The organism is Pontibacter burrus, assembly GCF_010686685.1.
Classification (GTDB): Bacteria; Bacteroidota; Bacteroidia; order Cytophagales; family Hymenobacteraceae; genus Pontibacter; species Pontibacter burrus.
In genome coordinates this window covers 573,056-803,741 of record NZ_JAAGWD010000001.1, presented here as the reverse complement: position 1 = coordinate 803,741, position 230,686 = coordinate 573,056, and the positions used below count along the sequence as shown (strand labels likewise).

Here is a 230,686-nt window from a genome sequence, read left to right as displayed (position 1 = left end):
GCTGGTACAGTAATTACAGCACGGTTTACAGGCGTTTTAAGCGAGTGCTCTGCCCTTTCGCGCAATTCCCGTAGTATCTCTGCCGAAAGCTCAATAGGTGAAAAGAATTTGTCGCCTACCCGTATTTTAACCAGCCCTTCGCTGTCGTCATCTATTATTTTGTAGCCAAAATAATCTGTATGCTCCCCAACATCTTTGTATGATTTGCCCAGCAGGCGCTTTACCGAGTAAATGGTATTGGCCGGGTCAGTGGTCAGGTAATCTTTCGCCTCAGTGCCAACTATAGTTTCGCCGGTTTGGGTAAAATGCACCACAGATGGTACTATAGTACCACGCCCCTGATCATTAATAGCGATTGGTTTTTTATCTTCAGGATGGATGTAGGCCACCAGACTGTTGGTTGTGCCCAGATCTATACCAACTATAACTTCTTCCTGCTGAATAGAGCCGGTTGAAAGATTTATTGCAACTTTTGCCATCGTATCGTTACTTAGGTTTAGCTGCCACTTTAAAGTGACAGCCCAATAGCACAAAGTTACGAATTATTTAGGCAGGGATTAAGTGATATGCAGGTTTATGACTGTCGTTACGGTTTCAGAATCCCGAATGCAAGCGGATATAGTTGGCTACCGGAGCCTCTGCTGATCAGGATACAGACTCTTACTACATTAAGTGCATTCAGAAAATATAATATCAGGTAGAAATAAAGTCCATATTTCACTCCAGGATAATGCATAAGCTTCATCCAGACGAATACAGCTATAAGCGGATACGTCAGCAGCGACCATGTTATCTGGAAATTTAGCAACGCGATTCCCTGCTCATGCACATGCAGCACTTTTCTTTTCTGTGTAACCCATATAATTAATGGGAGAATGATATTGCCCAGCGGAATCATCAGGTAAGTAAGTGCAGATAAGTGCATTAACAGGAGCACACTTTTATCAGCTTCCTTATTATAGTCGTAAACTTCTTCAACGTCCACACCCAACGCCTGGCAAACAGATTTTAATGTATAGCCGCGTGGTTCGGTCTCTCCTTTCTCAATGCGCTGTAGTGTTCTTAGGTTAATGCCTGCCTTCTCCGATAGCTCTTCCTGGCTTAATCCTTTGCGTTTCCTGATCTCAAAGATTCTTTGTCCTAGCGTCGTCATTATTGCTATAGTTTATTTAGGCAATACTACTCCCTTAAAATACTTATTGATAGCGGTTTTAGTATGACACTTTTACGACATTTGAGTCTGAACGCCGTTTGTGAGCTTTAATTGGCATCTTTATAAACAAAAAAGCTGCTCCCAGGAACAGCCTTATTTATAACCCGCAAATTTTGATTCAAACTATAGCTTACTTCTCTTTCTTGGGCACTATAATAAACACGTCTTCGTTCGGGCGCTTCATCAGGTATTTTTCGCGGGCGTACTTTTCCAGCAGGTCAGGATTTCCCATTAATGCATTGCGGTCTTTCACCACCTCTTCCATTTTCTCCAGGTAACCTTCTTTTACGGTTTCCAGGTCACTGAGCTGTCTGCTCATCCTGTATTGCGTAATAAAGTCGTTTGAGTCGAAAAAGAGCATCCACACTACAAACAAGGCGGTAGTGATAAAATAGAAACTGCGAAAAAACTTCGGAATGCGCTTGATCATAGAAAACTGAGACTAGAGGGTACTTACACAAAAATAAGGCTGTGGATCATATAACCCACAGCCTTAGCAATAAATATTTTAGAAGATAGGATTTTAGAACTTACGACCAGGATAATACGCTATCTCACCAAGCTCCTCTTCGATGCGGATCAGTTGGTTGTATTTTGCCATACGGTCTGAACGCGAAGCAGAACCCGTTTTGATCTGTCCTGTGTTAAGTGCCACGGCCAAATCAGCAATCGTGTTATCTTCTGTTTCTCCGGAACGGTGGCTCATTACGCTCTTATAACCATGACGCAGGCCTAAGTTAATAGCGTTTATAGTTTCGGTCAGCGTACCAATCTGGTTAACTTTGATCAGGATAGAGTTAGCTACGCCCTGGTCAATGCCTTGCTGCAGACGCTTCACGTTTGTTACAAACAGATCGTCGCCAACAAGCTGTACATTCTTACCAATCGTATCAGTAAGCTCCTTCCAACCTGCCCAGTCATCTTCTGCCATACCATCTTCAATAGAGATGATCGGGTATTTTTCAGTCCATTCTTTCCAGTAACTTACCATGTCCGAAGACGTCAGTTTATCGCCGGTTGACTTCTTGAAAGTATAAAGACCTGTAGACGCATCATAGAATTCTGAGCTGGCTGCATCCATAGCAATCATCATGTCATCGCCTGGCTTGTAACCAGCAGCTTCAATTGCCTGCAATACCACTTCAATAGCTTCCACGTTAGATGCAATGTTTGGTGCAAAACCACCCTCGTCACCTACGTTTGTAGAAAGTCCTTTTTTCTTCAGTACATTTTTCAGGTGATGGAAAACTTCAGAGCCCATACGCAATGCTTCTGAGAAAGAAGGGGCACCAACCGGCATGATCATAAACTCCTGGAAATCGATGGAGTTATCAGCATGGCTGCCACCGTTCAGGATATTCATCATTGGCACTGGCAGTGTATTTGCGTTTACACCACCTACATAGCGGTAAAGCGGCATGTTCAACTCCTGTGCAGCTGCACGGGCTATTGCCAGCGATACACCAAGAATTGCATTTGCACCCAGGTTAGCCTTGTTATCAGAGCCATCTAGCTCTATCATGATCTTATCAAGCAGATTCTGCTCAAATACAGGGAAACCAACAAGCTCTTCTGCAATTTTACCGTTCACGTTTTCAACAGCCTGCAGCACACCTTTACCCATGTACTTGCTCTTGTCGCCATCGCGTAGCTCTACAGCTTCGTGTACACCGGTTGATGCACCAGATGGAACAGCAGCACGGCCCAAAATGCCGCTTTCAGTGATTACATCTACTTCAACAGTAGGATTACCTCTCGAATCAAAGATCTGTCTTGCTTTGATATCTGTGATTAAGCTCATTGGTTTGTTTTTAACTATAGTTTTACTTGATTTTTACTTTTCTCTAGAAGTGCCACAAAGTCATCGAAAAGATATTCTGAATCATGTGGCCCCGGAGATGATTCCGGGTGATATTGTACTGAAAAAGCTGGCTTGTTTTTCATGCGCATTCCTTCAATGGTATTATCATTCAGGTTAATGTGCGTTACTTCCAGCTCCGGATGGTTTTTAAGGTGCTCAGCATCTACTACAAATCCATGATTCTGGCTTGTAATTTCACTCTTACCAGTTACCAGGTTTTTTACCGGATGGTTAAGTCCCCTGTGACCATTGTGCATCTTGTAAGTTGGTACCCCGTTGGCATGCGCCAACATCTGGTGTCCCATGCATATACCGAACATCGGCTTTTCCTTCTCCAGTATTTGCTTTACGCTATCAACAGCAACCTGTGTGGCAGCTGGGTCTCCAGGTCCGTTTGAAATAAAGTATCCATCGGGATTCCATTTCTCCATTTCCTCGAATGGCGTGTTATAAGGGAATACCTTTACTTCACAACCACGCTGCATAAAGTTATGCAAACTATTGCGTTTAACCCCTAGGTCAAGCACAGCTACTCTGTACTTGACATCTTCCGGCTTCAGCTCATACGTATCAGGTGTACTTACTTTAGACGAAAGCTCCAGTCCTGTCATAGATGGCACTTCAGCCAGCTTCTTACGCAATTCTTCCACATCCGTTATTTCAGATGACACAATTGCATTCATTGCACCCTTATCGCGAATGTGACGAACCAGTGCTCTTGTATCAATCTCGCAAATCCCAACTATACCTGCCTTTTCAAAATAGTCCTGCAGAGATCCTTCAGCAGTTTTGCGTGAGAAAAAATGCGAAAAATCTTTACAAACCAGTCCGCTGATCTGCACTTTATCAGACTCTACTTCTGAAGGTATTACGCCATAGTTACCAACATGCGACACCGTGTTAACAACCATCTGACCATAGTAGGATGGATCAGTAAATATTTCCTGGTAGCCAGTCATACCGGTATTAAAGCAAAGCTCACCACCGGATGTGCCTATTTTGCCCAGGCTCTTTCCTTTATAAATTGTACCATCTTCCAATAGAAGGATGGCTTCTGTAGCGGTATGTTTTTTCATCTCGAAATTTTTACAAACATAAAAAAGGGACACGACTTACGTCATGTCCCTTTAAAATATTTCAAAGAATGTGCTTATTCAGCATCTTTTGTGCCTTCAGCAGTTGCATCAGTTTCAGCAGCTTTTGGAGCTTCAGCAGCACCTTCTGCTTTTTTCTTAGCACCACCACGACGACGCGTTTTCTTAGCACCAGTCGTACCAGTTGTTGCCAGCATATCCTCGTTGTAGTCTACCAGTTCGATAACACACATTTCTGCGTTGTCACCCAATCTATAGCCAGTTTTAAGGATACGAGTGTAACCACCCGGTCTGTTTGCAATTTTGCCAGCTACTTCATCAAAAAGTTCTTTAACTGCGCCTTTCTCCTGAAGATAAGAGAATACAGTTCTTCTTGAATGCGTAGTGTCGTTCTTTGATTTAGTTAGAAGAGGCTCTACATACTTACGAAGCGCTTTTGCTTTTGCAACTGTTGTAGAAATACGCTTTTGCAGGATAAGGGAAGCAGCCATGTTAGACAGCATCGCCTTACGGTGAGCAGCAGTTCTTCCTAAGTGATTGATTTTTTTACCGTGTCTCATTTTATTAATTGTGCACGTGCATACCGTCGATCAACCTTTGCGGGATCGGGAATTATGCCGTAGGTTATTATTCTTCTTCTAATTTATATTTAGAAAGGTCCATGCCAAAAGTCAGGCCTTTCTCCTGTACTAAGTTCTCTAACTCAGTCAACGATTTCTTACCGAAGTTACGGAACTTCATCATGTCAGAAATATCTAACTGTACCAGGTCGCCAAGCGTTTTAATGTCAGCAGCCTTTAAGCAGTTGTACGCTCTAACAGATAAATCCATATCCTGAAGTGGTGTCTTCAGAACTTTGCGCATATGCAGCAGTTCTTCATCTACTACCTCTTCCTCTTCTGGCTTAGCCGTCTCAAAAGTCATTGTGTTGTCAGAGAAAAGCATGAAGTGTTGGATCAGGATATTTGCTGCTCCTTTCAATGCTTCTTCCGGATGGATTGATCCGTCTGTCTGAATTTCAAGCACAAGTTTCTCATAGTCCGTCTTTTGCTCCACACGAGTGTTTTCAACGCTGAACTTCACATTCTTGATCGGTGTGAAGATAGAGTCGATAGCAATAAGACCGAACACCTGGTCAGCTGGCTTATTCTCTTCAGCAGGAACGTAACCACGGCCTTTCTGAACAGTAAGCTCTACTTCTAAAGAAATATTCTTATCCAGGTTGCAGATCACAAGCTCAGGGTTAAGTACTTCAAAGCTTGAAGTAAACTTGCTGATATCGCCGGCATAGAAAGTATCTGTACCATTGATTGTCACCGTGATCTTGTCATCAATAACTTCGCTGATTTTCTTAAAGCGAACCATTTTCAGATTCAGTATGATGTCAGAAACATCCTGAACCACGCCTTCAACAGAGGAGAACTCGTGCAGTACACCAGGTATGCGAACGCTAGTTATTGCATATCCTTCTAGTGAGGAAAGCAGAATTCTTCGCAGAGCATTACCGATGGTTACACCGTAACCTTTTTCAAGCGGCTTAAATTCAAATAAACCATGAAAGTCGTCGGCTTTCTCCATTACAACCTTCTCTGGCATTTGAAATGCTAATATTGACATACTTGCAGTGTTAAAGGTTAAAAATTGATTATGCTGCTTACTTAGAGTAAAGCTCTACGATTAACTGCTCCTGGATTTTCTCAGGAATCAGATCGCGCTGAGGGGCAGAAATAAACTTACCAGCCATTTCAGTTGCATCCCACTCTAACCAGCTGAACTGTCTTGCATTACGAACAGATAAGCTTGCTGTAATGGCCTCAAGAGACTTAGACTTCTCTCTAACAGCTATAACATCACCAACTTTTAAACTATAGGAAGGTATGTTTACGATGTTACCATTAACAGTAATGTGCTTATGTAGCACAAGCTGACGTGCAGCTCTGCGTGTTGGCGCAATACCTAAACGATAAACCGTATTGTCTAATCTTGATTCCAGGAGGATTAACAGGTTTTCACCAGCAATACCACCTTTTCTCTGTGCTTTCTCAAACAGGTTAGCAAACTGCTTCTCCAATACACCATAGATGTATTTAGCTTTTTGCTTTTCAGTCAGCTGAATAGAATATTCAGACTGCTTTTTACGACGGCCACGACCGTGTTGTCCTGGAGGATAAGCTTTCTTTTTTAATGCTTTGCTTGGGCCAAAGATCTCTTCGTTAAACTTTCTTGAGATCTTACTTTTAGGACCAGTATATCTTGCCATTTTATTTAATCTACTTTAAAAATTAAACTCTTCTGCGTTTAGGAGGACGACATCCGTTGTGAGGAAGTGGAGTAACGTCTTTAATAGTTGTTACTTCGATACCTGAATTTTGCACAGTACGGATGGCGGACTCTCTACCTGCACCTGGGCCTTTTACAAAAACTTCAGCTTTACGCATACCTAGGTCATAAGCAACCTTTGCGCAATCTGAAGCTGCCATTTGTGCAGCGTAAGGAGTGTTCTTCTTAGAACCTTTGAATCCCATTTTACCAGCAGAAGCCCAAGATATTACTTGTCCTGCGTTATTGGTTACCGAGATAATAATATTGTTGAAAGAAGCCTTGATGTGTACCTGGCCAGTTGCCTCAACAACTACAACACGCTTCTTAGCTTTGTCTTTTCTTTTCTGAGCCATGATCAATTATTATTTAGAAGCTTTCTTCTTGTTTGCAACTGTTTTACGCTTACCTTTTCTCGTACGCGAGTTGTTCTTAGTACGCTGTCCACGAACTGGAAGACCCTTACGGTGTCTTAATCCACGGTAGCAACCAATGTCAAGAAGACGCTTAATGTGCAACTGAACCTCAGATCTTAAAACACCTTCAGTTTTGATATCAGTTGCTATAATATTTCTGATCTCGTTAGACTCATCTTCAGACCAGTCTTTTACTTTTTTGTCAAGATCCACCCCGGCTTTGTTTAAGATAGTCTTAGACAGATTACGACCTATACCGAAAATATAGGTTAATGCAATCTCACCTCTCTTGTTATCCGGAATATCAACTCCTGCTATTCTAGCCATACTTGTTTAATTAACCTTGTCTTTGTTTATATCTTGGATTTTTTTTGTTGATGACGTAAAGCTTACCCTTGCGACGGATAATCTTACATTCAGCACTTCTCTTTTTTACTGATGCTTTAACTTTCATTGTATTTATTTATATCGATAAACAATCCGACCTTTTGTTAAATCATAAGGAGACATTTCAAGTTTTACTTTATCTCCTGGTAAGATTTTAATGTAATTCATTCTCATCTTACCTGAAATATGGGCAATTAATTGGTGCCCGTTTTCTAACTCTACACGAAACATAGCATTTGATAGTGCTTCAATAATTGTTCCGTCCTGTTCAATAGATGACTGCTTGGCCATTTATGCTTTTTTAGCTTTTTCTATATATTCAAAGGTAGTTAATATTTCTGCTTTCCCCTTACGAACAACCACAGTATGTTCAAAATGAGCAGATGGTTTTCTGTCACGGGTTCTGATAGTCCAGCCATCATCTTCCTGAACAACATTACGGGTCCCCAAGTTGATCATAGGCTCAATGGCTAATACCATTCCCTCCTGAAGTCTTGTTCCCTGACCTCGCTTACCATAGTTTGGTACTTCAGGCGCTTCATGTAAATTTTTACCTACTCCATGTCCCACCAGTTCACGAACTACAGTAAATCCGTTAGTTTCGGCATGCTGCTGAATGGCAAAGCTAACATCACCCATTCTGTTACCGGCAACCGCTTTATCAATACCTTTGTAAAGGCTTTCTTTTGTAACATTCAGAAGCTTTTCTACTTCTTCAGGGACTTCACCTACAGCATGTGTGTAGGCTGAGTCACTATGAAAACCTTTGTAATAAACCCCACAGTCTACAGATAAAATATCACCCGATTTCAAAGCATGGTTTCCAGGGAATCCATGAACTACTACTTCATTGGGTGATATACATAAACTGTATTTAAAACCATTATAGTTCAAAAAAGAAGGTACCGCCCCATGATCTTTGATAAACTCTTCTGCTCGTTTATCAAGAACCTGGGTTGTTACACCCTCCTTTATAAGCGAAGCTATTTCGCCATGGGCTTTGCCTAATATCAAAGCACCCTGGCGAATTAGCTCTATTTCTTCTTCAGTTTTATAAAATATCATTTATTAAGATACCATCGCAATATTTTCTGTTCTTCCTCTCAACTTACCTGATTTCATCATGCCGTCATAGTGGCGCATTAACAGGTGGCTTTCAATTTGCTGCAGCGTATCCAGCACAACACCAACCATAATGATCAGTGAAGTACCTCCAAAGAACTGTGCGAATTCTCTAGTTACACCGAATAGCATTGCAATTGCCGGGAAGATAGCAACAAGGGCTAAGTATATTGCACCAGGTAGTGTTATCTTAGTTAAGATTGCATCGATATATTCAGAGGTAGCACGTCCTGGTTTTACTCCAGGTATAAAACCACCACTTCTTTTAAGATCGTCTGCAATACGGTTAGGATCAACACTGATAGCAGTATAGAAATAGGTGAACACTAAAATCAGAAGTCCAAATACTACGTTATATTGCCAAGATGTAAAATCTGAGAATGTAGATCCTATGTAATTTGCTGTTTCGCTTGAATCAGCCCATAAGCCTGCCAGCATTGAAGGCAGAAACATTAGTGACTGAGCAAAGATAATTGGCATTACACCAGCAGCATTAACTTTTAGTGGAATAAACTGTCTCTGACCGCTATAAAGCGAACTTCCACCTACCTGCTTAGCATACTGAACTGGTATTCTTCTTATCGCCTGAGTCAGCATGACAACTGACATCACCACAAAGAAAAGAACAGCAAGCTCAAATAGGAATAAAAGTGTACCGTTTAATTGCTTTGACAAGAACTCTGCAGCAATTGCACCAGGGAATCTGGAGACAATACCAATCATAATCAGCATCGAGATACCATTACCAATGCCCTTGTCAGTAATCCTTTCACCTAACCACATACAAAAAACTGTTCCTGCTGACAGTACAATCATTGAAATGATAGTGAAGAGTGTTGTGTTAATTACTATAGCCTCTGCAGGAATAGTTGCTACGAAACCTATTGCCTGAGCTAAAGTAATAACGATAGTAAGAACTCGGGTGATCTGGTTGATTTTCTTTCTACCTGATTCACCCTCCTTCTGCATCTTTTGAAAATACGGGACAGCAATAGTAAGTAGCTGTAGTACAATTGAAGCTGAAATGTATGGCATAATACCTAAAGCAAAGATGGATGCATTACTAAATGCACCACCTAAGAAGGTATCTAACAAACCAAATAAACCAGAGGTATTAGCTTCCAGATTATCGGGGTTAACGCCAGGAAGAACAACAAAAGAACCTAATCTGAAAATTGCTATAAATCCAATTGTATTGAGAATCCTTACTCTTAGATCATCAATAGCAAAAATGTTCTTTATTGTTGTTATAAACTTCTTCATACAGATTAGATAGCTACTGTTTTACCGCCTGCTTTTTCTATTGTTGTTGTAGCCGATTGAGAAAAAGCATGAGCATGAACCTCAACTGCTTTATTTAACTCACCTCTACCTAATACTTTAACTTTGTCATTCTTTGAAACAAGACCATGTGCTTTGAAAAAATCAAAGTTAAGTACTGTTTCACCAGTGCTTTCAGCTAATGACTGAAGCACATCCAAATTTATAGCTTTGTATTCAACTCTGTTGATATTTTTAAAGCCGTACTTTGGTACGCGTCTCTGAAGTGGCATCTGACCACCTTCAAAGCCTGATTTCTGCGAATATCCAGAGCGAGACTTAGCACCTTTGTGACCTCTTGTAGAAGTACCTCCTCTACCAGATCCGGTACCACGGCCAAGTCTTTTTCTTGACTTAACAGCTCCTTCAGCAGGTTGTAATGAATTTAAATACATTTTATTGTTCTTTAACTTCTATCAGATTATGAACTTTATTAACCATACCAGCAATCTGTGGTGTATACTCTACAGTTACTGATTTATTGATTTTTCCTAATCCCAGTGCCTTAATAGTAAGCTTCTGAGTCTTAGGTCTGTCAATAATGCTTTTAACTTGTGTGATAGTTACTTTCGCCATGACATTAACCATTAAATACTTTCTGTAATTTTACACCTCTCTGCTGAGCTACGGCCAAAGGATCACGCATTTTAGCAAGAGCATCAAAAGTTGCTTTTACTACGTTATGCGGGTTTGATGAACCTTTAGATTTGCAAAGTACGTCTTTAACACCGGCACTTTCAAGAACTGCACGCATTGAACCACCAGCAATTACACCTGTACCTGGCGCTGCTGGTTTAACTAATACATAACCTCCTGAATATTTACCTTCCATTGCATGTGGAACTGTGTTATGATAAAGAGGAACTTTAACCAGGTTCTTCTTAGCATCATCAATCCCTTTTGCAATTGCATCAGTTACTTCGTTTGCCTTACCCAAGCCATAACCTACTACACCATTACCGTCACCAACTACTACAATAGCAGCAAAGCTGAATCTTCTACCACCTTTAACTACTTTGGCAACTCTGTTGATAGCTACTACTCTCTCTTTGAGTTCGATTTCGCTAGCCTTTACACTACGTATATTGTTCTTCAACATAATATTTTAGAATTTAAGGCCCGCTTCTCTGGCGCTATCAGCCAATGATTTCACTTTACCATGGTACAGGTAACCAGATCTGTCAAAAACAACCTGATTTATACCTTTTTCCAGAGCTTTAGAAGCTATTTCTTTACCTACTTTAGCAGCAGTATCAATATTAGCCTTAGCAGCATCATCTAGCTTAATTGAAGAAGCAGCCGCTAATGTAACACCAGCTACATCATCAATAATCTGTGCGTAGATGGCACGATTACTTCTGAATACAGATAATCTTGGTTTTTCTGCAGTACCAGATATCTTTCTTCTGATGCTCTTTTTTATTCTCGATCTTCTTATTTCTTTATTTACAGACATGATGATGCTAATTATTTAGATGCCGTTTTACCAGCTTTTCTTCTTACAACTTCACCAACAAAGCGGATACCCTTACCTTTATAAGGCTCTACCTTACGAAGTGATCTGATTTTTGCGGCAACCTGGCCTAGCAGCTGCTTATCGTTACTTTCCAGGGTCACAACTGGTGATTTTCCTTTTTCTGTAACAGCAGTTGCACTAACCTCTGAAGGCATTGCTAAAAAGATATTGTGTGAATATCCTAAAGATAGCTCAAGAACCTGACCTTGTACTGATGCTTTGTAACCCACACCTACAAGCTCAAGCTGCTCTTTATATCCTTCACTAACCCCTATCACCATATTGTTGATAAGTGATCTGTAAAGACCATGCATAGCTTTGTGACGCTTCTGTTCAGTTGGTCTTTCAACAACAATCTGGTTATCTTCCTGCTTTACTATGATGTCTGCATCAACAGGAGTAGTCAAAGTACCTTTGGGGCCTTTAACAGTAACCACATTATTATTGTCTATCGTAACCTCAATATTGTTAGGCAGGTTGATTGGCAATTTTCCTATACGTGACATTGTCTCTCCTCCTGATTAATAAACGTAACACAATACTTCACCACCGATATTCTGCGCACGTGCTTCTTTATCAGTCATCACGCCGCGAGAAGTTGAAACGATGGCAACACCTAATCCGTTTAATACGCGAGGAAGTTCATCACCACCTGCATATTTACGAAGCCCTGGCTTACTGATACGCTCCAACTTAACAATCGCAGATTGCTTTGTTGCAGGATTGTATTTCAAGGCTATTTTGATATTCCCTTGTACCGCAGAGTCTTCAAACTTATAGCTTTGAATATACCCTTTATCGTACAATACCTTGGTTATTTCCTTTTTAATTTTGCTAGATGGTATTTCAACTATCCTGTGGTTTGCTTTGATAGCATTACGCACTCGAGTTAAATAATCTGCTATTGGATCTGAGTTCATTATGAATGACTTAAATAATGACGCCTAATTATAAGCGAGCCGCAAAGATAAATATTTTTTCTTTATCTAATCTATAGATATAAGAAAAATTACCAGCTCGATTTTGTTACTCCTGGTATTTTACCTATTAGAGCAAGCTCTCTGAACGTAACACGAGATATACCGAATTTTCTCATATAACCACGTGGTCTGCCAGTCAATTTGCATCTGTTATGCAATCTGATCGGAGATGCATTCTTAGGCAATTTATCTAAGCCTTCATAATCTCCTTTAGCTTTAAGCTCAGCTCTTTTGGCTGCGTATTTCGCTACTGTTTTTTGTCTTTTAAGCTCTCTGGCTTTAACTGCTTCTCTCGCCATTGCTATTACTTTTTAATATTAGTGAAAGGCATACCAAAAGCTTTTAATAGCTCATAACTTTCTTCATCAGTATTAGCTGTTGTTACGAAAGTGATGTCCATACCACTAATGGATTTGATTTTATCAATGCTAATCTCAGGAAAAATGATTTGTTCTTTGATACCGAGAGTATAATTGCCTCTGCCATCAAATCCTTTATCATTAACCCCTCTGAAGTCACGTACACGTGGAAGCGCAACAGTAAGAAGTCTATCTAAGAATTCATACATTTTTTGACCTCTGAGTGTAACACGTGCGCCGATCGGCATACCTTCACGAAGCTTAAAGTTCGAAACAGATTTCTTAGCAATTGTTGCAACAGCTTTCTGTCCTGTGATAGTCGTAAGTTCATCAACCCCGATATCTACCAGTTTTTTATCTGCTACAGCAGCACCAATACCTCTGTTAATGGAGATTTTTGTAATTTTTGGCACCTGCATGATGTTCTTATATTGGAACTTCTCTTTCAGGGCAGGCACTACCTCCGTTTGATATTTTTCTTTTAGTCTTGCAGTTGCCATTTTAGATTACTTCTCCTGTTTTTTTAGAGTAACGTTCAGTTTTACCTTCGCTGTTCTTTCTTCTTGCAGTTTTCACGCGTTCACTCTTACCATCAACCAGCATTACATTGCTGGCGTGTATAGGAGCTTCTACTTTAGTGATACCACCCTGAGGATTTTGAGCACTTGGTTTAGTATGCTTCGTTACCAGGTTCAATCCTTCAACTATTACTTTATTTTTATCTGTAATCACAGATGTAATGCGGCCTGTCTTACCGCGCTCATCACCAGCAATAACTTTTACCGTATCGCCAGTTTTTACATGAAGTTTTTTCTTATTCATCTTTCTGAGAATTAGGAGTTATAGAACTTCAGGCGCTAGTGATACGATCTTCATGAATTGCTTCTCACGAAGTTCACGAGCTACTGGACCAAAAATACGCGTACCGCGTGGTTCGTTATTGGCGTTCAAAAGAACCGCTGCATTATCATCAAAACGAATATAAGAACCATCTTTTCTTCTGATCTCTTTTTTCGTTCTAACAATAACAGCTTTAGAAACCGTTCCTTTTTTAACGTTTCCTGAAGATAAGGCAGACTTTACAGTTACTACAATTCTATCTCCGATAGAAGCGTATTTTTTACCTGTACCACCTAGAACACGGATGCAAAGTACTTCTTTTGCGCCGCTATTATCCGCTACAGTTAATCTTGATTCTTGCTGTATCATCTTACTTAGCTCTTTCTATAATTTCAACTAAACGCCAGTTCTTGTTCTTGCTAAGCGGACGAGTTTCCTGAATACGCACCGTATCACCGATGTTGCACTCATTGTTTTCGTCGTGAGCCATGAACTTTGTTGACTTGCTAACAAACTTCCCGTAGATCGGGTGCTTCATTTTGCTTTCAACAAGTACAGTGATAGATTTGTCCATTTTGTTGCTAACAACCTTACCACTTCTTTCTTTTCTAAGATTTCTCTCTTCCATTTTATTTAAGTATTAAGAGTTAGCTTCAATTTCACGACGACGCAACTCTGTATTCAGACGCGCAATTGTTGCCTTTGTCTCACGAATTTTCATCGGGTTCTCCAACGGCGATATGGCATGTGCAAAACGAAGGTTCTGCATGTTGGTCTTCTCAGTGTTAAGCTTCTCTTGTAGTTCCTCTAAAGACAAAGCTTTTATTTCTGAATTTTTCATTTTATTACTTCTCAACGTAATCTCTACGTACTACAAACTTTGTTTTAACAGGTAACTTCTGTGCAGCTAAGCGAAGCGATTCTTTGGCTACTTCCAGAGAAACTCCGTCAGATTCGAACATGATTGTACCAGGCTTAACAACTGCTACCCAATACTCAGGCGAACCTTTACCTTTACCCATACGCACTTCGGCTGGCTTCTTAGTAACAGGCTTATCAGGGAAAATTCTGATCCATACCTGGCCTTCACGTTTCATTGCTCTCGTCATCGCGATACGTGCAGATTCAATCTGACGGCTAGTAATCCACGATGCTTCAAGTGATTTAATTGCAAATGATCCAAATGAGATAGTACTGCCTCTGTGGGCAAGACCAGTCACTCGGCCTTTTTGCATTTTTCTATATTTAGTCCTTTTCGGCTGTAACATTTTCTAAAACTTAATAATGTTCGCGATCAATTACTGACGACGTTTGTTGCGCTTTGGAGCACCGTCTGTTTTCTTACGGTTACCAGCACTACGTCTGTCACCACCCTGTGAAGAGCCTGGTCCTTTAGATTCTAATCCAGCATTCGGAGTTAAATCTTTCTTACCATAAACTTCACCTCTGAAGATCCATACTTTAATGCCCAGCTTACCATAAACTGTCTGAGCTTCTGATAAAGCATAGTCAATATCAGCACGAAGAGTGTGTAATGGAGTTCTACCTTCTTTGTAATGCTCGGTACGAGCCATTTCAGCACCACCTAAACGGCCTGAAACCTGAACTTTAATACCTTCAGCACCAACTCGCAAAGCGGAAGCAATTGCCTGCTTCATTGCACGACGGAAGGAGATACGAGCTTGAAGCTGTTGAGCAATTGACTCTCCAACCAGTTTGGCATCTAGCTCCGGACGCTTAATTTCAAAGATGTTAATTTGAACATCTTTGCTTGTTAGCTTCTTAAGCTCTTCCTTGATCTTGTCAACCTCCTGACCACCTTTACCGATTACTACGCCCGGACGAGCAGTGTTAATAGTAATGGTGATACGCTTCAGGGTTCTCTCGATTATTATTTTAGAAATACCACCTTTAGGGATACGAGCTAAAATATATTTTCTGATTTTCTCGTCTTCAACAAGTTTATCAGCGAAATCTTTACCGCCATACCAGTTAGAATCCCAACCTTTGATAACTCCTAGGCGAAAACCGATCGGATTTACTTTCTGTCCCATATTCTTACTTATTGGCTTTTTTAGATTTCTTACTGTTTTGCTCTAACTGCTCTTCTGTCATGCTATCGATTACAAGAGTAACATGATTAGATCTTTTTCTGATGCGGTAACCACGTCCTTGTGGAGCTGGGCGCAAACGCTTAAGCATTTTACCTTCATCAACAAAAATTGACTTTACATACAGATTTGCATCTTCAATCTGAGCATCCTCGTTCTTCTGCTGCCAGTTAGATAAAGCTGACAAGAGTAACTTTTCCAGTTTCGCTGCACCAGAATTTGGCTCAAATTTCAGTATACCTAAGGCTTTGGACACGCTCTTACCGCGTACCAGGTTTGCCACTAATCTCATCTTGCGTGGAGATGTAGGCACATTCTTTAATTTAGCTACTGCTTCCATGCTTATCTCTTGCCTTTATCTTTTTTAGCTATGTGACCTCTGAAGTTTCTTGTTGGAGCAAATTCACCAAGTTTATGACCCACCATATTCTCAGTTACATAAACCGGGATGAATTTATTGCCATTATGTACAGCAAATGTATGTCCAACGAAATCCGGAGAAATCATTGATCTTCGCGACCATGTTTTGATAACCGACTTCTTACCTGAGTCGTTCATCGCGAATACTTTCTTTTCGAGCCTATAGTCAATATAAGGCCCTTTTTTTAATGATCTAGCCATTTACTATTTCTTTCCTCTATTAACTATTAACTTTTCTGAATGCTTGTTCTTGTTGCGGGTTTTTAAACCTTTTGCATACAAGCCCTTACGTGAGCGTGGGTGACCACCTGAAGACTTACCTTCACCACCACCCATTGGGTGATCTACTGGGTTCATCGCAACACCACGAACTCTTGGTCTTCTACCCATCCATCTGTTACGACCAGCTTTTCCAAGCTTCACGTTCATATGGTCAGAGTTAGATACTGTACCAACAGTTGCATAGCAATTCACAAGGACCATTCTCAACTCCCCTGAAGGAAGTTTTATAGTTGCATAACGACCTTCACGTGCTACTAGCTGTGCGTAAGATCCTGCACTTCTCGCTAGAACTGCACCTTGGCCTGGCTGCAACTCGATGTTGTGAATAATTGTACCAAGAGGAATATCAGATAAAGGAAGACAATTGCCAATCTCAGGAGCATGTCCTGGACCAGAAACAATAACAGTTCCTACTTGAATTCCAGTCGGAGCAATGATATAGCTCTTTTCTCCGTCTGCATAATTTAACAGGGCAATACGAGCTGTACGGTTTGGATCGTACTCGATTGTTTTAACAGTAGCTGGCACGCCATGCTTCGTTCTCTTAAAATCAATCATTCTGTATTTACGCTTATGACCACCGCCTAAATAGCGCATTGTCATTTTGCCCTGATCGTTGCGTCCACCAGATTTTTTAATAGGTGCCAACAGAGATTTCTCAGGAGTAGACGTAGTAATTTCGTCAAATGCTGGCGCTACTCTGAATCTCTGACCTGGTGTTGTTGGTCTTAACTTTTTTAAAGCCATTTCTGATTAATTATATTGCGCTATAAAAATCGATCATTTCACCTTCTCTCAAGGTTACTATTGCTTTTTTGATCAATGAAGTACGGCCAGTAACTGCACCTGATTTGGTGTATTTTGTTTTGACCTTACCAATTGATCTCATGGTAGCAACATTAGTTACAGTTACACCATAAAGCTTCTCAACTGCCTTTTTGATTTCTACTTTATTGGCTTTTTTATCCACCTCAAAAGCATACTTTCCTACTTCGTTCATGGCAGTGTATTTTTCCGTCACAAGCGGTCTTTTAAGTACGTTCATTACTTATTGCTTAAGAGGTTTTCTAAAATATTTACTGACTCTTCAACTAATACAACTTTTTCTGCATTCAACAGATCATATGTATTAAGATCAGCAGCTGTTGCCACTTTTACTTTAGGAATGTTTCGTCCAGACAACACAATGTTCTGATCATTTGAAGGGATCACAAACAATGTTTTACCTGTAGACTTAATGTTCTCCAGAATAGAGATAAACTCTTTCGTTTTTGGAGCTTCTAAAGTGAAAGACTCTACAAGAGCTACTTTGTTGTCTTTAGCCAGCAAAGAAAGAGCAGAAACTCTGGCTACAGTCTTTAACTTTTTATTAAGCTTAAAGCTATAGTTTCTTGGCTTTGGACCAAACACACGACCACCTCCAACAAACAAAGGCGACTTTAAGCTACCAGCTCTTGCACCACCTGTTCCTTTTTGCTTTTTGATCTTTTTAGTAGATCCTGCTACTTCGTTGCGTTCTTTAGACTTGTGTGTTCCCTGTCTTTGGTTTGCCAGGTACTGCTTTACGTCAAGATACATTGCATGCTGGTTTGGCTCTGCACCAAATACAGCATCAGAAAGAGCAATCTTTCTACCTGTATCTTCACCTTTGATATTCAATACAGAAAGCTCCATTTTATTTCTCGATTAATACGTAAGAGTTTTTGGCGCCTGGTACAGACCCGCTAACTACTAAAAGATTTTTGTCGGCGATTACTCGCATTACAGTAAGGTTCTGAACAGTAACTCTGTTGCCACCAGTTCTACCTGCCATTCGCATTCCTTTGAATACTCTTGAAGGCCATGAACAGGCACCAATAGAACCAGGGTGTCTTGCTCTGTTATGCTGACCGTGCGTCTGGCCACCAACACCCGCAAAACCATGACGCTTTACAACGCCCTGGAAGCCTTTACCTTTTGACGTACCTACCACGTCTACGTACTCACCTTCGATAAACAGGCTTGCATCGATAACATCACCTGCATTTACTGTCAGGCCTTCTGTGTCAAATTCTGCAACCTTTTTCTTTGGAGCCGTATTAGTTTTAGCGTAGTGACCGGCTTCTGCCTTTGTTACTCTTTTTAACTTTTTGTCACCATAGCCAAGCTGTACTGCAGCGTAGCCATCGTTTTCTACCGTCTTCACCTGAGTAACAACACACGGTCCTGCTTGAATAAGCGTTACTGGTATGTTTTTACCATCTGGTGTGAAGAGGCTTGTCATTCCGATTTTTTTACCGATAATTCCAGGCATTCAACTTGTTGTTTTAGATGGATATAATATATTTAGCCCTATAGCTCTAGCTAAGGGAGTGCAAAGTTAAGAAAATTTAATCTTTCTTAACAACTCTTATGTAAAATATTCTTTATCAGTACATAAAAAAAGCGAACCATCGTAAAATGGTCCGCTTTTGTTCTTTATGTTAAGCAGCTATCAAACTTTGATTTCTACATCAACACCGCTAGGTAGCTCAAGTTTCATTAGTGCATCTACAGTTTTAGAGCTAGTTGAATAGATATCTACCAGTCTCTTGTACGTGCAAAGCTGAAATTGCTCACGAGATTTTTTGTTTACGTGTGGTGATCTTAACACAGTAAATTTATCTTTCTCAGTTGGAAGTGGAATTGGTCCACTAACTATAGCACCTGTTGCTTTAACTGCTTTTACAATCTTCTCTGATGACTTATCTACCAGGTTATGATCGTAAGATTTTAATTTAATTCTTATTTTCTGATTCATTATTTTACTACTATTTAGCTGCTGTTCCTTTAATTTTAGCAATGATAGCATCTGCTAAGTTCTGCGGCACTTGCTCATAGTGTGAGAAAGTAAGAGACGCAGTAGCTCTACCTGACGTGATCGTACGAAGGTCAGTAACATAACCGAATAGTTCAGATAAAGGAACATCAGCTTTCACTACTGTAGATGTACCTTTTGTATCCATACCTTTCATGATACCCCTTCTTCTGTTCAAGTCACCAGTTACAGGACCTGTGTACTCATCAGGTGTAACAACATCAACTGCCATGATTGGCTCAAGAAGTTTTGGAGCGCACTGCTTTCCTGCTTCTTTAAAGCCTTGACGAGCTGCTAATTCAAATGATAATGAATCTGAGTCTACATCGTGATACGAACCATGGAACAGACGAACTTTCATTGAGTCAATTGGGAAGCCTGCTAGAATACCATTCTTCATTGCTTCTTCAAAGCCTTTCTGAACAGCTGGGATAAATTCTTTAGGAATTACACCACCCACGATAGCATTAACGAACTCAAGTCCTTGTTTACCATCTTCACGTGGTCCCATCTCAAATACGATGTCGGCAAACTTACCACGACCACCAGACTGTTTCTTGAATACCTCACGGTGTTCAACACTCTTAGTGATTGTTTCTTTGTAAGCTACCTGTGGAGCACCCTGGTTCAATTCAACCTTAAACTCGCGTTTCATACGGTCGATGATGATTTCCAGGTGAAGCTCACCCATACCTCTTAAGATAGTCTGACCTGTTTCCTCGTCAGTATTAACCTGAAGAGTTGGATCTTCTTCAACAAGTTTGGCTATTGCCATACCCATCTTATCAGAGTCAGCCTGTGTTTTAGGTTCGATTGCATAACCAATTACTGGCTCTGGGAACTCCATTGATTCAAGTACGATTTTCGCATTTTGATCACACAGCGTATCACCTGTCTTAATATCTTTAAAACCAACAACTGCTGCAATATCACCAGCTTCCAATCTTTCGATCTGGTTCTGCTTATTTGCATGCATCTGGAAGATACGAGAGATACGCTCTTTATTGTTTGAGCGAGAATTGTAAACATACGATCCTGCTTCCAGTACACCTGAATAAGCACGAACGAAGCACAGACGACCTACATAAGGGTCAGTAGCAATTTTAAAAGCTAGACCTGCAAATGGCTCACTTGCGGAAGGTTTTCTCGCAACTTCTGCGCCAGTATCCGGATTCGTACCAATGATACTTTCTTTCTCAACTGGTGATGGAAGCAATGCCATCACATAGTCTAGCATTGTCTGTACACCTTTGTTTTTGAAAGATGACCCACAAAGCATTGGCACGATTGCCATATCTATAGTTGCAGCACGTAGAGCAGCTAAGATCTCACCCTCAGTAATTGAGTTTGGATCTTCAAAATACTTCTCCATCAGAGACTCATCGTACTCTGCTACTGCTTCCAGAAGTTTTTCTCTATATTCTTCAGCTTCCTCCATCATATCATCTGGAATTGGCACTTCTGTAAAGGTCATCCCCTTATCTTCAGTATTCCAAACAATCGCTCTGAAGTTCACTAAATCTACTACACCTCTGAAATTATCCTCTGATCCGATAGGCAACTGTAATGCTACAGCATTGCTACCAAGCATTTCTTTTACTTGCTTACATACAGCAAGAAAATCAGCACCTGAACGGTCCATTTTGTTAACGAAACCAAGACGAGCTACTTTATAGTTGTCAGCTAATCTCCAGTTTGTTTCTGATTGAGGCTCCACACCATCAACAGCACTGAAAAGGAATACTAGTCCGTCAAGTACACGAAGTGAACGGTTTACCTCTACAGTAAAGTCAACGTGACCTGGCGTATCAATAATATTGATATGGTAGTCATTACCTCTGTATGGCCAGTTTACTGTTACAGCTGCAGATGTAATGGTAATACCACGCTCCTGCTCCTGCTCCATCCAGTCTGTAGTAGCAGAACCTTCGTGTGTTTCACCAAGTTTATGCGACTTACCAGTGTAATAAAGAATACGCTCAGTTGTAGTGGTTTTACCAGCATCGATGTGAGCAGCAATACCAATATTTCTTGTATATTTTAAGTCTCTTGCCATCGATTAAAATCTAAAGTGTGAGAATGCTTTGTTCGCTTCTGCCATTCTGTGCGTATCGTCCTTTTTCTTAACGGCAGCACCTTCACCCTTAGCAGCTGCAATTATCTCACCTGCTAATTTATCCTTCATTGTCTTCTCACCTCTCTTGCGTGAGTAGGAAATCATCCATTTGATTCCCAGAGATACTCTGCGGTCCGGACGAACCTCAGTCGGCACTTGGAAAGTAGCTCCTCCAACACGACGGCTTTTAACTTCTACACTAGGCATGATGTTGTTCAATGCCTTTTTCCAAGTTTCAAGACCGTTCTCTTTTGTTCTTTGCTCTACTAGATCTACAGCATCATAGAAGATACCATAAGCAACACTTTTCTTACCATCTACCATCAGGTAGTTTACAAAACGTGTTACTAAAGTTTCTTTGTATTTTGGATCTGGAAGGAGAATTCTACTCTTCGGCTTTGCTTTTCTCATTGTATTAAACGCTATTTATTATTTCTTTTTACCTTTTCCGGCAGCTGCAGCTGGCTGACCTGGCTTAGGTCTCTTCGCACCGTATTTAGAACGAGACTGAAGACGGCCATTTACTCCTGCTGTATCCAGTGCACCACGCACGATATGGTAACGAACACCCGGAAGGTCTTTTACTCTTCCACCTCTGATCAGAACAATTGAGTGTTCCTGCAGGTTGTGTCCTTCACCTGGAATGTAAGCGTTCACTTCTTTACCATTTGTTAATCTCACCCTTGCAACTTTACGCATTGCAGAGTTTGGTTTCTTTGGCGTAGTTGTGTACACTCTTGTGCATACTCCACGTCGCTGAGGGCATGCATCCAAGGCAGGAGACTTAGAATTATAAGTCAGTTTCTCTCTACCTTTTCTTACTAATTGCTGTATAGTAGGCATTTACAATCTGTTAATTATAGATTTATCCAATTTAAATTTCGGACTGCAAAGGTATAAAAATCACTTTGCAATTTCAAAATTTTAATTTATTAATTATTAGCAACTTATGCTTCTCCTACCGTCCCTCCGAAGTTCATCGGAAAGGATGGAGCTTCATTTGCCTGCTTTATTTCGCCAAAGCTACTCTCGTATTTTTTGATGTTATCAGCCAGAGCTGCTAATAATCTTTTAGCATGCTCTGGCGTAATAACTACTCTTGATTTTACTTTTGCTTTTGGCAAACCTGGCATCAGACGTATAAAATCGATTACAAATTCACTGCTTGAGTGCGCTATCATAGCCAAGTTTGCATACTGCCCTTCCGCTATTTCTTCTGTCAGCTCAATGTTTATCTGGTTCTGGTTCTTATTTTCTTCTGCCATCAGTCGCCTTATTTATTCTGCAGTGTCTGCTGTCTTGATTTAGCACTCGTTTTCTTAGATTCTACTAACGAATCGTATTCATCCTGGCTTCCTACTATCAGTTTCTGATATTCTTTCAGACCTGTACCAGCTGGAATCAGGTGTCCAACAATTACGTTTTCTTTCAATCCTAATAACTCGTCCGCTTTACCTTTAATAGCAGCTTCGCTCAGTACTTTTGTAGTTTCCTGGAATGATGCTGCAGAAATAAAGCTCTGCGTACCTAGTGATGCCTGGGTTATACCTTGTAGCGTTGGACGAGATACTGCCGGAGAAGCATCACGTACTGTTACTAGTTGAAGGTCTCTACGCTTCAGACTCGAGTTTTCATCACGCAGTCGTCTTGCAGTTACAATCTGACCTGGCTTCAGGCTTGTGGAATCGCCAGCTTCTTCTACCACTTTCATGTCGATGATGCGGTCGTTTTCTTCCATGAAGTTAACTTTATCCACTACCTGATGCTCTAGGAAGCTAGTATCACCTGGATCGATAATTACCACCTTCTGCATCATCTGACGAACCACCACTTCAATGTGCTTATCATTGATTTTAACACCTTGCAGACGGTATACCTCCTGGATTTCGTTCACAAGATACTCCTGTACTGCACCTGGCCCCTGAATATTCAGGATGTCTGTTGGTGTGATAGCACCATCTGATAATGGCATACCTGCACGCACAAAGTCATTGTCCTGTACCAGAATGTGTTTCGAAAGTGGAACCATATACTTTTTCTTCACACCATCTTTCGACTCAATGAAGATTTCTCGGTTACCACGCTTCACACTACCATAGGTAACGACGCCATCGATTTCAGATACAACTGCCGGGTTGGACGGGTTACGAGCTTCAAATAGTTCCGTAACGCGTGGCAGACCACCTGTAATGTCTCGCGTTTTACCAATAGCACGAGGTATCTTCACCAGGATTTGACCTGCTTTGATTTTCTCGCCATCTTCCACTACAATGTGTGCACCTACAGGAATGTTATAACCTTTCGGCTCGCCATTCTTCGGTTTTACAACTATAGCAGGGTTTTGTGTTTTATCTTTTGTATCGATAATTACCTTTTCACGGTAACCTGTCTGCTCATCGGATTCTTCGCGGTATGTAATGCCTTCGATGATCGACTCATAAGCAATTGTTCCATCAAATTCTGATAGAATAACCGCATTGTATGGATCCCAGCTACAGATATTATCACCTTTCTCTACTACATCGCCATTGCTCACAGTCAGGAATGAACCGTAAGGCACGTGGTTAGATATAAACAGTTTACCTGTATTCGGGTCAACTATTTTTACTTCACCTGAACGTCCCATTACCACTTTAACAGGTTCGCCTTCGTTATTTACTGTATCGATTGTACGAACATCTTCATACTCGATTTTACCAGCAAACTTGGCTTTTATAGTTGCTTCTACCGCAATGTTAGATGCTGTACCACCCACGTGGAACGTACGAAGTGTCAGCTGTGTACCTGGCTCACCGATTGATTGAGCTGCGATAACTCCCACAGCTTCACCTTTCTGCACCATAAATCCTGTTGCCAGGTTACGTCCGTAGCATTTAGCGCATATACCTCGCTTAGATTCACAGGTAAGTACTGATCTGATCTCTACAGTTTCAATTGCTGTGTTTTCAATTACACGCGCAATGTCTTCTGTGATTTCTGCTCCTGACTCAACTATAAGCTCGTTATTGATCGGATCGTACACATCGTGTACCGTTACACGGCCAAGTATACGCTCAGATAAAGACTCAACTACATCTTCATTGTCTTTAAGTGCACTCACTTCTAGACCTCTCAGCGTACCGCAGTCTTCTTCATTCACGATCACATCCTGAGATACGTCTACCAGACGACGAGTCAGGTAACCAGCATCCGCAGTTTTAAGAGCCGTATCGGCAAGACCTTTACGAGCACCGTGTGTTGAAATGAAGTACTCGATTACATCCAGACCTTCCTTGAAATTAGAAAGGATTGGGTTTTCGATAATTTCACCTACTGAACCTTGCAATGATTTCTGAGGCTTAGCCATCAGACCACGCATACCACCCAGCTGACGTATCTGCTCTCTGGAACCACGGGCACCAGAGTGCATCATCATAAAGATCGAGTTAAAGCCCTGATCTTCATTTTCTAAGCGACGCATCAACGTTTCAGTAATCTGATTGTTGATACGGGTCCAGATATCGATTACCTGGTTATAACGCTCGTTATCTGTGATCAGACCCATCGAGTAGTTTTGCCACACTGCATCTACATCTTTCTTTGCCTGCTCAACAAGAATCTCTTTCTCAGCCGGGATGTTGATATCACCAAGACCCATTGACAGACCGCCCTTATAAGCGGACTGGAAGCCCAGTGTTTTGATATCATCCAGGAAGTGAGCTGTACGAGCCATACCTGTTTCTTTGAACACGCGAGAGATTACCTGCTGAAGTTTTTTCTTAGTCAGGAGCTCATCAATGTATCCAACTTCTTTCGGTACGAACTGGTTGAAGATCACACGACCAGCAACCGTTTCAATTAATTTATTTTCGATTTCGCCTTTTTCATTCTTTACATCCACACGAACTTTAATGTATGCATGCTTAGAAAGACGACCTTCGTTAATGGCGATGATAACTTCCTCCGAAGAGTAGAAGCTCATACCTTCGCCTTTTATAGTTTCATTCTCTGTGCTACGCTTACCTTTGGTTACATAGTATAGACCAAGAACCATGTCCTGAGATGGTACTGCAATTGGAGCACCGTTTGCAGGGTTCAGGATATTGTGCGAAGCAAGCATCAGCATAGAAGCTTCCAGGATGGCTGCAGGTCCTAGTGGAACGTGCACCGCCATCTGGTCACCGTCAAAGTCGGCGTTGAAAGCCGTACACACCAGCGGGTGTAACTGTATCGCTTTACCTTCGATCAGTTTTGGCTGGAATGCCTGTATACCAAGTCTGTGGAGCGTAGGAGCACGGTTAAGGAGTACCGGGTGGCCTTTCAACACATTCTCCAGGATATCCCAAACAACGGGGTCCTTACGATCTACAATTTTCTTAGCTGACTTTACAGTCTTAACGATACCTCTTTCGATCAGCTTGCGGATGATGAACGGCTTGAAAAGCTCAGCTGCCATATTTTTAGGCAGACCGCACTCGTGCAGTTTCAGTTCTGGACCAACCACAATAACCGAACGGCCAGAGTAGTCAACACGCTTACCAAGTAAGTTCTGACGGAAACGTCCCTGCTTACCTTTCAGCATATCAGAAAGAGACTTCAGTGCACGGTTACCTTCTGCACGAACAGCGTTCACTTTTCGTGAGTTATCGAACAGAGAGTCTACCGCTTCCTGTAGCATACGCTTCTCGTTACGAAGAATTACTTCAGGAGCTTTGATCTCAATCAGACGCTTCAGACGGTTGTTACGAATGATAACACGTCTATACAGGTCGTTCAAGTCAGAAGTAGCGAAACGGCCACCATCCAACGGAACAAGCGGACGAAGCTCTGGTGGAATAACAGGTACCATGCGGATGATCATCCACTCTGGTCTGTTCTCAATACGTGTACCCGCATCGCGGAAGGCTTCAACTACGCGCAGACGCTTCAGCGCTTCAGCTTTACGCTGTTGCGATGTTTCGTGTGCGGCAGCATGACGTAGTTCGTAAGAAAGATCATCCAGGTTAATACGCTCCAACAGCATCTGTAGGGCTTCAGCGCCCATTTTAGCGATGAATTTGTTTGGATCGTTGTTATCTAGTATCTGATTCTCACGTGGTAATTTATCTACCATGTCCAGGTACTCGTCTTCTGTCAGGAAGTCCAGTGTACTAACACCATCTTCTGCCAAAATACCTGGCTGTATTACTACATATCTTTCATAATAGATAATCTGGTCAAGCTTTTTAGTTGGTAAGCCTAAGAGATAACCTATTTTGTTCGGAAGAGATTTGAAATACCAGATGTGCGCTACAGGAACAACAAGCTCAATATGGCCCATACGCTCACGACGCACTTTTTTCTCAGTCACCTCTACACCACAACGGTCGCAGATAATGCCTTTGTATCTGATTCTTTTATACTTTCCGCAGTGGCATTCCCAGTCCTTTACAGGTCCGAATATTCTTTCGCAGAATAGACCACCCATTTCAGGCTTATAGGTTCTATAGTTGATTGTCTCAGGCTTTGTAACCTCACCATTTGAGCGCTCCAGAATAGACTCTGGAGAGGCCAGGCTTATAGTTACTTTTGAGAAGTCCTGAGTTAGCTTTTTGGTTTTTGCAAATGCCATATTATTCTAATAATATCGATACAAAAATGTGCTTTACAGCTGATCTGTTAAAGTGCGCTAAGCGCTAAGGATTTCTCCAAAGCGCTCAGCTTATACTTTACTACTCCAGCGTGATTTCCAGTGCCAGACCTCTTAGTTCGTGAATCAGTACGTTGAATGATTCCGGGATATTTGGTTTTGGCAACACGTCGCCTTTCACAATAGCTTCATAAGCTTTTGCACGGCCAATCACGTCGTCAGACTTCACTGTTAGAATTTCCTGCAGCACGTTAGAAGCACCAAAGGCTTCCAGTGCCCACACCTCCATCTCACCGAAACGCTGACCACCGAACTGAGCTTTACCACCCAGCGGCTGCTGTGTAATCAGAGAGTATGGTCCGATAGAACGGGCGTGCATCTTATCATCAACTAAGTGACCTAGTTTCAGCATATAGATTACACCTACTGTTACCGGCTGATCAAATCTGTCGCCTGATAAGCCATCGAACAGGTAAGTTCTACCGAATCTCGGTAAGCCTGCTTCAGCCAGCTCTGCGGAAACCTGATCTTCAGAAGCACCGTCGAAGATAGGCGTTGCATATTTACGACCTAACTTCAGACCAGCCCATCCAAGAACAGTTTCGTAGATCTGACCAATGTTCATCCTCGAAGGTACACCCAGCGGGTTCAGAACGATATCCATCGGAGTACCATCTTCTAAGAACGGCATGTCTTCATCACGCACAATACGGGCAACTATACCTTTGTTACCGTGACGACCGGCCATTTTATCACCCACTTTCAGCTTACGCTTCTTAGCGATGTAAACTTTAGCCAGCTGCACAATACCTGCCGGTAATTCATCACCAACCTCTAGCGTGAATCTTTCACGCTTAAAGTGTGCAGAAATAATGTTACGACGCTTGGTATAGTTCTTCACTAACTCTAATAGCATAGTGTTAGTTTGCTCGTCGCTTGTCCAGTTCTCAAGAATCAAGTCCTTGAACATGTTCACTTCTTCAGGAACAGCGTAGTTGCTCTCATCTTTATAAAGATTCTTCTCTGGGAAGAGCGCTTCTACAATATTCTTTCTGGTGAACTTCACACCTTTCGTCAGGATTTCATCTCCGAACTTATGTCTGATTCCCTGTGTAGTTTTGCCTTCCAGCAACGCTACCAGCTTCTCAACCATAATATTCTTTATAGCGATCAGATCCTTAGAGTACTTCACTTTAAGCTCTTCTACTTCTTTCTTAGATTTAGCTCTAAGATTCTTATCCTTTTTAGGACGAGAGAAAAGTTTAGTTTCAATAACTACACCATTCAGTGACGGCGGTGCTTTAAGCGATGCATCTTTCACATCACCAGCTTTATCACCGAAGATCGCTCTTAGAAGCTTCTCTTCTGGAGTAGGATCAGTTTCACCCTTAGGAGTGATCTTGCCTATCAGAATATCACCTTCTTTAACTTCAGCACCTATTCTGATGATACCGTTTTCATCCAGGTTACGAACCGCTTCTTCGCTCACGTTCGGGATTTCCGAAGTTAATTCTTCTTCACCACGCTTCGTTTCACGAACTTCCAGCTCAAACTCTTCTATGTGGATTGATGTGAATACATCATCACGAACTACTCTTTCAGAGATTACAATAGCATCCTCGAAGTTATACCCTTGCCATGGCATAAAAGCCACCTGCAGGTTACGTCCAAGAGCAAGTTCTCCTTCGTTCGTTGCATATCCTTCGCACAGTGGCTCACCTTTCATTACACGTTGGCCTGTTCTCACAATTGGAGTCAGGTTAATGCATGTATCCTGGTTAGTTCTGCGGAATTTGATCAGATTGTAGGTTACATACTCAGCATCAAATGACACTAGTTTCTCTTCATCAGTCAGATCGTATTTCACTACAATCTTAGTAGAGTCTACAAAGTCAATCACACCATCACCTTCAGCCACTACAAGTGCTCTGGAGTCAATTGCCGCTCTGCCTTCTAGACCTGTACCAACTATAGGAGCTTGTGGTTTCAGTAGTGGTACTGCCTGGCGTTGCATGTTCGATCCCATCAGGGCACGGTTAGCATCGTCGTGCTCAAGGAATGGAATCAGGGATGCCGCTACCGATACAATCTGGTTCGGAGCGATGTCCATGTATGTATATCTTGTAGGCTCTTCAACCGGGAAGTCACCTTCAAATCTACCTTTTACTCTTTCATTAACGAAGTTACCACTTTCATCGATCACAGCATTTGCCTGAGCAATGTGGTGGGTATCTTCTTCTTCTGCAGTCAGGTACTCTATAGTTCCATCTACCTGTACTTTACCATCGATCACCTTGCGATAAGGGGTCTCGATGAAGCCCATATGATTTACGCGAGCATGTACACACAGAGAGGAAATCAGACCAATGTTTGGTCCTTCCGGCGTCTCGATTGTACACAGACGACCATAGTGCGTGTAGTGAACGTCACGTACCTCGAAGCCGGCACGCTCTCTCGAAAGACCGCCTGGCCCTAAAGCAGAAACACGACGCTTGTGTGTTACCTCTGCCAGAGGGTTCGTCTGGTCCATGAACTGAGACAGCTGGTTTGTACCGAAGAATGAGTTGATTACTGAAGATAATGTACGTGCATTGATCAGGTCAACTGGTTTGAAATCTTCATTATCACGCACGTTCATACGCTCCTTTATAGTTCTGGCCATACGTGCCAGACCTACGCCGAACTGCGCATAAAGCTGCTCACCAACAGTTCTTACTCGACGGTTGCTCAAGTGGTCGATGTCATCCACTACAGCTCTTGAGTTAATCAAACCGATCAGGTACTTCACGATCAGAACAATGTCATCGTTAGTTAATACCTTAGCTTCCCAGTTTGTATCGATACCGAGCTTCTTGTTAATTCTATAGCGACCAACTTCACCTAAATCATAACGCTTATCAGAGAAGAAAAGCTTCTGAATAATATCACGTGCAGTTTCTTCATCCGGAGCCTCGGTATTACGAAGCTGGCGATAGATCTGCTCTACCGCTTCTTTTTCAGAGTTTGAATTATCCTTCTGTAAAGTGTTATAGATGATCGCGTAGTCAGCTATATTAACATTCTCACGGTGAAGAATGATTGACTTAGCACCAGAATCAAGGATAGTATCTATATCTTCTGCTTTGATTTCAGAATCACGCTCCAGCAATACTTCGTTTCTATCGATAGATACTACTTCACCAGTATCTTCATCAACAAAGTCTTCAGTCCAGGTTCTTAGCACACGTGCAGCCAGCTTTCTGCCCACCGCATTCTTAAGATTGGTTTTATTTGCTGGTATTTCCTCTGACAGACCAAACAGGTCTAAGATATCTTTATCTGTGCCATAGCCAATAGCTCTCAATAAGGTAGTCACCGGGAACTTCTTCTTACGGTCGATGTAAGCGTACATCACGTTGTTAACGTCTGTAGCAAACTCCACCCATGACCCTTTGAAAGGGATGATTCTGGCAGAATAAAGTTTTGTACCATTTGTATGCTTGCTTTGAGCAAAGAATACACCTGGTGATCTATGTAGCTGAGATACGATTACTCGTTCGGCACCATTTATTACAAACGAGCCTTTCTCAGTCATATATGGGATATTTCCTAAGAAAACTTCCTGCTCAATTGTCTCAAAGTCTTCGTTGTCTTCATCATTACAGATAAGACGAAGCTTAGCTTTAAGTGGAACAGAATATGTTAATCCTCTGTCAATGCTCTCATCAACAGAATATTTTGGAGGGTCTACGTGATAGTCGATGAACTCCAGAACGAAGTTCTCACGTGAGTCGGAAATAGGAAAATTCTCAGCAAATACTTTGAATAAGCCTTCCTGTGCTCTATTTTCAGCTGCTGTTTCAAGCTGAAAGAAATCGCGGAAAGACTGCAACTGAACATCCAGGAAGTCAGGATAGTCTATTACCGGAGTGATAGAGGCAAAATTTATACGCTCTGTCGTTTTATTCTTAGCCAAAGCCATGGAAATTTAACGTTTACAATAAGTTCCGAGCTCCCGGGCTACGCTTAGCCATGGGCAAAAAAAGGACTCAAATTTTGAATCCGTATACAAACAGGAAAAGACCTGACTGATTCGCCAGGTCTACCTGTTCTCGATATGTTGATAAAGTGAGATTATTTGATCTCCACTTCAGCACCAGCTTCTTCCAAAGATTTTTTCAGAGATTCTGCTTCATCTTTAGCTACGCCTTCTTTCAGAGCTTTAGGAGCGCCATCAACTACTTCTTTAGCTTCTTTCAGGCCAAGACCTGTAAGTTCTTTCACTAGCTTAACAACTGCTAGTTTTGATGCACCAGCTGACTTAAGGATTACGTCAAAAGAAGTTTTCTCTTCTGCAGCAGCTCCTCCTTCAGCAGCACCACCACCAGCAACCATTACTGGAGCAGCAGCAGCAGGCTCAATGCCGTACTCATCCTTAAGGATTGTAGCTAGTTCGTTAACTTCTTTCACAGTTAAGTTTACTAACTGCTCAGCGAATGCTTTTAAATCTGCCATTTTTTATTGAAATTAAAAGTTACTTATTGATTACGTTTTTAAAAAAATTATTCTTTTTCAGATAGAGTTTTAAGAATTCCTGCAAGCTTGTTACCGCCACCCTGTAGGCCGGAAATAACATTCTTAGCTGGAGACTGAAGTAAGCCAATCACATCACCGATAAGCTCAAACTTAGACTTGATTGTTGCAAGTGTATCCAGTTGGTTTTCACCAACATAAATTCCTGCATCAATAAAGGCACCCTTTAAAAGTGGAAGCGTGTTACCTTTTTTTCTGAAGTCTTTTATAAGCTTAGCAGGTGCGTTACCTGATTCAGTCGAGAACAAAATACCTGAAGCGCCTTTCAGTACGCCTTCAAGGGCAGTAGTATCAGCTTCTAAAGTATCTAGTGCTTTCTTAATTAATGTATTCTTATAAACCTTGTATTCTAGGCCTCTATCGAATGCCATTCTTCTGAACTGGTTGATGCTGGCTACATTCATAGTAGAAGCATCAGTGATATAGAAGTAGTTGGTATTAGCTAACTTCTCGCTCAGGTCTTTTACAATTATCTCTTTTTCTTCCCTGGTCATTTTTCTTAGATAGTTGCGTTCTTATCAACAATTACGGCCGGGCTCATTGTGCTTGACAATGTAATGCTCTTGATGTAAGTACCCTTCGCTGAAGATGGCTTCAGGCGGTTCAGTGTTGCAATTACTTCTGCAGCATTAGCAGCTAGTTGCTCTGGCGTAAAAGAAACTTTACCAACACTTGTGTGGATGATACCAGTCTTATCTACTTTGAAGTCGATTTTACCGGCTTTAACTTCTTTAACAGCTTTCGCTACATCCTGGGTAACAGTACCGGACTTAGGGTTTGGCATCAGGTTACGAGGACCTAATATTCTACCCAAACGACCAACCTTTGCCATTACTGCAGGCATAGTAATGATCACATCGATGTCAGTCCAGCCTTTTTCGATCTTTTGGATATAATCATCCAGACCAACGTAGTCAGCGCCTGCATCTTTTGCTTCCTGCTCTTTGTCAGGAGTTACTAATGCAAGAACTCTAACCTCTTTACCAGTACCATGAGGCAGGGTAACAATACCTCGTACCATCTGGTCTGCTTTGCGAGGGTCAACTCCTAAGCGTACATCTATATCAACAGAAGCATCAAACTTTGTAAAAGTGATCTCTTTTACAACCGAGGCTGCATCTGTCAAAGAATACTCTTTTGATAAGTCAGCTTTAGCTAAAGCTGCTTTTCTGTTTTTTGATATCTTCGCCATTATCCTCTAACTGTTATTGTTCGTTCCATGGAGCTGCACCCGAAACTGTAATACCCATGCTTCTTGCTGTACCAGCAACCATTTTCATAGCTGATTCCAGTTTGAAAGCATTTAAATCAGGCATTTTCAGTTCTGCAATCTCTTTAACCTGATCCCAAGTAACTGAACCCACTTTGTTACGGTTTGGCTCTTTAGAGCCTCCCTTAATTTTAGCAGCATCCATTAACAATACTGGAGCAGGTGGCGTCTTAACAACGAAGTCGAAGGACTTATCTGCGTAGATTGTAATCAATACTGGTAACACCTGGCCAGGCTTATCCTGAGTTCTAGCATTAAACTGCTTACAGAACTCCATGATATTAAGACCCTTAGAACCAAGTGCAGGTCCAACCGGTGGCGATGGATTCGCGGCACCTCCCTTTATCTGAAGTTTCAGATAACCTTTTATTTCCTTTGCCATTATTTATAAACTACGATTCTTTTTCTACCTGCATGTAATTCAGCTCAACCGGTGTGTTTCTACCAAAGATCTTCACCATTACGTTAAGCTTCTTACGTTCTTCAAATACCTCTTCCACTGTACCTGAGAATCCACTGAAAGGGCCATCCATTACTTTTACAGTTTCACCAACTATAAATGGAGTATCTAATATTTCAGCCTGCTCCTCTGCTTCATCTACTGTACCCAGAATTCTGTTCACCTCTGACTGACGCAACGGAACAGGCTTCTTGTTTGCTTCACCGCTTCCTGATCCAAGAAAACCAATCACACCTGGTGTACTAATAATCAGGTGTTCGGCTTCGCCATGGCTCAGGTCTGCATTTACAAGCACATAACCAGGAAAGAAGTTTCTTTCTCTGATCCTTTTCTTACCACCACGCATCTCATATACTTTCTCAGCAGGAATAAGCACCTGAGGCACATATTCTTCCAGATGATGGCGCATTATTTCATTCTCGAGGTATGCCTTTGCTTTTTTCTCCTGTCCACTTACGGCACGAACTACATACCATTTTAAATCAGCCATAGCTTTTCTTTAAAATTGGTTATAGAACCAAGATAAACCAGAATCAAAAACAAAATCCATTGCACCTACAACAAGGGCAAACACTAAAGAACCTATCAGTACAAGCACAGAGCTGTTTTGTAACTCTTTAAATGAAGGCCAAGAGACTTTATCTCTCATTTCCTCCACTGTTCCGTTTATGTATTCTTTAATGCTGCTCATCTTATAAATGTCTGAGTTTTTAACTTGCACGGGTGGAGAGACTCGAACTCCCAGCCAACGGTTTTGGAGACCGCTACTCTACCAATTGAGCTACACCCGTAAAAAAATGCACGCCATTTAGCGAAATGGAGTGCAAATTTATTTATTTGTTTCTTAAAAACAAACCCGTTCCCAATTTTTTATTGGAAACGGGCTGCTTTATTATATTTAGTCAAGGATTTCAGTTACCTGACCGGCACCTACTGTTCTACCACCCTCACGGATAGCGAAACGCAGACCTTTTTCCATGGCTACTTTGTTGATCAACTTCACAGTAATTGTGATGTTATCACCTGGCATAACCATTTCTACACCTTCAGGAAGAACGATCTCACCTGTAACGTCTGTTGTTCTGAAGTAGAACTGTGGACGGTACTTGTTAAAGAATGGAGTGTGACGTCCACCTTCTTCTTTAGAAAGAACGTAAACCTCAGCTTTGAACTCCATGTGAGGCTTCACTGAACCTGGCTTACAGATAACCATACCACGACGGATATCAGTTTTCTCAATACCACGCAGTAACAGACCTACGTTGTCACCAGCTTCACCTCTGTCAAGGATCTTACGGAACATTTCAACACCAGTAACGGTAGACTTCATGTTCTCAGCACCCATACCAAGGATCTCAACTGGATCACCTGAGTTAATTACACCACGCTCAATACGGCCAGTAGCAACAGTACCACGACCAGTAATTGAGAATACGTCCTCAACTGGCATCAGGAATGGAAGATCAACCAGACGAGTTGGGATTGGAATCCAGTTATCAACTGCTTCCATCAGATCTTCAATAGTTTTCACCCATTTCGCATCGCCATTCAGACCACCTAAAGCAGAACCCTGGATTACTGGAATGTTATCGCCATCGAAATCGTAGAAAGAAAGAAGCTCACGGATTTCCATTTCAACAAGCTCAAGAAGCTCTGGATCATCCACCATGTCCACTTTGTTCATGAACACTACAAGCTGAGGTACACCTACCTGACGAGCAAGAAGGATGTGCTCACGAGTTTGTGGCATCGGACCATCAGTAGCAGCAACCACAAGGATAGCACCGTCCATCTGAGCAGCACCAGTAACCATGTTTTTCACGTAGTCAGCGTGACCTGGGCAGTCAACGTGAGCATAGTGACGGTTTGCAGTAGCGTACTCTACGTGAGAAGTATTGATAGTAATACCTCTTTCTTTTTCTTCAGGAGCGTTATCAATAGAAGAGAAGTCGCGGAGAGTAGCAAGACCTTTGTTAGCCAATACAGTTGTAATGGCAGCAGTCAAAGTTGTTTTGCCGTGGTCAACGTGACCGATTGTACCGATGTTTACGTGCGGTTTGGAACGGTCAAATGTTTCTTTAGCCATTGTATGATATAAAATTAAGGTTAAAACGTTTAAGTTTAAGTTGTGCTCTTTACACGAACAGACTTAGAGCCAACGATGGGAATTGAACCCACGACCCCTTCCTTACCAAGGAAGTACTCTACCCCTGAGCTACGTCGGCTTTTAGCTTTACTAAAACTTTGTTTATACTAAAAAGGAAATCCATATACATGAAATTCCTTCCTGCAAAACCAGTTCGTTTAAATCTGCTCTAATGAGCGGGAGACGAGGGTCGAACTCGCGGCCTATAGCTTGGAAGGCTATCGCTCTACCAACTGAGCTACTCCCGCTTTTAATCTTGAAACCCAGGTTTTAAACGAACTCATTTCAATTCGTTTAAAACCTGGAGTCTATCGTGGGGAGAGCAGGATTCGAACCTGCGAAGTCATTACAACAACGGAGTTACAGTCCGTCCCATTTGGCCGCTCTGGAATCTCCCCAAACGCTAAATTTAATCAGCTTTACCCTTCAGAATATCAGCACCAAATGCGCTGTTCGTTCTAAGGAGATGCAAAATTAAGCGCTTTTTAGTTATAGTCAAATATTCGATTAAAAAATATTCAAAAAAATTAGTTGCCGTTTTGCTGTAAAGCCTGTTTATACATGTCTGTCAGGCGTTTATCTTTCTCATTGGCACTAATTTTCTGCAACTTTTCTTCTACACCAGGCTGGTCAGACATCACCATTAGCCCCTGAAATGCTGCCATTCGGACATAATAGAGGTTGTGGTTGGCTGCAATATCAGCTAAAACATCTATAGTTTCCGGAGTATTACTCTCGCTGTTAGTGGCAAGGTAAGCGCTAAAACTTTGTAATAAATAGTAAAGTCCGCTACCTCTGCTCTGCTTTAGCTTCTGCATAAACCAATCGTACTTCTCCGGCCCACCCTGCATGGCATAGATAGATGATAGGGCAATAACGATTTCTTCATTCTTTTCTTTCTCGAATCTCTTAAGCTTTTGCATGGCATCTTCTGCTCCCGATGCTGCATAGGCAATAATACCTGCAGCTGCCACCTGGTAAGAGCTGTCATTCAATGCTGCTTCGTATATACTTTTATATTTTTCACCTCCCCAACCTGCAAGCACTAATACAGCATCCGCTCTAACAGTTCCTTTTTTGTCCTGTTTTGCTAACTGTTGCACTTGGTTAACAAGGCTAGGCTGCGCGTCTTTCATATCCGACATAGCATTAAGTGCCATGCTTCTAATAAACCAGAAATCGTTTTTCAGAGCATCCTGTAAAAGCGTGAGGTTCTCTTTCGGATTTTGAGTGAACACATTTAATGCTTCGTACTCAGGTATAAGTTGCTTGCTGTGATAGAATTGGTACTTCAGCTCTTCCTGAGCCTTCTTATGATCAACTACAGCTAACAGTTGCTTCTCTCCATCAAACAGTACCAATTGTGGCTTAGCATTAACAGGGAATGTAAAAGATTGTAGTGACTTTGTGACCTCTATAGGATAGTCTGTTTTTTTGTCATTAACCCATACTGAAATGGTGACTGGTAAGCGGTATATCGGCATGTAGGTTGTATCCTGTAGCTGCTGCACATTAAGTTGCAATTGCCCATTCTGGTAACTATGGCTCACTTGTAGTTCCGGGTGTCCTGGTTTCATAAACCACTGATCAAAGAACCACATCAGGTCCTGACCGGTTACATCTTCAAAAGCCATTCGAAGTTCCGCTATCTCTACATCAGTAAACTTGTTTTTAGTGAGATACTGATTAAGTGAAGCAAAGAAAGCATCATCGCCTACCAGCTTGCGCAACATGTGCAGCACACGCCCCCCTTTGGCATATGAATGGCTGTCGAACATATCTTCTTTATCGGCATACTGGTACCGGATAAGTGGTTCACGCTTGGTCTCGGCCTCGTCCAGGTATTGGCTCATCTCATCCAGGTGGGCATAAGCGGCCTCATCAGGCCCGTATTTATGTTCTGTCCAGAGATACTCGCTATAGTTGGCGAAGGCTTCGTTTAGTGGCAGGTTGGCCCACGACTCTGTAGTAACTAAGTTTCCGAACCACTGATGAAAGAGTTCATGCGCAATTATACCATCCCAGTGTTTGTCCAGCAGTTCACGTTCATTTAGCTGCAGATCTTCCATGAAAGTAGAAGCTGACGTGTTTTCCATTGCGCCGGACACAAAGTCACGCACAACTACCTGAGCATACTTTGCCCACGGATAATCTACCCCCAGCTTTTTGGTAAAGAACTCCATCATCTCCGGCGTATGGCCGAATATTTTCCTGGCTGTATTTTTATATTCCGGCTCTACATAGTAGGTAAGCTCAATATTGCGCCATTTATCTTTAACTACGGCGTATTCTCCTATTGCCATCATGGCCAGGTAAGGGGCATGTGGCAGCTCCTGCTTCCAGTAATCTGTTTTGGTACCGTCAGCATTCTGGCGTGAGTACACAAAAGTTCCGTTCGAGAGCGTCGTAAAGTTTTTGTCTACAGTAATATAAATATCCTGTGTCATGCGCTCATTAGGCGCATCTATAGTTGGGAACCAGGCAGAACTGGCTTCAGTTTCTCCTTGCGTCCAAATCTGGCGTGGTTTATTAGGATCCTCACCCAGCGGATTTATAAAGTACAACCCCTTATCTTCGGTAATGGCATCGCTGCCACCGGAAGCCAGCTCATTTGGTTTAGCCGTATAGTCTATCTCTATAATATATTTCTCATCGCGGGTAAAAGTACGACCTAGCTCGATCGTTAGCTTCTGGCCATCATAACTATACTTCAGCGGCGTGCCATCCAGCCCCTTCATCAGGTTTATGCTGTGTATGTCAAACCCTTTCGCATCTAACACCAATGTGTTCTGCGGGTAGAAGTAGGGCTTTAAGGTTAGCTCGGCCAGGCCATGTAAGTGCTGCTTCTGCCAGTCAAAGCTTACTCTGAGTGTAGTATGCAGCAGGTCGTGATGCCGTGTGCGCGATGGGTTGAAGGCATGCTTCTTTGGCGCCCACACCGGGACATCGGTTTGGGCAGCGGTAGTAGCAGAAGTAGATTTATCTGAAGATTTTGAGGCGGAAGTTGCTTCTTTGTTTGTGGCACAGCCGCTTGCAAATGCCATTGCCGTTGCAAGACCAACTATACTCAGAAACCGATGTTTCATGGTAGGTTATATTAATTTTGACTTCAATTTCTAAAATTACTCTGAGAATTCAACTATCTTTAGGCTCCAAAACCAGAAATAAGAGATGCTGCAGGTAAAAACCGCTAACGACAAAACATGGCAGGTTGACATACAAAAAGATGCTATACTTCTCAACAATACTCCTTTAAACTGGGACATCGCTCCTTTAGGGAATAACACCTACCACATCATCCATAACTATAAGTCTTACACAGCTGAACTGGTGCAGGCCGACTATCAGGCAAAAACCTTCACGTTTAAGATTAACGGAACTACCCATACGGTAAGTGTTAAGGACCAGTTCGACCTGTTACTTGATAAACTGGGCATGAGCAATGCAAATACCCAGAAAGTAAATGACGTAAAGGCTCCTATGCCTGGTCTTATACTTGATATTAAGGTACAGCCAGGGCAGGAAGTAAAGAAAGGCGACCCGATCATGATCCTGGAAGCGATGAAGATGGAGAACATTTTGAAGTCGCCGGGAGATGGAGTGGTAAAAGAGATAAAGGTAGCAGTAAAACAGAACGTGGAGAAAAACCAGGTTTTGATCCTATTTTAGTTTTTTGGTGTTGCCAGCAGGGCAGCCCTTTGCCGCCCGAATCAAGGATAAAGTATCTGTAAACTACATAACTATAGATCGTGAAGTATAAACGAATTTTATTAAAACTAAGCGGTGAAGCACTAATGGGCGATCAGCAGTACGGCATTGACTCGGAAAGATTGATGCAGTATGCGCAGGAGATAAAGGAAGTGGCAGCGCTTGGTGTAGAGGTAGCAGTAGTAATTGGCGGTGGCAACATCTTTAGAGGTGTACAGGCCGAAGAAGTAGGCTTAGACCGTGTGCAGGGAGATTACATGGGCATGCTGGCAACAGTAATCAATAGTATGGCCCTGCAGAGTGCGCTTGAGAAATTAGGCGTTTACACCCGTTTATTATCAGGCATCAACATTCAGCAGGTGTGTGAACCTTACATTCGCCGCCGTGCAGTGCGTCACTTGGAAAAAGGCCGTGTGGTTATTTTTGGTGCTGGTACCGGTAACCCTTATTTCACTACAGATTCAGCAGCCAGCTTGCGCGCCATCGAAATTGAGGCAGATGTGGTACTGAAAGGCACTCGCGTAGATGGTATCTACTCTGCTGACCCGGAGAAAGATCCGAACGCCATATTCTATTCAGACATCTCTTTCCGCGATGTGTTTGAAAAAGGCCTGAACGTAATGGACATGACCGCCTTTACACTATGCAAGGAAAATGACCTGCCGATCATTGTTTTTGATATGAACAAACCAGGCAACCTGAAGCGCGTAGTTAGCGGCGATAAAGTGGGCACACTTGTAACCATGACTGAAGGAGCATAATTGCTTCTGCAGCTAATATACAGGAATTAATAATTTTGTAACCTCAAAGTATACTTATAGTTTAACTAAGAATCTTAAGCTACAATTGATATGACGGAAGAAATTCAGTTTTACCTCAGCGAAGCAGAGGAGTCTATGCAAAAGGCTGTACAGCACACCGGCGCAGAGCTAACTAAAATTAGAGCCGGTAAAGCATCTCCTGCTATGGTAGAGCACCTGAGAGTAGATTACTACGGCACACCAACACCCATTTCGCAGGTAGCCAACATTGGCACTCCGGATGCACGTACCCTTATGATTAAGCCATGGGAAAAAAACATGTTGGGCGAGATCAACAAAGCTATTAAGAACAGCGATCTTGGTCTTAATCCACAGCAGGAAGCTGATGCTATCCGTTTGAATATTCCGGCACTTACTGAGGAACGCCGCCGCGAACTGGTAAAGCAGGTGAAAGGTGAGACAGAGTCTGGTAAAGTTGCAGTGCGCAACATCCGTAAAGATGTAAACGACACCCTGAGAAAACTTCAGAAAGAAGGCACTTCAGAAGATGCAGTACGCGATGCAGAAGCCAAAGTACAGAAAATGACAGATGCTTACATCGTGAAGATCGATGAGCTGCTGAGTAAGAAAGAAGCTGAGATCATGACGATCTAAGCTTTCAGGATCAAAACTCAACTATAAAAAAGAAGCCCTGCGAGTAAGTTCGCAGGGCTTATTTTTTGTCTGAGCTTCTAGTTAATGTAACTCTATAGTTAATAGTACCAAACTATAGAACTGTACTTCAAAACTAAACTATAGTTTGATAAACAAAAACGGTATTAAGTTCTGGAGACCAGCAATAGCTAACTATACAGCTTATGTACTTTGATATACTCGATCACATCGTCGGGCATCATGTATTTCACACTTTTCTCTTCCCGGATACATTGCCTGATAAAAGTTGCTGAAATATCCAGTACAGGCGCTTTCACAAACTTCATGTTCGGGTAAGTAGCCAGCTCTTCGGTAACGGAGCCAGATCTTGGGTAAACATATACCTGGTGGTACTCCAGTATGCGCTCATAGTTCTTCCATTTCGGGAACAACGGCACATTGTCTTCACCCATAATCAGCACAAACTCGTAGCTCGGGTACTTTTCCTGCAGGTACGTCAGTGTATCAATCGTATAACTTGGCTTGGGCATACTGAACTCGATGTTCGACACCCCCAGGTTTGGATTATCCGCTATCGCCAACGACACCATATGCAGCCGATCGAACTCGTGCAGCAGCGTGTTACTGGGTTTAAACGGATTTTGCGGCGACACTACCAGCCACACCGTATCCAGGTCGGTGTTGGTGGCCATATAGTTGGCAAGTATTAGGTGGCCGGTATGGATCGGGTTAAAAGAACCAAACAGTAGCCCTACCTTCATACTATAGCCGGTTCTGACTTCAGGAAATCGTTAACTAGCTTCTCGGCTTTAGTGCAGGCAGTCTCCAGGTTATCATTCACAATAACCTCATCAAACTGGTCTTCAAATCCCATCTCAAAATTGGCTTTAAAAACCCGGCTGCTGATGCTCGATGCCGAATCGGTGTTACGTGCAGTCAGGCGTTTAGCCAGTTCTTCGATAGAAGGGGGCTTAACAAAAACGGCTAGCGCTCTTTCTTTGTAAAAATGCTTTATGCTTAATCCTCCTTTAACGTCTACATCCAGTATGGCGTGTTTTCCGCTTGCCCAGATACGTTCTATCTCTGATTTTAATGTTCCGTAAAAAGCACCCTCATATACTTCTTCCCATTCAACAAATTCGTCGTTTGCGATTTTAGTTTTAAACTCTTCAGGAGTGATGAAGTAGTAATCTTTTCCGTTTTCTTCGGTTCGGCCGCGCTTATCGCGGGTGCAGGCTGAAATGGAGAAGTTTAATTCCGGGTTTACGCTTAGCAGGTGCTTTACAATGGTAGTTTTACCGGCTCCGGATGGGGCCGAGAAGATAATAATCTTTCCTTGCATCAGGGGTGTTTAAATGGTTTCCTGTATTTTGGCTTTTATAGTTTGCGCCAGGCTTTCGGGCACTATAACACGCTTTAGGTGGCCACTAATGAGTCCTTTTAGGAGTTTTTGTTTTTGATGGTTTTCGAAGCAGTTTACGCACTCTTCAATATGTTTATTAAAGAAGTGCTGCTCTTCGGCAGATGCCTCTCCGTCTACCATAAGGTCAAGCAGGTTAATAACCTGTTCGCACCCGTTCCCATTCTCCTCTGCAGGCTCTTTCTGATACATTTCTGTAAATTTCGATTCCATCTTTACTCAACTAAAGTATTTTTCTAACTGTTGTAACCCATTGTTTTGGCGTATTTTTCAAGTTTTTCTTTTAAAGAGTTGCGGGCGCGGTGCAGCCTTGATCGTACCGTACCAATAGGAATGTCCAGAATTTTGGCCATTTCCTCGTAGGTAAAACCCTCCAGGTCACAAAGTATGATTACTGTTCTGAAGTCTACTGGGAGTGTATTTAAAGCACTTGCCACTTCATCCCCGATCAGGTCCTGCACACTTTCGCTACGCATATCGGTTGTTGTGGCCACGCCACTATCCCCTTCTACGTCGTCGGTGTTATAGTACCCTTCTACTTCGCTATAATCTACCTTAGCGGGCTGCTTACTTTTTTTTCTGAACTCGTTAATGAAGGAGTTCTTCAGGATTCGGAACAGCCATGCTTTGGCATTAGTTCCTTGCTCGAAGTAGTCAAAAAAGCGGTATGCCTTCAGGTAGGTTTCCTGCACCAGGTCGTTGGCATCATCCTCATCTAAGGTGAGTCTGTAGGCAAAGTTGTACAGAGGGTCCAGCACAGGCAATAGCTCTGCCTCAAAACGGGCGTCTTTCTCCTCTTTACTTAATTGTTTACCTGTTTGCTCGCTCATCTAAGTATAGTTTATACCTTTAGTAAAGTCCCCTAGGCGTATTGTACGCAAATATAGGAATTTAAATTACATACCTCTCTTGCCACATAAGGGTTGCAACCGCAACCTGCAGTAGGTTGCCTTTTGTGCAATTATAGTCTAACGTATACGCAAATCCGGGTTATAGTGCTGTTTTTGTATAAGCAAGGCAAACTATAGTACATAACAGACTTTAAAACATAGTTGCTCATGCGCTACCTTAAACTCTGGCGGATGCAGCAGGAAAACACTACGCTTTAAGTTAAAGGCAAGAACTATAGTTAGCTTCAGTTAAATTACGCGGTATTAAACTATAAAACAGTCGCTATTTGCCTGAGTTGTTCCGGTCAGGTATAGTTAATATTACCTGAAACCATAGCGAACATTCTTGTAAATGTTTAGAGTTGGTCAATCTGCGTAAATATTCATCTTGATTCTTCCTTTTTTTCTGTAAAATCCTTTAAAGTTAAACTGGCCTCTATTCATGTGCTGTTTACAACTATATAGCACACATTCACTAATTTTCAGAAACCTTCTTTCAAACGTCTACTTTTTCATAATATATCCGTAGTACAAAACACACTTGCAAAAGTTTAATTACTCAAAGCACAGAAACTATAGTTCTGCGCCTGCTACTTCGGATATACTATATGCGCTTCTTGTGTTTGCTGTTATTGTTGTTGGTCGGAAATGCTGTGTTTGCACAACAATACAATTTCCATAACTGGACCTTAGCAGACGGACTGCCGCAATCTCAGATAAACGACATTCATCAGGACCACCGGATGCAAATCTGGGTTGCGACCTACGGAGGCGTCAGCCGATTTGATGGTAACACCTTCTATACGTATACCACTAAGCAGGGCCTGGCAAGCAATAACACCACCTGCATTTTTGAGGATAGTCGAAATCAAATCTGGGTTGGTAGTTCTGACAATGGCCTGACGCGTTTTGATGGAGCTAAATTTATCCTTTATGGCGCCAAAGCCGGTTTAACAAGCACCAATGTAACCAGCATAACCGAAGATAAACTAGGCAAACTATGGGTAGCAACAGATTCCGGTATCTTTACATTAACAGGAAATCAATTCATCAGATCACCAGAATTTAAGAAACAACCTTACACCGTAATTTACAGCGACGCAAAAGGCGCCATTTGGGCTGGCAGCAGATCTGACGGGCTCTACAGGTTGTATCAAAATAAACTATATCATTTTTCAAGCGCTCGATACAACCTCCCATCTAATCATATAACTGCTATCTATAGTGGAGATTCAGCTGATAAAATTTGGATCGGAACTGATAAAGGACCCGCTCTAGTTACCGGCAATAAAGTTACACCGGTACCCCTGCCCGCAACTATAGTTAACCCCTCAGTAACTGATTTTACGCATGACGCATACGGCCACGTACTGATTGCACTACAGAACGACGGCATCCTGTCTGTGAAAGACGACGAGACATTACACCTGACAAAAGCTAATGGCCTTAGTTCTGACCACGTCACCACCTTATACACCGATACGGAAAAGAATACCTGGATAGGCACTAATGGTTATGGTTTGCAACAGCATCGGGCACAATGGTTTCTCCATTATTTTGAATTAGGCGAAATAAGCGAGCCACACATTACAGCCCTTGCTCAGGATACTAAAGGGCGTTTATGGATAGGCACAGCCAACGGGGATGCTGGCTATATACAGCAAGGAAAAATAACGATGTTGCGCACCAGGATCTGGCCGCCGGGCACCACGCTCTATAGTATGTGGGTAGTGTCGCCGGAAGATGTTTGGGTTGCTACCAGCCAGGGCATCTGGAACTTAAAACCCGAAGGGGTAAAGCACTTCTCTTCTGCGCACGGCCTTCCTTCAAATGATGTATATGCTATAGCTGCAGCCCCTGACAATTCCCTGTGGTTTGCTACAGCAGGAGGTGTCGCCACTTATCAGGAAGGCAAGATAACAACTATAGCCTCAGCAGACGGCTCCGACCCAGGTAAGGCATACTATATTTTCAGGGATAAACAGCACCAGCTATGGGTAGGCACAGACAGGCAAGTGTACCAACTTAAGGAAGATAAATTATACCCTGTACCTGAACTTGCAAGCCGTCACTTTGGTAAAGTACGAAGCATTGCAGAGGGCCAGAATGGCTGGCTGTTTTTTGGCGGGTACAACTATGGCCTGTTAGCTTACCATGAAAAAAGTGGTACCACTAAATTATTTAATGCTGGCAATGGCCTGCCCAACGAAGGGGTTAAATCGCTCTATACCGACCGGGACAATAACCTTTGGATAGGCACCAACAGCACCTTGCTTAAAGTAGACCTGTCCTATTTCCAAGAAACCCAGAAGCTCAGATTTAGAGAATACAGTGGGCAAAATGGTTTCCGGGGGCTTGAAGTATCTTATAATGGCATTACCCAAACCCCGGACGGCAAACTATGGTTTGGCACCATCAAAGGACTTACTCAATATATTCCGGAATTGGACAGAATAAATAAAGCAACCCCTGAATTGCTCCTGACCGATATCAGGTTATCGATGCAACCTACTAATTGGGATGAATTAGGCTATAAAACTGACCCTGCAAGCGGCCTTCCTGTAAACCTTCGGTTACCTCATAATAAAAACCACATCACTTTCGACTTTCATGGTATTTGCCTTTCTGATCCGGCAAAAGTAAGATACCGTTATATGCTGGAGGGCCACGATCAGCAGTGGTCTGAAACTACCGAGCATTCTTTCACTACCTATGCCAACTTATCGCCGGGCACTTATACATTTAAGCTGAAAGCACAGAACAATGACGGATACTGGAGTCCGGAGCCCCTCACCTATACTTTCTCGGTTATACCACCGGTCTGGCGCCGGCAGTGGTTTATTGCCATTATGCTTCTGCTGGTTACAGGAGCCATTATAAGCGTGGTGCGCATGCGCGAAAAGAGCCTCCTGAAAATGAATACGCTTTTGGATATGCGTGTGCAGCACCGTACCCGCATGCTGGAGCGCAAAAACCGCGAAAAAGAACTATTACTACAGGAAGTACACCACAGAGTAAAAAATAACCTTCAGATCGTGATTAGCCTACTGAACCTACAGGCCCGCCATGTAAAAGACCCTGCCGCATTGGAAGTAATGCAGGCACTACGCAGTCGTGTGCGTTCCATGGCCTTGCTACATGAGCGCCTTTACCGCCACGATAACCTGGAGCATATCGTACTTGAAGACTATTTCAGAGAGATTTGTGAGAGCCTGTATGCCGCTTACGGAGTTACTGAAGACAGGGTAAAACTGCAGTTTAACATGGCCCCGCTAAAAGTAGACATTGATACGGCCATTACATTGGGGTTAATAGTTAACGAACTTATTTCAAATACGTTGAAGTATGCATTCCCGGATTCATATAGTGGCAGCCTGGGAATAGACCTTGATAAACTGCACGATGACACCTACAGGCTTATAGTTTGGGATAACGGTATCGGCTTCTCCGAGGTGCAGGATCAGCAACAATCTTTTGGGCTTAAACTGGTTTCTTCACTTATAAAGAAACTGGATGGAAGTATAAAATTTGACAACATCAATGGCACTAAAACAATATTGTATTTTGTTTTGCCATCATAATTCAAAATTTCACGTAAGTACCTAATGCTATGACGAAACCTAAAATTCTTATTTCGGAGGACGAGGTGATAATTGCAGAAGACATTGCTGCATGCCTGGAAGACCTAGGGTACGAAACGTGTGCCATCGACTCAGGCGAATCCACCATCGACATGATCCGGGAAACCCAACCGGACCTGGTATTGCTGGATATTAACCTGCGTGGAGATTCGGACGGCGTGGAGATAGGCTCCCGCATAAAACAAGAATTTAACATCCCTTTTATTTACCTGACTGCCTATGCTGATAAACCTACTATAGATCGTGCCAAGAAAACTGAACCTGATGGATTTCTTGTAAAACCCTTCGACGAAAAAAGCCTGCGCTCAACTATAGAGATCGCTTTGTATAAGCATGGCCACACCCTTAAGCACAACGGAAATGGCAACGGCAAGGCTACCGAAAATCCGGATAACCCGAAAGAACAGGAAGCATCGCAGGACTATATTTTTGTTAAAGTAAAGCACCGCATTATTAAAGTAATGTACAGCGACATACTATGGGTCGAGGCCTATGACAACTACTCTTTTATTGTTACTGCCGATCAGAAATACCTGGTTAGTTCTACTTTAAAGGACATGGAACATAAGCTGCCGCCCCACAACTTTGTGCGGGTGCACCGTTCCTACATTGCAAACCTGGATAAGGTAGAAGCACTGGAAGAAAATGCCGTAGTGTTTGGTAAAGGCGAAATTCCGATAGGCAAGTCGTATAAAAAGACATTAATGTCGCGGTTTAACATTCTGTAACTATAGTTTCCTGCTGGTTCGCCACCTCAAATGACATTGTAAAACAGTGGCAGGGCTTTGCCATTCCCCTTTCTTTTCCAGCCTATATGGAACTTCCTGCATTTGCATCAGGTTTTCCGGTTTCCTTATTCACATTAATTAAATACATTTACAGGCCTTTGACTATCAGGAACACTTAAAGATGGTTTACTCAAAATCCTATAGTTTCTGATAAAAAGAGTTTATAGTTATCAGGCAAGTTTGCTAGTTTCTTATAGTATCGGCTGTATATTTAGCCAATAAATCCCTTAAGGTCCCGGTATGGTAGCAGGTATCTCAGTAGTTATTCCAAACTATAATGGTGTCCATCTTTTTGATCAAACACTTCCAACGGTAGAGCAAGCCCTGCAGAATGCGGGCAAGCCCAGCGAGATTATAGTTGTCGATGACTGCTCCACTGATGGCTCTGTAGAGTACCTCCTGAAAAACTACCCGAGTGTTAAGGTTATCGTAAATCCCCGTAACAGAGGATTTTCTGCAACATGTAACTTTGGGGCAGCTACCGCAAAATACGACAAGATATTGCTGCTAAACAGCGACGTTAAACTGACACCCACCTATTTTAATAATCAACTGCGTTACTTTGATAAGCCTGACACATTTGGGGTTATGGGCAGAATTATAGGCTGGGAAGACGAAAAAATACAGGATGGTGCCAAGCTGCCAACATTTCATGGTGTAAAACTGAAAACTTCGGGAAACTACCTGCTTAAAGATGAAACACAGATGCAGGATGGCTTATATTCCATGTACCTGTCTGGCGCCAATGCTTTTGTTGATAAGGAAAAATTCCTGCTGTTAAGTGGCTTTAATGAGCTGTTCTCCCCTTTCTATTCCGAAGATGTAGACCTTTCGCTACGGGCCTGGCGCTTAGGATTTAAGTGCTATTACGACTATAACAGCGTTTGCAAGCACCAGGTAACGACCACTATCAAAGCAAGCTGCAAAAAGAAGTTCATCAATACCATTTACAACCGGAATAAGTTATTCTTACATGCCCTGCACCTGGACGGCGCTACAAAACTTGCCTGGTATTCACAGCTTATGCCCGAGCTGCTCATGCGAGTAGTTACATTTAACTTCAGCTATGTACAATCGTTACAGCTGTTCCTCCAGAAACAAAAAGAGGTTAAAACGTCCAGAGAAGAATTTGAGAGGCTGGCAGCTAAATTAAACACGCGCAAAACTGTGCAGGAAGTGAGCAGCTTTATCCGGGATAGCATAAAAGGAAAAGCACTCCTGGATCTGAAAGGGAAAGAAATACAGTTGTGAGAACAGTCTTTATTTAATCCGCTTGTGCTGTTTACCGTTTTTTACCAGTCCTGCTACCTGCTTTAGTCGCTCTACAACCTTTAACAGGCCAAACACACCCGCAGCGTTATACACTTTTGTTTGTGTTACGCCATTGCTCAGGTAAAACTTGGTGCAAGTGGTTTCAACGTAGCGGCTTCTCAGCTTTCGGCCATATGCCGACCAGAAGGAAGGGATGTGTTCCTGCAATGCTTTCAGGTTACCCTTACTCAGATGGTTCACCATAAAGGGAATCACATAACAGGTATAGCCCAGTATATCGGCAAGCAGGCACAGGTCGGTTCCATACAAATGATACCCTGACAAGTCGCCGGAAACTGTAAGATTGGTAGCCCTGTTAACTATAAGCAGGTTTTCGTCCAGTGAGTAAACTTTGGCCGGCAGGTTATCATACATAATCAATTCATCATCATTCTGAAGATGCATTGCCCTGCCATGGTAGCCATACATGCCTGCGTTGCCACATACAGCCCATTTGTCGTCTTTTGCTGTCAGTTCTTGCAGACACTGCACCAGCCGGTCCTTTGTATCAATGCACCTTACATCCTGGTGCACAATTACCAGATACTGGCCCTGAGCCTGTTTCATGAAAGCGGCAATGCCCTGGTAAGCATCCAGCGAGTTGCCATTTGTGTTATCCACCACCAGGTATTCACAATCTTCCACAAAACCACACTGCTCAAAGCTCTGCTTCATTTCGTGGTATTCATTCCTGTCATTCACAATTGTGCAGATCGAGAACAGGAACGGATAGTCCGGCTCAATTTTAGTCAATACGCGCGGCTCTGGCATGGGCATAGTAGGAAAGGAAGTACCTATAGTTTCTATTTATAACAGGAGATGTTTAACTGCAGATCGTAAGGGCCTTTTGGTGCACGAATGTAAGGATTGGGCGTTATATTATCTGCCTCTTTTATATAGTAACGGAAACCAGCTTCGGATATGATTGCCAGCAGCTCATTTAGCTGTTGAGGCTTGTTTCGGTCACTGTGATACTCTAGAAAGAGGTTCTTCACATTGGCTAATTTTGGAGCGATATGGTGTAGAACAACATGCTCCGCTCCTTCAATATCAAGCTTTAGAAAATCTACCGGCTCATTGAGGTAAGGCAACAGGTCAATAGCTGGTATGGTAACTTTATTGTTCTTACTGGCAAAGTCAGTGGTTAAAGACCCGGCCAAGGCGCCTTCATTGTAAAAGGTCAGCTCTTCGGTTTTATTCCAGACAGCTTTGTTTTCCAGCGTTACATGGATTAACCCGAAACTCTGCACATTTTCTTCCAGCAATCTGAATATATCCTTATCCGGCTCAAAAGCCAGAATACGTGCCTCAGGATAGAGCTGCTTAAAGAAAATGACACTCACACCTATATTTGCACCGCAATCTATGATGTAAGGCACTTTGCTCTCCGCCTGGAAAGCATATACATTACCGCAGAACAACTCCTCAACAGAATGGATCAGCGAGCCGGCATGCGAGAATTTGAAATCTTTGCCTAAAAATGTAACAGTACCTTCCCTGAAGCTCTTGTAGCCTTTCAGAAATTTTACAGCATCCTCATCCAAAAACTTATTTATTTTCTGCGCTTTAGCTTTAGGATACGCCTTATAAAAGTCTACAGTCTTAAGTACCCTGTCCGGTAGATATTTATTGAAAATTCTTGTTAAGTGGCCCATGTGCTGTGCGTATTCTGGTTTTATTAAAGCGTCCTGAAACTTGGCTATAAACCGGCGTAGATTATATGATTTTATAGTTCTTGTACTCAAACGGCCTGTAACCTGTAAGGCGCTCAACAAATAATTTCACCCGATCTTTTAATCTGTAATGTTTCTTGCTGAGGTCCCGGCTAAAGTTCCAGTTCTTTCTGGCAATCCGGTCGTGCATAACTTTAGGGTGCTTGCCTTCAAACAGCTTTATCGGTTCAATATCGGAAAAATCGAACTCTTCGTTATGCACAATGTTCTCTTTTATCCACTCATCCGAGTTCCAGAACTTGCTGCTGTTTTCGTACTTTTTCTGCAGTGCCACAGGGTCGCGCACCCAGCCATAGTGGTGGATGTAAGCATCAATGAGCTTAACCTGTAGTTTCTGGTTATTGCCCTTCCGGAATCCCTGGGCATCTTTGTAGGAGTAGATATCACTGCGCTTCCGCACTATTCTTATCTCGCGTCTGTACCAGCTGGTTGCATCGCCTTCGTAATCATAAGAACCATAAAAGTGGCGGTATTTAAACAAGAGCCCATCCACTTCCGGGTCATCCTTATACTCCAGCATCGCTCTCCGAACATTATCCAGGTAATCTTCATGCATTACTTCATCGCCCTGGATATAGATGGCCCAATCAGAATCATCGGCAACAGCAGCGTAGGCTTTATCTGTTTCTACAGCCAGTACACGGCCACCCTCACGCAGGCTATCGTCCCATACCGTTTCTATAATCCTGATTTTGGGAGAATCTATACTTTTGATGAGCTCTAAAGTGTTATCTTCAGAATTGCCCACAGCTACCACCACTTCATCACAAACAGGCAGAATAGAGTTGATCGCTTCCAATATAGGATAGTCGTAGACTACAGCATTACGAACAAAAGTAAATCCACTGACTTTCATTAAAACATCTGTTTATAATACCTATAAAGGTAATAAACCATTTCGATTATTTTTCTACCAGTATGCTCAACTATAGCAGTTTTAATACACCTAAAATACTGATTACAGCTGGTGGTTTTACCTATAGTTATAGTAGCTACAAAAAAAGAAGCCGGCTTAGTAGCCGGCTTCTCTGGTTTTATTAAGGGAACGTAATTCTTATTAGTATCTGTAATACTCTGGCTTAAACGGACCTTCTACGGTTACGCCAATGTATGCAGCCTGATCCGGAGTAAGTTCATCCAACTCTACACCAATTTTACCTAAGTGCAGGCGGGCAACTTTCTCATCCAGGTGCTTAGGCAGCGTGTAAACTTTGTTCTCGTACGCATCTGCGTTTGTCCAAAGCTCTAACTGCGCCAGAGTCTGGTTTGAGAATGAGTTAGACATTACAAACGATGGGTGACCAGTAGCGCAACCTAGGTTTACCAGGCGGCCTTCAGCCAGTACGATGATGTCTTTTCCTTCGATGTTATAAAGATCAACCTGTGGCTTGATCTCATCTTTTGTATTGCCGTAAGCGCCATTCAGCCACGCCATGTCGATCTCGTTATCGAAGTGACCAATGTTACAAACAATGGCTTTATCTTTCATAGAACGGAAGTGCTGCTCTGTGATGATGTCCTTGTTGCCAGTTGCTGTAACAATGATGTCCGCTTCTTTCACGGCATCAGCCATGCGCTTCACTGCAAAGCCGTCCATAGCAGCCTGCAGCGCGCAGATCGGATCAATTTCAGTAACGATAACGCGGGCACCTGCACCTCTTAGTGAAGCAGCAGAACCTTTACCCACATCGCCGTAACCGGCAACAACAGCTACTTTACCAGCCATCATTACGTCAGTAGCGCGACGGATCGCATCTACCAACGACTCTTTACAGCCGTACTTGTTATCGAACTTAGACTTCGTTACAGAGTCGTTTACGTTAATGGCAGGCATTGGCAGCGTTCCGTTCTTTACACGTTCGTAAAGTCTGTGCACACCTGTTGTAGTTTCTTCTGAAAGACCTTTGATGCCGCCAGCCAGTTCAGGATACTTATCAAGTACCATGTTGGTCAGGTCGCCGCCATCATCCAGAATCATGTTAAGTGGCTTACGGTCCTCACCGAAGAACAGGGTTTGCTCAATGCACCAGTCAAATTCTTCGGCATTCATACCTTTCCAGGCGTAAACCGAGATACCCGCAGCAGCAATGGCAGCAGCAGCGTGGTCCTGAGTTGAGAAAATATTGCAGGATGACCAGGTAACTTCCGCACCCAGTTCAACCAGTGTTTCAATCAGCACAGCAGTCTGGATCGTCATGTGTAAGCAACCAGCAATGCGAGCACCTGCCAACGGCTTGCTTGCGCCATATTCTTCACGAATTGCCATCAGGCCAGGCATTTCTGCTTCAGCCAGTCTTATCTCTTTACGGCCCCACTCAGCCAGTGAAATGTCTTTTACTTTGTACTTCAGATATGTATCTACCATTTTTAATGTTTTTTCAGATGAAAACTCAAAATTACGGAATTTGTTACGCAAATCAATAAATAGTTAGGCTACAGCAGTTTTAGCAAAAAGCAGTGCCTGCCAACAGGCAAACACTGCTTCTAAGTAAAGTATAAACTAGTGTATCAGCGTTTATGGTCTGACGTGCTCAATGATCTGAGCTCCCAGCGTATTTGTGTTTCCTGATGGCGGTTGTACAAAACCTCTGGCAAAAATAGTGTAGATTTTACCATCCTGCAGGTTTATGTCATTTAACGATAGCACAGCGGTGTTATCAGCATCCAGGCGAACTTCCAGGTCATAACTACCTGCCGGTACCGAAACAAACCCTGATGCCTGTCTGAAACTTTGTGCGTTAAACAGCACGGCTTCGTTAGGTGTGGTCACGTTTACAATATCAACAGCGGGCGCGTCAGGCGACAAGTGTACAAAACGGACTTTTGCATTGCCGGCAGTTGGCGCTGTTAGATCATCTTCCAGAACCAGCGGCTCTATGTTATTGCTTCCCAGCGAACCAGCCGCAAATATGGTATAGTTTCTATTGTTCTGGAAAGTAATATTACCATCTATTACTGAAGTAGTTGTACCTGTAGCATTAACCTTAATATTTCTGCTTCCTGCAGGAACATCCAAATAGACGGTATTATTAGGGAAGGTTAATGCTGTAGCGTTAACTTTGGCGTTATCTACAAACAGGTCCACTCCAGGGGCATCAGGCGAGGCATGAACAACCATAACTCTTGCTTTCTGCTCAATAACTGGCACATCATCATCATCGTCATCACAACTTGCCAACATTGCAGCGGGCAAAACAGCGAGTACAATCAATTTCATCCATTTTCTCATAGCTTTTAAATTTTAGTGAATAATTAGGATATAATGGCTATAAAACCAGCGGGAAAAAGAATTGTTTAACCGTAAACCTGGTTTTTTTAAGTACAGCAGAATCCTTTTTTAACAGTACTTTTGCTGTACAGCCTGTTTATTAACGAACCATTTGTAAGCTGCAGTATGCGACCCTTTACCGAAAATGAGAAGAAGTTTGTGATGGAACACCTGCAGGAACAGCCATCTGCCCTGATGTTGCAGGCCCACCGCTACTCAGAATTGCCCGTTCCGGAGCTGGTAAAGCAGATACAGGCACGTCAAAAAGCAATGGGAAAATTACCCGCATGGGCACTTAATCCGGAACTGATATTTCCAGCAAATATTTCGGTAGAGCAGAGCTCTTCGGAAGCGACAGCTGCTTTTAAGTCATCTTTGGTAAGTGGTAAACTGTTAGCAGACCTTACCGGGGGTTTCGGGGCCGACAGCTATTACTTTGCCAAAAGCTTTGAGCAGGTTATACACGTGGAACAAAACCAGGAACTATCAGAAATTGCAGACTATAACTTTAAAGCGCTTGGGGCAGCTAACATACAAACTATAGCTACCACTGCTGCTGCATTTCTGCAAAGCTTTACCGGCTACGCCAACGTGCTGTACCTGGATCCTGCCCGCCGCGGCGACCGCGCAGAAAAACTGCATTTGCTGCAGGACTGCGAACCTGATGTACTCGGTTTGTTGCCCCAACTATTACAGAAAGCTGATAAAGTACTGCTGAAGACCTCGCCGATGCTGGACATAGACCTGGCCATTGCACAGTTGGGGATGGTAGCAAAGGTGTGGGTAATTGCAGTGCAGAATGAATGCAAGGAGGTTTTGTACCTGTTGCAGCAGAATCCACCGGAACAACTGCAGATACAGGCTGTTAATATTAAGAACGACGGCACATTGAGCACGTTTACTTTTACCACTGCACAGGAGCAAACTATAGCAGCGCCTTATTCTGACCCGCTCACTTATATTTATGAGCCTAATGCAGCCATACTTAAAGCCGGTGCTTATAAAAGCATAGCACAACAGTATAGTTTATTTAAACTGCACCCGAACAGCCACCTGTATACATCCGATGTGCTGCTGCCCGATTTTCCGGGACGTGCATTTGTTTGCACCAGCGTTAGCCGCTTTAATAAGAAAGAGCTGCTGGCAAAGCTTCCTCAAAAACAGGCTAACATTACGGTGCGCAATTTTCCAGATTCGGTTGCCAACATCCGCAAAAAGACCGGTATCCGGGAAGGGGGAAATAATTATCTGTTTTTTACGACCGACATGCACCAGAAGCCAATCGTACTGTTTTGCGAAAAGGCATAAAGGCCCTTGTAAAAATTTCTCAAAAATTTATGCAGGGCGTAAAATGCACTTAGGCTGATTAGAGTGCAGCACCATTCTATAGTATGATAGCTCCTCTTTTCAACTCTAATCGGCTACGTACCAACTACATACACCCGTTATTATAGTCAAATAAATCTATATAAAGTTTATTCTGGTAGCCTCGGCAAAATACTATAACATAGCCTGCATTAAATAATCCGAACTGTTAACTGCCTGCTATTTGCCTCGTAAAACAGTTGGTAAAGCCCTATTGGGTAATACATGTTTAACCAAAACCTTCTAAGCTATGAAAAGCAACAACATGAATAACCAGGACAAGAATAACAGTTCATCTTCTAACAATTCGCGTAGCAACATGGGCTCTTCTTCACAGAGTTCGTCTTCTATGCGTAACTCTTCAAATTCAGGTGGTTCGTCTTCATCAGGCAGAACATCTAACCTGAATAGCGGCAGCAGCAACAAAAACACCGGTCAGGGTCGTGGCTGGCACGGCGATCCGGAAGGACATGCCAAAGCAGGAAGTCAAAGTCATAAAAACAACAATAATTCTGGTTCCGGCAACAAATCCGGCAACCGGTAAAACTATAGTCTAACTAAAGGTATAAATAGTTCTTGTACAGCAGGAGCTGTTTATACCTTTTAGTTTTATATGCCTCTCCAAGTACAGAAAACAAACTTAAAAATTAGTGAGTCATGAAAGATAACCAGAATAAAGATCAGCAGAACCAGCAGGGTCAGCAGCAGAAAGGAAGCTCGAGCAATCCGCAGAATTCTTTTCAGGCTGGCAAGCAGGGCGGGCAAAAGTCGCAGCAGATAACAAACCAGGGCAGTAACAACCCGAACGCGATGGGCAATTCTGCATCCCGAACCGGCAACCAGAACAAACCAACACAAGGCGCTGGTCAGGGCAGCCGAATGGAAACAGACCAGAGCGGCCAAAAAGACATTTCGAACAACCTGAAAAACGATGCGGTAGGCCAGTTCGGATCAAATAATCCGACACCGCAGGCGCGCACCGACAATGAACAGGATAACGCACGAAACCAAAGCGACCAATAATGTAAAGTAGAAGTTTAGCAAAGTGAGCAGCTATAGTTTAAACTATAGCTGCTTTTTTTATGGCTACCGTTCTGATTTATAGTTTATATTTACTTTTAACTATATACTTGAGCAGATGCCAGACGCGAAAAGGAACCTGATTATTGATGCAGCTATAGTTGCCAGCTTTGTACTGCTGAAATTTGTAATGCAGTATGCGCTGGTTGATGCGGCCTATGACCTGCATCGCGATGAATACCTGCACCTGGACCAGGCCAACCATTTAGCAGCCGGATATATATCGGTGCCGCCATTTACCGCGCTTGTGGCCTGGGTAATACAGGCATTGGGCAATAGCTACTTCTGGGTCCGGTTTTTCCCGGCTTTGTTTGGCGCCATAACTATAGTTGTGGTATGGCTGACTGTAGATGAACTGAAAGGCGGACGCTTTGCAAAAATATTAGCGGCTACAGCAATACTTTTTTCAGCTATGCTCCGGCTAAATATGCTGTTCCAGCCCAACTCGTTCGATATTCTTTGCTGGTCGCTTACCTTTTATCTTTTTATCCGTTTCCTGCACACGCAAAATGTAAAGTGGCTGTACGGTTTAGCTATAGTCATCGGACTGGGTTTTCTGAACAAGTACACCATTCTGTTTCTGGTACTGGGCCTGGCTGCAGCGCTGCTCCTTTCGCCATACCGTAAGTTATTTGCCCAAAAGCATTTATACCTGGCTGCATTTACAGCCCTTATAGTTGCTTCGCCTAACCTGATCTGGCAGGTGCAGCACAACTTCCCGGTACTATCGCATATGCAGGAGCTAAAGGCCACGCAGCTGGTAAATGTTTCGCCACCTGCTTTTCTGCTGGACCAGCTGCTGTTCTTTATCGGCTCTGTTTTTATCTGGCTCGGGGCGCTGGTAGCGTTTATAGTTTACAGGCCTTTCCGGCCCTACCGGTTTGTTGGGCTATGTTACCTACTCGTGATGCTGCTGTTCCTGGCCCTGAAAGCAAAGAGCTACTACACCATTGGCTTATATCCTGTGCTTATTGCTTTTGGCAGTGTGTATTGGGAGCAACTGTTCAGCAAAAACTGGCTGCGCTATACCCGCCCGGCCTGGGTTTTGGTTCCTATAGTCTTATTTATTCCGCTCGTGAATGTGGTTTTCCCGGTGCTGAGCCCTGCCGAGATACAGGTGAATGCGCAAAAGTTTAAAGACCTGAACCTGCTAAAGTGGGAAGACGGGAAAGAACACCACCTGCCCCAGGATTTTGCCGATATGCTGGGCTGGCAGGAACTAGAAACTATAGCCACATCAGCTTACCAGCAAATACCCGAAGCAGAGAAACCGTACACCCTTATCCTCTGCGACAACTATGGACAGGCAGGCGCTATTAATTACTATAGCCATAAAAAGCTTCCCCCGGCCGTATCCTTTAATGCCGACTATATTTACTGGTTTCCGGACCTGCCGCAGCTTAAGCATTTTATTCTTATAAAGGAGGCCGGCGAAGAACCGCTTCAGGAAGATGAAAAAGCTTACTTCAAAAGTATCAGAAAAGTCGGCAGTATCGAGGACCCTTATGCACGCGAAACAGGAACTACGGTATATCTGCTCTCGGGTATTGCCCCTGAAGTAAAGCCTTACCTGTACCAGCTGCTGGTAGTAAAACAGAGCGACCCATTTGCAAGATTAGAATAATTACTTTTTACTTACCCATTTATTGCCTTTTATGTAAAACCGCCAGGGTAGCAGGGCGTCGTCGCCTGCATAGTCTATGCCCACACGTGGAACAGTCATCATTTCGGCTTCAGGTATCCGGATGCCCTTATCTTCGAGCCAGATGGTGTTGCCTGTCAGGTTTTCGCCGTAGTGTTTGCGGTTAATACCGAGAGCGATGCTCATCACGCCTGGGCCAGCGGTTAGGTTCGATTTTATAGTTGGCATGTTCCGGCGCAGCAACATTTCTTCTGTACCGACCTCCGGCTCAATGGCGCGAATCAGCACTGCATCGGCTTTGCCTTCTACATTGGTGATAATATTAAACAGGTTATAGATGCCATACACCAGGTACACATAGGCTACGCCACCCTCGTGGTACATAATTTCGGTGCGGGCAGTCCGGCGGTTCATGTGGGCATGGCAGGCGCGGTCATTCTCTCCCGAATAAGCTTCTGTTTCCACTATCATTCCGCCGGTTAGCATACCATCTACAGCAGTATAGAGGTACTTGCCCAGCAGCTCCTGCGCTATCTGCACCACATCAGGCCGGGTGTAAAAGTCTTTAGGTAGCTTCAATTCCGTTGTTTGTTGTTGATTGTTCGTTATTCGTTAAAAGCGTGCAAAAGTTAGTCTATAGTTTGCGTGAGGGATGGAGCGGTTGCTTGAGCTCCTATAGTTGGGCACCAACTATAGAGCGAGCCGCGAGAGCCCGACGGCCCAGCCGGCACACCCAACTATAAGCTATCATCCTTGAAGTTTCAGGAATAGAAATAACCCGCCCCTAATCCCTCCGAGGAGGGGAATTAGCTAATTACCGCGAACCAACTATAAACAGCTTTTTGAGAACTACGAGAATTAAATACACCTAATTCATATTTCTTAATACATAATTCGTAATTTTACCCCCGATTGGTGGCTGAAACTATAGCCTGTAGTTTTGGCCTTAAAAGGGAAACAGGTGTAATACCTGTGCTGTTCCCGCAACTGTGATCTTCACCAAAGGGTTAGCCTAAACCAGTGCCACTGTGCTTTGCATGGGAAGGCAGGCTGACTGAAGAGAGCCAGGAGACCTGCCAGTCCGGACAACGATTTGTCGTATGCTTTCGGGTAAAAAGCTGCGCGGTTTCTGCCTCATCCGGCTCTTACTGCACACCTCATAGCCCTTTAGCATGCTTCGGGATAAAAGCATAAACCTAAGTGGCGTACCGTATTTTACAGCTTCTGTTTTTAACTATAGTTGCCCTGCCCACCGCAGCGCAACAGGATACAACTGCCTACCACCTAAAAAGCGTGGAAGTTTTTGGCCGACCTGCCGAAGTATTTGCAGCCGGCAGCCGCGTGACAACTATAGACAGCAGCTACCTCAAAATTTACAGCAGCAGTTCTTTAGCAGATGCCCTGCAGGCACGCACGCCGGTCTATTTTAAAAGCTATGGCGTAAACGGACTTTCCAGCGTGTCGTTCCGGGGTACCAATGCCTCGCAAACCGCAGTGCTCTGGAATGGCCTGAACATTGGTTTACCCACACTCGGGCAGGCTGATTTTTCGACGTTACCGCTCAGCGGAATTGGTGAAGTGTCGGTGCAGGCTGGCTCGGCGGGAGCCATGTATGGCAATGGCGCCATTGGCGGGGCTGTGTTACTAAACTCCCCTACCTATAACACAAAGGGCCTGGGGCTGGAACTGCAACAGGAAGTGGGCAGCTTTGGCCGCTACTACAGCAATGGCAGCATCCGGTTTGGTACAGATAAACTACAGCTAGCTATAGGCGCCTACCGCAGAACTGCCGAAAACAACTTCAACTACACCGACATCTCCCGCTTTGGCAACCCGAAACGCACCGAAGACCACGCCGCCCAGAAACAATATGGCCTTACACAGGATCTAAGCTGGAAGATTTCACCTAAAACCAGCATTGTCCTGCACAGCTGGTACACAGAAGCCGACAGGGAATTACAATCAGCCATGGGGTCGGCGCAGAACAATGCCGAACAGCTGGACAGAAACCTGCGCCTGATCACAGCGCTGACGCACGAAAGCAACCTGGGCAAAACCGATGTAAAGCTGGCTTATTTTAAAGACTACCTTCGCTACACCGCTGACGCTACCAACTCGCTGGCCGATGTGCAGACTTACCAGCTACAGGCTGAGCAAACCTATACCAAAGGCGAAAGCTGGAGCCTGCGAGGTGGCATTAACCTGCAGCATTTCGTAGCTGACAACAATGGCTATGCCACTACCGAACATGAGAACCGTGCATCAGTTTTTGCCCTTCTACGTTGCGACCCCACCCATAATCTGGACCTGAGCCTGAACCTGCGCCAGACATTTGTGCAGAACTATAACCCAACTCCCACGCCAGCTTTTGGCTTTAACTGGAGATTCTTTCAGCATAACCAGCACCAGTTTTATTTAAAAGGAAATGTTGCAGGAAGCTACCGGGTGCCTACGCTTAACGATCGTTTCTGGGTAAATGCAGGCAACCCTGACCTGAAGCCAGAGCAGGGTTGGAACTATGAAAGCGGGCTTCGCCATGTATTTGTTTCCGGAGATAAACTGCTGCTCGAAACCGAAGCTACCGGGTACTACATGCTGATCGATGACTGGCTGCAATGGGCTCCGGACGCTACTGGCCGCTGGCGACCTGCAAACCTGCAGAAAGTGCGCTCAATGGGAGTAGAACTGAGCCAGCAGGTAACGGCTACGCTGGGCAGTGTAAAACTGAACACATCGGCAGGTTATACTTATGCCTCGTCGGAGCAGGTAGAAGTGTACGAAGGGCAGGGTGACAAGAATAAGCAACTGATGTATGTACCACGGCATAAAGGCGTATTTGCAGCCGGCATTAACTATAGAAACTGGCAACTGAACGCTGACCTGAACTATACCGGCCTGCGCTACACCAGCAACTCCCAAACCACCAGCCTCGACAGTTTTATGCTGCTTAATGCCGTCCTGAGCAGGCAACTGCAGATCGGCCCGAGCAGATTCATCCTGACTTTCCGATCCGATAATATTACCAATGAAGTGTACCAGACAATGGCTTACCATGCTATGCCGCTCCGGAGTTACACCGTCAGCTTACGCTTTTTAATTCCTTAACTATAAAACCACTTACAACTATAAAATGAAAAGAATGCTAAAGCTTCGCAGTTATTTAATGGCGGCCTTGTTATTTACCACCGCCTTTGGGTTTACAAGCTGCGAAGAAGAAAAAGTAGAACCTGTAATTGTAGAAGAAGACCCTAAAGTAAGAGGCCCATTCGACCAGAAAGGCGTTTTTATACTGAACGAAGGTAACTACGGCACCCCGAACGGCTCTATCTCGTTCCTCAGCGACAGCGCAGGCCATGAGGTAAAGAACTATATTTTTACAGCTGCCAACGGAGGCCGCCCGCTTGGTGATGTTATCCAGGATATGGTGCTGCACGATACATTGGCTTATGTTGTGGCGAATAACAGCAACAAGATAGAGGTGGTTGATGCCTTTACTTTTAAGACCGTAGCTGTGATAGAAGGCCTGCAGCAGCCACGCTATTTTGCTGCGCTGAACGGTAACAAAGGCTATGTAACAGAATGGGTAGCCTACGGCGGCAATGGCCGAGTATCTGTAATTGACCTGAAAACGAATAAGGTAATCAAAACGATCGCGGTTGGCGCTATGCCGGAACAGCTGATTGTAGCAAACGGTAAGCTTATAGTTGCCAATGGCGGCGATAACACGCTCTCCATTATCAACCCTTCAGCAGATATAGTTGAGACAACTATAGAAGTCATTGACGGCCCAAGCAACCTGGTGAAAGACAAAGATCAGAACATCTGGATTCTGAGCACCGGCAAAGTAGTTTATACTGATGACTGGTCAGCCATCGATTACACCAAAACTACTGCTGGCGCGCTTTCAAAGCTGAATACAAGCACGTTTAAAATCGAGCAGAAATTCGTGGTACCAAGCAACCAGAGCATGCCTAAAAACCTGGCTGTAAACGGCACCGGCGACAAACTATACTTTAACTACCAGAATAAAACCTACGAGCATCCGGTAAGCGCTACTTCACTTGGCAGCACTGTAGTGATAAACCGCGACTTTTATAGTTTGGGAGTAGACCCTGAGAACGGTAACATTTTCGGTTCAGATGAAAATAATTTCTCCGGCAGTGGCACCGTATTTATTTACAGCCCGGCTGGCCAGAAGATAAAAGAGTTTAAAGCCGGCATCGCACCAAACGGCTTTGTTTTTAATTAATTGTGAACATTGGTTGATAAAAGACAGCTGCTTCTGTATCAGGAGCAGCTGTTTTATTTTACAGCAAGGTTTGTCTGAATCAGGATTTACAGGATTAAAGGATTGGCTATAGTTGTGGCTCTAGTACTATAGTTGCTACAGGTCCAACTACCCCTAACCCCTCCTTGTCTAAGGCGGGGAATTTTCTGCTACTACTTTAGTTGAGTGGCTATAGTTCTATAGTTGGCATTTTAACCCACCCCTACCCCTCCCGAAAGGGAAATTACTACTTTTCCTATAGTTGATCCTATAGTTTTATAGTTACAGACCACGGTAGGCAGGCGCAGCCTGGCCCAAGCAACTACCACCACGGAAAAGCTACGAGCTATAGCCATTCCAACCATAAGAACTATAGCTATCGAAAGATCTCAGTCTTTGGGTTGAGCGCCTCGAGAGGTTCCGGTGCCGTAAGGCATGGCGAGGGACGAGCCAAGGAAGCGAAAGCAGCGCGATGCCCAAAGACGAGGCCTCGCGGCCGTGAGCGCACCAAAGCGGGATTGAAACGATAGGCAGGTAAAGCTCCCAGGATCAGCAGTAACTATAGAAGAGACTGCTTGTGTCCAGTGGCAGCTATAGTTAGCTATAGGACCTATAAGATGTCTCGGCTAGCGCTCGACATGACAAAAGCGACCTATAGTCTATTATAAACAACAAAGGGAAGTATAGCCTGAGCTATACTTCCCTTTATCCTTCTAAAAAACAACTATTCGTTATTCACATCACTTCTGTCAGTACCATCTCTTTGGCCATCACCGGCATGCACTGCGCCTTCGGCATTGTCGTAGTGTCGTTCCATATCGGCGGTATCAGATGTGGCAGGGTTGCTGGCTGAGTTATGGCCTTCGTTCAGGGACCCTTCATCCACATGGTCGCTGTCTTCGTTGTTTACATCGCCGGGGCGTTGGCCGGTATCACAGGCTGATATGGTAAGGCCTCCAGCGAAAAAGGCAGCCAGTAAAATCGTTTTAATTGGTTTGGTATTCATAGGTATAGAATTCTGTTTCAACATAACTTGTTTACGACCGCAGCCAGGTTATAGTTGATTACACACCATTAACTGCCTGGCAACCGTATGACAGATAGAACCACAACCAAACGATAGCTATGAAACAGAACAAGCCAGTAGACCCACGCAAAGAAACCAGCAAGGATGATTCTTCTGACATCCGGAAAGTAAAGCAACATAAAACAACGGCTCCGCCACAGGCTAGAACCAATACTGATATAAGCAGCCAGCAGCACGAAGACGAAGAAGCACAAAAAGGCCACTCATAAGTTGCTGAACTATAGTTGCGGGTTGTACCTTTGCAACTATAGTTTATTCTCATTCATGAAGAGGACGCTTTTTTCTGCTCAATTCAAAACCAAACTGCTGGTGATCATGATCATCAGCGTGCTTCTTGCGTCTGCCCTGGAACTCTACACATTCGGTATCCCTTCCGATTTTATAGTTCGCTGGCTTAATTCCTTCTTTGTCATCTTCTTTATGATAGCCGTAACTGTGTTTGGCATCGTGCCTGGCGTAAACTACACTATCAATAAAATCTTCGGACGCTAACTCCTGTTTCTCTCTTTTCTGAACCTGCCGCTACCTGTAGCTGTTGCTAAAGCACTGTGCCATAAAATCTGTACTTTTGCAGTCCGGGTTTTACTTTAACTTTTACACTTTGGAAACTACGCCAACTATACTGCTTATTACGCCACCGCTTACCCAACTAAACACGCCTTATCCGGCTACGGCTTACTTAACCGGCTTTTTGCGCGGGCAAGGCTACAACGTAGCGCAGGCAGATTTGGGCATTGAGCTGGTACTGCGTATGTTTTCCAAGGCTGGGCTGAGAAAAATATTTGCTGCTATCGAGGCAGGCGATTATGAGCTTTCGGATAACAGTTTCAGGATACTGAAACTGAAGCGTGAGTACCTGAACACCATAGAGCCGGTTATCCGTTTTCTGCAGAACAAGGACTTAACTATAGCCCAGCAAATCAGTTTCAGCAGGTTTTTGCCCGAGGCCTCGCGGTTCGACCAGGTGGAGGATCTGGAGTGGGCATTTGGCAGCATGGGCATTACCGACCGGGCACGTTACCTGGCCACTTTGTATTTAGAAGACCTCGGCGACCTGATAAAGGAAACTGTTTGCCCGTACTTTGCCTTCAGCCGCTACGCCGAAAAACTGGCCATGTCGGCTACCTCATTTGACCCGCTGGAAGAAGAATTGCAACTGGAGCCAAACCTGGTAGACCAGTTTTTACTGGAGCTGCTGGAAGAAAAACTGCAGCAGGTACAGCCAACTATAGTTGGTTTTTCTATTCCGTTTCCGGGCAACTTGTACGGTGGCTTAAGGCTGGCGCAGTATATCAAACAAAACTACCCAACCATAAAAACAGCCATGGGCGGCGGTTACCCAAACACCGAGCTTCGTAGTTTAAAAGAGCCGCGCCTGTTCAAGTACATCGATTTTGTAACGCTGGATGATGGCGAAGGTCCGTGGCTGAAACTGCTGGAATACCTGCAAGGAAAACGGGAAGCAACCAACCTGCAACGCACTTTCATGCTACAGGATGGGCAGGTAAGCTATATAAACAACTGCACAGACCCAGACGTACCGCACACCGAAGTAGGTACACCAGACTATAGCGGATTACCGATAAAAGACTACCTGTCGGTGATTGATGTGGTGAACCCGATGCACCGTTTGTGGAGCGATGGCCGCTGGAACAAACTAACTGTTGCGCACGGCTGCTACTGGAAACGCTGCTCCTTCTGCGACATTACCCTGGACTATATACGCCGTTACGATGTGGCTCCGGCTACACTTTTAGTTGACAGAATCGAGCAGATCATCGCCCAGACCGGCCAGACCGGTTTCCATTTTGTAGATGAAGCTGCACCGCCTGCCCCGCTCCGCGACATGGCTATAGAGCTGCTTCGCCGGGGTGTAAAAATCAGCTGGTGGGGAAATATCCGTTTCGAGAAGACTTTTACGCCAGACCTGTGCCGCTTGCTGGCTGAGTCGGGTTGCATTGCCGTTTCGGGTGGGTTGGAAGTAGCCTCAGACAGGTTGCTGGCCCTGATGGAGAAAGGCGTAACTATAGCGCAAGTTGCCCGCGTGACCGACAGCTTTACGCAAGCCGGCATTATGGTGCATGCCTATTTAATGTATGGTTTCCCGACACAAACTACCCAGGAAACAGTAGACTCGCTGGAAGTAGTGCGCCAACTGTTTGAAAATAATGTGATACAGTCCGGATACTGGCACCGCTTCAGCATGACGGCCCATAGCCCGATCGGTAAGAATCCGGAGAAGTATGGCGTGGTGAAGGTTGGCCCCGAAGAAGGCGACTTTGCCAACAACGACCTGTGGCACGACGACCCGAAAGGCACCGACCATAGTTTGTTCGGCCCGGGCATAAGCAAAGCACTTTACAACTATATGCATGGCGTAGCCCTAGATGAGCCGCTATCGTTCTGGTTCGATTTTAAAACGCCGCGAACCACAATAAAACGAGACCTGATCAGCAGCGCCATTGCGCAACCGCACCGCCCCGACAGTACCCGCATGAATGCACGTTTGTTATGGCTTGGCAGCATTCCGGAAATAGATTTTACAATGGTTGCTAAAAAAGGCCAGACGATAGAGCGCTGCGAGCTTACCTTCTACGAAAAAGGCGAAGATTTCCAGGTAAAGACTACCGCAACGATAGGCCAGTGGCTATTTGATACCATACAAAGAGTATCGCTGGAAAGTGAGGAAGCCTATAGTTTAAAGCAGTTGGAAGAGAGCTTTCCGGCTGATGCGCACCTTACCTTTGACGAATTTCTGGCCTCGCCAACCTGGTTTGAACTACGCGAAAAAGGGCTGCTTTTATTATAGACTGCTTGAACTATAGTTTGCGCATTGGGCACGATCTCCGATGCGAGATCCACATATGGCCCGGCTTCTGTTATATTCTGCCATAAAATAGGAACAAAAGTCATTTTTAAGGCTAACGCAAGTCATGTTTTAAGACCTTTTTGATTGCCAAATTTGAGTAAACTTTAACTCTTAACTCAATTAGTATGAAAAAGGTCGCTCTCGCCATTGTTATAGCCTCAGGCGCTATGCTGGCATCTTGCAATTCATCGGAACAACAGACAACCACCACCGAAGTACATAACGAAGCAACTGAAGAAGCAACAGCAGGCCAGTCGGCTGTGCAGGACGATGAGTCTCAGAAAAACGTAGTACAGGTAGCCGCCGCTTCTCCTGACCATACCACACTGGTAACAGCCGTTAAAACTGCCGGCCTGGTAGATGTGCTTACCAACGCTGGTCCGTTTACAGTTTTTGCGCCAACCAATGCTGCTTTTGAGCAATTGCCCGCCGGCACCGTAGAAGGGCTGCTGCAGCCAGAAAAACGAAGCGACCTGCGCAACATCCTTCAGTATCACGTGTATGTAGGCGTGCTGCAAGCGGAGAGTTTTGAAGATGGCCAGAGCCTAGGCCAGGTAAATGGCGGGCGCGTAACGATGGGCGTGAAAGATGGGAAGGTGACCGTTAACGGCGCTAACATTCTGGCTTCTATCCCAACATCAAACGGCGTTATCCACGTTATCGATAAAGTATTGCTGCCGCAGTAATTGTTGATTATTGGTTGTCTGCTTCTGGACAGGAAGGCCCCACCCCTAACCCCTCCAGGGAGGGGAATTTCTCCGATAAAACACAAAGCCCCTATAGCTCAAACTATAGGGGCTTTGTGTTTTATAACTTCTCAACTCTCCAACACCTAAACTCTCTAACTCTTAAACTATAGCTCAGTCTCTTTTAGTCTTGAGGAGCTTGCGAAGCTCGGCCAGTTCGTCGCGGTACTTGGCAGCCTGTAAAAAGTCCAAGTCCTTGGCGGCGGCTTCCATTTGCTTTTCGGTTTTCTTGATCAGCTTTTCCAGCTCGTCGCGCTTCATGGTTTGTATGATCGGCTCGGCTGCGATAGACACTTCTTCCGGCCCGGCATACATTTTCACTTCTCTCTTCTTAGAGTCTGCTACGGAAGTCTGCTCCAGTATTTCGTCTTTAGACTTGAACACAGTACGCGGTGTAATGCCATGTTCTTCGTTATAAGCCATTTGGGTAGCACGGCGACGGTTGGTCTCATCTATCGCACGTTGCATAGAACCCGTCATACGGTCGGCATACATAATTACTTTGCCCTTCTCGTTACGGGCGGCACGTCCCATTGTCTGTATCAGCGAGCGCTGGTCACGCAGGAAGCCTTCTTTATCGGCATCCAGTATAGCTACAAGGCTAACTTCCGGTAAATCCAAGCCTTCGCGAAGCAGGTTTACGCCTACCAACACATCAATTTCGCCCAGCCTTAATTCACGCAGAATCTCTACCCGGTCAAGCGTTTTTACTTCGGAGTGCAGATATTTTACTTTTATGTTCAGGCGTTCCAGGTACTTGGTCAGCTCTTCCGACATGCGTTTGGTAAGCGTAGTTACCAGCACGCGGGCACCTTCTTTTACACGTTCATCAATTTCCTCCAGCAGGTCGTCCACCTGGTTGGTACTTGGACGCACTTCTATCACAGGGTCCAGCAGGCCGGTTGGGCGGATGATCTGCTCCACTATAACGCCTTCTGATTTCTGAATTTCATAGTCGCCTGGCGTAGCACTAACAAACACCACCTGGTGCATCAGGCTTTCGAACTCGTTAAAAGTAAGCGGGCGGTTATCCATGGCGGCCGGCAAACGGAAACCATACTCAACAAGTGCCACCTTACGCGAACGGTCGCCGCCCCACATGGCGCGCACCTGCGGCACAGTTACGTGGCTCTCGTCTATCACCATCATAAAATCATCCGGAAAATAATCGAGCAAACAGAACGGGCGTGCACCCGGCGCACGTCGGTCGAAGTAACGGGAATAGTTCTCGATGCCGGAGCAGTAGCCAAGCTCACGGATCATTTCCAGGTCAAATTCGGTGCGTTCTTTTATACGCTTTGCTTCGGCTGGCCTGTCCTCTTTCAGAAAGTATTCATGCTGGGCCACCATGTCGTATTGTATCTCAGAAATGGCCTGCTGTAGTGTGTCTTTTCCTGTAACGAAGAGGTTAGCCGGGTAAAGCGTTACCGCCTTCTCATCCGACAGCTTTTTACCAGACTGCGGGTCGATGCGGTGTATCTGCTCCAGTTCATCGCCGAAGAAGTACAGACGGTAAGCAAAGTCAGCATAAGCCGGGTAGATATCAACTGTGTCGCCCTTAACCCGGAATGTTCCACGTGTAAACTCGGCTTCGGTACGGCTGTAAAGTATCTGCACAAAAGTATACAACAGGTTGTTACGGCTATAACGCTGCCCCAGTGCCAGGTAAATCACGTTCTTACCAAACTCCTCTGGGTTACCAATACCATAGATACAGGACACTGATGCCACCACAACAATATCGCGCCGGCCCGAAAGCAGCGCTGAGGTGGTGTGCAGACGTAGTTTCTCAATCTCCTCGTTTATCTGAAGATCTTTCTCGATAAATACATCAGTAGAAGCAATGTAAGCTTCCGGCTGGTAGTAATCGTAATACGAAATAAAGTACTCGACTGCATTCTCAGGAAAGAACTGTTTGAACTCGCCGTAGAGCTGTGCAGCCAGGGTTTTGTTATGGCAAAGTACCAGAGTTGGCTTACCTACATTGGCAATTACATTGGCCATGGTAAAGGTTTTACCGGTACCGGTAGCCCCCAGCAAAACCTGTGCAGGCTCGCCTTTATTTATACCTTCAGTGAGTTGTGCTATGGCCTTGGGCTGGTCGCCAGTTGGCTGAAACTCTGATGTCAGTTTAAAATCCATTCGATTGATTTACGGATAAGTAAAGATAAACTATAACATCTGAAACTGTACGTAAGTTTAGCTTTATCAAATATAATCCTGCATGGTTATCGGTAACTGAAGCGCATAAAAAAAGCCTGCCGCAGAGCAACAGGCATTTCCAAGTCAGTCAGTTTTAATAATTCAAATCTAAAATATTCCAGCAATATTAGCTACCGGTTGCAATCACCGGAGGATTGCTGCAAATGTTAGTAATCTTAACTGCCGGATACATAACGGTTATAGTTACACAGCGCGGGCCGTATTCGCCGTTCAACTCCAGTGTCGCATCAAATTCAACGCCAGGCTGGCGATACGCTTGCGGTAAGTTATCGGTAGTTACAAATCCGCTTTCCAGCTGACCAATATATTTTTTTGCCTGTGTCCCAACCTCCTGGTTCTTCACAATTTCTAGGATATGCCAGCCTGTGTCGCAATCCGGGCCCACTGTCTCTACGCGCAGGCACTCTGGTTCCGGGTTATCTTTATCAGAACATCCTCCTGTAAGCAACAGAACTGCACAGCAGGACAAGATAAGTTTAGTAATACTTTTCATAGTTTTATAATGTACGAACGGTAATTCTCATTAGCAGCAGGCAGTTGGCCCTGTGTTTTACCGATACAGGTAATAGGTATCAGTAAAGATGGCATAAGGGTCGGCACCTGCAAACGAGCACTCCAGTACCAGCTTATCCTGCCTGCTTTCCTTTATGTTATAAGTAGCAGACCAGAACAAATGCGTTAATACAAAAGCTCCTGGTTTGGTATATGCTGCTTTAAACTTTTCAGGTTGCTTTACAGCGCCAGGTGTGCTGCGATACAGAAAGGCGCTGTCTGTCCTGAACTCGAAGTAATCCTGCGTGCTGCCGGTGTACCCTGATGTATTGCAGTTGCCCTGCCGGCAAATCTGGTAATTTACTTTCTGTATTTTCCACTTCCCTAATACAACATTCCTGGTCTGCTCTGCACTCAGCGTAGGCATTGCCGCTTCTTTGTCTTCGCAGCTCAGGCAACTTAGTAGCACCCCGAGACCTAGCAGCGTTCTTATACTATGCTTTATCATAGCGCAGATTCTAACCGGATCGAAACTATACTGTTCTGTTGCTCGGAACTTTGCCGTGGTGTGCCGGCTTGACAGCCAGACATAAAAAGCGAAAATAAGAGAAGTGCCAACAGCAAATACCAGCCAGATAAATTGGCTCTCACAAGTGCCGCAACTATAGTTAGCGCGGCATAAGTGTGGCTCATTTTTTTCATAGTTTTGGTAGTTAGTGCATGTGCCGACATATGCTGTGGCCCGTCTCTACTACCAAGATTCTAAATGAGCGCAGAAGGTTGCAACTGTTGAAAAATATTTTGTTGCGGGTGCGGTTACTGATCCAGCTTATAGTTTATGCCCATGTTCAGGCCTATGGTATACGGCCTGCCTTGTGTTGCAACAGCGTTATCGTCGGTGAGCATGGAGTTAAAGAAAGTCCGGAACACAGGGCCGAACGATATACTTACTGCATCTGAAATACGTGCGCCCAGACCAAGCCCAACATTACCGGAAAAATGCACCCTGCGGAAAGGCGAGTCGTCGGTAAAACGATAGGTAACATCTGATATCTCTGGGTTAGCAGCTTTTATAGCTGTCTGCATCAAGAAATTTACGGCTGTGCTGCCCATAGCATACCAGTACCATTTCTGGCTCAGGTTTCCTTCCACCTGCAACCCAACCGGTATCGACAGCATCTGGTAACTATAGTCTACATCAAACGGCTCCTTTGTTTTGGTTACACTTATCGAGTCGGTGGTGAAGGTGTGCAGCGATGGCAAAAACACTGTAGTTGGCTGTAGTTTAGACCGCTCGTTTGTGCGCGGCTTAAAGATAAACTGCTCTACGATGTAGTTAGTCTTTGTTTTGGATGAATTTTGACTATAGCCTAGTCCGCTTAGCAGTTTCAGGCGTTTTCCAATTCTGAAGCCGGTTCTTACATCTACGTTAAACGACATGGCCGCCTGTGTGTTCTCTTCAAATTCGATGCGGGCATCGCGCATGTTCTCCTCTGATTCCGCTGAAATAGATGGCCCAGGTGGCTGACGCGCAACTGTCGGATCAGGCACGATCATAATGCGGGGAGGCGTGATGGTATAACCCGGTATGGCAATGTTCTGATCGAAATAAGAAGAACCGTAGGCCATTCCAAGATTCCAACGGCTGTTGCTGCCGGCTGTTTTTTCCTGCTTATTGTCTGCGCCAGGTGTGTTTAGTGCCAGCGCCACTTCTGGTTTGTTTACATTATCAGTTGCAAGTTTATCTGTATCGTAAGTGCCTAAGGTAGCATTTCGGCGCAGGAGCGGGTTTATAGCAGAAGGGCTGGTATACGAATCAGGGACAGCTGCAATGGCCTGCGAAGCCGGCATATAGTTTTCCTGCCTGGCTATAGTGCCCTTTGCTGTCTCCGGATAACCACCTATAACTGTAGATGATGATTTGGTGCTGCCTGCTATAGTTCCCATATCAGTGGTCTGAGGAGCATCTATAGTTGCAGTGCTGTTGGCAGCTATCGTGTTACCCAAACTATAAGTTGGCTCCTGGCTTTTTACTTCATCGGCAGGGTGGGCATTATAGATAAGCTCATCACTAACTATAGTTTCTACAGCAGAAGGAGTAACTTCTGGTTGAGCCGGCACTTTTGCAGGAGTGGCTGCAGCTATAGTTTGTTCCTGTGCCGGCATGGTTACAGGCAGGTCAGCTTCGTTTATAGTTGTTTGTTCCCGTTGCGCGGTTGCTAATGTGGCATGCTCCTGATCCTGTTTGAAATGCATCAGCAAGGCAGAACCAGCCAGTATGAACAGCACAAAACATGCAGCCGCCAGCTGTCTGTAAAACAGCAGACGCTTCTTGTATTTGGCGTTCTCCTGTATAACAAGGGTATGCTCAATACGCGACCATACATCAGGGTCTGGCATTGCTTCAGCATCCTGAAAGCGGCGCCACATGCTCTGCTCCAGCTCTCCGTATTCTTTATTGTTTGCTGATGACATTCTCCTGATATTGTTTATCCTGATTTACAAGCATATTCTGCAATATGGCTCTGGCTCTGGAATATTGTGATTTTGACGTTCCTTCTGTAATGCCAAGCATCTCTGCTATCTCCTTATGGTTGTAGCCTTCAATAGCATAAAGGTTAAAGACCATACGGTAGCGCGGCGCCAGGCTCTGAATCATACCCAGCAGCTCGTCCATACTATAATCGTTCAGGTTATAGTTGCCGGAGCTCAGGTTTTCCACTTCTTCCGTTTCGTGCGATACAGTAAGCAGCGATTTCTGGCGCAGGTGTTTCAGTGCTGTGTTCACAATAATTTTCCGGATCCAGAACTCCAATGGGCAATCCCGTTTAAAATTCTGGATGTTGGAGAACACTTTTACAAAGCCTTCCTGCACTATATCTTCGGCCTCAAAAGAGGTAGAGGCATAACGCAGGCATACCACCATCATCTTTTTAGCATACAGGTCGTACAGGAGCCGCTGCATATCGCGCTTCCCGGCGATGCAACCCTCTATGAGTTTCTCTTCCTCCGACTTGCTGGCTTTAAAGATTTTCAATCGCTGATTCTGATAGCAGCTCTACTCACATGAGCCCGATTACAGGCGAATGGTTGCAGGCCATGTAAAATTTTTGTTAGCATTACAGATTTAGGCTGCCTAAACTATAACAATTTGAACAGCAGCTGTAAATGTAGCAAAATTACGCGATTGGTTTTATATACTACAAAAGGAAGATTTTCTATAAAAAATAAAAGCACACTTTAAAGTGTGCTTTTGGTCAGGTATAAATTATGAAAACGATTAGGCCAGTCCGGAAAAGAGTATTTTATACACCATAATAGCTACTATACAAAGTGCCAGTACCCACACATAACCTATTATTTTATAAGCTGTAACAGGTTCGGGGCTGCTCAGGGCTTCATAAGCCTGCAGGCGTGCCTGGTTTAGCACGTCTCCGGTTAGTAACTGATAAGCTATGCCAATACCCAGCGTTACACCTACCACATCATCCAGAAACCCGAATACCGGTACTAAATCTGGCACCAGGTCGATGGGGCTGATAGCGTAGCCTATAGTTAGCGCCAGTATAAAACGCACATACCATTTTACGCGCACATCTTTACACGCCAGGTACAGGGCATAGATTTCAACATTCAGGGAATGGGCTTTCTGCTTAAGGGTGTTTAGCTGCGCGATCATAGGGCGGTGGTTTGGGTGGCTCTCTTTTTCAGGCTTTTACGGATACCACCACGCCTTATGTTACAGCATTTCTGATTTATTTTCCGGGCTGCACAAATTGCATTACGCTTTACCTGTTCTGCCAGATCTGCCAGGCTGCTTCTGCCTGACCATACAGCATCTCAAGACCGTTTATAGTTCGTGCGCCAGCTTCTTTTCCCTTTTTCAGGAACAACGTCTCTTCGGGGTTATACACCAGGTCGCACAGGTAATGCGCTGCTGTAAGGGCCTGATAAGGTATTGCAGGGCAGTTTTCTGTATCAGGGTACATGCCCAGCGGAGTAGTGTTGATAATTAGCGGGAATTGCTGCAGCAGCTCAGTAGTGAGCGAACTATAGTTAAGTTGACCAGGCTCCGGGTTGCGCGACAAAATTGTATAGTTTATTCCCAGGTCTTCTAAAGCTGCGCACACAGCTTTTGAGGCACCACCACTCCCCAGAACTATAGCGTTGCTGCCTTCGGTTACCGGGTAAAATTTCTCCAGCGATGTTCTGAAACCAATGTAATCGGTGTTATAACCTATCGTTCGGCCTGCACTGATTTTGATGGTATTTACAGCGCCAATGCGTGCAGCCGCTTCATCCAATTCATCCAGCAGAGGGATAACTTCTTCTTTGTAAGGTACCGTTACGTTTAGCCCTACCAGGTCCGGCTTCTGGTGCCATAGCTGAGGCAACTCGGCTATAGTTGGCAATTCGTATAGTTCATACACCGCATCTGCAATACCTTCGCTGGCAAACTTTTCGGTAAAGTAGCGCTTCGAGAATGAGTGCCCCAGCTTTTTGCCGATAAGACCGTAGCGTTTCATAACTTATACAGTAGGTGTATGATCGTCGCTGACCTTATCTAAAAAGTATACCAGTACAAAACCGAATATGGCCAGCAGGATACCATACAACAGATAGGGTTCCTGCCCGGTTAGCTGCATATATTCAGTTGGCAACACGTTTGCCTGCACCAAGGGCTTTATTTCTCCGTGCCGGTCGGTATATGTTTCCAGAGTTTGTTTCCAGGGCCATACTTTGTTCAGCGAACCCAGCATAAAGCCGGTCAGCAGCGATACGGTCAGGTTATGGTAGCGCTTCAGCATCCAGTTAAGCACGTGCGAGAAACTAAGTATGCCAACCAAACAGCCCGCTACAAAGGTTAAAATGGTGGCTATCTGCAATTCCTTTAATGCATTCAGGATATACTCATACTTGGCCATCAGCACCAGTATAAAGCTGCCTGAAATACCCGGTAAGATCATAGCGCAAATGGCAATAGCACCCGACAGAAAAATGAACCACAGTGTTTCAGGTGTTTGGGTTGGCGTAGCTATAGTTACCCAATAGGCAATTGCAGCACCAATTATAAAAGCCAGCACTACGGCCGGGGTCCACTTCGTAATTTTTTTTGCTACCACTACTGTTGAGGCAACAATCAGTCCGAAAAAGAAAGCCCATAACATCTCCGGCTCGTTGGCCAGTAAGTATAGAACCAGACGGGACAGCAATACAATAGAGAACCCGATACCAGCCAGCAAGCCTACCAGGAAATTACCATTGATATGTTTCCAGAACCCGGCAATATCAAAGCGCAGCAGTAGCTTAATAGCCTCACCGTTCACTGATCTGATCGAGTTCAGTAACTCTTCATAAATGCCCGTGATAAAAGCTATAGTTCCGCCCGATACACCAGGCACTACATCGGCAGCCCCCATGGCCACACCTTTCGAGAAAAGCAGTAAGTATTCTTTAAGTGATCTGCGTTGCATAAGTTTGGTAGCGCTATTAAAAAAATTGCCCGAACGGCGCACCGGCGGGCAATTTATATTCAGACTATAGTTAGTTACCCTTCCAGGTTGTTATCATTCATGTTTAGGAAGTGATGAAAAGTATCCCCCCGTAAACCCAGGCGTATAGTTTCCAGTGGTATCACTTCGCTTGGGGCTATGTTACCCAGGTTAACGTTTGCGCCCAGCAATTTAATAAACCATACCTGTTGTGCTTTCAGCGGTGCTTCCCACAGAATCTTCTCAAACGGTATCTTGGTCAGGATCTCTTCTACAAGACCACTTCTTACTTCACCGGTAGAACGGAAAAGACCAACATTACCGCCTTCGCGGGCTTCGCCAATCACTTTCCAGGCTCCGGCATCCAGTTCAGACTGCATCAGTTGTATCCACTTATAAGGCGGGATAATCTTTTCAGCATCTTTAGAACCCACTTCCGATAGTACAGTTACCTGCTCGGCCAGTGTTTGGATGTACTGCAGTTTCTCATCATGATTCATCTCCAGTGAACCATCCGATACTTCTGCAAAGCTCATCTGGTACTTGTCCAGAATGCGGCGGTAATCTTCAAACTGATTGCGGGCAACAAAGGCCTCGAACAAAGTACCACCAAAGTAAACCGGCACACCGGCCGCCCTGTAGGCATCTAATTTTTTCTGCAGGTTAGGTACCACATACGATGTGGCCCAGCCCAGTTTAACAATATCTACATACTCTCCGGCTACATCCAGAAAGTCTTCTACTTCACGCACACTAAGGCCTTTGTCCATGGCCATGGTGAAGCCCCGCTCGCGTGGTTTTGATTCACGCTCCGGCAGGTTGTTTAAGGAATAATTCATTGGCAGTTATTTGCGGTACTGATCAATTAATCTGGCTAACGCCCTTTGTGACTCCAGCTCCGGGAAAAACTCGAAGAGCAGCTTGTGTTTATCGAAGTCCAAAATTAAAGCATTTTCCAAATAATTGTACGCTTCGCGGTATTTTCCTGCAGAAAGTAAATAGGCACATACCCTGTAGTATAGTTCTGCTTCGTCTGGCTGCAGTTCTATGGCATTCAGTATAATGTCCGTCGCTTCGTCGTAGTTACCTTGTTCAAACAGGATAATAGACCAGTTCAAATAAATATCCTTGTCGTTTGGCTGTATTTCGGCGGCACGCGCATAACTCTCCAGCGCCGATACTACATGCCCCACATGGTACTCGGCGGCGGCAAGCGCTACCCAGTAATCAGAGCTGTCGTCGTATAGTTCTACCGCTTTTTTAAAGAAGTGAACGGCTTCATACCACTTGCCCTGCGCATCCAGTATTACGCCAATCCCAAACCAGGCTTCATCCATTTCTGGGTCCAGGTCCACTGACTTCTGGTAATACCTGCGCGACAAGTCCCATTGCTGAAGCTTTTCGTAGCACTCGCCAATGTTGCAGAATACTTCCGCAGACGGCTCGCCGTGCTCCAGCATGGCGTTAAATGCTTCTATCGCTTTTATATACTGGCCCAGGTACACATAGGCATTTGCCATGTTGTTGTAGGCCGTTATAAAATCCGGCTTAATGATGGTGGAATAGTCGTAAGCGGCAATGGCTTTGTCATAAGAGCCCATTTTGTTCAGCACGTTACCCAGGTTAAACCAGGCCACATACGAGTACGGGTCATCATCTACAAACTTCTGGAAGAAAGGCAGGTGCTCGCGCAGCGTACCGGTTGCTTCCATGCAATACACTATTTCCTGCATCGCTGCTTCGTTTTCGATGTTCAGCTCAATGCACTTTTTATAGAATTTGATAGCCGACCCTAATTTCCCCCAGCTCTGGTAGGCCAGGCCAATATTAAAGAAGATGTCATCCCGGTCTTCGGCAAAGGCCAGCGCTTTTTTAAAGTAGTCTATCGCATCGCGGTACTCGCCACGCTGCGAATAAATAATGCCGCGCGTCAGGTGAATATCCGGGTTGCCCGACTCTACTTCGGCAACTTCGTTTATCAAAGCCAAAGCATCATCCAGGCTGCCGGCCATGGCCAGCAACTGTGCTTTATCTATCTGTAGTTCCGATGAAAAAGGATATTGTGCGATGGCTGCATCGCAGGCTGCCAATGCTTTTTTATACTCGAAGTTAGCGGTATAGTGGTCAATTATAGTTTCAAAGTCGTTCAGGTCAAAAAAGGCAGTGCCATTGTTCCCGAGTGTCTGCTCGTAACGTTGTATCAAGTCCAGCTCTTCGCTGTTATCTTCAAAATTATCTTTCATCTCAAATCCCAACAAGCCGCATAAAACGACCTTTGTTACACTACATTTTATACAAGCAAATAGTTTATGGTGCAGCAACCAAAAAGCTATGCTACAGGCTGCTTTTGCAGTAATCCGGCGCAGGTCCAGGCTATAGTTTCATCTAACGGCCTGAATTTCAAGCCTGTGAATTTCTGTACCTTCTCGCTGCTAAACAAATGATTTTTGGCTGATACCCGTGCGGTATCTTTTGTGATAAGCGGCCTGGCGCCTGTAAGCCAGCTACGTACCCGTTCGGCACGCCATACCAGCTCTGCCATTACCGGGTTTACCTTATAGGCAGGGGCCTTACGGTTCATACATCCGGCAATTTTCCCAAAGAAATCCTTGTAGGCCAGTTGCGCTGCATTCAATATAAATCTTTCGCCGGAAATTTCCGAGAAAGTAAGCCGCAACATTGCCTCCACTACATCGCGCACATCTACAAAATTGGCCGTACCGCCTGTATAAAAAGAATTGTTGTTGAAAACATATTTGAAAAGCCGGGTGCTGCTGCGGTCCCAGTCTGCTGGCCCCAGCACAACCGATGGATTAACTATAACTGCATCCAACCCTTCGGCAATGCCGCGCCATACCTCCAGCTCGCCCAGGTGCTTGGAGCTTGCATATGCTGAATGATACTCAGCGGGGTCCCATTTACTTTCTTCGGTAAGTATTTTGGCTTTCGCCGGCCTGCCAATAGCAGCAATAGAACTTACATGGCATAGTTTTATAGTTCCAGCCTCCAGGCAGGCATCTACTATATTGGCAGCTCCTTCAATGTTAACCTGTTTCAGCAGCTCCTTGTCCTGAGGGTCGTAGGACACTAAGCCTGCACAATGGAAAAAATGGGTCACCCCCTGCAATGCCTTGCGCAAAAGCGCTATATCAAGAATATCGCCTTCTACCCACTCCACCTTGTCGGCGAGCGGTATAGTTGGTATCTGCCCACGGTAAAGCGCACGCACCTGGTACCCCTGCTCTACCAAAACAGGAATCAGAAAAGTACCGATGAGGCCACTGCCACCTGTTACAAAAATCATTTGAAGTATAGCTTACTGAGGTGGGAACTATAGTTGTGGGTTTAGCAATGGCAGGTTTAGCAGCTTGCTCACGTATTTTGTACTTAACACCCTTTGCAGCGACCCAACATGCTTTAAACTATGCACATCAGATCCTACCAGGTCCACCAAACCATTATCGATCAGTTTTTCGGCCACATTCTTTGCTGCCGGAGAATAATAACCGGTGAGCGAGTTCAGGTTTGGCTGCAACAGCACGCCCTGCGCACGCAGCGCCACCAGGTCATCAAACTTGCCATAGAAATAACTATAGCGCTCGGGGTGTGCCATTACAGGTTTATAACCTTTAGAGCGCATTTTAAAGATGGCTTCGCGCAGGTTCAGCGGCTCGTTCAGGAAGGATGTTTCGAAAAGCAGATACTTATCGCCGAAAGTAAGCAACTCTTCGTTGTTGTCTAGTTTATCCAGAAACATTTCGTCCAGGTAATATTCGGCAGCACAACCCAGCTCCATTTCTATACCTGCTTCTGCAATGGCGTTGCGCAACAACTCAAGTTTTTCCCGAATTCCTTCAGGCGTGTTGCGATAAAAATCGCTCATAATGTGGGGCGTCATGATCAGCTTACGATACCCCAGCTGCTGCATAGCCTGCACCAACTCCAGCGAACGCTCCAGCGTATCTGAGCCGTCGTCCAGCCCAGGCAAAATATGCGAGTGCATGTCTACGCCTATGGCAGCCAGCGACTCCAGCACAGCGGTTTCCCCACCAAATAAGTTCTTAAAAAATTGCTTCATTTATAGTTATTTAGCGACTTGCCCTCTCTGCCTACGCATTATCCAGCCCTGCCGGGTTATTCGCATCTTCAAAATAACGCAAATTAAATGCGCTTTCAAAATAAGCAAACACGCTGCAAGTTATACTTAACCTCTTTATTGTGCCTTCGTTTACCCCATCTAAATTGTCAGTTTGCCTTTAAATATATAGCTTTGTGAACATACGGTTCTTAAAACCGTTATATACGCGACTCACAACCCTACAATCAAACTATAATGGAATTAAAATATACAGAGAACCAGCGCATGATCGCCGACATGGTGCGTGACTTTGGTGCCAGACACATCAAACCTAAGATGATGGAGTGGGACGAAAGCCAGGAGTTTCCAGTGGAGGTGTTCAAAAAGCTGGGTGAACTGGGCCTGATGGGCGTGCTGGTACCAACCGAATACGGTGGTTCTGGTTTTGGCTATCTGGAATACGTAACTGCAATTGCCGAGCTGTCGAAGATCGACGGTTCAATCGGTTTATCAATGGCAGCACACAACTCGCTATGTACCGGCCACATTCTGCAATTTGGTAACGAAGAACAGAAACAGAAATACCTGCCAAAGCTGGCAACTGCCGAGTGGATCGGTGCCTGGGGCTTAACGGAACCAAACACAGGTTCTGATGCCGGCAACATGCGTACCGTTGCCGTTGAAGATGGTGATTACTATGTGATTAATGGTGCTAAAAACTTTATCACACACGGTAAAACCGGTAATGTAGCGGTAGTTATAGTTCGTACCGGCGAGGTAGGCGACTCACATGGCATGACGGCGTTCATAATTGAGAAGGGTACACGGGGCTTTAGCGCTGGTCGCAAAGAAGACAAACTGGGCATGCGCGCTTCCGAAACTACAGAGCTTATTTTCCAGGATTGCCGCGTGCACAAAAGCCAGATATTAGGCAACGTTGGCGAAGGCTTCATACAGGCTATGAAAGTGTTAGATGGCGGCCGTATTTCTATTGCGGCCTTGTCGTTGGGTATAGCGCAGGGTGCTTTCGAAGCGGCGCTTAACTATTCTAAAGAGCGTAGCCAGTTTAACAAGCCAATCTCGTCGTTCCAGGGTATTGCGTTCAAGCTGGCAGATATGGCCACTGAAATTGAAGCAGCCGCTTTGCTTACCTACCAGGCAGCCGATATGAAGAACCGCGGTTTGAATGTGAACAAGGAATCGGCAATGGCCAAACTATATGCTTCTGAAGTATCGGTTAGAGTTGCCAACGAGGGCGTGCAGATATTTGGCGGTTACGGTTTTACCAAAGACTACCCTGCCGAGAAATATTACCGCGATGCCAAGCTTTGCACTATTGGCGAAGGCACAAGCGAGATACAGAAGCTTGTAATTTCGAGAGCCATACTGAAGTAAAAAAGCATTTTAAATGCTTAGACCTGAACATTTTAAGTATCATAAATTTTAAATTGAATAAAGAGTTGACTTTTAACTCAGAAGTTTGTTAAATTTGCAACCCTAATTCCAAGAGAAGCGAAAGAAAAGACATGATTATTGTAAACGTAAAAGATAACGAGTCTGTAGACCGTGCATTAAAGAGATTCAAGAAGAAGTTCGAAAGAACTGGTGTGTTGAAAGAGCTGAGAGCCAGAACTTTCTTTGAGAAACCATCTGTATCTAAGAGAAAGCAGAAGGATAGAGCGAAATACAAGCAATCTCTGTTCGCGAAAGAGAACTACTAATTCGTTTTCGAATTAATATATTTTTCCATAAATTAGTATAGCTGCTTTACCGGCGGCTATACTAATTTATGGATCTATTTTTTAAGTACCTACAGTACGAAAAGCGGTACAGCCCGCACACCCTTACCTCTTACCACACAGATCTGGGGCAATTCGCTGGTTACTTACTCCAGACTTACGAAATTACCGATGCGGCCCAGGCCGATCATACCATTATCCGTTCCTGGATACTCTCATTGGTACATCAAAACATACAGCCACGGTCTATTAACCGTAAAATAGCCTGCCTGCGCTCTTACTATAAATTCCTGCTGTCACAGCAACGCATTGCTGTAAACCCCATGCTGCGCATTAAAGCGCCCAAGGTTTCTAAAAAGCTTCCTGCCTTTGTGCCCGAAGAATCCTTTAACCAGTTGCTGGATAGCTTCGAGTTTGAAAACACATTTGAAGGACAACGCGACCGTATGATACTTGAATTTCTGTATGGCACAGGCATGCGTCTGTCGGAATTGATAGGCATAACTAAATCAGATATAGACACTTATCAGCGAACCGTTAGAGTGCTCGGAAAAGGCAATAAGGAACGAATTATCCCGATAAATGACTCTTTATGGCAAAGCATAGAAGCATACCTGCAGCACAAGAAAACTGAATTCGGAAATAACAATTCTGAAAAGCTGCTCGTTACAACTAAAGCACGCCCACTATACCCGAAGTTTATTTACCGAGTAGTTAAAAAGTACATCAGCTTGATCACCACTTCAGAACATAACAGCCCGCACGTGCTGCGGCATTCGTTTGCTACACACCTGCTTAATAAGGGAGCAGACCTGAACGCGATCAAAGACTTACTCGGGCATGCCAGTCTGGCGGCAACGCAGGTATATACACACAACTCTATTGAGAAGCTTAAATCGATTTTCGAGAAAGCTCATCCTAAAGCATAAGTTAAACCAATAAATTTTACGACTATGAAGCTACAGATGCATTCCATCCACTTCGAAGCAGACCAAAAGCTGACCAATTTTATACAGCAGAAAGTAGACAAGCTCGAAACCTTTTACGATCGTATTGTGGAAGGCGAAGTATTCATAAAACATAACAATAGCGACGGTATTAACACAAAAACTATAGAGTTGAAACTATTTGTACCTGGTGCCACCCTATACTCTGAAGAGAATGCCCCTTCTTTTGAAGCTGCCGCCGATGCTGCCGTAGAAGCCATGCGCCGCCAGCTTAAAAGATATAAGCAAAAGCAAATGGCACACTAGGGAATGCCAGGCATTCCAATTATGAATTAGAAATTAAAAATTATGAATGTCTTCTAAAGTGACGAACTCTAGCGAGAAAATCATAAACAAAAGCGCCTGCTAACTATAGCAGGCGCTTTTGTTTTATAGTAACTATAGTTTAAAACTATAGACCGAACTCTTGTTTGATCTTATCCACGTAATCCAGCTTCTCCCAGGTAAATGTTTCAAACTCTTTAGTCTCTTTATGACCATTTACTGAAAGCTCTACTGTTTTCTTGCCTGGCACTCGGCCCATGTGACCATAAGCAGCTGTCTCAGCGAAGATCGGATTCTGCAGACCGAAACGCTGAACTATAGCATAAGGACGCATATCAAAAAGCTTGTTTACTTTTTCTGCTATCTCGCCATCGCTCATGATATTACCATTGGCATCTTTAACCTTAGTAGAGCCATACGTCGTAACATATAAGCCAACCGGCTTGGCAACACCAATTGCATAAGCTACCTGCACCAGCGCCTGATCTGCAACACCTGCAGCTACCAGGTTCTTGGCAATGTGGCGTGCAGCATACGCAGCAGAACGGTCTACTTTAGAAGAATCCTTACCAGAGAACGCACCACCACCGTGTGCACCTTTACCGCCATAAGTATCAACTATAATTTTACGGCCAGTTAAACCAGTATCGCCGTGCGGGCCACCAATTACAAACTTACCGGTAGGGTTAATGTGGTAAATGATATCTGAGTTAAACAGCTTCTGGATACGCTCTGGCAACTGCTTCAGTACACGTGGCATCAGGATATTGTCCACATCTTCCTTGATCTTAGCCACCATTTCTCTTTCAGCTTTGTCCTTCGCTTCAGAGGTGTTGCTTTCCGGAAGTATAAATTCGTCGTGCTGTGTTGAGATTACGATTGTATCGATCTTCTCAGGCACATGGTTATCATTATAGCGAATTGTAACCTGGGACTTAGCATCCGGACGCAGATAGGTCATCTCTTTCCCTTCTTTGCGAATAGCAGCAAGTTCCTCCAGCAGCAAGTGCGAAATGCTAAGTGCCAACGGCATGTAGTTATCTGTTTCGTTCGTTGCATATCCGAACATCATGCCTTGGTCACCGGCCCCCTGCTCTTCCGGGTTTGCGCGTTCTACACCCTGGTTAATATCTGCTGACTGTTCATGAATAGCAGAAATGATACCGCAGGCATCCGCATCAAACATATATTCAGATTTGGTATAACCGATACGCTTGATTACGTCGCGGGCTACCTTCTGCACATCTACATAAGCTTCAGATTTAACTTCGCCGCTTAATACAACTAGGCCGGTAGTTACCAGTGTTTCGCAGGCAACTTTAGACTGCGGGTCCTGCTTTAAGAATTCATCTAAAAGTGCATCGGATATCTGATCCGCCACTTTATCAGGGTGTCCTTCTGACACTGACTCAGAAGTGAATAAATATGGCATTGTTTATAATTTTATGTCGATTGAAACTATAGCCTTTGCGGCTGTTTGTGGTTGCAAAGCTAAAACAAATCCGGCACACTTAAAATTATCGGGGATTTAACCTTGATGTAGCAGGTACTACTATGGGCGCAATACGGAGTTATCCTATAGTTAGTTATAGTTTGCAGCCAATAAAAATGCGCTATTCTAACATCTGGATGAGGTTGCATTCTAAGTTGGGCTTGCTATAGTACAAAACTTTTTAAATAAGGCCGCGTTTCAAAGCTTAACATATTCACATATAACGAACCTTATTTACATGAAAAATATACTATCATTCTTACTGATCTTTACCATTTTATCCGGCCCTGCCTGGGCGCAGAATAATGACTCCCCATACAGGACAAAATTTGCGGTAGATGCACCCGTTATAGTAGCGGGTATGGGATTGAGCGCCTACGGTCTGAAACTGATGCAGGACAAGACAGGCTTCACAGAAGAAGAAGTATTAAGCCTGAGCAAAAATGACGTAAATTCATTTGACCGTTTTGGTGCCGGTAACTATAGCGTTAACGCTAAAAAAATAAGCGATTTCCCGTTCTATGGCTCGTTTGCTATGCCAGTGGTTATGTTATTGAACGATAATGTTGGCAGTAAAGCAGGACAGGTAATGGTACTATACGTGGAGACCATGGCTGTAACCGGTGCTCTTTTTACAATGACAAACGGTAGTGTGGAGCGCGCCCGTCCTTTGGTATATAACCCCAACGTGCCCATGCATAAAAGAACAGAAGCAAATGCCCAGAACTCTTTTTTTGCTGGCCATACTGCTGCTACAGCAGCCGCAACATTTTTTGCCGCCAAGGTTTTCCACGATTTTAACCCCGATTCTCCTGCCCGTCCTTATGTTTGGGCAGCTGCCGCAGTTGTGCCTGCAACGGTAGGTTACCTGCGCCTGGAAGCAGGTAAGCACTTCCTGAGCGATAACCTGATCGGCTATACGGTTGGGGCTGCAACAGGAATACTTATTCCGCAGCTACACAAAAAATCTAATAATTCAGGTATTTCGCTTACTCCTACGCTTATTCCAACTTTTGATGGAACTGCCACGCAAGGTGCTGTGGTCAGCTATAGATTCTAATACATGCTTGTACAAAAAAATAAAGGCACGGTAACTATAGCTACCGTGCCTTTTCATTTATAGTGTGTTATAGTTTACTTGTCCTTTAGGTTCTCTTCAAACAGCTTATAAATACGCTTGTATTCATCTGTCCAACTGGCTGGCTCTGTAAAACCGTGGTCTTCTATAGGATATACCGCTAACTCCCAGTTATCTTTTCCAAGTTCGATCAGGCGCTGGGTTAAACGTACCACATCCTGGAAGTGCACGTTTGTATCCACCATGCCGTGGCAAATCAGCAAAGCACCTTTCAGCCCTTCGGCATAGTAAATAGGTGAGCTTTTGGCATATGCCAGGCTATCGGTTTGCGGTGTGTTCAGAATGTTGGAAGTATAACCGTGGTTATAGTGTGCCCAATCGGTAACAGAACGCAGCGCAGCACCTGCCGCAAATACATCCGGCTCTGTGAACATTGCCATAAGTGTAATAAAGCCACCATAAGAGCCACCATAAATACCAATCTTTTTAGGATCAACATTATATTTTTCAACCAATAGCTTAGCACCATCTACATGGTCGCTCAGGTCTTTGCCACCCATAAACTGGTAAATACCTGTTCGTACATCACGGCCATAACCGGCGCTGCCCCTATAATCGATATCAAGTACTGTATAGCCCTGATCTACCAGGAAGTTATGGAACATGTATTCTCTGAAGTAGCTACTCCACCATTTGTGTGCATTCTGAAGGTAACCGGCACCGTGTACAAATATTACAGCTGGTCCCTTTTCTTTTTTATTCTCCGGCTGGTAGAGACGGGCATAAACATCAACACCATCTTCTGCTTTAAACGATATTACTTCAGGATCGCGCCAGTTGTATGCTTTAAATTCGTCTGTTAGCGAGCTGGTTACCTGGCGTGGTTTTGCTCCCTTCTTGTTCTCCATCAGGTAAAGTTCCCACGGCTTGTTACTATAGGAATACCGGTAAGCCAGCATCTTCTCATCCGGTGATAACTGCACTTCATAAGCACCAGGCTGCGTTGTTAGCTGCACCATCTCGCCGCCGTTAACCGGCATTTTATAAAAGTGCCGCTCTCCCGGGTGTATCTTGTTAGCAGTAAAATAGAAGTGCTTTTTATCTTTTGAAAGTTGTACATCAGATACTTCAAACTTACCGCTTGTAAGAGCTTTCTTTTGTCCTGTTCTTACATTCACCGCATACAGGTGTGAATAACCGCTCTCTTCTGAATGGAACCACACTGATTCATTATCCGGCATCCAGCCAATATCACCTGCACCATAACTGATCCCAGGTCCGTTTATCCAGGCATCATCATGCTGACGGTCGAGCAGGTCCAATGCGCCGGTAGCCGGGTCCAGTGCCAATATCCAACGGTCTTTATTATCGGCAGCGCGGGCAACAACTATAGCATGCTTTCCATTCTCAGACCAATAAGGGCCGTATATTGTTGAAGCTCGCATTTCTGCCCTCTTGCTTTTGGCATCAGCTACATCTTTAGCTATGCTCGCTTTTTTATTCTGCTCCAGCTGGTAAACCGGCACATCGTAAATACCTTCTACGTCTTTCAGGGTAACAGCAAATGTAGTGTCCTTATGCGTGTCGTATACAAAGAACTCGTACGTGCTCTGCGCATCCCCCACCTTTGTGCGGGTATTGATATCTTCTGTGTAGCCTGAGCTGGTTACGAAATCCGGAACTATAGTTATTTTCGCATTCCTTGGTCTGCTGATCAAACTATAGGTAATAAAGCGCTCATCCGGGCTAAGCACAATGCTACTTACCTGCTTCTCATCCAGGTAAATTTCCAGTGGTCGTGACGGAGCATCTGCCAGTTGCTGTTTCTTTGCTGCAGCCTTGTCTGCTTCGCGCTCTCTTACAATCTGCAAAAGCTCCAGTTGTTGTTTGCGTAGCCATACACGCTGTGGGTCCTTTTCTTCACCATCAGCAGGCTTTCTTCCTCTTCTGAAATCAGTGAGTTGCGCGAGTTGGCCATTAGCAATGGTCCAGGCATATAAGTTATTATCCCGGATAAAGGTTATTTCCTGTTCATCAAAAGTAAAGCCCGGGTTACTTTCACGCTCAACTGTATTGGTTACGCGTGTAGTTTTGCCGCTCTTTATGTCTAGCAGGTAAATGTCACCGTTTTTCTCAAATACTTTTCTGCTTTTGGATTTGTTATAGGCTCCGAACTGAGATGGCAGGCTACGACGGGTTGCGGCAGTTACCTTTTTTATAGTTTTACCATCTGTGCCAACCACATAAAGCGAATCTTTACGGTTGCCATCTGGGTTCCAGCTAAAGTAGATATTCCGGCTGTCTTCTGACCAGAAAACGTTGCTAGGCGATGTACCGATCCATTTGGGGTCGCGCATGATCTTCTCAACGCTGAGTTCGTTGGCTTTTGTCTGCGCCTGTACACCACCTGCCACAACTATACTTAGTACAGCTATAGCTATGGCTTTTTTCTTTAAAAACATGTTGGTTATAGTTTGTATAGGGTGATTTGGAATTGAATTTAGAAGAAAAGTCCCGATTTCTCAAGTATAAACCTGCAAACCGGGACTTTATAAAGACCAGCGCCTATAGTTTATTGCTTTGCCAGAAAAGCAGTCGGGCGCTTTTCGTCGTGCGGCGTTAAGTCCTGGTATAGTTTAGCCAGTGCCAACGCCTCGGCCTCCCCGAACAGTTTGCCTATAAAAGTTATAGTTGTAGGCATGCCGTTTTTCTGTGATCCGGTTGGTACTACCACACATGGGTGACCAGTAAGGTTAGTTACAACCAGGTTGCTGCTACCAAATGATGGACTGATGTACACATCTATGTCTTTGAGCTTCCCGTGCATCTGCTGCACTAATAGTGTTCTAACACGCTGAGCCTGAATATACTCCACTGCCGGAATAAACCTGCCCGATCGGAAGATATTAGGCCAGGCATTTTTATGTTGTTGTTTAAGCTCGTTGTCACGCCCACTTCTGGTCAATTCATCAAAAGCAGCTGCGCCTTCCACCGAAATCGTCATGATCAGATCGTTCACCGGCAGATCAGGCAATTCAATGGGCACTAACTCAATTCCGGCTTTTTTAAGTACTTCCAGCGCTGCCAGGTCATTTTCCTGGAAGGCATATTTGCGCTCGAAGTCTTTTTTCAGGTATCCTACACGCAGTTTTTTAACATCAATCTTATTGCTATAGTTGAACGGTGCATCATAAACAGATAAGTCGTTACCATCAGGACCATAAATGGCATTAAAAACTATAGCTGCATCTTCCGCAGACCTCGTTATAGGCCCAATCTTATCCATGCTCCAGCTCAATGCCATTGCACCATACCGGCTAACACGCCCAAAAGTTGGTCTCAGGCCTGTAGTACCACATGCCGTAGATGGAGAAACAATAGATCCCAAGGTTTCTGTACCGATAGCATAAGGAAGCAGACCGGCAGCAACAGCAGCAGCAGAACCAGCCGACGAACCACTGGAACCCCTGCTTAAATCCCACGGAGATTTTGTTTTGCCGCCATACCATACATCACCCATAGCAAGTTCGCCCAGCGTAAGCTTAGCCACTAACACGCCGCCGGCATTCTGTAAACGCTCAACTACAGTAGCGTCCATATCTATCTGCTGATCTTTGTAAGGTGCTGCACCCCAGGTAGTATTATAGTTTCTGGTTGCAAGCAGATCTTTTACACCGAAAGGTATTCCATGCAACATTCCTTTATACTTGCCAGCTTTAATTTCCTTGTCAGCCTTCCGCGCTTGTTGCAATGCTAGTTCCTCTGTTAGCGTAGTTACACACTCCAGTTTCGGACCATATTGCTTCAACCTGTCTAGGTAAAACGTTGTAAGCTCTACTGATGTGATCTGTTTTGATTTAAGTAAAGCAGCCAGTTGTGGTATACTGTAGTAGGCAAGGTCCTCCTTATTTGCCGGAAGCTTTACTTTCTTGAGCTCATCCACTTTAAAAGCATCTTTATCGGACGGCCACTTAAACCCTACTGGTATTGGATTGAAAGTTATTGCCGGAGTAACGTTATTCGGCAATTCAACTTTCCGGATACGCTCATAACCCTCCCTGAAATCCTGAAGCTCTGAAGTAGCAGAATCTAACTGCGAGGCATTGAAATTAAGACCAAAAAGCTGTTGCGCCTGCTGCAACATTTGTACTGTAATTTTATCTTCTGCCAGCTTTGTAGCATAAGCTCCCAGGCTAAAGCAAGTGGCAGCAAGTAGTGTTAATTTCAGTTTATGGTTCATTACGCTATAGTTTAGTACCTAAATATAAGCAGCTTACCAATCTTTTTGAAACACATTACTGACTTTCTTCATCATGACTGCAGTACTATAGTTACTTGGATTGACTTCAAATAAAAAGGCCACTCCTTTTGGGAGTGGCCTTTTGTTATAGCTAGAACCTATTAAGGGTTCTGATCAGCTGCATCGATCTCGTCGTTCGTATCGATCTCATCCTGTGGAATTCTGAATAGAATCTTAGGATCAGTGATATCACGCTCTGTAACCACAGCTAAAGAAGCCAGGTGCAGACCATTAGCTGGAGAACCTGTTGGTCTAACCAGTTTCTTGTTCAGACGCTTCAGGTCAAGTAGAGAGAAACCTTCACCCCACAGCTCGATTCTTCTCTGCAGAAGGATCTCTTCTAACAGCGTTCTAGTAGTAGGGATTGTATAGTTAGCATCTCTTGTTTTGATGAACGTCTCAAGTACAGTAGCAGCCTGTGCATCACCAGTTCTGGCAAGTGCTTCAGCTTCGATCAGGTACATTTCACCAGCTCTCATCATTACATAATCAGCTGCCCATGAACCAGTAACCGGAAGACGGAACTTCAGAGAAGAATAGTTCGGGTAAGTACCTTTGTTATCTGCAACAGGTGCAAACACAAGTGCTTTACGGGCATCAGTAGCTGACATTGCATCGTATAGATCTTTCAGTACAATTTTCTGGCTACCTAAACCGGCATAACCAGCAGCAGTGTTCGCCATATGCGAGAAGAAAGATGCATAGATAGTAGCCTGATCGTTTGGAATCTCAAGACCCCACATCCACTCAGAGTTTGGTCTACCAAAGCCTGCCTGATAGTTAGCAGCTGTCATTGGCGTATAACCCTGACGTGCTTCTCTTGCTTTCTGAGCAGCTTTTGGATAATCTTCCATCTGAAGCGCTACGCGTGCATGGATACCTTTAGCAGTAGCAGCATTGATGTGAGACACGTGATCTTTCGTTTTACCTTCCAGTAGTCTTTCTGCCTCTGTAAGGTCAGCAATGATCTGGTTGTAAACTTCCTGAACTGTTCCTCTACCTTTACCTACAGTGGTAGGCTCTGTGTAAAGTGGCACACCTGGTGCATTTTCATGCCCTTTGTAAGTATGCTGGAACAGGTTAATCAGGTAGAAGTAAGAGTGAGCTCTAAGGGCAAGCGCGTTACCTTTAATATACTCTTTTCTTGCCGGGTCACCTGTAGCTTTGTCGATGTTAGCAATGATCAGGTTTGAGTTGTTGATTACTCTATAGTAATATCTCCAAGCCCATCCTGATTTCGATGTTGCAGTTGCAGTTGAGATGGAGTTATGATTGTAATCATTCACAAACCACCCGTAACCTCTGCTTGGCGTAAGAACATCTGTTCCCATCATATCCATCGTTACATCTAAGCCCTTCTGGCCAAATGTATCGTGGTTGCCATCCCAGCTGGTCCACATTGATCTGTAGATACCGTTCAGAGCTACTGTTGCACCTGCAGTGGTAGCAAACACCTGCTCATTTGGTACTTGAGAAGCAGGGCTAGTATCTAAATATTCCTTCTCGCAACCTGTTAGCACAACAACTGCCAGTGCTAACGGGAGTGCTTTTTTAAATATATTCTTCATATCTAATTAAAATAATCTTGACTAAAAGTTAGCATTTAGGCCAATTGTGTAAGTACGCATTACAGGGTAAGAGAAATCTGATGTACCTGCAAAGCTACGCTGTGGGTCCATACCTTCGTTCTTAGTTAAGATAACCGCGTTATCTACAGAAACGAATGCTCTAACATTGCTTACGTTCAGCTTAGAAGTTAAAGCAGCAGGTATTGTATAACCCAGGTTGATGTTCTTGATGTTCAGGTAAGAAGCATCAAATAACCATCTTGTAGACTGACCATCCTGTAATGTAACACCTTGCTGTAGTCTTGGAACATCAGTGATGTCACCTGGCTTCTGCCATCTCTTCAGGATGTCTTTGCTGAAGTGTGTACCATAAGAACCTCTGTGCATTAAGCTAGCATAGTTATTATCGTAGAACTTACCGCCAACCTGGAATGTAGCTAGTACTGCAAAGTCAAAGTTCTTGTATCTGAATGAGTTAGATAAACCACCTGTCAGATCAGGGATAGCAGTTCCATGGTAGCTGTATTTACCACGGTTAATGTTGTTAGACACTGTATCACCGTTGATGATCTGGAACTCAGGATCGTTTGCTTTGTACAACTTTGGGTCTGCACGGTAAAGGGCATCACCATTGTTTGGATCTACACCGTAGAATTCACGTAACCAGAAGTCATAACGACCACGGCCTTCTGCCATTCTCTTAGTACCATCTACAATTGGTCTTGCATTTGGCATGCTTGTGATTTCGTTGTTATAGCTCGTTAGGTTCAGGTCAACTCTCCAATCGAAGTCTGAAGTAGAGATAGCGTTGTAGCCTAACTGTAACTCCCAACCTTTATTCTTCATAGTACCAATGTTCTTCCACATATCCAGACCACCTGTTGAGTAAGGAGTTGGAACAGCGAATAGCAGGTTATCAGACACACGCTGGAAGTATTCTACTGTACCTTCCAGTTTGTTGAAGAATCTGAAGTCAGCACCAATGTTGAAGTTGGCGTTAGTTTCCCACTGCAGGTCATATGCAGGAAGTGAAGATACGATAGCACCCGGAGCGTTCACGTTGTTCCAGCCCAGCGAGTACAGACCCTGCCACTGGTAGTAGCTTGGAGTTCCTTCGTTACCTTGCTCACCGTAGCTACCTCTAAGTTTTAATTCATCAATCCAGTCAGCTGTCATGAAGTTCTCTTCAGAGATTCTCCAGCCCGCACCGATTGAGTAGAAGTTACCCCAACGTGAATCTTTGTAGAATCTTGAAGTACCATCTCTTCTGTAGCTAGCTGATAATAAGTATTTATCTGCGAAGCTATAGCCTAATTGTGTAAAGTAACCTTCAATTCTGTGCTCATCTATACCTGATGAACCACCAGTAATTGTTGCAGCAGATGAAAGTTCAGTAGTGCCTGGGAATGGGAAGCCAGTTCTTGTAGCAGTTACGTTTCTTGATTCCCACCAGTAGTTTTCATGACCAGCCAAGAAGTTGAAGCTGTGGTCACCGAACGTTTTGTTCCACGTTAATACCTGGTTCAGGGTATAAGAAAGTGTTCTTGTATCAGTTTTAGTAGAACGACCAGCTACGTTCTGAGCATCACCAAACTGTGAGTTCTGGTAGCCAGTGCTGAAGCCATTATAGTAGTTACCACCGAAAGTAGTTTTGAAAGTAAAGTCTTTCAAGAACTTAATTTCAGCATAAGCATTACCAGTACCTTCTGTTCTTCTCATTGAGTTATCATCCAGCGCCAGTGTACCAAGCAGGTTGGCATTAGGTGCATATGGTCTTACGCCCATAGGAGCATAGCTACCACCACCCCAGTCAAAAGCATTCTGACCAGTAGCAGGATCTTTAATGAAGTTACCTTCACCATCACGCAGCCATACAGGGTAGATAGGACCCATGTAACGAGAGAAATAGAATGGGTTTGAAGTAGAAGTACCAGTAGAGAAGTTACCTTGGTTCTCTGATACGTTACCTGCGATGTTGATACCAGTTTTTAACCAGTCGTTAACCTGTGTATTGATGTTAGCACGCAGACCAAGACGATCGTAGCTAGAGAATTTAGCAATACCATCTTCGTTGATGTAGTTTACAGACAGGTAATAGTCGCTGTTTTCAGCACCACCAGAGATGTTTACACCTAAGTCTGTTCTGTCAGCCTGCTGGAAAAGCGCATCAGACCAGTTGTCTTGGTAAAGCAGACGTGCGCTTGGGTTCAGTTTGCCTGTAGTAGCATCAATCACCTGGTTGTTAGGCACGTTGAATGGATTGTAAACAAGGCCTTGACCTACAATGTTAGCAGAAGCATACTGATTAGCTTCATTCATTGTATAGTTTACGCCTGTTGAAGGGTTTTTAACGCGAAGTGTTGCATTACGCATAGCCTCCCACATTACTTCGTAATATTCTTGTGAGCTCACGCGATCGTACTCAGGAATACCACGCTCAGAGATACCTCTCTTCATGTTAACAGCAATGCTTGGTTTTCCTTTTTTACCTCTTTTAGTAGTGATCATGATCACACCGTTAGCAGCACGAGCACCGTAAAGTGCAGAAGCAGCAGCATCTTTCAGTACAGTTACAGTCTCGATATCATCTGTAGAGATAGACTGAAGTGTACCACTGAAAGGAATACCATCCACTACGTAAAGTGGAGCGCTGCTTGAGTAGATAGAACCGATACCACGAACACGGATATCCGCGTTTGAACCAGGACCACCACCACCGTTTGTAGTCTGAATACCTGGTACAAGACCTTCAAGCACTTTAGTAACTGAAGTTACCTGCTGACGCTCGATAGTCTTGCTGCTTACAGTTGCTTCAGCACCAGTAAATGCTGTTTTTGCTACTGTACCATAAGGAACCTGCACTACAACTTCAGAAAGCATTTTAGCATCAGGAGCTAACGCCACATTAACTGTGCTGTTTGAACCAATTGCAACTTCCTGGTTAGCATAGCCAATGTATCTGAATACAAGGGTATTGGCATTTGCTGGAACGCTTAGCGTAAACGAACCATCCACCCCTGTAGCAGTACCAGTAGTAGTGCCTTTTACAACAACAGATACGCCAGGCAGACCTTGACCAGTATCCTGGTCTGTCACCTTACCCGTTACTGTCCGATTTTGTGCCAGCACTTGTACCACAAGCGCAAACACAAAAATGAAACTGAGCAGTAAACTCTTCTTCATGTGAATTTGTGTTAAATAAATAGTTATAGATTAGTTTGTGTACCAAATATACCCACGTCTACCAAATTTCAAAACACTTCCCGTTTTATTTCTTCTAAAAAATTTAATTATTATATTATTTCAATTGAATATATAACTTTTCCAAAGGTTTTACACGCGATGTTATTATCTGTTCACTTAAAAGATAATACGTTTCACTAATTACCTTATTTATAGTGTATAATAGAAAACTATAAAAATATATACCTTTTTAAATATTAACAGCCGTAAAAACGGCCCAAAATATTAGGCACAATCTATTATAAACAGAATACAATAAAATAAACTAATTGGAAGTTTGCACAACGGCAGCCAAGCAAAGAGGTGGGTAGGAGATAAGTTTTTTATAAAGTGGGGCTGAGGCTGGAATAGCCTTCCAGGAAAGTTGCACCTGCTGTCTAACAAAAGGGAATAAAGCTAGCAACTGTTCAAGCTCTTTTGCAAGCAGGCTTTTTTGGATACTTGACCATTTCCGTATAATACTGCTTAAGAGCGGCAGCAATAGTTGCGACCACACTATATATATAAGTAGGGCACGTGTTATAATCGTAAAAACCTGTTGCTCCGGTGTTATATTTAAATAGAGCGCTAGCGCCAGCAGCATTCCGATAACCAGTAAACCTATAGATACAGGAAGCTTGCGTTTCCGGTTTGCTTTCATTTCTGAAGTATATACACTATTATATATAGGAGTATGCGCAACGGCTTGTAATTGCTGCTGCAAGTATAGTTGTTTACGTTCCAGTATTTCAGGCAAACGGCCAGCCAGCCAACCAACCAGAATTCCCATCAGTGCATGTGCCCCGATGTAAACCAGCACAATGTATAAGACATACTCCCCTTCCGGCATGCCTGCTTTTTTTAAGATATAGTTTACAAATGCATGTGCTACCTGGTATAGATCTGCACCAAACACAACTAACATGACCACCAAACGCTGCAATGCCGACTGCAATTGTGTTACTACTCCCAACACAAAGCAGCTGGTTTTATAGTAGGACCGGCTCTGAAACAAGAGGTAACCAAGCCCTCCTTGAATTGCTACAGCCAGGTAAGCAGTTGGTGGTGTATGCGGGCTCAGCATTCCCTTAATCAATATAACTAAAACAGTTGCCTTAAGTATTGCTGCCCGCGACGGACAATAGTAATAGAGTAAGCTGATACAAAGAACAGATGCACCGCCAACAAATAAGCCGGTACCAGGCAGATGCAATGCATGCAGTACCCCACCCAGAAATGCTTCGCTCATTGCCCATAGTGCCGTTATGCGATAAAAGAGGGAAGGCTGATTTGCAGAAACAAACTGCTGCTTGGGCGCAACCTGACTTATTTGCATTGTAAGACAGTAATTGAGTCTCCTACTTTTACAATACCCTCACCGCTATGCACCAGGTTCTGGCCAAAAAGGACCTTATTGTTTTGAGTGCGATAACTGGCTAGTGTTCGTAAAGGCTCTGCCCCTTTTATGCCGGTGCTTTGATCTATAGTTGTAAGCACGCAGCGCGCGCAAGGCTTGGCAGCCCTGAAGGTTATGTTTCCAATATTGAAAGTGTTCCAGGTATCTTCGTCGTGTGGCTGGCCACCGGTAAAAACCAGGTTAGGCCGGAAGCGGTTCATGGGCACAGGTCGCTGTAGTTTGCTGTTCAGGTTATTTAATGACTCCTGCCCAATCATCAGGAACGGATATGCATCGGCAAAGCTTACAATCTCATTATCGAACGCATATTTTGTATCTACAAGGCGTTCCGTGTTATCGGGCATATAAACCAAACGGGCAACCATTCCCAGGGCTTTTGAAAACCAACCCGATGTATGATGATTTACTTCATAGGCCGTACAGGTGTCATCCCACACGGTTACTTTTACCATGTTCTCGGTGCGCGTTTCAAACGGAATGAACAATGGCGACAAAAGGTTTTGCTTATGCGACACCAGCAGTCCGCCATCCTGCAGCGTTACCTGCAAGAGTGCCATCTGGGCATACACACGCTGCGTCAGAAAATTTCCCTGCTCATCAACCAGCATCCATCGTCTATCGTACTGCAGCCCGCGCTCCTGCACCTGAGCCTGTTGCAAACTTATTCCTCCCAATGATTTTATGGGATAGATGTAAATATTACTGATCGTGTAAGTAGCCATAGCAGTGCATTGGATAACCTGAAATTAGGAAGTTAAAACGGCATTGCAAAGCCGATTATACAAAGGTATTCATACTGAAGTATATTCGCATTAAACTATTATCTTTACAGCAGAACAAATAGCATCTTTATGAGACAAATTTACCGTTATCTGATTGTGATGCTGTGGCTCACACTAGGTTCAGGCACCTATGCTTATGCCCAAAACGCAGCGCCACTTCCAAAATCACTCCTCTGGGAAATATCTGGTCAGGGTCTGAAGCAGCCATCTTACCTCTTCGGCACCATACATGCCATTTGCCCCGAAAATTTTGTACTTACAGAGACTGTAAAGACAAAAATGGCCCAGACTGAAAGGCTCTCGCTGGAGGTGGATATGGACGCCCCCAATTTTATGATCGAATTACAGCAGGCCACCGTATTGCCGGAAGGTACTACACTGCGCAGTTTTTTTGAGGAACAGGACTACAACAGACTGCATAATTACTTTATGCAGACCATGAGCCTCGATTTAACCCAATTGGACCGAATGAAGCCCTTTATGCTGCACTCGATGTTGCTTTCGCAGCTAACGGAATGCCAGGCTATCTCTTATGAAGAAAGCCTGATGAAACTGGCACAGCAGCAGGGCAAGGAAGTTATAGGCCTGGAGACTGTTGGCGAGCAGCTGAACGCCATAGACCAGATGCCTGCAAGCGTGCAGATCAGTATGCTTACCAAAATGGTAAACAATATGGATGACGCACGTAAAACCTACCAGGACATGGTTAAACTATACCTGCAACAAGACCTCGGCGGTCTGGAAGCGCTCTCGCGAGAAGAATATAACGACGAAGACTACCACGTATATGAGCAGGCTTTTTTAGTGAACCGAAATAAACGCTGGATTCCTGTAATGGAGCGCGAAGCTCGCATACAACCTACTTTCTTTGCAGTGGGTGCCGGCCACCTGACCGGTGAAAGTGGTTTGCTGGAGCTGTTGCGCAAGCGTGGCTATACGGTGGTGCCTGTGCAGTAACGGCACATTTTACCTGACTATTGGCTTACCTCCTGCCATTGCTATAGTTATGCACGATGAAAATACTGCTACAGCTGCTGTTCTTTTTGTTGGTGGTATTGCAGTACGACCAGGCAGTGGCACAACTACAAGCACAGGAACAGTATAATTGTGCACAAAGCCACCTCCAGCAACAAACCAGAACAGCAGTAGCCTCGCCGGAACATCAGCAGCTGATGAACCTTTATGATGTTACGTTTTATGGTCTTGACTTGAAGCTGGAGCGTAACAGTGTATACATTGAGGGAAGTGTAACTATAGCGGCTATAGTTAAAGGAAACCCGCTGCAGGTTTTTGCGTTTGAACTGCACCCCAATTTTACTATCCAGGGGGTAACGATAGACGGCGCGCCTCAACAAAACATTTCCCGCAATAGCAGCGATGTAAGGGTGCAGCTAAACACTCCGACTGCTGCGCACAGGGCCATTCAGGTAGTTATAAACTATAGAGGCACAGCACCCAACGGTGGCAACGCAGCTATAGGGAACGGCTTTAACACTGCGCGCTTAGATAACTGGAACACAGATGTAACCTGGAGCCTGAGTGAACCTTATGCTGCCTACGAATGGTGGCCTACCAAACAGGTGCTAACCGACAAGGCTGACTCAGTAGACGTTACCATTACCACAAGCGCTGAGAATAGAGCAGGCTCGAACGGCGTTCTTACCAACACCACGTTACTACCTAATGGTAAAGTTGCCTATCACTGGAAGAGCAGATACCCCATCGCCTATTATCTCATATCAGTTGCGGTATCGGACTATGATGAGTATGTGCAGATAGCTACTATTCCGGGCAAATCTGAGCAGGTACCTATAGTTAACTACATCTACAAAGGGGCACTGCCTGTCTTTAAGCCAGAAATAGATCTCACGGCATCTTTCATGGCGCACTTTTCTGAGTTGTTCTCGCCTTACCCCTTTGCCACGGAAAAGTACGGGCATAGCATGGCGCCCATAGGAGGCGGCATGGAGCACCAGACCATGACCACCCAAAGCACCTTTACAACTACTTTAACTGCACACGAACTGGCTCACCAGTGGTTTGGCGACAATGTAACCTGCGCCACCTGGCAAGACATCTGGCTCAACGAAGGCTTTGCATCGTATGCCGAGTACCTGGCGCTACAGCAAATATCAACTTTAAAAGCTGAAACCTGGATGAACGATGCGCACGGTCGCGCCAAAACAGCTATGAAGGGCAGTCTGCGTGTACCCGACACTACGGATGTAAGCCGGATCTTTAACTATAACCTGACCTACAAAAAGGGCGCTGCCGTAGTGCACATGCTGCGTCACGAGATAAACAACGATGCACTGTTTTTTCAGGCCCTTCGGAATTACCAGGCAAAATTCAGTGGCAAAACCGCCACTACCGCCGACCTGCAGCAGGTAATGGAAGAAACAACTGGCAAAGACTTAGGCTACTTTTTCAGGCAATGGTACGAAGGCGAAGGTTACCCATTGTTTTCGCTGCAATGGAATCAGATAGGTAAGAAACTGATACTGAAGTTACAACAGTCCGCAACAGGGAATACGCCGTTCTTCAGGACAGATGTTACGTTCCAGTTCCAGACAAGTAATGGTCTACAAAGCGTACGTGTTACGCAGGAGCAACCCGTACAGTATTTTGTTTTTGAGGTGGCTGAAACTTTTACCTCTATTGAGATCGACCCCGCCAATTACATTCTGAAAGAAGTAAGGCAGATAATTAAGGACCCGAACCTGCAACAGCCAGAGACCAAACCTATAGTTTACCCCAACCCTGTCAGCACAAACAGCATCACCATTACTGATATTCCGTTTGCAGCCACAGAAGTTATCATCTTCGACCGTATCGGCAGAAAAGTGAGCACTAACAAATTAGGCGGGCAAGCTACTATCCCTTTGGAAATAACAACACTTCCTGCCGGGCTTTACTTTGTTCGTTTATCTGACGGAAGATCCACAGCCACTACAAGCTTCCTCAAACTATAGAACTATAGTTACAGTTGAGCATTCCTCAGCTTTATCGTGCTTATTCCTGAATCCTGCAGTACCTTTGCAACTAAATGGATAACGTACAGCCATGAAAGTTATAGTTGTAGGAGGCGGAATAGGTGGCTTGTGCGCGGCAATTGCGCTGCAACAGCAAGGCATTGAAGTGCAGGTATACGAAGCAGCGCCCGAGCTGAAACCGGTAGGCGCAGGAGTAGGCCTTGCAGCTAATGCCATACAGGGTCTGCAGCGACTTGGAGTTGCCGATGGCGTGATTGCGCGGGGAAAAGAACTGGAAGCACTTACGATTTTCGATGAGCACAACCAGATTATCACAAACCAGGATACGCGCACGCTGAGCCGTAAATATGGCATCAGCAACTTTGTAATTCACCGCGCCGACCTGCATGATGTACTGGCGCAGGCGCTGCAACCGGGTACGTTACACCTGAACAAGCGCTGCCAGACTATAGAACAGCAGGGGAACCAGGTACAAATCACTTTTACCGATGGCACGCAAACTATAGCTGATCTGCTGATAGCGGCAGATGGGATAAACTCTATAATCCGGCAACAGTTATTGCCGGCAAGCAGGCCGCGTTATGCTGGCTATACATGCTGGCGCGGTGTTATCCAAAATCCCGGGGTAACTATAAACCATATGATCTCGGCAGAAACATGGGCACCTCAGGGGCGGGTAGGCATGGCGCCCCTCCCGGGCAACCGTATTTACTGGTATGCCTGCATCAACGCACCGGAGCAAGACGAGCGCATGCGCCTGATGACACCTGTACAACTGGCGGCCCATTTTGAAGGGGTTCACGAGCCAGTACAGCAGGTATTAGCCGCCACCAAACCTGACGAGCTCATTTGGGGAGATATTGCCGACCTGAAACCCCTGAAACAGTTTGTGTTTAACCGCATCGTGTTGCTTGGTGATGCTGCTCATGGCACCACGCCTAATATGGGACAGGGTGCCTGCCAGGCCATAGAAGATGCTGTAGTGCTGGGGCAATGCCTGCAACAGGAGTCAACGATAACCATTGCTTTAAAAAATTATGAAAAGCGCCGCCTGAACAGAACGGCTAAGGTTATCCGGCTATCGCGGTTGCTGGGCTGGGCATCGCAGCGTGAAAATCCGTTGCTGATAAAGGCCCGGAATGCTATTTTCAGGGCAACGCCTGAGTTTATAACACAGCGCCAGATGGAAGACCTGTACCGCGTTGACTTTTAGTTTGTCCCTATTTGCCTTACCTTAGCGCTATAGTTTGCATAACCGTTTATGAGAAAGATATTCCTGTTTGTATTTGCTGTTTTTGTGCTGGCTGGCTGCTCTGACAGCAACAAAGCGTTACTTGAAAAGCTAAGAACCGCCGTAGAGGCCGATAACAAAAATGCTCAAGGTTATACTATAGTTGACATGGGCAGCTTAACTGATTTTGATTGGGACAAGATGTACTTTTTTCAGGGAAAGCAAACAGTTGTAGACATTGAGGCCGAAACCGGTGTGAAATGGGAAAGCGGCAGCGATGTGGCGGAAGGACACAACCGCCTGCTTTTTATGAAAGGCAACGAAGTAGTAAGTTTTGTTGATTATTATGCCGACGAATTCCCACTGCAGGTTATGGGCTGCAACAAAGACCGATGGATTTACCCACACAGCCGCAGCACCTTCGCCAGCTTTAAATACTGCCTGAACGACAAGGAAGTATATGCTTTTGTGCCGCAGCCCTGCCTGGAGAACATGAAAGAACTGATAAATAGAAAGTGCGACGATAAAGCGCAAGCAGAATAAGAGAAAGCCGGTTAATTGCCGGCTTTTGTTTTTATAGTTGCCTGTTGTAATAGCGTTGGATGGTCCATTCTCCAACGGATCAGCTCTTCATCCCGGCTAATCTGCTGCATGCCAAGTTTCTCCAATACCCTGGCCGAAGCCGAATTATCCAACAAGCATCTGGCCGTAATTACTTTTACGCCCGGCTGCTGAAATGCCCAGTTCACTAATCCATTGGCAGCTTCAAAACCATAGCCGTTCTTTTGCGCTTGCGCAACTATAGCATACCCAATATCCACTGCGCCATCATCATTCGGTAAACCTTTAAAACCAGCATCGCCAATTACCGTCATACTAAGGCGGTGCACCACCATATACGACTCGAAGCCGCTTGGCTCAGGCACCTTCTCCAGGTTATTGATGATCTTCGGAAATGTATCTATCGCCTCCTGATCGGGCCAGTATGGTGTGAGCTGAAGGCCAAGCTTCTGGAGAATACTTGTGTCGCCAGCCATCAGCAGTTTTGTGATCTCTAACGTGAAGGGAATGAGTAGGAGCCTTTCGGTGTGGATGTGCATGGCTTTTGTTACTTACCGGGGTGTGTAGACGCTGTCGGTTTGATTTTATCGTCTAGTATGTCTATAACCTGATTTTTTAGCTTCTCATAGTTAAAGTTCTGCTCAACCCCCACGTTATAAGTATAGTGGCTATTCCCTTTCCGCATTCCGATGAGGTACTTTGGCCCGCCCTGCTCCATCGAAACCGGCGAATTCTCTGTTTGTATACTGTACTCTATATCGCCGTTTTCATTAACTACATAAAAAATATGCTTATAATATATTTTCCCCTCCGGTTCATCAAAGCGTTCAAAAATCTGTATACGCTTACCGTTCCAGATAAACTGATCAAAACAGAACATATCCTCCAGGTTATCCTTTAGTAAGCCTTTGTTATAGGCATCGTATAGTTTATCTCTTAACGGTGTAGCTTTAACGTACTCTTTCCTTGCATAGTAAACCTGTATAAGCTTGGCATAGGTGTGATAATCATTGGCCGCCAGGCTTAGCAATTCGTTGTAAGCCTGTTCTGCACGATCGTAGTTTCCGTCCAGATACTCGTATAAACCAATGTTGAAGAGCACAGTGATATAAGAACTGCTTTCCTTCGCGATTTTCTCTTTAGCTGTATAAAACGTGGCAAGTGCTTTTGCTTTGTCTCCCATAGCGTTGTACATCTGTGGTATCATTACAAACGCCCTGTCTGGCACATCATTCTTACTTACAGAAATACTATAGGCCTGCAAGGCCTTACCCGGTTCGTTAAGCTCATTATAAGAATCTCCTAAAGCACTATGGAATTCTGCATTATCGGGGCTTAGTTTAATTGCCTGATTTATGCTCTCGATGGCCTTGTAATGCTGATCAAGGTACTGAAGTGTTTTACCTTTAATGAAATAGGGAAATGCGTTACCGGAATCTTTACTGATTGAAAGCTCCATCATCTTCAGGCAATTCTGATCATCTTCCTTCATGTAATAAGCCATCCCGATATAATAGACAGCCTTTGCAGGGTAGGCAGTGGCCTTTCCGCCGTATTTGCTAATGATCTTGTCAAACTGCTCTTCCTGATACAGGTCCTTTATCTCGGCAGTTATTTTATCATCCTGAGCAAATGCTATAAAACTCAGACACAGTAACAGGTTTAGCAGTAAAGTTGCTTTCATAGGCCAGGTTTTTCCTTTCATAAATATAGAAAAAACTTTATTCTGACGATACAAAATACCTACGGCTAAACCTTACTGCTATAGATAAAAAAGTATTGTTACTTGCTGCTCTTATAGTCGGCAATAATGCCTTCGCAGAGCCAGTTGGCCAGCGCCTGCCGGTTGTTGGGGATAACGAAACGGCGCTGGTCTTTTTCACTTCTGATATTGCCCAGTTCTACAAATACAGTAGGCGGATGGCTATACTTAACCACATACAGGCTGCTGCGGGTTGTAACCGTGCCGAAATAGGAGCGGTTGGGCTGGTAACGGTTGTACTTTGTATCAAACACCTCATGTATTCGCTGGGCAAGTGCCATTCCGTCCGAACTATTTTCGTGGTGATAAAAGAAAACATCTATGTTCTGCCCTTCGCTGCGGCTATCGATATGCACGGCAATCATGCGCTGGTGTACACCATTGTGTTTCAGGTATAAGCGGTTTACATCTGCTACCCTGCTTCTCAGCCGCTGTACCTGGCCGTGTGGCACCTGCTTCTCGAAATAGCTTACTTCATCCCTGTCCATTTTCAGGATATTTTCGTCCCGTATGCCATCGTCAGGGTCTTGTATGATCATGTAAACGGTAGCGCCATGCTCCATCAGGCGGCGGGCCAGCCGTATAGTTACGTCGTAGGCATATTCGTCTTCACTCAGCTCGTATGGCCCATATTTGCCGATTGCACCCGGGTCCGGTCCACCGTGCCCTGCAAGCAGGTAATAAACTGTGCCCTGCAACTGGTTATCCTTTATCTCAACCCGCTCATAGGCTTTGCCAAATAGTGGCTCGATTAAAACGGCTGGCGCTGCTTTTGCAGGTTTGCTAACTGCCGCGTTACCTCCCGAGGAAGCTGGCAACAGGTAACTTCTACCGGCATACAAGCTGTTATCCTGCCCCAGGTTGTCCTGATTAAGCTCTATAAACGTGCGCAAATGTTCTGCAGGCTCAAGACCATGGCGGCGAAGCAACAGGTAAATGCCATCGCCCTGCTGGGCTACTACCTCAGCATGAGACTGACTGAACACGGGAGCAGCACTCAGAAAAAGGGAAAGAAAGAGGATAAAGGTCCGCAAGAAGGTTAACGTTTGGTCTTCACTATCTCTTACGAATTGATAGCGTCAAAAATTTTACAGACTACAGAAAATAAGGCTATAGTAAGCTTCAAGTTATGCTTTTCAGCCGGTTATGCAAGTAGCGGGAAGCAACTATAGTTCTACATAGGCGGGGAAAATTCTCTAAAACAAAAATGGGGACTAAGAAGTCCCCATTCATTAGCTCCCGAAAGAGCAAATTTTACTTTTAACAGTCTTTTGTCCTTTGTCAAAAAAGCTTTTGTCAAGGAACTTACACCAGCTTGTGCTTCACCAGGTACTCTGCAATTTGTACCGCATTGGTTGCAGCACCTTTGCGCAGGTTATCAGCCACGATCCACATGTTTATAGTTTTAGGCTGCGTTTCGTCGTAACGGATGCGACCAACCAGTACCTCATCTTTTCCATGTGCATCTTTCGGCATCGGGTACTGCAGGTTCTTTACGTCGTCTACTACCTTCACACCTTCGGTTTCGCCTAAAATGCGGTAAACCTCGTCCAGCGTAAAATCTTTTTCAAACTCCACGTTCACCGACTCCGAGTGGCCACCCATTACCGGAATACGAACTGCAGTAGCTGTAACACGGATAGAGTCGTCGCCCATGATCTTTTTGGTTTCCAGGATCATCTTCATCTCCTCTTTGGTATAGCCGTTGTCCTGGAACACATCGATGTGCGGCAGCACGTTCAGGTCGATCGGGTAAGGATATGCCTTTTCGCCCTCTTTGCCGGCGCGCTCGTTCATCAGCTGTTCCACCGCTTTTACACCTGTACCTGTTACCGACTGGTAAGTGCTTACAACTATACGCTTTGCTTTCAGCTCTTTGTTCAGGTTATTAAGTGCTACCACCATTTGTATGGTAGAGCAGTTCGGGTTAGCTATGATCTTATCTGCTTTGGTCAGTTCGTTGGCATTAATCTCCGGCACCACCAGTTTTTTGGTAGGGTCCATGCGCCACGCCGATGAATTGTCGACTACGGTAATGCCTGCCTCAGCAAACTTAGGAGCCCACTCAGTAGAGGTGCTTCCGCCGGCAGAAAAAATGGCAATTCGCGGGGCAGCCGCAATCGCGTCCTGCATCCCGATAACCTTTATCTGTTTACCCTTAAACTCCATCTGTTTACCAACAGATCTCTCAGAAGCAACCAACAACAACTCAGTCACCGGGAAATCACGTTCCGCCAGTACTTTCAAAATTTCGCCGCCTACCAAACCGGTAGCGCCTACTACTGCTACTTTCATTTAGGGTATATAATTAAATTGTTTAATGGCTTGATGGTTAAACTGTTGGATTGTTGATTGTTTTTTTGTCTGAATCAGGATTTGCAGGATGAAAGGATTAACAGGATTAAAATCTACTCAATCACTCATTCACTCAATCAAAATTCCTAAACTCTCTAACTCCTCAACTCTCTAACTGGAATATCTGTATTAACTAACCAATCCGCGTCCCGTAATAGTTCTAAAACTATAAAACGGATGCAAGGTGCTTGACCTCACAGTGTCTTTCAGACCTGTGAGTGTCTAAGTCCGCGCTGCAAATAACGTAAGTTTTTAGCACAATTTCTGCGCATGAAACAAACTTTACTCGCTATACTGCTGCTACTTCCGCTTATTGCCACAGCCCAGTTGCAGGACAACTTTTCGGATGGCGATTTTACCCGAAACCCTACCTGGACCGGCGACGCGGGCAGTTTTATAGTTAACGCCCAGCAGCAGCTGCAAAGCAACGGGCCAGCCGTAACCGGAACTATAGTTCAGCTTGTTACGCCCTCGCAGGCTGTGGTAGGCACTACTTGGGAGTTCTGGGCAAACCTGAAACTGGCCACCTCATCCACCAACTATACTGATGTTTACCTGATTGCCGATAAAGCAGACCTGAAAGCAGCAGATGTAAATGGTTATTTTGTACGTATCGGCAACACCACCGACGAAGTAAGCCTTTATCGCAAAGATGCCGGTAAAACAGCTGTAATACTGATAAACGGGCAGGACAAAACCGTTGCCACAACCAATAACGTGGTACGTGTGCGGGTAACCCGAACTATAAACTATGAGTGGGAACTAAGCATTGATGTAAGCGGCACGGGCCAGAATTTTGTACGCCAGGGCACGGCTACAGATGCAGCGCATAAACGATCGTCATACTTCGGGGTACTGGTACGCTATACATCAGCGAACAGCAAGAACTTTTACTTTGATGATTTCAGGATAACCGATACCCAGCCGCCGGTGTTGGAGGAACTGCAAACGATAAACCAGCAGGAACTTACGCTCAGGTTTAACGAGCCGCTGCAGCCGGAGCAGGCCCAAACTATAGCCAACTATACACTCAACAGAACTATAAAACCAACTATAGCCGAGCTTACCGAGGCAGGTACCGTGCGACTGGTTTTCGGACAGGGCTTTGGTGTCGGCAATAATACGCTAACTATAGCTAACCTGCAGGACCTGCATGGCAATACCCTTTCTGAGCCTGTTGTACGCAACTATAGTTTTATACCGCCGGCAGTGCTTCCCGGCTACAACGAACTTATTATTACCGAAATAATGGCCGACGAAACACCTGTAGTTGGCCTGCCTGCACAGGAATACATCGAACTATACAACGCTACAACAAACAAAGTGCTTACGCTGCAGGGCATCCGTTATTCCGACGCCACTTCTACCACCACCTTACCTAATGCACAGCTATTGCCCGGCGAATATGCTGTAGTTGTACCCAATACACAGGTGGCCAGTTTTACGCCATTCGGGAAAGTAATTGGCATCAGTAATTTCCCGAGTTTGAACAATGCGGGAGAACTGCTGCAACTGCGCCGCCCGGATGGCAGGTTGATATACGCTGTAAACTATAGCGATAGCTGGTATAAGAATACGGCCAAGCGCGAAGGCGGCTGGAGCCTGGAGATGATCGACGTAACCAACCCCTGTGCCGGCTCCGAGAACTGGACGGCTTCGGTTGACCTGCGTGGCGGCACACCGGCTCAGCCCAACTCTGTAGCAGCCTCTGTACCGGACAATACTCCACCAACTATAGTCAGCGCTACCGCCATTTCACCAACGCAGGTTCTGCTCCGTTTCAACGAACGGTTAGACAGTGTACAGGCCGCAACAATAGCCAACTATAGCATCAGCCCAACTATAGCTATAGCCAATGTGCAGGTACAGGGGCCGCTGTTTACAGAAGTAATGGTTACTCTTTCCTCGCCATTGCAGGAGCGCCAACTCTACACCTTAAGTGCCACTCGTATAGCCGACTGTGCCGGCAACCTCAACAACCAGCCACAAACTATACCTTTTGCCCTACCTTCGGCTCCTGCTCCCGGCAATGTGGTTATCAACGAGATTCTCTTTAACCCACGGCCCAACGGTGTGGATTTTGTAGAACTGGTAAACCGCAGCGACAAATACATAGACCTTAAAAACTGGCAACTGGCCATCACCGCCGGCGACACCATCAGCAACCTCCGGACTATCACTGCAACCAACTATGTGCTGGCGCCAGGGCAATACGTGGTGCTCACATCTAACCCCGAAAACATTAAAACCAACTACCCTGCTGCCCGCGAGCAAACCTTTTTAAGAATGAGTAGCCTACCCAGCTACCCCGACAATGCCGGTACCGTGGTAGTACTGCAACCAGATGGCAACGTAGCGGATCGCTTCAGCTATAGTTCGGACATGCATTTTGCTTTGTTGGATGACCTGAATGGCGTGTCGCTGGAACGCATTCGGCTGGACGGGCAAACTATAGCAAGCAATTTTCATTCGGCGGCTACTACAATCTTTGCCACGCCGGGTTATAAAAATTCGCAGTCGCGGGATGGGGTAGCGGTGCGCCAGGCTTTTTCTGTTGCGCCACAGGTTTTCTCGCCAAACGGAGATGGCTACGATGATTTCACGATTATAAACTATAGCACCGACCAGACTGGTTTAACCGCCAACATTACCGTGTTTGACTCCAATGGCCGTGAGGTCCGCAAGCTGGTGCGGAATGAGATGCTGGCCAGCAACGGCTTCTTCCGCTGGGACGGCCTAAAGCAGGATGGCTCCAAAGCAGGCATTGGCTACTATATTTTCTACATTGAGCTGTTCGGACTTAATGGCGAGAAAAGCGTGCATAAAGAGAAAGTTGTAGTGGGTAGTAGGTTGTAGTTCTATAGCTAACTATAGTTGATGAATTGCCACAAGCAGTTTCTTCTATAGTTGGCTATAGTTGCCACCGGACACAGGCAGTTCCTTTCATAGCTATCTTTTATCCTGGGAGCTCTACCAGCCTATCGTTTCAATCTAGCTTTGGTGCGCTCACGGCCGCGGGGCCCCGTCTTCGGGCATCGCGCTGCTGCCTTCTTGCTATCCTCCTACGTCGGATTGCCTGACGGCACCGCAACAAGTCAAAGGCGCTCAACCCAAAGACTGATATCATTTCGATAGCTATAGTTATTATAGTTTGGTGATAAGCTGTCATTGCATCGACTTTTCGTGGTAGTAGTTCCGAGGGCCAGGCTATGCCTGCCTATTCGTGGTCTGTAACTATAAATGTATAGCTTTTGATTTGGCAGTAGCAACAATTCCCCTCCTAGGTGGGGTAGGGGGATGACTCACGCCAACTATAGAACGATGCCTCAAACTATAGCGATAGCATTAAGGCTCCCCTCTTTGGTTTGGGAGCGGCAGGGATAGCTGGAAAACTTGTAACCACAGAACTATAGCTGTAGCAAACACAACATGAGGCATTTCCCTTTAGGGAGAGTTAACCCCGGATATTCAAGTTTATCTGTAACCTTCCCAGAACTTAATATTGTAGCAAAACGACGACCAACAATGTAGCAATCAACAATTAATCTTATAACTTGCGCCACTTTTTTCTGTTACTCAGAGTTGTACGTCGGTGGAAGAAATTATTTACCTGTGCCTGTTTGCGTTTATGGCAGGCTTTATAGATTCGGTAGTAGGCGGAGGCGGCCTGATTCAGTTGCCGGCTTTATTGGTGTTTTTGCCAGGCGTGCCGTTGCCAACAGCATTTGGTACAGGTAAGTTTGCCGGTATTGCCGGTACTACGGCAGCGATGGTAAAATACGTGCGTAACGTAAAAATCAACTACTGGGCTATAGTTCCGGCGGCTGGTGCTGCTTTTGTATTCTCATTTCTGGGTGCACGTGCCCTGAGCCACATTGATGCCAACCTGTTGAAGCCACTGATATTGGTGCTGCTGGTGCTGGTGGCAATCTATACGTTCATCAAAAAGGACTTTGGCTCGCTGCATGCCCCCAAGCTTACCGACAAAAAAGAAAAACTATACGGCCTGCTGATCGGGGCAACTATAGGTTTTTATGATGGCTTTTTTGGGCCCGGCACTGGCAGCTTTCTGATCTTTATCTTCATTGGGCTGTTTGGCTTTAACTTTCTGGCAGCATCGGCGGCTGCTAAGGTGGTAAATGTGGCTACCAATTTATCGGCGTTGGGCTACTTTATTTACAAGGGCCATGTGCTCTATGAGGTGGCAATTCCGATGGCTGTTTGCAGCATTATAGGCTCGCAGTTGGGCACGCGTACTGCCCTTAAACGCGGGGTTGGTTTTGTGCGGGTGCTTTTCCTTATAGTTGTTACCGGCATCATCCTCAAATTCGCTTACGACACCTACGGCTCCGGTGGCTCCGACTTTAAAAAACTGAGCTCAGCCGTGCAGGAGTGGGTAAAACTGAAGGGATAAACTATAGCTCCGGGCCGCAAAACTGTTGCTTTATAACGATAACCCACCCCTAACCGATGAGGGGAATTTCTTTTTCATTTTGCGATCCGTGACTTCAACTACCATTGCTCTTTCGGACTTCTTAGTCCGTAACAGCAGAAGGCCCAAGCTATAGTTCGACACAGAGGGCACTCGCGCCATAGTTACTAAATTTACAAAAAGAGGCAATTCCCTCCAGAGAGACAGGAGTAGGTTTACACATCACAAACTATAGTTTCAGCAATTAACCCTACCTTTGCAATCTGTTTTTGCCGTACTATAGGCAAGTTAAAATATCACCACCCATGAAGTTCGACGATTACCGCATCTCCGACGAAATAAAGAAGAGCCTGAACAAACTGGGCTTCAAACGCCCTACCGACATTCAGTTTAAAGCGATTCCGCCCATTATGCGCGGCGAAGACGTACTGGCCATTGCCCAGACCGGTACCGGTAAAACGGCTGCTTTTGCTATTCCTTTGCTCGACAGGTTCCAGTTCAGTAAGAACCGCCGCCGCGAAGACGGGATAAAGTGTGTGGTAATGGTGCCTACCCGCGAACTTGCCCTGCAGATAACTGAAGTGTTTGAGGAAATTGGCCGTGGCACACGCGTAAAAACGTTCTGTGTTTTCGGTGGCGTAGAGCAGGGACCGCAGATCGATAAACTACAGGATGGTATCGATATTCTGGTTGCTACGCCCGGCCGCCTGTTCGACCTGGTAAGCCAGGGACATATCAGGCTGCACCGCGTAGAGGCTTTAGTTCTGGACGAAGCCGACCATATGCTGGACCTGGGCTTTATCCACGACATCCGCCACCTGATAACCAAATTGCCACGCAACCGCCAGACGCTGTTCTTCTCGGCAACTATAAACGAGCAGATAAAAGAGCTGGCCTATTCGCTGGTGAACAAACCAGTGCGCATCCAGATCTCACCAAAAGATCCTGTTTCGAAAAACGTGGATCACTCAGTGATGTTTGTGGAAATGGACGACAAGCGGTTTTTCCTGGAGCGGATATCGAACCAGAACCCGGACAAAAAGATACTGGTGTTTGTACGTACCAAAGTGCGTGCCGAGCGGGTACAGAAAGCCATGGAGCGCGTGAATATTACCGCCGATGTAATACACGGAGGCAAGGAGCAGAAGGACCGCTTATCTGCGATGAAGCAGTTTAAGAAAGGCGATGTGAAAATGCTGATCGCAACCGACGTAAGTGCCCGCGGTATTGATATACCAAATGTAGAGTATGTAGTGAACTATGACCTGCCAGACCAGCCCGAGAACTATGTACACCGTGTAGGCCGTACGGGGCGTGGCACCGCCAAAGGAATAGCTGTAAGCTTCTGCGCTCCCGAAGAAAAACCGATACTGGACGAGATACAGCAGTACCTGACCAAAGACATTAAGGTAATTGAAGTAGAAAAAGAAGACTACGAAGCAACTATAGATTTTAGCGCTGATGCCAAATACGACTGGAAAGCCCTGATAAAAGAAGCTGAGCAGGAAGAGCAGAAAATTAAAGCGGCCAAAAGCAAAAAGGTAAAAGCGAAAGCTAAAAAGAAGAAGTAATAGCAGCAGGTTCTATCTGTTTCATGCTACTCAAGCAAAAGTATCACTAAGTTGTAGCTCAACTAAACTATAGCTTTTACCTCCAGCGTATATGAAGCTTCTTTATGCATTTGCCTTAGCATTTTTGTCAGCCATGGTGTTCTGCAAACCTGTAGCGGCTCAAACAGAAGTAAAAAATGTACCGGTTAATGCTGATGTGCCCTATGTGATGGTGGAACAGATGCCACAGTTTATCGGAAGCAAAGCCGATTACATCGCCCACCTGAAAAAGCATCTGAAACAAAAGGCAACTACTGCCGACGGTCTTGTTGTACTATCTTTTGTGATACACGAAGACAGCACGCTAAGCGATGTTAAGCTTTTAAAGCCTCATAACTCTATTGTAGATGCGCTGCTGGTAAGCGCGATACAGGACATTAATGGCAAATGGACACCTGGAAAACAATTTGGCACACCTGTTAAAGTTCAGAATACAATTGCAATACGTTTGCCGCTAAATGTCAAGAAATTGGAACAGGTAACAGTTGCAGTCACCAAACCTGAATGAGAAAAGCCAATTACAGCCAGGGCAAATACTTCAGTAAAAGCGCGGATTAGAAGGGATTATGTAGTTTACCGAAGAGAATTGGCTATAGTTTTACAGCCCCTCGCAGCCTGTATTATTCTACGATTATTGTTGCACTGAAAAAAGCAGATTACGTATAATTAAGTATAAACAATTATTTAACCGTGTGCCCGCCCGTCAGCACCTAACCGGAAAGGAGTACACTATGAGACGCAGCAGATTATCCCCACTTACAGGCCTGTTCTTTAACACCGGAGACAGGTTTCTGAGAACCGTAGACCAGTCTTTTGACTATAGCCGCGACTACATTGATAAGGTAACGCAGCCTATGCTGGAAAATGAGCGATTAGAGCACAAACATGCCGAGGCTCTAAAACAACATCAGCAGCAGCCACAGACCCACGGTAACATACAAACCTGCCTGTAACACAAAACACCCTCTTTACAACAACCTTTTAACACCCCTGAAAACCACCCGCAGCACGAGTGGTTTCGGCTTTTAAAGGGGCACAGCTATAGTTTAAATTTAACCTGCACAAAACCATTCCGGTAGGTTGCCACGTCCTGTACTTTCAGCATTTTTTCGCTTACACCGCTTGCAAATAATGGTATACCCCTGCCCAGAATTAACGGCACAAACGTGATGATCATTTCATCTACAAGCCTGGCATTTAACAGCTGCATGTTCAGTTGCCCGCCTCCTATCAGCCAGATGTCTTTACCTTCCTGTTTCTTCAGTTGTTTTACAAAAGAAACCGGGTCTTCCTGCACAAACTTTACAAACGCTGCTTCGGGGTGCGAAGAGCGGGTAAAAACATAGTTGGTTTTATCAGGATAAGGAAAGGGCATCTCCATTCCCTTTACTACTTTGTAAGTGCTGTTCCCCATCAGAGTAGTATCTATTGCCTGCTGGAAACTATTGTAGCCGTAATCTTCGCCTTCCAGCCTGTAGGTTTCATCTTCCAGCCAGTCTATACTTCCGTCGGGGCGGGCAATGTAGCCATCCAGGCTGGCCGCAATGTACAGGATTACTTGTCTCATAGCTTTGTTGTTGTGGTTTACCTGTCGGTGTAACGTAGCGCTATGTGGCGCTGGTTCTACAGGCGTTTCATCTGCTATAGCACGTAAGCTTCATTAAAGCCGGATTTTATAGTTGCAGGTTATGATACAACTATAGCATACGGCTGCTGCTTGCTTTCCCTATCATACTGTTCTCCTCATTTCCAGGATCACGCAGCAATCAGTTAATTTCCGTGTTTCGGGTAGGGCTGCCTTAAAGCACAGTGTACAGCAGATTTTGATTAGGCAAATTCACTTCAGACAGGTTAATATAGTCTTGGGTAGGCAAAACCAAACTATAAAACGTGGACACAGGCAGGCAAGGTAGCCTTGTGAGGGCACTATAAAATGGGCAAACTATAGTTTACTTTTTGCTGCGGTAAGTTTCCGCAGGTTAAACCTCTTCTTCGGTTTCTTCAGGAAGTGCCGTAACCAGCACCTTATCAATCCGGCTGCCGTCCATGTCTATCACTTCCAGCTCGTGGGTGGGCAGTTTAATTCTGTCACCGGTTTTTGGTATTTTAGATAAGGTGTAAAGCACAAATCCGCCTAAAGTGGAGTAACGATCAGGGTGCTCTGGCAGTAACTCCAGGCCTAGTTCCTGATTCAGCTCACGCACCAGTATAGCACCATTAACCAGGAACGAGCCATCTTCGCGGCGGAAAACCTCCGGTTCATCGTGTTCATCCAGGTCGGGCAGGTCGCCAACTATAGCTTCCATAATATCATGCAGCGTAATAATGCCCTCTACCGCTCCAAACTCGTTAACCACCATTGCCAGGTAGTGTTTCTTCTGCTGGAACAGTTTCAGGGTTTTCATCGCGTACATCGACTCCGACACAAATATTGGCTGTCTGAGCACCTCCTGCAGTGTGGCGCCCTGCTTCTCTACACGCTCAAAGTAATCTTTTACAGCCAGTATGCCCAGCACATTATCCAGTGAACCCTCACAAACCGGGAACTTGGTATGCGCACTCTGCTGAATGATCTGGTAAATTTCCTCCAGCGGGCGCGACAGGTCAATCCATTCTACTTCGGTGCGGTAGGTCATTAAGGAGCGGTTGCGTTGCTCGTAGAGGTAAAACAGGTTGTCGTGCAGACGCTCTTCTTCCTTTTCCAGCACACCTTCGCGGCCGGCTACCTTTATAAGGTGGCGCAGTTCATCTTCTGTAAGGGTTGCCTCGCCTTTGTTCTGCTTTACGCCCATTGCTTTAAGCGACAGGTTTGTTGAGCCTGATAGCAGCTTTACAAAAGGATATGTACCCCTGGTAAACACCCGGATAACTGGCGCAACGGCCAATGCAATACGCTCCGGGTTGTTAAGGGCAATGGTTTTAGGTATCAGCTCCCCGATCACGATAGTCAGGTAGGTGATCAGGCCTACTACTACAACTATAGCTATCTCATCTGCATAAGCTGCCAGTCCATCAATGTCGGCTATTACAGGTGTCAGCTTTGCTGATAAGGCGGCCCCACCATAAGCACCGGCAATAATACCGATAAGCGTTATACCCACCTGTACCGCTGATAAGAAGTTCTCGGGCTCATCCAGCAATTTGAGTGCATCTTTGGCGCTGCTGCTGCCCTCTGCGGCGCGCTGCTCTATGCGGCTACGTTTAACAGAGACAAGTGCAATTTCGGATAAAGCAAAAAATCCATTTAGTAATGTGAGAATCAGAATAATGATAACTTCCATATAAAGCGGCTGTCAGCAGCAGGGGTGTTATTAGCGTGGTGTATAGTTTAGAAACCGATTACGATCAGTCTTTTGCAAAAGTATAAATTAATTAAATGTATCAGGTGTAATCTTTTATATGATCTGTTTTGCAACCATTGTACCCGAAGGCCTGGTTTACGGGGCACCAACGCAGCATACCGGTTAAAATGGGCACCAGCCCCAGTGCGGCCAGCGGCTTTGTGTTATAATATGCGCCAACGCCTATCAGGGCCAGCCCTGCCAGCACCCGCAATTTCTGCTCTTTTAATCCAACGTTACATTCCATAGCTTTCAGTTTTAGGTTTATAGTTTATACTTACGGTGCCTGCGCAGGTTTATCCTCCTTTGCTTTTCTTAACGTTTTAAGGTAGGCTACAAGTACATCCAGGTCACTATCACTTATAGTTTTATCTGAAAAAGCAGGCATTACGCCCAATCCGTTTCTGACCTGAAAACGTATCAGGAAGCCTGGCAGCGGCTTGTTGTTGATGGCTGGCCCCAGACCCGCCTCGCCGCCGGGATGACATTTATGGCAAAACGTATCGAACACCACTTTGCCCTGCACTACTGCCGGTTCTGTAGTTGCCAGGGGAGCGTAAGCGGGCTCTCCGCGTTTGGCAGTTCCGCAAGCTATCAGCAGCAATACGATTGAACTATAAAGTAAATATTTTATCATGGCGGTGGCTATAGTGCGGTTCGTGTAATTTTCCAGATCACGCCTGTTCCTTTAAGCGGTATCGTTTTATCGCCTGTGTTCTGCATAATCCCGAAGTCAACTATGTACAGCGCTGTGCCATCCGGAGAGAATTTTACAGCGACCGGTCGCTCCAGCCCGCCGGTTGCCAGTGCCGATGCCGGCGCATGCTCTTTCCCTTTATTTTTGGCAAAATCTGTTACAGCACCATTTTCGACGTTAACACGCACCACCTTAAAACCGACCGGCGCCAGCACTTTACCTACATTGGGGGCCATATCGCCAAACTGCGCTATAAATGCTTCGCCAACATGCCCAAATGCTGCTGCTGTTGAAAAATCGAGTCCGTTAGATGAGGAATGCACGCCCAGGCTTGCGACAGGCCTTGGCGGCGTGGCCGGATGTGAGGCAAGCAAAGGCTGAGGGGCAGTTTCGCCGGGCACTTTAAACCGGTCGCCGTTAAAGGCAAGACCACCTGCAAAGTCGGGCCAGCCATACCATTGGCCGGTTTGTATGCGCCACAAATAGTCGCCAGTGCCCCAAACAGGGCGGCTGCCCCGGTCGTCGTAGCCATTTTCGGTAACGTATAGTTGCCCATCCGGCGCAAACGTAAGGCCATACGGATTGCGTAGTCCCCAAGCCACAAGTTCAAGATTACTGCCTTCTAGACTTACCCTGAACACAGCGCCCGAGCAAGGCAACGCTCCCTGGATAACCTGCTGCGCTGTGGCGGGTGTGCCATAAGGCAGATAAGGCCCTGTAGTTTTTACTTCACCTGTTTCTGCTGCTTTGCTTGTAAAGTTTTGCCCGGTAAGGGTAATATCTTGGCACGGGATATCATGAAAGTCCGGCTTGCGTTTCAGCCAGCCCATGTCATAGTTATCAGGGCCAACTACCCCAGAATTGGTTGCCGTGCCGGTAGAGAAATATAGGTTGCCATCGGGGCCAATAGCCGGGCTGTTGGTGTGGTGATCTCCGAAGGTAGGCAGGTTCTGCAGCAGCGTGGTTATAGTTCCATCCGAAGTTATTTTTAAGATCTTACCACCTTCTTTCTGCCCGCCTTCTGCTACATAAAAGGCGTTGTCGTGGAAATTGATACCGGTCCAGGGGCCATTTATAGCCCCGGTGGCAATAGTTGTCTTACTACCGTCCGGCCCGATCCGGAGCAGTTTTGGCTCCAGAAACTCCTCACCATACGAATAACCAGCTTCAATAGCGTAAACCTGACCCTGCGCATCAAAAGCCACATCCGTCGGAAAGGTAAGGCCTGTTGCCACTACTTCTGCTTTATAGCCTGCGGGCAGCTCCACATCAGCAGGGTTAACAAGTCTGTTTTCCATTAATCTGCTCAGGTCACCTCCACCTTTTGAGGAACGCGTCCGATAGCAACCAGACAACAGTAAAAACAGCAGAAAATAAATCAGAAGTTGTAAAGGTCTTACCATTTTGAATATAATTATTTTTTGTTAACCTTTAAGTAATTATAGTTGAGTACGGTACGATACCACTTTAGTTAAGCATGGGCAGAGCAAACACAGGAGCAGTTCAGAGGGCAAACTATAGGCTTTACTTACCGGAAGCATTTATGTGGCTGGTGGGGCTGATTGTGTTGGCGCTGATGCAACCTGACATAGAGCACCTGTTCAGTTTTTGCCCGTTCAGTTATTTACTAGAGTGGTGCCCAGGCTGCGGATTAGGGCATGCTATTGCGTGGCTTGCACGCGGAGAATTTGCAAAGTCGTGGGAAGCGCATCCGCTTGGGGCGCCAGCCGTTCTAGTGCTTGGCGGCCGATGCTTGCAACTGTTGCGTCTGCACTTTAACTATAAGCAAACAACGCGCAAGTAAACTCACAAACTAACACTAACTAAACACACTTTTCCATGGCCAGAATGCTAAACTTTATGCCCGAACTGGAACCCAACGAACTTCAGTACATCCAATCGCTGGTAGAAAACCTTTCGGATGAGGACGCGAAACAATTTGCTTTTATTTACCGCGCACGCCGGAAAAAACCACAGGAAGTGCTTATCCTGATTATAGTTGGCTTCCTGCTGATTGCCGGGCTGCAGCGCTTTTACCTGGGCCAGATTGGCATGGGTTTACTTTACCTGTTAACAGGCGGGCTTTGCCTTGTAGGCACCATTCTGGACCTTATCAACTATAAGCGACTGGCCTACGAGTACAATGTAAAAGAAGCTCAAAAGGTACTGAGTATGCTGCACTACTAAAGTTACTCGGCTTTTACATGTAACCAGAAACAAAAAGCAGCACCGGTGATTACCAGTGCTGCTTTTTCTATAGTTTATAGTTCGGTTACCTTCGTGTTTCCGAAGCGTACGCCTCCTGCTCTTTTGCCTGGCGCCCGAATACTTTCGCAATCCATTTAGGCAGGAAGATAGATCCCAGTACCAGGTAAGGATAGTACGTGATCAGGCGGTAAAGCACTACAACCACATTACTGAAGCCACCCAGAAACAGCCCAAAGAAACTCGGGAAAGCCATCTCTACAATACCGGCACCACCTGGTGTAATCGCAATCAGCATCACAATCCAGAAAATCAGGTTGCGGGAGATAATAAGCAGGTGATCACTCAGGGTAACATCTGTAAAGGCGGCGATCAGGCAGTTTAGCAGGAAGTAACGGGCGCACCATACAAAGATGGTAGATAGAATAGCTCTTGCCCAGTAGCCTTTGTCTTTCCCTTTCAGCTGTTCCGATGCCCATACGATCTCATTGCCATGCTGAAAAGCACTTACTCGCCACTTGCGCAGAAAACCGATGGATGTGATCTTCAGCAGCAACCACTTAAACGCACGCGGTTTCACAAACAGTGCATAGATCATCAGGAACGTGTACAGGGCAATTAAACTATAGCTTATATAAAATGCCCATTTCAGTTTACTTACATCCGAAGGATCGAGCCCTAACGTGGGGAAAACTTCGCCTTGCGTAGCCAGTAGCACAATAGGTGCCGCCAGTATAAAGAACATGTTATCCAGCACGGCTGTCAGCATAACATAGGCCAGCGACTTACCAAGCGGAATACCTTCCTTATTCAGAATGATGGTAGCTACCGTAGTACCTCCCACCACCGATGGCGTAACAGCAGAAGCAAACTCCCAAAGCATGATCACGTCCAGGCTGTTGCGCCAGCTCAAAAATTTATCAGTAAGCGCCCGGATACGGTAAATGTATCCGAAATCGCGGATGATAAGCACCAGGATGGCAGCAGCCATCCACCACATGTTGGCATCGGCAATGCTTTTCAGGTCGCCCAGCTTGTCGTCTTTAATAAATAACCAGGCTGTAGCCCCCAGGCCCAGTACTACAGGTATAAGTACCTTTACCGGACTAAAGCTTTTGAGTATGGTTTTTTGGTTCTGATCCATGCAGGTATGCTGGCTTTCTTCTGTCTACCGGAGGTTTAAGTTACTACTCTACCAGCAGTTGTGTTACCTGGGCAGCCTGCCCTTCGGCTATAGTTATTGTAAAATCATTAAATCCGTCGCCCACTTCAATCCCGATCAGGTTTAACTGCAACATGTCCAGTATGGCCAGGAAGTTAAAGATCATCCCGATCTTATCCGGAAACGCTTTAATTACTTCTGAGAAGGTAGTTCGCTGGCGTTGGGTTACCATGTTCAGGATAACTTCACGCTGCCCCTCAATGGTATACGGATACTGAATAACTGTATGCTTGGGGCGGTTCTGCTCTTCGGCATAGCGGTTCATTACTTTCTCAAATACCCGCATAATGCGGTACAGGTTCAGGTCCTGCAGCTCGTACTCAAAGTTATTGGCGTTGGCAATTACCTGTAGTTCATCGTGTATGTTGCCGCGGTTTTCCTGGGCCAGGCGCAGGTCTTCCATTTCTGAGAGGGCTGGCACCGCACTTTTATACTTCTTATATTCTAACAGGTGCTGTACCAGTTCCTGGCGCGGGTCTATTTCGTTACCTTCTTCGTCTTTCTCGGTACGGGGCAGCAGCATTTTGGCCTTTATGCGCATCAGGGTGGCGGCCGTAAGTATAAAATCGCTGGCTACTTCAATATTCAGTTGCTCAAGCTGCCTGATGTAGCCCATAAACTCATTCGTAATCTGGAAGATCGGAATATCATGTATGTCGAGCTCATCGCGCTCAATAAAGAAAAGCAGCAGATCGAACGGCCCCTCAAACAACGGTAATTTTATCTCGAAACTCACTTTACTTCTGGTTTTTGCTGCAGCGCGCGGCGCCTGTGAAAAACAAATTTAAACATTTTTGCCTGAATTAATGTAACTCCTTTCTTAATGCCGTTATAGTAAAGTATTGGCCAAGACTGATGACGCCAGGATGCTGAACCATAAACTGGCAACTATAGTTCTGATACAGGATAGTGGCTTTTCTGGCACAAATTTTATAGTTACAGGCAGTAAATTGAAAAGCCGGATGATTCCTTGACAGTTTTTTACTAATTTTACGTTTTGCCCGGACGTTTTATAGTTTTACAACCAGCAAACTTTTGACAACAGAAATTGTTGATTGTCTTAAAGATATTCTTATGATCATTAAACCCGGAGAGTTGCTTGCCTCCATCAACACACCTGCCGACCTGCGAAAGCTGAAGCCGGAACAGTTGCTGCAGGTAACCCAGGAACTAAGACAGTATATTATTGATGTAGTGTCGATACACGGTGGCCACTTTGGCGCCAGCCTGGGCGTGGTAGAACTTACCACAGCATTACACTATGTGTTTAACACGCCGCACGACCAGCTTGTATGGGATGTAGGGCACCAGGCGTATGGTCATAAGATATTAACCGGCCGCCGCGATATATTTCATACCAACCGCAAATACGGTGGCATTTCCGGCTTCCCGAAACGTAAAGAAAGCGAGTACGATACCTTTGGCGTAGGCCACTCCAGCACGTCTATTTCGGCGGCGTTGGGCATGGCTGTTGCCTCGCAGTACAAAGGCGAAAAAGAGCGTCAGCACATTGCCGTAATTGGTGATGGCGCCATGACAGGCGGTATGGCTTTTGAAGCCCTGAACCACGCCGGTGCTACCAACGCCAATCTGCTGGTAGTTCTGAACGATAACTGCATGAGCATAGACCCTAATGTGGGCGCTCTGAAAGAATATTTAACCGACATTACCACCTCCCGCACCTACAACAAGGTGCGCGACGAGATCTGGAATATCCTTGGCAAGATCAGTAAGTTTGGCCCGAATGCCCAGCAGATTGCTTCTAAAATTGAGAGTGGCATCAAGGCGTCTCTGCTGAAGCAAAGTAACCTGTTCGAGGGACTTAAATTCCGTTACTTCGGCCCTATAGACGGCCACGACATCAATCATCTGGTATCGGTAATGGAAGACCTGAAGCATATACCGGGTCCGAAGATCCTGCACTGTGTAACTACCAAAGGCAAAGGTTTTGCCCTGGCCGAAAAAGACCAGACCAAATGGCACGCGCCGGGTCTGTTTGATAAAATTACAGGTGAGATCTACAAAACACACCACGAAAAACCACAGCCGCCTAAGTACCAGGATGTTTTTGGTCATACCATAGTTGAGCTGGCCGAGCAGAACCCTAAAATTATGGGTGTAACGCCTGCTATGCCATCAGGCTGCTCGCTTAACATTATGATGGAAGCAATGCCGGACCGCGCATTTGACGTAGGCATTGCGGAGCAACATGCTGTTACATTCTCTGCCGGTTTAGCTACGCAAGGCATGATTCCGTTCTGTAACATTTACAGCACGTTTATGCAGCGTGGATACGACCAGGTGGTGCACGACGTGTGCCTTCAGAACCTGCCGGTAGTTTTCTGCCTGGACAGAGCTGGCTTTGCCGGTGCCGACGGCCCGACACACCACGGCGCTTACGACATTGCCTACATGCGCTGCATCCCGAACATGGTAGTATCTGCCCCCATGAATGAGCAGGAACTTCGCAATCTGATGTTTACTGCCACGCAGGAAGGCGCTGGTCCGTTCACGATCCGCTACCCACGCGGCGAAGGTGTGATGCCTAACTGGAGAACACCACTGGAAGCAATTAAAATTGGTAAGGGTCGCACCATACAGGAAGGCGAAGAAGTAGCTATCCTGACCTTTGGCCATATTGGTAACTACGCGGTGGATGTTTGCAAAAAGCTCAGCTTCGACGGTATTACGCCAGGCCATTACGACATGCGTTTTGCTAAGCCACTCGACGAGGAACTACTGCACCACATTTTCTCAAAATACAGCAAAGTTATTACCGTAGAAGATGGCTGCCTGCAGGGTGGTTTCGGTAGCGCTGTGCTCGAGTTTATGGTGGATCATGGCTATAGTTCGCAGGTGAAACGCCTGGGTATGGCCGATGTGATTTACGAGCATGGCTCGCAGATGGAATTGCACCGCGAAGCCGGTTTCGCTCCGGAAGACATTGAGCGTACTGTACGTGAGATGATCGGTGTGGCGGTTAAAGTATAGTTCTCTAGTAAAGCTCCTGACAAAGGAGTTCTTGACAAAAGACATAAGAGTAAAGCCCTGCAGTTTTGAGAAGCTGCAGGGCTTTTTTGTCTGAATCAGGGTTTACAGGATTTTAGGATTAACAGGATTTTACTCTTTATTATAGATGAGGACATCGTTCTATAGTTGCAGTTGGTCATTCCCTGCCAGTTTTACCTCACCCCAACCCTCTCCTAAGAACAGAAGAGGGAGCACCTATCCTCTACTATAGTTGAGGACGCAGTTTTATGGTCAGCGATTTAACTCACCCCCTGCCCCTCCCAAGAGGGGAATCCTGCCTTTGCTATAGTTTAGACTATGGTTCTATAATTTCAAACCACAAACAGGCAGGCGCAGCTTGCCCCACGGAACTACTCCCACGGAAAGGCGATGCAACGATAGCCATACAAGTAACTATAGCTGTAGCTATCGAGTGATTTCAGTCTTTGGGTTGAGCGCCTTTGCCTTGTTGCGGTGCCACAGGCAACCCGACGCAGGAGGGTAGCAAGAAGGCAGCAGCGCGATGCCCGAAGACGGGGCCCCGCGGCCGTGAGCGCATCAAAGCAACTATAGCACAGTAGGCTGGTTGAGCTCCCAGGATAGAAGGTAACTATGAAAGGAACTGCTTGTGGCATGTAGTAACTATAGTTAGCTAAAGGACATATAAGATTTCTCGACTGCGCTCGAAATGACGACTGTAGCCCAGACGTTCACAGGAGTTGCACATGCTACGAGGTCTGCAGAAGCCTTCTTTAACCTGGCCTAACAGATATCCCGTAATTACTATCTTTACAAACAATAACAAACTACACCTTATGCCAAACGCTACTTACACTGATGCCGGTTCCGGCGACACATTGGTTTTCTTGCATGGCTTTGCCGAGAGCAAGCAACTATGGACGGACTTTAAAAAGCCACTACAGCAAAAATTCAGAACGATAGCGCTGGATCTTCCAGGTTTTGGGAATAACACCACCGGAGGTGTAAACTATAGCATGGAGTCAATGGCAGATCATGTAAAGCAGCAGCTTGATAATCTGGGAGTGGACAAGTGTATTCTGATCGGGCACTCGATGGGCGGCTATGTAAGCATGGCATTTGCCGGAAAATATAGCAGCATGCTCAACGGGCTTTGCCTGTTCCATTCATCTGCCCTACCCGACACCGACGAAAAGAAGGATAACCGAAACAAGACCCTCGAGTTTGTGGAGAAGCATGGCGTAGAGAAGTTTATGCAGTCGTTTGTGGAGCCTTTGTTTTTTGCCGATAACCGTGAGAAGCTCCGCAGCAAAATAGATTTGATGAAGAAAATAGGCACGGCTACATTAAAAGAAAGCATTGTAGGTGGCCTGGCAGCCATGCGCGACCGCCCCGACAGAACTGACATCCTGAAGAAAGCCAAGTTTCCGGTACTGTTTATTTTTGGTAAAGAAGACGGTGCTGTACCTATGGATAAGGCTTTAGAGCAATGCCACCTGCCCAACAACAGCATGGTGTACTTCCTGGGAAAAACAGGCCACATGGGTATGTTCGAGCGCACTTACGAAACCCGAAAAGCCATCGAAAAATTCGCCGAAACAATCTACGGTTAGTTAGAAAGTTAGAAAAGTATAAGTTAGAAAGTTGTTTTCTTCTACAGCTTAACTTTTTAACTTTCTAACTTTCTAACTCAAAAAATGCGTCGCATTCTGCCTATTATTGTTTTTACCCAGTTTGCGGGCACGGCTTTGTGGTTTGCGGGTAATGCGGTATTGCCGGAGCTGCAGAAGGAGCTTAACCTGGAACAGGGCGCGTTGGGACTGATCACCTCGTCGGTGCAGTTAGGATTTATAGTTGGTACCCTTTGCTTTGCCGTTCTGTCACTGGCCGATAGGGTATCGCCGCGTTTACTGTTTATGCTGTGCGCAGTGGCTGGTGCGGCAGCTAATGCCTTACTGGTTTTCCTGCCCACCAGTTTTACAACTATACTTCTGCTACGAGTGGTAACCGGCTTTTTACTGGCAGGTGTTTATCCCGTAGGCATGAAAATAGCGGCCAGCTGGTATAACAGCAACCTGGGTAAAGCAATTGGCTACCTGGTAGGGGCACTTGTGCTGGGTACGGCATTTCCGCATTTATTACGCACTTTAGGTACCGGCCTGCATTGGCAAACCATTTTACTGACTATAAGCGGGTTGGCTGCTGTTGGTGGCATAACGATGTATCTGCTCGTTCCTGATGGGCCAAACCTGCGCAAAGGCGCCAGTTTCGATGCCCGAAATATGCTGCAGGTATTTAAAGTAAGAGAGTTCAGGGCGTCGGCGATTGGGTACTTCGGGCATATGTGGGAGCTGTATACTTTCTGGGCTTTTGTGCCGGTTATTCTGGCCTATAGTTTACCGCAGCTTACTACTACAGAAATCTCATGCTATAGTTTATGGTAATTGCGGCAGGTGCAGTAGGCTGTGTTGGAGGCGGGTATTTGTCGCAGTGGTTTGGCAGTGCGAAGGTTGCTTTTGTACAGTTGCTGCTTTCCGGTTTGTGCTGCCTGGCTGCTGTTTTTTTGCTCAATGTAAGCTCAACTATAGTTATCATTCCGTTCCTGGTGTTCTGGGGTGTGGTTGTGGCCGGCGATTCGCCTCAGTTCTCGGCCTTAAATGCCCGCACGGCTCCACAGCACCTGGTAGGCACTGCCCTTACGGTAGTTGTGTGTATTGGCTTTGCGCTCACTATAGTCAGTATCCAGTTTACCACGCTGCTTTTAAAGTTGATCCCGTTGCCGCTTGCTTTTGCACTGCTCTTAATTGGCCCTGTTTTGGGCTTGCTTTCGCTCAGGCAGCTTCTGGACAATAAAAAAGCCGGTTTATAAGCCGGCTTTCTCATTCAATCTATAGTTCGCTTCGTTATTCTGCTTCCATTATCATTTCAGAACCATCTCCGGCTCTCAGGCGAAGCTCCTTATCACTCAGCTTCAGTACATCAAAATTCTCAGTCATATCCTGATTTTCAAACTGCAACGTCAGCTTTTTAGCAGCCTGATCGTAGTTCCAGGTACCCGTTTGCAGGGTACTGGCGCCACCCATTGCAAAGCGACCATCAGCATAAAACTGTATGTTCTGCTCCTTTTCAGCATCTGTCAGTTTATCTTTGTCGCCGGCAGCATTGGTTTCCTTTTTAGCTTTCCAGGTTTTGCTGCTCGTGCCTGATAACATGCTTTCTGTACCTGCTTTATCACCTCCGCAGCTTACCAGCACTATAGCCAGCAGCATGGTTAAGGCTGTTTTCATAAAACCCGACAAAGGGTTCGTGTTCACACTTGTAATTTTCATAGTCTTTAGTTGTATGTTTGGCAAATTTACAAGGCCCGCTTCTGCAAAGCCTGTGCTTTACCTACGTTCCCTTTCCCTTTAAAGTTGATACCCAAAACCACCCTGTAGCACAATTACATAAACAACAAACCAAGCGCAAAGGCGTATTTATTTTATGCAGCCTTAAGTAAGGATGCACCTTAACGAAGGAGTTTAACACTAAATATTTTACTATGGGATTGTTTGATTTTTTAAAGAAGGGAAAGGAAGAGCCTGCTAAACAACCAACAGGTACACCAAAAATGAACCAGATGCCTGGTCAGCCAACACAAGGCACTACTGCATCAACCAATCAGCAGAATGTTACGGGCACAAGCCAGGATACTTATACTGTTAAGTCCGGCGACTCATTGTCTAAAATTGCGCAGCGCCAGTACGGCAATGCCAACGCCTGGACCAAGATTTACAACGCAAATAAAACAACTATCGGCGATAACCCGGACCTTATAAAACCAGGTCAGAAGTTAACGATTCCGAGAGACTAACAGAACTTAAACATGCAAACGGCCGGCTCCTGAACAGGAACCGGCCGTTTGTTTATAGTCTATAGTTTGTGGTATGCTATAGTTTACAGCAATAAAAAATCCCGCCAGAGCCATGCTCCAACGGGATCTTCCAAATCAATAAGTATTCTTTTGCTTAGAAACGCTCGTCAGCAGAGAAGAAGAAGTCACCTTCAATCTGAGCGTTCTCATCAGAGTCAGAACCGTGAACAGCGTTTGCCTCAATAGACTTGGCATAAACCTTACGGATAGTACCTTCCTCAGCCTGCGCAGGGTTAGTAGCACCAATCAGCTTACGGAAATCTTCCACAGCGTTGTCTTTCTCCAGGATCATAGCCACGATAGGGCCTGATGACATGTACTTTACCAGATCGCCATAGAACGGACGCTCTTTGTGTACTTCGTAAAATTTACCGGCGCGCTCCTCAGACAGTCTTGTCTTTTTCATCGCTACAATACGGAATCCGCCTTCTTCAATCATTTTAGTGATGCCGCCAATGTGGTTATCAGCTACTGCATCTGGCTTTATCATGGTAAATGTGATGTTTCCTGCCATGGTATGTCTTTTATTTAAATGTTTGTTTCTGTTTTACGGGCGCAAAATTAGTAGTTTTATACTGAATTATACTATAATTTACAGCTATACTTTGCGGGCACCAGAAGGGTTAACTTTTTGGCCTAAGCAGCCTGTTTATTGTTTTAGAAGTTATTTCTTCAGAAATTCGCAGCTTATTTCCCTATTACTCAGCGGAATTATACTTAACATATGTATGATGTAAGCGCTCTTAAAGAGCTTCTGAAAGAACCTAAAGAGGTGATGATCACCACACACCACAAACCAGATGCCGATGCGCTGGGGTCGTCGTTAGGTCTTGCAGGCTATCTCAAAAAGAAAGGGCACCGTGTTACTGTGGTTACGCCTTCTGATTACCCGAACTTCCTGAACTGGATGCATGGGAACGAAGAAGTGATCATTTACTCTGAAAAAAACGACGAACTGGTGCAGCGCATCATTGCTGAGTCGCAGGTGATTTTCTGCCTTGATTTCTCAAACCTTTCGCGCATAAACGAGCTGGGCGACTATGTACGCAATGCCAAAGGCACCAAAGTACTGGTAGACCATCATCTGCAGCCCGAAGACTTTGCCGATATTCAGTTTTCGAACACGAATGCAGCCGCCACCGCCGAGATTGTGTATGATCTGATTAAGGCGATGGGCGATGGCGATATGATTGATACCAATATAGGCGAGTGCCTGTATGCTGGTATCATGACCGACACCGGTTCCTTCCGCCACCCAAGCACCTCGCCGAATGTGCACCTGATCATTGCCGATCTGCTGAATGTGGGGGTAAAAACATCAAACATACACCGCCTGATTTATGACAGCTCCTCTGAACTGCGCCTGCGCTTTTTAGGGTATGCGCTGAAAGAAAAACTGGTAGTGCTACGCGAGTACAATACCGCCTATTTTGCCATTACCGCCGAAGAACTAAAGGCCTACGACTCCAAAACCGGCGATACCGAGGGGCTTGTAAACTATGCGCTATCTATTGAAGGCATTGTTTTTGCCGCTCTTATCATCGATCGTTCGCAGGCTGTTAAAATGTCGTTCAGGTCGGTGGGCGATTTCTCGGCTAATGAGTTTGCAAGAGCCCATTTTAACGGTGGTGGCCACAAAAACGCAGCCGGCGGTATATCTCTGGACACGCTGGAAGCAACGGTAGCTAAATTCGAAAGCCTGCTGCCACAATATAAAGAGCAGCTGTACGCTGCAGCTCAAGTTATTTAAGAAAAACTAACCTTAACAATCAATGTTATCTAAAATCAAATTCCTGTTGCCTATAGTAGCTGGTGCCGTAATGGTGCAGGCCTGCAACAAAACCAACAATGATGAGTTTTATACTACGGCTGATGGCCTGAACTATAAGATCTTCGCCAAAAAAGATGGTAGCGAGTATGAGAACAAAGGCCAGGTAAATCCTGCCGACAGCACTGGCGCTAAAATCGGTCAGGTTGTAACATTCCACTGGGCTATCAAAAACTCCGAAGACTCTACTTTTGCTGATACCCGCACACAAGGCCCTAAAATGCCAATCGTGCTACCGCTTATGCAGCCATCTATGAAAGGCGGCCTGGAAACAGCACTTGCCATGATGGCCCCTGGCGACAGCGGTGTGTTCAAGATCAATGCTGATTCTCTGTTTGCACAGACTTTTGGTCAGCCACTGCCTCCGTTCATTAAGTCGGGTTCTCAGTTAACGTTCTTCATCAACATGGAGAAAATACAGTCGAGAGAAGAAGCTGAAGCTGATTTTGAGAAAATGATGCAGGAGCAGATGGAAAAAGCACGCGTAGAAGCTGAAGGCCAGCTGAAAACCGATGATGCCAAGATCCAGGCATACATGAAAGAGAACAACCTGCAGAACGCTCAAAAAACTGAGTCGGGCGTATACTATATCGTAACCAAGGCAGGTAAAGGCCAGCAGCCAAAAGCAGGCAATACAGTAGCGGTGCACTACAAAGGCACTTTCCTGGATGGCAGAGAGTTTGATGCATCCCGCACTAATCCAATGTCTAATGGCAAGCCATTTGAGTTTATTCTTGGCCAGGGCCAGGTTATTAAAGGCTGGGATGATGCTATTGCGCAGCTAAAAGAAGGCAGCGAAGCAATTTTACTTATCCCTTCGCCGTTAGCTTATGGTGCCCAGGACCGTGGTCCGGACATGCCGGCTAACTCTGTACTTCGCTTCGATGTGGAGCTGCTGGACGTTAAGTAATTTAGATTTAAATCAATACCTTTAAGCTATGAGTACCTTACACACCCTAACCAGAAGGTTCTTTAAAAGCAACGGCCTGCTTCAGAGCCTGCTTTTAGTATTTGCCGTGGTATCGTTGGCGTCCTGCGCTGCAGACAAAAACGACCCTTTCTACTTTGATGTGGAAGCACAGAAAGTAAGGGATGAGGCTGCTATTCGCAAGTATTTCCGCGATAATAACATCGACACCCTGGCTGTGCAACGCTCTGAGTCCGGTTTGTACTTCCTGAACGTGATTGAAGGTGAAGGTGCAAAGATTGAGGCCGGCGATTCGGTATCGGTGCACTATGTGGGCAAGTATCTCAGCAACATTATTTTCGACTCATCTTATAGCAGAGCAAAACTGCTGAATTTTGTAGTAGAGAAAAACGCTGTGATCGATGGTATGGTAGAAGGTATTCAGAAAATGAATGTAGGCGGCGAGGCAATCCTGTTTATTCCATCCCACTTGGCTTACGGGCCTTTTGGCGGCGGTTCGGTACCGGGCAACACGGTGCTGATCTTTAACCTCGAAGCCATAAGCAAGAAGCCAGGCAAAAAGTAAAAACCTATAGTTTAAAGCAAACAGAAAGGGCGGTACATCAGTATCGCCCTTTCTGTTTATAGTTATTCCCCAAGCACTTCCGAAAGTATAGCCAGCGATTTGATCTCGCCCAGGCGGTCTACGTGCAGTTGGTAGTAGCGCACCAGTACCGAAAGCAGTTCACGGCGCACACGACCGTTCGGAATGGTGGTGCGGGCTGGGTCGTTCAGCAGTTCATCAAAATACTCCTCGTAAGCCTGCAAAGCCAGTACAGTGGGCGCCGCCGAAGCCGATTGTGCATTTGCCGAGAAAGCCACTTGCTCCACAATCTCTTTACCCGAAGTCGGGCCAAAGCCCAGGTGGTGGCTAAGTTGCAGCAGAAAAACAAGGTGAAAGTTCTCGAAGCCCTGATCCAGCTCATCAAAAGCAACTATAGCCTGGTACAGGAACTGAAACAGTGGCGGGTTCTCTTCCTCTTCCTTCACCGTACGGGCTACCATCTCTGACAAAAATAACACCATGCTGCTCTTCCGGATATCAAACGGAATGGAATGGAACGGATAGGCCGCCTTGTACTCAGAGATGCGCGTAAGCCCGCCCTGTTTGGACGTATAGACTACCATATCGAGGAGCGTGAACGGCTGGAACAAGGCAATACGGGAGCCTTTGCGCTGTGTGCGTACGCTGTTGATGATGTACGATTGCAGCCCCAGTTGCTCGGTGTAAACGCGGGCAATAATGGAGGTTTCCCGGTACTTGATGTAGTTGAGCACAACGCCCCTTGTCTTGATCAGCATTTACTGCAGTACGGCTATTTTAGAGATACAGGTTTGCTTGCCATCAGCATCGGAGCTCAGCACCAGGTAGACGCCCGCTTTTGCCCGTTTGCCGTTATAGTCACGCACGTTCCAGGTGGCGGTACCACCGGTGGCTCTGGTTTTATAGATCAATTTCCCGCTGATGTCGGTGATGCTTACTTCGGCGTTGTTGGGAAGATTCGAAATGGCCACCAGGCCGGTAAACTCCTTTCGCACCGGGTTCGGGAAAACAATGGCGCAGTCGGGTGTGTCTTCAGTTATAGTTACGCCGGCCCTGTACGAGGCAATGCCTGCTGCGGTAGCAACAAATACATTCCCGGTTTTGTGCTCTACGGCCACGCTGTGCACGTTATTTGACGGTAGCGGACTGTTCTGCGTAGTAAAATGGTGGACGAGCTCGTCGCCATCCGGCCCGAAAAGCCAGAGGCCGTTATCGGTTCCTACCCATTTGCGGTTGGCCCCATCTATAGCAATGCTTAACACGCGCTGCCCTTCCAGCAAAGGCCTGCGGTCGATGATCGGTAAATGCGCATCGTAACTTTGTGATTCGAAAACGGAGAATGGGTTGTAAAAAACAGCCACGCCCCGGTTAGTACCCACCCAGATATCGCCGTTCTGGTCTTTAGCCAAACTATAGACAGCCCCACCCGGCAAATTACCTGCGCCGCTGCCTGTACTTAGCCTTTTGGTGCGCTGCTGTTTCTCATCGTAAACTATAACCCCGGCATTGTTCGGCTTGCTACTGGTCAGCCATTTGTAGCCGTTGTCGTCAATCAGTACCTGTTCTATCGCTGTGCCATCTGCTATACTATTTAAACTATAGCCGCGCAGTTCGCCATCAGGAGAAAGACTAAATAGCGATGGCACCATGGCTCTGCGGCTTGGGTTAACCAGCCAGATAGTGCCATCAAGGTCGCGAGCAATGCTTGTTACAGGCGTATTTTCAGGGTTGCTAAGTGCGCTTTGCAGCGGACTGTTGCTGCTATTATAGTTGGTATAGTTCTCGCCATCCCAAACTATAAGCCCGTTTTTTAATGAGGCCAGGTAGAGTTTACCGGTGCCTGCATCATACACGCCATCCACTATGTCCTGCACTGCATCAGGGAAATTGGTATCTGTATAACGGTTGTAGCTCTGCCAGCTATAGTTCTCGTACACGCTGAAGCCATTGGAATTACCGGCAGGGCTATAGTTCTCGTTGTAGTTGCCCCCAAAGGCAAACAGTTTTCCGGCTTCGGCTTTCAGGCTAAAAGCATCTCCGGCATAAGGTCCGCTTGGGGTAACTATAGTGGCAGCACCGTTTATCGTTTTCTGTATCAATCCGGCCTGCGCATCGGCTACCCAAACTATAGCACCATCAGCTACAGCATCTTTTGGCACTTGAAGCAGTTCATCCGAGAGTTCAACTATAGTTCCAGTGTTGTTAAGCAGCAGTACGCTGGTTGGTGTGCTTATAGTCAGATAATCTATAGTTGGCTGCAGCGTTTGTATAGGCTGAGCTATAGTTGTAGGCTGCCAGCTTGTACCATTCAACCTATATAAACCAGTTGCAGTGCCTGCATAAACAGCACCGTTAAAAGTGGCTATAGTTGCTATAGTTTGCGGTAGCGTGCCAGTAACGTTCTGCCAGTTGCGGAAATCCTGCAGGTTGGGGCCGTTCAGTTTGCCTTTGAGTACGCCTATAGTTGTGGCCAGGTACAAATGCCCGTCGTGTATAGTGGATGCCAGAATATTTAGCTGCTCGCCATTCGGGCCTAAGTTGCTGTACGTGTCGCGGATTTCTTTGCGGGCAATATCCAGCACTACTACGCCAAAGGTTGTGCTCAGGTAAGCGGTGCGGTTGGCAGTGTAAATGTGGTTGATCTTTTTCTCGCCGGGCAGGTTCTTCCGGAAAATATCGCTGATGGTGTGTATGGAATTTCCCTGTAGCAGGTCTACATAGGTGTTGCCGTAAGCAATTACAAGCGTTTTGCTTTGTGCATCATATCCAAGAGCACTGATCTGCTGCTCGCGCAGGCCATCGGACTTGGTGAGGGCTTTGGTGGGGTTAAACTCTTTGTCGTAATAAAACAGTCCCTGATCTACTACAGTGTAAATTTTATCGCCGGCTATAGTTACGGCTTTGCCCTGGCGGTAAGGCACGTGCTGTTGCCATGCCCCCACCGGCACCTGCGCCATACTTACAAACGCCTGCAGCGCCCCGAAAAGCAGCAACAGCAAACGTATGGAAGTATTAAGGCGCATCAGCTATAGTTTATTTCTTATTCTTGAGACCTTCTAAAAAGCAGTGGCGGCAACGGGCTTCGTAGGAGTCGGTTTCGCCTAACAGCACCTGCTGCTCTGAAGCTGCACTACGGAACGAGTAGGTGGCAATATCTCCGCACTGCACGCAAATGGCGTGTACTTTGGTAACATATTCGGCTACGGCCATCAGGGCAGGCATCGGGCCAAAGGGTTTGCCCAGGTAATCCATGTCCAGGCCGGCAGCAATTACGCGCACGCCGCTGTTAGCCAGCTTTACGCAAACTTCGGCCAGACCATCATCAAAAAACTGTGCTTCGTCAATCCCCACCACATCGCAGCTACCACCCAGCAGCAACATATCCTGTGCAAAATCGATGGGCGTAGAACGTATGACATTGGCGTTATGCGATACCACATCTTCGTCGTGGTAGCGTTTATCAACCGTTGGCTTAAAGATCTCCACCTTCTGCTTTGCAATCTTGGCACGGTTCAGCCTGCGGATAAGTTCTTCCGTCTTACCCGAAAACATCGATCCGCAGATCACCTCAATCCATCCCCTTCTCTGTGCCTGGCCTCCGCCGCCAACGCGTGGTTCTATAAACATATTAATTGTTGATTGCTGGTTGTTGTTTGTTAAATTGTTGAAGGTTAAATTGATTAATTGTTAGCCTGCTAATAGAACAATCAACAATCAGCAATTTAACAATATAACCATTTAACCTGAGTAGCTCATGTGCGGCAGCTTGGTTTGCTCGGGTACTTTTCCGGTAACATCGCCACCACTTAACATACATTGGCAGGTAAGTCGTTCGTTATCTTTCAGGCGGCCGTTGTTGCGGTAGCGTTGTTCGGCGGGACTTAGCTCGCCGAGGTGCTCCATACCATCCAAAACAATAATGCGGCAGGTAGTGCAGCGGCCTTTGGTGCCGCAGGCGTGCATCCAGTCTATGCCGGCTGCCTGTATGGCCTTAAACAACGTCTGGCCCTGGTCAACGGCCACATGGCGCTGATACAGGTTTTGCACAATCAAATCCGGCATGTTACCTTTATACTTCAGAGAAGAAAGCTACTCCCAATGGACGACAAATATAATCAATTACACCTTGAGCGGTACAGCAAAGAGCTGGCAAATGTGTTGTGCGACCGCCATTTTGCATCGCATGATATTATAAACGGCCCGCAATTGCTTCATTTTGCACCTGTTAAGCAGGTAAATCTTTTTGTGATAAAGGAATTGCTCCTGAAGTGGCACCAGGAGATGGCTAACCTGCGCAGCCCTTACTTCGATTTCGAGAATGAGGATGTGAAGGAAGCCCTGCTAAATTTTATGAACGTGCTGTCGCGCAAGATTAAAATGAAACGCCACGCATTTGAGCCGCTACTGCAGAAAGCCATTTACGACACGTTTCTGGTTGTGCTGGCCCCGGCTGCTACGCTGGAAGAGAAGTTTCTGCGAATTCAGGAAGAAATCACGTTGCCTAAGCTGCAGGAGAACCTGAAATACATCGACATTAACAAACCATTATTTGCCGGCTTTATCGAGACGCTTTCGGCCAGCAGCCGCGACCGCGACTATATAGTAAGCCGCTTTAAACTATACCTGAACGCACACCGCGGCGAGCTTACCAAACTGGAAACTATAGTTAGCCAGTTTAACAGCTTATTGCCGTTAAGCATCGATGATATTGTAACACCATCGGCTCCGGCACCGGTTGCAGCACCAGTTCCTGAGGCAGCAAAGCCTACACCGGCAGCGCCTGAAGAAGAAAAAGATATAGTTGCGCCAATACATACGACGCAACGTGAAGCAACTATAGTTACACCGCCTGCTCCGGCTACATCACCTGCTCCTGCTACACCGCCTGCGGTGCCTAAAGCTGCCGAGCACCACAACCTGAACGAGAAATTTAAGGCTGCCGAGCGCCCAACCCTGAACGAGAACTTTAAAAAAGCTACTACTTCCTCGTCGCTGGCCGATGCGCACACGAACCAGAAAATAGATTCGCTTAAAAATGCGATCTCGATAAACCAGCGCTTCAGCTTTATAAACGAGCTTTTTGACGGCGATAACCTGACCTATTACCAAGCCATACAGTCGCTGGATGCAATGGCGGACCCGGAGCATGCAAAGCGGTTTGTAACCCAGGACTTAGCTGCTAAGTATGACTGGAGCAGGAAGCAGGAGCACGTACACAAACTGCTGCGCCTGATAGAGCGTAAGTTTGCGTAAGATATTTATCTAAACTATATCAAAAGCTCATGCAAACCGTATGAGCTTTTTTTATGAGGGGGTATTCTTACAAACGGCAGTACATCAGGCGGGTGTGCAGCATGTAAAAAAACTTATTTATTCTGCTGTTGGCAGCTATTGCAAATAATAATCCGAAATGCTAATTATGCAGTTGCGTTGGCATTTTTTAGCAGAAATTACCGCCAAAACGCAGCTTAAAAATTACGCTATAACTGACACAAACAGAAAATTAGCCCGTACTATCAACTTTAAAACATTTTATATTTAGCCATGAGAGACGATTTCGATTACGACGACGATTTGAGCTACAACGATTTTGACGAGGAAGAGGAGGATGATGACTTCGGAATGACGTTTGAAGAAGATCTGTATCTCATGATACGGGAAAAACTTCGCGACACCGTTCAGGAGTTTAAAGCGCAGCACCCAATGCTCAAAAAGCTGGAAAACGCCATCAGTAACTTTAAAGTAAATGCCAAAAACACCGACGATTCCAAGTTTTACCCGTTGGCTGCCAAATTACTGAGCGAGCACATTAAACCGCTTACTGAAGAATCAGAAGAGATTGAGGAGATCTACAACAACATGCAGACCGATATTGCCCGCTTCAAAAACCAGCGTGCGCACGGCCATGAAGGCGAGTTCTATTTATCTTAAGTATAACCCATTACAGCATAAAAAAGCCACTCTTGCAAAGGAGTGGCTTTTTCGTTTTTATAGTTTCAGATACAATGGTTGGTAGCTTACACTCGCGGGACGTGAGAGAGCATATAATCTTTAAACTATAGTTCTATAGTTTAGGCTATAGTTAATCCTTGCTTTTTCAAAGCAAAGCCAGTTGCAAACTGGCTGCATAGTAAACCACCAGTTACCGCTGCGCTCAAACTGGCGGTATGGCACTTTGCTAGCTCAGATCTGTGATCCGTGAAACAATAGTGGATCTGCGATCCACTGGGCGAGACGCCCAACTATAGTTCGACACGAGCGTGGACGCTCGCGCCATGATTATCCTCAATTTAATCCAGCTACATCTTCAACAATATTTTTTTGGCATGGCTTATTTGTCCGCCTTTGCTGAGCAGATGTTCTTTTTTCAACTCAAAGCTGGCAGCATCTATTGGTCGGCTGGCATCTTCAATCAGTGTGGTTTTAAAGCCCTGATCCAGACCATCCAAAGCAGTGAAGTATACACAATAATCGCTGGCCAGGCCGCAAACCCAGATCTCGGTTACTCCACGCCCCTTAAGGTAAGCGCCCAGGCCGGTTGCTTTGCGGTGCCCGTTGTCGTAAAAGCCGCTGTAGCTGTCAATGCCGTGCTCCATTCCTTTCCGGAATATGGCTTCTACGTGGTTCATGTTCAGTTCCGGACTAAACTCCGCGCCGTGCGTGCCCTGTACACAATGGTCGGGCCACAGTACCTGCTCCAGCCCTTCCAAGTCAATCTTTTCAAAAACGCTCTTCCCTTCGTGTGCTGATGCAAAACTTTTATGACCGGCGGGGTGCCAGTCCTGGGTAGCAACTATAAGGTCGGCGTAGCTTTGTAGTTCGTTTATGAGCGGAATAATCTCATCACCACCCGGTACAGCCAGTGCGCCACCCGGCAGAAAATCGTGCTGCACATCTACTATGATCAATGCTTTCATAACTATAAACTGTCTTTTTTATACTTGTTTCGGAGCTCCGTGCGTAGGTCGTAAAGTTTCTTGCTCAGGCCCACTTTGTAAATATGCGGATTTTCGAAACGCTTGTACTCATCGGTTAACCTGCTCAGGCGGCTGGCTGCATAATCGGCTACTTCCAGTATGGGGGTTGGTTTCATAAGCAGGCTGCCATGCTGCATTACCGGCTGCAACAATGGCTCCGACTGGTATCCTTTCAGCTGCATACTTTTATCAGGCTCGTACGGGTGCTGGATCATTGCCGGCGCACATTCCCCATCCAGGGCCACGGCATCGGCTATAAAATTTCCGGCACTGTCGTGATAACGGTATACCTGTTTCAGGCCGGGCAAGGTAGTCTTTTTGATATTTTCAGAAAGCTTCAGGCGTGGTTCGTTGTTGGCCATGCTCAGTTTGTAAACGCCATCCAGGGCAGCATCGGGTTTGCCGGTTACCAGGCTTGTTCCTACCCCAAAAATATCAATGGGGGCTCCCTGGTCAAACAGGCTTTTCACAATGTGCTCGTCCAACTGGTTCGATACCACAATCTTCACATAGCTCAGTCCTGCGGCATCCAGCTGCTGGCGTGCCTGTTTTGCCAGGTAAGCCAGGTCGCCGCTGTCCAGTCGTATGCCCATCAGTTTGTGGCCCTGCTGCTCCATCTCTTTTGCAACGGTTATGGCGTTGGGCACACCACTTTTCAGGGTATCGTAGGTATCAACCAGCAATACACAGCCCTGCGGGTTTACTTTGGCAAAATCGCGGAAAGCGGCCAGCTCTTCTTTGTAACTCTGAATGTAAGAGTGAGCTATAGTTCCTACTGCCGGCACCCCATACACTTTAGCACCCAGCACGTTGGATGTACTCGTAAAGCCACCCGTTATAGCTGCCCGCGTTGCCTGCATGCCGCCCAAGCCCTGCGCCCTGCGCAAACCAAACTCGCTGAGCGTTGCGCCGCGTGCCACTAGTTTTATTCGGGCAGCTTTGGTAGCTATCAGCGACTGAAAATTCAGGTAGTTGAGTAGCACCGTCTCGACCAGCTGGGCTTCTACCAGGTTGCCCTGCACCCGCACAAGCGGCTCCTGCGGAAAAACCACTTCACCTTCGCGCATGCTATACACCGTACCCCGGAATCTGAACCCACGTAGAAACTCCAGAAACTCTTCCTTAAAGCCTGTATTATGCAGCCAGTCTATGTCGTTGCTGCTGAACTTAAACTCCTGCAGCAGCATCAGCACCTCACCCAACCCTGAAAAAACAGCAAAACCGCCGTTGTATGGCTGCTTTCTGTAGAAGTAATCAAAAGCTACCTGTTCGTTATGGCGGTTATAGTTAAAGTGTGAGTGCGCCATCGAGAGTTGATACATATCTGTATAGAGCGCCGAGGTTAGGTCGGTAGCAAAAGTGTGTTGCATGAGCAGCCATTTTAGGTTAAGAGTGCAAGTATAAACTATAGTTGATTTCTATACCATAACTATAGTTTTATTGTTCTGCCGTGCCTGCTTTGGCACAATAGCGTAGCAGAAGTGGCGTAATATAGCTATATTGGAAACGTTTTTTCAGATCCTATGAGTTTTATGCCAGCAGAAGATATTGTATACCTGGACCGCGTGAAGGCGAATCAGCAGAAAATAAAGCAGGTTTTCAGTGAAGTAGGGAAAGTAGTTGTAGGCCAGCAATACATGGTTAACCGCCTGCTGATCGGTTTGTTTACCGGCGGACATATTCTGCTGGAGGGTGTACCAGGCCTGGCAAAAACACTTACCATTAACTCGCTTTCCAAGGCCTTGCGTTTAGATTTCCAGCGCATCCAGTTCACTCCGGACCTGCTGCCATCCGACCTGATCGGGACGATGATCTACAACCAGAATGCCTCTATGTTTGAGGTGAAGAAAGGTCCAATCTTCGCCAACCTGATACTTGCCGACGAAGTGAACCGCTCACCGGCCAAAGTGCAGTCGGCGCTGCTGGAGGCGATGCAGGAAAAACAGGTAACTATAGGCGAAACCACTTATAAGCTGGACCTACCCTTCCTGGTACTGGCTACACAGAACCCGGTAGAACACGAAGGAACCTACCCGCTCCCGGAAGCCCAGGTAGACCGTTTCATGATGAAGGTGTACATCGACTACCCTAAAAAGTCGGATGAACTGGAGATCATGCGCCGTATGGCTAACATGTCGTTCAACGATACCATTAATACGATTCTTTCCAAAGAGGACATCTTCCACATCCGGAACGAGATAAACCAGGTGCAGCTCTCCGAAACACTGGAGCGCTACATTATTGAGTTGGTTTTCGCCACCCGCCGCCCTGCCGAATACGACCTGAATGAGTTTGCGCCTTACATTCAGTTCGGTGTGTCGCCGCGCGCCAGCATTGCCTTAAACCGTGCCGCCCGTGCCCTTGCCTATTTCGACGAACGCGATTATGTACTGCCTGAGGATATCAAGGAAGTAGCGCACGATGTGATGAACCACCGTATCATCCTCAATTATGAAGCGGAAGCCGATGGCATCAAGACCAAGGATTTTATAGAAGCGATCCTCCGTAAGGTTCCTATCAGTTAAAAACAAGAGTATAGTTTCTCCATTGTCATCCCGAGCGTTAGCCGAGGGATCTTATATGCCCTATAGTTTCCTTTTGCCACCTTTTGCTGGCGTGAGCGTCCTCGCTCGTGTCTAACTATAGGGTTGGTTGAGTCTCCTGACTCAACTGGGCTGTAAGGACAAGATTGCGTTAAGCGTTTGCTATAGTTGGTAAGCAGTTTGTGCTATAGTTGACTATAGTTGCACCTTGACACAAGCAGTTCGTGCTATAGCCACCACTTATCCTGGGAGCTCTACCAGCCTATAGTTTTATAGTTGCCTTGGTGCGCTCACGGCCGCGAGGCCCCGTCTTCGGGCATCGCGCTGCTGCCTTCTTGCTACCCTCCTGCGTCGGGTTGCCTACCGGCACCGCAACAAGGCAAAGGCGCTCAACCCAAAGACTGAGATCTTTCGATAGCTATAGTTCTTATAGTTTGATGAGCTATAGTTCTGTCGCTTTATCGTGGTTATAGTTTCGAACGGCAGGCTGCGCCTGCCTGCTCGTGGTTAGTAACTATAGCACGATAGCGCAATTGTAACTATAGCCAAAATTCCCCTCTTGGGAGGGGTAGGGGTGGGTTAGAATGCCAACTATAAAACTACAGCTCAAACTACTATAGCAATTGCAGAAAATTCCCCCTTTGAAGGGGGCAGGGGGATGACTAACCACACCTATAAAACAGGAATCTAAACTATAGCTATTGCTGAAATTGTCCCCTTGAGGGGACTATAGGGGTGTTAAATCAGTAACTTAGAACGATAGCCAATCTCCTTCCCCTGTTTTGGGGTAGGGGCCCTCGACAACAGGGGAAGGTTGGGAAAGGGTGAAACTATAGCTTCCAAACTATAGCCAAACCTCAAATCCTGAGGATCAGAAAAATCCCCCTTAACCACTGCCCACATCCCAACGCTCCTCTATCCGTACTAACTAACTCTTAAATCGAAAAGAAAGAAACATGCTCGGGAAATTTTTCAAGTTTTATATGCTTAGTAAGCTACTCGGGGCCAGTGGCAGCGGACGTACAGGCGGCAAAGGTGGCTGCGGAATGGGTTTTGGCTGCCTGGTGCTTGTGCTTATAGTGATAGTTGCCATTTTTGCCATTCGGTCCTGCAACGACGGTGCTCCGGTAACAGACTTCTAACTATAACTATAAAAATGAAACCCGCCGGGATACAGCGGGTTTCGAGCAGCGCGGGAGACTAATCCGGCTGCGGATGGTTGCCACGATGTTTCTCACCCATACATGTGCAACCAGTTTTTGAGGGCAGGATTGATGGAACAAAACTAGAACTACAATATTAGCTGCAGATTAATGAAAGGTTATTTATATGTTAAAAGCATATACTCTTCCCTATTTTATCAATCAGTAATTCCAGCTTTTCTAAACCAACCCGGTACGCCCACACACCAAAAACCACACATTCGTTTGTTAATCAACTATTTAATCCAACATCCTGCACGTTAATGCAAACTTAACTTCCTATTAATAATGAGATAATATAGCCCGTCTACCTTTGTCGCATCAAAAAAGACTATAACTAGTTATGCGACAAATTCTCACCACAGTTCTATTTTTCCTGTTTACCTCCTTTATAGGATTGCAAGCCCAAACTGGCAGTATACAGGGTATCGTGAAAGACGCTGATACCAACGAAGAGATCATCGGCGCAATCATAAAGGTGCAGGGAGCCGGCCTCGGAGCACCTTCTGATGTTTCAGGGAATTTCCGTATCAACAATGTAAAAGAAGGGACCTATACCTTAGAGATAAACAGTCTTTCGTACACGCCAAAGATAATTACCGGCATAACTGTTTCGTCAGGCAAAGCAGCCATCGTAAATGTTACGATGGAACAAAGTGCCTCGCAGCTATCAGAGATAGTTGTAACCGCTAAAGGAAACAGGGAAACAGAGCAAATTCTCTTTTTAGATCAGAAAAAATCAGTCATAGCAACACAGGCAATCGGTGCACAGGAACTCTCCCGTAAAGGCGTCAGCGATGCTGAAGGCGCAGTTGCCAAGATCTCAGGTATTTCGAAGCAAGCTGGTGTAAAAAACGTGTTCGTCCGCGGGTTGGGCGACCGCTATAACACGACCACCCTGAACGGGTTTGCCATTCCCTCTGAAGACCCTCAGTTCAAGAATATCTCGCTCGACTTTTTTACGAGCGACATGATAAAATCAGTTGACCTGAACAAAGTTTTCTCCGCCTCGATGCATGGGGATGTGGGAGGCGCTTTAATCAATATTAATTCGAAAGAACTTGTTGACGACAATGCTTTTCAGATCGGAATCTCAACCGGAGTAAACAGCCAGGTGCCAGGCAGAAATTTTTACCTTCCCGATGGCATGAATAAACTTGGCTATGCCACCGCATCACAAGGTCCGAAGAACAGGAACGGCCAGGAGTTTGTAACCAATCACTCCTTCAACACATCGCTTGACCCGATACAAAAAAAACCTCTTCTCAACAGCGGCATTTCCTTCTCGGGGGGCAGCCGGTTCCTGGACAAACACCGCTTTTTTGTAATGGGCTCTATGGATAATAAGTACCATTACCAGGAAGGTGTATCCCGTTTAATTACAGCTACCAACCCAGAGAATCCTTTTAAAGATTTTAACTATCAGCAGTCTATGCGCAGTGCCTCTCACATGCTGGCGGGTAACCTGGAGTTCGATCTGAATAACAGTAAACTGAATTTCAATTCGCTGTATCTGCATACAGCCACGGCTGCCGCTTATAGTTTCTATGGCAGGGAAACAGAGAAATTCCAGAAAGCAGAGGATTTTAATTCAGAAGGTCATACCAGGCGCCTGCAAATCAACGACAACTCGGTTTTCATTAACCAGCTTATCTGGAGCGGAAACTTATCTGACAGAATAAAATACAACATAGGGGCTGCAGTAAACCATGTGTTTGGCCAGGAGCCTGACCGCAGAACTTTTATGCTGCCATCCATCGGAAATGGTATGGTGGAGCTTGGTATGGGAGAAGGCAGAAACCAGCGCTTCAACAGTAGCATAACAGAAACAGCTGTTATCCCTAAAGTTAACCTGCAATACGCGCTTTCAACGGACCCGGATAAATTATCCTACATCGAAGTCGGCTATAGTGGCAAGGTAAGTAACAAAACCTTCTCAGCCCCGATCTACAACCTGATCTGGTCTGGTGGGCAGGGCACGCTCCCTACTTTCAGATTAGATGATATCCGCCTCGACCCATACTTTAACCAGGAGAGTTTAGATAATGGCAATTTCAAAATTGAGCACTTCAACGACACGTACGATGTGGAATGGAATAACCATGGTGCCTATGCCGACCTGGTACATAAAGTTGGAGAAAGGCTTACTTTAAATGCAGGCTTACGGGCAGATGATATTAACATGAAGATTAACTATAATGTTAACCGCGGCGCTGATCAGGGGTCTAACACTATAGATGAGCTCTTTCTGTCGCCCAGCTTCAATGCCAAATACGAGCTCGACGATAAAAACCATATCAGAACGGGCATCAGCCGAACCTATACCCTGCCTCAGGATAAAGAGGTATCGCCCTTCACTTACCAGGGGATCTTTGGCCCTGAAAATGGTAACCCAAATCTGAAACCGTCGACCAATTACAACTTCGACCTGAAATGGGATTATTACCCTTCAGCAAGTGAGCAGATATCGGTAAATGCTTTTTACAAACACATCCTCAAACCAATTGCACGGGTAGACCAGGGTAACTCAGCAGGCTTAGCAACCTACGACAATATTTCGGATCATGCAGTAGCCGCCGGTATAGAGGTAGAAGTAAGAAAATCGCTGCTAAACCTTGCCGAGAAACATCGCCTGAATGGTGGTCTGAATGCGTCCTACATCCACACGAATGTAAATTTACCAGACTTCTTTGTGCAAAACACCTCTTCTACTTTGGAGGGCGCCACACCTTACATACTCAATGCAGACCTGACCTACAACCTGGTAACCGACAGAAATGTAGACGTCACGTCAGCACTGGTTTTAAACTACCTGAGCGACAAAGTGCACACCATTGGTACACGTGGCTACAACAACCTGATTGAGGAAAGCATCACCACCCTGGACTTTGTTACCGCAGTGGGCCTTAACGAACATCTTAAACTCAGTTTAAAAGCTAAAAACCTCTTAAACCCTGCCTATAAGCTTACCAGAGAAGGTGCCGGCTCAGATACAAAAGGGCAAAGCGTTACCATCGGCAGCTATAAAAGAGGGGTTCAATTCGACTTTGGTATGACCTACCAGTTTTAACAATTAGATAAAACTCCCTTCATACTCAGTTAATCTTCCAATTCTAAATTCGCATAAACAATTAAGAAAAAATGAAAAAGACATTCCTTTACCTGCTGCTGCTTCCGCTGGGATTATTCTCTTGCAAAGATGATGAAGGTACAACCCCGGAACCTAAGGCTGGCATCAACAGTGAGTTGAGCGGTGACATTTCTGCTGATGTGACCCTTGATCCAAAAGTAGAGTACAAATTAACTGGCCCGTTGCTAGTGGTTAACGGCGGTAAGCTCCGGATCCCGGCAGGTACGGTTATTAAAGCTGAAAAAGGATTTAACAAATACATTCTTGTTGAGCAAGGAGGGCAAATCTTTGTTAATGGTACAGCCGATAAACCAGTAAAAATAACATCTGCAGCGGCTAACCCTTCTCAGGGCGACTGGGGTGGTTTGATCATTAACGGTAAGGCAAGGCTTTCCGGCCCGGCTGGCAAAGTTACCACCAGCACCACCGAAATTAACCCGGCTGTTATTTATGGTGGCGACAATAACAGCGACAACTCAGGCTCAATCGAATACCTTATCCTGGAGTATACGGGCGCAAAATCCTCGGCTGATATTGAACACAATGGCTTAACGCTAAATGGCGTGGGTAGCGGCACAAAAATCGAGAACGTTTACATACCATACGGTGCTGACGACGCTATTGAGTTTTTTGGCGGTTCCGTAAACGTGAAGAACCTGCTGGTGGTAGACTCTGATGACGATATGTTCGACGTAACACAGGGCTGGTCGGGCACGCTGGACAACGCTTATGGCGTTTGGAAAGCTGGCTATACCAGTACGGAGTCTGACCCAAGAGGTGCTGAGCTGGATGGAAACCTGGATGGCAACACTCCGGGCGATGTGAACCAGTCTAACTTCACCTTCAAAAACATCACGATCGTGAACGAGTCTACTTTCGAGATGCAGGATGCTGTAAAAGTACGCAGAGGCGCTAAAGCCAATATCACCAACCTCCTGGTTAAAGGCGGTTCTGTAGCAGACCTGATCGACCTGACTGACGGAAAAGGCAATGGAAATGCGAACACCGTTATCGAGTATCATCATACTGGTGTAACAGTTAAAGGCCAGGTAGTTAAAAACCCTGACAACGCTAACATTAAAGCTAACAGTGCGAACACCGGCGCGAACACTTCAGTATTTAGCTGGACCGATTACAGATTCTAGACAGAATTGACAACTATATTGGGGCTGCTACAAAGATATCTTTGTGGCAGCCTTTTTTGTGCTTAAGGGTATAAGCCAGGTTTATACCTCTCAGCTGAGGTGGCACCCAGTGCCCAGTATTGGTAATATTAACTTAACTTTGAGCTAACAAACAAGTAACATTAACATTCGAATTTTGCACATCCTGAAGCAACACAACTCTTTAACTTTTTGTGTTGAAGGTTTTTATGTTTCGGGGAGCTGTTTTTCTGTTATGCCTTGACTAAGCAACAGAAAAAGACGAAGCAGCTAGTAACTTAATCTCACCAAAAATGATTTTTAAAAACCTACTTGCTGTAGCCTTAACTATAGGAGCAGCTTTTGGCTATAGTTTAACTAACCAGGCACAGGCGCAAACTATAGACTCCACACAAACTATAGTGGCAGCAACGCAAACACCGGCAGCCGAAAAAACTAAGAAAAAGTCCTGGTATGATATTATTTCTATCCGCGGATACGCACAGGTAAGGTACAACCGCCTGTTCGAGACAAACGACCAGCTGAAATGCGACCAGTGCGACAGATCATTAGGTGAAAATGGTGGTTTGTTTATCCGTCGGGCCCGACTTGTTTTTAGCGGCAACATTACCGATCGCATCTCATTTTATATACAACCCGATTTGGCATCGTCGGCATCTTCCAGCGCTTTGAACTTTTTGCAGCTGCGCGATGCCTATTTTGACGTAGCCATAGATAAACAAAAAGAATTCCGTTTCAGAATTGGGCAAAGTAAAATACCGTATGGTTTCGAGAACCTGCAATCGAGCAGCACCCGCTTAACCTTAGACCGTAACGATGCCCTGAACAGCGGCATCGCGAACGAGCGTGACCTGGGTATTTTCTTTTACTGGGCGCCTGAAAAAATCAGAGAGCGTTTTAAAATGCTGACTGACGAAGGTTTAAAAGGCTCCGGCGACTACGGCGTTTTCGGGCTTGGTATCTTTAACGGGCAAACTGCTAACAAACCAGAGGCTAATAACTCGCAGCATGTGGTGGCCCGCGTGTCTTATCCATTGCAGGTGGGCAGCAAACAGATTATTGAGCCGGGCTTACAGGCTTATACCGGAAAGTACACTGTTACCCCTGACCAGCTTTCTGCTGGTGTAACTATACCCAATGCCAGCCAGGCTAAAGATGGTTTTATAGATGAGCGTATTGCAGCAACTATAGTTGTATACCCGCAGCCACTGGGTTTTCAGGCAGAATATAATATAGGCCGCGGCCCTGAGTTTGATCCGGCCACATCAACTATAAAAGTAAAAGACCTGCACGGTGGCTACGCTCAAACTATGTACAGAATAGAGTTGGACGAGCAGGTGCTGATACCATTTGTGAAGGTTCAGTACTACGACGGTGGTAAAAAGCATGAGCGCGATGCCACCAGCTATACAGTTTTCGAAACCGAACTTGGTGTTGAGTGGCAGGTGATAAAAAACCTGGAGCTTACTGCTGACTATAGTATAGGCGACAGAACTTCAAGCAACGCCGCAAACCTGAACAACAGGCAGCACGGCAACCGCCTGAGACTACAGGCACAGTTCAGTTTTTAATCAAGTATAGTATGCCTGTTACCTGACGATAGGTGACAGGCATATTTTTTTAAGACACCGAAGCCTCTGTGGGAATGCTATAGTTCGGCAAAACATAACATTCCTGAAAATCTGCGTATCTGAACCTGTTTTCATTTCAAACTAACTTATAGTGAAGTTTAATTTAAAGTGTATCCTCTTACTGGCAGGCAGCCTCGCGCTCTTGGCCACATCTGAAGCGCAAGCACAAACTATACATCAGTCTAAATTTGGCAAAGGGTTGCAGTTTGTTGCCGCCGACTCGTCCTTTAGTCTTAAGCTAGGTACACGCTTCCAGCTGCTGTACCAGGGAGGCAACAATCCGGTTACCAAAAACTGGGACGACCGCTTTCTGATCAGGAGGGCACGCCTGAAATTTGAAGGGTTCGCCTATAATCCGAAACTAACCTATAAGATAGAACTTGGCCTGAGCAACAGCGACATTGGCAGCGACATACCCGAGCAGACGAATAATGCCGATAACATGATACTGGATGCGGTTGCCAAATGGAATTTTGCACCCAACTTTAGTTTATGGGTAGGACAGACCAAACTGCCAGGCAACCGCGAGCGTATCGTCTCATCGCAGAAAATGCAGTTTGTTGACCGCAGCCTGCTTAATTCTCGCTTTAATATAGACCGCGATGCCGGTCTGCAGTTGCATCATGAGCATGAAGCAGGCCGAATGGTGTTCCGCGAAACAGTTTCGATGAGCATGGGCGAAGGCCGTGATATTACCGTGAACAACGCAGGGGGATATAATTATACAGGTCGTTTTGAGGTACTGCCGTTTGGTGCTTTTGAAGATGACGGCGATTATGTAGGTAGCGACCTGGCCCGCGAAAAGACACCCAAGCTGGCCCTTGCAGCAGCATACGATTTTAACCACGGCGCTACCCGCGAGCAGGGCCAGTTAGGCGATTTCCTCAGCCAGAAACGTAACCTGCACACCTTATTTGTAGATGCTATGTTTAAATACAGAGGCTTTTCAGCAATGGCAGAATACGCTGATAAACGTGCTCCACGCAGCCCTGTAGTTTTGGTAAACGATACCGGCGGTGTGGAAGAGACCTTTGTAACCGGCAATGCATTTAACCTGCAGGCAGGCTACCTATTCCCAAGCAATTGGGAACTGGCCGGACGTTACACCACTTTTAATCCCGATGCTGAGACTCAGATCACACCGGAAGACCAATACACGCTTGGCTTATCAAAATATATTGTAGGCCATAGTTTAAAGGTGCAGGGCGATGCTACGCTACGGGATTTTGATGGCACGCGCGAGGCCTACGTGTTCAGGCTTCAGCTGGAGCTTGCCCTGTAGCCTCGGAGCACTTAACAATAACTTAACATTGCTTAACAATATCATAACAACCAAAACTTCCGAAACAGCATTTTTCTCCGTCATTTTGTACCGCTAAACTATAGTTGCCGTAATACTCGGTAACTACTATAGCATTAGTATTTAATACGCGTACAAAACCGATTAAAACTGCTGCTTATGCTGCATATTAAGCCTATAAAAGTTTGCATGGTGCTGCTTGCGCTGGTTGCCACAGCCTGTGGCCCTACGTACGACGAAAATGCAGACTTTACGTTGGAAGGCGATATTTCCATTGATGGTTCTTCTACTGTCTATCCCATAACCGAAGCGGTAGCCGAAGAGTACCGGTATGTTGCCCCTAATGTGCGCACAACTATAGGTGTGTCCGGCTCAGGTGGTGGTTTTAAGAAGTTCTCGCGCGGCGAGATAGATATCAGCAATGCATCCCGCTCTATAAAAGAAGGCGAGGCGGAAGCAGCCCATGAAAACGGGATAGACTATATCGAGCTCTCAGTAGCGTATGATGGGTTAACTATAGTTGTAAATCCGAAAAACACCTGGGCCAAAGATATAACCGTAGCAGAACTTAAAATGCTATGGGAACCTGCCGCACAAAATAAAATTACCCGCTGGAACCAGGTGCGTCCCGAATGGCCTAACCGCCCAATAAATTTATATGGCGCTGGTGTTGAATCAGGAACTTACGACTACTTTACCGAAGCTATAGTTGGCAAGAGCCATGCCAGCCGCGGCGACTTTACAGCCAGCGAAGACGATAACGTTCTGGTACAAGGCGTGTCAGGAGATATTAATGCACTGGGCTTTTTCGGGTATGCATACTACGAAGAAAACAAGGCGCAACTGAAAGCCATACCTGTTGACGACGAAGACGAGAGTAATGGCAAAGGCCCTATTCTGCCATCTCTGGAATCTATAAAAGATGGCAGCTATGCGCCGCTTTCGCGCGCCTTGTTTTTGTATGTAAGCTCCAAAGCTATAAAAAAGCCGCAGGTTGTCAGGTTCATGGATTTTTACTTTGAGAACGCAGGGCCGCTGAGTCGTGAGGTTGGCTTTATTCCGCTACCAGATGAAAAGTATAAGCATGAGCACGAGAAATTTAAGCAGTTTGTGGCAAAACACACCATTAGTGCCACTACAGGCGGTAACACCGATACCACAAAAATTGCTCAATAACATAAACAAACACCGTGAGAGTACAGGAAAAAATAATTGAAGGGTTGTTATGGCTGTCAGCTGTAATAACTATTCTGGTTACGGTCGGGATTATTTGGGTGCTATTATCCGAGTCGCTTACTTTTTTTGAAGAGGTATCTATAGTTGATTTTTTAACAGATACACAGTGGACACCCCTTTTTGCCGATAAGCACTTTGGTATTCTGCCGCTGGTTGCGGGTACCATGTTAACTACGGCCATCGCTATAGCTGTAGCATTACCAATCGGGTTAACTATAGCTATTTATCTGAACACATATGCGCCACCAGCCTTCCGGGCAACTATAAAACCGATGCTGGAGATACTGGCAACTATACCAACAGTAGTTTATGGCTTCTTCGCCCTTACTGTGGTTACGCCATTCCTGCAGAGTTTCATCCCTAACCTGGCTGGTTTTAACTCCCTTTCAGCAGGTATGGTAATGGGTATTATGATCATTCCGATGATCTCATCGCTGAGCGAAGATGCTATTAGTGCGGTGCCAAAATCGTTGCGAGAAGGGGCCTATGGCATGGGAGCGACCAAGTTTCAGACGGCGTTTGGGGTGCTGGTTCCGGCCGCTTCGTCAGGTATCCTGGTCTCTATCATCCTGGCTATCTCCAGGGCAGTTGGCGAAACCATGCTGGTTGCCATTGCCGCCGGCCAGCAGCCGCGCTTAACAGCAAACCCATTGGTGCCCATCGAAACGATAACAACTTACATTGTACAAGTAAGCTTAGGCGATGTACCGCACGGCTCGCTGGAATACCGTACTATTTTCGCAGCAGGTTTAACCCTGTTTGTATTTACGTTTACGCTTAACAACATCAGCTTCTGGATCAGGAAGAAATATCAGGAAAAGTATGACTAACTCGGAGCTAAACAGATTAAAAGACAAAGCCTTTCAGGGGTTTGGCATCTTCTGCACCCTGATCGGTTTGGTGGTGCTGGCTATTTTCCTGCTCAACATTCTGATAGACGGACTTGGCCGCATCGACTGGAATTTCCTGAACAACCTGCCATCTCGCAGAGCAGAAAGGGCAGGTATTTATACCGCTTGGATCGGGACACTCTGGGTACTGGTACTATCGTCGCTGATCGCATTTCCGTTAGGTATCTCGGCAGGCATTTACCTGGAAGAGTATGGCAAAAAGAACAGGTTGGCTTCGTTTCTGGAGGTTAACATTTCTAACCTGGCCGGAGTACCATCTATTATCTATGGCTTACTTGGCCTGGAAATATTTGCCCGCATGATGGCACTGGGCGGAAGTTTGCTGGCCGGCTCGCTTACCTTAGCTTTGCTGGTGCTTCCGATCATTATTGTTACCACCCGCGAATCTATAAAGGCCGTACCGCGCAGTATACGTGATGCCTCTTACGCTTTAGGTGCATCTAAGTGGCAAACTACCTGGTATCAGGTGCTGCCAGCTTCGTTTGGCGGTATCCTTACGGGTGTTATCCTTGCTTTATCCAGAGCAGTGGGCGAAGCTGCACCACTGATCGTGATTGGTGCACTGGCTTATGTGCCGTTTGCTCCAAGCTCCCCGATGGATGAATTTACCGTACTGCCAATCCAGATCTTTAACTGGATATCGAGGCCGCAGGCTGCTTTTGCAACCAATGCTGCTGCAGCTATAATCATATTACTTTTTATTACCTTTATGCTTAACGGTATTGCCGTATACTTGCGCAACAAGTGGCAGAAAAAAGTTAAGTGGTAAACTATACTCATGAGTAAGAAGAACTATAAACTGGAAGCCAAAAGCCTGAATGCATACTATGGCAACTTCCATGCCCTTAAAGACATTAACATTGCGATGGAGGAGAAGGCTGTTACAGCTTTCATTGGTCCGTCCGGCTGCGGTAAGTCTACGTTTCTGCGCACTCTTAACCGCATGAACGATTACATCGACGGTTTTAGAGTAGAAGGTGAGATTCTGCTGGACAACCGCGATATTTATGGCAAGGATGTACGTGTGGATGAGCTCCGCAAAGAAGTGGGCATGGTGTTCCAGAAGCCGAACCCTTTCCCGAAAACTATATTCGAAAACGTGGTTTACGGATTGCGCATCCAGGGCATTAAAGACAAGCGTGTACTTGCCGAAACTGCTGAAACTTCGCTGCGCCAGACCGCACTTTGGGATGAAGTAAAAGATAAGCTTGATAAGTCGGCGCTCGCGTTATCGGGCGGGCAGCAACAGCGCCTTTGCATTGCCCGTGCGCTGGCTATTTCGCCTTCGGTTATCTTGATGGATGAACCTACCTCGGCCCTGGACCCGATCTCCACAGCCAAGATAGAGGAGCTTATTTACGAACTGAAGAAAGACTATACCATTGTTATAGTTACGCACAACATGCAGCAGGCAGGACGCGTAAGCGACCAAACGGCTTTCTTCTACATGGGCGAACTGGTGGAGTTCTCTAAAACCAAGATCATGTTTACCAGCCCTAAACACGAGCGCACACAGAACTATATTACAGGCCGCTTCGGGTAAAAGCCTGTTCTCTCTGGCAAGTATAGTAAAGGCTAAAATCTAAAACAGAAGTTAAATAATGAACCATATAGATCTAGAACTGGAGCGCCTAAAGTCGAAGCTGATGGACATGTGGGACCTGGTAGAGTACCAGCTGCAAAGCGGCCATGAGGCCATGCTGAAGGCAGACCATGAGCTGGCAGCTAAAGTAGTGAAGCTTGGCAGAAAAGTGAATAACTATGACGTGAAGATAGACAGCATGTGCGAAAACCTGCTGGCTCTATACACGCCTGTTGCCGTAGACCTGCGCCTGATACTAGCTACCCTCAAGATAAACGCCAACCTGGAGCGCATCGGTGATACAGCGGAAGGCATATCCATGTTTGTACAGCAACAGGAACGCCCGTTCTTACCCGAACTCCTCGAAAAAACGAACACATACGCAATGTTTACAGAGGCCATTGCCATGTTTGCTGATTGCCGCAAAGCCTATAAAGCCAGTAACACAGAACTAGCCCGCACCGTCATCAAGCGAGATAAGATGCTAAACAAGATCTACCGCAAATCAGATGATGTAGTGGCCGCTTATCTGCAGATTTACCCTGAGTCTATTAAAGAGTGCCTGGCCCTACTTTCGATCATAAAAAAAGTGGAACGAGTTGGTGATCAGATTACCAACATTGCTGAAGAGATCATCTTCTACCGCGATGCCAAAGTGGTGAAGCACAAATCAAAAAAGAAGAAGAAAGCTAACGGCAACGATAATAGCGAAAACGCTTAAGCTGCAAACTTTAGAAACAGGAAGAGCTGCCCGCAAAGGCAGCTCTTCCTGTTTCTGATAACTATAGTTTTATACGTTATTCGGATAGCGCTGGTAGTGGATTTCGGCCACACGGCGCTGCAGCTCTTCCCGAAGATCATCGATATTCAGCTTGTTGGTTGCCGAGATGAAAAGTGCCGGTGCATGTATCTTTGCCATGTACGTAGCTTTCAAATCATCGAGGGCCGGCAACACTTCATGGCCTTCTTCCTGCATTTCCTGCTCGCGTTTCTGCAGGTAAAGATCTACTTTATTAAATACCAGCAACACAGGCTTGTCTGCTGCTTTAATGTCTTTCAATGTATCGTTTACCACTTCGATATGCTCTTCAAACGACGGATGCGACACATCTACGACATGCACCAGCAGGTCCGCTTCACGGATCTCGTCCAAGGTAGATTTAAATGCTTCAATCAGCTTGGTTGGCAGCTTACGGATAAACCCTACTGTATCAGAGAGCAGGAACGGGATATTATCCAGCACTACTTTCCGAACGGTGGCATCAACAGTAGCAAACAGCTTGTTTTCAGCAAACACATCCGACTTTGAAAGCAGGTTCATGATCGTGGATTTACCTACGTTGGTATATCCTACCAGCGCTACACGCACCATTCCCGTACGGGCCTTGCGCTGCTCAAAGTTCTGCTTCTCAAACTTCTTCAAACGTTCACGCAGCAAGGAAATTTTATCACGCACAATACGGCGGTCGGTTTCAATTTCCGTTTCACCAGGGCCTTTCATACCAATACCACCTTTTTGTTTTGATAAGTGGGTCCAGAGATTGGTAAGGCGGGGAAGCAGGTACTGGTACTGAGCCATCTCGACCTGGGCATGTGCCTGGGCAGTTTTGGCACGAAGCGCGAAAATATCCAGAATAAGCAGGCTTCGGTCCACGATTTTTACCTGCAGTTCGTTCTCAATATTACGTACCTGCGACGGGCTAAGGTCATCGTCGAAGATAACCATATCCACGTTATGCTCTTTTACAAAAGCTTTTATTTCTTCCAGCTTTCCGCTCCCTACAAAAGTGGCGCGGTCCGGTTTCTCTAGTTTCTGCACGAAGCGCTTTATCGTTTCGGCACCGGCGGTTTCTGTTAAAAAAGCAAGCTCATCGAGGTACTCTTTTGTCTGTTCATCGGTTTGGCGGTAGCCAGGCACGGCCACCAGCACGGCAGTTTCCTGCGGTTTAGCGGTTTCGTAAAATTTCTTTTTACCCATTAATTATTCATTAAACGTCATGGTGTATGCGGCCAGTTCTTCTATCTCCTGTTCGCTTAGTTTTCTCCCATAGCCAGGCATCATGCCGCGGCCGTTGGCAATTACCAGTGCACGGTCGTTCTGGTTAAGCTGGCTCCGGGTAAGGTTTGGTGCACCGCTCAGGCCATTTGTACCATCTTGCCCGTGGCAGTTGGAACACTCGTTTACGTAAATTTCTTTCGCATTGGCTAAAGCCGTATTGTTCATCGACGCTACAATATATTCCTTTGTACTGCCTGCTTCGGCAGCGTCGGTTTCAGGAGTATCTACACTGGTTAGGCTCCTGTTATTATTTTGCTGCATGGTCAGGCTATCAGATTCTGCTACGCCATACACATATGCAAAAATAAGCAGGGCAAGCACTGCCAACACCTTGTTATTCCGCCTCAGGCCAACTATACCCAATGGCACAGCAATGCTTACCAGTACAATTTTCGTGATCAGCCAGACAGGTGCCCCGGTATAGTTAAAAAACAGCCATCCGCCTGTAACCAGTACAAGTGTGCCCAACACCATTTCCACTACTTTAGTTTTGTTTCGCACTCGGGTCAACACATCTTGCTTGTTCAGCAGCAGCAATATTACTTTATAGGTAAACAGCAGCAGAAACAAAACTACTATCAGTACATGCGAATGCAAAAAAGACGTGATAGGCATAAAGCGGGTTTAAAGCCAAAAGGTTTGGAAGAAAGTGTGCAATTTAGGGTATTTTTTCAGATGATAGTGCTATTTTAGGTAACTTGCCACGTTTAGGAGCGCAGACAACCACCCAAGGCCTCTACTAATGCATTTATGCGCATAGCTATAGTTATTAACACATCATGGAATATCTTTAACTTCCGGCTGAGCCTGATAAAGGCCCTACTTGCTGAAGGCCATGAAGTAATAGCCATAGCAACGCCTGATGCTTACTCGCAACGCCTGATAGCAGCTGGTTGCCGGTTTGTGCCCGTTACAATGGAGAAAGGCACCAACCCCTTTAAAGACCTGTGGCTTACCTGGCGCTTATTCCGTGCCTATTCCCACGTCAAGCCAGACGTAGTGCTGCACTATACCATAAAACCTAATATTTATGGTGCACTCGCGGCCCGACTGGCGGGTATTCCGGCTATAAACAACGTATCGGGCCTGGGTACGGTTTTCATTAAAAAGGATTATATCTCTAACATCGCACTGCGCTTATACAAGCAGGCATTTCAGTATCCGGCGAAGGTATTTTTCCAGAACCAGGATGACCGCCGGCTTTTCCTGCGGCACAACATAGTAAAGGTAGCTATAACCGAAGTACTGCCTGGCTCTGGCATCGACCTACAGGCCTTTATGCCACAGCCTAAACCAGATTCTGCCGCCCCATTTACATTCTTGATGATAGCGCGGGTGTTGTATGAAAAGGGCGTGGCTGAATATATGGAAGCCTGTCGCCTGCTTAAATCGAAGCATCCAACGATAAAATGCCAGCTGATTGGCCAGGTAGATGAGCGAAGCCGCTTCGGGATAAAGCAAACCGTGCTGGATGAATGGCTTGCTGCGGGCGCAGTGGAATACCTGGGCACCACCGACGATGTGGCAACTATAATTGCGCAGGCCGATTGTGTGGTTTTGCCATCGTACCGGGAGGGCACGCCCCGCACCTTGCTGGAAGCCGCTGCTATGGCCAAGCCACTGATAGCGACCAATGTGCCTGGCTGCCGCGAAGTAGTGCAGCAAAACATAAATGGCCTGCTCTGCCGCGTGCGTAACGCCACCGACCTTGTCGATAAGATGGAACAGATGCTGCAACTACCCGTGGAGCAGTTACAGGAAATGGGCAAAGCCAGCCGCCACATTGCCGAAACCCGGTATGATGTAAACTTTGTAATACAGCGCTACCTGCACGCCATTGCCGAAGTTACAGAGCAGAAGATAGCATAAACTATAGTATAAATGGATTTTAAAACATTTGAGATTGAAGGCCTGATTGAGTTTCAGCCACGTGTGTTTCGCGATGACAGAGGTTATTTTCTGGAGACCTTCAGCATGAAATGGTTCGAGCCACTGAAAATAGCGCCAAACTTTGTACAGGATAACCAGTCGGTTTCTAAAAAAGGTGTATTGCGGGGACTGCACTTCCAGAAGCCGCCTTATGCACAAGGCAAACTGGTGCGGGTCTCTTCGGGTCGCGCCCTGGATGTAGCCGTTGATCTGCGTAAGAACTCCCTGACCTACGGTAAGCACATTACCTGCATACTGGATGCCGAAAAGCAGAATGTATTTTATGTACCTGAAGGTTTTGCCCACGGCTTCGTAGCACTGGAAGATAACACCACTTTTCTGTACAAATGCACCGATTTTTACCAGCCAACCGCAGAAGGCGGCCTGCTGTGGAATGACCCGGAATTAGGCATAGATTGGGGAATTGAAAATCCGCTTGTATCGACTAAGGATGAAGTGCTGCCGCTGTTAAGAAACTTTGAGTCGCCGTTTTAATTACTAAAGCCCTTCAGAAATAGAAAAGCCAGCAACTATAAATTGCTGGCTTTTCTGTTTATAGTTGTTTACGCTAGTGGCTTCTGGTTTTTGTAAAAGAAGATAAGAGAGCTAAGCAAAGTAAGTAAAATTGCGTGAACCAAAAGTACAGGCCTGACTCCAATAGCACGATATGTATCGAAGAAATAATTTATGATCTGATGCAAGTCAAAACGGGCCCTTTGAATGAAAAAAAGTAAGCTAAATCCCAGCAAACCTACTAGAAATATATTTGCGCTATGAACTCCTGATTTTCTAGATAGCCACCAAGAGAGAGACGTTGATAAAAGCAGACCTCCTAAGCCTGAAAAGAAACGGCCATAAAAGTAATTGAATATTACTTGTGGATCATTGCTATTCCCTTCATGCGCAGCGATGTGTTCAAAAAATTTGTCTGTTTGATTGCTATATAAATAAGCTGCTTCAATAAAGTGAGCCTTATAGAATAGATAAAGTTCTCGAGCAGCAAGTATCATAAGGAGTGATGCAAGTACGTGAATAGCTATAAACTTAAAATTAATGAGCTTGATATTCATGATTTTTAGTTTTAGCTATTCATCTATTTACTCAATCACTCATTCAAAACTATAGCAACTCCACCAACGTCTCCAGCCCCATACCACGCGAGCCTTTTATAAGGATGTAGCTTTCTGAAATGGTGTTTTGCTGCAGCCAGTTTTGTAGCTCCTGCTTCGTTTCGAAATGTTTGAAATAGGGGTTAGCTTTGGCAGCGTATTGCATGTCTTTTCCGCATAGCAGCACCATATCGAAAGGCTGTTCGGCGGCTATAGTTCCCAGGGCAGTGTGTTCAGTTATACTTTCGTTGCCCATCTCAAACATATCGCCCAGTATAACTACTTTGCGCGGCGCGTTCATGCTACCAAAGTTGCGGATAGCGGCGGCCATAGAAGTCGGATTGGCGTTGTAAGCATCCAGAATAATGGTATTACTGCCTTTTTGCAGTACCTGCGAGCGGTTATTTACCGGGCTATAGTTGGCGATAGCTTCGTTGGCTTTGCTAAGCGGCACCCCGAAGTATTTGCCAATGCAGGCAGCTGCAGCCATGTTTTCATAGTTATAGCTCCCTACCAGTTGGGTATGCACCACGTTGTCTTCTTCGTCTTTATACACCACGTATGGCGATGCTTCCAGCAGTTCGCTGTGGTAAAAATCTTCAGTGGCTGGGTAAGTTATTTTGTCGGCGATGCGGCGGCTCATGCGCATCAAGTGGTCGTTGCCGGTATTTACAAACACGGTGCCTGCAGTTTTGTCGAGGTGCACGTATAGTTCGCTTTTGCCGCGCGCTACCCCCTCTAAGCTTCCAAAACCTTCCAGGTGCGCCTTCCCTATGTTCGTGATCATACCATGTGTTGGCAGGGCAATCGTACAAAGCAATTCAATTTCGCCGATATGGTTGGCGCCCATCTCGATAATAGCCATTTCGTGCTCCGGTTTGATGCGTAGCAGTGTCAGTGGCACGCCGATGTGGTTGTTCAGGTTGCCTTGCGTGTACAGCGTATTAAACTTCTGGCTCAGTACTGTGTAGATCAGCTCTTTGGTAGTGGTTTTCCCGTTGCTTCCGGTTATTCCTATTACCGGTATGCTCAGTGTTCTGCGATGATGGCGCGCCAGGTCCTGCAGCGTTTGCAGGGTATCTTCTACCACAAAAACATTATCGGCCGCCATGGCTGGATCATCTACTACAGCATACTTGGCGCCTTTCTCCAGTGCCGTGGTAGCAAACTTTGCCCCTTTGAAGTTCGGTCCGTTCAGCGCAAAAAACAGGCTTTGATCCTGCTCGGCACGTGAGTCGGTGCTTACATGGCGGCATTCCAGGTATTTTTGATACAGAAATTCGATGCTGATCTGCATGTAAATAGTTAAATTTATAGTATAAATGCTGTAAAAGCGGCCCGCTGCGTTAAACTATAGCTGCCATAGAGGTTGCAATATACATTCAAAACTGAAAAGGCACCACAGTACATTTTGCTCCCCGATCTCCTATGAAAAAGATATTTACCCTGCTTCTGTTCTTTACCGCTACTGCTGTGCTGGCCCAGGAGCCGCTGCAGTTTGTGCTCCGCCACGATGTACCGGTAAAAACCGCGCAGGGTACACTGCCACAGCCCTGGAGCGGCGGACTCAATACACCACAGTTCTCAACTATAGACCTGAACTTCGATAACCAGCCCGACCTTTTTGCCTACGACCGGATGCAGCATAAGGTATTTACCTGGCTGGCAGTACGCCAGAACGGAAGCTGGCACTACAAATATGCTCCCGAGTACGAGGCTCTCTTCCCGACCGACTTAAACGCCTGGGTGCTCCTGCGCGACTATAACTGCGATGGCCTGAAAGATATTTTTACCAGCACCCCACTTGGAATAAAAGTTTACAGGCAAGAGAAAGGAGCTAATAACCTGCCACGGTTTATAGTTGCCGAAGAGGCCATCCTATACGACCGCGGGGTGAACCTGCAACTCTTGTCTGTTGATGTACCAGCCATAGCCGATATGGATGGCGACGGCGACCTGGATATACTGGTATCTGAGTTCTCGCACGGCGAGCGGCTGGAATATTACCAGAACATGCGTGCAGAAAACAACCTCGACTGCAATTCTCTCAGCTTTGTGCGCAACTCGATATGGTGGGGCGGCATAACCGAGTGCGATGGCTGCAACAACTATGTTTTCGGGGCAGCGTGCCGTATGGCTAGCCCTTTACACAGCGGCCACACCGGTAGCTCGCTGCTGCTTCTGGATGTAGATGGCGACGGTGATCAGGACCTGCTGACTGGTGGCGTGCAATGCAACGATCTGGTGCTAATGGAAAACAAAGGCACAAATCGGGAGGCCCTGATGGATGAGCTAACTATAAATTTCCCGGCAAACACAAAGCAGGCCAGCTTTAGCAGGTTTCCGGCAGCCTATTACGAGGATGTAACTTTTGACGGCATTCCGGATCTGCTGGTAGCCCCTAACCTGGCCAATACCGAGGAAGCAAAGCCGGAACTACAACGCTCTGTATGGCTATACCAAAACAAAGGCCTGGTCAATAAACCGGATTTTGAGTTTGCGCAGGATGATTTTCTGCAAAACCAGATGCTGGACTTTGGCGAAGGCGCTTACCCGGCTTTTGCAGACCTGGATGGCGATGGCGACCTGGATATGTTAGTTGGCAACAGCGGAGCATTCCGTAACGGCCAGTATGTAGCAACTATAAGCCATTTCGAAAATACCGGCACTACAACCGAGCCCGCTTTTACGCTTGTTACCGATAATTACCTGAACCTTGCCAGCCAACAGTTACGCAATATCAAACCCCTTTTTGCCGACCTTAACGGAGATGAGCAACTCGACCTGGTGCTGACTTACACCCGCATACAAGGCAACAGCACCCGTATTGTTTACCTGCCAGGCCCTAACTATAGCTGGGTTGAGCAAATAGTGCTACATACGGCTGGCAATGGCGATGTACCTGCTTTTTTTGATGCCGACAAGGATGGAGACCAGGACATGATCCTGGGCAAAGCAAGTGGTGAGCTACAGCTCTTTACCAATACCGGGTCCAATGAAAACCCTGCTTTTTCGTTAACAAAGACCAACCTGGGCGGTATCAGTTTCAGTTTTGAGCAGCGTAATCTGTACCCTGCAACTATAGATATAGACGGAGACGGAAATACAGATTTGCTAACTATAGACGAAAGCGGAACAATAAGCGTATACCGCAATCTGAATGCCATCCTGAACCAAACTTTTAAGGCTGAAACCGAGCTACTGGAAAACCCTTTAACTGATGCATTGCAGCCAACCAAATTAGGTAAGCGCGGAAGCATTACTGCCGCAGCACTGGGCGGACCAGGCAAACTATACCTCGTTGCCGGTACGCAGGGTGGTGGCCTATACCTTATGCAGCAGACATCCGGCTACCAGCCCAGCCCCGAAGCTCCTGGTACAGACTTAACTATAGCTGTTTACCCGAACCTGGTAAATAAGGCCAATGCTGTACGCGTACAGGCCTCGGTTCCGGTAACCTTCGTAGTTTATGATGCCATTGGCAAGCGGGTACTCGACAGCGGTAGCAACTATAAGCAGCACAACAACGTGCCCGTTCATAACCTGAAAGCAGGCATGTACTTCCTGAAAGCTGTTACGCGCCAGGGCCAGTATAAAACTGCCAGATTTGTGGTCCAGTAATGAAAGCGCTGTTATACATCCGTTTGCTGAGTAAAGGTGAAACTATAGCCTACAGCAACCCTGTACTTGACCAGGTAAAACAGCAACTACCTGACGTGGCTGTGCTCGACCTCGATTCCAGATCTGATCAGTTAGTACTACACTATGCCAGGCAATTGCTTAAAGAGGCTTCGCAAACTATAGTTTGTATCGATAGTACCACCCCAGATGCCGGATTCGGAAGTATATTCTCTTTACTTGAGCCAATGCTGGAAAGTGAAAAAAAGCAGCTTATTCTTTTTAGAAATAGCCATCACCGGCTACAGCGCATGGTACAGGCACGCCAGGAATTGCAGCTAAAAATGATGCAGGATGATGTGGAATTGTTACAGGTAGTAGGGCAGTTCTATAGTTAGCATAGCATTTCGGCTATCGCTCTTTCAGATTAGGAAGTCCCCTACATGCTCTTTCGGACTTCGTTGTCCGAAAGAGCATGTAGGGGAGGGTAGTTTCCATGGCGCAAGCGTGCTTGCTCATATCGAACTATAGTTGGGCCTCCGCCCCTGTCGGATTACAATCCCGACATTATAAATAAGTCGCGGATCGCAGATCCTCGCGAGCAGCAGGTAAAGTGCAACAGCCAACTCACATCAGCAAGAGAAAAAAGTATTGAGTTTCTACAATAGCTCAAACTCATCTGCATCCAAATGCGCCGGAAAAGCTTCCCGGAAATCCAGCAGCTCCTGCTTGCTGAGTGTTATAGTCAGAATACTTTCCTGCTCTATAGTTTCTAATAACTTGTGCCCTTTTGGGTGGATGATCGCTGAGTCGCCGGAGTAAGGATGGTTGTTGCCGTCGGTGCCGATGCGGTTTACGCCCACTACATAAGCAATATTTTCGATGGCACGGGCCTGCAGCAGCGTACGCCACGGCAGACTTCTTACTTTGGGCCAGTTGGCTACATACAGTAGTAGGTCGTAACGGTCGCCTGTGTTGCGGCTCCAAACCGGGAAGCGCAGATCATAACACACCAGCGGGCAAATCTTCCAACCTTTCAGTTCTACTGTTATCCGATCAATCCCGGATGTATAGGTGTGATGTTCCTGCGCCATCCTGAACAGGTGCCTTTTGTTATACTGCGCATAGCTTCCGTCTGGTCGCACCCAATACAGCCGGTTAAAATACTGCTCGTTTTCCTGCACAATAATACTCCCGGTAACTACAGCATCATAGGCTGCTGCCTGGTCGCGCATCCATTGCAGGGTTTCGCCTTCTGGTTGTTCGGCCAGTGCCGGTGCATCCATGCTAAAACCGGTGGAAAACATTTCCGGCAATACGATCAGGTCTGTTTTAGGCGCAGCTGCAGCCAGCTTATCGGCAAACATTTTCCGGTTGGCAGCAGCATCGTGCCAATGTAAATCCGTCTGTACTATCGTTACCCGCAAGTCCATTTAACAGTTATCAGTTAACAATTATCAGTAAATAGAAATGAATAATATTGATTAAAACAATCAACAATCAAACCTATAGTTTCACCAGCTTCTCGGCGGCGGCGCAGAGGGTTTCGTCGCTTTTAGCGAAGCAGAAGCGCAGGTAATGGTGGTCGGTTTTGTCGTGGTAGAAGGCTGACACCGGAACGGCTGCTACACCTACTTCCTGTACCAATCGTCTGGCAAAATCCTGGTCGTGCTCTTTCGAGATGGCATCATACTTCAGCAACTGGAAGTACGTACCCGCAGAAGGTAGAAACTCGAAACGGGAAGGCGCTAGATATTCAGCGAAAGCATCGCGTTTCTCCTGGTAAAACGCTGGCAGATTCAGGTAGTGCGCTTCGTTATCCATAAAATCGGCGATGGCCATTTGCAGCGGTGTTACGGTGCAGAACGTAATGAACTGGTGCATCTTGCGCAACTCCGCAGTAAGTGCAGGAGGTGCCACCGCATACCCGATCTTCCAGCCGGTGGTATGGTATGTTTTGCCAAACGACGAGATCACAAAGCTACGCTCGCGCAGGATCGGGTTCTCCAGGGCGCTGTGGTGCTTCAGGTCATCAAACACCATGTGCTCGTACACTTCATCGCTGATCACAAAAATATTGTTGCCATCTACTATGCGCGCCAGCTCATCCATATCGGCTTTGGTCATTACAGCGCCTGTTGGGTTGTGAGGCGTATTAACTATAATCAGGCGTGTTTTAGAAGTGATGCGTTTTTTTACCAGATCCCAATCCACACTAAAGCCAGGCAGCGCCAACGGCACATACACCGGAATACCACCACTCAAACGTATGGCAGGGGCATAGCAGTCATAGCAAGGTTCCAGCACCACCACTTCATCGCCGGGTTTTACTACGGCTGTAATGGCAGCAAACAAGGCTTCGGTAGCCCCGGATGTAACCGTTATCTCTGTGTTTGGGTCCGGGCGGTAACCGTATAGTTTCTCAGTTTTTATGCTGATCTTCTCGCGCAGCGACTGCACACCTGGCATAGGCGCATACTGGTTAAAGCCTTCGTGCATGTATTTGGTAACCAGCTCCATCAGCTCATCGGGGCAGTTAAAGTCCGGGAACCCCTGCGACAGGTTAATGGCCCCGTGCTCGTTGGCCAGCGCCGACATGACCGAGAAAATACTGGTGCCTACATCAGGTAGTTTGCTGCTTAGGTTGCTTGCCATAGTTTTATGTGTTTTATATCAGTAGGAATTTCTTGCAACGAATATACTATAGTTAAGTTGAGGTGAGCAACTGCTGTACGGTTTCGCGTAGCACGGGCACGACTTCCTGCTCAAACCAGGGGTTGTGTTTTACCCAAAACTGGTTGCGCGGCGATGGGTGCGGCATAGGCATATAGTCAGGCAGATACTCACGCCAGTTAGCTACTGTTTCCGTTAAAGTTGGCCTGGCCTCCGGGCCCAGAAAATAGTCTTGTGCATATTTACCAACCAGTAAGGTGAGCTTAATGTTTGGAAGCAGGGCCAGCAGCTGCTGATGCCAATGCGCAGCACACTCCGGGCGAGGGGGCAGGTCGCCGCTTTTGCCTTTTCCGGGATAACAGAACCCCATCGGAACTATAGCTACCCTGCTATCATCATAAAAAACTTCCGGCTCAAGCCCAAGCCAATGCCGCAGGCGCTTGCCGCTCTGGTCGTCCCAGGGTTTGCCACTGGCGTGTACTTTCGTGCCCGGCGCCTGACCAACTATAAGCAGCTTTGCCATAGCGCTTGCCCGCAGTACAGGCCGCGGCCCCAACGCCAGGTGCTCTTCGCAAATGCGGCAGGCACGTATCTGTTGCAGTAAGTCTTCGAGCTGGTTCATAACTATAGCTGCAAAGATACAAAGGTTTAGGTGGTTGTTAGTTATTGGTTGGTGGTTATAGGAATTTACCGGTAACTATAGATGCTCAGTCTGTAGTCAAAAAAGGCTTTGGACTTGCTGTAGGGCTCTCGCGTATCGCGCTATAGTTTGTGACCAACTATAGTGCCTCAAACACCTATTCCATCCCGCACGCTTTTCTATCTTTGCGCCCGAAAACCATTTTGTAGTTTAACTCTCGTATAGTTAACCGATGCACCGCTACCTGCTTATATCCGCTTTCTGCCTTTTGTTTGCTCTGCCAGGTCAGGCGCAGCAGGAAGAAACAACCTACAAAAACGCTTTTACAGTTAAGTTATTCGGCTTATCGGTGCACTTAAAGGAAAGCCCGCACCCCGAGATCTTCCCGAACCGGATAGATGATAAAGGTTTTGTGACATTAAACTATGGCGCTATAGTTGGCTACGACCGGTTTATAGTTGAAAACAAGCACGCCATACGTGCAGAGCAGGGACTTTATGCTGATTGCTCCGCATCGTTGGCTGGTTTTACGCACATCGGCTGGCGCGGCCTCATCTTCCAGAAAAACAGGCACTCTATGAACGGTGGCATCGGCCCTACCCTGGTGTACCGCCACAACTGGAACCGGCTGGAAGGCTATAAAGATGACGGGTATTTTAAGCAGCGCGGCGACTGGCAATACAAGTTTTACTGGTACGCCGGCGAACTCGAGTACAATTACCAGCTAACCGCGCAAACAGATTTCTCGGTAACTATGGTGCCGGGCCTTCCGGAGCTTATCTCGTTTGGGGTAGGGGTTAGGCAGCGGTTCTAACTATAAACTATAAATCCCCGGGGCTATAATTCCCGGGGATTTATAATTACCAGTTCCTTCGGCGTTGCTCCTGGTAAAACCTTTCTGATGCATGCCGTGGATGATGATGCTGTGGTGGCTGATCTCTTTCTTCCCGCCACCGATCATGAGCATGCTGGCTGTATCTGCTATAGTCCCAATCCTGCTGTTGCCAGTCTGGGCGTTCATTTCTATAGTTATTGCGGTAGCGGTTATCCTGCTGGAAGTGCCTGTTCTCCCGGTCTTCAAAAGCGCGCCAGTCGTCTTGCGGATCACGATACCCTTGTCTTCTGTCTTCGGGCCGATAGTTTGGTCCCATACGTGGGTCCGGTTTGCCCCAGCGGTCTTTGGCGTTCTGCTCGTGCCTCGGGTTGCGCCTGTTTCTATAGTTGTTTTCCTGTTCGTTTCTCATAGCTGTAAAGTAATGGCCATGTTGGTTTACGATGTCCAAACAAGGATGTTTGCGTACTATAGCCCATAAAAAAAGCGAAGCAGGTGTGCCTGCTTCGCTTTACTAACTAAAACTAATCTATAACCAATCTATCTAACCTGCTCCCCTATACGCAACTATCTTCTGTAACGTTGGGTTCTGTCGGTATCATCGTAATAATTATCTTTTCCGGAGTCCACTTCATCGGCCCAGCGCGGTCCTCCCTCATAACCCCGATCGAACTGCTGGCGGTTATAAAGTTCGTTTCCGTAGCGCTTGCGTAAATTTCTGCGGTCCTTATCCGAAGGGTAGTTTCTTTCTCTGCGATAATCCGGATCGTCAGAGTGCATGATGTCGTTCCAGGTATCTTTCAGGCGTGTAAAAAACCCACGGTTGTCACGCATGTTTTCCGGAACTTCGTCTGGTGTAAAGCGGCCTTCGCGGTACCAGTTATGGCTGCCACTTCCGTAACGGAAGTCTGTTTCTTTGTAGCGGCTGCGGCCACCCGGCACATCGTTCCATAGTTCGTATGGGTGTGAGGCCGGTTCGTTATAGTTGCCCGGCTGCGAACCGCTACCCTGCTGCCTGCCATACCCTTGCGAAGAACCAAAAGTATCGCCATGGTTCAGGTAAGAACGTTCGTTGCGGTAAGCACTGTTCGGGCGGCTGCCGTAGTGGTCGTTCAGGTGCGCGCCTTCGCCGCGGTGGTAAGTGCCCTGGCTGGAAGACCCGGTATTTCTGTTCATATTTTCACGGTCCTGGGCGCCGCGTGGGCTTGGCCCGGTATGGAAAAAGTTGCCTTCATCCCATTTCCTGTCCTGGCGCGGGCGGTAACTATAGCGCTGGTTCTGGTCTATGTCGCGGCGGTGAAGTTCGCGGCCAATGCGCTGGTTTTCTTCTTCGTTATAATTTGCCATTTTCTTCTGTATTAAAATCAATTACTACCATATGGCAGTTACTAATCAGTACGAAGTTGGCAGGCTATAGTTAATACTAGGCGCAAAAGCAAACGGGATGCCCCTTGTAAAAAGAGCATCCCGTTCAAAGAGTTAGTTCCTATAGTTTTCTATCAGAAATGTTCCTGCATTATCTCGCGTACATCGGCTTCAGCCAGTGGCTTTGAGTAATGCTTAAGCACTTCCGGGAACTGTTTTAACTTCTCAAGATCGTAAAAGCTTGCCGAGGATGTCAGCATCAGCAGCACAGTTCTGCTCTTGTCTGCTTCATCAAACTTCTGGTACTCTTCCAGAAATTCAAACCCATCCATTACCGACATTTTAATATCTACAAAAATCAGATCAGGGCGCGGATAACCTTCAACGTCGGCAAATGCATTCTGCAAATACTCCAGCGCTTCTTCGCCGTTGGTTACTACTCTTATTTCATCTGCTGTTTCCATGCGCGAAAGCAGCCGGTGGTTCAGGTAGTTCGTGGTATCGTCGTCGTCAATTAATAAAATCGTCTTCAGTCGCTTCATAATTTATTAAGCTGTTACTGCTAAACTTTTGCTACCGGTTAAATAAGCAAGGTTAACAATAGAAACATTTTAAGCCCCGGATATATAACATCCAGAAGTTTATAGCCCCATCCTGCCGATACCGGACCATGCTATCAAAAGCACCTACAAGATAAGCATTTAAATGCATGAACACTTAAATTTTCGCTCTTAAATAACGTAAGGCCTGCTTGTGTAGTGCCCAGCCAACTAAGTTTATGCCAAAGCCAGCTTAGCAAAAGCCCATACAAAAACACTTAACAGCCTAATTAGCAATTAGTTTTATAAGCACGATTTCCCCTCCTGCAGGGCAAGTGCCAGCTTTTCGGCCTTTTGTTTTGTTTGTACCAGTTCAGTTACTTCTATAGCAGAGGCAAGCACACCTTCGGTCTGGCCATTGTTCACTAGGGGTCTGTACTCCAGGTTCAGGTAAACCTCAGTAAGCTTCCCGTTACGGTGCCTGTCTATAGTTAGTTTATGCTCGTTCACGCGTATGGTTCTGCCGGTAGTGTATACCTCTTCTATTATCTGAAAGAAACGCGTAGACTCCAGCTCAGGCCATATGCTTCGTGCTGTCCGGTTCAGGTATTGGCGACTGCCATACAGCAGGGGAACGCCAGGTGTAACGTACTGGCAGATGTGTTCAGGCCCACGCAGCAGGCACAGGTGTGCCGGCGAGTGGTTCAGGATATTCTCCAACTGCAGGTCCTTTTCATGAATACGATCTATGGCCTGTTTCTGCTCATCAATATCGGTATAGGTTCCCATCCAGTACTGTAGCTCTCCGTCGGGACCATACATAGGCATTGCGCGCTCCTGAAACCAGCGATACGACTTGTCATGATGGTCCTGCAGACGGTACTCTATTTCGTAAGGTATGCCAGTAGCCAGACTGTTATGCCACTCAGTCAGTACAAATGCAGCATCTTCGGGGTGTATTACACTGGTCCACCCGTCGGTTCTGGTAGGTTCCATACCCGTAAAACTGTACCAGTTACTATTAAAGTACAGGATCTTGCCGCTTGGGTCTGCAAACCAGGCCATGTGTGGCAACGCCTCCAGTAAGGGCCTGAAGCGGGCGCCATCATCTTTAAGCACTTCTTCTGGTTTTGCGCAGGCAGAAAGGTCAATAATTGAGCCGATTGTCCGGATAGCATGCCCATCCTGGTTGCGAATAATGTAGCCCTGATCAAGCACTGGTATATAAGACCCATCTGCTTTACGGAAACGATATTCACCAGCCCAGATTCTGCTGCCGGAGTTTTTGGCCTCTTCTATACTATCCTGTACCGTGTTAAAATCGTCGGGGTGCACACGGTCGTCCCAGGACTCGCCGCCCAGGCCCATTTCTTCGGGTGTGTAACCCAGCACCTCTTTCAGGCTGGCTCCCCAGTACATTTTATTGTGCACCACATCATACTCCCATGACACCGCATTTACTCCTTTGTGAGGAAACGGATCAAGGTTTTCGGATAGTAGCGTGTTTACCGGCTTTTCAGTTAGCTCGCGGGCTTCATGCAGAATGTACAGCAGCTCTCCTTCAGATGACAATACAGGTGTGTTGGTAATACTCCAGGCGCATTCTTTCGTCCCATCACCTTTCGATTCTGCCAACGCTACATTGAATCTGAAAGCCAGCAAATGATGCTCTTCTTTATAGTTGAGCACATGCTGCAATGATTTTTCCATGACCTGTGCCTGCGGTATTTGAGAAGAGGCCGATGCATCTACAAAAGTATGTGGCAGGTAACTGTGCAACAGGGATTCTCGGCTTATGTGCCGTGCATTCAGGTACGCTTCAGTGGCATCCAGCACAATAAATTCCGGCGACAGGACAGCATAAAGGCCCGGCAGTTTACAAAATATCAGAGCGAAATGTGGTAGCGTAACAGTCGACAGAGCTGGCATTTTCAATGGGTTTACCTGCCCTTCGTTAAAACAGGTTTCAGTAAATTTAATAAAAGAAAATTCCTGTCCAAATAGTAAAATGTTCTATTAACGAAGTTTTTTTATGGTTAACTGCAGTGTTAGCAAACGTGGCTATAGTTGCTCCAGAAACATTTTTTGCTCATGCACATCTGCATAGGATCCAATCCAAAGCTTGATTTTGCCTGCTTCGTCGAAAAGTGGTACGCCGCGCTCCATAAACCACTGGTAGCGGTTCTCGAGCTTGTTCATAACACGATATTCGTTCTCGAAAGGAAGGCCTGTTCTTATGGACTCATGCCATGTAGTAAGAGCCCGCGCTGCATCTTCCGGATGTATGTAGGATATCCATTTATCTACATCCCCATCGGGCATACCTGTAAAGCTGTGCCAGGCTCTGTTAAAATTTATGAGCTGCCCCTCCGGTGTGGCAGTCCAGGCCATAAAGGGCAAAGCTTCGAGCAGGTGCTTAAAACGGGCATCGCTTTCTTTTACTTCAAGCTCTGCCTGCCGGTTCTTAGATATATCAATTATTGACCCGATCATGCGGCGCACGTTACCATCAGCATCGTAAAAAATGTAACGCTGATCCAGAATATGCGCATAAGTGCCGTCGGCCTTTCTAATGCGATATTCACCCGCCCATATTTTATCATGCTCTGCTTTTGCCTGATATAGTTGCTGCTGCATTAAGGGAAGATCAGACTGATGAATCAAACTTCTCCAGGTATCGCTACTGGCAGGCATCTGACCGTGCCCATAACCTAGTACGCGCTCCGGGTTCCCGGTCCAGTATAAGCTGTCCTTAGCAGGGTCATAATCCCATGTAGCGGCATCTATTGCTCCTGCCAGCAGGTTCAACCGTTCAAGGTTCAGGCTGTTTTCCAGCTCCTGTTGCTTAAAATGTGTCACGTCCCGGGTCTCAAGCAGAACGTACTGCATATTCTCACCTGCATCAACTATAGGCCATAAACAGGTTTCCCAAAAGCGCTCATCTAAGCGGTCTTCCGCTGTTTCAATATCGAAACGGAAAACGGGTAGGGTCTGGGGTGTTTTCACCGAAAGTACATCCTGCAGGGCTTCCATCAGTTGCTTTTTGGCTTCCTGATCTGATTTATTTGTGTTGGCTTTAAGAATTTCCAGTATGTTTTGCCCTACCAGCTGTTCACGTACGCCTGAAACAGCTTTCAGGTAAGTGTCTGTGGCATCTATAATAGTAAGGTTGGGGTCCATTACCATGTAAAGTACGGGTAGCGCCCTGAAGATAGGGCCAAGCGGAGAAGCTGCATTGAATTCTGGCTCAGACATAGGCTAAACTATAGTTGCGGGCAAACATCATCAGCTATTACGTAAGGTAAAAAAATAAGAGCTGTACTTTTCACTTATTTTAGAAAATACAGCTCTTATTTTAATATCAGGTTTTCTGATCAGGTTTGCTTTACAGCTTCAGTCACGCCAAAGCCTTCAAACACCTCTTTGGCATCAGCAATACTCTGGATGTCTTCAACTATAACGATGAGCTTCTCCTTGGCCTCTTTAAGGCGTGAGCGGCGCGGGTGCTGCTGCACATACTTCAGGATGTTGCCAAAGGTATCGGATTGGAAATACCTGTCGTTGTTCTCGCTTGGCAGGTAGCCTTTCATCGTCTCCTTTTTGATGGTAAGTTTCTCGAAGCCCAGCTGTTGTGCCTGCCAGCGCAGTTTCACGATCTCTACCAGCTGCTGCACCTGTTCCGGCATCGGGCCAAAACGGTCTGTAATGTTAGCGCAGATCTTCTCCAACTCTTCCAGGCTTTTCACGCTGTCGAGTTTGCTGTACAGGTTCAGGCGTTCCGAAATGTTGCTCACATATGTCTCCGGAATCAACACTCCCATATCCGTTTCGATGTTGCAATCCCGCACCGGCTCAATAAATTCAGCCAGGTTATCTCCCAGGAACAGCTCCCTGAATTCGGTTTCTTTCAGCTCTTTGATAGCATCATCAAGCACCTGGTGGTACATCTCAAAGCCCAGATCAGAGATAAAGCCGCTCTGTTCGCCGCCTAGCAAATTACCAGCTCCACGGATATCGAGGTCGCGCATCGCGATTTTAAAGCCCTCTCCCAGATCCGAAAATTCTTCCAGAGTACTCAGGCGTTTGCGGGCATCGCTAGGCAAACCGGCTACCGGTGGCGTAAGCAGGTAGCAGTACGCTTTTTTGTTGGACCGGCCCACACGGCCCCGCATCTGGTGCAGGTCCGACAAACCAAACATATGCGCACGGTTAATGATAATGGTATTCGCATTCTCTATATCCAGCCCCGACTCAATGATGTTAGTAGATACCAGCACATCGAACTCACCATTCACGAACTTCATCATGCGTTTCTCCAGCGTTTCCGGGTCCATCTGGCCGTGGGCGTAGGTTACTTTGGCATCCGGCACCTGACGCAGAATCATGTCTGCCATCTCTTCGATGTCTTTAATGCGGTTGTGCACAAAGAATACCTGCCCGCCGCGTTTCATCTCGTTCACTACGGCATCGCGTATCAGCCCTTCATCAAACACGTGTAGTTCGGTTTTTACCGGCTGGCGGTTTGGTGGCGGCGTGGCAATTACACTCAGGTCGCGGGCACCCATCAGCGAGAAGTGCAGCGTACGCGGAATAGGTGTAGCGGTCAGCGTAAGGGTATCCACGTTCACGCGCATTTCTTTCAGCTTATCTTTGGTCTTCACGCCAAATTTCTGCTCCTCGTCTATCACCAGCAGCCCCAGGTCCTTGAACTTTACATCTTTGCTCACGATGCGGTGCGTACCGATCAGGATATCCACTTTGCCTTCGGCTACTCGCTTCAGGGTTTCCTTAGTATCCTTGGCTGTTTTAAAGCGGTTGATGTAGTCCACCGTAATCGGGAACTGCTCCAGCCTGTCGCGGAAGGTGCGGAAGTGCTGCATGGCCAATATGGTGGTAGGCACCAGGATAGCTACCTGTTTCCCGTCGCAGGCTGCTTTGAAAGCCGCACGTATGGCCACCTCGGTTTTACCGAAGCCCACATCACCGCACACCAGGCGGTCCATCGGGTGCGGCTGCTCCATGTCGGCTTTTACATCTTCCGTAGATTTTGCCTGGTCCGGAGTGTCTTCGTAAATAAACGAAGACTCCAGCTCGGCCTGTAAGAAGCCATCTTTAGAGTAAGCATACCCCGGCGCAGCCTTGCGTTTAGCGTACAGGCTGATGAGCTCATGCGCAATGTCTTTAACTTTACTCTTAACTTTCTTCTTCTTGTTCTCCCACTCTGGCGAGCCCAGCTTGCTCATGCTTGGCGGCCCACCCTCCTTGCCGCTATACTTTGATATTTTGTGCAGCGAGTGAATGCTGACATACAGCAAATCGTCGTCGCGGTATACCAGTCGGATAGCTTCCTGCAAACGCCCGCCTACTTCCACTTTCTCCAAGCCGGCAAAACGACCAATGCCATAGTCTACGTGTGTGATGTAGTCGCCGGGTTGTAGCGAGCGCAGCTCTTTCAGCGTCATGGCCTTGTTCTTGGAATGTCCGGATTTGGCCTTATGCTGGTAAAAGCGGTCGAACAGCTGGTGGTCAGTGTAGCAGGTAATTTTTAGCGTCTGGTCAATGAAACCTTCGCGCAGCGAAATTCCCAAATGCTGAAAACGCACGTCGTGGTCCAGCTCATCAAAGATCATGGTCAGGCGGTTAACCTGGCGCGGAGAGTCGGTAGCGATAATGTTTACAAAACCGGCACCCTGCTGCTCGTGCAGATCTTTTACCAGCCTTTTAAAATCCTTGTTAAACGAGGGCTGTGGCTTGGCCTGCAGTTGTATTACTTCAGCGCTCTTAAAATGGAAACGCTTTCCGATCTCTACCACATTAAAGTTATCAAGCAACTTTTTGAACTGCTTTGGCGTCTGGAACAGCTGCTCCGGGTCCGACACAATCTGGGTGCCACCACTGCCAGCCATCATCTTCTCAAAACTATGCGAGGCCTTGTCGAAATACTCTTCTATCACATCCAGTGTCAGGCGCACATCCTTAAACCAGAGGGTGGTATTTTTTGGCAGGAAGTCCAGGAACGCTTCGCGCGTTTCCTGTAGTAGCTTGGTCTGCACGTTTGGAATAATGGAAATAGATTTCTTTGTCTCTACCGACAGCTGCGTATCCGGATCGAAGGTTCTGATACTTTCAATTTCATCGCCAAACAACTCAATGCGGTAAGGCAGATCGTTGGCATAAGAAAACACGTCCACAATACCGCCGCGCACAGCGTACTGGCCTGCCTCATACACAAACTCGGTGCGCTCAAAGCCATACTCAGCCAGCATTTCGCTCAGGAAATTTACGTCCAGCTTTTCACCCACTTTGGCTCCCAGCGTGTTTTCTACCAACGATTTTTTGTTGATCACTTTCTCGGTCAGCGCCTCGGGATAAGTAACTATAAGCTCACCTTTTTCTGACTTGCTGTTGAGGCGGTTCAGCACCTCAGCCCGCATCAGGATGTTGGCATTTTCGGTATCATCGAAACTATAGGGGCGCTTGTACGATGTCGGGAAAAGCAGGACTTCCTTTTCATCGCCAAGCAGGTTCTTCAGGTCGGTATAAAAATAAGCAGCCTCTTCTTTGTCGTGCAACACAAAGAGCTGGTGCTGTGGATCTAAAGTATAAACTGCTGAAGCCATAACAGCATCCAGGCTACCTGCCATACCTTTGAGTTGCAGGCGGTAAGGGGCTTTGGTTTTCAGGCGTTCGGCTATAGTTTGCACCACACTATCGAGGCGGTACAGTTCTAAAAAGTCGGTTATTTTCATTCAGGTATATGACAAAACAACAAAGGCAGAACACAGGACTTTTACCAAGTCGCGTTCTGCTGCATCTTACAAAGATACTATAAGTTGACGTTTTATCAGAACTACAGGGAGGAAGAGAAAGTTGCAGGGGCGGGGAATTTATGATAGCTGACAGAAGGTAATAATTAAATAAAAGATTTATATTCGAATATAATATTGATATAGTTCATGGTCTCATGATAACGCAAGAATCATTTTCTAAAATCTTCCCTAAGAGCTTTGTTAAAAAGTTAAAAGAAAGTGTTATACCACATGAGCAGGAGATTGAGAGGGGGGAAATTATTTCAAGTTTATATGAAGATCTTATAAGCTATAAGTACCATCCTTGGACGCCCAGAGACTATATTATAATAAATAAAGCAAATTATGTTTCAAGGATTACTCCAACATTTCAACCAAGAGATTACTTTCTTTACTATTTCTGTTGCAAAATTTTAGAAGATGAGATCGCAGAAAATAGAGCAGAAGGAACATACGGTGGATGGAGATTGGGGAATAAAATTAGGCTTAGAGAGGAGTATGATGAATTAGAGATAGTAGAGTCTGCTCCAAGCAATAGTTTTAATCCCTATCTATGGAGAGAAAATTGGCAGGATTTTCAAAATAAAGCATATGCTGCTAATCAAACAGGTGAACATAAGTGTATTGTTAAGTTTGATATAGCTAACTTCTATGACAACATAAATATAGCTCTTTTAGCCAAGAAGCTATACTTAGCTTCTCCTAGAAACAAAGTCCTTTACATAGATTTGCTCATCCACTTTTTGAATAATTGGAATAAAAAGTTTGAAGGTTATTCAAAAAAAACTGTTGGGCTTCCGCAAGATGAAATAAGCGACTGCTCACGACTTCTAGCAAATTTTTACCTTCAAGACTACGACCTTTTTATGAAAGGCTTATGTGATAGAGAGGGAGCAAGATATCTAAGGTATGCAGATGATCAACTTGTATATGCTAAAAATCTTCAAACAGCTAGAACTATACTTTTTGAGGCCTCAAAATACCTTTCAAAAATTGGATTGAATCTCAATACGAGTAAAGTAGAGTTTTTTGAGAACGGAGAAAATTTTAATCAGTATTGGGCATTTGATTTATTCGAACTTTTAGGTGATGCGCATAATACTGAAAACATCAACAAGGGGCTAGAGCTATTTTTAAAGTGGAAAAATAGGGGAGAATCTTTTAAGGAAAACTCTGTCTTAAAAAGAATTCTAAACCTAGACTTTAAAAGGTTTAGGCCAGATCTAAAGTTTGAAGTACTTGCTTATCTTCTAAATAAAGACTTTATGGCTACGCTGCCTTCATGGGCCTTGTCAAAACTGTATAAACAATTGCATGAGCAAGACAGGTTAAGTATGTTAGGACTTATAGATGAACTTGTAGAAGACTATCATTTTAACTCGTTTCATTACAATGTAATACAATTTTATAAGAAGAATAAAATTAGCTTCAACAGAGAAAGAATTGATAATAAGCTAAAGAAAATAAAGGTTTAGTATCCCCCTGCTCTTTCGGATTTGCAATCCGAAAGCACCTATTGCGAGGATTTGTAATCCGACTCCCATAGCAATTATAGTAAAGCAGGTTGCTACTTCAAAAGCATAGAAGCGGATTGAAAATCCCGATAGTATCCCGTTTTCGGATTACAAATCCGAAAAAGCAATGCCTTGAAAACTTGAAAACCACACTGCTCTTTCGGATTTACAATCCCGAAGCACCTATTATAAGGATTTGTAATCCGACCTTTACTCTAACAATATAACCTCCAGTAGCCCGGGTTGCCCGGCATAGTTCAGTGCCGAACTATAGAGATAATGTTCCGGCTCAGCTACAATTTCAGCTGCTACTGGATTGTAGTGAATGTACTGCAGTTTCTGTTCCATGAAACTGTTTGTGTGTAGTTCTTTAGCTTCATTCCCTTCCTGCCAGAACTTGAAATTCTTGGTTTTTATATCATTGGCAGCTGCATAAGCAAAACGGTTAAGCAGCCAATCTTTGCGGCTTTCATTTTCTTCCTGTATTGCCTTTATGATTGCTTTGCTGGAGAACTTCTTGAAATCACGTAGAATGTCTGAAAGATTACGATCTTCCTGTGCACCAGCTATTAGGTGAAGGTGGTTGGTCATGAGGCACCAGGCATACAACTCTAAGCCCTTATGTTGCTGACAATATTTTAGAGAATCTATCAGAATGTGCTTATACACAGGTCGGGTAAACACATCAACCCAGCCTACTACAGTGAGTGTGAGGAAGTATAAATAACCTGTACTTATCTTGTTCTTCTGTCCCATACAGCTTAGTACGGAAATGGCAGCGGATTACAAATCCTGATAGTAGAATACTTTCGGATTGCAAATCCGAAAGAGCTAGTAATATCCGAGTTACAGATAAAATTCGAAAGAGCCGGATGCAAGTCTGGCAATAGCAGCCTCCGCTCTTTATCCGAAAAAGCGGTTCCAAGAAATTCCGATAGTGATATAAATATAAAAAGCGCCTGAGACTATAACCCTAGGCGCTTTTTATATTTATCATTCCTTATTTTTAATCCCAATAAGCAAGTGTAGTAACTTCTTTACCGTCTGCTGAGAAAACTATTTTTTTATCCTGGCCCTGCTGATCTAGCTCCACCTGGTAATATTTTTTACCGTCTTTTTCTACCAGTTCCATATCATCCAGGCGCATGCTTTTGTATTGCTGGGCTATAGCTGATGTAATTGCCGGAGGCAGGTCATTTTTCATGATGTCGCGACGGGTCATCAACACTTTGCCCGATGGGTCGATCATGGCAGCGTGGTCAATGCGGTCTACATCGAAGTCGGCTTCGTAGTTATTCCCGTGCTTTTCCCACTCCAGATCGGTGGCATTGGCATACTTCTGCATTAAGGCAGTTTTTACAGCTGCAGGTACGTCTTTTGAGTCCACGTCCTGCGCCTGTGCAGCTATAACCGAAGCTCCTGCAAGCACAAATCCAACTAATATCTTCATAGTCTCTAGCTTTTAGTTAAAGAAAGATTTGAAATACAACTTAACTATACGAGGCTAAAGAAAATCTGAACAATACAAGTGCTCCTGCAGGGCAACGCAACGGAATGTGACTGTACAAGCTCTTTTTAAACTATAGAATAGATTTTCCTGCATATAGCATATGTTATATAAAAGCTGGTATTATTATTATTAAACTCAGAGCAATACCTTTGCAGATGTAACTATAGTTGCCTGCTCTTCATAACCCTATTTCAGAACCTATATGAAAAAAGCTTTTTACTTTCTTGCCGTATTCTTTTTACTGGCTTCCTGCGAGGACGACAAAATTAGCCCAGGCAACATCAACCCAAGCCTGGAAAATACCAAAGCCATTGAAGTAACGCCCCCTGCAACTATAGTTCTGAAAGGCAAAGACCTGGATGCGGCTACCGAAGTACTTTTAAATAATCGGCCCTTAACTATAGTTAGCAAAACCGAAAGCGAACTGGAAGTACAGGTGCCTTCAGGCGCATTTAGTGGCACTGCAGTGGTTAAGTTTCCTGATCCAGATATAAGCCTGCGTAAATATATAAAGGTGATAGATGCGAATGTAACAACGAAGGATTTACCACTCAGCCATTTAATGAAGGTGGATTTCCTGGGAGGCGGCAACGTTCTGAAGTACGGCGGCGATGGTATAGTTTACCGCTCTACGGATGGCAGCACTAACTGGCAGAGCATCTACGAAAGCGTTCATGTGTCGCCAAATGTTCCTTTTAAAGCCTACGATGCGAGCCATATCTGGGTGCTGTTGGGCGGTGCCAAACAAATGGCTATAACACAAAATGGCGGCGAAACCTGGAAAGAAATCACGACCCTGCCTGACCATATCATAAACGACCTTTTCTTTTTGTCGCTGGAGAAAGTGGTTGTGACAACGATAGACCTTAATACCGGCAGCGGTGCTATTTACACCACAAACGATGGTGGCCAGAAATGGACCAAGGCCTATGAAAGCTCAAGTGCTATAGTTAGCAATCTGAAGCTGGCCTATAGTGGCGGCAACTCCATGTACCTGGCTTCGCCGGGCGGCAGGCTGATGCTTAAAACAACTGATGGCGGTAATACCTGGTCCGAAAGCCCGCTTCTGGTAAACCTCGGCACACCTAAAACTGGCTCCCCAATTTCGTTTATCAGCGAGCAGGTGGGTTGGGCTTACAACCAGCCGGGTTTAAAAAGTGATGAGCCCGGTATTTATAAAACCACAAATGGAGGCGCATCCTGGTTTCCTGTAGCAAAACCTGAACTGGATTATGATGAACTCATCAGCGCTGTCCGTTTCTGGTCTGATAATGTTGGTGTGGCTGTTACTACAAAAGGCGGGTATATGCAGACAGATGATGGAGGCGTAAGTTGGAAACTATATTACATGCCAGGAACAAACCCGCAACTGCTAGACCTGGACCAGGACAACCTGTATTTTTATAGTGATAAACTGTTGATCAAAGCAATAAGATAAATACCTGAAACACAAACCGGCCCAACTATAGTTAGTAAAGTCTGCTATAGTTGGACCAGTTTTTAAAAGCTATAGTTGAACTATGGTTTAGCCTGGATTACCAAAATAACACCTGCTGCGTTCGTACCAGCGCTATTCCGAACTCATTTACTTTAAAAGTGCCCTGATCATTTGCGGGTCATCCTGCAGTGTGCGTAGGTTTTGCTTCAACTGCTCCAACTCCCGGTTCAGGTCTTCTTTAGCGGATTTAAACTTCTGATCCATTTGCTTTGGTGAACCACAAAAACGGGTGTAAAAACCGGCGTCAGGGCCATTTGCCAAGCCTTGGAACTCAGCCTTTAACTCATCCAACTGGTCAGTCAGGATCTTGACGTAGTATTCTAGTTGCTCGTCGGGTAAGGCTTCTAGTGCCTGGCCTTGTTCCTGCATAAATTCCATCTGCAACCGTAACAGCTCAAAAAAGTCGTCGTGGTGGTAGGCCTGGGTTACGCGCTTCATGGCTTCCTCTTTCCAGGCGCGTTTTGTTTCGTCCCGTTCTTTGTCAGGGTGTAGTTGCTTCGCCAGTTCGGTGTACACGCGGCGGCTGGCTTTGCTGATATTGCTGAGCTCGGCTTTTGCTTTGGCTTCTTTGGCTAGTTGCGCTTTGGTTTTGCGGTTTTTCTGGCGATTCTGCTTTTCACGTTCGCGCTGCTCCCGCTCACGTTCCTGTTGGGCTTGTATGCGCTCAAAATCATCCAGGTCCTCAAGGTCATCGGCTATAGTTTGTTCGTCGTCAACTATAGTTTCATGCGCTTCTTCTGCAGCAAAAGCCGTGCGTTCGGCATAGGTATATTCGGCGTACCGGTCGTGCAGCGCTATCATATCGCGGCGCTCGTAGCTGGAGATCAAATCAAATGTGATGTTCTCGATCAGAGCTGATATCTTCAACTTCTCCCGGATACTGAAAACAGGCAGATGGAAAGCATCGTCCAGCAGGTACGCTAACTCCACTCTCCTTTCCAGTTGCTGTAGTATAATGGGGCGTAGCTCTTTTTCAATGCGTTTTTGCGCCAGCTCCATACTTTCACGCCGGGTAGCTATTTCTTTTTTAAGCAGCTCAATCTGCTCTGTTTTCTGGTTAAACTCCTGTTGCAGCCTGCTCAGTTTCCGCTCTGCCGAAGTAGAAATCTGGGGTGTTAGATTAGGAACAGGTTTGTTAGTGCCAGGCATGCGCTGCAAGTATAAACAGGTAAGATAAGTCTGAATTACAAAAGTACGGTTTTACCGGATCAGTTCTACCTTGCGTTCCCCAATCTGCTGGCGCCACATGGCATAGTACAAGCCTTTTTGCTCCAACAGTTCGGCGTGCGTGCCTTGTTCTACAATTTTGCCCCTTTCCAGCACAAAGATGGTATCGGCGTGCATGATGGTTGACAGGCGGTGAGCAATTAGGATCGTAATCTGTTCTCTTGTTTCTGATATTTCCCGAACGGTCCTTGTAATCTCTTCTTCGGTTAGCGAGTCCAGGGCAGAAGTGGCTTCGTCGAAGATGAGCAGGCGCGGGGTGCGGATCAGGGCACGGGCAATCGAAAGTCGCTGTTTTTCGCCACCCGACATTTTCAGGCCTCCTTCTCCAATTTGAGTGTAGATTCCTTTTTCGGAACGGGCCAGCAGGTTGGTACACGATGCTTTTTGCATGGCGGCAATCACCTCCTCGTCGGTAGCATCGGACTTTACATATTGCAGGTTCTCTTTTATAGTTCCTGAAAACAGGTTGGTTTCCTGGGTTACAAAGCCCAGTTGCCGGCGCGCTTCGTTCAGCCAGATCTCGTGGGTTGGGTAGTTGTTATAGTATACTTCGCCGCTCACAGGCTTATACAAGCCAACCAGCAATTTTACCAGTGTAGATTTCCCCGAACCCGACGGCCCTACAAACGCAATCGTATCGCCGGAGTTTGCCTCAAAAGAAATTCCATCCAGCGCATTTTGTTTTGCTCCTCTATGGTGAAATACTACATCCTCGAAACGTAGCTGCTGTAGCGGCCCGATGTCAATGGCAGATTCCGGGCGGGTTTCTACCGGTTTGTTCATCAGCGTGTCAAAAGTTTGCAACGATGCCTCTGCTTCGCGATAAGTAAGTATAATGGTGCCCAAATCCTGCAGTGGCCCGAAAATACTTACCGAAATAAACTGCATCGAGATCAGTTCACCGGTCGTCAGCACATCCCGGAAAATAAGCCATAGCAGCGTAAAAAGGATGGATTGCTTGAGTAAATTGAGCGCTGTGCCTTGCAGAAAAGACAATGTGCGCACCTGCTTTACTTTGGCCATTTCGAGGTAAAAGATACGCTCGGTGTGCTCGCGCAGGCGGCGGATCTCTGGATAGGTAAGGCCCAGGCTTTTCACCAGCTCAATGTTGCGCAACGACTCTGTGATCACCCCCGACATTTTGTTGGAGGCCCGGTTAATGGAGCGCTGCATGGTTTTGATCCTGGCACTAAGCAAGCTGGTTAACCCACCCAGAACCAGAATCCCGATCACGAAAATAGGCACTAGTGCCCAGTGCTTGGTTACCGCATACCACACCAGGAAACCAACCCCAACTATAGATGAGAACAGAATATTGATGAAAGCAGAAATAAAGCGCTCAGTGTCGCGGCGTACGCGTTGCAAGATAGAAAGCGTTTCGCCGCTGTTCTGGTTGGCGTATTCCTGGTACGAGAGTCGCAGAGTTTGTTTCAGGCCATCGTTAAAGATCTGTACACCAAATTTCTGCACCACCAGGTTGGTAAAATACTCCTGGAAAGCCTTTGCCAACCGCGAGAGTAATGCAACTATAACTGCTAAAAGCATCAGCCATAAAGCACCTTTTACCCGCTCTTCGTTGCTCATGGTAAAGGGAGGCGTGGCATATTTGTCGATGATCTCCCCGAAAATAATAGGATCGACTAAAGCCAGCACCTGGCTGATTCCGGCCAGAACAAGAGAAAGTATGACCAGCCCGCGGTGAGGCTGCAGGTAGTTCCAGAGTACGCGCATGTAAAGCAACTATAATTAACGGCTTATACTTACGCAGGCATCCGGGATGTGTACATTTCAGCATCATCTCAAAATATTAATTCCTTTCAGGCAACCTGCTACTGCAATATAGCATCTGAAAGATATTAGCCTGCTGCAATAGTTTTATTCCAGCCTGTTACCATCCAACGCACAAATTAAAACTATGATCAAGAGAATTCTACTGCTGCTGTTCTTCTTCGGGAATATGGCCCTTGCTACTGCCCAGCAAACACAAATGGTAAACGTCGGGGACCACTCCCTCGAGATGATACAGGCCGGAACAGGCGAGTATACTGTTATTTTTGAATCCGGCTTCGGCACAGACTATAAGGTTTGGGGCAATGTGGCTACCGAAATTGTAAACACCAACCAGGTACTGCTGTATTCGAGAGCGAGCACAGGCAAATCGGAACCAAACCCGAAACCGCAAACCCTGGAGGCAGCCATACAGGACCTGAGCTCTCTTATAGAAAAAGCTAATCTGAAGGCTCCTTTTATTTTAGTAGGCCATTCTTATGGAGCTTTCATTATTCGTGGCTATGCAGCTTTAAACCCCGACAAGGTAAAAGGTTTGGTTTTTGTCGATCCGGCGCACGAAAAACTGATGCAGGAGCTCAAAAAGGTTGATCATGCCAAAGCCCTGAAAGATGTGGAGCTGCAAAACAGTTTTATGCCCCCTAAGTTCAAAAAGGAAAACGACCTGATCAACCAGCTTTTCGATAAAGCCGCACTGCCTGATTTTGGAAAATTACCGCAGGTACCTGCTGTGGTACTCACTTCGGTACAGCACAGACCAAACCCTGAAATGTTTTTACACGAGCCACAAGGCGTGGAAGTATGGCGGAAGCTACACAACGAGTTCTTTGGCCAGTTTACCAGCGGCGCCCATCTCGTAACGGCTAACAGCGGGCATAACATCCATAGGGAAGAGCCGGAACTGGTTATTAATGCCATAAACCAGGTAGTGCAGGCAGCTAACAAACAAAAGGCACGCCAGGAACATGAAGCAAAAATGACAGTGCTGGGCGAAAAACTGAACCAGGCTTCGGTTTTACTTGGCAAGCGAAAAGAAAAGCAGGCCGAAGCGCTTGTTTTTGATGCCCTGAAAAGCACTGGTTTTGGTGAGCAAACTATAAACACCATTGCCTACAAGCAGCTCGGCAACCCGCAAAGCATGGTGGTGGCAACGCTGATATTCAAGTACAATACCATCCAGTATGCTGGGTCTGCCAATGCTTTCGATAGTTACGGCGAAGCGTTAATGCAACAGGGAAAACTGAAACAGGCAGAACAGCAGTTTAACAAAGCCATTGAGCTTGCTACTGCCGCCAACGATGCTTCTACGCTCAAAAACAGCCGCAATAACCTGGAAAAGATCAGCCAGTTAAAAAAGGCAAAATAGCCCGCGCTTACCTTCCATAACCATTATCTGTACTTGAAAATGAAGCATGATACAAACTATAGTTCAGCAATTTTATACGCTGGAATATCTCTTTGGCGTTAAATGCGTAGTAATATTTTGTTGTAAAAAATCATTATCCATTTTCACTTTAAGTAAAACAATATGAAGAACACGCGTATTTTCAGCCTTATGATGATGCTGGCCCTTGTATTTTCTACAGCGGCGATGGCCCAGGACCAGAAGCCAAAAGCAAGCCCAGCTACTACAGCAACCGGTAAAGTAGGTGATGCCACCGTAACTGTAAACTATAGCAGCCCATCGGTAAAAGGCCGCACCATCTGGGGCGAACTGGTGCCTTATGGCAAAGTATGGCGCTCAGGAGCCAACGAGGCTACTACAGTAACTTTTGACAAGGATGTGATGGTAGAAGGCAAGCCGCTGGCAGCCGGAACCTATAGTTTCTACACCATACCTGCTGAAGATAAATGGACCGTGATCTTTAACAAAACAGCCAAGCAATGGGGCACGCAGTACGACGAAGGCCAGGATGCCCTGCGCGTAACGGTTACGCCACGCAAAGCCAGCAGCATGAACGAGCGCCTGAAATATGACGTGAATAACCAGGGCCTGGTGCTGAGCTGGGAAAATATGGAAGTACCTGTAAAAATTACTACAGCTAAAAAATAAGCGAATTACAACTATAAACTATAAAGCGGGAGTTGCCAGCAGGCAGCTCCCGCTTTATTTATTGTCCGGAAGCAAGTTTGTATAGGCATTTTACTATATTGAAAACTATATTCATTATGTGAAGTAGTCTGACCCAGCAAACCCTGGTTGAATTCAGATAACACAGGATGCCAAACAAAGGCGGCTTACCAAAGTGCTGCAAAAGCTCTAGAGGTGAGAAATGGATAGGTTATAGCTGATTTCGTAAATTACTATAGTTTAACAATTTAACATACATGCTCAAAATCACCCGCGATCTTGTTTACACCATTGCCCGGCACAGCAACTGGCGCGGGGAAAGCATCGCTGTCTGGCTCCGGAAAGAAAAAGTGTATGCCGGCACCAAAGACTGGATAAAGTTTCTGCAGTTGTTTTTACTGGGTTTGGGCGGCAGTTTTATAGTTGCCGGCGTGATGTTCTTTTTTGCCTACAACTGGGCCGATATGCACAAGTTCCTGAAGTTGGGGCTGCTGCAGGCGCTGTTGCTTATAGTTACATTGGCAGCTGTTTTCAGTAACCGGAGCAAAACAGTAAAAAATGTACTGCTTACGGCCAGTGTTATGCTTACCGGAGTTATGTTTGCCGTTTTCGGGCAGATTTACCAGACCGGTGCTAATGCCTACGATTTTTTCCTGGGCTGGACGATGAGTGTGGTGCTGTGGGTCGTTTTTTCGAGGTTTCAGCCGTTGTGGCTTATCCTGCTGGCGCTCATCAACACCACGTTTATACTATACAACACCCAGGTGGTTACCGGCATGCCGTTCAACTATGTGGTGAATATACTTTTCGGGATAAATGCGGTGGCAACTATAGTTTGGGAAGTGCTGGCGTGGCGCAAAATAATACGAGGCACGCACAAATGGCTCCCAAGAATAACGGCGCTGGCTGCCATTGTGCCGATAACCATGAGCATGGTGGTAGCAATGTACGACAACTTCGGGGTAGATCATGGTCTATTTTTTATGCTGGCTGCGGTTACATATTCGGCTGGCATCTGGCACGGGCTGCGCACTAGAGACCTGTTCTACCTCAGCGTAATCCCGTTCAGTATTATTATAGTAGTGGCCGCCGGCATTGTAAGGCTGGCAGGCTCCGACCCGATGGTCATATTCCTGGTTGCCAGCCTGTTTGTGATCGGAAGCATCACGCTGCTTATCCGCAATATCATCCACATTAACCGCAAGTGGCATGGCACAGTTCAGTAACGATAAACTGCAGCGCGTACTGCAAACTATAGCGCAGGAAGAAGGCGACAGCTTTACCTATAATGCCACAGCAATTGAAGCCGAAGTACAGCATAGTTCATCGTTCTACACCAACCTGCCCATAAAGCTGCTTACGATCTTCGGCGGCTTCCTGGCTACGCTCTTTTTTATGGGCTTCCTGTTTGCTACCGGCCTGTACAACTCCAACATTGCCCTGCTTATTTTTGGCGGCTGCTTTATAGTTGGGTCCGAGGTTTTAAACCGACTGCGAACCGACTTGCTGCTGAGTGCTGTAAGTATATCGCTGAATATTGCCGGTTACCTGCTTTTCGGGATGGGTGTATCGGAGTTGGGTAGCGATCTTGCGCTGGCACTGACCTTAGCTGCAGTGGCAGTTGCCTTTATAGTTATCTCAGAGGGTGCGGTGCTGGTTTTTCTGTCGGTGCTGGTGCTGGGCGGCAGCCTGATAAGCTTACCATATAATTTAAATCTCCCGGAGCTAGTGCATGCAGTTACCGGCTTAGCCGTAGCCGCTCTTACATTCCTGAGCCTGAACGAGGCAAGGCTGATTGCAGCAAATACTAAGTTGAACAAACTATACGGATCGCTCCGCATGGGTGCAGTGTTTACCTTGATTGGTGTGCTCATCCTTTTATCGCACCAGAATTTTGAAAATGAAGCAATTCGTTACACCTGGCTATCCACGTTGCTCATAGTTGTGGCGCTGCTTTTAGTACTGCGCCGCGTAATGCAGGACGCCGGGGTAACACACCCTAAAACGCAAACTATAGTTTATGCCTGCCTGTGCCTTATGCTGGCTCCAACTATACTTACCCCCGGCATAGCCGGAGCCCTGCTTATCGTTTTAGCCAGTTTTTACATCGGTCACCGAACCAGTTTTATAGTTGGCCTGCTGGCGCTGGGCTACTTTATTGTGCTGTATTACTATAACCTGCAACTCACGCTGCTGGCAAAATCGGGCATTCTGGTGCTTACCGGCTGCCTGTTTCTAGGAGCCTTATACTTGCTAAACCGTTATATCCGAAGCCATGAAGCGTAACCTGAAGCCCATCATCATCCTGTTAAACCTGGTGGTAGTGGTGGCACTTTTTAACTGGTCGGTGATGCAGAAAGAAGATACCCTGGAAAACGGGGAACTGGTATTGCTGAAACTCGCCCCAGTTGATCCGCGTTCGCTGATGCAGGGCGATTACATGCGCCTGAGCTACGCCATCAGCCAGACACCGGACTTGCATGAGCTCCCAAGCCGCGGGTATGCAGTGTTAAAACTCGACTCGCAGCAGGTGGCGCAACTGGTACGGTACCAACCCGAAAAAGAACCGCTGCACGATGGCGAACTTTTGCTGCACTATAACAAAGGCAACTGGGCAATTAACCTGGGAGCTGAGTCGTACTTTTTTGAAGAAGGCCAGGCTAAAACCTTTGAGACTGCGGAGTATGGCGGACTGAAAGTGGATGAAGCCGGCAACAGCATCCTGATTGGCCTGTACGACAAGAACCGGCAACTGCTGCAACCAAAACGCAAACCCTAACCACGTACATATGCAACAAACTTTACACACTTACATTACCGGGAAGTACTTTAGCGCCGGAGGCCGGTTTTTCGGCTGGCTAACCACCCTGTTGGGCATTACAATGGTGTTAAACGGCTCCATAGCTGCCTGGGCTTTGCTGCCCGTTGGTTTTCTAACACATTTTACACGCAGGCAAACCGAGTTTAACCTGTCACAAAAAGCCTTCCGCGAAGCAGTAAGCCTGGCCGGACTGGCATTCGGAAAGTGGCAGCCTTTACCCAGCTTCGAATACCTGTTTTTAAAGAAGAACAACTATAGGCGAACAATGGAATCCAGGGGATCGATGTCGGTGCAGCAGCTTGAAAAGTTTGATGGCTACCTGAAGCTTGCCTATAACGTAAAACTGCACCTTGTACAGCAAAAGTCGAAGGAAAAGGCTATGCAACAGATGGAACAAATTGCACAGGACCTGCAGGTAGAGCTACGCGACCTAACCGAAATGAAGTATTACTAACACCTGGTTTAGAGTTGCTTTTCCATTTTGTAGTGCTGGATGCTGCCAAAAAGCAGGTGCGTTTTCTCTACTACTTTATAGCCATTTCGCTCATAAAACCCGATTGCCTTTTCGCGGGCCTGCAGCACCATGTAGGTAGCACCCATTTTCCGGGCTTTGTCTTCTAAATAGTCTAGCAGCAGTTTGCCCAGGCCTTTGCCCTGGCAGCGCTCGTGAATGCCCATAAACCGGAGCTGCGCCTCTTCGTGGGTCTGCAGGTGCATCCGGCAAACGCCAATGGCCTCGCCGGTTTCATCTACCAGCATGGCGTGGATGGCGGTTTCATCGTCTGGGGCGAGCTCGCTGCCCTTTGGTTGCTCCCAGGGCTGGCGCAGGGTAAGGTAGCGCAGGTTATAGTACTGCTCAAACTCTTCAGGTGTGGCGGGCTCTATAATGTGCATGGCTGTTGCTTGATTGTTGATGGTTAAATTGTTGATTGTTAGTATTGATTGCTTACTGATAACTGTTTACTGTTTACTGCCCTTGCGTGAGGGATGGAGCGGTTGTTTGAGCTCCTATAGTTTGGGCACCAACTATAGAGCGAGCCGCGAGAGCCCGACGGCTGTGCCGGCACGCCTAATGCCTTTTGACAAAGGAATTTCTTGACGAAGATCAAAAGACCTGTAATTCTTCATTTATAGTTTCTGAACTATAGTTTAAAAGCTGCCCAGCTATAGTTGTTTTTCTGTCGGCAATTTACGCGCTGCAAGGCAACAATTTAACAATCCGGGAATTAACAATAACTTTGTTGAAGTAAGAAAGTAAATCAGATTCTAAAGCATAACTATAAAACTATGGCATCTTTTGACATTGTAAGCAAGGTAGACCCGCAAACTATGGACAACGCCGTGAATGTTGCCCGCAAAGAGATCATGAACCGCTACGACTTCCGCGATACCAAGGGCAGCATAGAATACGACAAGAAGAACAGCGTGGTAAACATTGCCATGGAAAACGACATGCGCGTGCAACACACTGAAGACGTTCTGATCAGTAAAATGGTGAAGCAGGGCCTTGATGCTACCGCGCTCGATTTTTCGAAGGAGGCTTACCAGTCCGGGGCTATGATGAAAAAAGACATTAAAGTAAAGGCCGGTATTGACAAAGAAACTTCTAAAAAGATCATGAAGCTGATAAAAGACAGCAAACTGAAAGTGTCGGCAGCCATCATGGATGAAACCATTCGCGTTACCGCTAAAAAGATTGACGACTTGCAGAGCGTGATTGCCCTGATGCGTGGCAATTCTGAAGAAATAGGCATGCCACTGCAATTCGTGAACATGAAAAGCTAATAGTTACTACCCGCTAAACTGTTTGTATGCTGCCTGGTTGCAGCCAGCTTTTAGGTGTATTTCATACAGATCGGCTTTGAGACTATACCAGTTCTACCTGAATCCGTATGAACCTAGCATTTAGACTATAGTGCTGCTACAGCAACAGACAATAGCAATTAAGTAACTATGGAAATCTTCGCCAATCCGGATACCTGGATAAGCCTGCTGACGCTAACCTTTATGGAGGTGGTGCTGGGCATCGACAATATTGTTTTTATTTCGATAATTGTGAGCAGGCTGCCAAAAGAGCAGCAGGGAAAAGGCCGGACCATAGGCCTGATGCTGGCGCTGGTATTCCGGATAATCCTGTTGCTGTTTATCAGTCACATTGTGCAAGCCAAAGAGCCTTTGTTTACGCTGAACCTTCCGTTCACTGAAAACGAGCTGGATGTATCGATCAGGGACCTGATCCTGTTTGCCGGTGGTTTGTTCCTGCTGGCTAAAAGTACTACCGAGATACACAACAAACTGGAAGGCGAAGAAGAATCTCATGAAGCTTCGAAGCCGACCGCTACACTGGGCAAGGTGCTGATCCAGATCATCCTGATCGACATTGTGTTCTCTTTCGACTCCATTTTAACGGCGGTTGGCTTGGTAAACCATGTAAGCATCATGATTGTGGCGGTTATCATTTCGATGGTGATCATGCTGATTTTTTCGAAAGCCGTGAGTGACTTTGTGAACAAACGGCCAACCGTAAAAATGCTGGCGCTGTCGTTCCTGCTGATGATCGGGGTGATGCTGGTGGCTGAATCCTTCCACGTAGAAATTCCGAAAGGCTACATTTACTTTGCCATGTTCTTCTCGCTGATGGTAGAACTGCTGAACCAGAAGCTCCGCAAAAAAACAGACCCGGTGCACCTGCGCCAGAGCGAGTTAGTAGATACAGAATAATATTTTTCCTGTTCATTTTGTTCATTTCAAAGGCGGCATTTCCTGCAGAAAGGGGTGCCGCTTTTTTTGTAGCCAATATCACTAACAAGCACAACATATCAGTTTATCTGTTATATTAGGAGGTTGCCATATAGTGTATAACCCACTGTTGCCCATGACATTCCGCCACACTGCCATCGCCGTTTTCCTGCTCCTTGCTATAGTTGGTCTTGCGCTGCTCAGCATTTTCCTGCTGATGCCTCCCAACCCGGCTCCGGCTACTGCTCCTGCTACAGATTTTTCGGCTGAGCGGGCCATGCAGCACGTGCGCCAAATAGCAAAGGCCCCGCATGCCATGGGCACTTCCGAACATGCCCGTGTAAGGGCTTACCTACTGGAACAAATGCAGGAACTGGGCTTGAACCCGCAGGTACAGGAGGCAATGGCAGTAAACGAGCAAGGCACTGTAGTGAATGCCGGTTATGTTTACAATTTACTTGGCCGGATAAAGGGAACAGGCAATGGCAGGCAGGCCATCCTGTTAATGGCCCACTACGACTCGCAACCCAACACACTGGGCGCCGGTGACGATGGCGCAGGGGTAGCTGCTATACTGGAAACGGTACGCGCCCTGCAGCACACCGGCCCGCTGCAGCAGGACCTAATTGTGCTGCTAACTGATGGAGAAGAGTATGGTTTGTTTGGAGCAAGAGCTTTTATGGAGCACCCCTGGGCAAAAGACGTAGCGCTGGTGTTGAACGTGGAAGCGCGCGGCAACAGAGGACCCAGCATGACCTTTGAGCTGAGCCCACAGAACGGCTGGGTAGCAAAACATTTTATAAAAGCGGCACCTTACCCATTTGTGAGTTCGCTGGCTTACGAAATATACAGCCGCATGCCCAACGACACCGACTTCACCATTTTTAAGGATGCCGGCTACACAGGACTGAACTCTGCCTTTATAGATGGCTTTGTACACTACCACAAACTCTCCGATTCTCCGGAAAACCTTAACCAGGGCAGCCTGCAACACCACGGCAGCAACATGCTGGCTTTAGTGCAGCACTTCGGCAACCTAGACCTGTCCAACACCAAAGCCCGCGATACAGTATTTTTCAACTTCATCAATGGCTGGGTAGTGCAGTATCCGGTTGGTTTAAATGTGCTCTTTGTGGCGGTGGCGGCTCTACTACTGATGGTTACACTAAAAACAGCTGTGCGCAAAAACGTCGTTACATGGTGGCAAGTTCTTGCCGGCACGGGGCTTTACCTGTTGTTATTGCTGATAGTCGTGGGCTCGTTTATTCCCTTAAACCGGTTCGTTTTAAAACTAATGCCCTTTTCGCCCGGCCACAATGGCATCTATAGTTCCGATGAGTTTTTTATTGCTTACCTGTTACTGGCGCTGGGTCTGTTCATGTTGCTAAGCTGGCTTGTGTTACGATGGCTGCGGTTGCCGGCGCTGTTGCTTGGCGTATTTGTATTTCAATTTGCGCTAACTATAGCCATGGCGCTGCTGATTCCGGCTGCTACCTATCTGCTGCTTTTCCCGTTGTTGTTTGGTATGGTTGGTATGCTACTGGTACTGTTGCAAGACCTGCATGATCAACCTGAAGGCAACTGGCGCTTTGCTTTTATACTTCTTGTTGCTGCTATCCCGGCCATTTTCATCTACATGCCCATAATATATGTCGTGTTCGTGGCCTTTAGCCTGCAGTTGCCGGTTGGTGCTATTGCCTTGTTGGTGTTGCTACTTGGGCTGCTACTGCCGCTGCTCATGATTATAGAGCGAAGCTATAGTTGGCGCGTGGTGCCATTACTGCCTTTGGTACTGCTGGCTGCCGGCATGCTGCAGGTAGCCCGTGCTATAGAAGCAGAAAAGCCAACTTCCGCAAGACCACTACATAGCCAGGTAGCTTATTATCTTGATGCGGATGCCGGGAAAGCGTTCTGGGTATCGTCTTCAGCATATCTGGATGACTGGAAGAAGCAGTTCTTTACAAATGCACAGATACATCCTCTGACTGAACTATACCCGCATGCCCAGCGCCCACAACTCAAAAACGAGGCTGCGCCACTTGCTCTTGCTCCGCCTATAGTTCAGGTTCTTTCCGATTCTGTTGCCGGTGAAGAGCGGGTTCTTCGGTTGCGCCTCTACTCGCCACGCCAGGCTGCTCATCTCGAGTTTATAGTTCAGCTTGATGCTCCGGATGCAATCAGCCACATTGCACTTAACAAAAAAACATTGCCCCTCACCTCCATTCCTGCGTCTTCCGGCCCTGTGTACCATTACCGCTACTATGGTTTACCCGTGACCAAAGACGCCGAGTTGGACATACGCCTGCAAAAAGATGTACCGCTGCACCTATTGCTTTACGACCACACGTTATCACTCCCGCAGGAGCTTATCAAACAACCAATGCCACCATACATTGCACCCGACCAAGGCCGCGAAAGTAATGTAACCGTCGTCCGGAAACGATACGATTTCTAACTATAGCTTTTAAAGGTGTAACTGGATTATTACGGAGAGTTGTTTAAAAGCTAAACCTACCCGCTGAAACACGTAGAATAGAAGTTAAAATCCTGCGACCAGACTATGATCACAGATAAGATTCTAACATTTGCGCTCAGCCTTATCATCCTGCTTGCTTTTGGCTGCAACGAGCCCAACGCCGAAAGCAGAACCAGCGAAGTAACCAATACGATAGACAAGACCGAGCCCAGCCCTATGTTCTGGGATTACGCCATCAGCACCAATATGCTGCAGACAGAACTTAGCCTGTTAGCCCGCCAGAAAACACCCGACTCGCAGTTGGTAACCCTCGCCGACAGCGCTTACCAGCTGCATAGTTTTGCCTTGGGCAGGCTCCGCAAAATCGCGCAAAAATATGAGCACATACAACTCCCGGACAGCCTCTCAGGCGCCGACAAGGCAACTATAGCAGAATTTAGATTATTGGATCAAGAGGAGTTTAAAACACGCTACCTGAATTATCTGCAGCAAAGCAGCAACTCGCAGCTCAGTCGCTACCAGGAGGCGCTCACAGAAACAGAAGACCCAGCCCTAAGGATTTGGTTAAACACCATGCGCAACAGGCTGCGCAGCCAGCAATCAGGTTATGCGGCCATCGATTCGGTTACTACAGGAAAGTGAGTTATAGTTTAGCTCCAGAGTTCGGCAGCCTTACGGGCCATCCTGAAAAAAAGATCGCGTTCCAAACCTGCCACCTGACGGGCCTCGCACTCGGTATAGCCGTTTTCAATCGCGTTGAGGTAATCATAGTAGAGTTGGGCCATTTCCAGCGAGTCGTCTTCAAAGCATTCGGTCAGCTTTTCTTTTGATAACTTTTCTGGTTCAAAAATTTTGGATGGGTACAGTTTATCTAACTGGTAGATCAGGTATTTCTGTGATGTTTTGTTCTGGCGTGCACCAAAAAGCTCTTCAATTGGCGTGTCTTCATCATCATCCAGGTCCAGGTCTTCTTCTACGGCCAGGGGTTCGTAAACTATAATATCAAAGCCGAGTAGCTCCAGGTACTCATCGAACCGTTCTTTTATAGGAATAAGGGTCGGGGTTTCGTAGGGTCTGTTAAGGATGTCGGCCATGTGGAGTGCCATTTCCTTGCCCTTCTCGCCGGCGGCAATCAGAATCTGGTTAAACTGAGTAAAGTCGCAGCCCAGGTAAATGAATTTATACTCATCGTCGAGCATGGTAAAGCACCAGAGCGTTATAAACTCCGTATCATCGATCACTACTGTATCGATGTATAGTTCATTTATCTGAATGTAGTTCGGCGTATATTCCGGAGCATCCATGGCGGAATCGGCTTAGTGTTCTAAACTCATTTTAGGGCATGGCTAAAGGCTTTTTTGCGTATACGGCATTTCCGGAGATATGGCAGCGTTTCTATATATAAATCTTGGTAAAGGGGGATATAATATTTAAACGTATGCTTATAATTATTTGATATATAACCGCTTGCGTTTTTTATAACGGTCAAAACAATTTAGTAAACGAAACCGGTGAAGTCGCTTATATGCCAGCCCAGATGCGCTCTACAAACTGCAGGGCATTACGGTAAGCCAGCTGTTCCAACTGGTTTACATTCAGGCGTTCGCGTAGCCGGTTCAGAATATAACTATAGCTTACGCCGGCGTGCAACAGATCGGGAAAGTAGAATGGCAGGCGGCTGGCATCCTTCTCATCGGCAGTATAAAAATAATCCGCCCCAAAACAGATGTTGTTTTCTGCGCCATTGGCAAACCCATAGGCAATATGGTCCAGAATGGCATCGGGGTTATCAGTATTCAGGAAAGAGCGCAGGAAATTTACCCCGATCAGCCCTTGCCTGCGGATGATCTCCTGCACCAACTCATCGGGCAGGTTACGTTCGTGCTGCCACAGCGCCCTGAAATTGGAATGGCTGGCAATAACCGGTACATCCAGCTTTTCTTTATCTATATGCTCCAGAATATCAAAAGCCAGGGCATCGCTTGTATGCGACATGTCGATGGCGATTCGGCGGCCGTGCATGTAGTCGAGCAGCATCTTGCCATCGCGGGTAATGCCTTGCGTAGTTGCGTTTCCGCCGCCAAAGCGGTTTGCCAAACTATGGGTCATGCTGATGTAAAGCAGCTGGCCGGTATCTTCTATAATCTTTTCCAGCTTTTTAAAACCATCTTCCAGCGGCTCGTCCTCCTCACAAAAACCAGAGGCATTTTCGATGGCAGCCACCATACCGGTGGTATCAGCTTTCAGGGCCTGTTGCAACTCCTGTATATTCTTGACCGGTGTAAGGCAATTGTCGGCTTCGGCCAGCAACTTGTAGGCTTCGCTCTGCTTTTTGGAGTAAACGGTACTACCCGCTTTGGTGGGGCAGTAAATTGCCATTACCTGTAGTTTTACATTCCCCTGTGTAAGCGATGGCAGTGCGCAGCCAATTTCGTCTATGTTGTCCTGCATGGCACCCGGCACATCGGTCAGGTATACCAGCAGGTCGCAGTGCAGGTCTATAATGGGTAAAGTGGCAGGTGTTTGCATGGTGTGTCGTTTCGCTTTATTACGGTTAATTAACAGGTTTGTGTCTGGTGCTTTTAAGGTAGGCAATTTCAGCTATTTCTGGAGCTGCCAGGCTGGTATAAGCAACTATAGTCCGTACCTGCCAACTATAGAAATAAATAAAACTGCCTGCGCAAATTATACAGACAGTAACCAGTGCGGCAAAACTCAAAATATTTATAACTTTGATTAGGGATGCCGGTTTCATAACTTTGCACCCTCATTACAGATTAGAAAAATGAAAGTTGTAAATATAACATTTAAGTTTGCTGACGGCTCTCCGGACCAGATGCACCCTGCCGTAGAAGGGGAATCGATACTGGATGTAGCCCTGAACAACGACATAAAACTACAGCATAACTGTGGTGGCGTGTGCGGCTGCAGCACCTGCCACGTGTACATAGAAGCCGGCATGGATGACCTGCCAGAGATTTCTGACAAAGAAGAAGATTACATTGACCGTGCCATAGACCCGCGCATTAACTCCCGGCTGGGTTGCCAGTGTGTGGTGCAGGGCAACGAAGATGTTGTAGTAACCATACCACCTCAGGATTTCCTGGGCCACTAATAACAGTTGCCAGTTAGCAGTAAACAGTTACCAGACTATAGTTAAGAATGAAATTTGTTTACTGCCAGCTGCTTATTGTTTCCTGTAAATTGTTAACTGATTACTGAAAAAGATATGAGCTACGAGCCACCAATACACTGGAACGATTACGAAGACATAGCCATGGCGCTTTATGAGAAGTTCGGTGATGACTTCAATGAATCAAAGATTTACCGCATCCGCTTTACCGAACTGCTGGACTGGGTACTGTCGCTGCCTAACTTTGCAGGCACACGCGAACAGGCCAACGAAGGCCACCTGGAGCAAATTCAGGCTGCCTGGGTTTACGAATGGCGCGACAACCAGGACTAGTACATAAAACCGTGCTGGCTATATAAATATTAAATATTTTCTATACATTTAAAGGTTCTTATTTAAGAACCTTTTTTTGTTTTCAAAGCTTATGTCGATCACTCAAACAGACCTTTCCCGCATTAATACTTTTATTTTTGATGTGGATGGCGTACTGACCGATGGTTTTCTATATGTGTTTGCCGACGGCGAACAGGTGCGCGCTTTCAACATCAAAGATGGTTTTGCCATTAAACATGCCATCCGGCAGGGGTACCGTGTAGCCATTATTTCCGGGAAGAACGAACCGGGCGTACGTAATCGCCTGGAAGACCTTGGTATTGAGGATATTTACCTGGGCGCTGAAGATAAAGTAGAGGTTTTTGAAGATTACCTGTACCTGCAGGGCATCCATCCGGCTACAGTAGCTTACATGGGCGACGACATGCCGGACCTGGAAGTAATGCAGCGCTGCGGCCTGCGCGCCTGCCCTGCTGATGCAGCCGACGATATCCGGGAAATCAGCACGTTCATAGCTACCAAAGACGGCGGCAAAGGCGCTGTCAGAGAACTGATTGAGCAGATCATGAAAGCACAGGATACGTGGTAAAACCAGACTTAGACTTTTTTTAGATTAAAAGGCAAAATTTTTATTATCTAAAGTTGTATATATATAAATTAATTTTATCTTTACATCAATTTTATTTTATTACAATAATTAATTCTTTATGAAAACAGGAAAAGTAAAGTTCTTTATTGAGTCTAAAGGTTTTGGTTTTATCACTGAAGACGAAACAAATGAAGATTTCTTTGTGCATGTAACCGGCCTGAATGGGTTGCAGATCCAGCAGAACGACCGCGTAACGTTTGATACGCAGGAAGGCAAGAAAGGAATCAATGCTGTAAACGTGAAAAGAATCTAATTACGGATATACTTTACAGTTACAGAAAAAGCTCCTGCTCCCCGCAGGAGCTTTTTTTATGGTTGCGCACCTGCTTTTGTGCATCAGGCTTATGTGGCGTACCTTTGCACTAACTATAGTTACTGTTTGTGAGAGCATTTTTAAACCTTATCCGTTTCCCGAACCTGATCCTGATTATACTGAGCCAGGCATTAGCACAGGCATGCCTGCTGTCTGGTAACATAAACTGGGGCAGGGTGCTGGAGCCAGGGTTTTTGTTGCTGTCGCTTTCCACGGTTCTTATTGCAGCGGCCGGCTACATCATCAACGATTATTATGATGTGAAGATAGACGCCATTAACAAACCCGGGCGATTAGTGGTAGGTACAGCCATCCGGCGCAGGCCAGCTATGTTTACACACCTGGTATTTTCTGTGATAGGGGTATTACTTGGGTTCTGGCTGTCTATCCCTGTTGGTCTTATCAACCTGGGAGCTGTGCTGCTGCTCTGGGGCTACTCGGCAAGGCTTAAAAAACTGCCCCTGGTTGGTAACGTGGTAGTGGCGCTTTTATCGGCCAGCATGCTGCTGATTGTAGCAGTGTACGCCGACACCCTGAACCGGATTACGCTGGGCTATGCGCTGTTTGCCTTCCTGATCTCGTTGATAAGGGAAATTATAAAGGACATGGAAGACATGAAGGGCGATGCTTCCTTTGATTGCCGGACCCTGCCAATTGTAATGGGTATCCGGAATGCGAAGCTGGTACTTTACCCGATTATTGCGATTTTTCTTGTGTTTTTGCTGGTAGTGGTGGTGCATCCGCGCACGATACTATGGCTTGATGTGTACATGCTGCTTCTGGTGCTGGCTCCCGCCATCTGGCTAACTATAAAACTGGCCCGCGCAGACCGCAAACGCGACTTTACCTACCTCAGCAACCTGAATAAATTCATAATGCTTACGGGCATACTCTCTATGCTGCTGGTGTAACAAAAAACGCCCGACCTTTGCAGACCGGGCGTTTTCCTAACTATAAATCGGCAGATTATTTAACTATAAAGCGCATGGCAGCGGCGTCGTTTCCTTTCACCACTTTTATAATGTACAGGCCTTTGCCCATTTTGTGCGTATCAATGGTTGTAAGACCGCTTACTTTTGATGCACTGTAAACCGTACGGCCCAGCATATCCACAATCTGCACATCGGCATTGCGCACCTGCCCTAAGTCTAGGTTTACTGTGCCTTCAGAAACAGTTGGGTAAGCCATAATACGCGTATTCTCTATCATATCATCAATACCTGTTGTAGACGATACTTTAACCAGTTCCAGGTTATCGGCCATAATGTTCAGGTCGTTGCGCTCTAACTGCAGGCGGTAACTGTAGCGGCCAGCCTGTGTAAACGTAGCCCTGATGATGATGGAATAATCTTTTAACGGAGCACCTTCTGCCGCGCCGATGTATCCAATGCCTTCTTCATTAAAGGTAAGTGGCTTAAAATCAGGCGTTGTCGGGCTATTTCTGTCTGGGTCAATAGTGTAATGCATTGTGATGTACTGGCGCTGCTCCGGATTTTCAAGTTTTATGCGGATGGCCATCACCTCACCGGCTCTGTCGCGTGCATCTACAAACAGGTCATAGAATATTTCCTGGTTCACTACCACATTCACATCCGGGTTATCAAGCGTACTATTTATTCCAGGCTCATTAACGGCCTGGCTAAATCCTGCCAGTGGTAATAGTATAAATGCAAAAAGAGCAATTTGAGCACGTAGAAGTTTTTTCATGGTTTAATGAATATTTAAACTATAAAAAGTGGTTATAAATTTTTAGTTTTATTAGCTTGTAGTAAACCTTATACGGTAAAATTTTTTTTTGGCTATATAACCATATCATTTTATAGCAATAGCAAGATAACACGCTGTGTGTGAAGCCTGATTTTTACTGGCTGCCATGCTAAACTATAGTTACAACTATAAGTAAACACCTAGTAACAAGACAGTGTCAGAGTTAGAAAACGGCACCTTATGAGCAATAGCAAATTAATGGCAGAACAATTCAGGAGGCTGGTATCAAACCCCACTAAGTTCCGGCTGTTTATGCTCTACAAGCTGCCTATGGCTTATATAGCCGGCCTGCGCGTAACTGCACTTACCAACGAGCGGGCTGCTGTAACTATAGCCTACAAGTACCTGAACAAAAACCCGTTTAATTCTATCTATTTTGCCTGCCTGAGCATGGCTGCCGAGCTCTCTACCGGGGTGCTCTGTATGATGCACACTTACAAGGCGGACCCGGCCGTATCGATGCTGGTAGTGCACATGGACGCTGACTTTACCAAAAAAGCCGTGGGCAAAATAACATTCAGATGTGAAGACGGTCGCCGGATACATGAGGCAGCTGAAGAGACAAAGCGCACCGGAGAAGGTGTAACCGTAATAGCGACCAGCCTGGGAACAGATGAAAAGGGCGATATTGTAGCAGAGTTCAGGTTTACCTGGTCGCTGAAGGCAAAGAGCAAGCTAACGGCATAAGCACTGCTGCCATAAATACCCTTTTTCCTATTTTTGTTGCTGACCAAACAATTACCTTTAAGGTATTTACTTAACTATTCTCCCGAACATGATGAAGAAACTACTCTTTATGGCTTTGGCTGTTACTCTTTTTACTGCCAGCTGTACCGAAACCACAACCGAAACACAGCAAACCGCAACCCCGGCCGAAGTGGAAACCACTGGGGTAACCAATGTTGCTGCCGACTCTGCCGCAATGGAAGCCGAACTGGACAAGGCAACCCTCGAGATCGAGCGCGCGCAAGCTGAAGTTGACTCTTTATTAAGTGAGATCTAAAAGCCGGAACTATGAACAAGAATAACATCTATGCCTGGGCACTAACTATAGCTCTTAGCTTGAGTGGCGCTTTACCAGCTGCATTTGCACAGGGCAACAGCAATAATAACAAGGAAGCTGCTAGCCAGGGCAAACCCGAGAAAGCTGATGATAAAGCTAACCGCGAACACAACCGCCCGCAGCGCCTGCGCGACATGGTGAAAGAGCAAAAGGAGAAAGGAAAGGCTGAAAACGAAAAGAACAAAGAAAAAAATAACGGCCAGCACAAGCCAGAGAAAGCCGATAAAGAAAACAATGGCAAGGCCTATGGTAAAAACAAAGGCGAGCTGAGCGGACGCGAATTCGGGCAAGCCAGAGCGGCATCGGCTAAACTGAACAGCCAGCAGAAACACCAGGTGCTGCAAGAGACAGTAACCAACGGCGATGAAAAAGTAACCGAAGCAAGAGGCCGCCTGAGCCGTGCCCTGGAAGAACTGGAGCGCCGCAGAAAAGCCGGCACCATTACCGATGCCGAGTACAACGAGAAAAAGGCAACAGCAACCCGAACCGAAAAAGCGATTCAAACCCTGGAAGAGAAGTTGAACGCCGCCAAAGTACTGGTTTCGGTTCCGGTAGTGGAGTAAACTATAGTTCCCCTTAATATGCTACTCCTGCTATCAACTATAGTTAGCTTGTATAGCAGGAGTAGAATTCTTTTTTAACTATAGTAGCGTGCATATACAATAGACTACAATGAAGAACGCAGAGATAGTACTTGGAGCCATTGCCCTGATAGCTCTCATGCTCAACTCGCTACTGGCGCCATTTGGTAACCTACTGACAGTATTATCTATATCAGCAATTTCGGTACTTTACATGTACTTAAGTTTTGCACTCTTTAACCGCCTACGCCTAAGACATATCTTTAAGAAAGACTCCTATAATGGCATTAGCACCATGAGAATTGTAGGAGCTGTTCTGACTGGGCTTGCTCTCTCAATAACGCTGATTGGAATACTTTTCAAGTTTCAGGCATGGCCTGGTGCAACTATAAATTTAGGCGTTGGACTGTCTGGACTCGTGATTGCTTTACTAGTTGGGGCAGTGAAATATACCAGGTCTAAGTCAGACTACTACACAAAAATATTCAAGCGCATTGCGGTTTACGGTGGAATTGGGCTGATTATGTTACTGCTTCCGGAAGAGACTTGGTTAGAATTTAAGTACAGAAATCATCCGGACTATGTTAAAGCAGTTAAAAAAGCAATGGCAGAATCGGACAACCAAGAATTATGGGACAAAGCGGAAGAAGAACGACGGAAAATGAACATGGGAAAGTAAAAACACGTGTTCCAACATTGCACCTTGATGCTCATCCATCAGTCAAGTAAGTACTTCAGACACAATAACAACTATAGACTAACAAACTTATAAACCAGAAAATTGAAGAAAGCACTTATTCTTTTCGCCATCCTGTTTACCTCGGTAACTGCATCTTTCAGCCAGACAAAGCAAGTAGAGCCCAAAGGAGTCTATAAAGAGATAGAAGTTGCCAAACACAACAGGGCAGTTGAAATTTTGCACGGAAGTGACGCAAGCGCGAAGCAACAACTCATCGACAGCATCCTATTAAGCCCGAATGACTATAACCCGCCTGTTTTATATGCCCTATCAAGGGAGTTGTTTTTGCAGGACAAGAAGGAGCAGGCTGCATTTTGGTTTTATGTTGCGCAGCTAAGAGCACGATATGATGCCAACCGTTGTGCAGACAAAACAGCTACGCAAGGAGTAATCATTCTGAACAACACATATGGCCCCGATATAAACAAGTTTGCCTTCACCGATCTTGTATTTCTCGAATCAACGGTAGAGAAAGTAGTAAGCTTTGTAAAGGAAAATGAAGAGAACTACGACCCAAGGTGGCTGAACCTGCACGGAATGGGAGCTTTTATAAACGAAAAGGACGCAGCACTAAGCAAGCCAAAAGAGACGTGGGCAAAAATCAAAACCCAGACCATCAACGACTACCACACCGGATTTAAAGATTACCTGAAGTCTGTCAAAAAGTAGTTTAACGATGCTATTACGCCGGCCTGACCAAGAAAACTAAAAAATTGACTTCCTCAGCTATGAAACGAACTCTTCTGGCACTGCTGGTCCTTTTACCGCTTTCTGTTTTGGGGCAGGTGCCGGGAAAGCCAAACCTGCTGCCCTCAAAAGAGTGGATTGCGTTTCAGTGGGAAGGTGCAAGTTTAGGTAAGAGATACTTTGACAAAGCCTTCATGCAAGTGCCCTTTCAAATCGGTTCTCTGCCGCATCGTTTTACAGTGCAATTCGATTTAGGTGCGACCAGTTCAATGGTCTATGGTAACTCTATTGCTCCGTATCTGCTTGCTTACCCGGAGCTTTCTAGCAAGTTAGACACACTCCATAAACCACACAGGATTCAGAATGTGCAGTACGGCAGCTTTAAAGACATTACAATTCATCTGGATAATACGCCCTTTAAGCTTAAGGAATTGATGTACTTTGAAGGTTTTGGTAAGCCTCTGACAGCGGACTCTGTTAACTCGCCCACTGAGAAGCACATCGGTACGTTAGGCGCCTCATTTTTCAGAAACAAGGTACTCATCATAGATTATCCGAATCAAAAGCTGATTGTTATCGATTCCCTTGACTCGGAAACAGAAAAACGGTTTGATTTTTTGCAATGCAGGATGGAGAAAGGCAGGGTGAAAATTCCACTTACCATTGGCAACAAAACCCATTGGGCAATGTTCGACACAGGGTCAAGTATATTCCCTTTGGTTACTGGTAAAAAACATTTCAGAAAATTAACCGATGCCGCCATCACCGATACCTTAGCTGTATCCTCCTGGGGCGAGAATTACCCTGCTATAGGAAGAAAAACAAAGCAACCCATAAAAGTAGGTTCAGCTATAGTTTCAGAGCAGCCAATGGTTTACCTGATGCCCAATTTCAGAAGGTTTTTCAAAGAAGAAAAGATGATAGGCCTTACTGGCAATGCCTTGTTTCTGGAAAACGTGGTAGCGGTCGATTTTAAAAACGGGAAGTTTGGCATCTTGAGAGAATAACAGGGCGCATGTCAGGGCCCGGACTTATGGAAGGACTTCTGGGTGAGAACTCCGATTAAAGTGAACTATCACAGCAATAGCAACTACAAATTCAGATCAGTACTTAAAGCAGTATGAGAAAGGTAATCTTAGATTTGGCCGTAACCCTGGACGGGTACATTGAAGGCCCCAACGGAGAGATTGACTGGTGCATTATGGACGAGGACATGGACTTTGAAGGGTTTCTTTCAGGTATCGATACCATATTCTATGGCAGGGTCAGCTATGACGCATGGGGAAACTATGAGCCGGATACAAATGCAGACGAAGCAGAGAAAGCGCTTTGGGCAACTGTGCACGCTAAAAAGAAAGTTGTTTTCTCTGGCAAGGCACAGCAAGACAGCAATGTAACTTATATCACGTCTAACATACCCGAGAAGGTTGATGAAATTAAGCAACAAACGGGTAAGGATATCTGGTTATATGGTGGGTCAAAACTGATCACATCTTTCATCCATCATGGGTTGATTGACATCTACAGGATTTCCGTTCACCCGACAGTGCTGGGAGAAGGCAAGCCCCTGTTTCAGAATCTGAAAGAAAGGATAAACCTTAACCTGACAGAAGTAAAAAGATTCAGGTCTGGAGTTGTTCAGCTTATTTATGAGCACAAACTATAGCAAATAAGTATTGAACTGTATAACTATAGTTCTTGTAGCCTGATAAACTCCGGATAAGCGGAAAAGCACATTTATACTGCTACCTACTGGCAACTATAGCCAAACCCGCTATATTTGCAGCTTTAAAGCAAGCTTACACTTTTGGAACCCACAACTAAAAAAAATATAGTCATATTCGCTTCCGGCTCGGGGAGCAATGCGCAGCGCCTGCTCGAGCACTTTGAGCACCACCCCGCCATACGTGTGGCCGCTCTGTTCTCTAACAACCCGAAAGCGTATGCCCTAAAAAGAGCCGAGACCTTCCACGTCCCGGCTCTTTTGTTTTCCAGAGATGAGTTTTATAACTCTGATAAGGTACTGGAGCAGGTAAAGTCCTTTAACCCGGATCTTATAGTTTTGGCCGGCTTTCTGTGGCTGGTGCCTCAAAACCTGCTGCACGCTTTCCCGGATAAGATCATTAACATTCACCCTGCACTGCTACCCAAATATGGTGGCAAAGGCATGCACGGTATTAACGTACACACTGCTGTACTGCAGGCCGGGGAGGCGCAGTCGGGTATAACGATACACCGCGTAAACGAAGAGTACGACAAAGGTGAGTTTATACTGCAGGAGTTTTGCCCGGTGCACCCTGAAGATACCCCGGAAGAATTAGCGGCCCGCGTACTACAATTAGAGCACAAATACCTACCAGAGATAGTAGAAAAACTGCTGTTAGAGAAAAAATAAACTATAGAAATCAAAAATCAACCCATACCCATGCAACCAGTTCAAATTAAATCAGCGCTTATTTCGGTTTACTACAAAGACCGCCTGGAGCCACTTGTAGAGCTCCTGAAGCAGCACAACGTAACTATATATTCTACAGGCGGCACGCAGGCTTTCCTGGAAGAGCAAGGCGCTGAAGTAATAGCCGTAGAAGACCTGACAGATTATCCATCTATCTTCGGTGGTCGTGTAAAAACGCTTCACCCAAAAGTGTTTGGTGGCATCCTGCATCGCCGCGATAATGAAGGCGATCTTGCTGAAAGAGCTCAATACGAGATTCCGCCAATCGACCTGGTTATAGTTGACCTTTACCCTTTCGAGGAAACCGTAGCATCCGGTGCTTCCGAAGCTGAAATTATTGAAAAGATAGACATTGGTGGTATTTCGCTTATCCGTGCCGCTGCCAAGAACTTTAAAGATGTGCTGATTGTGTCGTCGCGTGAGCAGTATGATGAAGTAGTTACCTTACTGCAGAAGAGGAACGGGGCAACCAACCTGGAAGACCGCAAGCGCTTTGCAGCCAAGGCATTTGATGTGTCGTCGCATTATGATACGCATATCTTCAACTACCTGAATGCAGGCAACGAAGAGCAGCCTTTCAAGCAAAGTGTACGTGAGGCAACGCCATTGCGCTATGGCGAAAACCCACACCAGAAAGGTACCTTCTATGGCAAGCTGGACGAGCTTTTTGAGCAACTGAATGGCAAGCAGCTTTCTTACAACAATCTGGTAGACGTTGACGCCGCTGTTGCCCTGGCTGCTGAGTTCGAAGAGCCGGTTGTAGCTATCCTGAAGCATACGAACGCCTGCGGTTGCGCCACCGGCGAAACTATAAAAGACGCATATCTGGCCGCTCTGTCCTCTGACCCGGTATCTGCTTTTGGTGGCGTTATCATCGCGAACAGAACGATAGATTTAGCTGCGGCTGAAGAGCTGAATAAGCTGTTCTTTGAAGTGTTGATCGCTCCTGCGTTTGATGATGATGCCCTGGAACTGCTGAAGACCAAGAAAAACCGCATCTTACTGAAGCAGAACAATGTAGAGCTGCCAAAGAAACTATTCAAGACTTTGCTGAATGGCGTAATTGAGCAGGACAAAGACTTAGCAACAGAAACGGAAGCAGACTTTAAAACTGCCACCAAACGCGAGCCTACTGCCGAGGAGAAAAAAGCACTGGTATTTGCAGCTAAAGTTTGCAAGCATACCAAGTCTAACACTATAGTTTTAGCCACAGACAAAATGATGTTCTCAAGCGGTGTAGGCCAGACGTCACGTGTTGATGCACTGCGCCAGGCTATTGAGAAAGCAAAAAGCTTTGGCTTTGATGTGAGTAAAACAGTTATGGCCTCCGATGCCTTCTTCCCGTTCCCGGACTGTGTGGAGATTGCTGATAAAGCAGGAATTAAAGCGGTCGTACAGCCAGGTGGTTCCATCAAAGACCAGGATTCTATCGATTACTGCGATGCCCACAACATGGCCATGGTTATGACCGGCGTTCGCCATTTCAAGCATTAATCAGAATTATAGTTTAAGAATAGCAAATCCCTGGTTATAATCTGACCGGGGATTTTTTGTTGGCCTGGTGAGTAATCATCTGAACTGCAGATTAAGGGAGATTACCTCACCCAACCCTCTCCTAAGAACAGGAGAGGGAGTTTATAGCGATAGTTTTATAGTTGCAGCAGTAAATATTTTGCTAGCGTAAGTTTGCAGCAACCCGTACCTAACGATGGGGTTGAATTTGTAACTCAACTGGCCTGAAAGGTTATCTGAATCAGGATTTACAGGATGAATGGATGTTCAGGATTTGGGCTTTTGTTATAGTTGACAACTATAGTTCTATAGTTCCTGTTAGTCATCCCCCTACCCCCTTCAAAGGGGGACTTTTCTGCCTTCGCTATAGTTTAGACAAAAGTTCTATAGTTGGTAATTAACCCACCCCTACCCCTCCCAAGAGGGGAATTTCCGCCAGCTATAGTTTATACAATCGTGCTATAGTTACAGACCACGAGCAGGCAGGCGCAGCCTGCCCCTCGGAACTATAATCACGAGAAAGCCACAGAACTATAGCTCATCAAGCTATAAACAAACTATAGCTATCGAAGGATCTCAGTCTTTGGGTTGAGCGCCTTTGACTTGTTGCGGTGGCGCAGCCAATCCGACGCAGCGAGGATAGCAAGAAGGCAGCAGCGCGATGCCCGAAGACGGGGCCTCGCGGCCGTGAGCGCACCAATGCCTGATTGGAACGATAGGTGAGTAAAGCTCCCAGGATAAGGGTAACTATGAAAGAAACGGCTTGTGGCAAGTGGCAAGTAGCAACTATAGTTAGCTATAGAAAATATAAGATCCTTCACAGCTACGCTGACTCTTTTTGACTCTCGTCTCAAGAATGCTCAGGATGACAAAGAAGAAACTATAGGCTGCGATAAATTTCTCACTAAAGCTCGAAATGACAAGTTTAAACTATAAATCAAACTAAAAATAAAATTCTATTTACAATTTCAATTTACCCCTAAACTTGCCGTTATGCTTCTGAAACACAGCATCAGAGCCTCATCTTTTAAATTAAATTGTAAAAAGCAAGCAGTACTGCAACCGCACATTATAAATTCTGTTTAAAATCACTAATTTTGCGCCGGGTTTTAACCCAATAATTATAGTATATTTGAAATATAACAAGGGCAACCGCACGCCCGCACATATACAGAATGGGACTTTTTAATTTTTTCTCCAGCGATATAGCCATTGACCTGGGTACAGCCAATACCCTAATCATCCATAACGACAAGATTGTGGTAGATGAGCCTTCCATTATTGCAGTGGACAGGACAACTGGTAAAGTGCTGGCAATCGGCCGGCAAGCGATGCAAATGCACGAAAAAACCCACGAAAACATCAAGACTATTCGTCCGCTGAAAGACGGTGTTATTGCCGACTTCCACGCTGCCGAAGAAATGATTCGTGGCATGATCCGCATGATCGATACGGGCCGTCGTTTGTTCCAACCTTCGCACCGCATGGTAATTTGTATTCCGTCGGGTATTACTGAAGTGGAGAAACGTGCCGTACGCGACTCGGCGCAGCACGCAGGTGCTAAAGAAGTTTGGATGATACAGGAGCCAATGGCTGCTGCCATCGGTATTGGCATTGACGTGGAGCAACCGATCGGTTCTATGATCGTGGATATCGGAGGTGGTACCACAGAAATTGCTGTAGTGGCCCTGTCTGGTATAGTTTGCGATCAGTCCATCCGCGTGGCTGGTGATGTGTTTACCAAAGACATTCTGGATTACATGCGCCGCCAGCACAACCTGCTGATAGGTGAGCGTTCGGCTGAGAAGATCAAGATTGAAGTAGGTGCCGCTCTGACAGAACTGGAGAATCCGCCTGCTGATTATGAGATTCGTGGCCGCGACCTGATGACTGGTATCCCTAAAGTTATTAAGGTAACATACCAGGAGATTGCCATTGCACTGGATAAATCAGTTTCCAAGATAGAAGAAGCAGTACTGAAGGCACTGGAGATCGCTCCGCCGGAACTATCAGCTGACATTTACGATAACGGTATTCACCTGACAGGTGGTGGCGCGCTGTTACGTGGTTTCGATAAGCGACTTGCTGCTAAAACCAAGCTGCCTATACACATTGCTGAAGATCCGTTAAGAGCGGTTGTACGTGGTACAGGAGCTGCCATTAAAAACATCGAAGGCTTCAAAAACGTCCTGCTGACGTAACAAAGCTGCATGCGGAATCTTTTTGCGTTTATTTACCGGTTCCGTGCGTTCCTGGTTTTTGTACTGCTGGAAGCGCTGTGCATTTACCTGATCGTGCAATACAACACGTATCAGGGAGCAGCCTTCTTTAACTCTGCCAACAGGTATGTAGGCCGTGTGCTCGAGTTCCAGAGCGGCGTTACCGACTATTTTAACCTGGCAACTGTAAACAGCACACTGGCACAGGAAAATGCCTTGCTGCGCGAAGAAGTGTTAAAGTACAGGCAGGCTAATTTGACAGACAGCATCAGTCAGATGGATACTACGCTGCTGGTAGCAACAGACTCGGCAACTGTACATCCGTTCAGTCTGCATGCAGGCCGTGTGATCAACAACTCGGTACGCCGCAACAACAACTATCTCACGCTCTCTATTGGCACAGAAGACGGTGTAGAGCCGGGGATGGGTGTTATTGCGCCAAACGGAGTAGTTGGTCGGGTTAAAACGGTTTCGGCTAAGTATTCTACGGTTACATCGTTGCTGCATTCGCAGATGCTGATCTCGGCCAAAATTAAAAAGAACAACACGATGGGTACCATTAAGTGGCTGGGTGGCGATTACCGCACTGCCATTCTGGACTATATACCGTTGCATGTGCAGATGAGCAAAGGCGACACCGTGGTAACCAGCGGTTATAATACCGTTTTCCCGGAAGGAATTGTAGTTGGTACCATCAGTTCAATTGTCCGGGAAGCCGACAAGAGTTTTTATACTGTAAAAGTAAAGCTGGCTGTTGATTTTGCACAGCTGACTTATGTATACGTGGTAGAGAACAAACAAAAAGCAGAACGCGATAGCCTGGAGCTAAACGCAGGCATACTTCCAAATGAATAGCACCTTTGGCATACGACATATCGTGCAGTTCATCCTGTTTGTGGCACTGCAGATCCTCCTCCTGGACAACCTGGTACTGTTCAGCACAGGCTTTTGCTTTATTTATATAGCCTTCCTGCTGTTTTTACCTATCCATATAAACAAGGTACTCCTGTTGTTTCTTGGCTTTCTGGCAGGTTTCACGGTAGATGTGTTTTATGATACCATGGGAATACATGCTGCTGCGAGCGTACTATTAGCATTTTTACGCCCGCACATATTGAACCTTCTCACGCCCCGCGATGGTTACGATACCAATGATTCTGCTAACCTGCATGTAATGGGGTGGCGCTGGTTTCTGGCCTATGCATCTATACTTATTGCCGTTCATCACGCTGCTGTTTTCTCACTCGAGATCATCAGTTTTGATTGGTTTACATTGATCAAGGTCTTATTCAGCACACTTTTTACCGGGGTGGTTGTCGTGATACTTCAATTACTTTTCTTCTCTGTAAAAAGAGCGAAGAGATAGTACATGAATTACTTAGAAAACAGAAAATACGTAATACAGGCCATTTTTATAATGGTAGGCGTAGTGTTTGCCCTACGCCTGTTCTATATACAGGTAATAGACAGCAGCTACAAACAGGCCGCTGAAACAAACGCTATTAAAACTGTAATTCAGTACCCGTTCCGTGGTCTTATTTATGACCGGAACGGCAAGCTGCTGGTAGAAAACACTCCGGTGTACGACCTGATGGTGGTACCTAAGGAGACAAAGCAACTGGATACGCTTCGTTTAAGCAGCATCCTGAACCTGCCGCTGGAGGACGTGCGTGCGCGCCTTAAAAAAGCAAGAGCCTACTCTTATGTAAAACCCTCTATCTTTTACCAGAGGCTTACCACCGAAGATTTTGCCCATTTCCAGGATTACCTGATCGACTTTCCGGGCTTCTACATCAATGCCCGTACGGCGCGTGGCTATTCTCACTCCAGTCTGTCGCATGCTCTGGGCTATATTGCCGAGATCAGCCCGAGACAATTAGAAGATACGACTTACCAAGGTTACCGCCCCGGTGACTATATTGGTAAAAGCGGGCTGGAATTGGAATACGAAAATTACCTGATGGGGCAACGCGGCGTGAAGCATATTATGGTGAACGTGCGCGGCATTGAAAAAGGACCATTTAAAGACGGTGCTTACGATACGCTTTCGGTTGCCGGGCAAAACCTGTACAGCACTATAGACCTGGACCTGCAGGCATACGGCGAGTATTTAATGAATGGCGCAAAAGGCAGTATTGTAGCCATAGAGCCTGAAACCGGTGAGATTCTGGCATATGTTTCTGCTCCCTTCTATGACCCGAACCTGTTTACGGGCAAGGACTATGGCAAAAATTACATGCAACTGCTGCAGGACCCGGACAAAACAATGTTCAATCGCCCTATCATGGCCGATCAAAACCCGCCTGGCTCTATTTTTAAAGTGGTACAGGGGCTTATCGCGCTCGAAGAAGGGGTTATTACTGCCAACACACGGTTTGCCTGTAACAGGTCTCTTGTAAACTGCCACGCGCATCCGTCGCCACTCGATCTGCAAGGGGCGGTACAGCACTCCTGTAACCCGTGGTTTTACCAGGCATATAAGTTACTTATCAACCGCAATAAGTCTAAAAACACCTTTACCGATACTTCAATAGGTCTGAAAGAATGGCGCGACCATGCGCTTACATTCGGGTTTGGCAAGCAATTGGGTATAGACCTGCCAGGTGAGAAAAAGGGCATTATTGCCTCGCCAGAACTTTACGACCGCGTGTATGGCAAAAACCGCTGGAAGTATTCGACCATTTACTCTCTGAGTATAGGCCAGGGTGAGCTGGGCGTAACCCCGTTGCAGATGGCAAACCTGATGGCTATTATAGCAAACCGTGGTTATTATGTAACACCCCACCTTGTTAAGGCTGTTGGCAATAAAAATATGCCGCTAAAAGAGTATCAGGAAAAGCATTACACATCTGTAAGCCCCGAACATTATGAGCCGATTATAGCAGGTATGGAAGAAGCTGTACGGGCTGGTACGGGCCGTAGAGCTAATCTGACTAAATTAGGCATATCCGTTTGTGGTAAAACCGGTACAGCCCAAAACCCGCAAGGCGCAGACCATGCCGTGTTTGTAGCTTTTGCTCCTAAAGAGAACCCTAAAATTGCTATTGCTGTTTACGTGGAGCATGGGAAGTGGGGCGGCCAGGCGGCAGCTCCGATTGCGGGCCTGATGATGGAAAAATACCTGACTGACACAGTAACTATGAAAGATCAGGAGAAATGGGTACTTAGCCGCGAATACCTGAACTTAAGATCGAAGTAAGCGAATGCCAGTAGAACAAACTATACCCAAGTATAAAATTGCTACCCGTAGCAGCAGGCGCACCTCGCGTAACATCCTGGGCAATCTGGATTGGGTAACGGTGCTGCTTTACTTCCTGCTGGTGGGCCTGGGCTGGATGAACATTTATGCTGTAGTGTACAGCCCGGATAACGTGGTAAACATTTTCAGCTTCGATATTAACTCCGGTAAGCAGTTACTTTGGATAGGCACATCTGTTATACTGATAACCATGATGCTGGCCGTAGACTATAAAATCTATGAACATCTGGCTTATCCGATCTATGGCACTATTATACTATTGCTCCTTTTTACCCTGGCTGTTGCAAATCCTGTAGCTGGTTCACGATCGTGGCTTGAATTGGGGGGTGGTGTACGCCTGCAGCCAGCAGAGTTGGCTAAGTTTGCCACGGCACTGGCAGCCTCTAAATTCCTGAGCAATGTAAACCTGCGCCAGCAGAACATGAAAGACCAGATGGTTCTGGCACTCATTACCCTGCTGCCTCCTATCATTATAGTTCTCCAGAACGAGACGGGCTCTGCGCTTGTATTTGGAGCGTTTATCCTTGCTTATTTCCGCGAGGGTATGTCGCCGCTTATTCTCATCATAGGGGCGTCAGCGGCTGCTATTTTTATCCTTACCCTGCTTGTTCCTAAACTATACCTTATACTGGGCATAGCTGTGCTGATGGGTGGCGCGCTCTGGATGGATTACCGCCTGATGCGCCGTATTAAATCCATGATCGCGCTGTTTGTGTTGATCATAGGTATGATCTTTAGCGTGGATTACTTTATTAATGACGTACTGCAGCCGCACCAGCAGAACCGTATCAAGGCACTTATCAGCCCTGAAGCCGACCCGCTGGGCTATGGCTGGAACGTAACACAGTCTAAAATAGCAATTGGTTCGGGAGGTTTGTTAGGCAAAGGATTTCTAGAGGGTACGCAAACCAAGTTCGATTTCGTGCCAGAGCAAAGCACTGACTTTATTTTCTGTACCATTGGCGAAGAACATGGCTGGGTAGGCAGTACCATTTTAATTGTGCTTTTTCTGTTGCTGCTAACCCGTATTGTAAACATTGCAGAGCGCCAGAAGTCTGTTTTTGCACGTACTTACGGCTACTGTGTGGCTTCAATTATCTTCTTCCACTTCCTGGTAAACATTGGAATGACGATAGGCCTGGCACCGGTTGTGGGTATTCCGTTGCCGTTCTTCAGTTACGGAGGTTCGTCGCTATGGTCGTTTACTGTTTTGCTCTACATTCTCCTAGCTATAGATGCAAACCGGGCACAGGATCTTTCGAGGTAACAAACTATAGTCAGAAGCTGAAACCTGTACGGATCGTGTGGTTAAATGCCGAAAGCCACTGTTTGCGGTAGGTAATAACCTGATTCATTTCCAGGTCAAATTCAGGCCTGGACGCAAGCAAACACGACTCCAGTCCGATACTTACTTTCCCCAATTTATAGTTTAAGCCTAATGCACCTGCGTAGGCTGGAACAAACTTTTGCCCGCTCTGTACAGTGCCTTTACCAACATCGTTGCTGATCTCCATTGTCCACAGATCGGGCAGAATACTTCCCAGGCTACCTCTGGCGTAAAACAGCCATTTATTTACAGGAAGTGTACCATATACATCGCCCATCAAGTAAGTAAGTGTGTAGGTTTCTGTTTGCACAGTTGTAGCCGAAATAAAAGAGTCAGCCACTGCATCGGCATTCAGGTTATTGCGGCTGTGAGCTAGTGTTGCACCTATTCCGACATATTTGTGGAGCATTGCCAGATAACTTAACATCACTACAGGTCCGTGCTCTACATAGCCTTTACCATCCATGCTTTTAATGCCAGCTAGTTCTTCAGGCGCCATCGAGATTCCTGCTCCAAAAGTAACTGATTGCTGTGACAGGGAAATATTTTGCGCGGCAACCCTGAAGCCGACAGTAAGCAGCAGTAACAGCAGTAAATATCTGGATATCATAAACAAAAACTATAAGGAGGAACATAGGTAAGCACTCTGCTTTATTAAACTCGCCAAAGCATTAGCGGGCAGCCACAAGAGGGCATCAGACAAGCTTCTAGATTCTACGACTATAGTTAAATTAGTTGCTTTAAAAATATTTTATAGTACAGAAGCAGTTACTATCTTATAAAACAGCAAATATGGAGACAGCCAATAAACAGCTAATAGTTAACTGATTACAATTCCACTGCACTGCCATGGTATGTGAGAAAATTCAATTTAAAATATAACCTTTTATAGATATAATTGTATAAGTCAATTGTTTAATATGAATATATATACTTTGACAAAATACATACTAACCTGAAGCTGCAACATGAAGTGAAGTAGTCTGTGAAGACTTGGCATCGATGAGTTGATGTGTGCAGCTGTAAATAATAATCTGTGCCATGAAAACACTTCAGAAACAGGAAACTAAAAAAATCCAGTACATCGACACTTTACGAGGAGTCGCTATTCTAATGGTGATGCTGGTGCATACATCACAGTCAGTAGAAAACCTGCCACAACTCAGCAGCCGCCTGGCAGATTTAGGGAAACTAGGTGTGCAGCTGTTCTTTATACTTTCGGCTTATACATTGTGCCTATCTGCATCAAGACGAGGGGAGGAGAATAATCAACTGCTGTTCTTCTACATCAGGCGCTTTTTCAGGATTGCTCCGCTTTATTATCTGGGCATTGGGTTATATGGCCTCTACCATACTGCTATAGATGCTGATACCTCATATTTTAACCTGCAGAATATCCTGGCAAACGTTTTCTTTGTTCATGGCTTTTATATGCCTGCCAACAATAATGTGGTGCCGGGGGGCTGGTCTATAGGTACTGAAATGGCCTTTTATGCCCTATTCCCGTTTATCTTTTACTTTTACAAACAGCAACTTCGCAACCGGATGGGCATTCTGCTCTTTCCGTTGCTGGGGCTGGTAGCCAGCTTGCTTATTACACAACTGCTGCTGTACTCCAGCAACTATACGCTAAATGAGAATGCCTTCCTATACTTTAACCTATTTAACCAGTTGCCGGTATTCCTGCTCGGCATTTCATATTATTGCTTTACCCAAAAGTATAAAAATGTAACTCTGCCTGCCGTATCGTTTTTAGGACCTGCCAGCTGCTATTTAATTGTACTTGCCATGAGTATACTCCTGTTCAAAGATAACATTGCGATCAATCCTTTTGTGGCCGGCCTGATTTTTATAGTGCTATTACAGGTAGTTAAGCAGTTTGCGTTTCTGAATGTTCAATTAATAAAGCGGGTCGGGCAGCTATCCTACGCTATGTACTTGTTTCATTTTGTATTTGCCTGGTATTTTTCTAAAGAACTTGCCAAAACGCTTGCTCCTTTCTTAAACCCGCATCTGATACTGCTGGTATGTTACCTCACTACTATACTGGCCACTTTGGTTGTGGCTGTTATCTCAGAGAAAACAATAGAAAGGTATGGGCTTGCCCTGGGACGCCTGCTCATTTCACGGATCAGAGCAAGCAGGGTACCTTTGGCCGAGGCAAAAGTCAGGTGAGATATTCAGCAACAAAAAAGCCCTTGAAACTATAAGTTTCAAGGGCTTTTTCTCTAGTACCAGGAGCGGGAATCGAACCCGCACGGCCTTGCGGCCACAAGATTTTAAGTCTTGCGTGTCTACCAATTCCACCATCCCGGCAGCCATTCGGAACGACATCCGAAGGGTGACTTTAAAAAACAAAGACGTTGTTTAACACAACGTCTTTATCTTCCTTTTTGAGCGGGAGACGAGGTTCGAACTCGCGACCTCGACCTTGGCAAGGTCGCGCTCTACCAACTGAGCTACTCCCGCTTAAGTCTTTACTTTTTCGCCTTTCGTTTCCGTCCCAGCGATTTAGTGATACAAAGATATAGACAAAATCTCGATTGTCAATAGCATGCACAAAAAAAATCTTCTGCTAAAGCGTTTTCAACTGATTTTCAGGCAGAAAATTTTATATTTTTTTATTCGCCTATAGTTTGGCAGCTCCTTCAGGCCAGAAACTACCTCAATTTTACAGGAACCCACACTTCTTCTTCAGAATCCGGGTTAGTATGCCCGAGGTATTTTTCGCACATCACCTGCAGGTGTGGCCTGTCATCAAGCAGGTAATTGCTATTGGGTAGCCATTGGCGGTAAATATAGTTCGCTGTTTTTACAAAGTCGCTGGCCGGTCCTTTATGGATGAACACAGCATAATCCCCAGCCGGAACTATAAGCTGCTCCATTCCGTCGGGTAATTCACCACTGCCTGAAACTTCTACCGCTGCCCATTTCTGGAATATACTATCAGCCGTAAACTTACCTTTCACGAAACCGGCATCATACACCTGCACAGCGTATAGCTCATTTCCAACTATAGTTGTCAGCTCTTTGCGCCGCGGCATAAACTCCTGCCAGAGTGCAGCCGGGTTATCGGTAGCCAGTGTGGTTTCGGCGCGAAGGCCGGCCAGCTTTTTGGCTCCTATAGTTCTTATAGTTGGTTCCCACATGATTTTATTTAGCGCGCTGGCTCACTTTTCTCTTTTAGCAGGCCTTTCAGCTCATTCAGTTTTAAAAGGGCTTCTACTGGGGTAATGGTGTTTATATCCAGTTGGTCCAGCAGTTCTTTGGCGCGTACCAGTTGCGGATCGGCAGGCTCAAACATACTTAGCTGGAAATTATTTTTCGGAGCCGACTTCATTTTCTGCTGCGGCGACTGTTCCGATACTTTTTCCTTTTCCAGGTGATGCATGATCTCATCGGCACGTAGCACCACGCTGTTTGGCATACCGGCCATCTGGGCCACATGTATACCAAAGCTGTGCTCGCTGCCACCTTCTACCAGTTTGCGCATAAACAATATCTTACCACCCGCTTCCCGCACCGACACGTTATAGTTCTTCACACGCTCCAGCTCTTCGGCCAGTTGGTTCAGTTCGTGGTAATGCGTGGCAAACAGCGTTTTGGCTTTAAACTTCGGATGGTTATGCAGGTGCTCCACAATTGCCCAGGCAATTGAAATACCATCGTAAGTACTTGTACCACGGCCAATCTCATCCATCAGCACTAAACTACGGTCCGACAAGTTATTCAGTATGCTGGCCGTTTCGGTCATCTCCACCATAAACGTAGATTCACCTTTCGACAAATTATCCGAAGCACCCACGCGGGTAAAGATCTTATCGATGATGCCTATAGTTGCGGCCTCTGCAGGGACAAAGCAACCGATCTGCGCCATTAAAACGATAAGGGCGGTCTGGCGAAGCAGGGCACTTTTACCGGCCATGTTCGGACCAGTAATAATGATCACTTGCTGCTGTTCGTTATCCAGGAAAATATCGTTCGGCACATAGCTTTCGCCTAAAGGCAGTTGCTTTTCGATAACCGGGTGACGGCCTTTTTTGATATCAAGCACGTGGCTGTCGCTTACTTCCGGCTTGGTATAGTTGTTCGCCAAAGCTATAGTTGCAAAAGAGCTCAGGCAGTCGATCACACCAATAACTTTGGCATTTTGCTGTACCTGCGCCACGTAATCCAGGGCGTGCAGCACCAATTCGTTAAACAGGCCAAACTCTATACTATAGATGCGGTCTTCTGCATTTAGGATCTTCTCTTCATAGGTCTTCAGCTCTTCGGTTATGTAGCGCTCCGCGTTTACCAGCGTCTGCTTGCGTATCCAGGTGGCAGGCACTTTGTCTTTATGCGCGTTGCTTACCTCCAGGTAATACCCGAATACCTTGTTGTAGGCTATTTTAAGCGAGCTGATGCCTGTGTTCTTCACTTCGCGCTGCTGTAGTTGTGCCAGGTAATCTTTGCCTGAAAAAGCGATGGCACGCAGTTCGTCCAGCTCCGCATTAATGCCGTCGTTGATCATGTTGCCCTGGTTGGTGAGCATTGGCGGCTCAGGCTTCAGTATGTTTTTGATCTCTTCGCGCAGACCATCGCAGGGCGTAAGCTGTGCAGCCAGTTTCTGCAGGGCGGCAATGTTACTTAGGGCCAGGGCAGTCTGTATCGGAACTATAGCATCCAGGGCTTTGGCCAACTGCACCAGCTCACGCGGGTTCACGCGGCGCACCGCTACTTTCGAGATCAGGCGCTCCAGGTCGTTGATCTGTTTCAGGTGCGTAGTAAGTTCACTCAGCAGTTCGCGGTGCTGGGTCAGAGCTTCTACGGTATCAAGGCGTCGTTTTATCTGGGCTACATCTTTCAGCGGCAATACCACCCACTTCTTCAGTAGGCGGGCACCCATTGGCGTTACCGTATGGTCCAGCACCTGTATCAGCGGCACACCTTCCTGGTGCTGCGGAAACACCAGCTCCAGGTTACGCACCGTAAACCTGTCCAGCCACACATACTTGTCCTCTTCCAGGCGCGAAATAGTAGCGATGTGGCTGATTTCCTTGTGTTGTGTTTCAGCTAAATAATGAAGTATAGCTCCAGCGGAAATAATGCCTTCTACCATGCCTTCAATACCGAAACCTTTCAGCGAGGTAGTCCCAAACTGGCGGGTCAGCGATTCGTAGGCGAAGTCATAGTTAAACACCCATTCTTCCAGAGCATAGTATCTGAAATCAGGGCCGTAGCGCTCGGTAAAGGTTTCTTTTTCGCGTTTGCAGAACAGTACCTCCGAAGGAGAAAAGCTTTGCAGCAGCTTCCCGATATAGTTCCTATCGCCCTGCGCCGTGATGAATTCACCGGTCGATACATCCAGGAAGGAGATACCTGTTTCAGTTTTCCCAAAGTGTACAGCAGCCAGATAGTTGTTGCTACGCCGCTCCAAAACCTGGTCGTTAAACGACACGCCTGGTGTTACCAGCTCTGTTACGCCACGCTTTACAATTCCTTTTACCGTTTTCGGGTCTTCCAGTTGGTCGCAGATGGCTACGCGCTCACCGGCGCGCACCAGCTTAGGCAAATACGTGTCCAGGGAGTGATGCGGGAAACCGGCCAGCGCTGTTTCGGAAGTAGAGCCGGCACCACGCTTGGTTAAAACTATATCCAATATCTTACTGGCCTTGATGGCATCTTCGCCAAAGGTTTCGTAAAAATCGCCTACCCTGAATAGCAGCAACGCCCCCGGATGTTTCGCTTTAATTGCATTGTATTGTTTCATCAAAGGGGTTACAGTGCCTTCTCCTTTCATACTATAGTTTAATTATGAATTCTGAATTAAGAATTATGAATGGGTAAACCCACCCCTAGCCCCTCCCAGGAGGGGAATTTTACTCTTCTTCAACCGCTGCTCCGGATCTGATATCCGTTTGCTTGCTTATAGTTACTGCCTTTGTCATTGCGGATTACAAATCCGCGTCTACTATACTTTCGGATTGCAAATCCGAAAGAGCGGCCAACTTCAAACTAATCCAATCTCTCATCCATTTAACCATCAACAATCAACAACTAAACTATAGTTTGATTTCTGAGCAAACCGCCTGACCTTTGCAGCGGCAAAAGCAACTATAGTTCTTTTGTCTTTTATCACACAGTCTTTTGTCAGCAGAAATATGCGCAAACTTTCGATGGATGAACTTAACCGCGAGTCGGTTGAAGAATTCAAAAATAAGAAAAAAATACCGTTAGTCTTGGTGCTGGATAATGTTCGGAGCCTGAATAATGTGGGTTCCGTGTTCCGCACGGCCGATGCATTTATGGTAGAGAAAATCTACCTGTGTGGCATTACCGGCACCCCGCCTCACCGCGATATTGAGAAGACAGCCCTGGGCGCAACAGAGTCGGTGGAATGGGAGCACGTGCCCGATACATTACAACTGGTAAAGCAACTGAAAGAACAGAACTATAAGATCGGTTCAGTAGAGCAGGCAGAGAATAGTTTGAAGCTGAATGATTTTATCCCGGAGCCAGGGCTGCATTATGCGCTGGTACTTGGTAACGAAGTATTTGGCGTGGAGCAGGAAGTGATCAATCATTCTGACTTTGTGCTGGAGATTCCGCAGTTCGGCACCAAGCACTCGTTAAATATTTCGGTAGCTACTGGCGTAGTGGTTTGGGATTTCCTGAGCAAGCAACTATAGCTTCAAGCCACTCAGCCACAACACCTTACCAAAAACTATAGTTTCCGGCTACTTTCTGTCTGGAAACTATAGTTTTATGCTTTAACCCATAATTTTTTATCTGTAGTTAAACTTATTCCGCGTTTGTTTGTCCTACTTTCAGGTTTTTGAAGCTATAGTGTGGTATAGTTTGCCCGTCTTAGTTGTCTTAAATCACTTGCGCTATTCTTAACACTATCTTATCCGTGAGCGCGTTAAAATAAAAGTGAGCTGAATTAAAACGCATGATTACAACTTTTTACAAATCGTTCCTTGTCCTCTTTTTCCTGATTATTCCGGCAGCTTTAGCTGCACAAACCTCAAACTCCGGCAGAGTTTCGGGCACGCTGCAGGATGCCGCCACCAAAGCACCGGTTGGTTTTGCTAACATAGTGCTACTCACAGCCGGCGACTCCAGCCTTGTAACCGGCGCCACCTCCGACATGGAGGGAAAGTTTATTCTTGATCGTGTGCCTACTGGCCGTTTTATTCTCCGTGTTTCCATGGTTGGCTACCCAACCCGGTTTATACCAAATATCAACCTTACAGCCACATCAGCCAATGTAGCGCTGGGCAACATTTCGCTTGACCCTACCTCAACCCAGCTAAGCGAGGTAGAAGTAGTGGCACAACGACAGCTCGTAGATTTTGACCTGGATAAGCGGGTAGTAAACGTAAGCCAGGACCTGAACGCACAGAGCGGCACCGTAGCCGAAGTAATGCAGAACCTGCCATCTGTTGACGTAGATATAGACGGAAATGTAAGTATGCGGGGCAGCACTAATGTTACCATTCTGATAGATGGCAAGCGCTCTGCTTTATCTGAACTACCACTGGACCAGATTCCGGCCAACATGATCGAGAGCATTGAGCTGATCACCAATCCTTCTTCCAAGTACAACCCGGAGGGCACATCCGGCATCATTAACCTGGTAATGAAAAAGGAGCGCAAACCTGGTTTTAACGGCTCTGCCTCGGTTACGGCCGGCACCCACGACAACTATAACACATCGCTTAACCTGAACTATCGCTATTTTAAATGGTCCTTAAACGGAGGATACGATTTCAGGCAGCGCACCCGGCCAGGCACACAACGCAACAACACCACAAACTATTACCTGAACGAAGCCGGTATTATAGACAGCACTAGCTACCGTTTTCAGGAAGGAGACCGCAACAGCACAGACATTTCACATAATTTTCGCCTGGGAGCTGATTATTTCCTGACACCCCGCCATACTATATCAGCTTCGGCACTATACCGCTTTAGCGAAGACGAGAGTACGAACAACATCCGCTACCGCTTTCTGGATGAGAACCAACTGTTGCAAAGCACCCGCACGCGAGATGCATTTGAAGTTGAAAATGAGCGCGCACTGGACCTGACACTGGGTTACCGCCAGACGTTTGAGCGCAAAGGCCAGGAACTTACTGCCGATATTGTTTACAACGCCAATATAGACGATGAAACGGCGCTCTTCGACGAGAGACGTAGTGACATTAACTCAATACCTGCTATAGAGGAGACTTTAGTAGATGACAAGAACTATGAATTTGTGACCAAAGCGGATTATGTGCATCCTTTTTCAGAGAACAGCCGCCTGGAAGCAGGGTTCAGAACATCTTTCGAGCGCCTGAACGAAGACTCGAGATTCTTTAACCGGAACATGCAAACCGGCGATATGGAATTCAACGCAAAGCAAAGTAATCACTTCGTGTTCGATCAGCAGGTATATTCTGTTTACACCAACTATAGCAACAAGTTCAGAAGTTTAACCTACCAGTTGGGCTTAAGAGCAGAACATACATTTATTAAAACCGATCTGCGCACGGCCGACGATGTAAACAACAATGATTATTTCAGTCTTTTCCCAACGCTGTTTATAACCAACGATTTTAACGACGACAACAAAGTACAATTCAGCTATAGTCGCCGCATAAACAGGCCGCGCAGCCGCTTCCTGAACCCATTTGTAGACATTACCGATGTGTATAACATATCCTATGGTAACCCTAAACTAAAGCCTGAATTTATAAACTCGCTTGAGCTGGGCTACCTGCGCTACTGGGGGCAGGCCTCACTTAATGCCACTGTTTTCTACCGCCATACCACCGACGGAATTGAGCGCTTCCGTCAGGCAACTGATATGGTAAATGATAAAGGAGAGCCCGGTACAGAGACCACCTTCATTAACCTGTCAAATAACAGATCCTACGGTTTTGAGTTCAGCACCAATTCGCCTATTACTAACTGGTGGCGCGTAAATGCCAGCTGGTCTGGTTACAGAACCGAGCTAAGTACTACCCAGAACGATACAAAGCTGAGCAATGCACAGTTTAACTGGGGCGCCAAGCTTAACTCTAACATGAAGGTGTGGAAAGACCTGGACATACAGCTTTCAGGATCTTATCGCGCTCCACGAGCTGACATACAAGGCCGTATGGAACAGATGTTCAGTGCAGACCTGGGCATGAAAAAAGAAGTGCTGAATAAGAAAGGCACAGTCTCGTTACGTGTCTCAGACCTGTTTAACACCCGTCGTTTCGATTTCCTGAGCTACGGTCCGGAGTTTAGATCAGAGATAGAGAACCGTCGCCAGAGCCGCATCGTTTACCTGGGCTTTACTTACCGCATTAACAGCGATGGCGAGAACCAGCGCAACCGTCGTAACCAGAACAATAACAACGGCGGAGATTTTGAAGATGACTTTTAAACCCAGTACCTAACACAATAACCTACAAGCAAATCCAAGTTAGTTAGTTTGAGTAAAGGGAGTAGCAGTATAAACTGGCTACTCCCTTTTATTTTGCGTGGGAAACTATAGTTTGCGGTTCTGCTGAATGCTTCTGGTAAGCTGGCGGTATATTTCCTGTAGCTCCGGGCTATCTCGTAGCAGCTGCAGATGCTCATGTATCACATTCTGGTCGTTGCGCACAGCAGGTCCGGTTTGTACTGTAAAAGGATGATGTGCTGCTGCCTTGCTTATAGTTTCATTAATGAGTGGCTGCAACAGATCGGAGGGTAAACCTGCCTGAGCCAGCAGTTCGCGGCTGATTCCCAGCAAATGATTTGTAAAGTTGCAGGCAAATACCGCCGCCAGGTGCAACTGCTTCCGTTTCTCAGAATTTACCAGCCCTACCTTGCTGCTTATAGTTTGTGCCAGCTGTTGCAGCCTGCTCGTGGCGTCATTTGTGGTACCTTCAATTAGGATGGGCACCTGTTGCATGTTAACAGGCACCCGCTTCGAGAACGTTTGCACAGGGTAAAATACACCAACACCAGCTGCAGCTATAGTTTGTAAAACAGACACAGGCTGCGACCCAGAGGTATGGGCAACTATAGTTTGCGGCTGCACTTTCATTCTTTCGGCCACATCAGCTAAAGCACCGTCGGGCACAGCTATCAGAATAATGTCTGCGGGTGTGTTACTAAAATTCAGGCTGTCAGTTGCTGCAGCCCCCGGTAAGCGAATTGCAAGCTCTGCTGCATTTGCCAGCGTACGGCTGTATACAGCAGTTATTGTGTTGCCTGCCTCCTGCAAGGCTTGCGCCAGGTGCCAGGCCACATTGCCAGCACCAACTATAGTTATGTTCATATTAAAATGATCCGTATCTGGAGTTAAGCCACTTATTCAGTTCCTCTAATGGTATGGTAAAGTCCTCGTTCTCATCGCCGTCTGTTCCTATTATAGGAGAGTAATCAAACTCCAATCCTTTACTCAGCAGCATATAACGCCCCTTTATGATATTAGCCTGATGAAACTCCACTACCTGCGCCTTTTCTGCAAACAACAAATTGGTAAGGCCAGCACCATGAGGTGAGATAATCGCCTCGGCATCAAAAAAGGTTTGTATTTGCTGCCGGTAATCCAGGTCTTCTGACCAGATAACCCTGAAGTTATATTTCTCCAATAGCTGGATCACTTCCGGCTCATTCAGTAAACGGCGGAACCTGGCTTTGGATCTGCTTATATATATCCTCTGTTTAGGGTTTGATCTTACAATATCGTAGCTGTTCCAGACGCCCTCTCTAAGCCAGTTACTAACTGCTGGCGGCAGGTATCCGCTGAAAGAGGATGTCACAAAAGAGGGCATGTAAAAATTACTGATCCGGATTCTGTGTTGCTTGCTGATGTATTTGATCCGGATATGGGGAGAATCCTTGAGCACATACTCCATCGTATGCTTCTGGTACGGGTGAGCACCTTTCCACATCAACAGTGTTACAGGCTCTTTTATAGTTTGCGAAAGTATATAGGCCCTCGGCAAACTATCTATAAACCAGAGCGAGATGTTATTATCAGCCCAATGGCTATGTTGTATAGTTGTGTAAATGCCGTTTTTGTAACTATGCGGCCACATTACGGTAAAGTCTCTGAACGCCTTGCAACGTGTAAGCCTGTCCACACTCATCCCGGACTCAACTATAAGCTTATCGCCCATTTTAATCACGCCGGTATTACTAAAGAAGGTCACATCTTTCAGCTTATAAAGCGAGAGCTCTTTCTGACGATGGCCAAGGGCGTAATCAGCATCAAAGTAACTATAGGAGGCTGCACATGCCTTCAGAAATGCTTTTTCTTCCGGCGTAAACTCGAGTTCATATTCCGGCGTCAGGTTTACTTTCTCACCTTTGCCATGCAGGTAATCATAGTAGGGGTAGTAGTTTACCAGCCTGAGCGCCACATAAAATGCACTGTTTAGTTTACGCTTCAGTACTTTAATAAACCCGGTTGCCATAAATTCTTGTTTGCTGCGATTACCAGACCCTGGAATTTTTTTTCAAAATGATAGTTAAGTTGCCCCAAAATACAAAAAGGCGGGCAAAGCCCACCTTTTTGCTATAGTTTATTAGATCTTGCTTTTTAAGCTACCTGTGCTTTTTCAGCTTTCTCAGCTTTTGGGGCTGGATTTGCTTTGGCCGTTTTAACGCCGCCTGCTTCGCCTCTTCTTACCATGGCCATAAAGAAACCTATCGTCATCACAATGGTACCGATCCAGAGAATGTTAACAAATGGTTTCTCCATTGCCTTCAGGATGATGTAATCTTTCTGGGTGGTATTTACACCAATCTTGAACTCCTGCTTTTCAGGGTCAACGTTCAGGAACATGATGCGCAGTCCCAGGTCTTCGATGATTTCCGGGTAATAGCCGGCCATACCATCTTTAAAGATCAGAAGCGGATGTGCGTGATACGTTTTCTTCTCACCCATCACTTTCATGTCAGCCTGCACGGCCACGTCACCTTCTTTCAGAGATACACCTGGCACTTCCTTGATCACTTCCACACCGTTAAAGATGGCTACATAATCGTTCAGGATAAGCGTATCGCCCATAGTTAGGGTATATTCCTGCAGCTCGCTCCATTCTCTTTCCTCGTTAGGGTCAAGCACGGATGATACGTGGGTATAAAGGTCCTTAGTAGCAAACGACTTGATATCAGGAGATGCAAGTAAGCCCATGTTCGGGTTAACCTGTGCACGTGGGTAGAGCACAAAGATATCGCCGGTTTCGCGGTGTTTGTATTCTACTTCGTAGTATGTGTTCTCTGGGGACGGCAGATATAGTGTGTCGCCTGTCTTATAGTATATCTTATCGTTTACTTTAATATCGGCACGAGCAATGGCAGTATACTCATCAGCTGTTCTGAAAAGTATTTCTTTATTTATGTATTGCGGCACGCCCTCAACTTCCAGGTACTGACCATGGTAACTTACCACGTACTTGTCCATATCTGTAGCTGCGTTGCGCCATAATAACACGTTGTCGCGGTTAATTTCATCAGGGAACTCACGTGAATACAACATACCAGAAGTGTTACCTGAGATGATCTTGGAATAGCCTGAAGAGAACAGGATACCCAACAGCATCAGGGCAATACCAATGTGTGCAACAGCACCACCAGACAGCGTTACTTTTTTATGAAGCAGGCTCAGGATAATGCTCAGGTTCGCAAATACAGCAAACAGTGACGTTACAAACAGGATAATGTAAATCGGATCATCTAATTTGAAATCGAATACATCAAACTTGTTTGAAAGAATAATTACAAGGCTCGCAAACAGCAATGTCAGCATCAACGGCATTGTAATGGCATCTAAAAAGCTGGTTTTATCTGCTTTGCGCCACCAGGTCAGCTGTCCGATACCTGTCAGTACCGCAATTAGTACACCTGCCCATAGTTGGAACTTGGTATAGTGCTCTACCTGATCGGCTGGCAGAGCTGCATTAGATTCTATGCCTATAAAACCAAGGAAGGAATTGTAAACCGGGATAGAGGTAGTAGTCAGTACCTGGAAACCTGCCAAGCAGAGAACTGCCGCACCAATAAACACCCAGAATTCACCATTGTAGGTCGAGAGTTCTTTTTCTGTAGCTGGAATCTGTTTCCACTTGTAAGCCAGCAGACCAACTGCCAGTACAGCAAAGGCTGTCAGGTAAGTGAACAGCTGACCGGAAAGACCTAAGTCAGTGAAAGAGTGTACCGATGCATTACCTAGAATACCGCTTCGTGTCAGGAAGGTAGCATACAGGATCAGGATAAAGGAAACTATAACCAGGATATAACTTACTCTCAGTCCATGCTTGCTTCTGCGGTAAACGATCATAGTATGTATCGCACCAACCAGCACCAGCCACGGAATATAAACAGCGTTCTCTACCGGGTCCCAGTTCCAATAGCCACCAAAGTTAAGCGTTTCGTAAGCCCAGTAAGCACCCATCATAGTACCAAGGCCCAGCGACAGTGCAGCAAAGTGCGCCCACGGCAAGGCAGGACGTACCCACTCCCCAAACTTATTTTTCCACAGGCCGGCCATAGCAAACGCGAAAGGCACCAGGGTAGCAGCAAAGCCCAGGAACAGGGTTGGCGGGTGAATCACCATCCAGATGTTCTGCAACAGCGGGTTCAGACCTGTACCATCTTCCGGCTTAAAGTTCGGGTCCATGGCAAATACAGGAGCATCTGGCATAAAGTCACGCATCAGGATGAAAGGCGAAGAACCGATCTTCATTTCACCAATCACGATACCCAGGATCATGGAGGTAAGGAAAAGCTGCACAAACGAGAACATGGCCATTACAGGCGCTTCCCATTCTTTGTTTTTCTTACCGCTGTTCATTAGCACCACACCCAGTATCACGTGCCAGAAGATCCATAGCAGGAATGAGCCTTCCTGTCCTTCCCAGAAGCTGGAGATCATATAATGAACCGGCAGGTGGTTGGATGAGTGGCTCCAGGCGTAATAATACTCGTAGCGGTGCTCGTAGATAATATTAAAGAGCGCAAAAATAATTACTATTACGGCAGCACTATGCACATAAAATGCAGTGCGGGCAAAACGGCGCCAGCTCTTCAGGTCTTCGGCTGTGTTAGAAGAGCGCGAAGCCATGAAATATGCATACGAGGCCACTATTGCCGCCACAAACGCAATAATCACACTCAGGTGGCCTATATCGCCGATCAGCGTATTAATCATCTTTATAAATTAGAAAGTTAAAGAGTTAGAAAGTTAGAGAGCTGACTATATCACTCCCTGCTTTCAACTAAATATTATAAGCCTGCGGTAGTTGTATTAGGTTTTACCTCTGTCTCTACATACTTAGACGGGCATTTTAGCAATATTTTATCGGCTATGAACACATCGTTCTGCATGTTACCGGTAATTACAACCTGCTCAGAGCGTTCAAAATCCTGTGGTTTAGGGTTGAAGTACACCACCTGTTGTTCCACCCGGTTGGTATCCACAAGCATAAACGAGAAGTAGTTCGGGTCTATCAGCGGGTCGTACTTCATCCCGACGATGTGGCCCTGGGCATCTTTTTTCAGACGACCTACTACGTGTACTTTTGCGTTACTTCCTTCCTGGGCCAGCTCTTTTGCTTCGCCAAAATCAACATAAGTACTTGCATCGCCAGCTGTTGACATAATGATCATGATAGCTGCTGCGATAATAACGATACCGATGATGTGTGACTTCTTCATCTTGTATAAACTATGGTTTTTCCCGGTTTGCTAGCCTAACACAAAAGCAGGCATTTTAAATCCAAATATGTGCTGTTTTTATACGCTCAGCAGGCTATTCTTTAAATTGTTTCTCCAGCCTGCCCACTTTGCGGTCCAGTGTGATGAGGTAAGCAACTACACCAAGCAGTACAGTCAGTAACACTACTACTACTACGTAAATCTTACCATCCTGCCGCAGGACATCTGCCATCTCTATATCGGTTTGCGCAGGTGCCGATGAAAATTCCACCTGTGTTTGCTCAGGCTGTGCCTGCACTTGTTGTATGCCGGCCAAACTGCAAAGCATAAAGCAGCAGAGAGCCAGTATTCTAAACAGTTTCATATAAGCGTTGTCTCAGTATTTCAAATCTTGATCTTACGTTCACGATCCAGATACCCAGCAGGGTCCAGCCCAGAACGGCAGGGTAAAACACCATGCGCAGACGGCTATCCAGGTCGTAAGCGTTAAAGCCGGGGTTGCCACCGTTCCCCGGGTGCAGCGAATCAGTAAGGCGCGGCAGTATAAACAGCAACGGAATAAGGGCTGCAAAGGCAAAGATGTTATACACCGCGCTGATGCGGGCACGCTGCTGCTGTTCAGCAAACGAGCTGCGCAGCACCACGTAAGCAAAGTAAATAAGTAGCCCGATAGCAGAAGCGTTCTGTTTCGGGTCGTTGCTCCAGTACTCGCCCCAGGTAAATTTAGCCCACTCCATGCCGGTAACTATACCAAGCACACCAAAGAGTATTCCCACCTTGGCCGCTTCGTAAGCAATTACATCGTTTTTTATAGTTGGATTGCGCAGGTACCTGATAGAGTAGAATACCGATATCAGCAGAATCAGGATCATGCCAAACCACATCGGTACATGGAAGTATAAATTCCGGATAGTCTCGTTGAGGATAGCCAGCCTCGGAACTTCTGACAACATACCGGCTACTACTGTAAAAATCAGCAGCAGTACGGCCAGTATTTTCCACCAGTTATTTTTCATTTAAAGTATAGATGTTAGATGCTAGACACAGGTTACAGATCTCCCAAAATTTAAAACCTCTTATTCTGAATTTGAGTTCTTCTCCCAGCCCGAAATCTTGCTTCTTAAGCCCTGTATCTTAAGTCTTTTCTACGAACGCCAAAGGTACGGGAACAAAATGTAAGAAACAGTGATAACGATCATATTTATGGCAAGCAAAGTAAGCAGTTCGTCGAGACTGGCTCCTCTGTCCAGCCCATCCATGGCGTTTTTCGACATTTTTATGAGCATCAGCAGCATGGGCACTATAACCGGGAAGCTGAGAATAGCCATTAGTGTACTGCTGTTGGCCGCCTTTGATGCAATGCCCGAAATCATAGTTAGTGAGGTGGAAAACCCAATGGCCCCCAGCAACAGCGATAACAGAAACATGGGAATATCCTGCACCGGGTTGCCCAGCACAAAAGCGTAGAAAACGAAGCAGATCACTGCCAGCAAAAGCATCAGCAGCGAGTTGTAAACGATCTTGGCCAGGATAATACCCTGCGGACTAACTATAGAATAGAAGTAGAGCAAGCGCCCGCGGTTTTCCTGCATAAAGCTTTTGGCAATAGCATTAACAGATGTAAACAACAGGATGATCCATAGCAGCGCATTCCAAATGGGGCCGCTGTCGGCTGAAAATTGTCGAAGGCCAAAGCTCAGGTAACAGACAAACACCGTACTGCCTACATACAGCAGCATGCCATTAAAGGCGTACTTCTGCCGCCATTCCAGCACCAGGTCTTTTTGTATCAGGTATAAAATTTCTTTCAGCAGCACTGCTTCGGTGTATTTCCGGCAAAGTTACAACACAAAAATTTGGGAAAGTAGTATTTGGCGAGATTGATAACCACACTGCAGTTTATAGTTGTACCGACTAAGCTATAGGTTCTATCAGGCAGTAAACTATAGCTTGTAACAACTATATCGCAATCCGGTTTACTTAACGACGCAATGGCGATGCGCTGGCACAACAATTTTACAACACTTTCAGTAAAGACACAGAACTATAGTAACTTTTGAATATGCTATAGTTCCTGATTGTATCCCGATCCCATGAAGACATTATATATATTAAGACACGCCAAGTCGAGCTGGGAGTTTGATGAACTTAGCGACCACGACAGGCCCCTGAACAAGCGCGGCCGCAACGACGCTCCCCTTATGGGCCGCGAGCTGTCGTCGCGGGGTGTGTTGCCAGACCTGATCGTGTCCAGCCCTGCCGTGCGCGCCATTACTACTGCCACCCTGGTAGGTAAAGAACTGGGCTATAGCCCCGATGATATTGTGATAGAAGACCGCATTTACGGTGCAGATAAGAACACGCTGCTGGAAGTAGTGCAGGAAACACCCGTAGAGATAGAAAGCGTCATGCTGGTAGGGCACAACGATGCCGTAACAGATTTTGCCAACATGCTCTCGCCGGAAGTAGTAGGCAGCATACCCACCGCTGGCATAATTGCCCTGGACTTTAATTGCGAAAGCTGGTACGAGATCAGCCGCGACAACGCCGACTTCCTGTTCTTCGATTTCCCGAAGAATTACGAATAACAAGCCGCAACTATACAGCGCAACCGGCTATAGTTGCACCACCTATACTGCTACCCTTACAGTACAACAACTACAAAGATGGAAAAAGAGAAAAAAAAGAAGCAGATACAGGAGCCCGTTTTTCTGAACCGGGAACTCAGCTGGCTTGCTTTTAACTATAGAGTACTTCAGGAGGCCCGCGATAAACGGGTACCATTGCTTGAACGCATCAAATTCATGGCCATTTTCTCGTCTAACCTGGACGAATACTTTAAAGTGCGCGTGGCAACCCTTAAACGCCTGGTAAGGCTAAAGCGCAAAACGATAGAGAAACTAGATGACGACCCTGCCGAAACCCTGGACCTGGTACTGGAAGAAGTACAGCGCCAGCAGGACGAATTTGGTAAGATGTTCCGGGACGGCATACTGACAGATCTCAAAAAAGAAAAGATACATCTTATAACAGAGCAGGAGCTGACTTCAACGCAGCGTAAGTTCATTACCAGCTACTTTAAAGAGAACCTGCAACCGCTGCTGGTGCCTATGCTCATGGATGAAACTGAGACGCATTTCTTCCTGAAAGACCAGACCGTATACCTGGGTGTACAAATGAGCGCTCCTAAAAAAGATACTGCCCGCCCGGAGCAGTTTGCTATGCTGGAGGTACCTACCAAAAAACACGGCAGCCGCTTTATAAAATTACCTACCCAGAAGGATAACCGGTATGTGATGTTTATAGACGATGCCATCCGGGCCTGCCTGCCGCTACTGTTCCCGGACTATACCGAGTTTGAAGCACATGCGGTAAAAGTATCGCGGGATGCGGAGCTGGATATTGAAGAAGACGTATCGGCAAACCTGATGACGAAGATCAAAAAAGGACTGAAGAAACGTGAGATTGGTACGCCATCGCGCCTGCTTTATGACCCTGAAACACCTCAGGCGCTACTCGATGCAATAATGGCACACACCGGCATAACAGAAGAAGAATTGGTAGAGGGTAGCAAATATCACAACTTCCGCGACTTTTTCGGCTTCCCGGATTTTAACATGCCGGAGCTTAAGTATGAGCCGCAACCTAACCTGCCACACCCGTTGCTCGAAAAGGAGCCAAGTCTGCTGGCCGCCATGCAGAAGCAGGATTACCTGGTGCACTATCCTTACCAGAAATTCGACTATGCAGTAAAGCTGTTTAATGAGGCCGCCAACGACCCGGCCGTAACCGCTATCAGCGCTACCTTATACCGCGTGGCCGATGGGTCTGCGATTGCCAAAGCCCTTACAAAAGCTGCCAAAAACGGGAAACTGGTAACTGTAGTTGTAGAACTGAAAGCCCGCTTTGACGAGGAATCAAACATATACTGGGCAGGCAAACTACAGAAGGCCGGCGCCAACGTGATACTGGGTATGCCAGACCTGAAAGTGCATTCCAAGCTCGGACTAATTACGCGCAACGAGAATGGAAAACTGGTAAGCTATGCCTATCTGAGCACGGGCAACTATAACGAAGACACTTCCAAGATTTACGCCGATCATGCCTTGTTCACTACCGACAGGCGGCTTACAAAAGATGTGGAACAGGTTTTCAATTTCTTTATAGATCGCCAGCCTGACAAGAACTTTGAACACCTGCTGATGGCGCCGATAAACATGCGCGAACGCTTCACCGACCTGATCAACCAGGAAATGAAAAACGCGAAGAAAGGGCTACCGGCTTCCATGACCCTGAAAATGAATGCGCTGCAGGACGAGAAAATGATCCGGAAACTATACGAAGCCAGCCAGGCAGGTGTAAAAATCGAGTTGCTGGTGCGGGGCATCTGCTGCCTGGTGCCAGGCGTTCAGGGCCTGAGCGAGAATATTACGGTAAAAGGCATCGTAGATCGGTACCTGGAGCATGCCCGTATCTACATCTTCCATAACAATGGCGACGAGAAATACTATGTAGCCTCCGCCGACTGGATGACGCGCAACCTGAACAGACGTGTAGAAGTTGCCTTTCCATTATACCAGCCGGATCTGGTAGAGCAGGTTCGCACCATTATAGACATGCAACGCAACGACAATGTGAAGTCGAGGCACGTGGATAACAGCTATGTAGAGGGAACATCGGAAGAAGCTATACGTGCCCAGTATGCTACCTATAGTTACCTGCAAGGTCTACTAACAACCAAAGCAAAAGGTAAATCAACGCCTAACGCGAAACTATAAACAAAGAAGGCTGCCCGTAGTAGGCAGCCTTCTTTGTTTATAGTTGGTTCTTACTGTACATTCTTGAAGAAAGTAGGGGAGTTGCCATAAAGCGGCGTACGTCCGTCCCACTTCTCTATAAACTGCTGCTGAATCAGGAGCGGGGTAAGGGTACGCTGGCGTAGTTCGTTAGCTCTTGCCTCGGCTTCGGCCTCTACAATTTTCTTGCGGGCCTGTGCTTCGGCTACTTTCAGCTCGTTCTCGACCTGCATGGCTTGCTGTACGGCTTTGTTTTTTAGGTTCACAGCCTGCACTATTACTTCCGGGTACTGCAAACCGCTGGTCATCTGCTCTAACGAAAAACCCTCTCTTTCAAGCGCATCGCCAAGTGCCTTCTGCACTTTGTCCTCAAAGCTCTGGCGATTAGAGATGATGCTGTCGGTTGAATACTGGTTGAACTGAATACGGAAGGCATCGCGGGTATAGTTGTATAAGGTAGTCTGCGTGATCTGCCCTATCTCTTTGCGGTACTTACTGAATATACGCGGACTCTCGCCAGGCATTACCCTGAACGACATGGTTGGGTCTACGGTAAATACGGAGCCATCTTTGGCATTTACAGTAAAAGGAGCATAATCTACAGTCTGCACGAAGGTTGGGAACTGGAATACTTCCTCTGTAAAGGGATTGTACCATACACGCCCTGTTACCAGGCTCACGTCCTGCACCCCTTTATCGGTACCGTATAGTTTAACCAATATGCCTTCGTGGCCTGCATCAATGCGGGTACAGGAGGTCATGGCAGTTACGGAAAAAAGCAGGATGAGGAAGCTGGCGATAATCCAGGTAGAAATTTTGCGGTTCATTAAGCTTTAAATTTGGAAAGGGTAAAACGGATAACTATAAAATTTACTGCTACAAGTAAAGTCAGCAGAAGCAGCCCAACTATAACCGACGTATCCGAAGGCTGCCGGATAAGCCCCACCACTTCGGTGTAAGCAAATATATCGGCAAACAACAGCAAGGCAAGTATAAGCAGGTAGGCGTATTTCATGGTTAGTATATAATTAACACAATATACTAAAAACCTTTTATTATTTCACTTCTGATAGCTGATACCCTGCAAAAGGTCATCTAAAAAGAGGCTATAGTTTATGTTGGAGCAAACACAAACTATAGCCTCCTTAATCATTACTAAAATTAAACTGAGCCACTTTGCAACAATAGCTACTTTAAAGTATAGCTCAGAGCTACAGCATAAGAGCTCGCCAGCCTGGGTTTCCAGATAGTATCAGACTGAGTGCTGTAGTAAGCCCCGGCTCCCTTTCCCATAGTATTAGCTAAGTAGTAGTTTGCTTCAACAGCGAACTTGTTCCTGAAACTAAAGCCTGTGCCAACGACAAGCGATGGATAGTATGAGTTAGGAAAAGTATCAAATCCTTTTTTACCGTCTTTTATTATGGTAAGCACTTCCTTTTTGAAAACCAGGTTGTTTACCGCGACAGCGCTGCTCAATAAGAACTTTACATCTGTATTCAGGTAAAACGACTTTCGCAGGCCGAGCGGCAACATTACATGAGAAAGGTTTGATTCTATCTCAGCATTTGGTCCGAATACCGGAGCTTTTCCCTTTTTCTTAAAGTAAACAAAGGTTGGCTTTATAAAAATCTCCCACTGTCGTTTGTTAAAGGGTAATGTATAGACTATTTCCCCGAAGACCTGGGGTGCAAGGCCAACTCCCATATCAAGCGTACTGCTTGATTTGCCGTTATACAATTCCAGCGCGCCCAAACCAACACCAGCCCCTACTCTAAAGCTAAAAACGTCTTTGGTTCTATCGAGCGCATGATCCGTATATTGCTGGCCTGTGCAGCTATAGTACTCTTTAAATATTCTTACAAGATTCCTCTCTTCGTAATTCAGCTTACTGAACTGCTCCATTGTAAAGGAGGGGCATTGCAGCGCCATCCATAGTTGTTGCTGAAATGCTTTGTTTTCCCTGAAGCTTGTAACGTCGTGCATATACTTTTTATAGACAAGCTGCTC

General features: G+C 45.9%; 229 protein-coding genes, 6 tRNA genes and 1 riboswitch (2 of these 236 cut by a window edge). Of the genes, 95 read left to right on the top strand and 140 right to left on the bottom strand.

The genetic code is table 11. The annotated features are described in order from the left end of the window. From dnaK to GXP69_RS03515, 53 genes are all read right to left on the bottom strand, one after another. A protein-coding gene (gene dnaK, locus GXP69_RS03775; RefSeq protein WP_163912517.1) for a molecular chaperone DnaK crosses the window boundary here: on the bottom strand, positions 1-479 show its start. The gene continues 1,384 nt to the left of window position 1, outside the view; 479 of the gene's 1,863 nt are visible here — the first part of the coding sequence; the start codon lies at positions 477-479; its stop codon lies beyond the left edge, outside the window. A gap of 107 nt (positions 480-586) precedes the next feature. After that, positions 587-1,153 (bottom strand): helix-turn-helix domain-containing protein, encoded by a 567-nt coding sequence (locus GXP69_RS03770; RefSeq protein WP_163912515.1) that lies wholly within the window; start codon positions 1,151-1,153, stop codon positions 587-589. Positions 1,154-1,343: 190 nt separating this feature from the next. Further along, the gene (locus GXP69_RS03765) at positions 1,344-1,643 is read right to left on the bottom strand and encodes an FtsB family cell division protein (RefSeq protein ID WP_163912513.1); all 300 of its coding nucleotides are present in this window, start codon (positions 1,641-1,643) and stop codon (positions 1,344-1,346) included. A gap of 93 nt (positions 1,644-1,736) precedes the next feature. Then, entirely contained in the window at positions 1,737-3,014 is a 1,278-nt protein-coding gene (gene eno / locus GXP69_RS03760; protein WP_163912511.1) for a phosphopyruvate hydratase, read from the bottom strand. A gap of 14 nt (positions 3,015-3,028) precedes the next feature. Beyond that, complete coding sequence (carA, locus tag GXP69_RS03755) at positions 3,029-4,150, bottom strand: glutamine-hydrolyzing carbamoyl-phosphate synthase small subunit (protein WP_163912509.1); 1,122 nt, start codon at positions 4,148-4,150, stop codon at positions 3,029-3,031. A gap of 74 nt (positions 4,151-4,224) precedes the next feature. Continuing rightward, positions 4,225-4,728 (bottom strand): 50S ribosomal protein L17, encoded by a 504-nt coding sequence (rplQ, locus tag GXP69_RS03750; protein WP_163912506.1) that lies wholly within the window; start codon positions 4,726-4,728, stop codon positions 4,225-4,227. 67 nt (positions 4,729-4,795) lie between these two features. Next, positions 4,796-5,785 carry a DNA-directed RNA polymerase subunit alpha gene (locus tag GXP69_RS03745; RefSeq protein WP_163912504.1) on the bottom strand — a complete coding sequence of 330 codons (990 nt, stop codon included), beginning with the start codon at positions 5,783-5,785 and terminating at the stop codon, positions 4,796-4,798. 37 nt (positions 5,786-5,822) lie between these two features. Beyond that, complete coding sequence (gene rpsD, locus GXP69_RS03740) at positions 5,823-6,428, bottom strand: 30S ribosomal protein S4 (protein WP_163912502.1); 606 nt, start codon at positions 6,426-6,428, stop codon at positions 5,823-5,825. A gap of 22 nt (positions 6,429-6,450) precedes the next feature. After that, a complete protein-coding gene (rpsK, locus tag GXP69_RS03735) occupies positions 6,451-6,843 on the bottom strand; it encodes a 30S ribosomal protein S11 (RefSeq protein WP_137759957.1) in 393 nt (130 codons plus the stop codon). A gap of 9 nt (positions 6,844-6,852) precedes the next feature. Then, positions 6,853-7,230, bottom strand: a complete 378-nt coding sequence (gene rpsM, locus GXP69_RS03730) for a 30S ribosomal protein S13 (protein WP_163912499.1) — start codon at positions 7,228-7,230, stop codon at positions 6,853-6,855. Between the two features lie 10 nt (positions 7,231-7,240). Then, positions 7,241-7,357, bottom strand: coding sequence for a 50S ribosomal protein L36 (gene rpmJ, locus GXP69_RS03725; protein WP_163912497.1), 117 nt, complete (start codon positions 7,355-7,357; stop codon positions 7,241-7,243). A gap of 5 nt (positions 7,358-7,362) precedes the next feature. After that, entirely contained in the window at positions 7,363-7,581 is a 219-nt protein-coding gene (gene infA / locus GXP69_RS03720; RefSeq protein ID WP_162346229.1) for a translation initiation factor IF-1, read from the bottom strand. Next, on the bottom strand, positions 7,582-8,355 hold the full coding sequence (gene map, locus GXP69_RS03715; protein ID WP_163912495.1) for a type I methionyl aminopeptidase: 774 nt from the start codon (positions 8,353-8,355) through the stop codon (positions 7,582-7,584). It abuts the gene before it with no gap. A 3-nt stretch (positions 8,356-8,358) separates the two neighbouring features. After that, positions 8,359-9,675, bottom strand: coding sequence for a preprotein translocase subunit SecY (gene secY, locus GXP69_RS03710; RefSeq protein WP_163912493.1), 1,317 nt, complete (start codon positions 9,673-9,675; stop codon positions 8,359-8,361). 5 nt (positions 9,676-9,680) lie between these two features. Next, positions 9,681-10,127, bottom strand: coding sequence for a 50S ribosomal protein L15 (gene rplO, locus GXP69_RS03705; RefSeq protein ID WP_163912491.1), 447 nt, complete (start codon positions 10,125-10,127; stop codon positions 9,681-9,683). A gap of 1 nt (position 10,128) precedes the next feature. Next, the gene (gene rpmD / locus GXP69_RS03700; RefSeq protein ID WP_163912489.1) at positions 10,129-10,308 is read right to left on the bottom strand and encodes a 50S ribosomal protein L30; all 180 of its coding nucleotides are present in this window, start codon (positions 10,306-10,308) and stop codon (positions 10,129-10,131) included. 4 nt (positions 10,309-10,312) lie between these two features. Then, on the bottom strand, positions 10,313-10,831 hold the full coding sequence (gene rpsE / locus GXP69_RS03695) for a 30S ribosomal protein S5 (RefSeq protein ID WP_163912487.1): 519 nt from the start codon (positions 10,829-10,831) through the stop codon (positions 10,313-10,315). 6 nt (positions 10,832-10,837) lie between these two features. Then, positions 10,838-11,188, bottom strand: a complete 351-nt coding sequence (gene rplR / locus GXP69_RS03690; RefSeq protein WP_163912486.1) for a 50S ribosomal protein L18 — start codon at positions 11,186-11,188, stop codon at positions 10,838-10,840. An 11-nt stretch (positions 11,189-11,199) separates the two neighbouring features. Beyond that, complete coding sequence (gene rplF, locus GXP69_RS03685; RefSeq protein WP_163912484.1) at positions 11,200-11,754, bottom strand: 50S ribosomal protein L6; 555 nt, start codon at positions 11,752-11,754, stop codon at positions 11,200-11,202. Positions 11,755-11,769: 15 nt separating this feature from the next. Continuing rightward, positions 11,770-12,168, bottom strand: coding sequence for a 30S ribosomal protein S8 (gene rpsH / locus GXP69_RS03680; protein ID WP_163912482.1), 399 nt, complete (start codon positions 12,166-12,168; stop codon positions 11,770-11,772). An 89-nt stretch (positions 12,169-12,257) separates the two neighbouring features. After that, positions 12,258-12,527 (bottom strand): 30S ribosomal protein S14, encoded by a 270-nt coding sequence (gene rpsN / locus GXP69_RS03675; protein ID WP_163912480.1) that lies wholly within the window; start codon positions 12,525-12,527, stop codon positions 12,258-12,260. Between the two features lie 5 nt (positions 12,528-12,532). Then, positions 12,533-13,087 carry a 50S ribosomal protein L5 gene (gene rplE, locus GXP69_RS03670; protein ID WP_163912478.1) on the bottom strand — a complete coding sequence of 185 codons (555 nt, stop codon included), beginning with the start codon at positions 13,085-13,087 and terminating at the stop codon, positions 12,533-12,535. 1 nt (position 13,088) lies between these two features. Beyond that, positions 13,089-13,409 carry a 50S ribosomal protein L24 gene (rplX, locus tag GXP69_RS03665; protein WP_163912476.1) on the bottom strand — a complete coding sequence of 107 codons (321 nt, stop codon included), beginning with the start codon at positions 13,407-13,409 and terminating at the stop codon, positions 13,089-13,091. A gap of 18 nt (positions 13,410-13,427) precedes the next feature. Beyond that, a complete protein-coding gene (gene rplN / locus GXP69_RS03660; RefSeq protein ID WP_018476849.1) occupies positions 13,428-13,796 on the bottom strand; it encodes a 50S ribosomal protein L14 in 369 nt (122 codons plus the stop codon). A gap of 1 nt (position 13,797) precedes the next feature. Continuing rightward, entirely contained in the window at positions 13,798-14,055 is a 258-nt protein-coding gene (gene rpsQ, locus GXP69_RS03655) for a 30S ribosomal protein S17 (protein WP_163912474.1), read from the bottom strand. Between the two features lie 12 nt (positions 14,056-14,067). After that, positions 14,068-14,268, bottom strand: a complete 201-nt coding sequence (gene rpmC, locus GXP69_RS03650; protein ID WP_163912472.1) for a 50S ribosomal protein L29 — start codon at positions 14,266-14,268, stop codon at positions 14,068-14,070. Between the two features lie 4 nt (positions 14,269-14,272). Then, positions 14,273-14,695: a 50S ribosomal protein L16 gene (gene rplP, locus GXP69_RS03645; RefSeq protein WP_163912470.1), complete on the bottom strand. Its 423-nt coding sequence runs from the start codon at positions 14,693-14,695 to the stop codon at positions 14,273-14,275. A 30-nt stretch (positions 14,696-14,725) separates the two neighbouring features. After that, positions 14,726-15,481: a 30S ribosomal protein S3 gene (gene rpsC / locus GXP69_RS03640; RefSeq protein WP_163912467.1), complete on the bottom strand. Its 756-nt coding sequence runs from the start codon at positions 15,479-15,481 to the stop codon at positions 14,726-14,728. A 4-nt stretch (positions 15,482-15,485) separates the two neighbouring features. Then, positions 15,486-15,878 carry a 50S ribosomal protein L22 gene (rplV, locus tag GXP69_RS03635; RefSeq protein WP_163912466.1) on the bottom strand — a complete coding sequence of 131 codons (393 nt, stop codon included), beginning with the start codon at positions 15,876-15,878 and terminating at the stop codon, positions 15,486-15,488. Between the two features lie 2 nt (positions 15,879-15,880). Then, on the bottom strand, positions 15,881-16,159 hold the full coding sequence (rpsS, locus tag GXP69_RS03630) for a 30S ribosomal protein S19 (protein ID WP_163912464.1): 279 nt from the start codon (positions 16,157-16,159) through the stop codon (positions 15,881-15,883). Between the two features lie 3 nt (positions 16,160-16,162). After that, the gene (gene rplB / locus GXP69_RS03625; RefSeq protein ID WP_163912462.1) at positions 16,163-16,987 is read right to left on the bottom strand and encodes a 50S ribosomal protein L2; all 825 of its coding nucleotides are present in this window, start codon (positions 16,985-16,987) and stop codon (positions 16,163-16,165) included. A gap of 10 nt (positions 16,988-16,997) precedes the next feature. Further along, positions 16,998-17,285: a 50S ribosomal protein L23 gene (gene rplW, locus GXP69_RS03620; protein ID WP_163912460.1), complete on the bottom strand. Its 288-nt coding sequence runs from the start codon at positions 17,283-17,285 to the stop codon at positions 16,998-17,000. Beyond that, entirely contained in the window at positions 17,285-17,914 is a 630-nt protein-coding gene (gene rplD, locus GXP69_RS03615; RefSeq protein ID WP_163912457.1) for a 50S ribosomal protein L4, read from the bottom strand. The genes rplW and rplD overlap by 1 nt, the downstream gene beginning before the upstream one ends. Position 17,915: 1 nt before the next feature. Then, a complete protein-coding gene (gene rplC / locus GXP69_RS03610; RefSeq protein ID WP_163912456.1) occupies positions 17,916-18,533 on the bottom strand; it encodes a 50S ribosomal protein L3 in 618 nt (205 codons plus the stop codon). A 180-nt stretch (positions 18,534-18,713) separates the two neighbouring features. After that, on the bottom strand, positions 18,714-19,019 hold the full coding sequence (rpsJ, locus tag GXP69_RS03605) for a 30S ribosomal protein S10 (protein WP_007654312.1): 306 nt from the start codon (positions 19,017-19,019) through the stop codon (positions 18,714-18,716). A 10-nt stretch (positions 19,020-19,029) separates the two neighbouring features. Next, positions 19,030-21,132, bottom strand: coding sequence for an elongation factor G (fusA, locus tag GXP69_RS03600; protein WP_163912454.1), 2,103 nt, complete (start codon positions 21,130-21,132; stop codon positions 19,030-19,032). A 3-nt stretch (positions 21,133-21,135) separates the two neighbouring features. Beyond that, positions 21,136-21,603 (bottom strand): 30S ribosomal protein S7, encoded by a 468-nt coding sequence (gene rpsG / locus GXP69_RS03595; RefSeq protein WP_162346206.1) that lies wholly within the window; start codon positions 21,601-21,603, stop codon positions 21,136-21,138. A gap of 18 nt (positions 21,604-21,621) precedes the next feature. Further along, positions 21,622-22,035 (bottom strand): 30S ribosomal protein S12, encoded by a 414-nt coding sequence (rpsL, locus tag GXP69_RS03590; RefSeq protein ID WP_163912452.1) that lies wholly within the window; start codon positions 22,033-22,035, stop codon positions 21,622-21,624. A 104-nt stretch (positions 22,036-22,139) separates the two neighbouring features. Then, complete coding sequence (locus GXP69_RS03585) at positions 22,140-22,457, bottom strand: DUF3467 domain-containing protein (RefSeq protein ID WP_163912450.1); 318 nt, start codon at positions 22,455-22,457, stop codon at positions 22,140-22,142. 8 nt (positions 22,458-22,465) lie between these two features. Further along, positions 22,466-26,782 (bottom strand): DNA-directed RNA polymerase subunit beta', encoded by a 4,317-nt coding sequence (gene rpoC, locus GXP69_RS03580; protein ID WP_163912448.1) that lies wholly within the window; start codon positions 26,780-26,782, stop codon positions 22,466-22,468. Positions 26,783-26,882: 100 nt separating this feature from the next. Further along, positions 26,883-30,761: a DNA-directed RNA polymerase subunit beta gene (rpoB, locus tag GXP69_RS03575; protein WP_163912446.1), complete on the bottom strand. Its 3,879-nt coding sequence runs from the start codon at positions 30,759-30,761 to the stop codon at positions 26,883-26,885. 152 nt (positions 30,762-30,913) lie between these two features. Beyond that, a complete protein-coding gene (gene rplL / locus GXP69_RS03570) occupies positions 30,914-31,294 on the bottom strand; it encodes a 50S ribosomal protein L7/L12 (RefSeq protein WP_163912444.1) in 381 nt (126 codons plus the stop codon). A 47-nt stretch (positions 31,295-31,341) separates the two neighbouring features. After that, positions 31,342-31,866 carry a 50S ribosomal protein L10 gene (gene rplJ / locus GXP69_RS03565; protein WP_163912442.1) on the bottom strand — a complete coding sequence of 175 codons (525 nt, stop codon included), beginning with the start codon at positions 31,864-31,866 and terminating at the stop codon, positions 31,342-31,344. A 5-nt stretch (positions 31,867-31,871) separates the two neighbouring features. Continuing rightward, positions 31,872-32,564 carry a 50S ribosomal protein L1 gene (rplA, locus tag GXP69_RS03560; RefSeq protein ID WP_163912441.1) on the bottom strand — a complete coding sequence of 231 codons (693 nt, stop codon included), beginning with the start codon at positions 32,562-32,564 and terminating at the stop codon, positions 31,872-31,874. 13 nt (positions 32,565-32,577) lie between these two features. After that, positions 32,578-33,024, bottom strand: a complete 447-nt coding sequence (gene rplK, locus GXP69_RS03555; RefSeq protein WP_163912439.1) for a 50S ribosomal protein L11 — start codon at positions 33,022-33,024, stop codon at positions 32,578-32,580. Positions 33,025-33,034: 10 nt separating this feature from the next. Beyond that, positions 33,035-33,592, bottom strand: coding sequence for a transcription termination/antitermination protein NusG (nusG, locus tag GXP69_RS03550; RefSeq protein ID WP_163912437.1), 558 nt, complete (start codon positions 33,590-33,592; stop codon positions 33,035-33,037). A 9-nt stretch (positions 33,593-33,601) separates the two neighbouring features. After that, entirely contained in the window at positions 33,602-33,793 is a 192-nt protein-coding gene (secE, locus tag GXP69_RS03545; protein WP_163912436.1) for a preprotein translocase subunit SecE, read from the bottom strand. Between the two features lie 27 nt (positions 33,794-33,820). Then, a tRNA-Trp gene (locus tag GXP69_RS03540) sits at positions 33,821-33,893 on the bottom strand. A gap of 107 nt (positions 33,894-34,000) precedes the next feature. After that, entirely contained in the window at positions 34,001-35,188 is a 1,188-nt protein-coding gene (gene tuf / locus GXP69_RS03535; RefSeq protein WP_163912434.1) for an elongation factor Tu, read from the bottom strand. 67 nt (positions 35,189-35,255) lie between these two features. Continuing rightward, positions 35,256-35,327 (bottom strand) — tRNA-Thr (locus tag GXP69_RS03530). Between the two features lie 96 nt (positions 35,328-35,423). After that, positions 35,424-35,496 (bottom strand) — tRNA-Gly (locus GXP69_RS03525). 66 nt (positions 35,497-35,562) lie between these two features. Next, positions 35,563-35,646: transfer RNA gene (locus tag GXP69_RS03520), tRNA-Tyr, on the bottom strand. A 129-nt stretch (positions 35,647-35,775) separates the two neighbouring features. Continuing rightward, complete coding sequence (locus GXP69_RS03515) at positions 35,776-38,334, bottom strand: M1 family metallopeptidase (protein WP_163912432.1); 2,559 nt, start codon at positions 38,332-38,334, stop codon at positions 35,776-35,778. An 85-nt stretch (positions 38,335-38,419) separates the two neighbouring features. On the opposite strand from GXP69_RS03515, the gene GXP69_RS03510 reads away from it, so the two are divergent. The 3 genes from GXP69_RS03510 (at position 38,420) to frr (ending at position 40,371) form a co-directional block, all read left to right on the top strand. Further along, positions 38,420-38,917 (top strand): biotin/lipoyl-containing protein, encoded by a 498-nt coding sequence (locus GXP69_RS03510; RefSeq protein WP_163912430.1) that lies wholly within the window; start codon positions 38,420-38,422, stop codon positions 38,915-38,917. Between the two features lie 80 nt (positions 38,918-38,997). Then, positions 38,998-39,717 (top strand): UMP kinase, encoded by a 720-nt coding sequence (gene pyrH, locus GXP69_RS03505; protein WP_163912428.1) that lies wholly within the window; start codon positions 38,998-39,000, stop codon positions 39,715-39,717. A gap of 90 nt (positions 39,718-39,807) precedes the next feature. Further along, positions 39,808-40,371: a ribosome recycling factor gene (gene frr / locus GXP69_RS03500; protein WP_163912426.1), complete on the top strand. Its 564-nt coding sequence runs from the start codon at positions 39,808-39,810 to the stop codon at positions 40,369-40,371. A gap of 188 nt (positions 40,372-40,559) precedes the next feature. On the opposite strand, the gene nadD is transcribed toward frr, so the two are convergent. The 4 genes from nadD to GXP69_RS03480 are packed head-to-tail and all read right to left on the bottom strand — an operon-like array spanning position 40,560 to position 42,621. Next, positions 40,560-41,132, bottom strand: coding sequence for a nicotinate (nicotinamide) nucleotide adenylyltransferase (nadD, locus tag GXP69_RS03495; RefSeq protein WP_163912424.1), 573 nt, complete (start codon positions 41,130-41,132; stop codon positions 40,560-40,562). Then, positions 41,129-41,713: a guanylate kinase gene (gmk, locus tag GXP69_RS03490; protein WP_163912422.1), complete on the bottom strand. Its 585-nt coding sequence runs from the start codon at positions 41,711-41,713 to the stop codon at positions 41,129-41,131. The genes nadD and gmk overlap by 4 nt, the downstream gene beginning before the upstream one ends. A gap of 9 nt (positions 41,714-41,722) precedes the next feature. Further along, entirely contained in the window at positions 41,723-42,004 is a 282-nt protein-coding gene (locus GXP69_RS03485; RefSeq protein ID WP_163912420.1) for an anti-sigma factor family protein, read from the bottom strand. Between the two features lie 23 nt (positions 42,005-42,027). Continuing rightward, entirely contained in the window at positions 42,028-42,621 is a 594-nt protein-coding gene (locus GXP69_RS03480) for a sigma-70 family RNA polymerase sigma factor (protein WP_163912418.1), read from the bottom strand. Positions 42,622-43,289: 668 nt separating this feature from the next. On the opposite strand from GXP69_RS03480, the gene GXP69_RS03475 reads away from it, so the two are divergent. The 3 genes from GXP69_RS03475 (at position 43,290) to GXP69_RS03465 (ending at position 48,361) form a co-directional block, all read left to right on the top strand. Continuing rightward, the gene (locus GXP69_RS03475; protein ID WP_163912416.1) at positions 43,290-46,262 is read left to right on the top strand and encodes a ligand-binding sensor domain-containing protein; all 2,973 of its coding nucleotides are present in this window, start codon (positions 43,290-43,292) and stop codon (positions 46,260-46,262) included. Positions 46,263-46,291: 29 nt separating this feature from the next. Then, positions 46,292-47,050: a LytR/AlgR family response regulator transcription factor gene (locus GXP69_RS03470; RefSeq protein ID WP_163912414.1), complete on the top strand. Its 759-nt coding sequence runs from the start codon at positions 46,292-46,294 to the stop codon at positions 47,048-47,050. A gap of 300 nt (positions 47,051-47,350) precedes the next feature. Next, on the top strand, positions 47,351-48,361 hold the full coding sequence (locus tag GXP69_RS03465) for a glycosyltransferase family 2 protein (protein ID WP_163912412.1): 1,011 nt from the start codon (positions 47,351-47,353) through the stop codon (positions 48,359-48,361). 9 nt (positions 48,362-48,370) lie between these two features. Here the strand turns inward: GXP69_RS03465 and GXP69_RS03460 are convergent, their stop codons facing one another. The 5 genes from GXP69_RS03460 to GXP69_RS03440 all read right to left on the bottom strand — a co-directional run bounded on the left by GXP69_RS03460 (position 48,371) and on the right by GXP69_RS03440 (position 53,383). After that, complete coding sequence (locus GXP69_RS03460; protein ID WP_204281890.1) at positions 48,371-49,198, bottom strand: hypothetical protein; 828 nt, start codon at positions 49,196-49,198, stop codon at positions 48,371-48,373. A 26-nt stretch (positions 49,199-49,224) separates the two neighbouring features. Beyond that, positions 49,225-50,193: an FkbM family methyltransferase gene (locus GXP69_RS03455; protein WP_163912409.1), complete on the bottom strand. Its 969-nt coding sequence runs from the start codon at positions 50,191-50,193 to the stop codon at positions 49,225-49,227. Continuing rightward, positions 50,138-51,010 carry a glycosyltransferase family protein gene (locus GXP69_RS03450; RefSeq protein ID WP_163912407.1) on the bottom strand — a complete coding sequence of 291 codons (873 nt, stop codon included), beginning with the start codon at positions 51,008-51,010 and terminating at the stop codon, positions 50,138-50,140. Before GXP69_RS03450 ends, GXP69_RS03455 begins: the two co-directional genes overlap by 56 nt. 201 nt (positions 51,011-51,211) lie before the next feature. Then, complete coding sequence (gene ahcY / locus GXP69_RS03445; RefSeq protein WP_163912405.1) at positions 51,212-52,519, bottom strand: adenosylhomocysteinase; 1,308 nt, start codon at positions 52,517-52,519, stop codon at positions 51,212-51,214. 150 nt (positions 52,520-52,669) lie between these two features. Continuing rightward, positions 52,670-53,383 carry a DUF4397 domain-containing protein gene (locus GXP69_RS03440; protein ID WP_163912404.1) on the bottom strand — a complete coding sequence of 238 codons (714 nt, stop codon included), beginning with the start codon at positions 53,381-53,383 and terminating at the stop codon, positions 52,670-52,672. A 165-nt stretch (positions 53,384-53,548) separates the two neighbouring features. Here GXP69_RS03440 and GXP69_RS03435 point away from each other — a divergent pair, with 165 nt between their 5' ends. The 4 genes from GXP69_RS03435 to GXP69_RS03420 all read left to right on the top strand — a co-directional run bounded on the left by GXP69_RS03435 (position 53,549) and on the right by GXP69_RS03420 (position 57,491). Next, positions 53,549-54,730, top strand: a complete 1,182-nt coding sequence (locus GXP69_RS03435) for a THUMP-like domain-containing protein (RefSeq protein ID WP_163912402.1) — start codon at positions 53,549-53,551, stop codon at positions 54,728-54,730. A 307-nt stretch (positions 54,731-55,037) separates the two neighbouring features. Then, a complete protein-coding gene (locus GXP69_RS03430) occupies positions 55,038-55,331 on the top strand; it encodes a hypothetical protein (RefSeq protein ID WP_163912400.1) in 294 nt (97 codons plus the stop codon). A 113-nt stretch (positions 55,332-55,444) separates the two neighbouring features. After that, on the top strand, positions 55,445-55,810 hold the full coding sequence (locus tag GXP69_RS03425) for a hypothetical protein (protein WP_163912397.1): 366 nt from the start codon (positions 55,445-55,447) through the stop codon (positions 55,808-55,810). A gap of 115 nt (positions 55,811-55,925) precedes the next feature. Next, the gene (locus GXP69_RS03420; RefSeq protein WP_163912395.1) at positions 55,926-57,491 is read left to right on the top strand and encodes a glycosyltransferase family 39 protein; all 1,566 of its coding nucleotides are present in this window, start codon (positions 55,926-55,928) and stop codon (positions 57,489-57,491) included. Here GXP69_RS03420 and GXP69_RS03415 read toward each other — a convergent pair whose 3' ends face one another. Further along, on the bottom strand, positions 57,492-58,088 hold the full coding sequence (locus GXP69_RS03415; protein WP_163912393.1) for a DNA-3-methyladenine glycosylase: 597 nt from the start codon (positions 58,086-58,088) through the stop codon (positions 57,492-57,494). It abuts the gene before it with no gap. A gap of 317 nt (positions 58,089-58,405) precedes the next feature. Continuing rightward, positions 58,406-58,604: riboswitch (cobalamin riboswitch) on the top strand. Positions 58,605-58,709: 105 nt separating this feature from the next. Between GXP69_RS03415 and GXP69_RS03410 the strand changes: the two genes are divergently transcribed. Both GXP69_RS03410 and GXP69_RS03405 read left to right on the top strand, forming a co-directional pair. Further along, positions 58,710-60,614 carry a TonB-dependent receptor plug domain-containing protein gene (locus GXP69_RS03410; RefSeq protein ID WP_163912391.1) on the top strand — a complete coding sequence of 635 codons (1,905 nt, stop codon included), beginning with the start codon at positions 58,710-58,712 and terminating at the stop codon, positions 60,612-60,614. Between the two features lie 25 nt (positions 60,615-60,639). Continuing rightward, entirely contained in the window at positions 60,640-61,758 is a 1,119-nt protein-coding gene (locus GXP69_RS03405; protein ID WP_163912389.1) for a YncE family protein, read from the top strand. A 230-nt stretch (positions 61,759-61,988) separates the two neighbouring features. Here GXP69_RS03405 and GXP69_RS03400 read toward each other — a convergent pair whose 3' ends face one another. Continuing rightward, positions 61,989-62,141 carry a hypothetical protein gene (locus tag GXP69_RS03400; RefSeq protein WP_204281889.1) on the bottom strand — a complete coding sequence of 51 codons (153 nt, stop codon included), beginning with the start codon at positions 62,139-62,141 and terminating at the stop codon, positions 61,989-61,991. Positions 62,142-62,500: 359 nt separating this feature from the next. Further along, positions 62,501-62,782 carry a hypothetical protein gene (locus tag GXP69_RS03395; RefSeq protein WP_163912385.1) on the bottom strand — a complete coding sequence of 94 codons (282 nt, stop codon included), beginning with the start codon at positions 62,780-62,782 and terminating at the stop codon, positions 62,501-62,503. 119 nt (positions 62,783-62,901) lie between these two features. Here GXP69_RS03395 and GXP69_RS03390 point away from each other — a divergent pair, with 119 nt between their 5' ends. The 4 genes from GXP69_RS03390 to GXP69_RS03375 all read left to right on the top strand — a co-directional run bounded on the left by GXP69_RS03390 (position 62,902) and on the right by GXP69_RS03375 (position 66,418). After that, positions 62,902-63,072, top strand: a complete 171-nt coding sequence (locus GXP69_RS03390) for a hypothetical protein (protein ID WP_163912383.1) — start codon at positions 62,902-62,904, stop codon at positions 63,070-63,072. A 55-nt stretch (positions 63,073-63,127) separates the two neighbouring features. Continuing rightward, positions 63,128-63,355, top strand: coding sequence for a DUF2798 domain-containing protein (locus GXP69_RS03385; protein WP_163912381.1), 228 nt, complete (start codon positions 63,128-63,130; stop codon positions 63,353-63,355). Between the two features lie 109 nt (positions 63,356-63,464). Next, positions 63,465-65,672, top strand: coding sequence for a B12-binding domain-containing radical SAM protein (locus GXP69_RS03380; protein WP_163912379.1), 2,208 nt, complete (start codon positions 63,465-63,467; stop codon positions 65,670-65,672). Between the two features lie 185 nt (positions 65,673-65,857). Further along, on the top strand, positions 65,858-66,418 hold the full coding sequence (locus GXP69_RS03375) for a fasciclin domain-containing protein (RefSeq protein WP_163912377.1): 561 nt from the start codon (positions 65,858-65,860) through the stop codon (positions 66,416-66,418). Between the two features lie 174 nt (positions 66,419-66,592). On the opposite strand, the gene uvrB is transcribed toward GXP69_RS03375, so the two are convergent. From uvrB to GXP69_RS03310, 13 genes are all read right to left on the bottom strand, one after another. Next, complete coding sequence (gene uvrB, locus GXP69_RS03370) at positions 66,593-68,620, bottom strand: excinuclease ABC subunit UvrB (RefSeq protein ID WP_163912375.1); 2,028 nt, start codon at positions 68,618-68,620, stop codon at positions 66,593-66,595. A 187-nt stretch (positions 68,621-68,807) separates the two neighbouring features. Then, a complete protein-coding gene (locus tag GXP69_RS03365) occupies positions 68,808-69,194 on the bottom strand; it encodes a hypothetical protein (RefSeq protein WP_163912373.1) in 387 nt (128 codons plus the stop codon). Between the two features lie 57 nt (positions 69,195-69,251). After that, on the bottom strand, positions 69,252-69,701 hold the full coding sequence (locus tag GXP69_RS03360; protein WP_163912371.1) for a hypothetical protein: 450 nt from the start codon (positions 69,699-69,701) through the stop codon (positions 69,252-69,254). Continuing rightward, positions 69,698-69,895: a hypothetical protein gene (locus GXP69_RS03355; protein WP_163912369.1), complete on the bottom strand. Its 198-nt coding sequence runs from the start codon at positions 69,893-69,895 to the stop codon at positions 69,698-69,700. The genes GXP69_RS03360 and GXP69_RS03355 overlap by 4 nt, the downstream gene beginning before the upstream one ends. Before the next feature lie 114 nt (positions 69,896-70,009). Then, entirely contained in the window at positions 70,010-71,668 is a 1,659-nt protein-coding gene (locus GXP69_RS03350) for a hypothetical protein (RefSeq protein ID WP_163912367.1), read from the bottom strand. Beyond that, the gene (locus GXP69_RS03345; RefSeq protein WP_163912365.1) at positions 71,649-72,230 is read right to left on the bottom strand and encodes an RNA polymerase sigma factor; all 582 of its coding nucleotides are present in this window, start codon (positions 72,228-72,230) and stop codon (positions 71,649-71,651) included. The genes GXP69_RS03350 and GXP69_RS03345 overlap by 20 nt, the downstream gene beginning before the upstream one ends. A 243-nt stretch (positions 72,231-72,473) precedes the next feature. Then, positions 72,474-72,872 carry a YkvA family protein gene (locus GXP69_RS03340; RefSeq protein WP_204281888.1) on the bottom strand — a complete coding sequence of 133 codons (399 nt, stop codon included), beginning with the start codon at positions 72,870-72,872 and terminating at the stop codon, positions 72,474-72,476. 109 nt (positions 72,873-72,981) lie between these two features. Then, the gene (locus GXP69_RS03335) at positions 72,982-73,719 is read right to left on the bottom strand and encodes a shikimate dehydrogenase family protein (protein WP_163912363.1); all 738 of its coding nucleotides are present in this window, start codon (positions 73,717-73,719) and stop codon (positions 72,982-72,984) included. A 3-nt stretch (positions 73,720-73,722) separates the two neighbouring features. Further along, positions 73,723-74,667 (bottom strand): DUF368 domain-containing protein, encoded by a 945-nt coding sequence (locus tag GXP69_RS03330; protein WP_204281887.1) that lies wholly within the window; start codon positions 74,665-74,667, stop codon positions 73,723-73,725. Positions 74,668-74,741: 74 nt separating this feature from the next. Then, complete coding sequence (locus GXP69_RS03325; protein ID WP_163912361.1) at positions 74,742-75,524, bottom strand: phosphosulfolactate synthase; 783 nt, start codon at positions 75,522-75,524, stop codon at positions 74,742-74,744. Positions 75,525-75,530: 6 nt separating this feature from the next. After that, entirely contained in the window at positions 75,531-76,928 is a 1,398-nt protein-coding gene (locus tag GXP69_RS03320) for a tetratricopeptide repeat protein (protein ID WP_163912359.1), read from the bottom strand. An 86-nt stretch (positions 76,929-77,014) separates the two neighbouring features. Then, positions 77,015-77,989: an NAD-dependent epimerase/dehydratase family protein gene (locus GXP69_RS03315; RefSeq protein WP_163912357.1), complete on the bottom strand. Its 975-nt coding sequence runs from the start codon at positions 77,987-77,989 to the stop codon at positions 77,015-77,017. Positions 77,990-78,016: 27 nt separating this feature from the next. Further along, the gene (locus GXP69_RS03310; protein ID WP_163912355.1) at positions 78,017-78,763 is read right to left on the bottom strand and encodes a tyrosine-protein phosphatase; all 747 of its coding nucleotides are present in this window, start codon (positions 78,761-78,763) and stop codon (positions 78,017-78,019) included. Positions 78,764-79,018: 255 nt separating this feature from the next. Between GXP69_RS03310 and GXP69_RS03305 the strand changes: the two genes are divergently transcribed. The 4 genes from GXP69_RS03305 to hpf all read left to right on the top strand — a co-directional run bounded on the left by GXP69_RS03305 (position 79,019) and on the right by hpf (position 81,755). Continuing rightward, a complete protein-coding gene (locus GXP69_RS03305) occupies positions 79,019-80,158 on the top strand; it encodes an acyl-CoA dehydrogenase family protein (RefSeq protein ID WP_163912353.1) in 1,140 nt (379 codons plus the stop codon). Positions 80,159-80,289: 131 nt separating this feature from the next. Then, entirely contained in the window at positions 80,290-80,484 is a 195-nt protein-coding gene (gene rpsU, locus GXP69_RS03300) for a 30S ribosomal protein S21 (protein ID WP_163912351.1), read from the top strand. A 68-nt stretch (positions 80,485-80,552) separates the two neighbouring features. Then, a complete protein-coding gene (locus GXP69_RS03295) occupies positions 80,553-81,431 on the top strand; it encodes a tyrosine-type recombinase/integrase (protein ID WP_163912349.1) in 879 nt (292 codons plus the stop codon). A 24-nt stretch (positions 81,432-81,455) separates the two neighbouring features. Beyond that, the gene (gene hpf / locus GXP69_RS03290) at positions 81,456-81,755 is read left to right on the top strand and encodes a ribosome hibernation-promoting factor, HPF/YfiA family (protein ID WP_163912347.1); all 300 of its coding nucleotides are present in this window, start codon (positions 81,456-81,458) and stop codon (positions 81,753-81,755) included. A gap of 145 nt (positions 81,756-81,900) precedes the next feature. Here the strand turns inward: hpf and metK are convergent, their stop codons facing one another. Continuing rightward, positions 81,901-83,205, bottom strand: a complete 1,305-nt coding sequence (metK, locus tag GXP69_RS03285; RefSeq protein WP_163912345.1) for a methionine adenosyltransferase — start codon at positions 83,203-83,205, stop codon at positions 81,901-81,903. Positions 83,206-83,503: 298 nt separating this feature from the next. On the opposite strand from metK, the gene GXP69_RS03280 reads away from it, so the two are divergent. After that, a complete protein-coding gene (locus GXP69_RS03280; protein WP_163912343.1) occupies positions 83,504-84,325 on the top strand; it encodes a phosphatase PAP2 family protein in 822 nt (273 codons plus the stop codon). A 74-nt stretch (positions 84,326-84,399) separates the two neighbouring features. On the opposite strand, the gene GXP69_RS03275 is transcribed toward GXP69_RS03280, so the two are convergent. From GXP69_RS03275 to GXP69_RS03250, 6 genes are all read right to left on the bottom strand, one after another. After that, positions 84,400-86,805, bottom strand: coding sequence for a prolyl oligopeptidase family serine peptidase (locus tag GXP69_RS03275; RefSeq protein ID WP_163912341.1), 2,406 nt, complete (start codon positions 86,803-86,805; stop codon positions 84,400-84,402). Positions 86,806-86,915: 110 nt separating this feature from the next. Continuing rightward, the gene (locus GXP69_RS03270) at positions 86,916-88,583 is read right to left on the bottom strand and encodes an amidase (RefSeq protein ID WP_163912339.1); all 1,668 of its coding nucleotides are present in this window, start codon (positions 88,581-88,583) and stop codon (positions 86,916-86,918) included. A 161-nt stretch (positions 88,584-88,744) separates the two neighbouring features. Further along, positions 88,745-90,211: a RagB/SusD family nutrient uptake outer membrane protein gene (locus tag GXP69_RS03265; protein WP_163912336.1), complete on the bottom strand. Its 1,467-nt coding sequence runs from the start codon at positions 90,209-90,211 to the stop codon at positions 88,745-88,747. Positions 90,212-90,232: 21 nt separating this feature from the next. Continuing rightward, positions 90,233-93,394: a SusC/RagA family TonB-linked outer membrane protein gene (locus GXP69_RS03260; protein ID WP_163912333.1), complete on the bottom strand. Its 3,162-nt coding sequence runs from the start codon at positions 93,392-93,394 to the stop codon at positions 90,233-90,235. A 325-nt stretch (positions 93,395-93,719) separates the two neighbouring features. After that, positions 93,720-94,682 carry a hypothetical protein gene (locus tag GXP69_RS03255; protein WP_163912331.1) on the bottom strand — a complete coding sequence of 321 codons (963 nt, stop codon included), beginning with the start codon at positions 94,680-94,682 and terminating at the stop codon, positions 93,720-93,722. Positions 94,683-94,759: 77 nt separating this feature from the next. Then, positions 94,760-95,572, bottom strand: coding sequence for an MOSC domain-containing protein (locus GXP69_RS03250; RefSeq protein ID WP_163912327.1), 813 nt, complete (start codon positions 95,570-95,572; stop codon positions 94,760-94,762). A gap of 129 nt (positions 95,573-95,701) precedes the next feature. Here GXP69_RS03250 and GXP69_RS03245 point away from each other — a divergent pair, with 129 nt between their 5' ends. From GXP69_RS03245 to GXP69_RS03230, 4 genes are all read left to right on the top strand, one after another. Then, positions 95,702-96,589: a TraB/GumN family protein gene (locus GXP69_RS03245; RefSeq protein WP_163912324.1), complete on the top strand. Its 888-nt coding sequence runs from the start codon at positions 95,702-95,704 to the stop codon at positions 96,587-96,589. Between the two features lie 56 nt (positions 96,590-96,645). Further along, complete coding sequence (locus GXP69_RS03240) at positions 96,646-98,604, top strand: M1 family aminopeptidase (RefSeq protein ID WP_163912322.1); 1,959 nt, start codon at positions 96,646-96,648, stop codon at positions 98,602-98,604. A 91-nt stretch (positions 98,605-98,695) separates the two neighbouring features. Further along, positions 98,696-99,838 (top strand): FAD-dependent monooxygenase, encoded by a 1,143-nt coding sequence (locus GXP69_RS03235; RefSeq protein WP_163912318.1) that lies wholly within the window; start codon positions 98,696-98,698, stop codon positions 99,836-99,838. A 48-nt stretch (positions 99,839-99,886) separates the two neighbouring features. Next, positions 99,887-100,399 carry a membrane lipoprotein lipid attachment site-containing protein gene (locus GXP69_RS03230; RefSeq protein ID WP_163912315.1) on the top strand — a complete coding sequence of 171 codons (513 nt, stop codon included), beginning with the start codon at positions 99,887-99,889 and terminating at the stop codon, positions 100,397-100,399. A gap of 11 nt (positions 100,400-100,410) precedes the next feature. Here GXP69_RS03230 and GXP69_RS03225 read toward each other — a convergent pair whose 3' ends face one another. The 4 genes from GXP69_RS03225 to GXP69_RS03210 all read right to left on the bottom strand — a co-directional run bounded on the left by GXP69_RS03225 (position 100,411) and on the right by GXP69_RS03210 (position 104,474). Next, positions 100,411-100,956 carry a GNAT family N-acetyltransferase gene (locus GXP69_RS03225; protein ID WP_163912312.1) on the bottom strand — a complete coding sequence of 182 codons (546 nt, stop codon included), beginning with the start codon at positions 100,954-100,956 and terminating at the stop codon, positions 100,411-100,413. An 8-nt stretch (positions 100,957-100,964) separates the two neighbouring features. Further along, entirely contained in the window at positions 100,965-102,101 is a 1,137-nt protein-coding gene (locus GXP69_RS03220; protein WP_163912309.1) for a tetratricopeptide repeat protein, read from the bottom strand. Positions 102,102-102,199: 98 nt separating this feature from the next. Continuing rightward, positions 102,200-103,213, bottom strand: a complete 1,014-nt coding sequence (locus GXP69_RS03215) for an N-acetylmuramoyl-L-alanine amidase family protein (protein WP_235925540.1) — start codon at positions 103,211-103,213, stop codon at positions 102,200-102,202. Positions 103,214-103,484: 271 nt separating this feature from the next. Further along, positions 103,485-104,474 carry an aspartate-semialdehyde dehydrogenase gene (locus GXP69_RS03210; RefSeq protein WP_163912306.1) on the bottom strand — a complete coding sequence of 330 codons (990 nt, stop codon included), beginning with the start codon at positions 104,472-104,474 and terminating at the stop codon, positions 103,485-103,487. Between the two features lie 330 nt (positions 104,475-104,804). Between GXP69_RS03210 and GXP69_RS03205 the strand changes: the two genes are divergently transcribed. The 5 genes from GXP69_RS03205 to GXP69_RS03185 all read left to right on the top strand — a co-directional run bounded on the left by GXP69_RS03205 (position 104,805) and on the right by GXP69_RS03185 (position 111,529). Continuing rightward, positions 104,805-107,390, top strand: a complete 2,586-nt coding sequence (locus tag GXP69_RS03205; protein ID WP_163912303.1) for a lamin tail domain-containing protein — start codon at positions 104,805-104,807, stop codon at positions 107,388-107,390. Positions 107,391-108,126: 736 nt separating this feature from the next. Continuing rightward, positions 108,127-108,948, top strand: a complete 822-nt coding sequence (locus GXP69_RS03200; RefSeq protein ID WP_317164558.1) for a sulfite exporter TauE/SafE family protein — start codon at positions 108,127-108,129, stop codon at positions 108,946-108,948. Between the two features lie 323 nt (positions 108,949-109,271). After that, positions 109,272-110,537 (top strand): DEAD/DEAH box helicase, encoded by a 1,266-nt coding sequence (locus GXP69_RS03195; RefSeq protein ID WP_163912300.1) that lies wholly within the window; start codon positions 109,272-109,274, stop codon positions 110,535-110,537. A 91-nt stretch (positions 110,538-110,628) separates the two neighbouring features. Continuing rightward, positions 110,629-111,084, top strand: coding sequence for an energy transducer TonB (locus tag GXP69_RS03190; RefSeq protein ID WP_163912297.1), 456 nt, complete (start codon positions 110,629-110,631; stop codon positions 111,082-111,084). Positions 111,085-111,307: 223 nt separating this feature from the next. Next, the gene (locus tag GXP69_RS03185; RefSeq protein WP_163912295.1) at positions 111,308-111,529 is read left to right on the top strand and encodes a hypothetical protein; all 222 of its coding nucleotides are present in this window, start codon (positions 111,308-111,310) and stop codon (positions 111,527-111,529) included. Positions 111,530-111,615: 86 nt separating this feature from the next. On the opposite strand, the gene GXP69_RS03180 is transcribed toward GXP69_RS03185, so the two are convergent. The 5 genes from GXP69_RS03180 to GXP69_RS03160 all read right to left on the bottom strand — a co-directional run bounded on the left by GXP69_RS03180 (position 111,616) and on the right by GXP69_RS03160 (position 115,912). Continuing rightward, positions 111,616-112,143: a dihydrofolate reductase family protein gene (locus tag GXP69_RS03180; protein WP_163912291.1), complete on the bottom strand. Its 528-nt coding sequence runs from the start codon at positions 112,141-112,143 to the stop codon at positions 111,616-111,618. 412 nt (positions 112,144-112,555) lie between these two features. Then, entirely contained in the window at positions 112,556-113,857 is a 1,302-nt protein-coding gene (locus GXP69_RS03175; RefSeq protein WP_163912288.1) for a hemolysin family protein, read from the bottom strand. A gap of 100 nt (positions 113,858-113,957) precedes the next feature. Further along, entirely contained in the window at positions 113,958-114,164 is a 207-nt protein-coding gene (locus GXP69_RS03170) for a YgaP family membrane protein (protein WP_163912285.1), read from the bottom strand. Between the two features lie 30 nt (positions 114,165-114,194). Further along, complete coding sequence (locus GXP69_RS03165; protein WP_163912282.1) at positions 114,195-114,554, bottom strand: c-type cytochrome; 360 nt, start codon at positions 114,552-114,554, stop codon at positions 114,195-114,197. Between the two features lie 8 nt (positions 114,555-114,562). Then, entirely contained in the window at positions 114,563-115,912 is a 1,350-nt protein-coding gene (locus tag GXP69_RS03160) for a PQQ-dependent sugar dehydrogenase (RefSeq protein WP_235925539.1), read from the bottom strand. A 179-nt stretch (positions 115,913-116,091) separates the two neighbouring features. Here GXP69_RS03160 and GXP69_RS03155 point away from each other — a divergent pair, with 179 nt between their 5' ends. Both GXP69_RS03155 and GXP69_RS03150 read left to right on the top strand, forming a co-directional pair. After that, on the top strand, positions 116,092-116,418 hold the full coding sequence (locus GXP69_RS03155) for a DUF2752 domain-containing protein (protein WP_163912277.1): 327 nt from the start codon (positions 116,092-116,094) through the stop codon (positions 116,416-116,418). A 35-nt stretch (positions 116,419-116,453) separates the two neighbouring features. Next, complete coding sequence (locus tag GXP69_RS03150; RefSeq protein ID WP_163912274.1) at positions 116,454-116,801, top strand: NINE protein; 348 nt, start codon at positions 116,454-116,456, stop codon at positions 116,799-116,801. Between the two features lie 85 nt (positions 116,802-116,886). Here GXP69_RS03150 and GXP69_RS03145 read toward each other — a convergent pair whose 3' ends face one another. Beyond that, entirely contained in the window at positions 116,887-117,963 is a 1,077-nt protein-coding gene (locus GXP69_RS03145; protein ID WP_163912272.1) for a lysylphosphatidylglycerol synthase transmembrane domain-containing protein, read from the bottom strand. A 43-nt stretch (positions 117,964-118,006) separates the two neighbouring features. After that, complete coding sequence (locus GXP69_RS03140; RefSeq protein WP_317164557.1) at positions 118,007-118,777, bottom strand: segregation and condensation protein A; 771 nt, start codon at positions 118,775-118,777, stop codon at positions 118,007-118,009. Positions 118,778-118,883: 106 nt separating this feature from the next. On the opposite strand from GXP69_RS03140, the gene GXP69_RS19120 reads away from it, so the two are divergent. From GXP69_RS19120 to GXP69_RS19040, 5 genes are all read left to right on the top strand, one after another. Further along, positions 118,884-119,015 (top strand): hypothetical protein, encoded by a 132-nt coding sequence (locus GXP69_RS19120; protein WP_262887396.1) that lies wholly within the window; start codon positions 118,884-118,886, stop codon positions 119,013-119,015. A gap of 100 nt (positions 119,016-119,115) precedes the next feature. Beyond that, on the top strand, positions 119,116-121,032 hold the full coding sequence (dxs, locus tag GXP69_RS03135) for a 1-deoxy-D-xylulose-5-phosphate synthase (protein WP_163912270.1): 1,917 nt from the start codon (positions 119,116-119,118) through the stop codon (positions 121,030-121,032). An 833-nt stretch (positions 121,033-121,865) separates the two neighbouring features. After that, complete coding sequence (locus GXP69_RS03130) at positions 121,866-122,642, top strand: alpha/beta fold hydrolase (RefSeq protein ID WP_163912267.1); 777 nt, start codon at positions 121,866-121,868, stop codon at positions 122,640-122,642. An 84-nt stretch (positions 122,643-122,726) separates the two neighbouring features. Next, positions 122,727-123,473, top strand: coding sequence for an MFS transporter (locus tag GXP69_RS19045; RefSeq protein ID WP_235925538.1), 747 nt, complete (start codon positions 122,727-122,729; stop codon positions 123,471-123,473). Next, a complete protein-coding gene (locus tag GXP69_RS19040) occupies positions 123,467-123,898 on the top strand; it encodes a hypothetical protein (protein WP_235925537.1) in 432 nt (143 codons plus the stop codon). Before GXP69_RS19045 ends, GXP69_RS19040 begins: the two co-directional genes overlap by 7 nt. Positions 123,899-123,932: 34 nt before the next feature. Here GXP69_RS19040 and GXP69_RS03120 read toward each other — a convergent pair whose 3' ends face one another. After that, positions 123,933-124,358: a lipocalin family protein gene (locus GXP69_RS03120; protein WP_163912264.1), complete on the bottom strand. Its 426-nt coding sequence runs from the start codon at positions 124,356-124,358 to the stop codon at positions 123,933-123,935. Between the two features lie 212 nt (positions 124,359-124,570). On the opposite strand from GXP69_RS03120, the gene GXP69_RS03115 reads away from it, so the two are divergent. Beyond that, complete coding sequence (locus GXP69_RS03115) at positions 124,571-124,882, top strand: LysM peptidoglycan-binding domain-containing protein (protein WP_163912261.1); 312 nt, start codon at positions 124,571-124,573, stop codon at positions 124,880-124,882. Positions 124,883-125,036: 154 nt separating this feature from the next. On the opposite strand, the gene GXP69_RS03110 is transcribed toward GXP69_RS03115, so the two are convergent. Beyond that, complete coding sequence (locus GXP69_RS03110) at positions 125,037-125,456, bottom strand: nucleoside-diphosphate kinase (RefSeq protein WP_163912259.1); 420 nt, start codon at positions 125,454-125,456, stop codon at positions 125,037-125,039. 210 nt (positions 125,457-125,666) lie between these two features. Between GXP69_RS03110 and GXP69_RS03105 the strand changes: the two genes are divergently transcribed. From GXP69_RS03105 to GXP69_RS03095, 3 genes are read left to right on the top strand one after another with little or no spacing between them, the layout of a single operon-like run. After that, positions 125,667-126,692, top strand: a complete 1,026-nt coding sequence (locus GXP69_RS03105) for a DHH family phosphoesterase (protein ID WP_163912256.1) — start codon at positions 125,667-125,669, stop codon at positions 126,690-126,692. 22 nt (positions 126,693-126,714) lie between these two features. Next, positions 126,715-127,680 (top strand): FKBP-type peptidyl-prolyl cis-trans isomerase, encoded by a 966-nt coding sequence (locus GXP69_RS03100; RefSeq protein ID WP_163912253.1) that lies wholly within the window; start codon positions 126,715-126,717, stop codon positions 127,678-127,680. A 28-nt stretch (positions 127,681-127,708) separates the two neighbouring features. Continuing rightward, the gene (locus tag GXP69_RS03095; protein ID WP_163912250.1) at positions 127,709-128,263 is read left to right on the top strand and encodes an FKBP-type peptidyl-prolyl cis-trans isomerase; all 555 of its coding nucleotides are present in this window, start codon (positions 127,709-127,711) and stop codon (positions 128,261-128,263) included. Between the two features lie 62 nt (positions 128,264-128,325). On the opposite strand, the gene recO is transcribed toward GXP69_RS03095, so the two are convergent. The 4 genes from recO to GXP69_RS03075 form a co-directional block, all read right to left on the bottom strand. Continuing rightward, positions 128,326-129,039 carry a DNA repair protein RecO gene (gene recO / locus GXP69_RS03090; protein ID WP_163912247.1) on the bottom strand — a complete coding sequence of 238 codons (714 nt, stop codon included), beginning with the start codon at positions 129,037-129,039 and terminating at the stop codon, positions 128,326-128,328. Continuing rightward, a complete protein-coding gene (gene porZ, locus GXP69_RS03085) occupies positions 129,040-131,304 on the bottom strand; it encodes a type IX secretion system anionic LPS delivery protein PorZ (RefSeq protein WP_163912244.1) in 2,265 nt (754 codons plus the stop codon). It lies immediately after the preceding gene. Between the two features lie 10 nt (positions 131,305-131,314). Beyond that, the gene (locus GXP69_RS03080; RefSeq protein ID WP_163912241.1) at positions 131,315-131,908 is read right to left on the bottom strand and encodes a thymidine kinase; all 594 of its coding nucleotides are present in this window, start codon (positions 131,906-131,908) and stop codon (positions 131,315-131,317) included. A 111-nt stretch (positions 131,909-132,019) separates the two neighbouring features. Next, entirely contained in the window at positions 132,020-132,343 is a 324-nt protein-coding gene (locus tag GXP69_RS03075; protein WP_163912238.1) for a 2Fe-2S iron-sulfur cluster-binding protein, read from the bottom strand. 36 nt (positions 132,344-132,379) lie between these two features. Between GXP69_RS03075 and GXP69_RS03070 the strand changes: the two genes are divergently transcribed. After that, the gene (locus GXP69_RS03070) at positions 132,380-133,534 is read left to right on the top strand and encodes a hypothetical protein (protein WP_163912235.1); all 1,155 of its coding nucleotides are present in this window, start codon (positions 132,380-132,382) and stop codon (positions 133,532-133,534) included. Positions 133,535-133,825: 291 nt separating this feature from the next. Continuing rightward, complete coding sequence (locus tag GXP69_RS03065; RefSeq protein WP_163912232.1) at positions 133,826-134,212, top strand: hypothetical protein; 387 nt, start codon at positions 133,826-133,828, stop codon at positions 134,210-134,212. Positions 134,213-134,580: 368 nt separating this feature from the next. Here GXP69_RS03065 and pncA read toward each other — a convergent pair whose 3' ends face one another. Together pncA and GXP69_RS03055 are read right to left on the bottom strand one after the other, a co-directional pair. Then, complete coding sequence (gene pncA, locus GXP69_RS03060) at positions 134,581-135,198, bottom strand: bifunctional nicotinamidase/pyrazinamidase (RefSeq protein WP_163912229.1); 618 nt, start codon at positions 135,196-135,198, stop codon at positions 134,581-134,583. A 2-nt stretch (positions 135,199-135,200) separates the two neighbouring features. Continuing rightward, the gene (locus GXP69_RS03055) at positions 135,201-136,628 is read right to left on the bottom strand and encodes a nicotinate phosphoribosyltransferase (protein ID WP_163912226.1); all 1,428 of its coding nucleotides are present in this window, start codon (positions 136,626-136,628) and stop codon (positions 135,201-135,203) included. 162 nt (positions 136,629-136,790) lie between these two features. On the opposite strand from GXP69_RS03055, the gene GXP69_RS03050 reads away from it, so the two are divergent. The 11 genes from GXP69_RS03050 to phoU all read left to right on the top strand — a co-directional run bounded on the left by GXP69_RS03050 (position 136,791) and on the right by phoU (position 150,677). Then, positions 136,791-137,783 (top strand): AAA family ATPase, encoded by a 993-nt coding sequence (locus tag GXP69_RS03050; protein WP_163912223.1) that lies wholly within the window; start codon positions 136,791-136,793, stop codon positions 137,781-137,783. A 1,001-nt stretch (positions 137,784-138,784) separates the two neighbouring features. After that, positions 138,785-138,943 (top strand): hypothetical protein, encoded by a 159-nt coding sequence (locus tag GXP69_RS18935; RefSeq protein ID WP_204281886.1) that lies wholly within the window; start codon positions 138,785-138,787, stop codon positions 138,941-138,943. A 403-nt stretch (positions 138,944-139,346) separates the two neighbouring features. Next, positions 139,347-142,073, top strand: coding sequence for a TonB-dependent receptor (locus GXP69_RS03045; protein ID WP_163912220.1), 2,727 nt, complete (start codon positions 139,347-139,349; stop codon positions 142,071-142,073). A 71-nt stretch (positions 142,074-142,144) separates the two neighbouring features. Further along, positions 142,145-143,278: a hypothetical protein gene (locus tag GXP69_RS03040; protein ID WP_163912217.1), complete on the top strand. Its 1,134-nt coding sequence runs from the start codon at positions 142,145-142,147 to the stop codon at positions 143,276-143,278. Positions 143,279-143,589: 311 nt separating this feature from the next. Beyond that, the gene (locus GXP69_RS03035) at positions 143,590-144,867 is read left to right on the top strand and encodes a porin (RefSeq protein WP_163912215.1); all 1,278 of its coding nucleotides are present in this window, start codon (positions 143,590-143,592) and stop codon (positions 144,865-144,867) included. A 151-nt stretch (positions 144,868-145,018) separates the two neighbouring features. Continuing rightward, positions 145,019-146,209, top strand: coding sequence for a porin (locus tag GXP69_RS03030; protein WP_317164556.1), 1,191 nt, complete (start codon positions 145,019-145,021; stop codon positions 146,207-146,209). 177 nt (positions 146,210-146,386) lie between these two features. Continuing rightward, positions 146,387-147,403, top strand: coding sequence for a PstS family phosphate ABC transporter substrate-binding protein (locus tag GXP69_RS03025; protein ID WP_163912212.1), 1,017 nt, complete (start codon positions 146,387-146,389; stop codon positions 147,401-147,403). 14 nt (positions 147,404-147,417) lie between these two features. After that, positions 147,418-148,293 carry a phosphate ABC transporter permease subunit PstC gene (gene pstC / locus GXP69_RS03020; RefSeq protein WP_163912209.1) on the top strand — a complete coding sequence of 292 codons (876 nt, stop codon included), beginning with the start codon at positions 147,418-147,420 and terminating at the stop codon, positions 148,291-148,293. Further along, the gene (gene pstA / locus GXP69_RS03015; protein WP_163912206.1) at positions 148,286-149,143 is read left to right on the top strand and encodes a phosphate ABC transporter permease PstA; all 858 of its coding nucleotides are present in this window, start codon (positions 148,286-148,288) and stop codon (positions 149,141-149,143) included. The genes pstC and pstA overlap by 8 nt, the downstream gene beginning before the upstream one ends. Before the next feature lie 9 nt (positions 149,144-149,152). Further along, entirely contained in the window at positions 149,153-149,917 is a 765-nt protein-coding gene (gene pstB / locus GXP69_RS03010) for a phosphate ABC transporter ATP-binding protein PstB (protein WP_163912203.1), read from the top strand. A gap of 58 nt (positions 149,918-149,975) precedes the next feature. Continuing rightward, positions 149,976-150,677: a phosphate signaling complex protein PhoU gene (phoU, locus tag GXP69_RS03005; protein WP_163912200.1), complete on the top strand. Its 702-nt coding sequence runs from the start codon at positions 149,976-149,978 to the stop codon at positions 150,675-150,677. A 69-nt stretch (positions 150,678-150,746) separates the two neighbouring features. Here phoU and hflX read toward each other — a convergent pair whose 3' ends face one another. Next, entirely contained in the window at positions 150,747-151,934 is a 1,188-nt protein-coding gene (hflX, locus tag GXP69_RS03000; protein ID WP_163912197.1) for a GTPase HflX, read from the bottom strand. Between the two features lie 3 nt (positions 151,935-151,937). Continuing rightward, positions 151,938-152,630: a c-type cytochrome gene (locus GXP69_RS02995; RefSeq protein ID WP_163912194.1), complete on the bottom strand. Its 693-nt coding sequence runs from the start codon at positions 152,628-152,630 to the stop codon at positions 151,938-151,940. Between the two features lie 135 nt (positions 152,631-152,765). On the opposite strand from GXP69_RS02995, the gene GXP69_RS02990 reads away from it, so the two are divergent. Beyond that, positions 152,766-153,884, top strand: coding sequence for a glycosyltransferase family 4 protein (locus tag GXP69_RS02990; protein WP_163912192.1), 1,119 nt, complete (start codon positions 152,766-152,768; stop codon positions 153,882-153,884). 12 nt (positions 153,885-153,896) lie between these two features. Then, a complete protein-coding gene (rfbC, locus tag GXP69_RS02985; protein WP_163912189.1) occupies positions 153,897-154,439 on the top strand; it encodes a dTDP-4-dehydrorhamnose 3,5-epimerase in 543 nt (180 codons plus the stop codon). A 68-nt stretch (positions 154,440-154,507) separates the two neighbouring features. Here the strand turns inward: rfbC and GXP69_RS02980 are convergent, their stop codons facing one another. Together GXP69_RS02980 and GXP69_RS02975 are read right to left on the bottom strand one after the other, a co-directional pair. Continuing rightward, positions 154,508-155,014, bottom strand: coding sequence for a hypothetical protein (locus tag GXP69_RS02980; protein ID WP_163912188.1), 507 nt, complete (start codon positions 155,012-155,014; stop codon positions 154,508-154,510). Positions 155,015-155,063: 49 nt separating this feature from the next. Continuing rightward, positions 155,064-156,350 carry a UDP-N-acetylmuramoyl-tripeptide--D-alanyl-D-alanine ligase gene (locus tag GXP69_RS02975; RefSeq protein WP_163912186.1) on the bottom strand — a complete coding sequence of 429 codons (1,287 nt, stop codon included), beginning with the start codon at positions 156,348-156,350 and terminating at the stop codon, positions 155,064-155,066. A 131-nt stretch (positions 156,351-156,481) separates the two neighbouring features. Here GXP69_RS02975 and GXP69_RS02970 point away from each other — a divergent pair, with 131 nt between their 5' ends. Together GXP69_RS02970 and GXP69_RS02965 are read left to right on the top strand one after the other, a co-directional pair. Beyond that, positions 156,482-158,674, top strand: a complete 2,193-nt coding sequence (locus GXP69_RS02970; RefSeq protein ID WP_163912184.1) for a T9SS type A sorting domain-containing protein — start codon at positions 156,482-156,484, stop codon at positions 158,672-158,674. Beyond that, positions 158,674-159,069, top strand: coding sequence for a hypothetical protein (locus tag GXP69_RS02965; protein WP_163912182.1), 396 nt, complete (start codon positions 158,674-158,676; stop codon positions 159,067-159,069). The genes GXP69_RS02970 and GXP69_RS02965 overlap by 1 nt, the downstream gene beginning before the upstream one ends. A gap of 261 nt (positions 159,070-159,330) precedes the next feature. Here GXP69_RS02965 and GXP69_RS02960 read toward each other — a convergent pair whose 3' ends face one another. The 3 genes from GXP69_RS02960 to GXP69_RS02950 all read right to left on the bottom strand — a co-directional run bounded on the left by GXP69_RS02960 (position 159,331) and on the right by GXP69_RS02950 (position 161,966). After that, on the bottom strand, positions 159,331-160,104 hold the full coding sequence (locus tag GXP69_RS02960) for an amidohydrolase (protein ID WP_163912180.1): 774 nt from the start codon (positions 160,102-160,104) through the stop codon (positions 159,331-159,333). A 73-nt stretch (positions 160,105-160,177) separates the two neighbouring features. Next, positions 160,178-161,326 (bottom strand): methionine aminotransferase, encoded by a 1,149-nt coding sequence (locus GXP69_RS02955; RefSeq protein ID WP_163912178.1) that lies wholly within the window; start codon positions 161,324-161,326, stop codon positions 160,178-160,180. A 52-nt stretch (positions 161,327-161,378) separates the two neighbouring features. Further along, positions 161,379-161,966, bottom strand: a complete 588-nt coding sequence (locus GXP69_RS02950) for a uracil-DNA glycosylase family protein (RefSeq protein WP_163912175.1) — start codon at positions 161,964-161,966, stop codon at positions 161,379-161,381. 250 nt (positions 161,967-162,216) lie between these two features. On the opposite strand from GXP69_RS02950, the gene GXP69_RS02945 reads away from it, so the two are divergent. Further along, positions 162,217-162,798 carry a hypothetical protein gene (locus tag GXP69_RS02945; RefSeq protein ID WP_163912173.1) on the top strand — a complete coding sequence of 194 codons (582 nt, stop codon included), beginning with the start codon at positions 162,217-162,219 and terminating at the stop codon, positions 162,796-162,798. A 46-nt stretch (positions 162,799-162,844) separates the two neighbouring features. On the opposite strand, the gene GXP69_RS02940 is transcribed toward GXP69_RS02945, so the two are convergent. From GXP69_RS02940 to mfd, 6 genes are all read right to left on the bottom strand, one after another. Next, positions 162,845-163,228 carry a hypothetical protein gene (locus GXP69_RS02940; RefSeq protein WP_163912171.1) on the bottom strand — a complete coding sequence of 128 codons (384 nt, stop codon included), beginning with the start codon at positions 163,226-163,228 and terminating at the stop codon, positions 162,845-162,847. A gap of 155 nt (positions 163,229-163,383) precedes the next feature. Continuing rightward, complete coding sequence (locus GXP69_RS02935) at positions 163,384-164,163, bottom strand: hypothetical protein (protein WP_163912169.1); 780 nt, start codon at positions 164,161-164,163, stop codon at positions 163,384-163,386. Positions 164,164-164,315: 152 nt separating this feature from the next. Then, positions 164,316-164,723 carry a response regulator gene (locus GXP69_RS02930; RefSeq protein ID WP_163912168.1) on the bottom strand — a complete coding sequence of 136 codons (408 nt, stop codon included), beginning with the start codon at positions 164,721-164,723 and terminating at the stop codon, positions 164,316-164,318. 300 nt (positions 164,724-165,023) lie between these two features. Continuing rightward, positions 165,024-166,649, bottom strand: a complete 1,626-nt coding sequence (locus GXP69_RS02925) for a PAS domain-containing protein (protein WP_163912166.1) — start codon at positions 166,647-166,649, stop codon at positions 165,024-165,026. 132 nt (positions 166,650-166,781) lie between these two features. Then, positions 166,782-167,975, bottom strand: a complete 1,194-nt coding sequence (locus GXP69_RS02920) for a PAS domain-containing protein (RefSeq protein ID WP_163912164.1) — start codon at positions 167,973-167,975, stop codon at positions 166,782-166,784. A gap of 119 nt (positions 167,976-168,094) precedes the next feature. Beyond that, positions 168,095-171,469 (bottom strand): transcription-repair coupling factor, encoded by a 3,375-nt coding sequence (gene mfd, locus GXP69_RS02915; RefSeq protein ID WP_163912162.1) that lies wholly within the window; start codon positions 171,467-171,469, stop codon positions 168,095-168,097. Positions 171,470-171,684: 215 nt separating this feature from the next. Between mfd and GXP69_RS02910 the strand changes: the two genes are divergently transcribed. Then, positions 171,685-173,004, top strand: coding sequence for an RNA-directed DNA polymerase (locus tag GXP69_RS02910; protein ID WP_163912160.1), 1,320 nt, complete (start codon positions 171,685-171,687; stop codon positions 173,002-173,004). Positions 173,005-173,253: 249 nt separating this feature from the next. Here GXP69_RS02910 and GXP69_RS02905 read toward each other — a convergent pair whose 3' ends face one another. Together GXP69_RS02905 and GXP69_RS02900 are read right to left on the bottom strand one after the other, a co-directional pair. After that, a complete protein-coding gene (locus tag GXP69_RS02905) occupies positions 173,254-173,799 on the bottom strand; it encodes an REP-associated tyrosine transposase (protein WP_163912158.1) in 546 nt (181 codons plus the stop codon). A 250-nt stretch (positions 173,800-174,049) separates the two neighbouring features. Beyond that, positions 174,050-174,493 carry a PepSY-like domain-containing protein gene (locus GXP69_RS02900; protein WP_163912156.1) on the bottom strand — a complete coding sequence of 148 codons (444 nt, stop codon included), beginning with the start codon at positions 174,491-174,493 and terminating at the stop codon, positions 174,050-174,052. A 262-nt stretch (positions 174,494-174,755) separates the two neighbouring features. Between GXP69_RS02900 and GXP69_RS02895 the strand changes: the two genes are divergently transcribed. Next, complete coding sequence (locus GXP69_RS02895) at positions 174,756-175,991, top strand: WD40/YVTN/BNR-like repeat-containing protein (protein WP_163912154.1); 1,236 nt, start codon at positions 174,756-174,758, stop codon at positions 175,989-175,991. A 147-nt stretch (positions 175,992-176,138) separates the two neighbouring features. Here the strand turns inward: GXP69_RS02895 and GXP69_RS02890 are convergent, their stop codons facing one another. Then, complete coding sequence (locus tag GXP69_RS02890) at positions 176,139-177,200, bottom strand: J domain-containing protein (RefSeq protein WP_163912151.1); 1,062 nt, start codon at positions 177,198-177,200, stop codon at positions 176,139-176,141. Positions 177,201-177,251: 51 nt separating this feature from the next. Then, positions 177,252-179,009, bottom strand: coding sequence for an ABC transporter ATP-binding protein (locus tag GXP69_RS02885; protein WP_163912148.1), 1,758 nt, complete (start codon positions 179,007-179,009; stop codon positions 177,252-177,254). Positions 179,010-179,193: 184 nt separating this feature from the next. Between GXP69_RS02885 and GXP69_RS02880 the strand changes: the two genes are divergently transcribed. The 6 genes from GXP69_RS02880 (at position 179,194) to GXP69_RS02855 (ending at position 184,412) form a co-directional block, all read left to right on the top strand. Next, positions 179,194-180,432 carry an alpha/beta fold hydrolase gene (locus GXP69_RS02880; protein WP_163912146.1) on the top strand — a complete coding sequence of 413 codons (1,239 nt, stop codon included), beginning with the start codon at positions 179,194-179,196 and terminating at the stop codon, positions 180,430-180,432. A 162-nt stretch (positions 180,433-180,594) separates the two neighbouring features. Next, the gene (locus GXP69_RS02875; RefSeq protein ID WP_163912143.1) at positions 180,595-181,119 is read left to right on the top strand and encodes a DUF2911 domain-containing protein; all 525 of its coding nucleotides are present in this window, start codon (positions 180,595-180,597) and stop codon (positions 181,117-181,119) included. 275 nt (positions 181,120-181,394) lie between these two features. Then, a complete protein-coding gene (locus tag GXP69_RS02870) occupies positions 181,395-182,363 on the top strand; it encodes a DUF2157 domain-containing protein (protein WP_163912140.1) in 969 nt (322 codons plus the stop codon). Continuing rightward, positions 182,347-183,423, top strand: a complete 1,077-nt coding sequence (locus GXP69_RS02865) for a DUF4401 domain-containing protein (protein ID WP_163912137.1) — start codon at positions 182,347-182,349, stop codon at positions 183,421-183,423. The genes GXP69_RS02870 and GXP69_RS02865 overlap by 17 nt, the downstream gene beginning before the upstream one ends. Next, positions 183,413-183,916: a GDYXXLXY domain-containing protein gene (locus GXP69_RS02860; RefSeq protein WP_163912135.1), complete on the top strand. Its 504-nt coding sequence runs from the start codon at positions 183,413-183,415 to the stop codon at positions 183,914-183,916. Before GXP69_RS02865 ends, GXP69_RS02860 begins: the two co-directional genes overlap by 11 nt. A gap of 10 nt (positions 183,917-183,926) precedes the next feature. Beyond that, positions 183,927-184,412, top strand: a complete 486-nt coding sequence (locus GXP69_RS02855) for a hypothetical protein (RefSeq protein WP_163912133.1) — start codon at positions 183,927-183,929, stop codon at positions 184,410-184,412. A gap of 8 nt (positions 184,413-184,420) precedes the next feature. On the opposite strand, the gene GXP69_RS02850 is transcribed toward GXP69_RS02855, so the two are convergent. Then, a complete protein-coding gene (locus GXP69_RS02850) occupies positions 184,421-184,852 on the bottom strand; it encodes a GNAT family N-acetyltransferase (RefSeq protein WP_163912131.1) in 432 nt (143 codons plus the stop codon). Between the two features lie 393 nt (positions 184,853-185,245). On the opposite strand from GXP69_RS02850, the gene GXP69_RS02845 reads away from it, so the two are divergent. From GXP69_RS02845 to GXP69_RS02830, 4 genes are all read left to right on the top strand, one after another. After that, entirely contained in the window at positions 185,246-185,743 is a 498-nt protein-coding gene (locus GXP69_RS02845) for a YajQ family cyclic di-GMP-binding protein (protein ID WP_163912129.1), read from the top strand. Positions 185,744-185,911: 168 nt separating this feature from the next. Then, complete coding sequence (locus GXP69_RS02840; protein ID WP_163912127.1) at positions 185,912-186,679, top strand: TerC family protein; 768 nt, start codon at positions 185,912-185,914, stop codon at positions 186,677-186,679. 154 nt (positions 186,680-186,833) lie between these two features. Next, entirely contained in the window at positions 186,834-189,152 is a 2,319-nt protein-coding gene (locus tag GXP69_RS02835; RefSeq protein WP_163912124.1) for a M20/M25/M40 family metallo-hydrolase, read from the top strand. A gap of 105 nt (positions 189,153-189,257) precedes the next feature. Then, positions 189,258-189,815 carry a DUF4142 domain-containing protein gene (locus tag GXP69_RS02830; RefSeq protein WP_163912122.1) on the top strand — a complete coding sequence of 186 codons (558 nt, stop codon included), beginning with the start codon at positions 189,258-189,260 and terminating at the stop codon, positions 189,813-189,815. A gap of 8 nt (positions 189,816-189,823) precedes the next feature. On the opposite strand, the gene GXP69_RS02825 is transcribed toward GXP69_RS02830, so the two are convergent. Both GXP69_RS02825 and GXP69_RS02820 read right to left on the bottom strand, forming a co-directional pair. Further along, positions 189,824-190,477: a hypothetical protein gene (locus GXP69_RS02825; RefSeq protein WP_163912120.1), complete on the bottom strand. Its 654-nt coding sequence runs from the start codon at positions 190,475-190,477 to the stop codon at positions 189,824-189,826. Positions 190,478-190,694: 217 nt separating this feature from the next. Further along, positions 190,695-191,768, bottom strand: coding sequence for a dipeptidase (locus GXP69_RS02820; protein WP_317164555.1), 1,074 nt, complete (start codon positions 191,766-191,768; stop codon positions 190,695-190,697). Positions 191,769-191,958: 190 nt separating this feature from the next. Here GXP69_RS02820 and GXP69_RS02815 point away from each other — a divergent pair, with 190 nt between their 5' ends. The 5 genes from GXP69_RS02815 (at position 191,959) to GXP69_RS02795 (ending at position 194,512) form a co-directional block, all read left to right on the top strand. Then, positions 191,959-192,288 (top strand): 2Fe-2S iron-sulfur cluster-binding protein, encoded by a 330-nt coding sequence (locus GXP69_RS02815; protein ID WP_163912117.1) that lies wholly within the window; start codon positions 191,959-191,961, stop codon positions 192,286-192,288. 114 nt (positions 192,289-192,402) lie between these two features. After that, the gene (gene iscX, locus GXP69_RS02810) at positions 192,403-192,639 is read left to right on the top strand and encodes a Fe-S cluster assembly protein IscX (protein WP_163912113.1); all 237 of its coding nucleotides are present in this window, start codon (positions 192,403-192,405) and stop codon (positions 192,637-192,639) included. 91 nt (positions 192,640-192,730) lie between these two features. Then, on the top strand, positions 192,731-193,228 hold the full coding sequence (locus tag GXP69_RS02805) for a KdsC family phosphatase (protein ID WP_163912110.1): 498 nt from the start codon (positions 192,731-192,733) through the stop codon (positions 193,226-193,228). A gap of 118 nt (positions 193,229-193,346) precedes the next feature. Continuing rightward, positions 193,347-193,541 carry a cold-shock protein gene (locus tag GXP69_RS02800; protein ID WP_163912107.1) on the top strand — a complete coding sequence of 65 codons (195 nt, stop codon included), beginning with the start codon at positions 193,347-193,349 and terminating at the stop codon, positions 193,539-193,541. 128 nt (positions 193,542-193,669) lie between these two features. Further along, positions 193,670-194,512, top strand: coding sequence for a geranylgeranylglycerol-phosphate geranylgeranyltransferase (locus GXP69_RS02795; RefSeq protein WP_163912104.1), 843 nt, complete (start codon positions 193,670-193,672; stop codon positions 194,510-194,512). A 55-nt stretch (positions 194,513-194,567) separates the two neighbouring features. On the opposite strand, the gene GXP69_RS02790 is transcribed toward GXP69_RS02795, so the two are convergent. Continuing rightward, a complete protein-coding gene (locus tag GXP69_RS02790) occupies positions 194,568-195,308 on the bottom strand; it encodes a T9SS type A sorting domain-containing protein (RefSeq protein ID WP_163912101.1) in 741 nt (246 codons plus the stop codon). Positions 195,309-195,548: 240 nt separating this feature from the next. Here GXP69_RS02790 and GXP69_RS02785 point away from each other — a divergent pair, with 240 nt between their 5' ends. The 14 genes from GXP69_RS02785 to rodA all read left to right on the top strand — a co-directional run bounded on the left by GXP69_RS02785 (position 195,549) and on the right by rodA (position 209,150). After that, the gene (locus tag GXP69_RS02785) at positions 195,549-196,055 is read left to right on the top strand and encodes a PaaI family thioesterase (protein ID WP_235925536.1); all 507 of its coding nucleotides are present in this window, start codon (positions 195,549-195,551) and stop codon (positions 196,053-196,055) included. Between the two features lie 88 nt (positions 196,056-196,143). Further along, positions 196,144-196,371 (top strand): hypothetical protein, encoded by a 228-nt coding sequence (locus tag GXP69_RS02780; RefSeq protein WP_163912098.1) that lies wholly within the window; start codon positions 196,144-196,146, stop codon positions 196,369-196,371. A gap of 11 nt (positions 196,372-196,382) precedes the next feature. Further along, positions 196,383-196,994 carry a hypothetical protein gene (locus GXP69_RS02775; RefSeq protein WP_163912095.1) on the top strand — a complete coding sequence of 204 codons (612 nt, stop codon included), beginning with the start codon at positions 196,383-196,385 and terminating at the stop codon, positions 196,992-196,994. Between the two features lie 109 nt (positions 196,995-197,103). Beyond that, entirely contained in the window at positions 197,104-197,691 is a 588-nt protein-coding gene (locus GXP69_RS02770; RefSeq protein ID WP_163912093.1) for a hypothetical protein, read from the top strand. 102 nt (positions 197,692-197,793) lie between these two features. Then, complete coding sequence (locus GXP69_RS02765; RefSeq protein WP_163912089.1) at positions 197,794-198,420, top strand: hypothetical protein; 627 nt, start codon at positions 197,794-197,796, stop codon at positions 198,418-198,420. 59 nt (positions 198,421-198,479) lie between these two features. Then, on the top strand, positions 198,480-199,445 hold the full coding sequence (locus GXP69_RS02760; protein ID WP_163912086.1) for a hypothetical protein: 966 nt from the start codon (positions 198,480-198,482) through the stop codon (positions 199,443-199,445). A gap of 113 nt (positions 199,446-199,558) precedes the next feature. Further along, positions 199,559-200,104: a dihydrofolate reductase family protein gene (locus GXP69_RS02755; protein WP_163912084.1), complete on the top strand. Its 546-nt coding sequence runs from the start codon at positions 199,559-199,561 to the stop codon at positions 200,102-200,104. Between the two features lie 141 nt (positions 200,105-200,245). Further along, positions 200,246-200,833, top strand: a complete 588-nt coding sequence (gene purN / locus GXP69_RS02750; RefSeq protein ID WP_163912081.1) for a phosphoribosylglycinamide formyltransferase — start codon at positions 200,246-200,248, stop codon at positions 200,831-200,833. A 30-nt stretch (positions 200,834-200,863) separates the two neighbouring features. Beyond that, positions 200,864-202,387: a bifunctional phosphoribosylaminoimidazolecarboxamide formyltransferase/IMP cyclohydrolase gene (gene purH / locus GXP69_RS02745; RefSeq protein ID WP_163912078.1), complete on the top strand. Its 1,524-nt coding sequence runs from the start codon at positions 200,864-200,866 to the stop codon at positions 202,385-202,387. Between the two features lie 1,193 nt (positions 202,388-203,580). After that, a complete protein-coding gene (locus GXP69_RS02740) occupies positions 203,581-204,606 on the top strand; it encodes a rod shape-determining protein (protein WP_163912075.1) in 1,026 nt (341 codons plus the stop codon). A gap of 9 nt (positions 204,607-204,615) precedes the next feature. Next, positions 204,616-205,479: a rod shape-determining protein MreC gene (gene mreC / locus GXP69_RS02735; RefSeq protein WP_163912072.1), complete on the top strand. Its 864-nt coding sequence runs from the start codon at positions 204,616-204,618 to the stop codon at positions 205,477-205,479. Beyond that, the gene (locus GXP69_RS02730) at positions 205,472-205,990 is read left to right on the top strand and encodes a hypothetical protein (RefSeq protein WP_163912069.1); all 519 of its coding nucleotides are present in this window, start codon (positions 205,472-205,474) and stop codon (positions 205,988-205,990) included. Before mreC ends, GXP69_RS02730 begins: the two co-directional genes overlap by 8 nt. Before the next feature lie 3 nt (positions 205,991-205,993). Then, entirely contained in the window at positions 205,994-207,823 is a 1,830-nt protein-coding gene (gene mrdA / locus GXP69_RS02725; RefSeq protein ID WP_163912066.1) for a penicillin-binding protein 2, read from the top strand. A gap of 4 nt (positions 207,824-207,827) precedes the next feature. Further along, positions 207,828-209,150, top strand: coding sequence for a rod shape-determining protein RodA (rodA, locus tag GXP69_RS02720; protein ID WP_163912063.1), 1,323 nt, complete (start codon positions 207,828-207,830; stop codon positions 209,148-209,150). 10 nt (positions 209,151-209,160) lie between these two features. Here rodA and GXP69_RS02715 read toward each other — a convergent pair whose 3' ends face one another. Continuing rightward, the gene (locus tag GXP69_RS02715; RefSeq protein ID WP_163912060.1) at positions 209,161-209,820 is read right to left on the bottom strand and encodes a hypothetical protein; all 660 of its coding nucleotides are present in this window, start codon (positions 209,818-209,820) and stop codon (positions 209,161-209,163) included. A gap of 431 nt (positions 209,821-210,251) precedes the next feature. Between GXP69_RS02715 and GXP69_RS02710 the strand changes: the two genes are divergently transcribed. Continuing rightward, complete coding sequence (locus GXP69_RS02710; protein WP_163912057.1) at positions 210,252-211,385, top strand: acyltransferase family protein; 1,134 nt, start codon at positions 210,252-210,254, stop codon at positions 211,383-211,385. 57 nt (positions 211,386-211,442) lie between these two features. Here the strand turns inward: GXP69_RS02710 and GXP69_RS02705 are convergent. The 4 genes from GXP69_RS02705 to mutS all read right to left on the bottom strand — a co-directional run bounded on the left by GXP69_RS02705 (position 211,443) and on the right by mutS (position 214,992). Further along, a tRNA-Leu gene (locus tag GXP69_RS02705) sits at positions 211,443-211,526 on the bottom strand. Between the two features lie 80 nt (positions 211,527-211,606). Further along, positions 211,607-211,679, bottom strand: a tRNA-Gly gene (locus tag GXP69_RS02700). Between the two features lie 191 nt (positions 211,680-211,870). Continuing rightward, a complete protein-coding gene (locus GXP69_RS02695; protein WP_163912055.1) occupies positions 211,871-212,359 on the bottom strand; it encodes a GyrI-like domain-containing protein in 489 nt (162 codons plus the stop codon). A gap of 8 nt (positions 212,360-212,367) precedes the next feature. Beyond that, entirely contained in the window at positions 212,368-214,992 is a 2,625-nt protein-coding gene (mutS, locus tag GXP69_RS02690) for a DNA mismatch repair protein MutS (protein ID WP_163912053.1), read from the bottom strand. Positions 214,993-215,353: 361 nt separating this feature from the next. On the opposite strand from mutS, the gene GXP69_RS02685 reads away from it, so the two are divergent. Together GXP69_RS02685 and GXP69_RS02680 are read left to right on the top strand one after the other, a co-directional pair. After that, a complete protein-coding gene (locus GXP69_RS02685; RefSeq protein WP_163912051.1) occupies positions 215,354-215,881 on the top strand; it encodes an RNA methyltransferase in 528 nt (175 codons plus the stop codon). Between the two features lie 263 nt (positions 215,882-216,144). After that, positions 216,145-218,613, top strand: coding sequence for an outer membrane beta-barrel family protein (locus GXP69_RS02680; RefSeq protein ID WP_163912050.1), 2,469 nt, complete (start codon positions 216,145-216,147; stop codon positions 218,611-218,613). A gap of 105 nt (positions 218,614-218,718) precedes the next feature. Here GXP69_RS02680 and GXP69_RS02675 read toward each other — a convergent pair whose 3' ends face one another. From GXP69_RS02675 to GXP69_RS02645, 7 genes are all read right to left on the bottom strand, one after another. Then, positions 218,719-219,495 carry a Rossmann-like and DUF2520 domain-containing protein gene (locus GXP69_RS02675; RefSeq protein WP_163912048.1) on the bottom strand — a complete coding sequence of 259 codons (777 nt, stop codon included), beginning with the start codon at positions 219,493-219,495 and terminating at the stop codon, positions 218,719-218,721. A gap of 1 nt (position 219,496) precedes the next feature. Beyond that, positions 219,497-220,639, bottom strand: coding sequence for a glycosyltransferase family 61 protein (locus tag GXP69_RS02670; RefSeq protein ID WP_163912046.1), 1,143 nt, complete (start codon positions 220,637-220,639; stop codon positions 219,497-219,499). Between the two features lie 125 nt (positions 220,640-220,764). Continuing rightward, complete coding sequence (gene ccsA / locus GXP69_RS02665) at positions 220,765-223,377, bottom strand: cytochrome c biogenesis protein CcsA (RefSeq protein ID WP_163912044.1); 2,613 nt, start codon at positions 223,375-223,377, stop codon at positions 220,765-220,767. A gap of 74 nt (positions 223,378-223,451) precedes the next feature. Then, complete coding sequence (locus tag GXP69_RS02660; RefSeq protein ID WP_163912041.1) at positions 223,452-223,883, bottom strand: cytochrome c maturation protein CcmE domain-containing protein; 432 nt, start codon at positions 223,881-223,883, stop codon at positions 223,452-223,454. 94 nt (positions 223,884-223,977) lie between these two features. Then, a complete protein-coding gene (locus GXP69_RS02655; protein WP_235925535.1) occupies positions 223,978-224,247 on the bottom strand; it encodes a CcmD family protein in 270 nt (89 codons plus the stop codon). Beyond that, entirely contained in the window at positions 224,234-224,899 is a 666-nt protein-coding gene (gene ccsA, locus GXP69_RS02650) for a cytochrome c biogenesis protein CcsA (protein ID WP_163912038.1), read from the bottom strand. The genes GXP69_RS02655 and ccsA (GXP69_RS02650) overlap by 14 nt, the downstream gene beginning before the upstream one ends. A gap of 129 nt (positions 224,900-225,028) precedes the next feature. Next, the gene (locus GXP69_RS02645) at positions 225,029-225,697 is read right to left on the bottom strand and encodes a heme exporter protein CcmB (protein WP_204281917.1); all 669 of its coding nucleotides are present in this window, start codon (positions 225,695-225,697) and stop codon (positions 225,029-225,031) included. A gap of 279 nt (positions 225,698-225,976) precedes the next feature. Here GXP69_RS02645 and GXP69_RS02640 point away from each other — a divergent pair, with 279 nt between their 5' ends. Together GXP69_RS02640 and ppk1 are read left to right on the top strand one after the other, a co-directional pair. Next, a complete protein-coding gene (locus GXP69_RS02640) occupies positions 225,977-226,471 on the top strand; it encodes a SixA phosphatase family protein (protein WP_163912035.1) in 495 nt (164 codons plus the stop codon). A 78-nt stretch (positions 226,472-226,549) separates the two neighbouring features. Then, positions 226,550-228,661 carry a polyphosphate kinase 1 gene (gene ppk1 / locus GXP69_RS02635; RefSeq protein WP_163912032.1) on the top strand — a complete coding sequence of 704 codons (2,112 nt, stop codon included), beginning with the start codon at positions 226,550-226,552 and terminating at the stop codon, positions 228,659-228,661. A 50-nt stretch (positions 228,662-228,711) separates the two neighbouring features. Here ppk1 and GXP69_RS02630 read toward each other — a convergent pair whose 3' ends face one another. The 3 genes from GXP69_RS02630 to GXP69_RS02620 all read right to left on the bottom strand — a co-directional run. Then, positions 228,712-229,506 (bottom strand): SPFH domain-containing protein, encoded by a 795-nt coding sequence (locus GXP69_RS02630; protein WP_163912029.1) that lies wholly within the window; start codon positions 229,504-229,506, stop codon positions 228,712-228,714. Next, positions 229,506-229,694 carry a hypothetical protein gene (locus GXP69_RS02625; RefSeq protein WP_163912027.1) on the bottom strand — a complete coding sequence of 63 codons (189 nt, stop codon included), beginning with the start codon at positions 229,692-229,694 and terminating at the stop codon, positions 229,506-229,508. Before GXP69_RS02625 ends, GXP69_RS02630 begins: the two co-directional genes overlap by 1 nt. Before the next feature lie 173 nt (positions 229,695-229,867). Continuing rightward, a protein-coding gene (locus GXP69_RS02620; protein WP_163912025.1) for a hypothetical protein crosses the window boundary here: on the bottom strand, positions 229,868-230,686 show its 3' portion. 432 nt of this gene lie beyond the right edge of the window; only the last 819 of its 1,251 coding nucleotides appear in the window; the start codon falls outside the window, past its right edge; it ends in the stop codon at positions 229,868-229,870.

Coding starts and splice junctions, on each gene's coding strand:
- GXP69_RS03770 (WP_163912515.1), bottom strand. CDS start 1,153: ATGACGACGCTAGGACAAAGAATCTTTGAGATCAGGAAACGCAAAGGA.
- GXP69_RS03765 (WP_163912513.1), bottom strand. CDS start 1,643: ATGATCAAGCGCATTCCGAAGTTTTTTCGCAGTTTCTATTTTATCACT.
- eno (WP_163912511.1), bottom strand. CDS start 3,014: ATGAGCTTAATCACAGATATCAAAGCAAGACAGATCTTTGATTCGAGA.
- carA (WP_163912509.1), bottom strand. CDS start 4,150: ATGAAAAAACATACCGCTACAGAAGCCATCCTTCTATTGGAAGATGGT.
- rplQ (WP_163912506.1), bottom strand. CDS start 4,728: ATGAGACACGGTAAAAAAATCAATCACTTAGGAAGAACTGCTGCTCAC.
- GXP69_RS03745 (WP_163912504.1), bottom strand. CDS start 5,785: ATGTCAATATTAGCATTTCAAATGCCAGAGAAGGTTGTAATGGAGAAA.
- rpsD (WP_163912502.1), bottom strand. CDS start 6,428: ATGGCAAGATATACTGGTCCTAAAAGTAAGATCTCAAGAAAGTTTAAC.
- rpsK (WP_137759957.1), bottom strand. CDS start 6,843: ATGGCTCAGAAAAGAAAAGACAAAGCTAAGAAGCGTGTTGTAGTTGTT.
- rpsM (WP_163912499.1), bottom strand. CDS start 7,230: ATGGCTAGAATAGCAGGAGTTGATATTCCGGATAACAAGAGAGGTGAG.
- rpmJ (WP_163912497.1), bottom strand. CDS start 7,357: ATGAAAGTTAAAGCATCAGTAAAAAAGAGAAGTGCTGAATGTAAGATT.
- infA (WP_162346229.1), bottom strand. CDS start 7,581: ATGGCCAAGCAGTCATCTATTGAACAGGACGGAACAATTATTGAAGCA.
- map (WP_163912495.1), bottom strand. CDS start 8,355: ATGATATTTTATAAAACTGAAGAAGAAATAGAGCTAATTCGCCAGGGT.
- secY (WP_163912493.1), bottom strand. CDS start 9,675: ATGAAGAAGTTTATAACAACAATAAAGAACATTTTTGCTATTGATGAT.
- rplO (WP_163912491.1), bottom strand. CDS start 10,127: ATGTATTTAAATTCATTACAACCTGCTGAAGGAGCTGTTAAGTCAAGA.
- rpmD (WP_163912489.1), bottom strand. CDS start 10,308: ATGGCGAAAGTAACTATCACACAAGTTAAAAGCATTATTGACAGACCT.
- rpsE (WP_163912487.1), bottom strand. CDS start 10,831: ATGTTGAAGAACAATATACGTAGTGTAAAGGCTAGCGAAATCGAACTC.
- rplR (WP_163912486.1), bottom strand. CDS start 11,188: ATGTCTGTAAATAAAGAAATAAGAAGATCGAGAATAAAAAAGAGCATC.
- rplF (WP_163912484.1), bottom strand. CDS start 11,754: ATGTCACGTATAGGAAAATTGCCAATCAACCTGCCTAACAATATTGAG.
- rpsH (WP_163912482.1), bottom strand. CDS start 12,168: ATGAACTCAGATCCAATAGCAGATTATTTAACTCGAGTGCGTAATGCT.
- rpsN (WP_163912480.1), bottom strand. CDS start 12,527: ATGGCGAGAGAAGCAGTTAAAGCCAGAGAGCTTAAAAGACAAAAAACA.
- rplE (WP_163912478.1), bottom strand. CDS start 13,087: ATGGCAACTGCAAGACTAAAAGAAAAATATCAAACGGAGGTAGTGCCT.
- rplX (WP_163912476.1), bottom strand. CDS start 13,409: ATGAATAAGAAAAAACTTCATGTAAAAACTGGCGATACGGTAAAAGTT.
- rplN (WP_018476849.1), bottom strand. CDS start 13,796: ATGATACAGCAAGAATCAAGATTAACTGTAGCGGATAATAGCGGCGCA.
- rpsQ (WP_163912474.1), bottom strand. CDS start 14,055: ATGGAAGAGAGAAATCTTAGAAAAGAAAGAAGTGGTAAGGTTGTTAGC.
- rpmC (WP_163912472.1), bottom strand. CDS start 14,268: ATGAAAAATTCAGAAATAAAAGCTTTGTCTTTAGAGGAACTACAAGAG.
- rplP (WP_163912470.1), bottom strand. CDS start 14,695: ATGTTACAGCCGAAAAGGACTAAATATAGAAAAATGCAAAAAGGCCGA.
- rpsC (WP_163912467.1), bottom strand. CDS start 15,481: ATGGGACAGAAAGTAAATCCGATCGGTTTTCGCCTAGGAGTTATCAAA.
- rplV (WP_163912466.1), bottom strand. CDS start 15,878: ATGGAAGCAGTAGCTAAATTAAAGAATGTGCCTACATCTCCACGCAAG.
- rpsS (WP_163912464.1), bottom strand. CDS start 16,159: ATGGCTAGATCATTAAAAAAAGGGCCTTATATTGACTATAGGCTCGAA.
- rplB (WP_163912462.1), bottom strand. CDS start 16,987: ATGGCTTTAAAAAAGTTAAGACCAACAACACCAGGTCAGAGATTCAGA.
- rplW (WP_163912460.1), bottom strand. CDS start 17,285: ATGAACGTACTTAAAAGACCGCTTGTGACGGAAAAATACACTGCCATG.
- rplD (WP_163912457.1), bottom strand. CDS start 17,914: ATGGAGCTTTCTGTATTGAATATCAAAGGTGAAGATACAGGTAGAAAG.
- rplC (WP_163912456.1), bottom strand. CDS start 18,533: ATGCCTGGAATTATCGGTAAAAAAATCGGAATGACAAGCCTCTTCACA.
- rpsJ (WP_007654312.1), bottom strand. CDS start 19,019: ATGAATCAGAAAATAAGAATTAAATTAAAATCTTACGATCATAACCTG.
- fusA (WP_163912454.1), bottom strand. CDS start 21,132: ATGGCAAGAGACTTAAAATATACAAGAAATATTGGTATTGCTGCTCAC.
- rpsG (WP_162346206.1), bottom strand. CDS start 21,603: ATGAGAAAAGCAAAGCCGAAGAGTAGAATTCTCCTTCCAGATCCAAAA.
- rpsL (WP_163912452.1), bottom strand. CDS start 22,035: ATGCCTACTATACAGCAATTAGTAAGAAAAGGTAGAGAGAAACTGACT.
- GXP69_RS03585 (WP_163912450.1), bottom strand. CDS start 22,457: ATGGCAGAAGAAAATAAGAACCAGAACCAGATAAACATTGAGCTGACA.
- rpoC (WP_163912448.1), bottom strand. CDS start 26,782: ATGGCATTTGCAAAAACCAAAAAGCTAACTCAGGACTTCTCAAAAGTA.
- rpoB (WP_163912446.1), bottom strand. CDS start 30,761: ATGGCTTTGGCTAAGAATAAAACGACAGAGCGTATAAATTTTGCCTCT.
- rplL (WP_163912444.1), bottom strand. CDS start 31,294: ATGGCAGATTTAAAAGCATTCGCTGAGCAGTTAGTAAACTTAACTGTG.
- rplJ (WP_163912442.1), bottom strand. CDS start 31,866: ATGACCAGGGAAGAAAAAGAGATAATTGTAAAAGACCTGAGCGAGAAG.
- rplA (WP_163912441.1), bottom strand. CDS start 32,564: ATGGCGAAGATATCAAAAAACAGAAAAGCAGCTTTAGCTAAAGCTGAC.
- rplK (WP_163912439.1), bottom strand. CDS start 33,024: ATGGCAAAGGAAATAAAAGGTTATCTGAAACTTCAGATAAAGGGAGGT.
- nusG (WP_163912437.1), bottom strand. CDS start 33,592: ATGGCTGATTTAAAATGGTATGTAGTTCGTGCCGTAAGTGGACAGGAG.
- secE (WP_163912436.1), bottom strand. CDS start 33,793: ATGAGCAGCATTAAAGAATACATAAACGGAACAGTGGAGGAAATGAGA.
- tuf (WP_163912434.1), bottom strand. CDS start 35,188: ATGGCTAAAGAAACATTTGACCGTTCCAAACCGCACGTAAACATCGGT.
- GXP69_RS03515 (WP_163912432.1), bottom strand. CDS start 38,334: ATGAAACATCGGTTTCTGAGTATAGTTGGTCTTGCAACGGCAATGGCA.
- GXP69_RS03510 (WP_163912430.1), top strand. CDS start 38,420: ATGCTGCAGGTAAAAACCGCTAACGACAAAACATGGCAGGTTGACATA.
- frr (WP_163912426.1), top strand. CDS start 39,808: ATGACGGAAGAAATTCAGTTTTACCTCAGCGAAGCAGAGGAGTCTATG.
- nadD (WP_163912424.1), bottom strand. CDS start 41,132: ATGAAGGTAGGGCTACTGTTTGGTTCTTTTAACCCGATCCATACCGGC.
- gmk (WP_163912422.1), bottom strand. CDS start 41,713: ATGCAAGGAAAGATTATTATCTTCTCGGCCCCATCCGGAGCCGGTAAA.
- GXP69_RS03485 (WP_163912420.1), bottom strand. CDS start 42,004: ATGGAATCGAAATTTACAGAAATGTATCAGAAAGAGCCTGCAGAGGAG.
- GXP69_RS03480 (WP_163912418.1), bottom strand. CDS start 42,621: ATGAGCGAGCAAACAGGTAAACAATTAAGTAAAGAGGAGAAAGACGCC.
- GXP69_RS03475 (WP_163912416.1), top strand. CDS start 43,290: ATGCGCTTCTTGTGTTTGCTGTTATTGTTGTTGGTCGGAAATGCTGTG.
- GXP69_RS03470 (WP_163912414.1), top strand. CDS start 46,292: ATGACGAAACCTAAAATTCTTATTTCGGAGGACGAGGTGATAATTGCA.
- GXP69_RS03465 (WP_163912412.1), top strand. CDS start 47,351: ATGGTAGCAGGTATCTCAGTAGTTATTCCAAACTATAATGGTGTCCAT.
- GXP69_RS03460 (WP_204281890.1), bottom strand. CDS start 49,198: ATGCCCATGCCAGAGCCGCGCGTATTGACTAAAATTGAGCCGGACTAT.
- GXP69_RS03450 (WP_163912407.1), bottom strand. CDS start 51,010: ATGAAAGTCAGTGGATTTACTTTTGTTCGTAATGCTGTAGTCTACGAC.
- ahcY (WP_163912405.1), bottom strand. CDS start 52,519: ATGGTAGATACATATCTGAAGTACAAAGTAAAAGACATTTCACTGGCT.
- GXP69_RS03440 (WP_163912404.1), bottom strand. CDS start 53,383: ATGAGAAAATGGATGAAATTGATTGTACTCGCTGTTTTGCCCGCTGCA.
- GXP69_RS03435 (WP_163912402.1), top strand. CDS start 53,549: ATGCGACCCTTTACCGAAAATGAGAAGAAGTTTGTGATGGAACACCTG.
- GXP69_RS03430 (WP_163912400.1), top strand. CDS start 55,038: ATGAAAAGCAACAACATGAATAACCAGGACAAGAATAACAGTTCATCT.
- GXP69_RS03425 (WP_163912397.1), top strand. CDS start 55,445: ATGAAAGATAACCAGAATAAAGATCAGCAGAACCAGCAGGGTCAGCAG.
- GXP69_RS03420 (WP_163912395.1), top strand. CDS start 55,926: ATGCCAGACGCGAAAAGGAACCTGATTATTGATGCAGCTATAGTTGCC.
- GXP69_RS03405 (WP_163912389.1), top strand. CDS start 60,640: ATGAAAAGAATGCTAAAGCTTCGCAGTTATTTAATGGCGGCCTTGTTA.
- GXP69_RS03400 (WP_204281889.1), bottom strand. CDS start 62,141: ATGGTTGGAATGGCTATAGCTCGTAGCTTTTCCGTGGTGGTAGTTGCT.
- GXP69_RS03395 (WP_163912385.1), bottom strand. CDS start 62,782: ATGAATACCAAACCAATTAAAACGATTTTACTGGCTGCCTTTTTCGCT.
- GXP69_RS03390 (WP_163912383.1), top strand. CDS start 62,902: ATGAAACAGAACAAGCCAGTAGACCCACGCAAAGAAACCAGCAAGGAT.
- GXP69_RS03385 (WP_163912381.1), top strand. CDS start 63,128: ATGAAGAGGACGCTTTTTTCTGCTCAATTCAAAACCAAACTGCTGGTG.
- GXP69_RS03375 (WP_163912377.1), top strand. CDS start 65,858: ATGAAAAAGGTCGCTCTCGCCATTGTTATAGCCTCAGGCGCTATGCTG.
- uvrB (WP_163912375.1), bottom strand. CDS start 68,620: ATGGATTTTAAACTGACATCAGAGTTTCAGCCAACTGGCGACCAGCCC.
- GXP69_RS03365 (WP_163912373.1), bottom strand. CDS start 69,194: ATGAAAAGTATTACTAAACTTATCTTGTCCTGCTGTGCAGTTCTGTTG.
- GXP69_RS03360 (WP_163912371.1), bottom strand. CDS start 69,701: ATGATAAAGCATAGTATAAGAACGCTGCTAGGTCTCGGGGTGCTACTA.
- GXP69_RS03355 (WP_163912369.1), bottom strand. CDS start 69,895: ATGAAAAAAATGAGCCACACTTATGCCGCGCTAACTATAGTTGCGGCA.
- GXP69_RS03350 (WP_163912367.1), bottom strand. CDS start 71,668: ATGTCATCAGCAAACAATAAAGAATACGGAGAGCTGGAGCAGAGCATG.
- GXP69_RS03340 (WP_204281888.1), bottom strand. CDS start 72,872: ATGATCGCGCAGCTAAACACCCTTAAGCAGAAAGCCCATTCCCTGAAT.
- GXP69_RS03335 (WP_163912363.1), bottom strand. CDS start 73,719: ATGAAACGCTACGGTCTTATCGGCAAAAAGCTGGGGCACTCATTCTCG.
- GXP69_RS03330 (WP_204281887.1), bottom strand. CDS start 74,667: ATGCAACGCAGATCACTTAAAGAATACTTACTGCTTTTCTCGAAAGGT.
- GXP69_RS03325 (WP_163912361.1), bottom strand. CDS start 75,524: ATGAATTATTCCTTAAACAACCTGCCGGAGCGTGAATCAAAACCACGC.
- GXP69_RS03320 (WP_163912359.1), bottom strand. CDS start 76,928: ATGAAAGATAATTTTGAAGATAACAGCGAAGAGCTGGACTTGATACAA.
- GXP69_RS03315 (WP_163912357.1), bottom strand. CDS start 77,989: ATGATTTTTGTAACAGGTGGCAGTGGCCTCATCGGTACTTTTCTGATT.
- GXP69_RS03310 (WP_163912355.1), bottom strand. CDS start 78,763: ATGAAGCAATTTTTTAAGAACTTATTTGGTGGGGAAACCGCTGTGCTG.
- GXP69_RS03305 (WP_163912353.1), top strand. CDS start 79,019: ATGGAATTAAAATATACAGAGAACCAGCGCATGATCGCCGACATGGTG.
- rpsU (WP_163912351.1), top strand. CDS start 80,290: ATGATTATTGTAAACGTAAAAGATAACGAGTCTGTAGACCGTGCATTA.
- GXP69_RS03295 (WP_163912349.1), top strand. CDS start 80,553: ATGGATCTATTTTTTAAGTACCTACAGTACGAAAAGCGGTACAGCCCG.
- hpf (WP_163912347.1), top strand. CDS start 81,456: ATGAAGCTACAGATGCATTCCATCCACTTCGAAGCAGACCAAAAGCTG.
- metK (WP_163912345.1), bottom strand. CDS start 83,205: ATGCCATATTTATTCACTTCTGAGTCAGTGTCAGAAGGACACCCTGAT.
- GXP69_RS03280 (WP_163912343.1), top strand. CDS start 83,504: ATGAAAAATATACTATCATTCTTACTGATCTTTACCATTTTATCCGGC.
- GXP69_RS03275 (WP_163912341.1), bottom strand. CDS start 86,805: ATGTTTTTAAAGAAAAAAGCCATAGCTATAGCTGTACTAAGTATAGTT.
- GXP69_RS03270 (WP_163912339.1), bottom strand. CDS start 88,583: ATGAACCATAAACTGAAATTAACACTACTTGCTGCCACTTGCTTTAGC.
- GXP69_RS03265 (WP_163912336.1), bottom strand. CDS start 90,211: ATGAAGAATATATTTAAAAAAGCACTCCCGTTAGCACTGGCAGTTGTT.
- GXP69_RS03260 (WP_163912333.1), bottom strand. CDS start 93,394: ATGAAGAAGAGTTTACTGCTCAGTTTCATTTTTGTGTTTGCGCTTGTG.
- GXP69_RS03255 (WP_163912331.1), bottom strand. CDS start 94,682: ATGAGCGAAGCATTTCTGGGTGGGGTACTGCATGCATTGCATCTGCCT.
- GXP69_RS03250 (WP_163912327.1), bottom strand. CDS start 95,572: ATGGCTACTTACACGATCAGTAATATTTACATCTATCCCATAAAATCA.
- GXP69_RS03245 (WP_163912324.1), top strand. CDS start 95,702: ATGAGACAAATTTACCGTTATCTGATTGTGATGCTGTGGCTCACACTA.
- GXP69_RS03240 (WP_163912322.1), top strand. CDS start 96,646: ATGAAAATACTGCTACAGCTGCTGTTCTTTTTGTTGGTGGTATTGCAG.
- GXP69_RS03235 (WP_163912318.1), top strand. CDS start 98,696: ATGAAAGTTATAGTTGTAGGAGGCGGAATAGGTGGCTTGTGCGCGGCA.
- GXP69_RS03230 (WP_163912315.1), top strand. CDS start 99,887: ATGAGAAAGATATTCCTGTTTGTATTTGCTGTTTTTGTGCTGGCTGGC.
- GXP69_RS03225 (WP_163912312.1), bottom strand. CDS start 100,956: ATGCACATCCACACCGAAAGGCTCCTACTCATTCCCTTCACGTTAGAG.
- GXP69_RS03220 (WP_163912309.1), bottom strand. CDS start 102,101: ATGAAAGCAACTTTACTGCTAAACCTGTTACTGTGTCTGAGTTTTATA.
- GXP69_RS03210 (WP_163912306.1), bottom strand. CDS start 104,474: ATGAAAGTAGCAGTAGTAGGCGCTACCGGTTTGGTAGGCGGCGAAATT.
- GXP69_RS03205 (WP_163912303.1), top strand. CDS start 104,805: ATGAAACAAACTTTACTCGCTATACTGCTGCTACTTCCGCTTATTGCC.
- GXP69_RS03195 (WP_163912300.1), top strand. CDS start 109,272: ATGAAGTTCGACGATTACCGCATCTCCGACGAAATAAAGAAGAGCCTG.
- GXP69_RS03190 (WP_163912297.1), top strand. CDS start 110,629: ATGAAGCTTCTTTATGCATTTGCCTTAGCATTTTTGTCAGCCATGGTG.
- GXP69_RS03185 (WP_163912295.1), top strand. CDS start 111,308: ATGAGACGCAGCAGATTATCCCCACTTACAGGCCTGTTCTTTAACACC.
- GXP69_RS03180 (WP_163912291.1), bottom strand. CDS start 112,143: ATGAGACAAGTAATCCTGTACATTGCGGCCAGCCTGGATGGCTACATT.
- GXP69_RS03175 (WP_163912288.1), bottom strand. CDS start 113,857: ATGGAAGTTATCATTATTCTGATTCTCACATTACTAAATGGATTTTTT.
- GXP69_RS03170 (WP_163912285.1), bottom strand. CDS start 114,164: ATGGAATGTAACGTTGGATTAAAAGAGCAGAAATTGCGGGTGCTGGCA.
- GXP69_RS03165 (WP_163912282.1), bottom strand. CDS start 114,554: ATGATAAAATATTTACTTTATAGTTCAATCGTATTGCTGCTGATAGCT.
- GXP69_RS03160 (WP_235925539.1), bottom strand. CDS start 115,912: ATGGAAAACAGACTTGTTAACCCTGCTGATGTGGAGCTGCCCGCAGGC.
- GXP69_RS03155 (WP_163912277.1), top strand. CDS start 116,092: ATGGGCAGAGCAAACACAGGAGCAGTTCAGAGGGCAAACTATAGGCTT.
- GXP69_RS03150 (WP_163912274.1), top strand. CDS start 116,454: ATGGCCAGAATGCTAAACTTTATGCCCGAACTGGAACCCAACGAACTT.
- GXP69_RS03145 (WP_163912272.1), bottom strand. CDS start 117,963: ATGGATCAGAACCAAAAAACCATACTCAAAAGCTTTAGTCCGGTAAAG.
- dxs (WP_163912270.1), top strand. CDS start 119,116: ATGATCATTAAACCCGGAGAGTTGCTTGCCTCCATCAACACACCTGCC.
- GXP69_RS03130 (WP_163912267.1), top strand. CDS start 121,866: ATGCCAAACGCTACTTACACTGATGCCGGTTCCGGCGACACATTGGTT.
- GXP69_RS19045 (WP_235925538.1), top strand. CDS start 122,727: ATGCGTCGCATTCTGCCTATTATTGTTTTTACCCAGTTTGCGGGCACG.
- GXP69_RS19040 (WP_235925537.1), top strand. CDS start 123,467: ATGGTAATTGCGGCAGGTGCAGTAGGCTGTGTTGGAGGCGGGTATTTG.
- GXP69_RS03120 (WP_163912264.1), bottom strand. CDS start 124,358: ATGAAAATTACAAGTGTGAACACGAACCCTTTGTCGGGTTTTATGAAA.
- GXP69_RS03115 (WP_163912261.1), top strand. CDS start 124,571: ATGGGATTGTTTGATTTTTTAAAGAAGGGAAAGGAAGAGCCTGCTAAA.
- GXP69_RS03110 (WP_163912259.1), bottom strand. CDS start 125,456: ATGGCAGGAAACATCACATTTACCATGATAAAGCCAGATGCAGTAGCT.
- GXP69_RS03105 (WP_163912256.1), top strand. CDS start 125,667: ATGTATGATGTAAGCGCTCTTAAAGAGCTTCTGAAAGAACCTAAAGAG.
- GXP69_RS03100 (WP_163912253.1), top strand. CDS start 126,715: ATGTTATCTAAAATCAAATTCCTGTTGCCTATAGTAGCTGGTGCCGTA.
- GXP69_RS03095 (WP_163912250.1), top strand. CDS start 127,709: ATGAGTACCTTACACACCCTAACCAGAAGGTTCTTTAAAAGCAACGGC.
- recO (WP_163912247.1), bottom strand. CDS start 129,039: ATGCTGATCAAGACAAGGGGCGTTGTGCTCAACTACATCAAGTACCGG.
- porZ (WP_163912244.1), bottom strand. CDS start 131,304: ATGCGCCTTAATACTTCCATACGTTTGCTGTTGCTGCTTTTCGGGGCG.
- GXP69_RS03080 (WP_163912241.1), bottom strand. CDS start 131,908: ATGTTTATAGAACCACGCGTTGGCGGCGGAGGCCAGGCACAGAGAAGG.
- GXP69_RS03075 (WP_163912238.1), bottom strand. CDS start 132,343: ATGCCGGATTTGATTGTGCAAAACCTGTATCAGCGCCATGTGGCCGTT.
- GXP69_RS03070 (WP_163912235.1), top strand. CDS start 132,380: ATGGACGACAAATATAATCAATTACACCTTGAGCGGTACAGCAAAGAG.
- GXP69_RS03065 (WP_163912232.1), top strand. CDS start 133,826: ATGAGAGACGATTTCGATTACGACGACGATTTGAGCTACAACGATTTT.
- pncA (WP_163912229.1), bottom strand. CDS start 135,198: ATGAAAGCATTGATCATAGTAGATGTGCAGCACGATTTTCTGCCGGGT.
- GXP69_RS03055 (WP_163912226.1), bottom strand. CDS start 136,628: ATGCAACACACTTTTGCTACCGACCTAACCTCGGCGCTCTATACAGAT.
- GXP69_RS03050 (WP_163912223.1), top strand. CDS start 136,791: ATGCCAGCAGAAGATATTGTATACCTGGACCGCGTGAAGGCGAATCAG.
- GXP69_RS18935 (WP_204281886.1), top strand. CDS start 138,785: ATGCTTAGTAAGCTACTCGGGGCCAGTGGCAGCGGACGTACAGGCGGC.
- GXP69_RS03045 (WP_163912220.1), top strand. CDS start 139,347: ATGCGACAAATTCTCACCACAGTTCTATTTTTCCTGTTTACCTCCTTT.
- GXP69_RS03040 (WP_163912217.1), top strand. CDS start 142,145: ATGAAAAAGACATTCCTTTACCTGCTGCTGCTTCCGCTGGGATTATTC.
- GXP69_RS03035 (WP_163912215.1), top strand. CDS start 143,590: ATGATTTTTAAAAACCTACTTGCTGTAGCCTTAACTATAGGAGCAGCT.
- GXP69_RS03025 (WP_163912212.1), top strand. CDS start 146,387: ATGCTGCATATTAAGCCTATAAAAGTTTGCATGGTGCTGCTTGCGCTG.
- pstA (WP_163912206.1), top strand. CDS start 148,286: ATGACTAACTCGGAGCTAAACAGATTAAAAGACAAAGCCTTTCAGGGG.
- pstB (WP_163912203.1), top strand. CDS start 149,153: ATGAGTAAGAAGAACTATAAACTGGAAGCCAAAAGCCTGAATGCATAC.
- phoU (WP_163912200.1), top strand. CDS start 149,976: ATGAACCATATAGATCTAGAACTGGAGCGCCTAAAGTCGAAGCTGATG.
- hflX (WP_163912197.1), bottom strand. CDS start 151,934: ATGGGTAAAAAGAAATTTTACGAAACCGCTAAACCGCAGGAAACTGCC.
- GXP69_RS02995 (WP_163912194.1), bottom strand. CDS start 152,630: ATGCCTATCACGTCTTTTTTGCATTCGCATGTACTGATAGTAGTTTTG.
- GXP69_RS02990 (WP_163912192.1), top strand. CDS start 152,766: ATGCGCATAGCTATAGTTATTAACACATCATGGAATATCTTTAACTTC.
- rfbC (WP_163912189.1), top strand. CDS start 153,897: ATGGATTTTAAAACATTTGAGATTGAAGGCCTGATTGAGTTTCAGCCA.
- GXP69_RS02980 (WP_163912188.1), bottom strand. CDS start 155,014: ATGAATATCAAGCTCATTAATTTTAAGTTTATAGCTATTCACGTACTT.
- GXP69_RS02975 (WP_163912186.1), bottom strand. CDS start 156,350: ATGCAGATCAGCATCGAATTTCTGTATCAAAAATACCTGGAATGCCGC.
- GXP69_RS02970 (WP_163912184.1), top strand. CDS start 156,482: ATGAAAAAGATATTTACCCTGCTTCTGTTCTTTACCGCTACTGCTGTG.
- GXP69_RS02965 (WP_163912182.1), top strand. CDS start 158,674: ATGAAAGCGCTGTTATACATCCGTTTGCTGAGTAAAGGTGAAACTATA.
- GXP69_RS02960 (WP_163912180.1), bottom strand. CDS start 160,104: ATGGACTTGCGGGTAACGATAGTACAGACGGATTTACATTGGCACGAT.
- GXP69_RS02955 (WP_163912178.1), bottom strand. CDS start 161,326: ATGGCAAGCAACCTAAGCAGCAAACTACCTGATGTAGGCACCAGTATT.
- GXP69_RS02950 (WP_163912175.1), bottom strand. CDS start 161,966: ATGAACCAGCTCGAAGACTTACTGCAACAGATACGTGCCTGCCGCATT.
- GXP69_RS02945 (WP_163912173.1), top strand. CDS start 162,217: ATGCACCGCTACCTGCTTATATCCGCTTTCTGCCTTTTGTTTGCTCTG.
- GXP69_RS02940 (WP_163912171.1), bottom strand. CDS start 163,228: ATGAGAAACGAACAGGAAAACAACTATAGAAACAGGCGCAACCCGAGG.
- GXP69_RS02935 (WP_163912169.1), bottom strand. CDS start 164,163: ATGGCAAATTATAACGAAGAAGAAAACCAGCGCATTGGCCGCGAACTT.
- GXP69_RS02930 (WP_163912168.1), bottom strand. CDS start 164,723: ATGAAGCGACTGAAGACGATTTTATTAATTGACGACGACGATACCACG.
- GXP69_RS02925 (WP_163912166.1), bottom strand. CDS start 166,649: ATGCCAGCTCTGTCGACTGTTACGCTACCACATTTCGCTCTGATATTT.
- GXP69_RS02920 (WP_163912164.1), bottom strand. CDS start 167,975: ATGTCTGAGCCAGAATTCAATGCAGCTTCTCCGCTTGGCCCTATCTTC.
- mfd (WP_163912162.1), bottom strand. CDS start 171,469: ATGAAAATAACCGACTTTTTAGAACTGTACCGCCTCGATAGTGTGGTG.
- GXP69_RS02910 (WP_163912160.1), top strand. CDS start 171,685: ATGATAACGCAAGAATCATTTTCTAAAATCTTCCCTAAGAGCTTTGTT.
- GXP69_RS02905 (WP_163912158.1), bottom strand. CDS start 173,799: ATGGGACAGAAGAACAAGATAAGTACAGGTTATTTATACTTCCTCACA.
- GXP69_RS02900 (WP_163912156.1), bottom strand. CDS start 174,493: ATGAAGATATTAGTTGGATTTGTGCTTGCAGGAGCTTCGGTTATAGCT.
- GXP69_RS02895 (WP_163912154.1), top strand. CDS start 174,756: ATGAAAAAAGCTTTTTACTTTCTTGCCGTATTCTTTTTACTGGCTTCC.
- GXP69_RS02890 (WP_163912151.1), bottom strand. CDS start 177,200: ATGCCTGGCACTAACAAACCTGTTCCTAATCTAACACCCCAGATTTCT.
- GXP69_RS02885 (WP_163912148.1), bottom strand. CDS start 179,009: ATGCGCGTACTCTGGAACTACCTGCAGCCTCACCGCGGGCTGGTCATA.
- GXP69_RS02880 (WP_163912146.1), top strand. CDS start 179,194: ATGATCAAGAGAATTCTACTGCTGCTGTTCTTCTTCGGGAATATGGCC.
- GXP69_RS02875 (WP_163912143.1), top strand. CDS start 180,595: ATGAAGAACACGCGTATTTTCAGCCTTATGATGATGCTGGCCCTTGTA.
- GXP69_RS02870 (WP_163912140.1), top strand. CDS start 181,395: ATGCTCAAAATCACCCGCGATCTTGTTTACACCATTGCCCGGCACAGC.
- GXP69_RS02865 (WP_163912137.1), top strand. CDS start 182,347: ATGGCACAGTTCAGTAACGATAAACTGCAGCGCGTACTGCAAACTATA.
- GXP69_RS02860 (WP_163912135.1), top strand. CDS start 183,413: ATGAAGCGTAACCTGAAGCCCATCATCATCCTGTTAAACCTGGTGGTA.
- GXP69_RS02855 (WP_163912133.1), top strand. CDS start 183,927: ATGCAACAAACTTTACACACTTACATTACCGGGAAGTACTTTAGCGCC.
- GXP69_RS02850 (WP_163912131.1), bottom strand. CDS start 184,852: ATGCACATTATAGAGCCCGCCACACCTGAAGAGTTTGAGCAGTACTAT.
- GXP69_RS02845 (WP_163912129.1), top strand. CDS start 185,246: ATGGCATCTTTTGACATTGTAAGCAAGGTAGACCCGCAAACTATGGAC.
- GXP69_RS02840 (WP_163912127.1), top strand. CDS start 185,912: ATGGAAATCTTCGCCAATCCGGATACCTGGATAAGCCTGCTGACGCTA.
- GXP69_RS02835 (WP_163912124.1), top strand. CDS start 186,834: ATGACATTCCGCCACACTGCCATCGCCGTTTTCCTGCTCCTTGCTATA.
- GXP69_RS02830 (WP_163912122.1), top strand. CDS start 189,258: ATGATCACAGATAAGATTCTAACATTTGCGCTCAGCCTTATCATCCTG.
- GXP69_RS02825 (WP_163912120.1), bottom strand. CDS start 190,477: ATGGATGCTCCGGAATATACGCCGAACTACATTCAGATAAATGAACTA.
- GXP69_RS02815 (WP_163912117.1), top strand. CDS start 191,959: ATGAAAGTTGTAAATATAACATTTAAGTTTGCTGACGGCTCTCCGGAC.
- iscX (WP_163912113.1), top strand. CDS start 192,403: ATGAGCTACGAGCCACCAATACACTGGAACGATTACGAAGACATAGCC.
- GXP69_RS02805 (WP_163912110.1), top strand. CDS start 192,731: ATGTCGATCACTCAAACAGACCTTTCCCGCATTAATACTTTTATTTTT.
- GXP69_RS02800 (WP_163912107.1), top strand. CDS start 193,347: ATGAAAACAGGAAAAGTAAAGTTCTTTATTGAGTCTAAAGGTTTTGGT.
- GXP69_RS02790 (WP_163912101.1), bottom strand. CDS start 195,308: ATGAAAAAACTTCTACGTGCTCAAATTGCTCTTTTTGCATTTATACTA.
- GXP69_RS02785 (WP_235925536.1), top strand. CDS start 195,549: ATGAGCAATAGCAAATTAATGGCAGAACAATTCAGGAGGCTGGTATCA.
- GXP69_RS02780 (WP_163912098.1), top strand. CDS start 196,144: ATGATGAAGAAACTACTCTTTATGGCTTTGGCTGTTACTCTTTTTACT.
- GXP69_RS02775 (WP_163912095.1), top strand. CDS start 196,383: ATGAACAAGAATAACATCTATGCCTGGGCACTAACTATAGCTCTTAGC.
- GXP69_RS02770 (WP_163912093.1), top strand. CDS start 197,104: ATGAAGAACGCAGAGATAGTACTTGGAGCCATTGCCCTGATAGCTCTC.
- GXP69_RS02760 (WP_163912086.1), top strand. CDS start 198,480: ATGAAACGAACTCTTCTGGCACTGCTGGTCCTTTTACCGCTTTCTGTT.
- GXP69_RS02755 (WP_163912084.1), top strand. CDS start 199,559: ATGAGAAAGGTAATCTTAGATTTGGCCGTAACCCTGGACGGGTACATT.
- purH (WP_163912078.1), top strand. CDS start 200,864: ATGCAACCAGTTCAAATTAAATCAGCGCTTATTTCGGTTTACTACAAA.
- GXP69_RS02740 (WP_163912075.1), top strand. CDS start 203,581: ATGGGACTTTTTAATTTTTTCTCCAGCGATATAGCCATTGACCTGGGT.
- mreC (WP_163912072.1), top strand. CDS start 204,616: ATGCGGAATCTTTTTGCGTTTATTTACCGGTTCCGTGCGTTCCTGGTT.
- GXP69_RS02730 (WP_163912069.1), top strand. CDS start 205,472: ATGAATAGCACCTTTGGCATACGACATATCGTGCAGTTCATCCTGTTT.
- mrdA (WP_163912066.1), top strand. CDS start 205,994: ATGAATTACTTAGAAAACAGAAAATACGTAATACAGGCCATTTTTATA.
- rodA (WP_163912063.1), top strand. CDS start 207,828: ATGCCAGTAGAACAAACTATACCCAAGTATAAAATTGCTACCCGTAGC.
- GXP69_RS02715 (WP_163912060.1), bottom strand. CDS start 209,820: ATGATATCCAGATATTTACTGCTGTTACTGCTGCTTACTGTCGGCTTC.
- GXP69_RS02710 (WP_163912057.1), top strand. CDS start 210,252: ATGAAAACACTTCAGAAACAGGAAACTAAAAAAATCCAGTACATCGAC.
- GXP69_RS02695 (WP_163912055.1), bottom strand. CDS start 212,359: ATGTGGGAACCAACTATAAGAACTATAGGAGCCAAAAAGCTGGCCGGC.
- mutS (WP_163912053.1), bottom strand. CDS start 214,992: ATGAAAGGAGAAGGCACTGTAACCCCTTTGATGAAACAATACAATGCA.
- GXP69_RS02685 (WP_163912051.1), top strand. CDS start 215,354: ATGCGCAAACTTTCGATGGATGAACTTAACCGCGAGTCGGTTGAAGAA.
- GXP69_RS02680 (WP_163912050.1), top strand. CDS start 216,145: ATGATTACAACTTTTTACAAATCGTTCCTTGTCCTCTTTTTCCTGATT.
- GXP69_RS02675 (WP_163912048.1), bottom strand. CDS start 219,495: ATGAACATAACTATAGTTGGTGCTGGCAATGTGGCCTGGCACCTGGCG.
- GXP69_RS02670 (WP_163912046.1), bottom strand. CDS start 220,639: ATGGCAACCGGGTTTATTAAAGTACTGAAGCGTAAACTAAACAGTGCA.
- ccsA (WP_163912044.1), bottom strand. CDS start 223,377: ATGATTAATACGCTGATCGGCGATATAGGCCACCTGAGTGTGATTATT.
- GXP69_RS02660 (WP_163912041.1), bottom strand. CDS start 223,883: ATGAAGAAGTCACACATCATCGGTATCGTTATTATCGCAGCAGCTATC.
- GXP69_RS02655 (WP_235925535.1), bottom strand. CDS start 224,247: ATGAAACTGTTTAGAATACTGGCTCTCTGCTGCTTTATGCTTTGCAGT.
- ccsA (WP_163912038.1), bottom strand. CDS start 224,899: ATGAAAAATAACTGGTGGAAAATACTGGCCGTACTGCTGCTGATTTTT.
- GXP69_RS02640 (WP_163912035.1), top strand. CDS start 225,977: ATGAAGACATTATATATATTAAGACACGCCAAGTCGAGCTGGGAGTTT.
- ppk1 (WP_163912032.1), top strand. CDS start 226,550: ATGGAAAAAGAGAAAAAAAAGAAGCAGATACAGGAGCCCGTTTTTCTG.
- GXP69_RS02630 (WP_163912029.1), bottom strand. CDS start 229,506: ATGAACCGCAAAATTTCTACCTGGATTATCGCCAGCTTCCTCATCCTG.
- GXP69_RS02625 (WP_163912027.1), bottom strand. CDS start 229,694: ATGAAATACGCCTACCTGCTTATACTTGCCTTGCTGTTGTTTGCCGAT.